This window comes from Acinetobacter sp. ANC_7635, assembly GCF_056779945.1.
Genome location: NZ_JBWYIS010000003.1, coordinates 1 through 230,686, shown reverse-complemented (window position 1 = coordinate 230,686; position 230,686 = coordinate 1). Strand labels below are relative to the sequence as shown.

Annotated in this window: 223 protein-coding genes, 9 tRNA genes, 1 pseudogene and 1 riboswitch (1 of these 234 cut by a window edge); of the genes and pseudogenes, 121 read left to right on the top strand and 112 right to left on the bottom strand. The window is 39.3% G+C overall.

What is annotated here, in order from left to right; genetic code table 11:
* The 3 genes in view from tagF to AC1M89_RS06560 are tightly spaced (at most 23 nt apart) and all read left to right on the top strand, a layout consistent with a single transcriptional unit that may run on beyond the window.
* On the top strand, nt 1–414 hold the 3' portion of the coding sequence (tagF, locus tag AC1M89_RS06570; protein WP_481592006.1) for a type VI secretion system-associated protein TagF. The gene continues 546 nt to the left of window position 1, outside the view; 414 of the gene's 960 nt are visible here — the last part of the coding sequence; its start codon lies off the left edge, out of view; the stop codon is at nt 412–414.
* A complete protein-coding gene (locus AC1M89_RS06565) occupies nt 414–1,172 on the top strand; it encodes an OmpA family protein (RefSeq protein WP_092766604.1) in 759 nt (252 codons plus the stop codon). The genes tagF and AC1M89_RS06565 overlap by 1 nt, the downstream gene beginning before the upstream one ends.
* Before the next feature lie 23 nt (nt 1,173–1,195).
* Nucleotides 1,196–1,462 (top strand): PAAR domain-containing protein, encoded by a 267-nt coding sequence (locus tag AC1M89_RS06560; RefSeq protein WP_092766603.1) that lies wholly within the window; start codon nt 1,196–1,198, stop codon nt 1,460–1,462.
* A gap of 135 nt (nt 1,463–1,597) precedes the next feature.
* Here AC1M89_RS06560 and AC1M89_RS06555 read toward each other — a convergent pair whose 3' ends face one another.
* From AC1M89_RS06555 to ribF, 5 genes are all read right to left on the bottom strand, one after another.
* Entirely contained in the window at nt 1,598–2,140 is a 543-nt protein-coding gene (locus AC1M89_RS06555) for an NADPH-dependent FMN reductase (RefSeq protein WP_481588750.1), read from the bottom strand.
* Between the two features lie 120 nt (nt 2,141–2,260).
* Entirely contained in the window at nt 2,261–2,743 is a 483-nt protein-coding gene (locus AC1M89_RS06550) for an FKBP-type peptidyl-prolyl cis-trans isomerase (protein ID WP_481592005.1), read from the bottom strand.
* Nucleotides 2,736–3,278 (bottom strand): signal peptidase II, encoded by a 543-nt coding sequence (lspA, locus tag AC1M89_RS06545; protein ID WP_035270556.1) that lies wholly within the window; start codon nt 3,276–3,278, stop codon nt 2,736–2,738. Before lspA ends, AC1M89_RS06550 begins: the two co-directional genes overlap by 8 nt.
* The gene (ileS, locus tag AC1M89_RS06540) at nt 3,271–6,117 is read right to left on the bottom strand and encodes an isoleucine--tRNA ligase (protein ID WP_481592004.1); all 2,847 of its coding nucleotides are present in this window, start codon (nt 6,115–6,117) and stop codon (nt 3,271–3,273) included. The genes lspA and ileS overlap by 8 nt, the downstream gene beginning before the upstream one ends.
* A gap of 61 nt (nt 6,118–6,178) precedes the next feature.
* Nucleotides 6,179–7,180, bottom strand: a complete 1,002-nt coding sequence (gene ribF / locus AC1M89_RS06535; RefSeq protein WP_481592003.1) for a riboflavin biosynthesis protein RibF — start codon at nt 7,178–7,180, stop codon at nt 6,179–6,181.
* Nucleotides 7,181–7,381: 201 nt separating this feature from the next.
* Here ribF and AC1M89_RS06530 point away from each other — a divergent pair, with 201 nt between their 5' ends.
* Nucleotides 7,382–8,515: a TDT family transporter gene (locus AC1M89_RS06530; protein WP_481592002.1), complete on the top strand. Its 1,134-nt coding sequence runs from the start codon at nt 7,382–7,384 to the stop codon at nt 8,513–8,515.
* 117 nt (nt 8,516–8,632) lie between these two features.
* Nucleotides 8,633–9,199, top strand: coding sequence for a 5'-methylthioadenosine/S-adenosylhomocysteine nucleosidase family protein (locus tag AC1M89_RS06525; RefSeq protein ID WP_481592001.1), 567 nt, complete (start codon nt 8,633–8,635; stop codon nt 9,197–9,199).
* A 77-nt stretch (nt 9,200–9,276) separates the two neighbouring features.
* On the opposite strand, the gene AC1M89_RS06520 is transcribed toward AC1M89_RS06525, so the two are convergent.
* The 10 genes from AC1M89_RS06520 to AC1M89_RS06475 all read right to left on the bottom strand — a co-directional run bounded on the left by AC1M89_RS06520 (nt 9,277) and on the right by AC1M89_RS06475 (nt 18,304).
* Nucleotides 9,277–9,891, bottom strand: coding sequence for a TetR family transcriptional regulator C-terminal domain-containing protein (locus tag AC1M89_RS06520; protein WP_481592000.1), 615 nt, complete (start codon nt 9,889–9,891; stop codon nt 9,277–9,279).
* A gap of 315 nt (nt 9,892–10,206) precedes the next feature.
* The gene (locus AC1M89_RS06515) at nt 10,207–11,001 is read right to left on the bottom strand and encodes an ABC transporter ATP-binding protein (RefSeq protein ID WP_481591999.1); all 795 of its coding nucleotides are present in this window, start codon (nt 10,999–11,001) and stop codon (nt 10,207–10,209) included.
* Nucleotides 11,002–11,009: 8 nt separating this feature from the next.
* Nucleotides 11,010–11,807, bottom strand: a complete 798-nt coding sequence (ssuC, locus tag AC1M89_RS06510) for an aliphatic sulfonate ABC transporter permease SsuC (RefSeq protein WP_481586967.1) — start codon at nt 11,805–11,807, stop codon at nt 11,010–11,012.
* Nucleotides 11,808–11,860: 53 nt separating this feature from the next.
* On the bottom strand, nt 11,861–13,036 hold the full coding sequence (ssuD, locus tag AC1M89_RS06505; RefSeq protein WP_092766595.1) for an FMNH2-dependent alkanesulfonate monooxygenase: 1,176 nt from the start codon (nt 13,034–13,036) through the stop codon (nt 11,861–11,863).
* A 21-nt stretch (nt 13,037–13,057) separates the two neighbouring features.
* On the bottom strand, nt 13,058–14,050 hold the full coding sequence (locus AC1M89_RS06500; protein ID WP_481591998.1) for a sulfonate ABC transporter substrate-binding protein: 993 nt from the start codon (nt 14,048–14,050) through the stop codon (nt 13,058–13,060).
* Nucleotides 14,051–14,071: 21 nt separating this feature from the next.
* On the bottom strand, nt 14,072–15,046 hold the full coding sequence (locus tag AC1M89_RS06495; protein ID WP_481591997.1) for a sulfonate ABC transporter substrate-binding protein: 975 nt from the start codon (nt 15,044–15,046) through the stop codon (nt 14,072–14,074).
* Nucleotides 15,047–15,409: 363 nt separating this feature from the next.
* Nucleotides 15,410–16,762, bottom strand: a complete 1,353-nt coding sequence (gene argA / locus AC1M89_RS06490) for an amino-acid N-acetyltransferase (RefSeq protein WP_035264904.1) — start codon at nt 16,760–16,762, stop codon at nt 15,410–15,412.
* Nucleotides 16,763–16,912: 150 nt separating this feature from the next.
* The gene (locus AC1M89_RS06485; protein ID WP_035264902.1) at nt 16,913–17,290 is read right to left on the bottom strand and encodes an RcnB family protein; all 378 of its coding nucleotides are present in this window, start codon (nt 17,288–17,290) and stop codon (nt 16,913–16,915) included.
* A gap of 179 nt (nt 17,291–17,469) precedes the next feature.
* Nucleotides 17,470–17,868 (bottom strand): RcnB family protein, encoded by a 399-nt coding sequence (locus tag AC1M89_RS06480; protein ID WP_092766593.1) that lies wholly within the window; start codon nt 17,866–17,868, stop codon nt 17,470–17,472.
* 280 nt (nt 17,869–18,148) lie between these two features.
* Nucleotides 18,149–18,304: a hypothetical protein gene (locus tag AC1M89_RS06475; RefSeq protein ID WP_171076739.1), complete on the bottom strand. Its 156-nt coding sequence runs from the start codon at nt 18,302–18,304 to the stop codon at nt 18,149–18,151.
* A 220-nt stretch (nt 18,305–18,524) separates the two neighbouring features.
* On the opposite strand from AC1M89_RS06475, the gene dapB reads away from it, so the two are divergent.
* Nucleotides 18,525–19,346 carry a 4-hydroxy-tetrahydrodipicolinate reductase gene (gene dapB, locus AC1M89_RS06470; protein WP_035264896.1) on the top strand — a complete coding sequence of 274 codons (822 nt, stop codon included), beginning with the start codon at nt 18,525–18,527 and terminating at the stop codon, nt 19,344–19,346.
* A 55-nt stretch (nt 19,347–19,401) separates the two neighbouring features.
* Nucleotides 19,402–20,052: an START domain-containing protein gene (locus tag AC1M89_RS06465; RefSeq protein WP_481591996.1), complete on the top strand. Its 651-nt coding sequence runs from the start codon at nt 19,402–19,404 to the stop codon at nt 20,050–20,052.
* Nucleotides 20,053–20,070: 18 nt separating this feature from the next.
* Here AC1M89_RS06465 and AC1M89_RS06460 read toward each other — a convergent pair whose 3' ends face one another.
* Nucleotides 20,071–20,481 (bottom strand): hypothetical protein, encoded by a 411-nt coding sequence (locus AC1M89_RS06460; RefSeq protein WP_481591995.1) that lies wholly within the window; start codon nt 20,479–20,481, stop codon nt 20,071–20,073.
* A gap of 94 nt (nt 20,482–20,575) precedes the next feature.
* Here AC1M89_RS06460 and AC1M89_RS06455 point away from each other — a divergent pair, with 94 nt between their 5' ends.
* Complete coding sequence (locus AC1M89_RS06455) at nt 20,576–22,018, top strand: aminotransferase-like domain-containing protein (protein ID WP_481591994.1); 1,443 nt, start codon at nt 20,576–20,578, stop codon at nt 22,016–22,018.
* A gap of 5 nt (nt 22,019–22,023) precedes the next feature.
* Here the strand turns inward: AC1M89_RS06455 and AC1M89_RS06450 are convergent, their stop codons facing one another.
* The 7 genes from AC1M89_RS06450 to AC1M89_RS06420 form a co-directional block, all read right to left on the bottom strand.
* The gene (locus AC1M89_RS06450) at nt 22,024–22,593 is read right to left on the bottom strand and encodes a DNA-3-methyladenine glycosylase I (protein WP_481591993.1); all 570 of its coding nucleotides are present in this window, start codon (nt 22,591–22,593) and stop codon (nt 22,024–22,026) included.
* An 18-nt stretch (nt 22,594–22,611) separates the two neighbouring features.
* Nucleotides 22,612–22,857: a hypothetical protein gene (locus AC1M89_RS06445; RefSeq protein ID WP_035264881.1), complete on the bottom strand. Its 246-nt coding sequence runs from the start codon at nt 22,855–22,857 to the stop codon at nt 22,612–22,614.
* Nucleotides 22,858–22,886: 29 nt separating this feature from the next.
* Nucleotides 22,887–23,411 carry a M23 family metallopeptidase gene (locus AC1M89_RS06440; protein WP_035264946.1) on the bottom strand — a complete coding sequence of 175 codons (525 nt, stop codon included), beginning with the start codon at nt 23,409–23,411 and terminating at the stop codon, nt 22,887–22,889.
* Nucleotides 23,412–23,470: 59 nt separating this feature from the next.
* Nucleotides 23,471–24,502 (bottom strand): A/G-specific adenine glycosylase, encoded by a 1,032-nt coding sequence (mutY, locus tag AC1M89_RS06435; protein ID WP_035264874.1) that lies wholly within the window; start codon nt 24,500–24,502, stop codon nt 23,471–23,473.
* A gap of 106 nt (nt 24,503–24,608) precedes the next feature.
* A complete protein-coding gene (locus tag AC1M89_RS06430) occupies nt 24,609–24,977 on the bottom strand; it encodes an HIT family protein (protein WP_265596980.1) in 369 nt (122 codons plus the stop codon).
* Nucleotides 24,978–25,039: 62 nt separating this feature from the next.
* Nucleotides 25,040–25,777 carry a dienelactone hydrolase family protein gene (locus AC1M89_RS06425; protein WP_481591992.1) on the bottom strand — a complete coding sequence of 246 codons (738 nt, stop codon included), beginning with the start codon at nt 25,775–25,777 and terminating at the stop codon, nt 25,040–25,042.
* A gap of 230 nt (nt 25,778–26,007) precedes the next feature.
* On the bottom strand, nt 26,008–26,166 hold the full coding sequence (locus AC1M89_RS06420) for a DUF1328 domain-containing protein (RefSeq protein ID WP_035264869.1): 159 nt from the start codon (nt 26,164–26,166) through the stop codon (nt 26,008–26,010).
* A 190-nt stretch (nt 26,167–26,356) separates the two neighbouring features.
* On the opposite strand from AC1M89_RS06420, the gene AC1M89_RS06415 reads away from it, so the two are divergent.
* The 3 genes from AC1M89_RS06415 to AC1M89_RS06405 all read left to right on the top strand — a co-directional run bounded on the left by AC1M89_RS06415 (nt 26,357) and on the right by AC1M89_RS06405 (nt 29,481).
* Nucleotides 26,357–26,809, top strand: coding sequence for a YcgN family cysteine cluster protein (locus AC1M89_RS06415; protein WP_481591991.1), 453 nt, complete (start codon nt 26,357–26,359; stop codon nt 26,807–26,809).
* 110 nt (nt 26,810–26,919) lie between these two features.
* Nucleotides 26,920–28,104, top strand: coding sequence for a PQQ-dependent sugar dehydrogenase (locus AC1M89_RS06410; protein ID WP_481614050.1), 1,185 nt, complete (start codon nt 26,920–26,922; stop codon nt 28,102–28,104).
* A 102-nt stretch (nt 28,105–28,206) separates the two neighbouring features.
* Nucleotides 28,207–29,481 carry a replication-associated recombination protein A gene (locus AC1M89_RS06405; protein ID WP_092766586.1) on the top strand — a complete coding sequence of 425 codons (1,275 nt, stop codon included), beginning with the start codon at nt 28,207–28,209 and terminating at the stop codon, nt 29,479–29,481.
* Nucleotides 29,482–29,900: 419 nt separating this feature from the next.
* Here AC1M89_RS06405 and purC read toward each other — a convergent pair whose 3' ends face one another.
* From purC to dapA, 3 genes are read right to left on the bottom strand one after another with little or no spacing between them, the layout of a single operon-like run.
* Complete coding sequence (gene purC, locus AC1M89_RS06400; RefSeq protein ID WP_092766585.1) at nt 29,901–30,620, bottom strand: phosphoribosylaminoimidazolesuccinocarboxamide synthase; 720 nt, start codon at nt 30,618–30,620, stop codon at nt 29,901–29,903.
* Between the two features lie 37 nt (nt 30,621–30,657).
* Nucleotides 30,658–31,263, bottom strand: a complete 606-nt coding sequence (locus AC1M89_RS06395) for a lipoprotein-34 precursor (NlpB) (RefSeq protein ID WP_092766584.1) — start codon at nt 31,261–31,263, stop codon at nt 30,658–30,660.
* Between the two features lie 17 nt (nt 31,264–31,280).
* Nucleotides 31,281–32,180, bottom strand: a complete 900-nt coding sequence (gene dapA, locus AC1M89_RS06390; protein ID WP_092766583.1) for a 4-hydroxy-tetrahydrodipicolinate synthase — start codon at nt 32,178–32,180, stop codon at nt 31,281–31,283.
* A gap of 681 nt (nt 32,181–32,861) precedes the next feature.
* On the opposite strand from dapA, the gene mhpT reads away from it, so the two are divergent.
* From mhpT to AC1M89_RS06375, 3 genes are all read left to right on the top strand, one after another.
* On the top strand, nt 32,862–34,070 hold the full coding sequence (gene mhpT, locus AC1M89_RS06385; protein ID WP_035264856.1) for a 3-(3-hydroxy-phenyl)propionate transporter MhpT: 1,209 nt from the start codon (nt 32,862–32,864) through the stop codon (nt 34,068–34,070).
* Nucleotides 34,071–34,213: 143 nt separating this feature from the next.
* The gene (pncA, locus tag AC1M89_RS06380) at nt 34,214–34,867 is read left to right on the top strand and encodes a bifunctional nicotinamidase/pyrazinamidase (protein ID WP_481595696.1); all 654 of its coding nucleotides are present in this window, start codon (nt 34,214–34,216) and stop codon (nt 34,865–34,867) included.
* A 49-nt stretch (nt 34,868–34,916) separates the two neighbouring features.
* A complete protein-coding gene (locus tag AC1M89_RS06375; RefSeq protein WP_481614049.1) occupies nt 34,917–35,882 on the top strand; it encodes a bile acid:sodium symporter family protein in 966 nt (321 codons plus the stop codon).
* Nucleotides 35,883–35,888: 6 nt separating this feature from the next.
* Here AC1M89_RS06375 and AC1M89_RS06370 read toward each other — a convergent pair whose 3' ends face one another.
* The 9 genes from AC1M89_RS06370 to AC1M89_RS06330 all read right to left on the bottom strand — a co-directional run bounded on the left by AC1M89_RS06370 (nt 35,889) and on the right by AC1M89_RS06330 (nt 44,710).
* Entirely contained in the window at nt 35,889–36,353 is a 465-nt protein-coding gene (locus AC1M89_RS06370) for a 2-thiouracil desulfurase family protein (RefSeq protein WP_481614048.1), read from the bottom strand.
* Nucleotides 36,354–36,413: 60 nt separating this feature from the next.
* Nucleotides 36,414–38,252 carry a glutamine--fructose-6-phosphate transaminase (isomerizing) gene (gene glmS, locus AC1M89_RS06365; RefSeq protein WP_035264843.1) on the bottom strand — a complete coding sequence of 613 codons (1,839 nt, stop codon included), beginning with the start codon at nt 38,250–38,252 and terminating at the stop codon, nt 36,414–36,416.
* A gap of 12 nt (nt 38,253–38,264) precedes the next feature.
* Entirely contained in the window at nt 38,265–39,629 is a 1,365-nt protein-coding gene (glmU, locus tag AC1M89_RS06360) for a bifunctional UDP-N-acetylglucosamine diphosphorylase/glucosamine-1-phosphate N-acetyltransferase GlmU (protein WP_481591982.1), read from the bottom strand.
* Nucleotides 39,630–39,655: 26 nt separating this feature from the next.
* Nucleotides 39,656–40,162: a phosphatidylglycerophosphatase A family protein gene (locus AC1M89_RS06355; protein WP_481591981.1), complete on the bottom strand. Its 507-nt coding sequence runs from the start codon at nt 40,160–40,162 to the stop codon at nt 39,656–39,658.
* A complete protein-coding gene (gene thiL / locus AC1M89_RS06350) occupies nt 40,143–41,072 on the bottom strand; it encodes a thiamine-phosphate kinase (RefSeq protein ID WP_481591980.1) in 930 nt (309 codons plus the stop codon). Before thiL ends, AC1M89_RS06355 begins: the two co-directional genes overlap by 20 nt.
* Before the next feature lie 12 nt (nt 41,073–41,084).
* Nucleotides 41,085–41,534 (bottom strand): transcription antitermination factor NusB, encoded by a 450-nt coding sequence (nusB, locus tag AC1M89_RS06345; RefSeq protein WP_035264834.1) that lies wholly within the window; start codon nt 41,532–41,534, stop codon nt 41,085–41,087.
* 3 nt (nt 41,535–41,537) lie between these two features.
* Nucleotides 41,538–42,008 (bottom strand): 6,7-dimethyl-8-ribityllumazine synthase, encoded by a 471-nt coding sequence (gene ribH, locus AC1M89_RS06340; protein ID WP_481591979.1) that lies wholly within the window; start codon nt 42,006–42,008, stop codon nt 41,538–41,540.
* A gap of 24 nt (nt 42,009–42,032) precedes the next feature.
* A complete protein-coding gene (gene ribBA, locus AC1M89_RS06335) occupies nt 42,033–43,154 on the bottom strand; it encodes a bifunctional 3,4-dihydroxy-2-butanone-4-phosphate synthase/GTP cyclohydrolase II (protein ID WP_035264829.1) in 1,122 nt (373 codons plus the stop codon).
* A gap of 284 nt (nt 43,155–43,438) precedes the next feature.
* A complete protein-coding gene (locus AC1M89_RS06330) occupies nt 43,439–44,710 on the bottom strand; it encodes a hypothetical protein (RefSeq protein WP_092766563.1) in 1,272 nt (423 codons plus the stop codon).
* 77 nt (nt 44,711–44,787) lie between these two features.
* Between AC1M89_RS06330 and serB the strand changes: the two genes are divergently transcribed.
* The 3 genes from serB (at nt 44,788) to AC1M89_RS06315 (ending at nt 47,405) form a co-directional block, all read left to right on the top strand.
* On the top strand, nt 44,788–46,008 hold the full coding sequence (serB, locus tag AC1M89_RS06325; protein WP_035264823.1) for a phosphoserine phosphatase SerB: 1,221 nt from the start codon (nt 44,788–44,790) through the stop codon (nt 46,006–46,008).
* A 412-nt stretch (nt 46,009–46,420) separates the two neighbouring features.
* A complete protein-coding gene (gene aciT, locus AC1M89_RS06320; protein WP_035264816.1) occupies nt 46,421–46,735 on the top strand; it encodes a ciprofloxacin tolerance protein AciT in 315 nt (104 codons plus the stop codon).
* Between the two features lie 190 nt (nt 46,736–46,925).
* Nucleotides 46,926–47,405: an SCP-2 sterol transfer family protein gene (locus tag AC1M89_RS06315; RefSeq protein ID WP_092766561.1), complete on the top strand. Its 480-nt coding sequence runs from the start codon at nt 46,926–46,928 to the stop codon at nt 47,403–47,405.
* A gap of 72 nt (nt 47,406–47,477) precedes the next feature.
* Here AC1M89_RS06315 and dtd read toward each other — a convergent pair whose 3' ends face one another.
* Nucleotides 47,478–47,918, bottom strand: coding sequence for a D-aminoacyl-tRNA deacylase (gene dtd / locus AC1M89_RS06310; RefSeq protein ID WP_481591978.1), 441 nt, complete (start codon nt 47,916–47,918; stop codon nt 47,478–47,480).
* A 233-nt stretch (nt 47,919–48,151) separates the two neighbouring features.
* Here dtd and AC1M89_RS06305 point away from each other — a divergent pair, with 233 nt between their 5' ends.
* The 5 genes from AC1M89_RS06305 to asd all read left to right on the top strand — a co-directional run bounded on the left by AC1M89_RS06305 (nt 48,152) and on the right by asd (nt 53,430).
* Nucleotides 48,152–49,666: a catalase gene (locus AC1M89_RS06305; RefSeq protein WP_481614047.1), complete on the top strand. Its 1,515-nt coding sequence runs from the start codon at nt 48,152–48,154 to the stop codon at nt 49,664–49,666.
* A 139-nt stretch (nt 49,667–49,805) separates the two neighbouring features.
* Nucleotides 49,806–50,309 carry an ankyrin repeat domain-containing protein gene (locus AC1M89_RS06300; RefSeq protein WP_180028377.1) on the top strand — a complete coding sequence of 168 codons (504 nt, stop codon included), beginning with the start codon at nt 49,806–49,808 and terminating at the stop codon, nt 50,307–50,309.
* Between the two features lie 113 nt (nt 50,310–50,422).
* Entirely contained in the window at nt 50,423–51,625 is a 1,203-nt protein-coding gene (gene pncB / locus AC1M89_RS06295; RefSeq protein WP_035264803.1) for a nicotinate phosphoribosyltransferase, read from the top strand.
* Nucleotides 51,626–51,736: 111 nt separating this feature from the next.
* Nucleotides 51,737–52,585 (top strand): sulfurtransferase, encoded by an 849-nt coding sequence (locus AC1M89_RS06290; RefSeq protein ID WP_481614046.1) that lies wholly within the window; start codon nt 51,737–51,739, stop codon nt 52,583–52,585.
* Nucleotides 52,582–53,430, top strand: a complete 849-nt coding sequence (asd, locus tag AC1M89_RS06285) for an archaetidylserine decarboxylase (protein WP_035264801.1) — start codon at nt 52,582–52,584, stop codon at nt 53,428–53,430. The genes AC1M89_RS06290 and asd overlap by 4 nt, the downstream gene beginning before the upstream one ends.
* A gap of 41 nt (nt 53,431–53,471) precedes the next feature.
* On the opposite strand, the gene phoR is transcribed toward asd, so the two are convergent.
* The 3 genes from phoR to AC1M89_RS06270 all read right to left on the bottom strand — a co-directional run bounded on the left by phoR (nt 53,472) and on the right by AC1M89_RS06270 (nt 56,469).
* On the bottom strand, nt 53,472–54,833 hold the full coding sequence (gene phoR, locus AC1M89_RS06280) for a phosphate regulon sensor histidine kinase PhoR (RefSeq protein ID WP_035264800.1): 1,362 nt from the start codon (nt 54,831–54,833) through the stop codon (nt 53,472–53,474).
* A 10-nt stretch (nt 54,834–54,843) separates the two neighbouring features.
* Nucleotides 54,844–55,554 (bottom strand): phosphate regulon transcriptional regulator PhoB, encoded by a 711-nt coding sequence (gene phoB / locus AC1M89_RS06275; protein WP_035264799.1) that lies wholly within the window; start codon nt 55,552–55,554, stop codon nt 54,844–54,846.
* Nucleotides 55,555–55,782: 228 nt separating this feature from the next.
* On the bottom strand, nt 55,783–56,469 hold the full coding sequence (locus AC1M89_RS06270) for a TetR/AcrR family transcriptional regulator (RefSeq protein ID WP_035264798.1): 687 nt from the start codon (nt 56,467–56,469) through the stop codon (nt 55,783–55,785).
* 198 nt (nt 56,470–56,667) lie between these two features.
* Here AC1M89_RS06270 and AC1M89_RS06265 point away from each other — a divergent pair, with 198 nt between their 5' ends.
* Nucleotides 56,668–57,513: an SDR family NAD(P)-dependent oxidoreductase gene (locus AC1M89_RS06265; RefSeq protein ID WP_035264797.1), complete on the top strand. Its 846-nt coding sequence runs from the start codon at nt 56,668–56,670 to the stop codon at nt 57,511–57,513.
* A 51-nt stretch (nt 57,514–57,564) separates the two neighbouring features.
* Here the strand turns inward: AC1M89_RS06265 and AC1M89_RS06260 are convergent, their stop codons facing one another.
* From AC1M89_RS06260 to AC1M89_RS06250, 3 genes are all read right to left on the bottom strand, one after another.
* Nucleotides 57,565–58,932: an MATE family efflux transporter gene (locus AC1M89_RS06260; protein ID WP_481608677.1), complete on the bottom strand. Its 1,368-nt coding sequence runs from the start codon at nt 58,930–58,932 to the stop codon at nt 57,565–57,567.
* A 104-nt stretch (nt 58,933–59,036) separates the two neighbouring features.
* A complete protein-coding gene (locus AC1M89_RS06255; RefSeq protein ID WP_481591973.1) occupies nt 59,037–60,200 on the bottom strand; it encodes a methionine aminotransferase in 1,164 nt (387 codons plus the stop codon).
* Nucleotides 60,201–60,355: 155 nt separating this feature from the next.
* On the bottom strand, nt 60,356–61,228 hold the full coding sequence (locus AC1M89_RS06250) for a LysR family transcriptional regulator (protein WP_035264791.1): 873 nt from the start codon (nt 61,226–61,228) through the stop codon (nt 60,356–60,358).
* 97 nt (nt 61,229–61,325) lie between these two features.
* On the opposite strand from AC1M89_RS06250, the gene AC1M89_RS06245 reads away from it, so the two are divergent.
* The 3 genes from AC1M89_RS06245 to thrH are packed head-to-tail and all read left to right on the top strand — an operon-like array spanning nt 61,326 to nt 63,353.
* Entirely contained in the window at nt 61,326–62,096 is a 771-nt protein-coding gene (locus AC1M89_RS06245; protein ID WP_035264789.1) for a 2OG-Fe dioxygenase family protein, read from the top strand.
* 3 nt (nt 62,097–62,099) lie between these two features.
* A complete protein-coding gene (locus tag AC1M89_RS06240) occupies nt 62,100–62,708 on the top strand; it encodes a LysE family translocator (protein ID WP_035264787.1) in 609 nt (202 codons plus the stop codon).
* Nucleotides 62,709–62,720: 12 nt separating this feature from the next.
* Nucleotides 62,721–63,353 carry a bifunctional phosphoserine phosphatase/homoserine phosphotransferase ThrH gene (gene thrH / locus AC1M89_RS06235; RefSeq protein ID WP_051586509.1) on the top strand — a complete coding sequence of 211 codons (633 nt, stop codon included), beginning with the start codon at nt 62,721–62,723 and terminating at the stop codon, nt 63,351–63,353.
* Nucleotides 63,354–63,540: 187 nt separating this feature from the next.
* Here thrH and AC1M89_RS06230 read toward each other — a convergent pair whose 3' ends face one another.
* Genes AC1M89_RS06230 through AC1M89_RS06220 form a run of 3 tightly spaced genes read right to left on the bottom strand, consistent with a single transcriptional unit; the run spans nt 63,541 to nt 66,015 of the window.
* Nucleotides 63,541–64,848 (bottom strand): DUF445 domain-containing protein, encoded by a 1,308-nt coding sequence (locus tag AC1M89_RS06230; RefSeq protein WP_481591972.1) that lies wholly within the window; start codon nt 64,846–64,848, stop codon nt 63,541–63,543.
* Between the two features lie 37 nt (nt 64,849–64,885).
* On the bottom strand, nt 64,886–65,440 hold the full coding sequence (locus tag AC1M89_RS06225) for a CC0125/CC1285 family lipoprotein (RefSeq protein WP_481591971.1): 555 nt from the start codon (nt 65,438–65,440) through the stop codon (nt 64,886–64,888).
* Between the two features lie 35 nt (nt 65,441–65,475).
* Nucleotides 65,476–66,015: a DUF924 family protein gene (locus AC1M89_RS06220; protein ID WP_035264779.1), complete on the bottom strand. Its 540-nt coding sequence runs from the start codon at nt 66,013–66,015 to the stop codon at nt 65,476–65,478.
* Between the two features lie 212 nt (nt 66,016–66,227).
* On the opposite strand from AC1M89_RS06220, the gene gshA reads away from it, so the two are divergent.
* The gene (gene gshA / locus AC1M89_RS06215; RefSeq protein WP_481591970.1) at nt 66,228–67,805 is read left to right on the top strand and encodes a glutamate--cysteine ligase; all 1,578 of its coding nucleotides are present in this window, start codon (nt 66,228–66,230) and stop codon (nt 67,803–67,805) included.
* 18 nt (nt 67,806–67,823) lie between these two features.
* The gene (locus AC1M89_RS06210) at nt 67,824–68,324 is read left to right on the top strand and encodes a disulfide bond formation protein B (RefSeq protein ID WP_092766544.1); all 501 of its coding nucleotides are present in this window, start codon (nt 67,824–67,826) and stop codon (nt 68,322–68,324) included.
* A 43-nt stretch (nt 68,325–68,367) separates the two neighbouring features.
* On the opposite strand, the gene AC1M89_RS06205 is transcribed toward AC1M89_RS06210, so the two are convergent.
* Nucleotides 68,368–69,699 (bottom strand): PGAP1-like alpha/beta domain-containing protein, encoded by a 1,332-nt coding sequence (locus tag AC1M89_RS06205; protein ID WP_092766543.1) that lies wholly within the window; start codon nt 69,697–69,699, stop codon nt 68,368–68,370.
* 248 nt (nt 69,700–69,947) lie between these two features.
* On the opposite strand from AC1M89_RS06205, the gene AC1M89_RS06200 reads away from it, so the two are divergent.
* Both AC1M89_RS06200 and parE read left to right on the top strand, forming a co-directional pair.
* Complete coding sequence (locus AC1M89_RS06200) at nt 69,948–70,532, top strand: YqiA/YcfP family alpha/beta fold hydrolase (RefSeq protein WP_035264764.1); 585 nt, start codon at nt 69,948–69,950, stop codon at nt 70,530–70,532.
* Nucleotides 70,533–70,546: 14 nt separating this feature from the next.
* Nucleotides 70,547–72,427: a DNA topoisomerase IV subunit B gene (parE, locus tag AC1M89_RS06195; RefSeq protein ID WP_481591969.1), complete on the top strand. Its 1,881-nt coding sequence runs from the start codon at nt 70,547–70,549 to the stop codon at nt 72,425–72,427.
* Nucleotides 72,428–72,471: 44 nt separating this feature from the next.
* Here parE and AC1M89_RS06190 read toward each other — a convergent pair whose 3' ends face one another.
* The 9 genes from AC1M89_RS06190 to urtA all read right to left on the bottom strand — a co-directional run bounded on the left by AC1M89_RS06190 (nt 72,472) and on the right by urtA (nt 81,406).
* The gene (locus AC1M89_RS06190; RefSeq protein ID WP_481591968.1) at nt 72,472–72,768 is read right to left on the bottom strand and encodes an FmdB family zinc ribbon protein; all 297 of its coding nucleotides are present in this window, start codon (nt 72,766–72,768) and stop codon (nt 72,472–72,474) included.
* A gap of 121 nt (nt 72,769–72,889) precedes the next feature.
* Nucleotides 72,890–74,068 (bottom strand): formamidase, encoded by a 1,179-nt coding sequence (fmdA, locus tag AC1M89_RS06185; protein WP_092766540.1) that lies wholly within the window; start codon nt 74,066–74,068, stop codon nt 72,890–72,892.
* 39 nt (nt 74,069–74,107) lie between these two features.
* Nucleotides 74,108–75,223 carry an AAA family ATPase gene (locus AC1M89_RS06180; protein WP_051586508.1) on the bottom strand — a complete coding sequence of 372 codons (1,116 nt, stop codon included), beginning with the start codon at nt 75,221–75,223 and terminating at the stop codon, nt 74,108–74,110.
* Nucleotides 75,224–75,261: 38 nt separating this feature from the next.
* A complete protein-coding gene (locus AC1M89_RS06175; protein ID WP_035264753.1) occupies nt 75,262–76,305 on the bottom strand; it encodes an aliphatic amidase in 1,044 nt (347 codons plus the stop codon).
* Nucleotides 76,306–76,518: 213 nt separating this feature from the next.
* Nucleotides 76,519–77,217, bottom strand: coding sequence for an urea ABC transporter ATP-binding subunit UrtE (gene urtE, locus AC1M89_RS06170; protein ID WP_035264750.1), 699 nt, complete (start codon nt 77,215–77,217; stop codon nt 76,519–76,521).
* Between the two features lie 9 nt (nt 77,218–77,226).
* Nucleotides 77,227–77,985: an urea ABC transporter ATP-binding protein UrtD gene (gene urtD / locus AC1M89_RS06165; protein WP_481591967.1), complete on the bottom strand. Its 759-nt coding sequence runs from the start codon at nt 77,983–77,985 to the stop codon at nt 77,227–77,229.
* Nucleotides 77,982–79,148, bottom strand: a complete 1,167-nt coding sequence (urtC, locus tag AC1M89_RS06160; RefSeq protein WP_481590162.1) for an urea ABC transporter permease subunit UrtC — start codon at nt 79,146–79,148, stop codon at nt 77,982–77,984. The genes urtD and urtC overlap by 4 nt, the downstream gene beginning before the upstream one ends.
* 19 nt (nt 79,149–79,167) lie before the next feature.
* Nucleotides 79,168–80,088, bottom strand: a complete 921-nt coding sequence (gene urtB / locus AC1M89_RS06155) for an urea ABC transporter permease subunit UrtB (protein ID WP_035264743.1) — start codon at nt 80,086–80,088, stop codon at nt 79,168–79,170.
* A 79-nt stretch (nt 80,089–80,167) separates the two neighbouring features.
* Nucleotides 80,168–81,406: an urea ABC transporter substrate-binding protein gene (gene urtA / locus AC1M89_RS06150; RefSeq protein WP_179999684.1), complete on the bottom strand. Its 1,239-nt coding sequence runs from the start codon at nt 81,404–81,406 to the stop codon at nt 80,168–80,170.
* A gap of 202 nt (nt 81,407–81,608) precedes the next feature.
* Between urtA and AC1M89_RS06145 the strand changes: the two genes are divergently transcribed.
* From AC1M89_RS06145 to AC1M89_RS06135, 3 genes are all read left to right on the top strand, one after another.
* On the top strand, nt 81,609–85,085 hold the full coding sequence (locus tag AC1M89_RS06145; RefSeq protein WP_481592018.1) for a hybrid sensor histidine kinase/response regulator: 3,477 nt from the start codon (nt 81,609–81,611) through the stop codon (nt 85,083–85,085).
* Nucleotides 85,086–85,088: 3 nt separating this feature from the next.
* Nucleotides 85,089–86,009 (top strand): response regulator, encoded by a 921-nt coding sequence (locus tag AC1M89_RS06140; protein ID WP_481591966.1) that lies wholly within the window; start codon nt 85,089–85,091, stop codon nt 86,007–86,009.
* 108 nt (nt 86,010–86,117) lie between these two features.
* Nucleotides 86,118–86,519: a nuclear transport factor 2 family protein gene (locus tag AC1M89_RS06135; RefSeq protein ID WP_481591965.1), complete on the top strand. Its 402-nt coding sequence runs from the start codon at nt 86,118–86,120 to the stop codon at nt 86,517–86,519.
* Nucleotides 86,520–86,587: 68 nt separating this feature from the next.
* On the opposite strand, the gene AC1M89_RS06130 is transcribed toward AC1M89_RS06135, so the two are convergent.
* Entirely contained in the window at nt 86,588–87,085 is a 498-nt protein-coding gene (locus AC1M89_RS06130; protein WP_481591964.1) for an ureidoglycolate lyase, read from the bottom strand.
* A gap of 92 nt (nt 87,086–87,177) precedes the next feature.
* Entirely contained in the window at nt 87,178–88,185 is a 1,008-nt protein-coding gene (alc, locus tag AC1M89_RS06125) for an allantoicase (protein ID WP_481591963.1), read from the bottom strand.
* A 212-nt stretch (nt 88,186–88,397) separates the two neighbouring features.
* Between alc and hpxO the strand changes: the two genes are divergently transcribed.
* Entirely contained in the window at nt 88,398–89,555 is a 1,158-nt protein-coding gene (gene hpxO, locus AC1M89_RS06120; protein ID WP_481591962.1) for an FAD-dependent urate hydroxylase HpxO, read from the top strand.
* Nucleotides 89,556–89,587: 32 nt separating this feature from the next.
* Here hpxO and AC1M89_RS06115 read toward each other — a convergent pair whose 3' ends face one another.
* The 6 genes from AC1M89_RS06115 to puuE form a co-directional block, all read right to left on the bottom strand.
* Nucleotides 89,588–90,094: a GNAT family N-acetyltransferase gene (locus AC1M89_RS06115; protein WP_092766530.1), complete on the bottom strand. Its 507-nt coding sequence runs from the start codon at nt 90,092–90,094 to the stop codon at nt 89,588–89,590.
* 95 nt (nt 90,095–90,189) lie between these two features.
* The gene (locus tag AC1M89_RS06110) at nt 90,190–90,939 is read right to left on the bottom strand and encodes an ion channel protein Tsx (RefSeq protein WP_481614045.1); all 750 of its coding nucleotides are present in this window, start codon (nt 90,937–90,939) and stop codon (nt 90,190–90,192) included.
* A 122-nt stretch (nt 90,940–91,061) separates the two neighbouring features.
* A complete protein-coding gene (locus AC1M89_RS06105; protein WP_481591961.1) occupies nt 91,062–92,420 on the bottom strand; it encodes a nucleobase:cation symporter-2 family protein in 1,359 nt (452 codons plus the stop codon).
* A 34-nt stretch (nt 92,421–92,454) separates the two neighbouring features.
* Entirely contained in the window at nt 92,455–92,781 is a 327-nt protein-coding gene (uraH, locus tag AC1M89_RS06100) for a hydroxyisourate hydrolase (protein ID WP_035264724.1), read from the bottom strand.
* Entirely contained in the window at nt 92,778–93,281 is a 504-nt protein-coding gene (gene uraD / locus AC1M89_RS06095) for a 2-oxo-4-hydroxy-4-carboxy-5-ureidoimidazoline decarboxylase (RefSeq protein ID WP_481591960.1), read from the bottom strand. The genes uraH and uraD overlap by 4 nt, the downstream gene beginning before the upstream one ends.
* A gap of 132 nt (nt 93,282–93,413) precedes the next feature.
* A complete protein-coding gene (puuE, locus tag AC1M89_RS06090) occupies nt 93,414–94,376 on the bottom strand; it encodes an allantoinase PuuE (protein ID WP_481588788.1) in 963 nt (320 codons plus the stop codon).
* A gap of 241 nt (nt 94,377–94,617) precedes the next feature.
* Between puuE and AC1M89_RS06085 the strand changes: the two genes are divergently transcribed.
* The 3 genes from AC1M89_RS06085 (at nt 94,618) to AC1M89_RS06075 (ending at nt 96,426) form a co-directional block, all read left to right on the top strand.
* Nucleotides 94,618–94,977: an HPF/RaiA family ribosome-associated protein gene (locus AC1M89_RS06085; RefSeq protein WP_035264715.1), complete on the top strand. Its 360-nt coding sequence runs from the start codon at nt 94,618–94,620 to the stop codon at nt 94,975–94,977.
* Between the two features lie 126 nt (nt 94,978–95,103).
* A complete protein-coding gene (locus tag AC1M89_RS06080) occupies nt 95,104–95,646 on the top strand; it encodes an ankyrin repeat domain-containing protein (protein WP_035264700.1) in 543 nt (180 codons plus the stop codon).
* A gap of 12 nt (nt 95,647–95,658) precedes the next feature.
* Nucleotides 95,659–96,426, top strand: a complete 768-nt coding sequence (locus tag AC1M89_RS06075; protein ID WP_035264697.1) for a transporter — start codon at nt 95,659–95,661, stop codon at nt 96,424–96,426.
* A 61-nt stretch (nt 96,427–96,487) separates the two neighbouring features.
* Here the strand turns inward: AC1M89_RS06075 and AC1M89_RS06070 are convergent, their stop codons facing one another.
* Entirely contained in the window at nt 96,488–97,402 is a 915-nt protein-coding gene (locus AC1M89_RS06070; RefSeq protein WP_481591959.1) for an alpha/beta hydrolase, read from the bottom strand.
* 143 nt (nt 97,403–97,545) lie between these two features.
* On the opposite strand from AC1M89_RS06070, the gene AC1M89_RS06065 reads away from it, so the two are divergent.
* Nucleotides 97,546–97,983 (top strand): DUF2147 domain-containing protein, encoded by a 438-nt coding sequence (locus tag AC1M89_RS06065; protein WP_035264927.1) that lies wholly within the window; start codon nt 97,546–97,548, stop codon nt 97,981–97,983.
* 49 nt (nt 97,984–98,032) lie between these two features.
* On the opposite strand, the gene AC1M89_RS06060 is transcribed toward AC1M89_RS06065, so the two are convergent.
* Together AC1M89_RS06060 and AC1M89_RS06055 are read right to left on the bottom strand one after the other, a co-directional pair.
* Nucleotides 98,033–98,383, bottom strand: a complete 351-nt coding sequence (locus AC1M89_RS06060; protein ID WP_481614044.1) for a Spx/MgsR family RNA polymerase-binding regulatory protein — start codon at nt 98,381–98,383, stop codon at nt 98,033–98,035.
* A 431-nt stretch (nt 98,384–98,814) separates the two neighbouring features.
* Nucleotides 98,815–99,633, bottom strand: a complete 819-nt coding sequence (locus AC1M89_RS06055; RefSeq protein WP_481588791.1) for an exodeoxyribonuclease III — start codon at nt 99,631–99,633, stop codon at nt 98,815–98,817.
* Nucleotides 99,634–99,671: 38 nt separating this feature from the next.
* Between AC1M89_RS06055 and pyrE the strand changes: the two genes are divergently transcribed.
* Nucleotides 99,672–100,322, top strand: a complete 651-nt coding sequence (gene pyrE / locus AC1M89_RS06050; RefSeq protein ID WP_481586886.1) for an orotate phosphoribosyltransferase — start codon at nt 99,672–99,674, stop codon at nt 100,320–100,322.
* Nucleotides 100,323–100,504: 182 nt separating this feature from the next.
* Here pyrE and arsH read toward each other — a convergent pair whose 3' ends face one another.
* The 3 genes from arsH to AC1M89_RS06035 are packed head-to-tail and all read right to left on the bottom strand — an operon-like array spanning nt 100,505 to nt 102,574.
* Nucleotides 100,505–101,209 (bottom strand): arsenical resistance protein ArsH, encoded by a 705-nt coding sequence (arsH, locus tag AC1M89_RS06045; protein WP_035264925.1) that lies wholly within the window; start codon nt 101,207–101,209, stop codon nt 100,505–100,507.
* A 5-nt stretch (nt 101,210–101,214) separates the two neighbouring features.
* The gene (gene arsB / locus AC1M89_RS06040; protein ID WP_481614043.1) at nt 101,215–102,255 is read right to left on the bottom strand and encodes an ACR3 family arsenite efflux transporter; all 1,041 of its coding nucleotides are present in this window, start codon (nt 102,253–102,255) and stop codon (nt 101,215–101,217) included.
* Between the two features lie 4 nt (nt 102,256–102,259).
* Nucleotides 102,260–102,574, bottom strand: coding sequence for an ArsR/SmtB family transcription factor (locus AC1M89_RS06035; RefSeq protein WP_481586962.1), 315 nt, complete (start codon nt 102,572–102,574; stop codon nt 102,260–102,262).
* A gap of 82 nt (nt 102,575–102,656) precedes the next feature.
* Between AC1M89_RS06035 and arsC the strand changes: the two genes are divergently transcribed.
* On the top strand, nt 102,657–103,085 hold the full coding sequence (gene arsC / locus AC1M89_RS06030) for an arsenate reductase (glutaredoxin) (RefSeq protein ID WP_481614042.1): 429 nt from the start codon (nt 102,657–102,659) through the stop codon (nt 103,083–103,085).
* Between the two features lie 424 nt (nt 103,086–103,509).
* Nucleotides 103,510–103,710 (top strand): hypothetical protein, encoded by a 201-nt coding sequence (locus AC1M89_RS06025; protein ID WP_481588793.1) that lies wholly within the window; start codon nt 103,510–103,512, stop codon nt 103,708–103,710.
* Nucleotides 103,711–103,896: 186 nt separating this feature from the next.
* Here the strand turns inward: AC1M89_RS06025 and AC1M89_RS06020 are convergent, their stop codons facing one another.
* From AC1M89_RS06020 to AC1M89_RS05990, 7 genes are all read right to left on the bottom strand, one after another.
* Nucleotides 103,897–104,811: a copper resistance protein B gene (locus AC1M89_RS06020; protein WP_481614041.1), complete on the bottom strand. Its 915-nt coding sequence runs from the start codon at nt 104,809–104,811 to the stop codon at nt 103,897–103,899.
* Nucleotides 104,798–106,540 (bottom strand): multicopper oxidase domain-containing protein, encoded by a 1,743-nt coding sequence (locus tag AC1M89_RS06015; RefSeq protein ID WP_481588795.1) that lies wholly within the window; start codon nt 106,538–106,540, stop codon nt 104,798–104,800. Before AC1M89_RS06015 ends, AC1M89_RS06020 begins: the two co-directional genes overlap by 14 nt.
* A 49-nt stretch (nt 106,541–106,589) precedes the next feature.
* On the bottom strand, nt 106,590–106,937 hold the full coding sequence (locus AC1M89_RS06010) for a hypothetical protein (RefSeq protein WP_081401042.1): 348 nt from the start codon (nt 106,935–106,937) through the stop codon (nt 106,590–106,592).
* Nucleotides 106,938–107,350: 413 nt separating this feature from the next.
* Nucleotides 107,351–107,974: a LysE family translocator gene (locus tag AC1M89_RS06005; RefSeq protein ID WP_481614040.1), complete on the bottom strand. Its 624-nt coding sequence runs from the start codon at nt 107,972–107,974 to the stop codon at nt 107,351–107,353.
* 147 nt (nt 107,975–108,121) lie between these two features.
* Nucleotides 108,122–108,733, bottom strand: a complete 612-nt coding sequence (locus tag AC1M89_RS06000) for an NAD(P)-dependent oxidoreductase (protein WP_481614039.1) — start codon at nt 108,731–108,733, stop codon at nt 108,122–108,124.
* 249 nt (nt 108,734–108,982) lie between these two features.
* Complete coding sequence (locus AC1M89_RS05995; RefSeq protein WP_481614038.1) at nt 108,983–109,849, bottom strand: hypothetical protein; 867 nt, start codon at nt 109,847–109,849, stop codon at nt 108,983–108,985.
* Between the two features lie 141 nt (nt 109,850–109,990).
* The gene (locus AC1M89_RS05990) at nt 109,991–110,548 is read right to left on the bottom strand and encodes a hypothetical protein (RefSeq protein WP_481614037.1); all 558 of its coding nucleotides are present in this window, start codon (nt 110,546–110,548) and stop codon (nt 109,991–109,993) included.
* 243 nt (nt 110,549–110,791) lie between these two features.
* On the opposite strand from AC1M89_RS05990, the gene AC1M89_RS05985 reads away from it, so the two are divergent.
* Nucleotides 110,792–111,685: a LysO family transporter gene (locus AC1M89_RS05985; RefSeq protein ID WP_481614036.1), complete on the top strand. Its 894-nt coding sequence runs from the start codon at nt 110,792–110,794 to the stop codon at nt 111,683–111,685.
* A gap of 132 nt (nt 111,686–111,817) precedes the next feature.
* The gene (gshB, locus tag AC1M89_RS05980) at nt 111,818–112,756 is read left to right on the top strand and encodes a glutathione synthase (protein WP_481614035.1); all 939 of its coding nucleotides are present in this window, start codon (nt 111,818–111,820) and stop codon (nt 112,754–112,756) included.
* Between the two features lie 19 nt (nt 112,757–112,775).
* On the opposite strand, the gene AC1M89_RS05975 is transcribed toward gshB, so the two are convergent.
* Entirely contained in the window at nt 112,776–113,993 is a 1,218-nt protein-coding gene (locus AC1M89_RS05975) for an MFS transporter (RefSeq protein ID WP_481591842.1), read from the bottom strand.
* A 393-nt stretch (nt 113,994–114,386) separates the two neighbouring features.
* Between AC1M89_RS05975 and murG the strand changes: the two genes are divergently transcribed.
* From murG to lpxC, 7 genes are all read left to right on the top strand, one after another.
* Nucleotides 114,387–115,484: an undecaprenyldiphospho-muramoylpentapeptide beta-N-acetylglucosaminyltransferase gene (murG, locus tag AC1M89_RS05970; protein ID WP_481591843.1), complete on the top strand. Its 1,098-nt coding sequence runs from the start codon at nt 114,387–114,389 to the stop codon at nt 115,482–115,484.
* Nucleotides 115,485–115,499: 15 nt separating this feature from the next.
* Nucleotides 115,500–116,948 carry a UDP-N-acetylmuramate--L-alanine ligase gene (murC, locus tag AC1M89_RS05965; RefSeq protein WP_180028490.1) on the top strand — a complete coding sequence of 483 codons (1,449 nt, stop codon included), beginning with the start codon at nt 115,500–115,502 and terminating at the stop codon, nt 116,946–116,948.
* A 55-nt stretch (nt 116,949–117,003) separates the two neighbouring features.
* Nucleotides 117,004–117,933: a D-alanine--D-alanine ligase gene (locus AC1M89_RS05960; protein WP_481591844.1), complete on the top strand. Its 930-nt coding sequence runs from the start codon at nt 117,004–117,006 to the stop codon at nt 117,931–117,933.
* A 3-nt stretch (nt 117,934–117,936) separates the two neighbouring features.
* Entirely contained in the window at nt 117,937–118,791 is an 855-nt protein-coding gene (locus AC1M89_RS05955) for a cell division protein FtsQ/DivIB (RefSeq protein ID WP_035265833.1), read from the top strand.
* Between the two features lie 61 nt (nt 118,792–118,852).
* Nucleotides 118,853–120,115, top strand: coding sequence for a cell division protein FtsA (ftsA, locus tag AC1M89_RS05950; RefSeq protein ID WP_035265831.1), 1,263 nt, complete (start codon nt 118,853–118,855; stop codon nt 120,113–120,115).
* A 163-nt stretch (nt 120,116–120,278) separates the two neighbouring features.
* Nucleotides 120,279–121,457, top strand: a complete 1,179-nt coding sequence (gene ftsZ, locus AC1M89_RS05945) for a cell division protein FtsZ (RefSeq protein ID WP_035265829.1) — start codon at nt 120,279–120,281, stop codon at nt 121,455–121,457.
* Between the two features lie 123 nt (nt 121,458–121,580).
* The gene (gene lpxC / locus AC1M89_RS05940; RefSeq protein ID WP_481591845.1) at nt 121,581–122,483 is read left to right on the top strand and encodes a UDP-3-O-acyl-N-acetylglucosamine deacetylase; all 903 of its coding nucleotides are present in this window, start codon (nt 121,581–121,583) and stop codon (nt 122,481–122,483) included.
* A gap of 97 nt (nt 122,484–122,580) precedes the next feature.
* Here the strand turns inward: lpxC and AC1M89_RS05935 are convergent, their stop codons facing one another.
* Nucleotides 122,581–123,024 carry a DciA family protein gene (locus AC1M89_RS05935; protein WP_035265826.1) on the bottom strand — a complete coding sequence of 148 codons (444 nt, stop codon included), beginning with the start codon at nt 123,022–123,024 and terminating at the stop codon, nt 122,581–122,583.
* 107 nt (nt 123,025–123,131) lie between these two features.
* Between AC1M89_RS05935 and AC1M89_RS05930 the strand changes: the two genes are divergently transcribed.
* The 9 genes from AC1M89_RS05930 to recJ all read left to right on the top strand — a co-directional run bounded on the left by AC1M89_RS05930 (nt 123,132) and on the right by recJ (nt 135,771).
* A complete protein-coding gene (locus AC1M89_RS05930; RefSeq protein WP_481591846.1) occupies nt 123,132–123,839 on the top strand; it encodes a M23 family metallopeptidase in 708 nt (235 codons plus the stop codon).
* Between the two features lie 302 nt (nt 123,840–124,141).
* A complete protein-coding gene (gene aceE, locus AC1M89_RS05925; RefSeq protein ID WP_092766512.1) occupies nt 124,142–126,844 on the top strand; it encodes a pyruvate dehydrogenase (acetyl-transferring), homodimeric type in 2,703 nt (900 codons plus the stop codon).
* Nucleotides 126,845–126,846: 2 nt separating this feature from the next.
* Nucleotides 126,847–128,829 carry a 2-oxo acid dehydrogenase subunit E2 gene (locus tag AC1M89_RS05920; RefSeq protein WP_481591847.1) on the top strand — a complete coding sequence of 661 codons (1,983 nt, stop codon included), beginning with the start codon at nt 126,847–126,849 and terminating at the stop codon, nt 128,827–128,829.
* An 88-nt stretch (nt 128,830–128,917) separates the two neighbouring features.
* Nucleotides 128,918–129,060, top strand: a riboswitch (yybP-ykoY riboswitch).
* 75 nt (nt 129,061–129,135) lie between these two features.
* The gene (locus AC1M89_RS05915; protein WP_035265818.1) at nt 129,136–129,711 is read left to right on the top strand and encodes a TMEM165/GDT1 family protein; all 576 of its coding nucleotides are present in this window, start codon (nt 129,136–129,138) and stop codon (nt 129,709–129,711) included.
* A gap of 215 nt (nt 129,712–129,926) precedes the next feature.
* The gene (locus AC1M89_RS05910) at nt 129,927–130,292 is read left to right on the top strand and encodes a YkgJ family cysteine cluster protein (protein ID WP_179999146.1); all 366 of its coding nucleotides are present in this window, start codon (nt 129,927–129,929) and stop codon (nt 130,290–130,292) included.
* Nucleotides 130,293–130,469: 177 nt separating this feature from the next.
* Complete coding sequence (gene guaB / locus AC1M89_RS05905) at nt 130,470–131,936, top strand: IMP dehydrogenase (protein WP_035265814.1); 1,467 nt, start codon at nt 130,470–130,472, stop codon at nt 131,934–131,936.
* Between the two features lie 125 nt (nt 131,937–132,061).
* Entirely contained in the window at nt 132,062–133,396 is a 1,335-nt protein-coding gene (glmM, locus tag AC1M89_RS05900) for a phosphoglucosamine mutase (RefSeq protein WP_481586871.1), read from the top strand.
* 14 nt (nt 133,397–133,410) lie between these two features.
* Complete coding sequence (pdxH, locus tag AC1M89_RS05895; RefSeq protein ID WP_481614034.1) at nt 133,411–134,067, top strand: pyridoxamine 5'-phosphate oxidase; 657 nt, start codon at nt 133,411–133,413, stop codon at nt 134,065–134,067.
* Nucleotides 134,068–135,771, top strand: coding sequence for a single-stranded-DNA-specific exonuclease RecJ (gene recJ, locus AC1M89_RS05890; protein WP_481591848.1), 1,704 nt, complete (start codon nt 134,068–134,070; stop codon nt 135,769–135,771). It begins immediately after the preceding gene.
* A gap of 38 nt (nt 135,772–135,809) precedes the next feature.
* Here the strand turns inward: recJ and AC1M89_RS05885 are convergent, their stop codons facing one another.
* The 3 genes from AC1M89_RS05885 to AC1M89_RS05875 form a co-directional block, all read right to left on the bottom strand.
* Entirely contained in the window at nt 135,810–136,571 is a 762-nt protein-coding gene (locus AC1M89_RS05885; RefSeq protein WP_481591849.1) for a putative porin, read from the bottom strand.
* Nucleotides 136,572–136,744: 173 nt separating this feature from the next.
* The gene (locus AC1M89_RS05880; RefSeq protein ID WP_035265806.1) at nt 136,745–137,527 is read right to left on the bottom strand and encodes a putative porin; all 783 of its coding nucleotides are present in this window, start codon (nt 137,525–137,527) and stop codon (nt 136,745–136,747) included.
* Nucleotides 137,528–137,816: 289 nt separating this feature from the next.
* On the bottom strand, nt 137,817–138,668 hold the full coding sequence (locus AC1M89_RS05875) for a putative porin (RefSeq protein WP_481614033.1): 852 nt from the start codon (nt 138,666–138,668) through the stop codon (nt 137,817–137,819).
* Nucleotides 138,669–138,845: 177 nt separating this feature from the next.
* Here AC1M89_RS05875 and prfB point away from each other — a divergent pair.
* From prfB to AC1M89_RS05850, 5 genes are all read left to right on the top strand, one after another.
* A protein-coding gene (gene prfB, locus AC1M89_RS05870; protein ID WP_143047395.1) for a peptide chain release factor 2 occupies nt 138,846–139,941 on the top strand; the annotation gives its coding sequence in 2 pieces (ribosomal slippage) (nt 138,846–138,917 and nt 138,919–139,941; 1,095 coding nt in all).
* Nucleotides 139,942–140,157: 216 nt separating this feature from the next.
* A complete protein-coding gene (locus tag AC1M89_RS05865; protein ID WP_035265803.1) occupies nt 140,158–140,460 on the top strand; it encodes an ArsR/SmtB family transcription factor in 303 nt (100 codons plus the stop codon).
* Between the two features lie 26 nt (nt 140,461–140,486).
* On the top strand, nt 140,487–141,551 hold the full coding sequence (locus AC1M89_RS05860; RefSeq protein WP_179999132.1) for an alkene reductase: 1,065 nt from the start codon (nt 140,487–140,489) through the stop codon (nt 141,549–141,551).
* A 98-nt stretch (nt 141,552–141,649) separates the two neighbouring features.
* A complete protein-coding gene (locus AC1M89_RS05855) occupies nt 141,650–142,930 on the top strand; it encodes a 3-deoxy-D-manno-octulosonic acid transferase (RefSeq protein WP_481608659.1) in 1,281 nt (426 codons plus the stop codon).
* A gap of 13 nt (nt 142,931–142,943) precedes the next feature.
* Nucleotides 142,944–143,657, top strand: coding sequence for a 16S rRNA (uracil(1498)-N(3))-methyltransferase (locus tag AC1M89_RS05850; RefSeq protein WP_481614032.1), 714 nt, complete (start codon nt 142,944–142,946; stop codon nt 143,655–143,657).
* Here the strand turns inward: AC1M89_RS05850 and AC1M89_RS05845 are convergent.
* Nucleotides 143,631–144,614 carry a mechanosensitive ion channel family protein gene (locus AC1M89_RS05845; protein WP_481586863.1) on the bottom strand — a complete coding sequence of 328 codons (984 nt, stop codon included), beginning with the start codon at nt 144,612–144,614 and terminating at the stop codon, nt 143,631–143,633. The genes AC1M89_RS05850 and AC1M89_RS05845 overlap by 27 nt on opposite strands.
* Nucleotides 144,615–145,067: 453 nt before the next feature.
* Between AC1M89_RS05845 and acs the strand changes: the two genes are divergently transcribed.
* Both acs and AC1M89_RS05835 read left to right on the top strand, forming a co-directional pair.
* A complete protein-coding gene (gene acs, locus AC1M89_RS05840; protein WP_179999124.1) occupies nt 145,068–147,011 on the top strand; it encodes an acetate--CoA ligase in 1,944 nt (647 codons plus the stop codon).
* 149 nt (nt 147,012–147,160) lie between these two features.
* Complete coding sequence (locus AC1M89_RS05835) at nt 147,161–148,342, top strand: acyl-CoA dehydrogenase family protein (protein ID WP_481595752.1); 1,182 nt, start codon at nt 147,161–147,163, stop codon at nt 148,340–148,342.
* Between the two features lie 44 nt (nt 148,343–148,386).
* Here the strand turns inward: AC1M89_RS05835 and AC1M89_RS05830 are convergent, their stop codons facing one another.
* The 4 genes from AC1M89_RS05830 to msuE form a co-directional block, all read right to left on the bottom strand.
* Nucleotides 148,387–149,001: a riboflavin synthase subunit alpha gene (locus tag AC1M89_RS05830; protein ID WP_481591854.1), complete on the bottom strand. Its 615-nt coding sequence runs from the start codon at nt 148,999–149,001 to the stop codon at nt 148,387–148,389.
* A gap of 69 nt (nt 149,002–149,070) precedes the next feature.
* A complete protein-coding gene (locus AC1M89_RS05825; RefSeq protein ID WP_481591892.1) occupies nt 149,071–150,228 on the bottom strand; it encodes an MFS transporter in 1,158 nt (385 codons plus the stop codon).
* Nucleotides 150,229–150,536: 308 nt separating this feature from the next.
* Nucleotides 150,537–151,646, bottom strand: coding sequence for a dimethylsulfone monooxygenase SfnG (gene sfnG / locus AC1M89_RS05820; RefSeq protein ID WP_035265790.1), 1,110 nt, complete (start codon nt 151,644–151,646; stop codon nt 150,537–150,539).
* A 29-nt stretch (nt 151,647–151,675) separates the two neighbouring features.
* Complete coding sequence (gene msuE / locus AC1M89_RS05815) at nt 151,676–152,413, bottom strand: FMN reductase (RefSeq protein WP_035265789.1); 738 nt, start codon at nt 152,411–152,413, stop codon at nt 151,676–151,678.
* Nucleotides 152,414–152,789: 376 nt separating this feature from the next.
* Between msuE and AC1M89_RS05810 the strand changes: the two genes are divergently transcribed.
* Complete coding sequence (locus AC1M89_RS05810; protein WP_035265788.1) at nt 152,790–153,440, top strand: response regulator; 651 nt, start codon at nt 152,790–152,792, stop codon at nt 153,438–153,440.
* 61 nt (nt 153,441–153,501) lie between these two features.
* Here AC1M89_RS05810 and AC1M89_RS05805 read toward each other — a convergent pair whose 3' ends face one another.
* Together AC1M89_RS05805 and AC1M89_RS05800 are read right to left on the bottom strand one after the other, a co-directional pair.
* Nucleotides 153,502–154,269, bottom strand: coding sequence for a hypothetical protein (locus tag AC1M89_RS05805; RefSeq protein WP_035265786.1), 768 nt, complete (start codon nt 154,267–154,269; stop codon nt 153,502–153,504).
* Nucleotides 154,270–154,694: 425 nt separating this feature from the next.
* On the bottom strand, nt 154,695–158,186 hold the full coding sequence (locus tag AC1M89_RS05800) for a hybrid sensor histidine kinase/response regulator (RefSeq protein ID WP_481586858.1): 3,492 nt from the start codon (nt 158,184–158,186) through the stop codon (nt 154,695–154,697).
* Nucleotides 158,187–158,369: 183 nt separating this feature from the next.
* Between AC1M89_RS05800 and AC1M89_RS05795 the strand changes: the two genes are divergently transcribed.
* From AC1M89_RS05795 to betT, 4 genes are all read left to right on the top strand, one after another.
* On the top strand, nt 158,370–158,702 hold the full coding sequence (locus AC1M89_RS05795) for a DUF485 domain-containing protein (RefSeq protein ID WP_035265779.1): 333 nt from the start codon (nt 158,370–158,372) through the stop codon (nt 158,700–158,702).
* A gap of 1 nt (nt 158,703) precedes the next feature.
* Nucleotides 158,704–160,410 (top strand): cation acetate symporter, encoded by a 1,707-nt coding sequence (locus AC1M89_RS05790; protein ID WP_180028478.1) that lies wholly within the window; start codon nt 158,704–158,706, stop codon nt 160,408–160,410.
* A 137-nt stretch (nt 160,411–160,547) separates the two neighbouring features.
* Nucleotides 160,548–161,237 (top strand): ion channel, encoded by a 690-nt coding sequence (locus AC1M89_RS05785; RefSeq protein WP_481591855.1) that lies wholly within the window; start codon nt 160,548–160,550, stop codon nt 161,235–161,237.
* Between the two features lie 225 nt (nt 161,238–161,462).
* Nucleotides 161,463–163,433 (top strand): choline BCCT transporter BetT, encoded by a 1,971-nt coding sequence (gene betT, locus AC1M89_RS05780; protein WP_481591856.1) that lies wholly within the window; start codon nt 161,463–161,465, stop codon nt 163,431–163,433.
* A gap of 63 nt (nt 163,434–163,496) precedes the next feature.
* Here betT and omp33-36 read toward each other — a convergent pair whose 3' ends face one another.
* Entirely contained in the window at nt 163,497–164,432 is a 936-nt protein-coding gene (omp33-36, locus tag AC1M89_RS05775; protein ID WP_481614031.1) for a porin Omp33-36, read from the bottom strand.
* An 821-nt stretch (nt 164,433–165,253) separates the two neighbouring features.
* Between omp33-36 and blaOXA the strand changes: the two genes are divergently transcribed.
* From blaOXA to AC1M89_RS05760, 3 genes are all read left to right on the top strand, one after another.
* Nucleotides 165,254–166,147 carry a class D beta-lactamase gene (blaOXA, locus tag AC1M89_RS05770; RefSeq protein ID WP_481614030.1) on the top strand — a complete coding sequence of 298 codons (894 nt, stop codon included), beginning with the start codon at nt 165,254–165,256 and terminating at the stop codon, nt 166,145–166,147.
* A 488-nt stretch (nt 166,148–166,635) separates the two neighbouring features.
* Nucleotides 166,636–168,342, top strand: a complete 1,707-nt coding sequence (locus AC1M89_RS05765) for a GGDEF domain-containing protein (protein ID WP_481608654.1) — start codon at nt 166,636–166,638, stop codon at nt 168,340–168,342.
* A gap of 58 nt (nt 168,343–168,400) precedes the next feature.
* Nucleotides 168,401–170,137: a KAP family P-loop domain protein gene (locus tag AC1M89_RS05760; RefSeq protein WP_481614029.1), complete on the top strand. Its 1,737-nt coding sequence runs from the start codon at nt 168,401–168,403 to the stop codon at nt 170,135–170,137.
* Nucleotides 170,138–170,164: 27 nt separating this feature from the next.
* On the opposite strand, the gene uvrA is transcribed toward AC1M89_RS05760, so the two are convergent.
* From uvrA to tenA, 3 genes are all read right to left on the bottom strand, one after another.
* Nucleotides 170,165–172,996, bottom strand: coding sequence for an excinuclease ABC subunit UvrA (uvrA, locus tag AC1M89_RS05755; protein ID WP_481597190.1), 2,832 nt, complete (start codon nt 172,994–172,996; stop codon nt 170,165–170,167).
* A 255-nt stretch (nt 172,997–173,251) separates the two neighbouring features.
* A complete protein-coding gene (locus AC1M89_RS05750; protein ID WP_481608652.1) occupies nt 173,252–173,623 on the bottom strand; it encodes a hypothetical protein in 372 nt (123 codons plus the stop codon).
* A gap of 172 nt (nt 173,624–173,795) precedes the next feature.
* Entirely contained in the window at nt 173,796–174,470 is a 675-nt protein-coding gene (gene tenA, locus AC1M89_RS05745) for a thiaminase II (protein WP_481586851.1), read from the bottom strand.
* Nucleotides 174,471–174,786: 316 nt separating this feature from the next.
* Here tenA and AC1M89_RS05740 point away from each other — a divergent pair, with 316 nt between their 5' ends.
* The 4 genes from AC1M89_RS05740 (at nt 174,787) to AC1M89_RS05725 (ending at nt 178,594) form a co-directional block, all read left to right on the top strand.
* Nucleotides 174,787–175,872 carry a DUF475 domain-containing protein gene (locus tag AC1M89_RS05740; protein WP_179999088.1) on the top strand — a complete coding sequence of 362 codons (1,086 nt, stop codon included), beginning with the start codon at nt 174,787–174,789 and terminating at the stop codon, nt 175,870–175,872.
* Between the two features lie 172 nt (nt 175,873–176,044).
* Complete coding sequence (locus AC1M89_RS05735) at nt 176,045–177,409, top strand: MFS transporter (protein ID WP_481608651.1); 1,365 nt, start codon at nt 176,045–176,047, stop codon at nt 177,407–177,409.
* A gap of 51 nt (nt 177,410–177,460) precedes the next feature.
* Nucleotides 177,461–178,036 carry a single-stranded DNA-binding protein gene (gene ssb / locus AC1M89_RS05730; RefSeq protein ID WP_092766486.1) on the top strand — a complete coding sequence of 192 codons (576 nt, stop codon included), beginning with the start codon at nt 177,461–177,463 and terminating at the stop codon, nt 178,034–178,036.
* A 198-nt stretch (nt 178,037–178,234) separates the two neighbouring features.
* Nucleotides 178,235–178,594, top strand: a complete 360-nt coding sequence (locus AC1M89_RS05725; protein WP_481614028.1) for a hypothetical protein — start codon at nt 178,235–178,237, stop codon at nt 178,592–178,594.
* Nucleotides 178,595–178,716: 122 nt separating this feature from the next.
* Here AC1M89_RS05725 and AC1M89_RS05720 read toward each other — a convergent pair whose 3' ends face one another.
* The 4 genes from AC1M89_RS05720 to kynU form a co-directional block, all read right to left on the bottom strand.
* The gene (locus AC1M89_RS05720) at nt 178,717–179,877 is read right to left on the bottom strand and encodes a porin (RefSeq protein ID WP_481614027.1); all 1,161 of its coding nucleotides are present in this window, start codon (nt 179,875–179,877) and stop codon (nt 178,717–178,719) included.
* A gap of 65 nt (nt 179,878–179,942) precedes the next feature.
* Nucleotides 179,943–180,695, bottom strand: a complete 753-nt coding sequence (locus tag AC1M89_RS05715; RefSeq protein ID WP_481609774.1) for an alpha/beta hydrolase — start codon at nt 180,693–180,695, stop codon at nt 179,943–179,945.
* A 14-nt stretch (nt 180,696–180,709) separates the two neighbouring features.
* Nucleotides 180,710–182,110, bottom strand: coding sequence for an amino acid permease (locus AC1M89_RS05710; RefSeq protein ID WP_180028467.1), 1,401 nt, complete (start codon nt 182,108–182,110; stop codon nt 180,710–180,712).
* Nucleotides 182,111–182,150: 40 nt separating this feature from the next.
* On the bottom strand, nt 182,151–183,404 hold the full coding sequence (gene kynU / locus AC1M89_RS05705; RefSeq protein ID WP_481591876.1) for a kynureninase: 1,254 nt from the start codon (nt 183,402–183,404) through the stop codon (nt 182,151–182,153).
* A 141-nt stretch (nt 183,405–183,545) separates the two neighbouring features.
* Between kynU and gigD the strand changes: the two genes are divergently transcribed.
* The 8 genes and pseudogenes from gigD to ahpC all read left to right on the top strand — a co-directional run bounded on the left by gigD (nt 183,546) and on the right by ahpC (nt 190,475).
* Nucleotides 183,546–183,998, top strand: coding sequence for an Lrp/AsnC family transcriptional regulator GigD (gigD, locus tag AC1M89_RS05700; RefSeq protein ID WP_092766480.1), 453 nt, complete (start codon nt 183,546–183,548; stop codon nt 183,996–183,998).
* A gap of 518 nt (nt 183,999–184,516) precedes the next feature.
* Nucleotides 184,517–184,593: transfer RNA gene (locus AC1M89_RS05695), tRNA-Met, on the top strand.
* Between the two features lie 241 nt (nt 184,594–184,834).
* Nucleotides 184,835–185,047, top strand: coding sequence for a cold-shock protein (locus AC1M89_RS05690; protein ID WP_035267602.1), 213 nt, complete (start codon nt 184,835–184,837; stop codon nt 185,045–185,047).
* A 542-nt stretch (nt 185,048–185,589) separates the two neighbouring features.
* Nucleotides 185,590–185,811, top strand: coding sequence for a hypothetical protein (locus tag AC1M89_RS05685; RefSeq protein WP_035267598.1), 222 nt, complete (start codon nt 185,590–185,592; stop codon nt 185,809–185,811).
* Nucleotides 185,812–186,129: 318 nt separating this feature from the next.
* On the top strand, nt 186,130–188,214 hold the full coding sequence (locus AC1M89_RS05680; RefSeq protein WP_481591877.1) for a catalase: 2,085 nt from the start codon (nt 186,130–186,132) through the stop codon (nt 188,212–188,214).
* 236 nt (nt 188,215–188,450) lie between these two features.
* Nucleotides 188,451–188,884, top strand: a pseudogene (locus AC1M89_RS05675) (uroporphyrinogen decarboxylase/cobalamine-independent methonine synthase family protein); the annotation flags it as partial.
* Between the two features lie 112 nt (nt 188,885–188,996).
* The gene (locus AC1M89_RS05670; protein WP_035267597.1) at nt 188,997–189,491 is read left to right on the top strand and encodes a flavin reductase family protein; all 495 of its coding nucleotides are present in this window, start codon (nt 188,997–188,999) and stop codon (nt 189,489–189,491) included.
* Nucleotides 189,492–189,911: 420 nt separating this feature from the next.
* Nucleotides 189,912–190,475, top strand: a complete 564-nt coding sequence (gene ahpC / locus AC1M89_RS05665) for an alkyl hydroperoxide reductase subunit C (protein WP_035267594.1) — start codon at nt 189,912–189,914, stop codon at nt 190,473–190,475.
* 45 nt (nt 190,476–190,520) lie between these two features.
* Here the strand turns inward: ahpC and AC1M89_RS05660 are convergent, their stop codons facing one another.
* The gene (locus tag AC1M89_RS05660; protein ID WP_481614026.1) at nt 190,521–191,444 is read right to left on the bottom strand and encodes a LysR substrate-binding domain-containing protein; all 924 of its coding nucleotides are present in this window, start codon (nt 191,442–191,444) and stop codon (nt 190,521–190,523) included.
* Between the two features lie 122 nt (nt 191,445–191,566).
* On the bottom strand, nt 191,567–192,193 hold the full coding sequence (gene ycaC, locus AC1M89_RS05655) for an isochorismate family cysteine hydrolase YcaC (RefSeq protein WP_035267592.1): 627 nt from the start codon (nt 192,191–192,193) through the stop codon (nt 191,567–191,569).
* Nucleotides 192,194–192,493: 300 nt separating this feature from the next.
* On the opposite strand from ycaC, the gene AC1M89_RS05650 reads away from it, so the two are divergent.
* From AC1M89_RS05650 to AC1M89_RS05640, 3 genes are all read left to right on the top strand, one after another.
* Nucleotides 192,494–193,363: a pirin family protein gene (locus AC1M89_RS05650; RefSeq protein ID WP_035267590.1), complete on the top strand. Its 870-nt coding sequence runs from the start codon at nt 192,494–192,496 to the stop codon at nt 193,361–193,363.
* Nucleotides 193,364–193,811: 448 nt separating this feature from the next.
* Nucleotides 193,812–195,110, top strand: a complete 1,299-nt coding sequence (locus tag AC1M89_RS05645; protein WP_481591878.1) for an FAD-dependent oxidoreductase — start codon at nt 193,812–193,814, stop codon at nt 195,108–195,110.
* 8 nt (nt 195,111–195,118) lie between these two features.
* A complete protein-coding gene (locus AC1M89_RS05640) occupies nt 195,119–195,958 on the top strand; it encodes a class I SAM-dependent methyltransferase (RefSeq protein ID WP_035267587.1) in 840 nt (279 codons plus the stop codon).
* Nucleotides 195,959–196,007: 49 nt separating this feature from the next.
* On the opposite strand, the gene AC1M89_RS05635 is transcribed toward AC1M89_RS05640, so the two are convergent.
* The 3 genes from AC1M89_RS05635 to AC1M89_RS05625 all read right to left on the bottom strand — a co-directional run bounded on the left by AC1M89_RS05635 (nt 196,008) and on the right by AC1M89_RS05625 (nt 196,786).
* Nucleotides 196,008–196,083 (bottom strand) — tRNA-Thr (locus AC1M89_RS05635).
* Between the two features lie 177 nt (nt 196,084–196,260).
* Nucleotides 196,261–196,488 carry a hypothetical protein gene (locus AC1M89_RS05630; protein ID WP_035267585.1) on the bottom strand — a complete coding sequence of 76 codons (228 nt, stop codon included), beginning with the start codon at nt 196,486–196,488 and terminating at the stop codon, nt 196,261–196,263.
* Nucleotides 196,489–196,695: 207 nt separating this feature from the next.
* Nucleotides 196,696–196,786, bottom strand: a tRNA-Ser gene (locus AC1M89_RS05625).
* 123 nt (nt 196,787–196,909) lie between these two features.
* Between AC1M89_RS05625 and AC1M89_RS05620 the strand changes: the two genes are divergently transcribed.
* Nucleotides 196,910–198,790 (top strand): potassium transporter Kup, encoded by a 1,881-nt coding sequence (locus AC1M89_RS05620; protein WP_035267583.1) that lies wholly within the window; start codon nt 196,910–196,912, stop codon nt 198,788–198,790.
* Nucleotides 198,791–198,859: 69 nt separating this feature from the next.
* Here the strand turns inward: AC1M89_RS05620 and AC1M89_RS05615 are convergent, their stop codons facing one another.
* Nucleotides 198,860–199,222 carry a hypothetical protein gene (locus tag AC1M89_RS05615; RefSeq protein ID WP_228133254.1) on the bottom strand — a complete coding sequence of 121 codons (363 nt, stop codon included), beginning with the start codon at nt 199,220–199,222 and terminating at the stop codon, nt 198,860–198,862.
* A 300-nt stretch (nt 199,223–199,522) separates the two neighbouring features.
* Between AC1M89_RS05615 and AC1M89_RS05610 the strand changes: the two genes are divergently transcribed.
* Nucleotides 199,523–200,566: a DNA/RNA non-specific endonuclease gene (locus AC1M89_RS05610; RefSeq protein WP_481591881.1), complete on the top strand. Its 1,044-nt coding sequence runs from the start codon at nt 199,523–199,525 to the stop codon at nt 200,564–200,566.
* A 72-nt stretch (nt 200,567–200,638) separates the two neighbouring features.
* Nucleotides 200,639–200,884 carry a hypothetical protein gene (locus AC1M89_RS05605; RefSeq protein WP_179999072.1) on the top strand — a complete coding sequence of 82 codons (246 nt, stop codon included), beginning with the start codon at nt 200,639–200,641 and terminating at the stop codon, nt 200,882–200,884.
* Between the two features lie 39 nt (nt 200,885–200,923).
* On the opposite strand, the gene AC1M89_RS05600 is transcribed toward AC1M89_RS05605, so the two are convergent.
* Complete coding sequence (locus AC1M89_RS05600) at nt 200,924–201,934, bottom strand: AraC family transcriptional regulator (protein WP_481591882.1); 1,011 nt, start codon at nt 201,932–201,934, stop codon at nt 200,924–200,926.
* A 199-nt stretch (nt 201,935–202,133) separates the two neighbouring features.
* Between AC1M89_RS05600 and AC1M89_RS05595 the strand changes: the two genes are divergently transcribed.
* Nucleotides 202,134–202,769, top strand: a complete 636-nt coding sequence (locus AC1M89_RS05595; RefSeq protein ID WP_180028773.1) for a sterol desaturase family protein — start codon at nt 202,134–202,136, stop codon at nt 202,767–202,769.
* Between the two features lie 265 nt (nt 202,770–203,034).
* Here AC1M89_RS05595 and hisF read toward each other — a convergent pair whose 3' ends face one another.
* A complete protein-coding gene (gene hisF, locus AC1M89_RS05590) occupies nt 203,035–203,793 on the bottom strand; it encodes an imidazole glycerol phosphate synthase subunit HisF (RefSeq protein WP_035267573.1) in 759 nt (252 codons plus the stop codon).
* 114 nt (nt 203,794–203,907) lie between these two features.
* Between hisF and AC1M89_RS05585 the strand changes: the two genes are divergently transcribed.
* From AC1M89_RS05585 to AC1M89_RS05570, 4 genes are read left to right on the top strand one after another with little or no spacing between them, the layout of a single operon-like run.
* Nucleotides 203,908–204,858, top strand: coding sequence for a homoserine kinase (locus tag AC1M89_RS05585; RefSeq protein ID WP_481591883.1), 951 nt, complete (start codon nt 203,908–203,910; stop codon nt 204,856–204,858).
* Between the two features lie 25 nt (nt 204,859–204,883).
* Complete coding sequence (locus tag AC1M89_RS05580; RefSeq protein WP_035267569.1) at nt 204,884–205,507, top strand: DUF1294 domain-containing protein; 624 nt, start codon at nt 204,884–204,886, stop codon at nt 205,505–205,507.
* A gap of 29 nt (nt 205,508–205,536) precedes the next feature.
* Entirely contained in the window at nt 205,537–205,929 is a 393-nt protein-coding gene (locus AC1M89_RS05575) for a DUF4870 family protein (protein WP_035267567.1), read from the top strand.
* A gap of 26 nt (nt 205,930–205,955) precedes the next feature.
* The gene (locus AC1M89_RS05570) at nt 205,956–206,270 is read left to right on the top strand and encodes an antibiotic biosynthesis monooxygenase family protein (RefSeq protein ID WP_035267565.1); all 315 of its coding nucleotides are present in this window, start codon (nt 205,956–205,958) and stop codon (nt 206,268–206,270) included.
* Nucleotides 206,271–206,272: 2 nt separating this feature from the next.
* Here the strand turns inward: AC1M89_RS05570 and AC1M89_RS05565 are convergent, their stop codons facing one another.
* The 3 genes from AC1M89_RS05565 to AC1M89_RS05555 all read right to left on the bottom strand — a co-directional run bounded on the left by AC1M89_RS05565 (nt 206,273) and on the right by AC1M89_RS05555 (nt 208,836).
* Nucleotides 206,273–207,160: a DMT family transporter gene (locus AC1M89_RS05565; protein ID WP_481591884.1), complete on the bottom strand. Its 888-nt coding sequence runs from the start codon at nt 207,158–207,160 to the stop codon at nt 206,273–206,275.
* Between the two features lie 53 nt (nt 207,161–207,213).
* Nucleotides 207,214–207,945: a 1-(5-phosphoribosyl)-5-[(5-phosphoribosylamino)methylideneamino]imidazole-4-carboxamide isomerase gene (hisA, locus tag AC1M89_RS05560; protein ID WP_035267561.1), complete on the bottom strand. Its 732-nt coding sequence runs from the start codon at nt 207,943–207,945 to the stop codon at nt 207,214–207,216.
* Nucleotides 207,946–208,074: 129 nt separating this feature from the next.
* Nucleotides 208,075–208,836: a hypothetical protein gene (locus AC1M89_RS05555; RefSeq protein ID WP_179999052.1), complete on the bottom strand. Its 762-nt coding sequence runs from the start codon at nt 208,834–208,836 to the stop codon at nt 208,075–208,077.
* A 580-nt stretch (nt 208,837–209,416) separates the two neighbouring features.
* Here AC1M89_RS05555 and AC1M89_RS05550 point away from each other — a divergent pair.
* A complete protein-coding gene (locus tag AC1M89_RS05550) occupies nt 209,417–209,821 on the top strand; it encodes a helix-turn-helix domain-containing protein (protein WP_035267606.1) in 405 nt (134 codons plus the stop codon).
* 50 nt (nt 209,822–209,871) lie between these two features.
* Here AC1M89_RS05550 and hisH read toward each other — a convergent pair whose 3' ends face one another.
* Entirely contained in the window at nt 209,872–210,489 is a 618-nt protein-coding gene (gene hisH / locus AC1M89_RS05545; protein ID WP_035267559.1) for an imidazole glycerol phosphate synthase subunit HisH, read from the bottom strand.
* On the bottom strand, nt 210,489–211,082 hold the full coding sequence (hisB, locus tag AC1M89_RS05540; protein ID WP_035267557.1) for an imidazoleglycerol-phosphate dehydratase HisB: 594 nt from the start codon (nt 211,080–211,082) through the stop codon (nt 210,489–210,491). Before hisB ends, hisH begins: the two co-directional genes overlap by 1 nt.
* Nucleotides 211,083–211,175: 93 nt before the next feature.
* Here hisB and AC1M89_RS05535 point away from each other — a divergent pair, with 93 nt between their 5' ends.
* The 4 genes from AC1M89_RS05535 (at nt 211,176) to AC1M89_RS05520 (ending at nt 212,921) form a co-directional block, all read left to right on the top strand.
* Complete coding sequence (locus AC1M89_RS05535; RefSeq protein WP_035267556.1) at nt 211,176–211,553, top strand: GNAT family N-acetyltransferase; 378 nt, start codon at nt 211,176–211,178, stop codon at nt 211,551–211,553.
* 172 nt (nt 211,554–211,725) lie between these two features.
* Nucleotides 211,726–211,801: transfer RNA gene (locus tag AC1M89_RS05530), tRNA-Phe, on the top strand.
* A 135-nt stretch (nt 211,802–211,936) separates the two neighbouring features.
* Nucleotides 211,937–212,012, top strand: a tRNA-Phe gene (locus tag AC1M89_RS05525).
* 132 nt (nt 212,013–212,144) lie between these two features.
* The gene (locus AC1M89_RS05520; RefSeq protein ID WP_481586833.1) at nt 212,145–212,921 is read left to right on the top strand and encodes a class I SAM-dependent methyltransferase; all 777 of its coding nucleotides are present in this window, start codon (nt 212,145–212,147) and stop codon (nt 212,919–212,921) included.
* A gap of 6 nt (nt 212,922–212,927) precedes the next feature.
* Here AC1M89_RS05520 and AC1M89_RS05515 read toward each other — a convergent pair whose 3' ends face one another.
* Complete coding sequence (locus AC1M89_RS05515) at nt 212,928–213,350, bottom strand: GNAT family acetyltransferase (protein ID WP_179999046.1); 423 nt, start codon at nt 213,348–213,350, stop codon at nt 212,928–212,930.
* Between the two features lie 270 nt (nt 213,351–213,620).
* Here AC1M89_RS05515 and AC1M89_RS05510 point away from each other — a divergent pair, with 270 nt between their 5' ends.
* Nucleotides 213,621–214,088, top strand: a complete 468-nt coding sequence (locus AC1M89_RS05510; RefSeq protein WP_481591885.1) for a hypothetical protein — start codon at nt 213,621–213,623, stop codon at nt 214,086–214,088.
* Between the two features lie 217 nt (nt 214,089–214,305).
* Here the strand turns inward: AC1M89_RS05510 and AC1M89_RS05505 are convergent, their stop codons facing one another.
* The gene (locus tag AC1M89_RS05505; RefSeq protein ID WP_035267550.1) at nt 214,306–214,575 is read right to left on the bottom strand and encodes an oxidative damage protection protein; all 270 of its coding nucleotides are present in this window, start codon (nt 214,573–214,575) and stop codon (nt 214,306–214,308) included.
* Between the two features lie 28 nt (nt 214,576–214,603).
* The gene (gene argH / locus AC1M89_RS05500; protein ID WP_051586571.1) at nt 214,604–216,034 is read right to left on the bottom strand and encodes an argininosuccinate lyase; all 1,431 of its coding nucleotides are present in this window, start codon (nt 216,032–216,034) and stop codon (nt 214,604–214,606) included.
* Here argH and AC1M89_RS05495 point away from each other — a divergent pair.
* The 18 genes from AC1M89_RS05495 (at nt 216,025) to AC1M89_RS05410 (ending at nt 230,456) form a co-directional block, all read left to right on the top strand.
* The gene (locus AC1M89_RS05495; protein WP_035267548.1) at nt 216,025–217,179 is read left to right on the top strand and encodes a sensor histidine kinase; all 1,155 of its coding nucleotides are present in this window, start codon (nt 216,025–216,027) and stop codon (nt 217,177–217,179) included. The genes argH and AC1M89_RS05495 overlap by 10 nt on opposite strands.
* Before the next feature lie 52 nt (nt 217,180–217,231).
* Entirely contained in the window at nt 217,232–217,969 is a 738-nt protein-coding gene (locus AC1M89_RS05490; protein WP_092766460.1) for a LytR/AlgR family response regulator transcription factor, read from the top strand.
* A 95-nt stretch (nt 217,970–218,064) separates the two neighbouring features.
* Nucleotides 218,065–218,985 carry a hydroxymethylbilane synthase gene (gene hemC, locus AC1M89_RS05485; RefSeq protein WP_481591893.1) on the top strand — a complete coding sequence of 307 codons (921 nt, stop codon included), beginning with the start codon at nt 218,065–218,067 and terminating at the stop codon, nt 218,983–218,985.
* Nucleotides 218,986–218,994: 9 nt separating this feature from the next.
* The gene (locus AC1M89_RS05480) at nt 218,995–219,777 is read left to right on the top strand and encodes a uroporphyrinogen-III synthase (protein ID WP_481591886.1); all 783 of its coding nucleotides are present in this window, start codon (nt 218,995–218,997) and stop codon (nt 219,775–219,777) included.
* Nucleotides 219,774–220,613, top strand: coding sequence for a hypothetical protein (locus AC1M89_RS05475; protein WP_035267542.1), 840 nt, complete (start codon nt 219,774–219,776; stop codon nt 220,611–220,613). Before AC1M89_RS05480 ends, AC1M89_RS05475 begins: the two co-directional genes overlap by 4 nt.
* A gap of 2 nt (nt 220,614–220,615) precedes the next feature.
* Nucleotides 220,616–221,809 (top strand): heme biosynthesis protein HemY, encoded by a 1,194-nt coding sequence (locus AC1M89_RS05470; protein WP_481590122.1) that lies wholly within the window; start codon nt 220,616–220,618, stop codon nt 221,807–221,809.
* Nucleotides 221,810–221,818: 9 nt separating this feature from the next.
* Nucleotides 221,819–222,235 (top strand): acyl-CoA thioesterase, encoded by a 417-nt coding sequence (locus AC1M89_RS05465; protein WP_035267539.1) that lies wholly within the window; start codon nt 221,819–221,821, stop codon nt 222,233–222,235.
* A 126-nt stretch (nt 222,236–222,361) separates the two neighbouring features.
* Entirely contained in the window at nt 222,362–222,685 is a 324-nt protein-coding gene (locus AC1M89_RS05460) for an H-NS histone family protein (protein ID WP_035267603.1), read from the top strand.
* 166 nt (nt 222,686–222,851) lie between these two features.
* A complete protein-coding gene (gene gspN, locus AC1M89_RS05455; RefSeq protein ID WP_092766456.1) occupies nt 222,852–223,595 on the top strand; it encodes a type II secretion system protein N in 744 nt (247 codons plus the stop codon).
* Entirely contained in the window at nt 223,595–224,431 is an 837-nt protein-coding gene (locus tag AC1M89_RS05450; RefSeq protein WP_481591887.1) for a type II secretion system protein N, read from the top strand. The genes gspN and AC1M89_RS05450 overlap by 1 nt, the downstream gene beginning before the upstream one ends.
* A 42-nt stretch (nt 224,432–224,473) precedes the next feature.
* On the top strand, nt 224,474–226,861 hold the full coding sequence (gspD, locus tag AC1M89_RS05445; protein ID WP_481614025.1) for a type II secretion system secretin GspD: 2,388 nt from the start codon (nt 224,474–224,476) through the stop codon (nt 226,859–226,861).
* A gap of 69 nt (nt 226,862–226,930) precedes the next feature.
* A complete protein-coding gene (locus AC1M89_RS05440; RefSeq protein ID WP_481591889.1) occupies nt 226,931–227,605 on the top strand; it encodes an FHA domain-containing protein in 675 nt (224 codons plus the stop codon).
* A gap of 58 nt (nt 227,606–227,663) precedes the next feature.
* On the top strand, nt 227,664–228,335 hold the full coding sequence (locus tag AC1M89_RS05435; RefSeq protein ID WP_035270445.1) for an HAD-IA family hydrolase: 672 nt from the start codon (nt 227,664–227,666) through the stop codon (nt 228,333–228,335).
* Nucleotides 228,336–228,452: 117 nt separating this feature from the next.
* A complete protein-coding gene (trpE, locus tag AC1M89_RS05430; protein WP_481591890.1) occupies nt 228,453–229,946 on the top strand; it encodes an anthranilate synthase component I in 1,494 nt (497 codons plus the stop codon).
* A gap of 98 nt (nt 229,947–230,044) precedes the next feature.
* Nucleotides 230,045–230,120 (top strand) — tRNA-Thr (locus AC1M89_RS05425).
* A 53-nt stretch (nt 230,121–230,173) separates the two neighbouring features.
* A tRNA-Tyr gene (locus AC1M89_RS05420) sits at nt 230,174–230,257 on the top strand.
* 34 nt (nt 230,258–230,291) lie between these two features.
* Nucleotides 230,292–230,367: transfer RNA gene (locus AC1M89_RS05415), tRNA-Gly, on the top strand.
* A 14-nt stretch (nt 230,368–230,381) separates the two neighbouring features.
* A tRNA-Thr gene (locus tag AC1M89_RS05410) sits at nt 230,382–230,456 on the top strand.
* Nucleotides 230,457–230,686 lie beyond the last annotated feature (230 nt).

Sequence of the window (230,686 nt, the reverse complement as noted above, 5' to 3'; positions counted from 1 at the left end):
GGACTAGGTCTTTTACTCCAACCTGTATTAAAAAATGGAACGAGTAAACTGAATAAGGTGTTAATTTTACCGATTCACAACCCTAGTTTTTGTTATGAAATCGCAGCATTCTGGGTTAGTTTAATCGCAAGATTTTTGCCAAAACATAATACCGAAGTGTTAATTGGTATTCTTCATTCAGAACGTCCAGTTTTATTATTTGGCTTTCAGGGCGCAGATATTGAAGCATTAAGTGATATTTTCAATCAGAACTTAAGCTCTGAACATTGGGTTTCATTGGTACAAGCACAGTGGATTGATCGCTATTTGGAGCAAAATGCAGGTCTTGCTGCACTCGAGCAATCTTTGTGCGAACGACAGTTAAGTTTAAATCAAGGAATGAAATTATTCCGACAGACTTTTATAGAAGAATAATGATGAAGAAAACCTTATTAAAGATTTCATTGCTTAGTTCGATATTGAGTATAAGTGTTATATCGTTTGCGAAAGAAATTATCGTTGAGGGAGTTGTTCCTAACGAGATGAGCAAACAGGCCATATTGAATAAAATGAAAGTGGTCTATAGCCAAGACCAAATTATCGATAAAATTCAGGTTCGTCCTGTCACTGCACCCAATGGATGGAGTGATTCCGTGACACAAGTCATTACACCTGATCTTAAAAAAGTTTCTCAAGGAAAATTGAGTGTAAGAGGAACACAAGTTGAGCTCACAGGTAAAGTCCTCAATCAAAATGATATCGTACCGACTCAAAATACATTTCAAAATTTAGTTGTGGCACCTTATCGCTTTAATGCACAGTTATCTGTGAATCATGCAGAACAAGCCATCATTGATAATGCTTTAAAAAATCGAATTATTGAATTTGCTTCTGGAAGTGCCACACTTTTACCAGCAGGCACACAAATTTTAGACGAAATGGTGGTTGCGCTAAACAAAGTTCAAGGCAAAAATGTCAAAATCATCGGACATACTGACAGTCAAGGTAATCCACAGAAAAACAAAGAATTGAGCTTGCAACGTGCGGATGCAGTAAAACAATATTTGATTGCCAAGAATATTTCACCTTCACGATTAAGTACAGCGGGTATGGGTGCTGATGAACCTGTTGCAGACAATGCAACGGAAGAGGGTCGTAAGAAAAATCGAAGAATCGAGTTTGAAGTTCAATAAAATATTATAAAAGGAACAAGTGTATGGCTTTCCCTTATATTACGATTGGCTCTCCAACCACTGGTGGTGGGCAGGTTATTTCAGCAAATAGTTCTTTCTTAATCGAAGGTAAGCCAGTTGCTTGTGTAGGGGATAAGGCCACCTGTCCTAAACATAAAACGGTGACGACAATTGTTGCGGGTGACAGCAAAATGGTTATTATGGGAAAACCCGCCGCACAGCATAATTCACCTTTGGCATGTGGATGCAAATGTATAGGGAATCAAAGTTTAACGGTTGGACAAAATTAGTTAATTCATTGGGATCTGTATCTAAAAAGAACCCTCTAATTTTAGAGGGTTCACTTTTTCAACTATAATTTTATCTCGATCAAAGTGTCTTCGGTATTTGTAATCGCGCACCTACTGATGATCTGAAGATGATTATTACGCACTTACATATTGCACAATTTTATCAAACGCAGATTTAAGCGCTTTGTCATCGAATTCATTGCCTTCGAATGTTTCATTGCGATTGCGTGCAAAAATATCGCGAATCTCAACCACGGCATTTGAGTCGACTAAACCTAATTGCGTAGCAACTTGACGGATTTGATCGATAGAGCGAGAGCCATTACTACCGCCATAACTGACATAAGCAGCAGGTTTTCCATTCCACTCTTTACCTAAATAGTCGAGTGCATTTTTAAGTGCAGGGCTGTATCCATGATTATATTCAGGACTAATAAATATAAATGCATCACCTTTCGCGATTTGAGCAGCCCATTCTTGTTGCTTAGGTTGATCATATATACCCGTTAGTGGTGGATTTGCTCCAGCGAAAAACGGTAAATCCCATTCTTTTAAGTCCACAATTTCTGTCTTAATCGTGCTGTAGTTATATGATGAAATCGTGTTTTGAACCCAATTTGCAACTTTAATGGCTGTGCGGCCTTCTCGAATGCTTCCCACAATAATTTGAATATTCACCAAATTTATCCTTCTAACTGTTATCACACTGACTTTAAAATGTTTTTTTTAAAAAAGGTAGATCGAAAATGTATCTAAAAAAAAGCGCCATAAGGCGCTTTTTTATGTACGAATCAGGCATTACATAATTTTGATGCCTTGCTGACCTGCTGGTGTTACTTTGAAAATTTCAACTTCAAAAGTAATGTCCTTACCAGCAAGCGGATGGTTAAAGTCGACCTCAGTGATATCATCATCAACCGATTTAACCACACCATATAATGACTGCTTTGCTTTATCTTCAAACTCAATCATTTGACCTTCAGCAGGACGTTGCTCAAATTTAACAGTATCAAATTTTTGCACGTTCTCTTGGTTCCAAGGGCCAAAAGCATCTTCAGCAGGTAAACTTACTGTACGACGGTCACCCGCGCGTAAGCCAAATAAAGCTTTTTCAAAACCAGGCAATAAGCTGCCATCACCTATCACGAGGCTTACAGGTTCTTCGCGACTACGGGTATTATCAATTTCAACACCATTTTCAATGGCTACTGAAAAGTGTAAATGTACTTTTGAACCCGCTTCAATGCGAGTATCTTCATTTGGATTAATAAAATCAGTCATTTTGCGCTTCCGCACGTTGAATACGATGTTTCTCTAAGAAAAAAGTATCGATCAGCATTAAGATGGTACCTAAAGTAATGGCACTATCTGCAAGGTTAAAAGCAGGGAAGTGGCTATTGTTATAGTAGACATGAATAAAATCTACAACATAGCCTAAACTTACTCGATCAATAAGATTACCAATCGCCCCACCTAAGATGAGTGCGATGGCTAAAGGCAATACTTTCATGTTTTTTGGCATACGCATAATCCAAAACACAAAAATAACCGAGACAATTCCTGCAAGTGATGTAAAGAAATAACGTTGCCATCCACCGGCATCGGACAAGAAACTAAAGGCAGCGCCGTAGTTATGTAATAATGTCCAATTTAAAAAAGGTAAAACAGGTACAGGGTCTGCATAAGTCAGATGTGTACTTGCTATCCATTTAGTCCATTGATCCAAAATAATGGCAACAATAGACAATCCTATCCACCACAAATTGTGGGGATAGAATTGGAATAAACCTTTTTTATTATTTTGTGGATTAGGCATATTTTCTCTCTTCGCCTTGACCTGTAGGGAGGTTAATAATACAACGACCACATAGTCCTGGATGTGATGGATGTGTATTCACATCAGGCAGAACATGCCAGCAACGAACGCATTTTTCGCCGTCAGCAGCAGAAACTTTCACATTCAAGCCTTCTAAGTCAGATACTTCACCTTGTGCTGCATCGAAACTATTGACCATCACTTGTGAAGTAATGAGAACGAAACGAAGTTCATCGCCTAATTTGTCTAGAACGGCTTTAAGTTCATCATTCGCCCAAAGCTCAACCTTAGCAGACAAGTTTGAACCCACAGTTTTCGCACCACGTGCTGCCTCGATAAACTTATTCACTGCCGATTTCACATTGATCAATGTTTGCCATTCAGTTTCTGATACGACATTGGCACTTGATGCAGTCGGAATATCATACCATTCAGCAGTGAAGACATATTTCTCAGTTTGACCGGGAATCAATGGCCAAGCTTCTTGTGCGGTGAACGTTAAAATAGGTGCCATCCAACGTACAAATGCTTGAACCAAATGGTACAACGCAGTTTGTGCAGAACGGCGTGCTTGAGAATCTGCTTTGGTGGTGTACTGACGGTCTTTGATAATGTCTAGGTAGAAACCACCTAAATCGTTGATACAGAAATTCGTCAGCGCACTTGTCACGATATGGAAGTTCATATCTTCGTAAGCTTTCTTAATGGTTTCTTGCACTTCTGAAGCACGTTGCAAGATGTATTGATCAAGTGCAATCAAATCATCAATCGCTAAGCAATCAGTCGCAGGTTGGAAACCATTTAAGTTTGCTAACAAGAAACGCAATGTGTTACGAATACGACGGTAACCGTCTGAGGCACGGTTAAAGATTTCTTTACCTGCGGTCATTTCATAACGGTAGTCTGCAGATGCAATCCAGAAACGAAGGCCATCAGCACCCATATCTTTAATGATGTCTTGCGGTGTGATGACGTTACCGATCGATTTCGACATCTTACGGCCTTTCTCATCGACCACGAAGCCGTGTGTCAACAAGCCTTTATACGGTGCGCGTTCGTTGATTGCCATTGAAGTCAACAATGAAGATTGGAACCAACCACGGTGTTGGTCTGAACCTTCAAGGTACAAATCAGCAGGGTCTTGTAGCTCTTCACGTTCACGAAGGACTGCAAAGTGTGTTGTACCTGAATCGAACCATACGTCTAAAGTATCTCGAACAGCGTTATAGCAATCTGCATCATCACCGATGAATTCGCGTGCATCACGGTTATACCAACCATCAATACCTTCTTGCTCGATTAACTTCGCAACTTCTTCAATCAATTCAGGTGTACGAGGGTGTAACTCGTTAGTATCTTTATGAACGAAGAATGGAATTGGCACACCCCAAGTACGTTGGCGAGAGATACACCAATCTGGGCGACCTTCGATCATCGCTTGAATACGGTTTTTACCCCAATCTGGTACAAACTCAATATCATTTTCAATCGCGTTCAATGCACCTTGGCGTAGACCTTGGGCATCCATGCTGATGAACCATTGTGGTGTTGCACGGAAGATAATCGGTGTTTTATGGCGCCAGCAATGTGGGTAGCTATGTTTAATCACAACATGTGCCCAAAGTTTGCCTGCTTCAGTCAATGCTTCAATAATTTTTGGATTGGCTTTGTAGATGTGCTCGCCTGCAAAGAGTGGCGAAGTTGGTAGATACACACCATTACCACCGACTGGGTTTTCAACTTTTAAGTTGTACTGTAAGCCAACTTTATAGTCGTCTACACCATGACCTGGTGCAGTATGTACAGCACCTGTACCGCTACCGTCAGTCACGTGCTCACCTAAGATTACAGGCACTTGGCGTTCAGCGATCAGTGGGTGTTGCAGAACAAGGTTTTCAAGTTTTGCACCAGTGAATTCTGCAATGACTTCAAATGCAGTAAAACCATAACGCTGAGTAGCTGATTCAACCAATGATTTCGCAAGAATGAAGTTTTGAGGTGCTTTGTCTTCACCTGTTGCTTTAACAAGTTGATATTCGAGATCAGCATGAAGCGCAACCGCTTGGTTGGCAGGCATGGTCCAAGGTGTTGTGGTCCAGATCACGATGTCGGTACGTTCAGCAATGTCTACACCCAAACGTGCAGAAAGGTCAGCTAAATCAACAACGCTGAAACCCACATCAATTGCGTCTGATTTTTTATCTTCGTATTCAACTTCAGCTTCAGCCAATGATGAACCACAGTCTAAACACCAGTTGACGGGTTTAAGACCTGGTTCGATATGACCTGCTTTGGCAATAGCACCCAATGAACGCACGATGTCGGCTTCTTGTTTGAAGTTCATCGTTAAGTACGGATTGTCCCAATCACCAAACACGCCCATACGCACGAAGTCTTTCTTTTGCAGTTCAACTTGTGTGTAAGCATATTCACGGCAGGCTTTACGGAATGTAGAAGCATCTACTTTTACGCCGACTTTACCGACTTTTTCTTCAACTTTAAGCTCGATTGGCAGACCGTGACAGTCCCAACCCGGTACGTATGGTGCATCAAAACCATCCATTACTCGGCTTTTAATGATGATGTCTTTTAAGACTTTGTTAACCGCATGACCTAAGTGAATTTGACCATTCGCATAAGGAGGGCCGTCATGAAGCACATATTTTTTCTTGCCAATACGCGACGCACGAATCTGCTGATAAATGTTGTCGGCATACCACTCTTCTAACCATTTCGCTTCACGTACTGCGAGATTTGCTTTCATCGCAAAGTCAGTACCTGGGAGGTTTAGCGTGGCTTTATAGTCCACTGCATTTTCAGGAGTTTGCTTATCGCTCATGCAAGTTGTCTTCCAATTTAATCAGTCTAAAGCTGACGCGTTTTACAAAAATTAAGGAGTATTAATAAGGAAAGTTGGGGTTATTTCGGCGAAACTCAAGCAGTTGCTCAACATCATCATCGATCCCAGCTTTGAGTGCTTCTAGCGAAGGATAATTCTTTTCGCCGTGAACAAAGTTCAAAAATGTTACCCGCATTAACAGGCCATACAGATTAGCAGAAACATCAGGGAAATGTACTTCTAATCGCCACTCTGGATGTTCCTGTTGGATGGCTGGTCGGGTGCCGACATGTCCTGCACCGAAAAGGGCTGTAGACTCATAACCAGCGATACCTGGATATTCGGCATTTTCATTGCGAACTTTGTCTTTTAACGATTCTGTTTCACAAATCACTTCAACACCATAGATACCATGTAAACAGGGCTTATGGCGGTTTAGACGAACATTGATAGTTGGAAAGTTAATGGTGCGACCGATTTGATCACCATATTGAACACGACCCGTAATGCTATACGGGCGACCAAGTAGCTCCGCAGCTTTTTTAAGGTCCCCTGTAGCCAAAGTTTGGCGTATTAAGGTAGAGCTAATACGCTCGCCATTCAGTTCAACGTTATTTAAATCGGTGACTTGAAAACCATAATCGCGCAAGAATTGGCTATTACCTTGTCGGTTTTTACCAAAATGATGATCTTCACCGAGTACTAGGCTTTGGGTATTCAGCTTGTATTTTAAAATATCAGCAAACTCTTCCGCACTTAAATTACGGAATGTGTCATCAAATTTGGCAACAACAATGTAGTCGATACCAAGTGCAGCCAAATGTTCCACTTTTTCACGTAATGAACTAATTCGTGGTGGTGCGTCGTAACTTTTAAAATATTCTAAAGGCTGTGGTTCAAAAATCATCACCACAGTTTTTAAATCTTGTTGTTGTGCTATGTCTTTTAATTGCTGAACCATCGCCTGATGACCCAAATGAACACCATCAAAATTGCCAATGGTGACGGCAGTTTTGGGCAATTGAAAGTTGGGCGCTAAAGCATTCAGACGGAGTAGCTTCATGGGCGAAATGGTGACTAAAATTAATTTGGGCTATATATTGCCATATTCTCACAGTTTCGTCTTGTTGTTGTGTTTTTATTCAATACTTTCATTGCAGATTTTTATATCAATAAAATTTATTTTAAAAATAAATATTAATCAATTTTTCTTATTATGGAATTGGATTATGCTGTTTTTATCTTCAAGGCTATGGAATCAACCATGCGCGGACTTTTTCAAGATTTGACACAAGTGTCTGATGTGATCCGTCATTTTACACCAAACTGGTTTACGGTGAGTATGGGGACAGGTGTGGTTGCACTGATTATATCAGAATTTCCAGTGTTGAAAGGACTGACATGGCAGCTTGGGAAGACTTTATGGTATGTGAACATTGGCCTATTTTTACTGTTTAGTAGCCTCTATCTGTTACGATGGATCTTGTATACCAATGAGGCAAAGCAGATTTTTCAACATCCGATGATGAGTTTGTTTTTCGGTGCTATTCCTATGGCATTGGCAACCATCATCAATGGACTGGTGAAATATGGTCAACCTATCTATGGTGAACAGGCATTACGTTTGGCGGAAAGCTTATGGTATGTCGATGTGATTTTGGCGGTTGCAATTGCTTGGTTCGTGCCTTTTATCATGTATCAACGACAACAACATGAACTAAAAAGCATGACTGCTGTTTGGTTGTTGCCAATTGTGGCTTGTGAAGTCGCAGCCAGTAGTGGTGGCGTGTTACTCGCACATTTACCAGCAACGACACACAGTGTGGGAATATTATTGGGCAGCTATATCCTTTGGGGGATGTCAGTTTTACCGGCATTTGCGATTTTGAGTATTTTGATGTTACGTCTTGCACTACATCGACTACCACCGAAAGAATTAGCCATGAGCAGTTGGTTGGCTTTAGGTCCAATTGGTACAGGGGCACTGGCCTTACTATTACTGGGTGCACAAGCACCAACTATTCTTGCCAGTGTAGGCTTAGCAGGGTTAGGGGAGTTCTTACAGCAAGGTGGCATTTTTGCTAGTCTGATTTTATTAGGCTTTGGGCTGTGGTGGTTCGGGATTGCAGTGTTAACCACTTATCATCATGCCAAGCAAGGTTTGCCTTTTAACTTAGGTTGGTGGGGACTGACTTTTCCACTGGGGGTATTCAGCTTAGCGGTCTTGAGTTTAGCTGAGCAGCTGAATGTAGGCATCATTTATCAATTGGGTTATTTGCTCACAATGCTATTAGTTTTGCTTTGGCTTATTGTGATGAGTAAAACATTGGTCGGCTTTTATCGCGGGCATTTATTATTCTCACCGTGTCTAAAAAGCTATTTAGAAAATAAAGTCTAAGACATGTATAAAATAGATTGAAATCAAAAGCTGAGCGAGGCCTCAGCTTTTTATGTTTGCAGTTTATTCAACCTTGATTTTTAATGAGCAGCAATAATTTAGTCAATGAGTATCTGCATGTCTGATCTAGCTTTAATTATGGCACTACCAAGTGAGTCGAAAGGATTATTCGAACAAGCTGGAATTGAGGTGCATTACAGTGGTATTGGTAAAGTCAACGCCGCTTTTAAAGCTTTTGAAGTGATTCAAAAAACGGGATGCACAACTTTGCTGAATTTAGGAACAGCAGGAAGTTCGCATTTTGATGCGCATTCCTTGGTTGAAGTAACAACATTTGTACAGCGAGATATGGATGTTTCACCGCTTGGCTTTGAAGTTGGTGTTACACCGATGGATCAGGAATTTCCCGCAACGATTAACCTAGAGCCGTATTTCCAACATTTTCCCAAGGGCATTTGTGGGACTGGCGATAGCTTTGAAACTGGTGAACCTAAGGTGCCATGTCAGTTGGTTGATATGGAAGGATATGCGCTCGCCAAAGTATGTAAGAAACTTGGCGTTCGTTTGATTTCCGTGAAATACATTACAGATGGGGCAAACGACACCGCACATTTAGATTGGGAGGAGAACTTGTTGTTGGGCGCTCAAAAATTATTGGCTTTATATCAGAGTATGGAACACTAGATTTTGAAGATTTTGGCGACCATAGAAACTATGGTCGTATGCCAGAGATCAATCTCGAAGAGATTTAGAGAAACCAATTATGGGCGAGGTAAAATACCATATAGCATCATATGCACCGTATGTTCGATGGTACGTTGATACATGGTGCGATTACGTAAGGTTTTTCCCGTCACCATTTCAGTTTGAGTGCTAAAATCAGCATAGTTTTGTGTGATTCCCCAAAGGTTAATAATTAAAACTTCAGGATCGATTTTGTCTGATATTTTGCCTTGCTCTTGCCATGTAGCAATCACTTTGGATTTACGTTTGAAGAGTTTTTTTAATGGACCTTTCAAAATTGGCAGGATATGTGGTGCGCCTTGGATAATTTCTAAAGCAAATAATTTTGATGCTTTATGTTGAGTACGGGAAACCTCAATCTTTTGCATGAGATATTGCGTGATCGCTTCAGCAGGCTCTAAATCAGCTTCCAACATTTGCAGTGGAGCTAACCATTTTTGCATGACAGTAGTCAGCACTTCGACATAGAGCGCTTCTTTATTTTCATAGTAATAGAAAATATTCGATTTGTGCATTTCCGCGAGTTGTGCAATTTCATCTAAGCTTGCACCACTAAAACCATACACAGAAAACACATCTAATGCAGCAGCTAAAAGCTGTTGACGTTTTTGCGTACTCTTCTTTTGTTCCATCTCGTCAGTAAATTATAAAAAGGAACCTCAAATTGTACGGCAAAACGTGCGATTTGTGCACAAGGATTAGGGCATTTGCAAAAGAATATGAAGAATAATTGTGTAGTTAAGTGATAAAACTAATAATAAGACACATGTACAATTTATTTGATAAACAAATACATATTACTCATGTGGGAAATGCTGATCGAGGATATCTTTTAATTTAATTAAAAAAAGCCATTTATCAGTACGAAAAGTGTCTAATTTTCCGACGAAAATTAGACACTTCCATTTACCTCATTCAACAATTCAGAATGTCATATTTTGTATCGCTTAAGTTGAAAGTACGGCTTCTAAAACTTGTTGTTCAAGCTCTGCAAATTTGACATTTTTTTGTCGCGGTCGTGGTAAATCTACTTTGAACTGATGTGCGATATGACCTTTATCGAGCAAAATAATACGATCTGCTAACTGAACAGCTTCACTGACATCATGTGTCACTAAGATGGTGGTGAAGCCTTGTTCTAACCATAGTCTCTCGATTAAATTTTGCATGTCTAAACGCGTAAGCGCATCTAAAGCCCCCAAAGGTTCATCAAGTAATAGTATTCGAGGGGTATGAGACAAGGCACGTGCTAGCGCTGCTCGTTGACGTTGTCCACCTGAAAGTTGTGCAGGCCAAAGTTCAGCTTTTTCATTTAAGCCAACTTTTTCCAATAATGCGTCAGCCTTATCATGCTGGGATTTATCTAAGCCCAATTGCACATTTTTTAAAATGCTTTTCCATGGTAATAGGCGAGGATCTTGGAACATGACGCGGATGTCATCAATGGTAATGCCTTCACGAAAGTTCAGTGCAGATTTAAATTTAATCTCACCATAACTCGGTTGTTCTAAATCCGCGATTAACCGTAACAACGTACTCTTACCACAGCCACTTCGACCCACAATGGCAACAAATTCACCAGGTTCTATATGTAGGTCTAAATCCTCTAATACTTTAACTTTGCCATAGAACTTGTGCAGTTGTTCAATATTGATTTCTGCACCGATCTTTTGTGGAGCTGATCTGGCATGATCTGGAATGACATGTTCATCAGCGAGATTTGAAATACTTAAATCAGTCATACGCATTCCTATTTTTGATAGCCTGGATGCCAGCGTAATAAATATTTTTCTAAGGCAACCGCGAGTACATCCGCTAATTTACCAAGTAGGGCATACAGTAGAATCCCAACTAAAACGACATCTGTTTGTAAAAATTCACGCGCATTCATGGTCATGTAGCCAATTCCAGCTTGTGCTGAGATGGTTTCAGCCACAATTAACAGAACCCAAACTAAACCTAGTGCGAAGCGCAAACCAACTAAAATGGAAGGAAGAGCACCTGGTAAAATAATTTCTTTATATAACTGCCAGCGTGTTAAACCATAACTCTTGCCCATCTCGATCAGCTGAGGATCTACAGATCGGATACCGTGATACGTATTGATATAAATTGGGAAAAACACGCCAATCGCGACCAAAAATAATTTGGCAGATTCGTCAATTCCAAACCATAGAATCACCAATGGAATTAAAGCTAAAGCTGGAATATTACGGATCATTTGTAGGGTCGTGTCGAGTAACGTAGAGGCGACTTTAGATGAGCCATTTAACAATCCTAAAAATAATCCTAAGCCCCCACCAATCAGCAAGCCAATCAGTGCACGTCCCGCACTGACTTGGACATGTGTCCACAGTTCACCACTAAGCAATAGATGCCAAAAAGCCAAAACCACTGCGGTTGGAGCAGGCAAGACACGGCTTTCTAAAATGCCAGTGACTGAAGCAAGTTGCCAAATCACAATAAGAAAAATGGGTACTAACCAAGGCAACAAACGTTGCCCCAGTTGTTTGATTCCTCGAGAGAGAAAACCTTCAGCTTTAACCACCTTGGTTTTACTCAACACGATAGAATGTTTTTGAGTTTTATCTACCGCTGTTGTCATGCCGGCTCCTGAACCTGATCTCCTTTTTTATTTTCTTCAGGAGTATAGTTATTCGCGACAATCTCACCAAAAGGACCAGTCAGATTAGGTTGAGTCAGTTTTTGGCGTGTTTCTAATGGCAGAAGAGGGAATACCAATTCAGCAAAACGAATTGATTCCTCAAGATGCGGATAACCCGAGAAAATAAAGGTATTAATGCCTAAATCTGCATATTCTTGGATACGTGCCGCCACAGTTTCAGGGTCACCTACTAATGCCGTGCCTGCACCCCCACGGACGAGACCTACGCCAGCCCATAAGTTTGGTGACACTTCAAGTTTCGAGCGATCTCCATTATGAAGTTCAGCCATACGACGTTGACCAACAGAGTCCATTTGTTTAAATTTTTTCTGTGCCGCAGCGATGGTTTCATCATCAACATACTGAATTAATTCTTCAGCAGCTCTCCATGCTTCCTCGTTGGTTTCGCGGACGATGACATGTAAACGAATACCGTAATCTAGGGTGCGACCTTTAGCTGCCGCCTTAGCGCGGACATTTTCAATTTTTTCTTTAACCGCTGCTGGAGGCTCTCCCCAAGTTAAATAGGTATCTACTTGATCAGTTGCCAGTTCAACAGCATCATCAGAAGAACCACCAAACCACAATGGTGGATAAGGTTTTTGGACGGGTGGATATAATAATTTTGCATCATCCACGCTTAGACGTTCACCATGGAACGTGAAGCTTTCACCCGTATGAGAGCGTTTTAAAATTTCGCGCCAAATCGTAGTATATTCAGTCGCAGTTTTATAACGCGTTTTATGATCTTCATAGACGCCGTCACCTTTTAACTCTTGCTCATCACCACCAGTGACCAAGTTCAATAGAACACGGCCATTTGAAAGACGGTCAAAGGTTGCTGCCATACGTGCAGCCAGTGCAGGAGTGGTTACCCCTGGACGCAAAGCAACGAGAAATTTAAGATTTTTGGTGGCATCAATTAAACTTGCGGCAGTCAACCATGGATCTTCACAAGAACGACCAGTCGGGATAAGCACACCTTCATAACCTAGATTATCCACCGCCACAGCGATTTGTTTCATGTAGGCATGGTCGACAACACGTCCGCCTTTGCTTGTACCTAGGTAGCGACTATCACCATGAGTAGGAATAAACCAGAAAATTTTCATTACTTAAGTCCTTAATATGAGTTACTGACCAGTCCATACGACTTGGTTAATTTGTATCGGTTTAGGAATGATTTTGAGCTCAGCAAAGCGATCAGCCAGTTGTTGCTGATCTGCAATGACTTTCGCGGTTAAAGGTGCTGCATAAGATGGACGAGGTCGGCGCTGAACAAAGGTTTGGCTCACATTCGGCTTTAAACCTGTTGTTTTGGCAAAAATCGTTGCTGTAGTTTTTAAGTTCTTTTGAACCCATTTATCAGCAAGATTAATCTGTTCAATGACACCTGAAATCGCTTGAGGATGTTTGTCGATAAACTTGCCTGAAGCGAGATAGAACGTGTAATTCGGGCTCAGCCCTTGTCCAGTGGTCAAAACTTTTGCTTTATCTTCAAGTTCAGCAGCAGCGTAATACGGGTCCCAAATGGCCCATGCATCAACAGCACCTTTTTGGAATGCTGCGCGTGCATCAGCAGGACTTAACCAAATTGGTTTTACATCGCTCCATTGCAAACCTGCTTTTCGGACGGCTTGGACCAATAGATAATGTGAACTAGAGCCACGATGTACTGCGACACGCTTGCCTTTGAGGTGTTTAAGCTGAGTAATTTTGGATTTTTGCGGCACTAAGATTGCTGAAGAAAGAGGCTTCGCCGCCTCATAAGCAATGTAATGCAAAGGTTTGTTTCCTGCTTGAGCATAAACAGGGGGGGTATCACCTGTTGCACCAATATCCACTGAACCCACTGCAAGTGCTTCTAAAATTTGAGGACCACCAGGGAACTCATTCCATGTAATTTTGGCATTGGGAAATTCTTGCTCAAACAGTTTTTGCTGTTGAGCAATCACCAAATTTACGGAAGATTTTTGGAAGCCAATGCGTAATTCTTTCACTGAGGGATCAACAGCCCATGCAGCTGAGCAACCCAACATCGCACAGGCAAATAGCATCGTTGTCATTGAATGACTTGAGGTTTTAAACCAAGTGTGTGCTGTATTTCCTGATTGATGTTGAGTCATGTTCATCACCTTTTCATGTTGTTATTTGGGTGTAGGCGCAATAATTGCGGCCTGAATATTGATTTTGTTTGGAATTAACTTCTGTTGATGGAATACATCGGCAACTTTTTGCTGATGTTGAGCAACTTCAGTACTAATTGGATAAACGCCGAAGCTCATACGTCCAATTGAGGTTTGAAGAATTTTGAAATCTAGGCCTGTAGGCTTCACGAGCAGTTGAGCGGCTTCATCTTTATTGGAAGCAATCCAATCTGATGCTTCATTAAGTTCTTGAACAACGGTTTGTATAATTTCAGGATTCTGTTCAACGAACTTACGATCAGCCATATAGAACTGGTAGTTATTGGCATTCCCTTCGCCAGAAGCGAGAACACGTGCGCCGATTTGATGCTCTGCCGCTGCAAAGAACGGATCCCAGATTACCCATGCATCGACTGCACCGCGCTCAAATGCTGCGCGAGCATCCGATGGTGGTAGGTAAACCACTTCAATATCATCAAGCGTCAAATGATTCTTTTCTAAGATCTTCAAGAGAAGATAATGAACGTTAGAACCTTTGTTTAACGCTACACGCTTACCTTTAAGTTGTTGAATATCTTTGATGTTCGAATTTTTTTGAACAATCAACGCTTCAGCGCGTGGAGTCGCAGGTTGATTTGCGACATAAACCAAATTTGAATTCGCTGCTTGGGCAAAAATAGGGGGTGCTTCACCGACTTCACCAAATGAAACACTGCCGACATTCAAACCTTCTAACAGTTGTGGTCCACCTGGGAACTCTACCCATTTCACTTGAATGTTTTGATCCTTCAAAGCGGCTTCTAATTCACCACGTTCTTTAATCACGGGCAGTAAGCCATATTTTTGATAACCGATATTTAACACTTGGGTTTTATCTTCTTTTTTTGAGTCGCAACCAGTGAGTAGCAAAGCACCTGTTAACGCAGAAGACAAAATGAGTGTTTTTTTCCAAAGATTAGCGTTAAAGCTGCTCATATTGAAAATCCTGAAAACTTAAAAATAAAAAAAATCAAAAAAATAAATGCGTCATGTAACGCGCCTAAGTTAATGAATTTTCTATTTCGTAAAAAATAAGAATTCAGGAATTCCTAATGAATAAAAAAGATAAAATTAAAAGAGAAAAAAATATCTAAAAAAATGCAAAAGGCTCAATCTAAGAATAACGATATTTTTGTTTCTAAGTTTATGAAATATATAAATATATATTAAAATATTAAATTGTGATAAGGATATGATTTGTATGAATATATCGAATGATTGTGAAGATAGTTCACCTAGGAATATCGATATATAAAAGAAAGATAAAGCAGTTCATAAGGGTGCAATAAAAAAGCCACTTTAGAGTGGCTTTTTACAAACAATTGAGTTTCTTTGGAAATTATAAAGTGCCTGACGCGCTTGTGGTAAGTCATCCACCGATGCTTTGACAAACCCTTGTTCCAAAAACCAATGTGCGGTTCGTGTCGTAAGAATAAATAACTGTTGGATATTAGACTTTTTTGCTTTCTCTTCTAAATAGTGCAAGATTTGGCTACCACGATTTGATTTGCGGTAACTTGGATGTACTGCCACACAGGCTATTTCTGCAGAACGAATTTCATTTGATTCAGTTGGTATTGGATATAATGCTGCACAAGCCAGAACCATACCGTCACGTTCAATCACAGCGAAATGATCAATTTCATTTTCTAAGCGTTCTCTAGAGCGGTATACCAAAATGCCTTCTTGTTCTAATGGCCGTAATAAACTGATTAATCCACCGACATCCTGAATCGTCGCTGTGCGGACTTCTTCATAATGTGCATCGGTGATCATCGTGCCATGCCCATCACGAGTAAATAATTCTTCGATTAATGCACCATCATGTTCATAAGATAATAAATGAACGCGGTTAACGCCATTTAAAGAGGCTTCCTTGGCATTTTGTAAATGCAATGCCAATTCATAATTTTGCTCTAAAGCAACGTCAATATGTTGATCTAGCTGATGCGGGGTCACTTCGCGCAACAACTGCTGTGGGCTTTGCATTAAACCTTGTTCGGAACCGAGAAAAATGAGTTTATCGGCACCGAGTTGGATAGCTGTTTTGGTCGCCACTTCTTCAGCAAGCAAGTTATAAACTTCACCAGTGGTTGAATAACCTGAGGGGCCAAGCAATACAATATTGTGATTGTCCAAATGTTTTTGAATCGCATCTGCATCGACTGAACGCACTTCACCGGTAAGTTGAAAATCGATACCGTTACGAATGCCATAAGGTTTAGCTGTTATAAAATTACCAGATACCACATCAATGCGAGCACCATACATGGGTGAATTTGCAAGTCCCATAGACAATAAGGCTTCGATTTGTAAACGGATTGAGCCTACGGCAGACATGACCGCACCTAATGAGTCACGTGTTGTTACTCTACGATGATTATGAAAAGGGCTATCTAAATTCTTCTCAGCAAGATTTGCACTGATTTGTGGTCGTGCTCCATGAACCAGAATGAGTCGAATGCCGAGAGAATGTAAAAGGGCAATATCATGAATAATATGTTGAAAATTTGGTGATTGAACTGCTTCGCCGCCAAACATTAAAACGAAGGTTTTATTACGATGGGCGTTGATATACGGCGCTGAGTTTCGGAACCAATGCACATATTGCTGTGTCATATTTTGAGTTGTATCTATTGAGTCCGATTGCATGCATGTACCGATAGAAGCGGGAAGTGGTCATCAGATTCTAAACAAAAAAATGATTTTCCACACCTGCATTAAAATAAAGACATAAAAAAGCCCAAACTGAGTTTGGGCTGAGTGCAGGGAAGATCAATTTGAGAAGATCTAGGAATAAGCTTATCCGATGATACGCACGATGCGATCTGTACGCTCATTCACTAAGACATAGTCTCCATTAATTTTGTACCACTGCTGGTTACGCGCCGCTTTAGGTAGATTCTTCGCTTGTCGATCACTTAACTCAAATTTTGAAGAGTTGAATTGACGTGGTAACTGTTGACCTACTCGCCATTGACGGCTTGGATTTACATTTTGGAAGCCACGATTTTGTTCATAGCGGTCATGTTGATATTTCCCAGGCTGACCTTTATTCCAATGCGCTGGTGGTGGAGTTGGTTTTGAATAGTGACGACCATCGTCATGTGGACCAGCCATCGCAGATGTTGCCAATAAACCACTCATTGCTAATGTAAGTACTGATACTAACTTTTTCATGTGGGATACCTCTAACTTTGTTATTTATCCGATATCGCTAAAGTACAAAATGATTTGAGATAAACCGTGGAGAGATATAGTCAATTTGTGAAATGTATGAAGAAGTGATGAAGATGAATGATTAGGATTGAACTCAACAAAAAACCCGACATGAAGTCGGGTCGATTTAAACGTCAAAATTAATCTTGCTGGATTTTCAAAATGCTATTGCTGTTTGAATCCACCAGAATAAAGTCATTATTCACTTTGTACCATTGTTGGTTTTTACCAGGTTTTGGTAGGTTATGATCTTTATATTCGGTTTTATAACTATTGCCACGATAGTGTTGAGGCATGACGTAGCCAGTTTGCCATTTATGTTGACGTAAACGTTTTACGCCACGCTCTTCTCTGTTTTTACGACGATCTTGGAACTCTTGATCTGATGAAGCATCATATTGAGTACGTTTCTCAAATCCTTTACCACGTTCACGTGAACCTTTATCTTGGTAGTCATCAGAGTAAGGAGCAGCATTGGCAATATTTGCTGTAAATATTGCACTTAAAGATAATGTCAAAACTGTCATAATCTTTTTCATATTCCGCCCTCGTTGACCTTATAAATTGGGGTTCACACTAATGTACTGAAAAAATGCAGAGAAACTGTGAAGATAGAATGTAATTTAGATTAAAAATAACGAGATAATAAGAACATATTTTAATAGGAATGAAAATAGAAACCGATGCTTTAGCTGAGCAATCAATGCTTTGAGCAATTTTAAATTTTGAATCCTAATATGATTTTTAAATTGTAAATATTTTAATAACACAGAAGATGATTTTCTTTTAAATAAGAAAAATCATCTGATCCGTTTCATCTCAGTGCCACTGATTATGATATTCCTGCAATTGTTGAATAGCTTCGATAATGATCCACGCAGTTTCGGCATGATCTAAACCTTGAACTAATGAAGCATCCAACTGTAACTGTTCGATCGTTTGGATCGTTGATAATTTTCGAGCTTGGTCTGCCATATTATTTCCTTATAAAAGTGTTGAATTTCATGGCATTGATCATAGTTAAAATTTATAAATATAAAAAACCGAATATTTTTCTAAATTTAATCTGATTATTCGATTAATGTTCGAATCAAATGCTTAGAAGACAGCATAATTTTTTATATCGATAAACTTAGCGTATGTATAGACTTTTGTTATAGTAAGAACAATTTTAAAGCAACACTAGGAATAGGTTATGTCTGTCGCTCCGCGTATTGGGATTTTAGGTGCTGGTGGCCGTATGGGTCGTACATTGATTCAAGCAGTTCAAGATGCTGGTTATCAATTAGCAGCAGCGGTAGAGCGTCCAGGCAGTAGCCTTATTGGCGCGGATGCAGGCGAATTAGCGGGTATTGGTACACTTGGTGTGAAAGTCGTGGGTGATATCCAAGATGTTTTAAATGATTGCGATGTATTTATTGATTTTACTGCACCAGTTGCAACTGAACAGCATTTGAAACTGTGCCGTGAGGCTGGTGTTGCATTAGTGATCGGTACGACGGGAATGAACGATGAGCAAAAAGCATTTTTAGATGAAAGTGCAACGATTGCTCCTGTAGTGTACGCAGCAAACTACTCCGTAGGCGTGAATGTATCCATTAAACTTTTAGAATTAGCATCTAAAGTCTTTGGTGACAGTGTCGATATTGAAGTGATCGAAGCACATCATCGTCATAAAGTTGATGCGCCATCAGGTACTGCTTTAATGATGGGTGAGGCGATTGCTGATGCATTAGGTCGTGATTTGAAGCAAGATGCTGTGTATCACCGTGAAGGGCATACTGGTCCTCGTGAACGTCAAAGTATTGGTTTCCAAACCATTCGTGGTGGCGATATTGTGGGTGAACATACGGTAATGTTTATTGGTGAAGGTGAACGTGTAGAAATCACACATAAAGCCACGAATCGCATGAATTTTGCTGCAGGTGCAGTACGTGCCGCTGCTTGGGTTGTAGGTAAAGCACCGAAAAAATATGACATGAAAGACGTTTTAGGCTTCAACGATATCAAAGTTTAAGTTTAAAAATACTGCGTGATCATCTAAATAATAATGTTAAATATGAAGAATAAAAATGAAGAAAATTTCTATGATCTGCTTGCTTGTCAGTGCCATTGGCCTGACAAGCCAAGTTCAAGCCAATGAAGCCTCTCAACTCACCATTAACAAAAACAATATTAAAGTGTGGACGATGCAAAATCCTGATCATCCTGTGTTGTCCTATCGTGCTGAAACAGTAGTGGATGCTTCACTCGAAAGAGCAGTTGCAATAGTTTTGGATGTGGAAAATGCAAAATCATGGGTACCCAATGTCGGTTCAGCACAGGTGATTTCTCAAGATTTGAAGCAAGGGGAATTTAAACTCTACATGGTGTTAGATTTTCCATTTCCTTTGAAAGATCGAGATCTGATTGTGCAAGGGAAAATGTATAAGGATTCAAAAGGTATTATTCATATTAAGAATAAAGCTTCGCAAACGGGAAAATCGAAGAATCCTCAGTATATTCGGCTGCAACACTATGTTGGAGACTGGAGCTTTGAACAGATTGGACCGAATAAGGTGAAGGTCAGCACTTCAGGATATGCGGATCCAGAAGGTGCAATTCCACAAAGTGTGACCAATATGTTTGTACAACAGCAGCCTTATCAAATGTTGCAAAAAATGAAAACTGAATTAGCAAAATCTCAATCTGCGCAGATATCGTTACCAGATATTTTGAAATAATGACTTTATATCAGTCATTTAATCATTTTTCAAAGTGTAAGCTGTAAATTGCTTTAACTCTGCTGCTTGAGGCAAATGAAAACTCAAAATTGGTTGCTTAGTCTTAGACATCTGATCCAATAGAAAAACTTGATAGGTTTGTTTTTTGGAATCATCACATTGAAAATTTAAATTTTTTTGTGTGGGGCTATTGAGCTTGACTGCATGATCAGAAGACACGGTGTAGAGGTAAATTTTCTGCTGATCTGGAGATTCAATACTTTTTGTAAAACGATAATGACTGTTGTGCGTCACTTTTAAGAATCCATCAATTAACGATGTACAAATAAATTTTTGCTCAAGTGCAGCTTGTTCGATCGCATGCTCTGGTTGGCAAGCTGTCAAAAGTGTTACCAATGGTAATATCAAATATAATTTATCGTTGTTCATGTGGCCTCCTGTGTTTTTTTAGCTGTAAGACCATCATAAATTTGCTAGGTTTATAGATACAGATACACACATTTTATAAAAATGAGCACAGTTCATGTTCCAGTATCAAATCTTAGCCAAACATATCAAACAGAAAATTCTGAGTGGAGAACTGTGTTCAGGACAGAAGCTCATTTCCCTTCGACAATTTTCAGCATTACATGCCGTCAGTTTAAATACAGCAAAAAATTGTTATGCATTATTGGAATCGGAAGGGCTCATCACTGTTAAAAATAAATCAGGTTATTTTGTACAACATTTGAAATCCAGAAACGATTCGCCAGTATTGCCTTATCATCATGAATTTGAAGCTGAAGCAAAGGATATCAGTAACTTAAATTTGCAAATTGAAATACAGGAGTCTTCAACCAATAATCGATCAATTCATTTAGGTGCAGTACAAATCTCTCCAAATCACGTGCCTGTAGATGCAATCCGAAAGTCAATTCAACGTGCTTTAAAACACAGTCAACCAGAAGATTTCCTTTATAGTAATCGACAAGGGCATTTGAGATTGAGACAAGCTTTATCAGACCATTGGGCTGAAGATGGGTTTTATATCAATCCAGACGAGATTTATATCACCAATGGCTGTATGGCTGCGTTATCACTCGTGGTTCAGCTCTTGACCAAGGAAGGGGATGGCATTGTGATTCCAACCCCAAATTTTAATGGTCAATTACAGTTGTTAGGGACACTGAAACGCAAGTTGATTGAGATACCTGCAAATGTGGATGGTTTTGATTTAGAACGCTTAGAAAGAGCAATGCAGCACCCCGATACCAAAGCCTGTCTATTGACTGTGAATTATCAAAATCCACTAGGGTTTGAGCTTTCAAATCATGATAAACAGAAAATTGTGCAATTGGCTGAACAATATCAATGTTATGTGATTGAAGATGATATTTATGCTGAATGTAGTTTTAATTTACAGCGACCTTTACCGATCAAACATTGGGATGAAGCAGGCTATGTCATTTTATGCAGTTCAATATCAAAATCATTGTCGAGTGCATATCGAGTAGGTTGGTTTTGTTTACCGCCGAGGCTTAAATATTTGCATCGTCAAATTGTCATTCAAAATGTCAGTGTGAATACACCTTTGCAATTGGCTTTGGCTGACCTGATGTATAGTAGAGCCTATCGTGAGCATCTACTCCGATTAAAACCAAAATTAAATCATCAAGTTGATGCATATCGAAAAACGATATTAAACGCTTTTCACGGGATCGACATTGGGTTAAGTCAGCCGGATGGTGGTTATGTTTTATGGCTGCAATTGCCGACACATATTGATGGTTTAGAACTCTATTATGCTGCACGTCAACATGGTATTAACATTGTTCCCGGTGATGTTTTTGGAGAAGAACGCCGTTATAAAAATTATATTCGCTTAAATGCAGGGCATGAACTAACTCATGAAATTCATGACTCCATCGTGTTTTTAGCGGATTGGGTGAAACAAAAAATGAGGTCATCATCCCAAGCACCTTCTTAAAAAGATTATGGCGCTAAACTAAGCTTTTTAAAGCAGTGATTTTCATGATCATCAATCATTCCTACCGCTTGCAGATAAGAATAGATAATGGTTGGACCCACGAATTTAAAACCATTCTTTTTTAGAGTTTTAGACAGTTGCAGGCTTAATTCGCTTTGTGTTGGTGCTAAGCGATAGTCTGGCACAGAATGAACTTTGGGTTGATGCCCTACAAAACTCCATAGCCATTTGACCATATCAGGCATGATTTGGCGCATATTCAACCATGCTCGAGCATTATCTCGAATCGCCTTTAGTTTACCTAAATGACGAATTATGCCCGGATCTTGTGCTATTTCGAACAAATGTTCATCTGTAAAAGTCGCAATTTCTTCAATGGTGTATTGAAAGAAATGATATCGATATCGCTCGCGTTTTTTTAAAACAATAATCCAAGCGAGTCCTGCTTGCTGACCTTCTAAACAGAGCATTTCAAATAAGGTGTGTTCATCATATAAAGGAACACCCCATTCTTGATCGTGATAATCAATATAAATCTGCTCATCGGAGCACCAGCTACAGCGTTGAATCGTCATGCGAATGCTCCGAAGTGATCAAATGGTAAAAGCAACCCACTGATCGTTTTGATTGTCCCAAAAGAACAACTCTGCTTGTTCTAAATCCGAAAAATTAATCCAGAAATCTTTACCTGCTTTATCTGCAAAACCAGTGCTAATCAACAGAGCTTCTTCGGTAATTTCCATAATCCAGCCCTGATGGCTTTGTCCATTTAAGACAATACGTTGTTGATTGCCAGATTCTGCAAATTCAACTAGACGATTAATCAAGGCTTCTGACATGAAAACTTCCTAAAAATAAAAACTTTAATTTAACGTAAATAAGGGTATGGATTGACAGGGCCTCGACCGCGACCATCTAAGTAAATTCCATAATGTAAATGAGGGGCAGTATGTCGAGCATTACCCGTATTGCCGACATAACCAATATGGTCACCTCGTCGCACGAAGTCACCCTCATTGAGACCTTTTTTATGCTGATCTAAATGCGCATAATAATGCCAAGAACCAGCGGGTCCTAAAATCCAAATGACTTTCCCACCCAGCTTATTATCGCGCATACTGCGAACAATTCCATCAGTTGCACTATAAACTTTTGTACCACGAGCCGCCAAGATATCAATGCCTTCATGTGTTCGACCGTGACTTCGTGATGCACCCCAAGTGTCTGTCAGTTGTCTCGCTTTTACACCTTGTACTGGGATAGGTAATTTTCGATCCAAAGGAAGCATATGTAAGCGAGCAACGAGGGTTGGATCAAGCGGCGTTTGTTTTGGAGGTTGACTACTGCAGGCGACAAGTAAAATAGCTACACTTAGGATGATGTAATGTCGCAAATACTTAGTCACTCGAACTCCTTGATATGATACAGCCACACTTATTTGAATCGACTATGTCACAATTTCACGGCTGAGATCAATTTTTTCATCGCAGTTGGAATGCCCATTTCTGTTACAACTTGTGGAGCGAGCCATTCACCTCCTAATTCTGTTTGGAGGTATTCCATCTGGTCGAGATCAACATGGAAAATATGTGCATTCAGTAACCAGGTAAAGTGGGTGAAACTGTGTGAAATTTGAGTTGGTAATTGATTACTCACCAAACCATATTGCTGAGTCAATTGACTAAATTCTGAAGTTTCATCAATGATGGGTAAGGTCCATAAACCACCCCATAAGCCTGAATGCGGACGTTGTTGCCATAACCATGTATTTTCAGTACTTCGCAGTAATAAAACATCCGCAGTCTTTATAGGCACTGCTTTTTTTGGCTTTTTAAATGGTAACTCTTGTGTCAGACCCTGCTTTAAAGCTTGGCATTCTGACTGCATTGGACAGTACAGGCAAAGTGGTTTTTTAGGAGTACAAATTGTTGCACCCAAATCCATAATGGCTTGCGTGTAATCATGGTTGCGTTGTTCAGGACAGAGTTGCTCCGCTAATTCCCACATTGCACGTTCATGGACAGGCTTTGATAAATCATCTTCAATGGCAAAGAAACGTGCTAAAACACGCTTAACATTTCCATCCATTATCACGCCGTATTTGCGTAATCCAAGTGACATCAATGCACCAGCAGTTGATCTACCTATTCCTGGCAGGGCCATCCAAGCTTCTAAAGTCTCTGGAAAATGTCCATTTTGACTTACGATTGTGGCTGCTTTATGCAGGTTGCGAGCACGCGCATAATAGCCTAGACCTGCCCAGTAAGGAGCAACTTCATCCCAAGTAGCACGACCTAAATCGGTGACCGTCGGAAAGCGCTCAATAAAACGATCATAGTATTTCAGAACAGTTTTCACTTGGGTTTGCTGCAACATAATTTCAGAGACCCAAACTTTGTAAGGATCATCTGCGACTTGCCATGGCAGGTCATGTCGACCATGTACATCAAACCAATCCAGTAACGCAGTTGAAAAAGAAAACATGAAAATACCATTAATACAATCTGTGCTCAGTATAACCAATCTAGGCAAAGACCTTTTAAAAAAGCATGAAAAAAGGCGCATATTGCGCCTTTTTGTAAAATCAACATTACTCTTGAATAATGCCCCAACGACTATCTAATTTAAGCGGTTGGTTTTTGTAACGAGGAATAATATGGATGTGTAAATGTTCCGACTCTTCATCGCCAAAAACTTTGCCATCATTAAAAGCGATATGAAAGCCTTCCGGATGATGACGGATTTTTAACTCGTTACGTGCCAGTTCTAACAACGACTGTAAACTTTTACGCTCTTTATCGGTAATTTCAAAAAAAGAACTCACATGACGTAAAGGAATAATAACGGAATGTCCTTTAGTCAACGGCTGCTGTTCTGGCAAAATCACACCGAATTCATTTTTATCAATCACATCATATTCATCGTGATTGCAATAAGTACATTGTTCACTCATCCTTATATTCCTCTTATATTTTATCTTCTTTCTTCAATAATCTTAGCGCTAATAAACTTTGAAAGTAATTAATCTAAGTGACGCGACAGTAACTCATACATCGCAGCTAAGCTTTTTTCCTCAGCTGCAGCGTTATAACCGAGATCTACACCATTGGCTTTTGCCCGTTCATCAGCTTGTGGATTGCTAAAACCGTGTTTTGCATCCTCAAAGATAATGACCTCATGCGGCACCTGAGCTGCAAACATTTCTTCTTTAAATTGTGCCACATCATCTAGCGTGACCATGCTATCTAGCTCACCATGCAAAACCAGAATTTCAGCTTTTACTTGACCTTGTTGAGCAGGTGTTTGCGCAGATAAATTAGCATGGAAGGTAGCAACTGCTTTTAAGTTCGCACCAGAGCGAGCAAGATCTAAAACAACTTTTCCGCCGTAACAAAAACCAATCGCAGCTAATCGAGTTGCGTCAACTTCAGGCTGTGCAGATAAAGTGTCTAACGCAGCTGTAGCGCGTTGTACAATCGTTTCAGGCTGTGCGAAAGTTTGCATCATCCACTCATTTGCTTGAGAAGCTTCAGTGGTTACCTTTTTGTCGCCGTACATATCAATGGCAAAAGCAGCATATCCTTGTTCTGCAAGTTCTCGAGCACGTTGTTCTGTATATTCATTACGACCCCACCACTCTGGGGCTACAATAATACCTGCAGCTCCTGAAGAGTTTTCAGGTGCGGCAAAATAACCAATCAATTGTGTACCATCTGCCGCTTTATACTGAATTTCTCTTGTTTGAATTGCTGAAGTCATTATTGAAAGTCCTTTCGTTTATGAAAATCAGCAAAGATTAAAGCATAAATGTTTTCCGAAGTGATGAATTTGCAATAAGAAAGTAAAATCAAATGTGAGAATTTATGAAAGATTGGAATATATAAAACGCGTATCAATGAACAGATAAAAAAGAAATAAAAAAAGAAGAAGGAGTACCTTCTTCTTTTCATCAATCTTGTGTTTTCAATTTAATCTAGTGATTTAGAACACTAGACTTTGCCTCTTGAGATAAAGCCTACAATTGCGAGAATCACTGCAATCACAAGTAAGATAATTGCGAAATCTTTAGATAAGCCTGCTACACCACCAAACCCTAGCAAACTTGCTATCAATGCAATCACTGCAAAAATAATCGCCCAACGGAACATTTTGATTCTCCATAAATTTTTATTAATGTTCATTCAGTATAAGAAAATAAACTGAGCAAAATGTATACAAAGGGTATTTTAACGTAGAGTATTGATATTCTTTAGTTAATCAACTGTAACTGAGATTGGTGAAATTTTATGAGAATTATTAGTGATATACTGACTCAAATTTTTGATATTTAGCTGAATCATGAGCACATCTTTACGCCCTGAATTTTGGAAACATTATTCACTGTTTGAAATGAACCAAGCAGAATGGGAGGCACTGTGTGATGGTTGTGGTATGTGTTGTTTGGTTAAATTAGAAGATGATGAAACCGAAGAAATCGCATATACCAAAGTTGCGTGCAAACTTCTAGATTGTCAGACGGGGCATTGTTCAGATTATGAAAATCGTCAGGTGCATGTACCTGACTGTATTCAGTTAACGCCTGAAAAATTACAACAAATACGATGGCTACCTTCGAGTTGTGCATATCGACGTATTAATGAAGGTAAAAAGCTACCGAATTGGCATCACTTGGTGACAGGCAATAAACAAAGTGTGATTAGTGCTCGAAAATCTGTAGCAGGTCGTTGTATATCTGAACAGCTTGTTAATGAAAATGAAATAGATGAATACATCGTGCGGTGGGTACGCTAGTACATTCAATTGCTAGACTACACATATTTTGTAATATAAAAACACTTTTAAAATGATCATTGCCGTTTAATCCTTGAGACTGATATTCAAGGATTTAAAAAGGGAAAGGCATGTTAAAAGCTGCAAAACTGATTTGGATTGTTGGTTTGAGCGGAATCATAATGGCGTGTCATGCCAATCAAAATAAAGCCACTGAAGCACAGAATCCGCAGGAATCAACAGTCAAAAACGAGAATTCAAAAGCTCAAGAACAACGATATCAAGTTGAAAAAATTGCTCTATTTGATGAACCATGGGCGATAGCAACTTTACCAAATGGTCAACTGTTAATTACAGAAAAGTCAGGCATACTTAAGTTGTTTGACCCACAATCAAAACGTAGTTTTAACGTGGCTGGTGTGCCTCAAGTTGCTTATGGCGGACAAGGTGGGTTGGGTGATGTTTCGATTCATCCTAATTTCAATAATAACGCTTGGTTATATCTCAGTTATGCCGAAGAAAAAAATGGATTGTTTGGTGCAGTGGTAATCCGAGCGAAATTGGATTTATCGAATATCGAAGCACCGAAACTGACGGATATCGAACGCATATGGGAGCAAGTCCCTAAAGTGTCGGGTCAGGGGCATTATGCACATCGTATAGTGTTTGACCAGCAAGCGAATTTATGGATTAGTTCAGGGGAACGGCAGAAGTTTCAGCCTGCACAAGATATGCAGTCTAATCTAGGTAAAATTGTATATTTGTATGATGATGGTCGTGCTCAAGAATCTAATCCATTTGCCAAACAAGGTGGTGTCTCAGCGCAGATTTGGAGTTTAGGTCATCGTAATCCTTTAGGTATGGCATTTGATCATCAAAATCGTTTGTGGGTGGCAGAAATGGGCCCTAAAGGTGGCGATGAGTTCAATCTTATTGAAAAAGGTAAGAATTATGGCTATCCAATTGTATCTAATGGTGATCACTATGATGGGAAACAGATTCCGAATCATGAAACGCGACCTGAATTTATAGCCCCTAAACTTGATTGGTCTCCAGTGATTTCACCCTCGAGTCTGATTTTTTATAAATCTAACTATTTTCCACAATGGAAGAACAAAGCCTTAATCGGTGGATTATCATCGAAAGCCATTATTGTGGTAGATCCACAATCTGAACCTGTACGAGAAATTCAGCGCTTGGATATGGGGGTTCGAGTACGAGACTTGCATGAAGCAAAGGATGGCACAATTTGGGGAATAGAAGATGGACCGCAAGCTTATTTATTCAAATTAAAACCAAAACTCGAATCTGAGTAAAATGAAAAATGTTGAATAGTGATGGTTGTTTTGACTATTAATATTGGAATTTGACTATTACATAGTAGACTAGTCAACAGCACTTTGAGATCTATAAAAAATATGTCCGATACACAAATTCCGCTACCTGAACGCTTACGTCCACGTGATTTGTCTGAGATTATCGGACAAGATCATTTGCTTGGTGAAGACGCACCTTTACGTCAAATGATTGACCAAGGACATTTACCTTCGATTATTTTTTGGGGGCCTCCAGGCGTCGGCAAGACCACCATTGCGCTTTTGTTAGCTCAAGCTGTAGATCGTACTTTTATTAGCTTGTCTGCACTCAACACTGGTGTTAAAGAGCTTCGAGAAATCATTGGGGAAAGTGGTGATCTCATTGTGCCAGTGGTTTTTATTGATGAAATTCATCGCTTTAATAAATCTCAACAAGATGCCTTACTGAGCGCAGTAGAAAAAGGCAAGATTACTCTGGTTGGTGCAACCACAGAAAATCCTTCTTTTGAAGTCAATAATGCTTTGTTGTCGCGCTGTCAGGTGTATACGCTGAATGCATTATCTGAGCATGATATTCAACATTTAATTGAACGTGCACTCAAGCAAGACCAATTTCTGAAAGACCGTCATATTCACATCGAAGAATATGATGCATTAATTCAATTTGCCGCAGGTGATGCTCGTAAAGCACTCAATTTATTGGATCTCATTGCGAGCACATTTGAAGCAGATGTTGAAAATATTGTCACCAATGCCATCGTGGTGAAAGTAGCTCAACAAAATATTGCGCGATATGACAAATCTGGTGAGCAGCACTATGATTTAGTCTCAGCTTTCATTAAATCAATTCGTGGAAGTGATCCTGACGCTGCACTATATTGGATGGCGAGAATGTTAAAGGGGGGAGAAGATCCCGTCTTTATTGCACGTCGGATGTTGATTGCCGCTTCGGAAGATATTGGAAATTCTAATCCTAATGCATTGCTATTGGCTGGGGAGTGTTTTAGATCCGTTCAAGCGGTTGGAATGCCAGAATGCCGTATTATTTTAGGCCAATGTGCAGTATATTTGGCTACAAGCGCGAAAAGTAACAGCACTTACTTAGCAATCAATAAAGCATTAGAGTTGGCTGAACGTACGTCAAATCTTCCAGTTCCATTACATTTAAGAAATGCTCCGACCAAGTTAATGAAAGAGCAGGGATATGGTGTAGATTATTTATATCCACATCACTATCCAGAACATTTCGTGTTGCAGGATTATATGCCTCCAGAGCTGAAAGGTACCAAATTGTACGAATCAGCTCGTAATAAGCGTGAAGTCGAAGCAGAGCGTTTACAGCAGCGACGTTGGCAGCAAGAGCAGCAACAACAGTAAAAAAAGCCCAGTTCTATGGGAAGCTGGGCGAAAAGCGATTCATCTGGTCGGCAACTACAGTCTCTCTCTTGAGCCACCAACTCCTGTAGTTGCCTGGTATAAAAATATATTAGTTGAACTTAGTAATATTGTAAAAACGATCATTTTAATAAATAACATTAATTTATTCGATTAATGGGGGTAAATTTAAAAACAAAAACAACAATTGAGTTTTTTAATGATCAAGGCCCCAGATTTGTCATCTTATTTAAATATCCATTCGATAAATTAGTAGCATTACCAATGAGGAGAGAGCATTGGTAATGCTACTTAACAAAAATAATGAATGCATAACAACAATTTCAAAATATAAAAATAATATCAACAGATACAAAAAAGCCGAGTCATATGACTCGGCTTCATTTTATCTAAATTTTGATTTAGATATCAGAAAGGTCAACACCGATACGTGTCGCAACTTCTTCATAAGCTTCAACCACACCACCTAAACCTTGGCGGAAACGGTCTTTATCTAATTTTTTCTTGGTATCTTTGTCCCATAGACGGCAACCATCTGGAGAGAATTCATCACCAAGAACGATACGGTCATGGAACACACCAAATTCAAGTTTAAAATCAACTAAAAGCATGTTGCCTTGAGCAAAAAGATCTTTTAACACCACGTTTACTTGGTGCGTTAACTCTTTCATACGCTCAAGTTGTTCAGCAGTAGCCCAACCTAAAGCAATGGCTTGAGATTCATTCACCATTGGGTCGCCCAAAGCGTCATCTTTGAAAAATAATTCAAATGTAGGTGGTGTAAGTTCTAAACCTTCTTCAACACCCAAACGACGGCAAAGCGAACCAGCTGCATAGTTACGGATTACACATTCAACTGGAATCATGTTTAACTTTTTAACCAAAACTTCGTTTGGTGTTAAAAGTTTTTCGAAATGAGTTTCGATACCTGCAGCTGCAAGTTTTTCCATGATAAAGGCGTTAAAACGGTTGTTCACCTTACCTTTGCGATCTAGCTGTTCGATTTTTTCGCCATTAAATGCTGAGGCATCATCACGAAAGACTAAAATCAGGTGGTCTGCACTATCGGTTTCATAAACGGATTTAGCTTTACCAGTATAGAGCAAGGTTTGTTTTAACATGGTGGAACCTTTTTCAGAAAAAATATGCCTAGAACGACTAGGCTGGCCAGTTTTGATAAATCTGGGTTAACAGGCTCGCAGCTTTTTGTTTGTCTGCAAACGCGTTAGTTGGGGTAAACACGGCCAAGGTATGACTCGAACCTACAGATGTCAGTTTAAGCACTAAACTTTCACCATCCACTTGAATTGTCGCGGAATGGGGATTCTTAGGTTGATTGACAAAGTTGTAGTTGAGGCTACTGAGGGTGGCGATTGTGTATTGCCAAATTGTAGCAGAATTTCCGTCAATTTTGATCAACGGATTGCCATTTCCATCAGTTAAAAGTTGTGGACGACCGACAGCAGTTGATTGTTCACTCTCAACAGGATTAGAAACGGTTGGTGCCACATTAGGACGAGGTAGCTCAAAACGATTACCTCGCTTATTAACCATTTGTGGCGCATTGTCTATTGCAAGCTGTTCAACAACAGGCGCTGGATAAAGCGGTGTTGCTGGTCTAACCATTGAACCTTCAGGGAATTTAAGCGGGGCTTGTGCAGTAGATTTTTTATAATCGAGTGAACCATTATCGATACCAATCGTACTACAACCGACCATGCTGAGGGCTGAAAGGGCAAGGGGTAAACCAAAACGTAGTTGCATAGTTGTTAAACTCTTCTTTAAATAATGCTCGCAGCTTTTAATGCATCACGCAGTGAAGCTCGATATTGTTCTGCTAATGGAGTAAGTGGTAAACGGATACCTGTACCAATTAATCCCATTTCATGAAGTGCCCATTTCACAGGAATTGGGTTTGATTCACAAAATAGAATTTCGTGTAAATTTGCAACTTGATCATTAATTGCTTTTGCTTGAGCTGCATTACCCACTAAACCAGCGGCACACACTTGGCTCATTTGCTTTGGAGCAACGTTAGCGGTCACAGAAATATTACCTTTCGCACCATGCTCAATCAGTTGATATGCTGTTGCATCATCACCTGAATAGACCACCATATCTTTGCCTTCAAGTGCTTTTAAAAGCTCAGCACCGCGAGGAACATCACCTGTTGCATCTTTAATCCCTACGATTTGAGGAATATCAGCAAGACGAACTACAGTTTCATTGCTCATATCAACGCCAGTACGGCCAGGTACGTTATAAAGAATTTGCGGTAAATCAACAGCTTCAGCAATTGCTTTGTAATGCTGATACAAGCCTTCTTGAGTCGGTTTGTTATAATATGGCGTTACTAAAAGTGCAGCATCTGCACCAAGCTCTTTAGCTTCTTTGGTAAGCTCAATCGCTTCATGCGTTGAGTTTGCGCCTGTGCCGGCAATAATTGGAATGCGTTTATTGGCTACACGAATGATTTCTTTGATCACTTGAGTGTGTTCAGCCATGCTTAAGGTCGAAGCTTCACCTGTTGTTCCCACGGCAACGATACTGTTTGTACCTTGTTCAATGTGCCATTCAACAAGCTTCTCGAGACCCTTCCAATCAACAGTTCCATCTTCAAACATTGGAGTGACGATTGCGACGATTGAGCCTTGAATTACCTGAGCTTGCTGAGTAGTCATTTTAAAACACGATCCTATTTTTCCATCCAGTGAAGGTTGAGAAGCGAAGTTTGGATGGGTATGTATTTTGATTTATATCACGATCCAATATGCCTGCATACTGGATAATGCGTATGCAAATTATGAACTAAGCAACCAATAAGAACAATATGAATTCACTTCAGTCAAAAAAAAGTTTAGTTAAAACAAGTAACTTTTTTTAAAAAAAGCAATTTTAAGACCTTATGGTTAGGCATTTAAATAACAGTGAAGATAGATGTTCGTCTATGAAAGTATTGCGGATAAAAATGAAAATTCGAACTAAAATCTGACCAATTTACCCTGAATTAATAGCTTATATCACTTACATCAGATTTAAGATGTATGTATATACAGGTGAATAGACTAATAATTTTTAAATTATGTGATTATTATAATTTATAAAACGTCTTATTTTTTTTACTTAAAGGTTAAATTATTCTAATACTTATAGATTTTATAATAGATTTTTCTTGGTTTTTTCCTAAATAAAAAAAATAATTAATCGTTTTGAAGACTAGAATTTATTTTGGTTGGCAAGAGGTATGAAATTTAATCTTATTTTGATTACATTTTATTACACCATTTGATAACTCTCACTTTCATTGACTTACATAGATAATCGGGCATCGGACTCAAATGCTGATGAGTGAGGGAAGTTCAATGCAAGAATCAGTAAGTAACAAACATGCAATTTTGACGGTAGGTATCTGCTTCCTCATTGCAGTAATTGAAGGCTTAGATATTCAGGCTGCTGGTATTGCAGCTGCGGGTATTCGTGAACATTTTGGTTTAGATAGTTCACAATTAGGTGTGTTTTTTAGTGCTGGTATTTTAGGTCTGTTACCTGGGGCACTGGTAGGTGGGCGTATTGCGGACCGTATTGGTCGTAAAACAGTTTTAATTTGGTCTGTTGCTGTTTTCGCTGTATTCACTTTATGTACGGTATGGGTAAATAGTTTTAACAGTTTATTGGCTGTACGTTTCCTTGCAGGTGCAGGACTAGGTGCAGCAATGCCAATTCTCATCACTTTGGCTTCTGAAGCTGTAACCCCACAAAATCGTGGTCGTGCTGTAGGGCTAATGTATTGCGGTATGCCTGTCGGTGCTGCGATCTTATCTTTAATTGCAAGTACAGATTTCGGTGCTAACTGGAAAAATATTTTCTATCTTGGTGGTTTATTACCATTAATTGTTATTCCAGTAATGATGAAGTTCTTACCTGAATCTAAAGAATTCTTGAAAACGCAAAATAGAACTGAAGCTGAAATTGCAGAAGCTCCACAAGGTTCGTTTAAAGATTTGTTTAATTCACAGAATCTTCTTCGTACGATGTTCATCTGGTGTAGCTATTTCTTCACGCTCATGGTGGTTTACATCATGCTCAGCTGGTTACCTTCTCTATTCCAAGAATTAGGTTTCTCAAGAAAAGAAGGTGCGACAGCGCAATTCTACTTCATGGTAAGTGCTACTGTAGGTACTGTGATTTTAGGTGTATTAACTGACCGCTGGAAAAAAGCTTATGTGATCTTGTTAATGTACGGTGGTATTTTGGCTGGCCTTCTTGCGTTGAATGCAGCAAGCTCACTCACACAAATGTATTTGGCTTCAGCATTGGTTGGTGCTTTCGTGATTGGCTGTCAAGGTGTGCTTTACGCATTTGGTGGTATTGTGTACCCAACAGAAGTACGTGGTACAGGTGTTGGTGTTGCATCAGCAGTAGGTCGTATCGGTGCTATGCTTGGGCCAGCAATTGCAGGATCATTATTAACGGCTGGATTTGGTGCAGCAGGCGTAATCTCTGCAGCAATCCCTTGTATTATTATTTCTGCAATCTTCATGTTAATGTTGGTACGTCGTATCCAGAATTAAGACAAAAACATAGATTAAAGCCTGCTTGATGCAGGCTTTTTTTATAGAATTTTGATATCAAATTTTCAACTCAAGCAATTGTAGTTCTCTTGATCCTATGCAATAGTCCCTAACAATTTTAAAAATATTGGGAGCTGAAAAGGATGTTCCAACCACAACAAAGTGCACTTATCGTTGTTGATGTACAGAATGGATTTACCCCTGGGGGAAATTTGGCGGTAGCAAATTCAGATCAAATTATTCCAACCATTAATTCACTTGCTCGGCATTTTGACAATGTTGTCCTTACCCAAGATTGGCATCCTCAAGACCATATTTCATTTTTTGAAAATCATCCTGGAAAGTCTGCTTATGAGACGATTGAATTAGCTTATGGCCGCCAGGTGTTATGGCCTTCACATTGTGTGCAGGGTACACATGATGCAGATTTTCATCCAGACTTGAATATATCCAAAGCGCAGTTGGTCATTCGTAAAGGTTTTCATCCACATATTGATAGTTATTCTGCCTTTTTAGAAGCTGATCATCGAACATCGACTGGCTTAGCAGGTTATCTGCGTGAGCGTGGAATTCGTGACATCTTCATTGTCGGGATCGCCACTGATTTTTGTGTGGCTTGGACGGCAATTGATGCTGCAAAATTAGGTTTTAACAGTTATGTCGTGTCAGATGCGACTAAAGGCATCGATTTAAATGGTTCGTTGCAACATGCATGGCAAGAAATGCTTGCACAAGGTGTGAAACGAATTTACGCCAAAGAACTGATGACTCTCAGACACTCAGCGCAGACCATTTAAAGGCATGGCTCAAGATCATACGTCGTTAATCCAACAAGTGAACTTCTAAATGAAAGCTATCAATCAATTCGTGCAGAAAACCTTTGCGCTGTGGGTACTCCTATTTGCAGGAATTGCCATGTATATGCCAGAAGCTTTTATTTGGCTTAAGTCTTATATCACTTGGATGCTCGGGATTATCATGTTTGGCATGGGAATGACCCTGTCGTGGGAAGATTTTAAAAGTGTTTTCAGCCAGCCTAAGGCGGTTGCCGTTGGCGTGAGTGCTCAATTTATAGTGATGCCATTATTGGCATGGGGATTGTGCATAGCATTTCGATTACCCGCTGAAATTGCCGTTGGCGTACTCCTTGTTGGATGTTGTCCCGGAGGTACAGCATCTAACGTCATTGCTTATATGGCAAAGGCAAATGTGGCTTTGTCCGTCGCGTGTACCTCAGTTTCAACGATGTTAGCACCTTTGCTGACACCATTGATTTTTTATCTCTTAGCGAGTCAGTGGATCGATATAGATGCGGTAGCAATGCTTGTATCGGTAATGCAAGTGATTTTGTTCCCTATCATTTTAGGGGTGATCGTGAGCGGCCTATTTAAGCAAAAAATAGATCGATATATCGCAATGATGCCTATGGTTTCAGTCATCGCGATTGTATTGATTGTGGCTGCGATTATTGCTGGAAGCAAAATGCAAATTTTACAGTCAGGGTTACTGATCCTTGCTGTTGTAATTTTACATAATGGATTAGGATATTTTATAGGTTATTGGGCTGCAAAATTATTGCAGCTTAATCAAGCAGATGCTAAAGCAGTTTCGATAGAAGTAGGGATGCAAAATTCTGGCTTAGGCGTTGCTTTAGCTGCGGTTCATTTTGCGGCAACACCCATTACAGCACTTCCAAGTGCGATTTTTAGTTTATGGCACAATATTTCGGGACCCATCTTGGCGAGTTATTGGGCGACGCGTGACAAAGCTGTCCTTAAAAAAATTAAGTATGACGGTGATGTGATTAAGTAGCTGATTTTATTTCATTAACTGATCTAGAAATTCTTTTTCAGTCATGATGTGAATACCATGTTGCTTTAAAAGCGCTGCTGTAACACCGTCCGCATTTATTTTTGACCCCGAAAAAGAGCCATCATAAATCTGACCAAAACCACATGATGGACTTTTAGCTTTCAAAATCGCATGAGTAATCCCATGTTTTTTCGCAAAAGCTAAGGTCTGTTTGGCACCTAGAATAAATGCTTCGGTAACATCTTTTCCCGAGAGATCAAATACTTTTGCATAGCCACTCAAAACATCGGAGCCTGTTCCTTTTTGAATTTCAGCAGGGGCTCTGGGAGTGCTAAGTCCTCCAGAAATTTCAGGGCAGATTACGACGGCCTGATCGGCATCAATCAGCGTTTTAATTTTTTCTTGAAGGCAATGTTGACCATTGTAGCGAACTGGATGTCCGACTAAGCATGCACTGATAAGATATTTCATTTGATAAAAAAAGACCGATAATTTTCATTATCGATCTTTTTAAGTGTAGATCAAATTGAATTATTCAACCGTAACTGACTTAGCTAAGTTACGCGGCTGATCTACATCGGTACCGCGTAGTACAGCGACGTGATAGGACAAAAGCTGCACAGGAATACTGTATACGATTGGTGATAATAGTGCTGAAACGCTCGGAACTTGAACAACGTGTTGGCGCTCTTTTTCCTTAATGCCACTATTTTCATCTGCAAATACAAACAGCTCACCACCACGTGCTTGAACCTCTTCCATATTTGATTTGAGCTTATCAAGCATGTCATCCTGAGGAGCAAGAATGACAACAGGCATATCATTATCAACTAAGGCCAATGGGCCGTGTTTCAACTCACCAGCTGCATAACCTTCAGCATGAATATATGAAATTTCTTTCAGTTTAAGCGCTCCTTCAAGCGCGATTGGGAACTGTGTTCCACGACCTAAAAATAGGCAATGTTGTTTTTCAACAAACAATTCAGATAGGCGTAAAATTTCTTTATCACATTGTAATGTGTCAAGAATCACTTTAGGTGTATGCCACAATCCAGTAATGATTTCTGTTACTTGTTCATTAGAAATCGTTTGTTTAACTTGACCGAACTTAAGCACGAGAAGCATCAAGGCAGCAAGTTGTGTGGTGAATGCTTTGGTCGACGCAACCCCAATTTCTGGACCTGCTAATGTCAATAAGCTGTAATCTGTTTCACGCACCATGGAAGATGTTGCAACGTTACAGATCGTCATCGTGGTGATATTAATATTTTTCGCTTTGGCACGTTTTTGTGTATCACGAAGAGCAGCCAATGTGTCGGCAGTTTCACCTGATTGAGAAATACACACATAGAGTGTATTGTTCACGATGACTGGAGTGCGATAGCGGAACTCACTTGCAATTTCAACTTGGCAAGGTACATCAATCAGTTGTTCAAACCAATATTTTGCGATCATGCCTGCATGGTAACTGGTACCGCAAGCGATGATTTGAACTTGCTGAATCTGAGAAAAATCTTCTACAGCATTTGCAAGAAAATCATCACGTAAGTGATCGGCATTTAAGGCTTGAGAGATAGTTTGCTTGATCGCTTCAGGTTGCTCATAAATTTCTTTCAGCATGTAATGCTTATATTCACCTTTTGAAGCATTACTCACTGTCGCATCAAGTTCTTTGACAGGGCGTTCAACGCGCTCACCTTGTACATAGACTTCAATCGTATCACGTGTTAAACGCGCAATATCACCTTCTTCAAGGTATATAAAACGATTGGTAATCGGTAATAGGGCCAATTGATCAGAACTGATAAAGTTCTCACCAATTCCCACACCGATCACGAGCGGTGAACCTTCACGAACAGTGATCAATTCATTTGGGTAATCTGTATGTACGATACCGAGTGCAAATGCACCTTTGAGTTGAGGCACAACTTGTTCAACGGCTTTAAGCAGGTTAGGAGCAGACTTCAGTGCATCGTGAACTAAGTGTGCAACAACTTCAGTATCTGTTTGGGATGTAAACACATATCCTAATGCTTCAAGATCATCTTTAAGCTCTTGGTAATTTTCAATAATACCGTTATGTACCACAGCGACTTGACCAGATATATGCGGATGTGCATTATTTTCTGTAGGTTTGCCATGAGTAGCCCAACGTGTATGTGCGATACCAAGCGCGCCAGTGATCGCTGCTTCTGAAACCGCTTCTTCAAGGTTGATAACTTTACCGACACGACGTTCACGTAAAACTTGACCTGCATTGATTAAAGCTAATCCCGCTGAGTCATAACCACGGTATTCAAGACGCTTTAAGCCTTCAATTAGAATATTCGTTATGCTTCGTTCTGCTACACCGCCGACGATACCACACATATTGTAATCCCCTTAATTCTTAATCTTTTGTGGACGTGGATAATTGTCTTTCACAAATTGTTTAGAGCGTTCTACGGCTAAACTATGATCATCCACATCACGAGTAATCGTCGATCCAGCACCAACTGTTGCACCATTACCAATTTTAACCGGCGCGACTAAAGAGCTGTTTGAACCTATAAAGGCTTGGTCACCAATGATCGTTTTAAACTTGTTGGCACCATCATAATTACATGTGATCGTACCCGCACCGATATTTGAACCCTCACCCACTTCAGCATCACCTAAGTACGTAAAATGATTGGCTTTAGAGCCTAAACCAATGGTGGTGTTTTTCACTTCAACAAAGTTGCCAATGTGTACTTCATTTGCCAATTTAGCACCAGGGCGCAAACGTGCGAATGGTCCAATTTGAGCCTGCTCACCCACAATGGCTGAATCAAATACGCTATACGGTTGAACTTTCGTGCCTGCAGCAATTTTGGAGTTTTTAATTACACATCCTGCACCGATTTCGACATTGTCACCAAGTTCACATTCGCCCTCGATAATGACATTGATATCGATACGCACATCTTGACCAACCTTGAGTGAACCTCGGAGATCGAAACGACTCGGGTCGATCAAATGTACACCTTGCTGCATCAGTAATTTCGCTTGGTAGTTTTGGTATTCTCTTTCCAATGCTGCCAATTGCACACGATCATTTACACCTTCAACTTCGAAAGCTAAAGCAGGTTCAACTGAAGCAATTTCGAGTCCATCGTCAATAGCCATTGCTACGATATCTGTTAAATAATATTCGCCTTGCGCATTATTATTATTCAGACGTGGCAACCACTCGTGCAATTTGGCATTGCTTACTGCATAAATGCCAGTATTAATTTCTTGAATTAAACGTTGCGCTTCAGAAGCATCTTTATGTTCAACAATGGCTTGGATTTTACCATTTTCTCTCACGATACGACCGTAACCTGAAGCATTGTCTAGTGTAAGTGTGACTAAGCCAATACCTTTAGATTGTGTAGCTTCAAGTAAATTTTGTAATGTATCGGCGGTAATACAAGGCACATCACCGGATAAAATTAAAGAAATACCATCTTTGGGTAAGACAGGTAAGGTCATTTGAACAGCGTGACCTGTACCAAGTTGTTCAGCTTGTTCAACCCAGTCAATATTTTCTGTCGAAAATGCTTGTTTAACTAGAGCGCCGCCGTGACCGAAAATAGTAATAATATTTTCAGCTTGTATTTTTTTTGCGGTTTCAATGACATGCCCTAAGAGTGGACGTCCTGCTAAAGGCTGTAATACTTTTGGTAGTTTTGAACGCATTCGCGTCCCTTTACCTGCAGCAAGAATAACAACTGTGGTTGACATACAACATCCTTTCTTTGGAGCTTGGCTTAAGCCATATCAATATAGAGATAAATTATAATACAAAGTGCTGCCCACAGACCTGCGATCAGATCATCAAGCATAATGCCGAAACCACCGTCGACTTGACGATCAATGACGCGAATCGGCCAAGGTTTCCAAACATCAAAGAGACGGAAAAGTGCAAAACCAATAAAAAGCCATACCCAATTCATCAGGCCTAGATAGATTAAAGGGAGAAACGTGATCGATTGACCCGCAAATTCATCCCACACAATTCGTCCGTCATCATGGACGCGCATTATATCAGCGGCTCTTCCACAAATATATATTCCAATCAATGACATAACGATTATGGCAATCGTGCTATACAAAAAACCTATTGTCATGAAAGCAGGGATAAACAGCAACGCAAAAGCTGAACCAAAAGTACCCGGTGCTTTTGGTGCCAAACCAGAGCCGAATCCAACGCCACAAAAAACAATGAAACGTTCAGACCAAGTCATCGCTTTAAAATTAATTGGTTGTTTTGGCAAAGTGCTGATATCCCTGTAATTCTAGTTCTTGTGGTTGTTGATGATGATAAAAATCTAATTGCTGAGTCTCTTTTACGACACCAATCACCGTGATCGGTGTATCGCAGTGTCGAGCTTTTAATTCATCCAAGGCAGGTGAAGGAATGGTAAAACACAATTCATAATCATCACCACCTGCTAAAGCCAATTTCCATTTTTGCTGATTGGACAATGCTTGTAAGGCAGGACTAAGTGGAAGTTGATCTAAGTGTAGGTCGGCACCAACATGAGATGCTTTGAGAATATGTCCTAAATCTTGTGCTAAACCATCGGATACGTCAATCATACTATGCGCCAATCCTTTAAGCGCTTGACCGAGTTCACAACGTGGAGTGGGATAATCGAGACGTTTTTTTAAAGCATGATCGGGATATTTTAATCCGAATGCAGCATCACCGACAGTCCCGGATACACAGATTAAATCACCTGCTTGAGCACCAGAACGTGGCACGGCTTTTCCAATATCCACCCAGCCTAGAGCGGTAACTGATAATGTGAGATGTGGGCTTTGCGTTGTGTCGCCGCCAATTAAACTTACTCCAAATTGATCGCAACAATCATACAAACCCTGACTAAACCCTTTTAGCCAGTGATGATCAATTTGGGGTAGGCTCAATGCCAAGAGAATGCTTTGAGGTTTTGCACCCATGGCTGCAATGTCTGAAAGATTCACAGCTACAGATTTCCATCCAATCGCATGGGGATCTGTATCGATGGGGAAATGTCGACCAGCAACGAGGGTATCGGCACAAATGACCAATTGTTGCTGTGGAGGCGGGGTGAGCAGGGCTGAGTCATCACCGACACCTAGATCGACTGAAGAATAGCTCGGTCGATTGAAATAGGTGTCAATAATAGAAAACTCAGCCATTTCAACAACAACTTATTTTGCTTGTTGCTTTTCTGCTTCACGTAGGCTTTGTGCCAAACGGTCTAATACACCATTGATGTATTTGTGACTATCTGCACCGCCGAAGTGTTTAGCCAATTCAATTGCTTCATCGAGAACGACGCGATATGGAATTTCAAGATGCTCTTTCAATTCATACGCGCCAAGACGCAAAGTAGCTAATTCAACGCCGTCCAGTGCCGAGATCTCACGATCTAGTACTGGAATTAATAACGCATCCAATGCTTCATGATTTGCAATCACTTGTGTGAGCAACTCGTGATAATAGCTGAGATCCACTTTATGCATGGCATTTTCAGCACGTGTACGTGCTTCAATTTCATGCACAGGGTTGTGGCTCATTTGCCATTCATAAATCCCTTGTACAGCAAAACGACGTGCTTTGCGTTTAGCTGCATAAGTAGCTTGGAGTGTCTGCGACATGCTTTAGATCGCCTTTAGCAAGTTAACCATTTCAATTGCAGTCAAGGCAGCTTCGCCACCTTTATTACCTGCTTTTGTACCTGAACGCTCGATGGCTTGTTCAATGCTGTCTGTGGTCAATACGCCATTGATCACAGGTAAACCAGCTTCTAAACCAACAACACCAAGGCCTTTTGCACATTCACCAGCAACAAAGTCAAAGTGAGGAGTGCTACCGCGAATAACTGCACCAAGTGCAATTACCGCATCAAACTTACCAGAATTTGCGAGTTTTTTCGCCACAACCGGAAGTTCCCAAGCGCCTGGCGCGTGAACGATAGTGATATTATCGTCTTTAACACCATGTCGATGCAATGTATCAATTGCACCTTCTAATAAATGTTCAACAACAAAGCTGTTAAAACGACCAACTAGAATCGCGTAACGATCTTCGCTCGCGAGATGTAATAAACCTTCAATACGGCGAATCGCCATAGCAACCTCGATATTTAATAAGAGTTATGAATGAGAGCTCTGATCAGCTGTGATGTATTCGACCACTTCTAAATTAAAGCCAGACAATGCATTGAAGCGTAAAGGTGAGCTCAGGAGCTTCATTTTCTGTACGCCTAAATCACGTAAAATTTGTGCACCCACACCAATGGTTTGGTATTGCTGCGATAAGGCAGCATTTGACTTGGCTGGTTTTGGCGCAGTTAATGCTTCTAATGCTGGACCTAAATCAGACGGCTGACGTTGTCCAATCCATACCAAGACACCACGATCGCTTTGAGCAATTTCTTTTAAAGCACGATCTAAATTCCAAGCTGCTTCACCATCTTGCTTATTAAGCTTTAATAAGTCTCGCGCCGGATTGAAGCCATGAACGCGAACAGTCGTCACACCCTCTTCAGGTTGACCTTTAACCAATGCCAAATGAATATCAGGATTCCCGACTTCACGATAACGGTAAAGATCAAAAGTACCATACTCTGTATCGAGTTTTTGTTGATCCAAACGCTCTACCGTTTGTTCATTGGTCATACGGTAGTGAATAAGATCAGCAATTGTACCAATTTTTAGACCGTGTTTTTCAGCAAAAATTTCAAGGTCAGCACGACGGGCCATAGTCCCGTCTTCATTGATAATTTCACAAATCACAGAAGCTGGTTCAAGACCTGCAAGACGAGCTAAATCACAACCTGCTTCGGTATGACCTGCACGATGGAGCACACCACCTGGTTGTGCCATGAGTGGAAAAATATGGCCTGGCTGAACGATATCTGCTGGTTTTGCATGTGCCGCAACTGCTGTTTGAATCGTGTGCGCACGTTCTGCTGGAGAAATACCTGTAGAAATGCCATTTGCAGCTTCAATAGAAAGCGTGAAGTTTGTCCCGTGTTGAGCGCCATTCGCATCAACCATTAACGGTAAATTTAATTGTTTGCAGCGTTCACGGCTTAAGGTTAAACAAACTAAGCCACGAGCATGCGTGATCATGAAATTAATGTCTTCAGGTCGTACGTGCGTTGCAGCAATAACGAGGTCGCCTTCATTTTCACGATCTTCATCATCCATCAGGATGACCATTTTTCCTGCACGGATATCTGCTACAAGTTCTTCTACAGTATTGAGCGACATCAACCTTCACCTTTTTGTTATGTCATTCTGACATTTGAATAAATTTGTTGCGCCATAGTCTAACGCTTTTTTAGTCAGTTTGCCTATGCTTATGACTGTACCATTCAATACAGTCCAACATACACCTTCATAGCACATTGAAAAGAGAGATAAAATTACCAAAAGAGCACTTTTGTATACAAACTAGACGCTTAGTCTAACTTTTCACGACTGTGAGCTTTTAAAAAGAAAAACCAGATTTAACTTAGCATCAAATCTGGTTTACTTATTAAAATTTAATCTAATTAAGAGCTGATTGTACGATCCGTCGAGGAGCTTTGGGCTTTGCCTTTCAAAATCTCAGTACGGATATTTTGTGCGAGTTCGGCACAGGCTTCGTTCATACCATTAATCATGAAAGCGTGACGTGTTAACACACTGGTTGGATTCGGCATCGGAACCAATTGGTAGCATTCACCAATATGCTTTAACTGATCGTGGGTCAAATATAGCGCCATTTCTTTCGCAATCAGGTGATGTGTGAGTCTTTCCGCCGCTTGTACTGAATCGAGTTGCATTGCCTCCACTGGTGCGGTTACAGCACAACGTGTTTGCAATACGAACCGTTTATCCTCACGGTAACGTTTATAGAGTACTTCTGACAATAATTGAAACACCGAACCAATCATTAAGATGCAAGCAATCGAGTTATTCTTGAGTGAAGAAATACTGATGACAGCGCCTTGTTGATCAAAACTACGATTCACAACGATATCATCAACATTCAAATGATAATGCGCTGTACACAGTTCGATGCTCTTATTTAAGAAAATTTGACATAAATTAAAATAAGGTAAAGAGACAGATTTGTTGACCGTATTAATTAATTGTTTCGGATCATAAAATTGGATATTCAGTGATAAAGCATCCTGATCTAACTGCAGAGTCGGTACTTTTGGCGTAATTGCAGCTTGTTCTTTATTTTGCTCTGGCGTATGAGGTTGTTTAGGCTGACTCTTTTCCAGTTCTAATGCTTCAGTGAGCAGCTTGATCTCATGACGTAAACGGGACTCATTATTTAATCTCGCAAGATATTCGCTACGCGTAGGGCGAGCAATGGCACGATAAGCCAACCATAATAAGCCATGAATAAAGAGTGACGAGAGGATCGCCAGCCATTGTGTTCTTAATATTTCACCGATACTTGGTTTAACCAATGTGATTTCCACACTGCCAATTTTCTTTTCATTTTGTAGTGCATCTCGAACGAAGATTTCACCCTGACGCGTCTTAGACAAGCCTGCAGTTGCGAGAACTTGATCTCCTGTGCCAAGAATACGTATATATGCAACACTTGGATTCGTTGCATAGCGGTTGGCTAATAATGCAAGAGATACAGTATTGGCAGGTTCAAGTTCAGTTAAGCTATCTGCGACCAGTTGAGTCGTCATTAGCAAACCTTGGCTTGCACGGTTTTCATTTAATTGATGTGTCGTTGCAATAACCAATAAAAAGGTATGCAAGGCAAAACTTACAATCAGCAGGCTAGCAAATAGCCCTTGTCTAGGCGCATTCAACGTAAACTTCCAAAGAAAATTAATTCAATTTCGATTATGATTCTTACAATATTCGTAGCTCAGACCCGAGTCAATTCATGCGAGAAATCATTCTTATTTCATTTTTAGGACCTGACCAACCGAATCAGTTTACTCGATTGATGCAGGTGTTGTCCGTACATTCTTTGCAAATTTTAGATGTAGGACAAGCAGTTATCCATAACCAATTGACTCTCGGCATCGTGGTTGCTTCCGAAGACCAGACAGCAACGGCTTTGGCCATGAAAGATATTCTGATTTTAGCACACGATATTGGTCTTACTGTGCGCTTTAAACCGATCGATTCAGAAGATTATGAGCAATGGGTGAAAGAGGGTGGACGTACACGATATATCGTGACGGCATTGGCACCTGAACTTACTGCAGCACATTTGCAAGCAGTGACTAATATTGTTTCAAGTCAAGGGTTTAATATTGAAACAGTCACTCGTTTGTCTGGTCGCCCAACGTTGAATCATTTTGAAAATGAACCAAAACGTGCTTGTGTGCAATTTGGTTTGAGCGGTCAGATGTTAGATGCTGCAACGATGCGAGCGGCATGTTTAAGTTTATCAAATGACCTTAGTGTCGATGTTGCAGTACAAGAAGACACGCCGTACCGTCGTAATCGTCGTTTAGTTTGCTTTGATATGGATTCAACGCTGATCGAACAAGAAGTGATTGATGAGCTTGCAATTGAAGCAGGTGTCGGTGCACAAGTCGCAGAAATTACTGAGCGTGCTATGCAAGGTGAGCTGGACTTTCAGAGCAGTTTCCGTGCGCGTGTGGCGCTACTGAAAGGTATGGATGCTTCTGTATTGCCTAAAATTGCAGAACGTTTAACGATTACTGAAGGTGCAGAACGTCTTATTTCAACCCTGAAATCTTTGGGTTATCGTACGGCTATTTTATCTGGTGGCTTCCAATACTTCGCTGAATATTTACAAGCAAAACTTGGGATTGATGAAGTTCATGCCAATATCTTGGATGTTCAAGATGGGCAGGTCACTGGCGAAGTTAAAGGGCATATTGTGGATGGCGCTCGTAAAGCATTTTTATTAGGCCAAATTGCGGATGAAATGGGCATTTCACTTGAGCAAACGATTGCAGTAGGTGATGGTGCGAATGATTTGCCAATGCTCTCTATAGCGGGCTTGGGCGTTGCATTCCGTGCTAAACCATTGGTGCGTCAAAATGCAAATCAAGCCATCTCAAGTGTTGGTTTGGATGGTGTTCTGTACCTGTTAGGTGTACATGATAAAGATTTAAGTCGAGCTTAAAATCAAAAAAAGCTTATTAAAAAGGCGACCAAATGGTCGCTTTTTTTTATCTAAGTAAATCATTCTTAGACAAATTTTAATCAGTTAAGTTCAGACGAAAAAACAGATGATCATCATCGAAAAAAAGATGTTTTGACAAAAAATTACGAGGTATTTTTTTGTAATGACACGCCAAGTTTGACTGATTCTGACTCTATGAAAAATGTCTAATCTTAAAAAATGTAATGACAAAAGAATGTTGCGACAATATGTGTCGCTTACAAAAGCATCAGGTCTTTTTTTCTGAAAAAAACTCACCATAATGCTTTCATAGACGCCAACAAGACCATTGAAGAAAGTGAAGCGTTATTTAATTTGTTGTGAAACACCATTAGGCAGTATTTGAAACATCTAAATTTTGACGGAGATTTTTATGGTCACTTTAACTTTTGCAACGATACTCGGATTTGCTTTGATCGCTGTAGCATTGGCGGCCGTATTCTTTTCACCTTATCGTCATTGGCTAGGCTTTATGTTAGCGGGTATGGTCTTCTGGGGTTTACTTGAAGGTATTCGTTATAGTGTTCAACACGTCTTTGACATGTCCTTGGCATATAGTTATTTAACAGCGATTAGCTTAGCCATGGTGGCTTTAACGGCTTTCTTACTTCGCGAAGATAGTCGTGCGCAAAAGGCTTTAGAAAATCGTCGTTATATTGAACATACTCCTGTATATGAGGACGATTAAATCCAGCTCATGACAGATGAGATGTAGACCAAAACTGCGTAGTAACAATTTTATATTTAAAGGTGTATCAAAATGATATACCTTTTTTTTGCCTATACGTTTTGTTAAACAAAGCTGCATTTCCTTACTTATAAGATATGCTAGGATGAATCAATTATTTTTGATATTAAAAAAACGGACTTAAATTGTCATGAAACTATCTTCAATACCTGTTGTGAAATTACCTATCGTTGATGCAAGCACAGATCCACTAGACCTTTTGGTGTTAGGTTTGGCGTTGCGTATGAAACAATTGTCACGTACGAGTCCAAAATTTATTGAGTTAATTCATGATCGTCAGTTCCGTATTCAAATTGGTACAGATCTAGGTGTTGCACGTCAGATTTTAGTCAACAATGGCCAGATTGATTCTGTTTCAGGTGATGCAGAGAAAGCAGATTTCGTACTTCAGTTTGCTGATAGCGAGCAAGGTGTTAAAACCCTGATGAAAGGTGATCCAACTGCATTCATGACGGGTATGCAAAATGGCAGTATTAAAATGGAAGGTGATTTCAGCTTATTGGTATGGTTTAACCAAGTCGCTAAATTAATTCCACCAAAAATTCCTAAACCTGTAAAAGAAAAAATACAATTTGCTCGACAATTTATTAAAGAAAAAACGGGTAAGTAATACAGCACCTATACGGACTTTTCTCGTTTTGATTCTAGAGATAAAAAAGCCCTCATAAGAGGGCTTTTCTAGTCATTCAACTTCAAGATTAAAGGTTACCGGACCATCATTGATGAGATGCACTTTCATATCCGCTGCAAAGATTCCTGTTTGTACAAGTTCAAACTGAGATTTTGCGTATTCAACTAACTGTTCATACAGTTCTTTTGCTTCGAGAGGCGGCATTGCAGGGCCGAAGTCAGGACGCAAACCTTTTTGGGTTTGTGCCATCAGGGTAAATTGCGAGACTAATAATAATCCGCCTCCGGCTTGGCTAAGATTCCAACCCATTTTTCCTTGGTCATCATCAAAAAAACGGTATTTTAAAATCTTATCGATGAGCTTCTTACCTTTTTCAAAGTTATCTTCTTTGCCAATACCAATAAAAACTAAAATCCCTTTTTCGATTTGACCAGTAATCTCACCATCCACAACGACTTTCGCTTCAAGGACGCGTTGGAGTAAAGCACGCATAATTCAACCAAGTTTGATGTTTTTTAATTCAAATGAATTGTATCAAATTGGAAAAAAGAAAAGGGATAAAGTCGTCATCAATCCTCATAAGTTATTGATAAAAAAATAATTAATCGGAGTATATACTTTTGATCTAATAAAGCGATTGAAATAATAAAAATTAACCTTTTTACCAATTTTGTTAAAGAAGGTAATTTACGCGTGCAGGAAAGGTAAATTTGAGAGAGAAAACGATGTTTAAGCGTTCAATGTTGGTTGCAATGCTTGCAACTGCGACAGCAGCATCAGCTGCACCATTAACAAAAGATAACGGCGCACCAGTGGGTGATAACCAAAACTCAATCACTGCAGGTCCAAATGGTTCTGTATTATTACAAGATGTACAGTTGATTCAAAAACTTCAACGTTTCGGTCGTGAGCGTATCCCTGAGCGTGTTGTACACGCACGTGGTACGGGAGCTTATGGTGAATTCGTTGCAACTAAAGATTTATCAAATCTTACTATTGCTTCACTTTTCAAAGCAGGTACGAAAACTCCAGTATTCTTACGCTTCTCTACAGTAATTCATGGTAAGCATTCTCCAGAAACTTTACGTGATCCACATGGCTTCGCAATTAAGTTTTATACTCAAGAAGGTAACTGGGATTTAGTTGGTAACCAAACGCCTGTATTCTTCATTCGTGATGCGATCAAGTTCCCAGACTTCATCCACGCAATGAAACCAAGCCCAATTGACAACGTTCAAGACGCTAATCGCGTATTTGACTTCTTGTCTAGCCAGCCATGGGCAACAAATATGTTGACTTATGTATATGGTAACCAAGGTGTTCCTACGAGCTACCGTGAACAAGACGGTTTCGGTGTACATGCATTTAAATTGTACAACGACAAAGGCGAATATAAATACGTTAAATTTAACTTCCGTTCTAAGCAAGGTGTTAAAGGTCTAAACGTTAAAGAAGCTGCTGAATTACAAGGTAAAGACTTCAACCACTTAACGAATGATCTTTATAAGAACATCAATGCGGGCAATTTCCCGAAATGGGATCTTTATATCCAAGTATTGGATCCTAAAGATTTGAATAGCTTCGATTTCGATCCACTTGATCCAACTAAAATCTGGCCTACTGATTTAGTACCAGAAACAAAAGTGGGTACTTTGACGTTAAATCGTATGCCGAAGAATTTCTTCCAAGAAACGGAACAAGTGGCAATGGCTCCGGGTAATTTAGTACCAGGTATCGAGCCATCAGAAGACCGCTTACTTCAAGGTCGTATCTTCTCTTACTCTGATACACAAATGTACCGTTTAGGTGCAAATCACCAGCAAATTCCAGTAAACCGTCCATTGGTAAATGTGAACAACAATAACCAAGACGGTTATATGAATGTTGGTGCAACTTCATCTAATGTGAACTATGAACCAAGCCGTATGGAGCCAAAACCATCGACTCCTAAAGCACGTGCTGTTGAAACTCCACTTTCTGGCACAGTTCAGCAACGTGGTGTGAAAGAGCAAAACTTTAAGCAAGCGGGTGATTTATACCGTTCATACTCTGCTAAAGAGAAATCTGACCTCATTATGAACTTAGCAGCTGATCTTGGTAACGTAAAAGATTCAGAAACTAAACACATCATGTTGTCTTATTTTTATAAAGCAGATGCGGATTACGGCACACGTATGACTAAAGCTGTAAACGGTAACTTAGCGACTGTTAAAGCGAAAGCGGCAGCTTTAAAAGACTAATCAAGATTAGTCCTTGAATTGGTGATTAGGGTCTAAGGTGTCACCTCAAAAAAGTCCTGTAAAACTCAATTCCTTTCCTGCAACCCTAGGGGAGTTTTACAGGCATTCATTATCGAATTTAAACTCAGGTGAGGGAAGAATGAAAAATATTGTATATAGTTTATTAATCGCTTTACTGAGTTTAAGTTCAGTAATGCTTCACGCTCAAACGACGTCTGTCAGTAGCTCACAACAATCAGATCAGAAAGAAGTGATTGACTTATTTTTTGCAGCAGCGAAAACAGGAAACAAAGAAGTTATTCATGAATTTTTGAAACATGGTTTTCCAGTCAATATTAAAAACCATGCTGGTTTTACACCATTAATGATGGCGACCTACTATGGTCATCAAGATATTGTAACGACTCTATTGGAAAACGGTGCAGACCGCTGTGCTCGTGATAATAAGGGTAATACAGCTTTGATGGGTGCTATCTTTAAGCTTGAATGGTCGATTGCCAAACAATTACGCCAGGTCGATTGTGATGCTCAAGCGAAACAGACAGGACATAAGACCACAGAAGAATTCGCAAAAGTTATTGGGCAAGATAAAGCATTGAAAGCTTTGACTGAGTCATATAGTCAAGACAATGCAAAAAAATAATCAGTTTAAGTTTTAGTAATTAGTCGAATAATCTTCGACAATTACTAAAACGAGCTATGAATCGCAACAAAATGTGCTTTAATGCAATAAGTTGCTAAAAACTGAAAAATAATATGTCTGCCATTATTCAATCCTTACTTGATACTGACTTGTATAAATTCACGATGTTACAAGTGGTATTACATCAATTTCCTCAAACGGATAGTGTCTATCAATTTCGTTGTCGTAACCTTGAAGATACAGCCTATCCACTCGTGGATATATTAGAGGAACTGAACGAACAGTTAGATTTACTGTGTCAGCTCAAATTTAAAGAAGACGAATTACAATATTTAAGAAGTTTGCGCTTTATTAAAAGTGATTTTGTAGACTATTTAGAATTATTCCAACTTAAGCGCCGCTTTATTAAAGCCAGTATCGATGATCAAGGTCGTTTAGATATTCGTATTGAAGGACCTATGGTTCAAGCAATGATGTTTGAAATTTTCGTGCTTGCAATCGTCAATGAACTCTATTTTCGTCGTATTCGCGATGAGCAGGTATTGGCAGAAGGAGAGCGCCGTCTTAAAGCTAAAATTGAATTGTTGAAACACTATGAAAGTAGTCAACAACCGAATGATCCACCATTTCTTGTTTCCGATTTTGGAACACGCCGTCGCTATAGTTTTGACTGGCAGAAACATGTGGTGGAAGAGTTTAATAAGGCTGCACCACATATTTTTCGTGGCACCAGTAATGTTTTATTGGCAAAGCAGTTGGGTATTACACCCATTGGTACGATGGCACATGAATTTTTACAAGCTTTCCAAGCACTGGATGTTCGCTTACGTGATTTCCAAAAAGCTGCACTTGAAACTTGGGTGCAGGAATATCGCGGAGATTTAGGTATTGCACTGACAGATGTTGTTGGTATGGATGCATTCCTAAGAGACTTTGATTTGTATTTTGCCAAATTGTTTGATGGTCTACGACATGACAGTGGTGATCCATATGAGTGGGGCGATAAAGCCTACGCACATTATAAAAAATTAAAAATTGACAGCAAAACTAAAATGCTCACTTTCAGTGATGGTCTAAACTTAGAGAAGGCATGGGATTTGCATCAATATTTTAAAGATCGTTTCCAAGTGAGTTTCGGGATTGGTACTAACCTCACCAATGATATGGGACAAACTGCTTTGAATATTGTTCTAAAGTTAGTCGAATGCAATGGTCAATCGGTAGCTAAACTCTCTGATAGTCCAGGAAAAACGATGACTGATAATGATACCTTCCTCGCATATTTGCGTCAGGTATTTGATGTTGAGTCTCCTTAATCATAATTTCCCTTTTCTGATTTTTTGCTAATACCATGCAAAAAATCAGAATAATTTTGAAAAAGTCTTGTGCTAAGATTTGAACAAGGCCAATAGAACTATTCAATAAATATGACCACTAACGCTTTTGATTTCGGTCTGCTCATTGAAGCAGAACAACTTGTTCCTCATTTAGGAAGTGAAAAGTTACGTATTGTTGATTTGACCCGAAGTTCGGTCTATGAGCAATTACATATTCCGCATGCTATACATCTGAAGCCAAAATTTTTAGTGCGCCAAGAGGAACAAACTACGGGTTTATTGCCTGATGATGAAGGGCTTCAGCAGCTAGTCCAGATATTAAACATATCACCTGAGCATCATGTCGTGGTCTATGATGATGAAGGTGGGGCATGGGCTGGTCGACTGATCTGGAATCTACACTGTATGGGTTTTTATAACACCAGTTTATTAAATGGTGGTATTCATGCGTGGTTAGGCGCCAACTATCCTACGTCTTCAGAAGTTGAAGAGGTTCAGCCAGTCTCATGTCTTTTTCAAGTTAAGACATCCAATGTTGATCAACACCGTATTGATTATTCAACTTTAATAAAAAAAATTGAAAATAAAACTTGCCAAGTATGGGACTGCCGAACGGCTGAGGAGTATACCGGGCAACGTCTCGCGGCACGTCGTGGTGGACATATTCCAACGGCTAGACATTTTGAGTGGAGTACTGCACTTAATCGTCAAAATCATTTAAAATTGCACCCCTTAGAACGCACGCAACAACGTTTAGAACAATTGGGCTTTCAATTTGATCAGCCAGTCGTCGTATATTGTCAGTCTCATCACCGTTCAGGTTTAGCTTACATTATTGGTCGATTACTGGGTTGGGATATCCAAGCTTATGATGGTGCGTGGAGCGAGTGGGGCAACCGCCTCGACAGTTCAATCATTACTGGAGAGTCACCTGAGTGAGTCTGACAAATTTAAAAAAGAAACTATTTATTCAAGCGCAGCAAATCGTCCCGCAACAAAAACTCAGCCGTTTGGTGGGTAAAGTCGCAGCCAGTGAAAACCCAGTATTAAAGAATGTTGTCATTCAAGCATTTAAAGCAAAATATGGCATTGATATGTCAATTGCTGAGCAACAAAATGCCTTGAAATTTAAATCCTTTAATGAGTTTTTCACTCGCTCTTTGAAAACAGGCGTTCGTTCAATTGATCCTAATCCTAAAAGTGTCGTGTCACCTGCAGACGGTGCAATTTCACAATTAGGTAAAATCAATGAGGGCGATATTTTTCAGGCAAAAGGTCAAAGCTTTTCAGTTGAAAAGTTAATTGGTGATCCTCAATTGGCAGCACCATTCAAAAATGGTGAATTTGCAACAGTGTACTTATCACCGCGTGATTATCATCGTGTGCATATGCCTTATTCTGGTACATTGACTGAAACTTTATATATTCCAGGTGAATTATTTTCAGTCAACCAAACTACAGCTGAAAATATTCCGGGTTTGTTTGCACGTAATGAACGAATGGTATGTTTATTCGATACTGATATTGGTCGTATGGCTGTTGTTTTAGTTGGCGCAATGATTGTTGCTGGAATTGAAACTGTTGCGACAGGTAAAGTAAAACCAACAGGTCGCTTAGAGCTGAACCATCATGCGATGAAACTTGAAAAAGGTGATGAGCTCGGACGTTTTTATTTGGGTTCAACGGCTGTAGTTTTGTTTGAGAAAGATAAAATGCAATGGGACCAAGCATTTAAGGCGAACTCAACTGTAGTAATGGGTGAAGCGTTGGGTCATCTTATTTGAGTATATCTTTTGAATAAGAAAAGCGCCTAAGGCGCTTTTTTTTATTCGTGCATTTTATACAAGCGTTCTTTGGGAAACACGGCAATAAATGTAGAGCCTTCGTTTTCTTTCGACTCGATTTCAATATGTGCGCCATGTTGCATAAGTACGTGCTTAACGATGGCAAGGCCTAAACCAGTACCACCTGTTTGACGACTGCGTGCACTATCCACACGATAAAAACGCTCAGTTAAACGCGGTAAGTGTTTTGGATCAATTCCAATACCAGTATCCTGAACAGAAAAATAGCCACGTTCTCCATCATCATGCCAGCCGATGGTGATGGTGCCACCTTTCGGAGTGTACTTTATGGCATTGGTAATTAAGTTGCTAAATGCACTCGCCAATTCCATATCTGAACCAATTAAGTCACAGTGGCTGTCTATATCAAGGTTAAGTGTATGACCATAATCAATATTGTAAGCTTGCGCATCATCAAACAGATGGTTCATTAAACTTGGCATTTCGATAATTTGATTTTTCGCAATTTGTTTTTCATTTTCTAAACGAGACAAAAGCAAAAGATCATTGACCAATGCATTCATGCGTTTAGTTTGCGATTGCATTTGTTCAAAGGCACGTTTCCAACGCGGATTGATATCTTCTTGATCTGTGAATGTTTCGATATACCCACTTAACACTGTGAGTGGTGTTCTTAATTCATGTGAAATATTGTCAACAAAATCTGAACGCATTTGCTCGAGATTTTTCATACGCGTAATGTCGTGCGCAACTAAGAGGCGACTTTCATTGCCAAAGCGAGTCAGTTTGATTTGCGCGTACTTATTATCATGGTTCACCAATTTAATTTTTACACCATCTGGTGCTTGATGGGTATTATGAAAATATTCAATAAAATCTGGCTGGCGAATAATCGTGAGCAGGTTGCGGCCACGATCAACAGCTTGAATGCCAAATAACTTTTCCGCAGCAGGATTCCACCATTCGATTTGATGGGAATCATCCGTAAGAATAATCGCTTCTGATAAAGCCACGAGAGAAGATTGAGTTCGATCGATCAGTCCAACCATTTCAGACTGAACAATACGTTCTTGGCGTTGAGCTCGATATACATTGAACAGTAATGCCCCCCAGATTCCATTTAAATTTGGTGGTACATCGTAAGGACGATTCGAAATCCAATCATTGACTAAATATAATGAGCGTAATTGGATACCAAAAAATATGAGACAGGCAATGCCTAAGCATATCCAAAGATAGCCAATCCCTAACCCGATACAGCCCGCAATAATCAGTAGAAATACCAGTAAACGTAAGTCTTGCTTGGCAAAAGTCCATAAACTGCTATATAGAAACTTTTGATGTTCACGTGCCAATTCTGGGACGGGGTAGGGTTCGTACATAAAATCTAAATTAACCTAAAGCAACATCAGCTCGTGTTGAAAAACGATAGCCAGTACCACGCACAGTTTGAACATAACGGTCTGCACCATAAGGTTCGAGCACTTTACGTAAGCGACGGATATGGACGTCGATGGTTCTGTCTTCAATATACACATTTCCACCCCATACCTGATCAAGTAATTGAGCACGGGTATAGGCACGTTCTGGATGAGTCATAAAGAATGCCAATAGACGATATTCTGTTGGCCCCATATCAAGAATATTTTGATTATAGCTGACACGTTGGCTTACTGGGTCAAGAATTAAGCCATTTGCATCAATGGTTTTTTCGCCATTTAACGCATTTGCACGTCTTAACACCGCTTTAATACGGGATACCAACTCACGTGTTGAAAATGGTTTCGTCATATAGTCATCTGCACCAGCATCAAGACCTTGAACTTTATGGTCTTCTTCGCCACGCGCAGTCAACATAATGACTGGAATTTCTGAAAGTGTTTCATCACGCTTAAGGCGACGACACAAATCTACGCCACTCACGCCACCCGGTAACATCCAGTCGAGTAGGATAAGCGCTGGACGTTGATCAACAATCATTTGATGTGCTTGTTTCGCATCTTCTGCTTCCAAGCATTGAAAGCCTGCCATATCTAAAGAAGTATGGATCATTTCCCGAATTGGGAGCTCGTCGTCGACAATTAAAATGTAGTCATCTTTCACAACGCAATATCCTATGATGAACGGTGAACCGTTTTATATTTATGACAGGCTTATTACAAAGATTAATTATGACAGTATCATTGCAAGATGGAAATCGAAGTTAAATATAGCAATGTTTTGTGACAATTAGGCTGATATTTTGTCTCATTGATATTTATTAATATTAAATTAAATCAATATCTTAAATTTACTTACGATTTGTCACAATTTCTTCATCTTAATTTGATGCTACTTTTTCATTAGATCATTCAATAGGGCGAGAAAAACAGTTTTACATGCCTGAACGACCTCAGCACGTGGAAGTTTAAAACCACCTACCACCCAGCGAACAGCAACTTGAGTGACATAGCCATTTAAACCAGTTGCAATCAAGGAGATCTCTTTTTCAGTGAGATGGGTATGTGGCATCATTAATGTGACAAAGGCATGAATCATTCGGTCGAAACGACCCATTGTTTCTTGAATGGTTGCATGATTATGAAGTTCTTGGACGAGCATTGCATCAATATAAATAATCCGAGCGGTACGCGGATCATCTTCTAAAAAACTAAAGAACGCATTTAGACCTGCATCAATCATGTTTAGAGGCTCAGGAGAGGCTTTCATAATAGCTTGCATTAATGTTTGTTGAAGCTTCTCAATCAGCTCTAAGAAGATCGTTTGGAATAAGTTTTCACTTTTCTTAAAAGATTCATAAAAGTAACGTTCAGTTAATTTCGCTTGTGTGCAAATATCTTTAACGGTTACTGAGAAAAAACCATGAGTTCCATATGCTTCAATACCCGCTTCAATAAGTTTCTCACGACGTGCTTGTTTGCGCTCAGTTAAGGACATCCCTTTAAATTGACGCTCTTTTGCAGGAGGCTTTTCAATCGCTTGCTCGTGTTCTGATGGAGTGAGGTTCTCTGGGTTCATAGCAATTCGAGTCTTTTTATAAAAGTGTTATGCTGCGGTCAGTATAGATTACCGATCAGCTAAAGATACTAAATTGGCCTATAGTAACAATAAAAATGGTCGATAGTTACATTGACAATAATAATTGTCAAAATTATAGTGAACATGAATGACCCAGATCAACGCTGTGGTGCATAAAAATCAAAAAAAGGATTCACAATGAAAAATTTTAAAAACAAAGTGGCTGCAATCACAGGTGCAGGTTCTGGTATTGGTCAACAACTTGCGGTGTTACTGGCCAAGCAAGGTTGTCATTTGTCTTTAAGTGACGTAAATGAAAAGGGCTTAGCAGAAACAGTTGAACTGACGAAGAATGCAAATGTACGAGTCACAACCAAGAAAGTAGATGTTGCGAATCGTGACGAAGTTAAAGCATGGGCGGCTGAAACTGTACAGAATCATGGTTCAGTGAACATGATTTTCAACAATGCTGGGGTGGCATTGGGTTCGACCGTTGAAGGCGCAACATACGAAGAGTTGGAATGGATTGTTAACATTAACTTCTGGGGTGTCGTGTACGGCACCAAAGAATTCTTACCATATATTAAGAAAACAGGTGATGGACACATTATCAACATTTCAAGTTTATTCGGTTTAACTGCGCAACCAACTCAGTCTGCGTATAATGCAACTAAATTTGCTGTACGTGGTTTCACTGAATCTCTTCGTCAAGAGCTAGATATTGAAAATGTGGGTGTGAGCGCGCTTTGCGTACATCCAGGTGGCATTCGTACCAATATTGCGAAAGCTGCAAAAATGAATGACAGTTTAAAATCTTTGGGCATGAATCCACAGAAATCTGCACAGACATTTGATAAATTATTACGTTGTCCACCTGAAGAAGCAGCGCGTCAAATTCTAGAAGCAGTGCAAAAAGATCGCCGTCGTTTACTGATTGGTAACGATGCGAAAGTGATTGATTTAATGCAACGTGTGATGCCAACGGGCTATCAAAAAGTGACTGCATTTGCGACTAAAATGAGTAAACGTTTCGATTCTAAATAATCGTTAAAAAAACCCGCGTCATGCGGGTTTTTTATTTTCTTGATTTCTAATTTAAATCAGTACTTGAACAGTTTTCTTTTTCCAAACAAATTGATAATACAAACCTTGCATCACACATAAGCAAACGAAAGCCAAAGCATAAGCGTACCAGATTCCCGCCAGCCCCCACCATGCGCTAAATAGATAAGCTGCTGGGAGTTCTATACAGAGTATGGCTACAATATTGATGATCATTGGCATAGTCACAGTGCCACTTGCACGCATAATTGAGGCGAAAATAGCACTCGCGCCAAAAAATAAAATTGACCACAGCACAATAAACAATAATTGTTGCCCGAGTATCACGACTTTTTCATCTGTAATAAATAATGCCATGACATATTTTGAGAACAAATAAGCCAAGATTACGAGCCCGCCTGTAAAGACAAAATTCATCCCCAGTGCTGTTTTAGTTACACGTGATAAAGAATCCGCTTTACCTGCACCGATCGCTTGAGCCCCAAAAATAGAGGCAGCAATTGCGATAGACAGAGCAGGGAATTGGATGTAGTTCAAAACCTGATTAACTGCGCCATAAGCAGCTGTTGCTTCTGAACCATAGCGATTGACCAAGCCGACAATGACTAATCCTGCCACAGAGGTCGTGACCATTTGAATGCCTGTAGGAACGCCAAGTCTGAGAATAATTTTGCTCAGTTCAGGATTGTGGCGTACATGTTTACACATTGCTAAATCTGGACGTAATGGATGATTTTTTTTATTTAAATAAACGTACAGAAAAATAAGCACGGCCAGATAACCCACAATCGTGGCGATGGCAGGTGCAATGATACCCAATTGAGGAAATCCAAAATATCCAGCGATGAGAACAGGGGTAATAAAGAGCCCAATTAAACTGGTCATTCCCAAAGCGATGAGAGGTGTAATGCTATCACCGACACCACGTAAGATAGAGGTATAAATAATATAAATAAAAAGGAGTGGGCTACCTGCTAACATCCATTGAACATAAGGCAAAGATAAATGCATGACACTTGGGTCTGTGCCCAAGGCCTCAAGAATGTGGCGTGCAGATAGAACACCTAAAATGGCAATAATCGTCCCGCCGATCAATGTCATAAAAATAGTAGAGCCGACAACCGCTCTTACTTTTTCTAAATTTTGTGCTCCCCACGCTTGACCAACCAATACCGTCGAGCCAGCCGAAAGCCCAATTACAAAAGCCAAGAGACAGAACAAAATAGGGAAGAAGACGGAAACAGCAGCAATTGCTTGAACGCCCATCATTTGCCCGACGAAGATCGTATTAATTGTGCCGGATAAATTTTGCAGGATATTGGTTGCAATCAGCGGAACTAAAAAAACTAAAAAAACTTTCCAGAAACCAGGTTCATCAATCGGCCGTAAGGTTCTCGCCATATATAAGTCTTATCCATTATTGTTTTCTATATCAACGGATTGACCTTAGCACCTTATCATTCAAATTGATTTAGTAATAAAGTAATCCGTCTCGTCTCTTTTCGTTATTGTGATTGAACCTTCGTTAAAATTTCTCCTGCAAGATGCAAGGTTTCCTCTCGTTTTGCAAAACAGACCCGAATGAGCTTCAGATCTTGAGGTGGCTGTTGATAAAACACTGATATAGGAATCGCTACCAGTTTGTGTTGTTCTGCAAGATATTGGCACATTTCTATATCTGTGAGCTCAGGTCTTAGTGTACTGAAATCTAAGTTTTGAAAATAAGTTCCTGGTGACGGCACATATTGAAATTTTGAATGTTGAATTCCATGGATGAATAAGTCACGTTTAGCTTGATAAAAATTGGGGAGATCTAAAATATGTTCAGGATGTTGTTCGATGAATTGATTAAGCGCGATTTGAATCGGATGGACACCACAGAAATTGGCAAATTGATAAATTTGACGAAATACTTTCATCAGTGCCTGAGGTGCAACGCAATATCCAGTTTTCCAACCAGTAACATGAAACGTTTTTCCGAATGAACCAATCACAAAACTACGATCTCGAAGTTCAGGAAAACTAAGCGCAGAATAATGTTGTTGACCATCAAACACTAAATATTCATAGACCTCGTCAGATAGTACACAAATGTTTTTATCCTGAATCAACTCGATCAGTTGTTGCCAATCTTGCTTGGACCAAATTGCACCTGAGGGATTATGTGGTGTATTTACAATGATTAATCGCGTTCGTTCATTTATTCGATCTTTCACCACATTCCAGTCAACATGGAAGTCTGGATGTACCAAGTTGATATGGATCGCTTGCGCCCCAGCGAGTTTCACTGCAGGTGCATAACTATCATAAGCAGGATCGAAAATAATTACTTCATCTCCAGCATTTACAACAGCTTGAATCGCACACAAAATTGCAGTCGTTGCACCAGGTGTAATGGTGATTTCGCTGATCGGGTCTAAATCGACTTGGTCTCGTTGGCAGAATTGGGCTGCAATTTTTTGTCTTAAACTCAGCAGACCGTCACCAGGTGGATATTGGTTATAGCCTTGTTGTGTGGCTTGAGCTAAAGCTGCAATTAATTCAGGAGGAGGTGGAAAATCAGGAAAACCTTGAGAAAGATTTAACGCGTTCAACTTTTGGGCGAGTGCTGACATCACGCTAAAAATAGTGACACCTAAGTCTGGTAATTTAGATTCAATTTTAATCATGCTGGATAGTAATATTTAGCCCGTTTCTTCGTAGTTTAGCAGTTGAAATGCCTGCACTAAATACAAATATCTGCGACATATTCGTTTTAATTTTCATAAGATTCTAATGATCTTCAATTAAGTTTAAAACCTTAGATGATCTATGTGATCTCATGTTAAAAATGATTGATCTGACTTTGCTTCATTTCATTTTTTAACCAATTTAAAAAAATAATCTTCCGAGGATCTTCAATAAATCTAGTATGGGACAGTAGATAATAGGCAGAACCATCCTGAAGAATTGGTGTTATTTTTTTTACAGACTTGAGCTCTAATTCTTTTTCAATCATGTAGATAGAAATGATCGTCTTTCCTAGGCCAGCCAAGCAGCCTTCTAAACATAAGTAAAAATGCTCTAATTCTATTTTGGAATGTTTCTTCAGAATATCTTTGAGTTCATCCAATTGGTGTAATTTTTTTGAAAAATAAGGGCGTGATTTAGAAATTAACAATTCTTTGGTTTTAGGGTGGTGAGATGCTTGGACTGCCACAATATATTCATCGCCAATTTTCTCACTAAACAGATGCGATCCCCATTCAAAATCATTTCTTCGTATTGCGATATCGATATTATCTTTTTCAAAGTCGACTACACCACCACCTGTGAGCAAAACCACTTCAAAATCATGTCCAAGTTTTTTAAATTCAACAAGTCGTGGAATTAACCACTTCATCGAAATGGTTGGTTCACAGGACAGTACCAATTGTTTGTTTTCAGTTTTATTTTGAGTTAGTCCAATTAAACAATCATCCAATTGATTGAAAATATTCTGAGCGCAATGAAAAAGAGTTTCTCCTTCTTTGGTGAGTATCAAGGTTTTATTTCGTCGTTCAAATAATGTGATATTTAATATTTCTTCGAGATTGTAAATTTGCTTACTGACGGCACTTTGCGTAACAAATAATTTCTTTGCTGCAATCGTGACACTGCTGTATTTAGCGACAAAATAAAAAAACTTCAGTGAATTCAAAGATATTTTTTCTATCATTCCAAAAACTCATATATTTTTAGTCGATTTTATTGATTTTATTTTTTTAACTTTTGTTCAAAATGAAGATTACCAAAAGCAAAATAAAGCTAATACAATGGAAAATATATTAAAATTCAGTCCATTTAACAAGCAGCATCTCCATGAATACACATATTCAAAAGAGATAATCAAAAAGGGTTATGCGTTTATTGATTTAAATACATTCCAAGAAATACAGAAAAATAATAATTTTCACGATGTTAATGAGCAAGATGTCAGTGATTTTATAGACAGTTGGAACGCTCTAGATTTAGATCAATTTATGTCGGATAAAGGTAAATATCGAACAAGAAAACATGCAACTTTTACTATTAATGATAAGCATAAAATTTTACTGAAAAATTCTTATATTCCTCATTTTCAGACGATTGAATACAACACTTTGAATGGTGGAATTGCGAGATATTTTTCAGAGATTGATAAAAATACAATTGAAAATCCAATTTTTAGAAATTTACTACAATTCGCATATCTCACCTTTTCAGAAATTGAAACTGAAAATTGGTTTATCGAAGCGCATCAATTTCGCATTGAAGCAAAATTTAACGATAGTGGTAAGCCAACCCCTGAGGGGATACATCGAGATGGGGTGGATTTCGTTTTAATGGCCATGATCAACCGTCAAAATGTTCAGGGTGGAATGACCCGAATTTATGACTTAAATAAGAATTTGAAAGCAGAATTTATGCTTGAAAATTTTTTAGATATCGCACTTGTGGATGATCATCAGGTCTATCACAGCGTAACGGAAATCAAAGTCAATGATTTTACGTTGGGTGATACTGGATTAAGAGATGTATTAGTGATCACGTTTAAAAAGGCATAATGAATGGGTGAGTTTATAGCAGTTATTCTCATCACCATACTCGCTGTTGTGAGTCCTGGTGCTGATTTTGCTATCGTGACAAAAAACAGTTACTTATATGGTAGAAGGATAGGTGTTCTCACTTCACTGGGAATTTCTTTAGGTGTTTTGATTCATGTGACTTATACGCTTATTGCTGTCGCATTTGTCATGGCGTATACACCTCAAATTCTAAATATTGTGAAGTATATTGGAGCCATCTATCTCATCTATATCGGTTATAAAACTTTTGTACAAAGTCCGGTTGTCGAGACGTCATCAACTGCTGCAATTAATCCTTTTCAAGCAGTGAAATATGGCTTTTTCACCAATGCACTTAATCCTAAAACGACTTTATTTGTGATTAGTACATACACTCAGATCATCAGTGTGAGTACGCCGAAAGCGATTCTGGTCGGTTATGGGCTATTTATGTCTTTTGCTCATTTTTTATGGTTTGGATTGGTGGCTTTGCTTTTTTCATCGATTGTTTTAAGACAGAAAATGTTAGCTAAGCAAGTACAGATTAACAGAGTGATTGGAACTGTATTATGTCTGCTAGGGATAGCACTTCTGTTTGCTAAATTTCAATAATAGGGTAGCAATATGAAAAAGATGGCTTTTATCGATATGGAAGGTGTTCTTGTCCCTGAAATATGGAAACACTTCTCAAATGTATACAATATCCCAGAGTTGGCGATTACAACTCGAGAAGTCGCAGACTATAAGTCTCTGATGGAATTTAGAATTAATTTACTGAAAGAAAATAAAATTCCTTTAAAACAATTAATCGATGACATTAAAGAACTGGATGTCATTCCAGATGCTAAGGAGTTTTTAGAATATTTGCAAAAGGCTGAAAATTTTGAAGTTAACATTATTTCAGATTGCTTTTATGAGTTTTTATTTCCCTTTTTTGAAAAATTAAATCTTCCTGTTAAAAATACATATTGTCATCACTTAGAAATTGGACCAGATGGATTTATAGAAAATGTTCTGTATACACGAGATAAAGGGAAACATGAAATTATTGTAAAGTTCCAAAAAGAAAACGTTTCAATGACCAATAGTATTGCGATTGGTGATGCATTCAATGATTTTTCGATGTTGCATTTAGTTGATTATGGTTTTTTATTTCAACCCTCAGAAGACGTGAGAAAGAACTCCCCAGCTTATTTTTGTAAAGTAGACTCTTATCAAGATATTATTTCACATTTAAATCGTAAAAAAAATATGTAACCTTATAATATTATTATGGTTTATATAAGATGAAGCAGATAGGAATGACTCTAGTGATAGCTTAGTTCTTTAAATGGATTAAGAATAATAAATACAGCCCATTCATGCAGAAATGGGCTTTTTGATGACGTCAATTCACAATGAATTCAATTTTAGTCAGCGACCAAATTTAAATTTCATTTCTAAGTTAAATCAAAAATTCAACTGCTGCTCGGATGATCCCTAACACTAAACCGATAAATGCACCAACGACAACACCGTTGACGCGAATCATATGTAAGTCACCACCGACTTCATTTTCAATTTTATCGATCATTTCTCGTGAGTCCCATTCGTGAATGCGTTCACTGATAAATAAAATGACTTTTTCGCTGTATTGATCACTGAGATTGACTGCCATTGAACTCATTTTTTCATTTAATAATTGGCGTAATGCAGGATTGGAAATGATGTTTTGACCGACTTGTTGAATCGCAACACGTAAATTTTCAGCTATACCTGAATCTGCTTTCTCCAAATCTTCACGAATGGCATTGCACAGAATGACGACGGCACCAGTAATAAAATTTAAAACTTGAGGACTATCTAACAATGCATTTTTAGTTTCATTTAATTTAAGACTCGCCTGACTTTCAGGATTTGCGAGTTCAGTCATTAAATGCTGTGCAATACTCTCAATTTTTTGACGCCATGGATGCTCTGGATCTGCCAACATTGACTCGACACGCTCTATTAAAGAGTCAATCGTTCTTTGTTGAACATCGATACCGATCCAACTTGCGCCTTTGGCTAAACGCCACACTCCGAGTTCTTTAAATAGGGTGCGGGTTAGCTCCCGAGTTTGTTCAGGATGTGAAGTCACCCAACCGTGCGCAACATCGAGACCACGTTGTAAAACATCTTGGTGGAAGTCATTTTCTAATACGGCACGAATCATTTCACTGGCCAGGGTATTGATTTGAGTGTTCTTTACCCATTGCACACTGTTAGTTTGAATAAACCTACCGACTTGTTCTTGTCCAACAAACTCAAAAACTTTAGGCACTGTCTGTTGAATCACTTGAGTCACTTGACGATTGTTATCTGGATTGGCTAGCCATTGTCCTACTGCCAAACTCACATCTGTTTGACTCAAGCTTTTTGCCACAATCTGTGGCGATAGGAAGTTTTCTTGAACAAAACGTCCCATGGATTCTGCAATACGCGCTTTGTTACGTGGAATAATTTCGGTGTGATCTTTTAAAAACTTAGGAATAGGGATACGGCCGAATGGGTTCCGAAACAAAACCGTAATGGCATACCAATCTGCTAAACCACCAACCACACCTGCTTCAGCAGACAACATTAAAATATGAATAAGCCAAACATATTCTGGAAAAATTTTGGCAGCCACCATGAGCGATATCCAAGCCAATACAGCGACAACCAGTGCGATCATGGCAAACCGTTTGCTTCGATCCAGACTAGGGGTAGTCATTGTTGGTGATACACTCATGCATAATTCCTATGTAAGCTGTTGTATTAATATTATTTTATTGTGATTGAGAAGGCTGTGTTTGTACAGGCAGTATGTCGCCTGTAGCACTTAAACCATATTTAGACCCTAAGGCCTGTAAAATTAAACGTGCATCAAAAGCATCTTGAGGTGCTGTTTTTTGATCTTTAAAACAGGTGATGGTATAGGCTACTTGAACTGGCTCTAAACTGACCACCTGTGGCAGATCATAAAAAGGATCAAAGAACATAGGATGTCTACGATATCCATAACCATACGGGTAAGGATTGGAATAAACCACAGCTTGACGAGGTGGTTGTTGTGTGCGATTGCTTGGATCATCTTGGACTTTAAAAAAATGAAAGCCCTGTTTGACCGTTGTTTGTGCAGCTTTAAGTAAGGTTATTTCTTCAGCTGTACCATAGCTCATGTTGGATGAGCCTTGAAAACTAATACGATACGTTGATTGGTTCAAGGGAATAGTTGCGAATTGCCCAAGCTGATCAAATGTAGGCGGTTTACTTGGCGTCGTGACACAACCAGACAGCAGGATCATGCCAGATAATCCCAAAATCATGCATAAGTTCTTCATTTCGCTCTCCTGAAGTCTGTTGTATCAATATCAATTTAGAAGCTACTGTTTGGCTGTTTTAAAAATTCTATTTCCTCAGGTGTAGAGAGACGATTTAAAATTTCATTACGATGAGGATAGCGGCCGAAACGTTCAATGATGACTTGATGCTTTTTCTCAAAGTCTAAATTTACAGGGTTGCCTAATGCCTCAAACAAACGAAGCGCTTGAGTGTGAATGATTTTTGATTCGCTATGCATGAAAGGCATATATAAGAAGCTACGTTGTTCAGGTTCCAGTTCGAGATCTAAACCAAGACGAACCGCTTCTTGAGCTAGCCCAAGTGCTAATGGATCTTGGGCAAAAGATTCAGCTTTGCCACGATAAACATTACGAGAAAATTGATCCAAGACAATGATTTCTGCTAAGCGTCCTAAAGCAGTTTCCCGCCATGTCCATAGTTCGCCTGCGGCAGCTTGTTGGATGGTGTGACCAAATTGCGCTTGAATAAGTTGATCGAAAGCATCGCTTTTCGCAAACCAATGTGGTTGAGTTTCAGCACTGAACCAAAAATCTATAACGTTGTGATAATTCATATTCTTTACAGTTTGTTAGCATTTATTCTGCAATAAAATCACAAATTTCAGATGTCTTAAAGACTAAGATTGTGTTAAAAATTTGCCAAAATAAAAGGTTTATCCAACTGAAATGTATATGCAAACTGCATTTGGGAATATAAATCACGGTATACTTGATATAAATCAATAATTTTTTATCTCAGTCGTTCTTCTAGATAAGCGAGTAAGTAATGAGTCAACCCGAAGCGCTCTCTGAAACAATTTTACCAAATTGGGTGGATTCGTCGGTGTTTAAAGGTATGTTACGAGGCATTGAGCGCGAAAGCTTAAGGATGCAAAGTGATGGCTTTATCTCCCAGAAAGATCATCCTAAGGGTTTAGGCTCTGCGTTAACTCATCCTCATATTACGACAGATTATTCTGAAGCCTTACTTGAGTTTATTACGCCTCCTCAATCTTCAATTCCTGAAGCATTAAGCTACTTAGAAGATATTCATGCTTTCACTCATCGACATCTAGAAGATGGTGAAAAGCTATGGCCAATGTCGATGCCATGTATGTTGGATGATGAAGAAGAAAGTATTCGTCTTGCGCAATATGGCTCGTCCAATATTGGTAAATTCAAAACCTTATACCGTCGTGGTTTAGGTGTACGTTATGGTCGTCGTATGCAGACGATTTCAGGTGTACATTACAATGTTTCATTCCCTGATGCGTTGTTTGAGCAGTTGCAAGCAAACGAGCAAGATGAAGCTTTAAAACAGCTCAGTTTGCAGGATTATCGCAGCCATCGATATTTCGCTTTAATTCGAAATTTCATTCGTTTAACCCCATTGGTTATGTTTTTGATAGGTGCAAGCCCATCGGTCTGTCGTTGTTTTATGACGGGTCGTGAACATCATTTATTGCCTTTAATTAAGGGAACATTGTATTTGCCATATGCCACTGCATTGCGTATGGGGCGCTTTGGATATCAAAACTCGGCGCAGAAAGAGTTAGGTATTCATTACAATGATTTGAAAGGATATTTAGCAGGTTTACAAAAGGCGGTGAAAACATCTTATGCTGCTTTCAGTCGTTTGGGATTAGATGACGAAGCGGGTGAGCCGATCCAAATTAATGATCACGTACTGCAAATTGAAAACGAATACTATAGTCTTGTACGTCCTAAACAAGTACCACAGTCTGGTGAAACACCATCTGATGCATTAGCAAACCGTGGGGTAGGGTATGTTGAATTACGCGCAGTAGATGTGAATCCATACAGCCCTATTGGTATCAATGAAGATACTGCAGGATTCCTTGAGGTATTAGCGCTTTATTGTTTATTAAAAGACAGTCCTGAACTGCTAGATGATGAACTTGAAGTGATTGAACAAAACCAGCAAGAAGTTGTGAATCGTGGACGTGCGCCAAATGCTGCCATTGTTGAAAATGGTCAATCAATTGAAATTGAGACATGGGCAAATAAATATCTCAAACAGATGCAGCCTTTAGCAGAAACGTTAGATCAAGCTCACTCGACCTCGTTGTATTCTGATGCAATGCAAATTATGCAATTACGAGTAGATGAAGTGGATGAAACCTTCTCTGCGAAAATAGTAGAAGATACACTAAAACATAGTGGTACTTGGAGCTTAGGTAGTGTGCTCGCGCATCAACATGCTGATCATTATCAAAATTATGTGTTATCTCAGGATAAAGTCACCTATTTTGAACAACTTACAGTGCAATCACTTGAGCAGCAACAACAGTTGGAAGCAGAGTCTAGTTTAAGCTTTAAAGAATATCTAAAAGCATATCGATAAAAATATTGAGGAAAGTATATGCAGTGGCAAAATTACCGCATGGTGAGTGGCCTGTTGTTTATAGCCAGCGTGATTGGAATGGCCTTCGCGTTGTATCTCGAACATGTCCAAGGTCTTGAACCTTGTCCATTGTGTGTATTTCAACGGTTAGGTCTGATCGGATTGGGGCTGATTTCTTTTATTGCGTTTCTACACAATCCCGTCCGTAATGGTTTAAAACGAGTATATGCTTTCCTAGGGACATTATCGATTTTATGGTCAGCGGGTGTTGCTGCACGTCATGTCTGGCTGCAGAGTTTACCTCCAGATAAAGTGCCAAGTTGTGGGCCTGGTTTAGATTATTTGGTAGATGCTTTGCCGCTTAAAACAGTGCTTCAACAAGTGCTGTCAGGATCAGGCGAATGTGCGGTAGTAGACTGGACTTTCCTAGGTCAGTCTTTACCTGTGTGGTCTTTGGTATTTTTTAGTATTTTGGTGATCATCTCGATTTGGCAGTTATTCAGAAAGTATTCTGCTTAATATAAAAAAGCCAACTAATAGTTGGCTTTTTTATTGAAGATGGTCAGGTTTCTACGATTCCTTCCATGCTTTCTAATTTGATTAAATATTTACGGATTTGCTCTTCAGCTAATTCATCGTGATGTGGATAGAACCATTTAACGATTTGCTCAGCAACACTGGAATGGTATTGAATTTCCATATGATTGAGCCCGTAGAACACCGCTTTATGTGATTCTGGCAATTTCAGTTGGAATCGCGGATTTGGATGCTCACCCAAAGCACTTTGCACACTCACTAAGTAATCGCCAATGACTTTAAGTGTACGATTTTTACGATTTTCAAACTCAATTGTTCCAGCTACTAAGAATGTATTGATATGTGAAGGCAGCGGTGCAGGTTTACGATTATCATCCATCATGCCAATACGAGCGTGATTGTGTTCCCAGTCATCATCACGGACACTACCATGGCGTAAATCCAAAATACCATCACTGCGAATATTCACAATGTGGCTGGCTAACTTGATGATGGGAAAGTGTCCAATTTTTTCTTGAACGGCAAAGCCAATACGTTCTAGAACCGCACCATGATGTGGAGAACCTAAGCAGACCAAATTCTCTGCCATGTGAAACCATTGATGGAGATTTTGTTTACCATAAAACAAAGCACTTCGAGAAACCAAACCACCCATACTGTGACCGATTAAATCAAGGCTGGTGATACGTGGATTGCGCTTTACCAAGTCTTCAAGCATATTGGCCAACGAACGACCATTCGCTGAAATTCTGCGCCCAGTGTTGTAATGCAAATAAAGCATGGTGTTGTTGTCGCGTTGTGCAAGCAGTTTTTCACCAATACCGCCATAGTTGCGATTGGTCCAATCAAGATGATTCATGCACAGACCATGGCAAAAGATCACGACACGACCTGACAGGTCACCCTGTTGTAACTCTCCATAGTGATCATACAGATTACTGGTAATCGCCAACGGATTTTGATTTTTGAGTAAATAGTCGCCAATCACGCCATTAAGAGCACTGACCAAAAAAATCATTTTTGGCGTGAGGGGTTTATCATGGAGTTTCGGAAATTGATCAATGATTTTGCGCAGGGCTGGTGCGACCAAATAATTTCCGTAATTTAGAAGCGTGTCATATGAAAATTGATATAACTTTCGAACGTAGGTTTTTTTTTGAAATTCTTTTGATGTTTTTTTACTTAAACCAAATACGGTTAAGAGCACTTCACGTTGAAGTGATTGAATGAGATTTTGAACAGCAAGGTTGATTGGAGTGCTGACCAGTTGTGCCAAACCTTCAAGCACATCGGCCTGACTCGGAGGAGATCGATCCCATTTACAATAGGTTTCATGTAGTGGCGTTAAACTCGGCATCTAGTCTTATCCTGATAGTGCATGATCATCTAAAGACACTTTATTTTTAGCAATGATCACTGTATAAAATTCCTTGTATTTATCTTATGTTGTTCATCCCGAACAATTTTTAAGATAACTTTGATTTCAGATCGGCTCTAATTTTTTTGTCTGACAATATTTGTTATCGTACAAAAGAGAAACAAATATGTGATCTGATTCACAATAAAAATTAGAACAATTTTGAGGAAAATGCAATTAATCAGTTCATGAATATTATCTATCTACATGGATTTCAAAGTAGTCCTTTTTCGATTAAAGGGCAACTGATTCGTCAGTATTTTGAAAGACATGAACATGTACAAGTGCATTTGCCCGATTTAAATATGCCGCCTGATCAGGTCATTACTTCGATTTCGACGCTCATCGAGTCTATGTCAAATGTCGTTTTGATTGGGAGCAGTTTAGGTGGATTTTATGCGACGCAGCTTGCCGCGAAACATGGAGTCGCAGCTGTACTGATTAATCCCGCTATGCAACCATGGAAATTATTTAGAAACTTGTTTTCAACGGCGCAGTTTCCTTATCCAGTCACTGCGAATTGGTCGTTAGATGAAGCTCAGCTTGATCAATTGGAGCATATGGCAGTTCCGTTTGTGCAAGATGCAGACAAAATCTTGGTCTTGTTACAACAAGGTGATGAAGTTTTGGATTATCGTGAAGCGGAACGTTATTATAATTGCGATGGTCATCAAGCGTTCCTCATTACAGAAACATATGGCAATCACGCGATGGATGATTTCGCGGATAAAATACCCTTGGTATATCAGTTTTTAGCTGACAGCTTAAAATAAGGAAACAATTCAACGTGTCTCAATATACGGCCCAATCCCTTGAAGTCTTATCTGGTTTAGATCCTGTACGCCGTCGTCCAGGCATGTATACCGATACCACACGTCCAAACCATTTGGCGCAAGAGGTCATTGATAATGCGGTCGATGAAGCATTGGCAGGACACGCGAATAAAATTACAGTGACTGTGTATAAAGATGGTTCATTGTCAGTAGAAGATAACGGGCGTGGTATGCCAGTTGATATTCATCCTGAATATGGTCAAAGCGGCATTGAAATTATTCTGACTAAACTGCATGCAGGTGGGAAATTCAGCACAGATAATTATCAATTCTCTGGTGGTTTGCACGGGGTTGGTATTTCTGTTGTAAATGCGCTTTCCACACGTGTGGAAGTTCAAGTTCAGCGCCAAGGTAATTTATACAAAATGGCCTTTGAGCAAGGTGAAGCAACGGCACCACTTGAAGTTCTGGAAGGTAAAGCCCCTAAACGTGCATCGGGTACCTCAGTTCACTTTTGGCCTGAAGCGAAATATTTTGATTCACCTAAATTTGCATTAAAGGCACTTAAACACAATTTAAAAGCGAAGGCGGTATTAGCTGCTGGCTTACAAATCAATTATGTTGATGAAATTAACGACGAAAAAATCACTTGGCAGTTTGAAAATGGTCTCGTCGATTATTTGATGGATGAATTAGAAGATCGTGAAATCATCCCTATGCCTGCATTTGTCGCTACAGGTGACGCGGAACGTGCCAGTGCGGAGTTTGCGATTTGTTGGAATGTTGAAGGCGGAGAGAGCATTCAAGAATCTTATGTGAACTTGATTCCAACGGCGCAAGGTGGCACACATGTGAATGGTCTTCGTTCAGGTGTGACGGATGCGATCCGTGAGTTCTGTGAGTTACGTAATCTCTTACCACGTAATATGAAGCTTTCAGCGGAAGATGTGTGGGATGGCGTGAACTATATTCTGTCTTTGAAATTTCAAGAGCCACAATTTTCAGGTCAAACCAAAGAGCGTCTTTCAAGTCGTGAAGCCTCTGGGATTGTACAGAACATCGCCAAAGATGCTTTTGCCTTATGGTTGAATCAAAACTCTGAAATTGCAATGCAATTGGCTGAAATGGCGATTTCAAAAGCGGGACGTCGTTTAAAAGCAGCGAAGAAAGTTGAGCGCAAAAAAATCGTTTCAGGTCCAACTTTACCAGGCAAATTATCTGATTGTGTGGGACATAGTTTGGAAGAGTCAGAACTATTTATTGTGGAAGGTGATTCTGCTGGAGGATCTGCTAAACAGGCGCGTGATAAGAATTTCCAAGCGATTATGCCGATCCGCGGAAAAATTTTAAACACTTGGGAAGTCTCTTCAGATGAAGTACTTGCTTCTCAAGAGGTTCATAATATTGCAATCGCAATAGGAGTCGATCCGGGTTCTGATGATTTGTCTGAACTTCGCTATGGCAAGATCTGTATTCTTGCCGATGCAGACTCAGATGGATTACATATTGCGACTTTGCTATGTGCATTATTTGTGAAGCACTTCCCAAGTCTAGTTGAAGCAGGGCACTTATTTGTTGCGATGCCACCTTTATTCCGTATTGATGACGGTAAAGATGTGCATTACGCGCTTGATGAAGCAGAATTAGAAGGCATATTGAAAAAAGCCAAAACTAAATCCCCACAAATCACACGATTTAAAGGTTTGGGTGAGATGAATGCAAGTCAGCTCCGTGAAACAACATTGGATCCCAATACTCGTCGTTTGGTGCAACTAGATTTGGATGATGTGCATTTTACTTCAGGTTTATTAGATAAATTATTAGCCAAGAAACGCGCAAGTGATCGTAAAGAATGGTTGGAACAAAAAGGCAACTTAGCTGAATTAGTCGTTTAATTGTCCGTAGACACGAGCATTAAAGCCCGCATCTGCGGGCTTTTTTATACTTCACAGAGTGAACAATTCACACCACGACAATTGTGTAGCACTGAACTGCGCGCACTATTTTTATTGGTACCTGGACCGCCGACTAAAGGTCCTGCAAGTTGTTCTGCGCCTGACCCTGGGCGCCATTTGGTCTTCATGTTGATTTGTTGTCTGCCAGTTATCATCGGTTTTGCTAAGGTTTGTTGTTGGCAGTATTTACATTCGATGGTGTCAGTTGCAATCCTAGAAATAGGCACACGTTGTTCAAAAATTCCTTCGCAGTGATCACAGCGGAAATCGTATAATGGCATGGTCGTGCTCCTACTTATTTTTAAGCATGCGCATGTTTAAAAGTTAAAAAGGAGGTAGCTCGCATGCTTACTCAAGCTACCCCGTAAAATGGTGAAACCTGTAATAACAATAATGCGCTAATTAGCGTTTATGCCCCCAAAATTTATCGTCATTTAAAGCACCTTGCGGCAAGATATTTTGTTCAAAAATGGAGGTTGGGAGTGAGACGGTACATGCACAGTTTGGAATATCTACAATACCTCCGATACGACCTTCAACCGGTGCAGCGGTAAGTAACATGTAGGCTTGTGACCCAGTAAAGCCAAAGTTTTCAAGATACTTAATAGCTTTTAAACATGCTTGGCGGTAAGCCACTGTCGCATCGAGATAGTGATTTACACCATCTTCAACACTGATCCCTTCGAAAGTCAGCCATTGATCATAATTTGGACGTACATTGCTTGGAACAAAGATAGGTGAATCAATATTGTATTTTTCCATTCCACCTTTGATTAAATCGAAACCGACACGTGTAACGCCATCCATTTCAATCGCACCACAGAAACCAATTTCACCGTCACCTTGTGAGAAGTGGAGGTCGCCCATTGAGAAGCCAGCACCTTTTTGATAAACAGGGAAGTAAATACGGCTTCCTGCAGCAAGGTCTTTAATGTCTGTGTTACCCCCATGTTCACGTGGAGGAACTGTGCGTGCAGCTTCAGCCGCCATACGATCAAATTCTGGACCTTTCACACCACGCAGAACGGCTGTACGTGGATCAGGAGGGTTTGCCTGACCTTTAGGAACGAGCAATGCTTCACGGCGATTCCATTCTTTCAGTAAATCATGTGATGGTAGAGTTCCCATCAAGCCAGGATGTTTTAATCCTGCAATACGTACACCAGGGATATGACGTGAAGTTGCAAATAAACCTTTCAAATCCCAAATGGCTTTATCTGCCTCTGGGAAATAGTCCGCCAAGAAGCCACCACCATTTTCCTTGGCAAAAACACCCGAAAAACCCACATCAGAAATCGGTTGAATGTCTAGTAGATCAATGACCAACAAATCACCTGGTTCTGCACCTTCAACATAGAATGGACCTGTTAAAGGATGAGCACGTGTTAAATCCACATTTTTAACATCAGAAATATCGTCAGTATCTTTAATTTGTGCGTCAAGGAAATCCAAACTTTCAATCAGAATTTCTTCACCAGGTTTTACTGATGTCAGAAAAGGTAAGTCTGGGTGCCAACGGTTGTGACCAATTTCGGCTTGCTCCGCAAGTGGAACTCCTGGTTTGATTTTAATATGTTGCATAATGTATCCCCTGTATTGAGGTCAAATAAAGTTTAGGTCTCAGTGTTGTTGTGATGCTTCGTGTATCAGTAACGGATCAAGTTGTTTCACTGCAGGCTCAATCATCTGAATTTGAAGCTTCGTATTGTCGTAATCGATGATGAATTCACTAATGTGCTTGTTGTTTAGAAAAGCTTTCGCGAGTGCAGGTTCAACTAACACTTTAAAACGACGGCTTAAACCCCGAGCACCAAATCGAACATCATGTCCTGAACTCAGGAATCGAATGGCAGCATCGGTCAAAGCAATGGTTCGACTTTGCTTTTTTAGACGTTGGTTCATTTTGTCAATTTCGAGTTGGACTAAGGTTGCAGCAAAATCAGATTCAACTGGCTGATAATGTAAGATTCGCTCAATTCGATTTAGAAACTCAGGATCAAACTTTTTATCGAGTGCTTTTGTCGTGATTTCACTGTCATCTAATTTCAAATGCTTGGCTAAATTCTGGAGTGGTTTTGGTAATTGACTGAGTTGTTTCAGACGCTTTTGAGCATCTTTGGCACCCACATTACTCGTCATAAAAATCATGCAGTTTTTAAAGTCTAAAACCTTTGTACCCGCAGTTAATTTTAAAGTTCCTGTTTCAAGCACATTGAGTAGCCCTCGAATGACTTCAGTACTGGCTTTTTCAATTTCATCAAAGAGAACAATGCCAGGTTTGGAGAAACTCCCTTGAATCAGGGCTTCATCGAATAAAGTATTTCCTTCTTTAGAGCCGACATAGCCTGGTGGGGCACCTGTCAGGGCGGCTGCATAATGCTCTTGTGCCAATGTATTCATATCAATTCGACAGAATGCATCAGCTTTACCGTGTATCGCTTCAGCAATGAGGCGGACTGTTTCAGTTTTTCCTACACCGGTAGGACCTAACATCAGTGTGACACTTAAAGGACGATGAGCTGCGTTAAAATCTGCTTTCACTGTGGTGAGCATATTTTCAATTTCATCAAGTGCGGCTTCTTGTCCAATAATATGTTCACGTAGATGGGTCATCACGGCATCTGGTTCAAAACTGAATCGGGAAGTACGTGCAATACATTCCTTGCTTTGCATGTCATAGCGTTGTTTTGCCAAACTTTCCTGATTGGCATGTATACGGTCACTGGCAAATGTCATGTTCGAAACCTCCTGCAATCAAGTCGGACGAAGCTTCTTTAAGAAGCTTCTTTCTCTAACCCTTCGTGAGGTAAGTTGCCAATTGGGCACTCTGCAACGCCAATGGTTGAACGCGTAAACTGCTCAACATTTTCCTGTGCTTTTTGTGCGTCTAAGACCCATGTCTTGTAGAAGTCGAATGGACAATCGGCAACCCCTTTATCACCATCACCATTGTTGTATACGCCTGTATAGCCACGGTGTAGCAGCTTGAACAAGTGGTTTTGTGATTGATCGTATTTACGTGCATCACGTATTTCTGTGAGTGATAACTGTGCGTATTGGATACCATTTTCTTCCGTACCACATTCACCTAATGTACGTCCGTCAAAGCCGACCACTGCCGAATGTCCAAAGTAGGTATATACCCCATCAAAACCAGTACAATTGGCAACAGCGACATAAACGTTATTTGCCCAAGCCATACATTTGGCCATATTGATTTGCTGTTCATCAGCCGGGTACATATAACCTTGGCATCGCACCACAAGTTCAGCACCTTTCATCGCACAGTCGCGCCAAATTTCAGGGTAATTACCGTCGTCACAGATAATGAGTGACATTTTGATGCCTTTAGGGCCCTCTGTCACATAAGTCGTATCTCCAGGGCACCAGCCTTCAATTGGGCACCATGGAATAATCTTGCGATATTTTTGAACGATTTCACCTTTGTTATTGATGAGCACTAAGGTGTTATATGGCACTTTATGCGGGTGTTCTTCGTGCTGTTCCCCAGTAATTGAGAATACGCCCCAAACATTTGCTTCAATACAAGCTTGAGAGAAAATTGCCGTTTCATCACCTGGGATTGTGGCTGCCGTTGCCATCATTTCATCATGATCATACATAATGCCCATGGTGCTGTATTCAGGAAAAACAATGAGATCCATACCTGGAATACCTTGTTTAATTCCTTTCAACATTTCAGCAATTTTTTTTGCATTCTCAAGTACTTCTGCTTTGGTGTGCAAGCGTGGAATTTTATAGTTCACTACTGCTACACCTACTGTATTTGGACTACTTGAGATATCACCGTGACGCATTCAACTTACTCCCCATATCTTTAAAATTAAAATCTATGTAAGGAGTTTCTCGTGAAATTGATCGATGCAAAATACGGTGAATTGCGTATATGAAGCGATATTTTGAATGAGTCTTTAGATCGAAATAACAATACCACTCCAACAAATGGTCAAAAAAAATCCCCCGAAAAATCGAGGGAGATGCCAAATTAAGAATTGATGAGATGACGTGCTTTAAACTGAAAGATATTTGCTAATGGTCGCTTCATCGACATTCGCTCTGACATCTTCATAAGCAAAACGGCCTTTATCGATGACCAAGAAGCGATCTGCCATCGCCATAGTAAAGCTCAGTACTTGCTCGGAGACCACGATAGTGAGGTCTCGTTGATCGCGAATTTCTTTTAGCGTTTTCGCAATATCTTTAATAATCGAGGGCTGGATTCCCTCGGTAGGTTCATCGAGCAGCAATACTTTGGGATTGGTGGCGAGTGCACGTGCAATTGCCAATTGTTGCTGTTGTCCACCAGATAAATTTCCCCCTTTGCGTTTACGCATATCCCAAAGTACAGGGAAAAGCTCATACAGATCGTCAGGTACTTTGCCATGGGCAGACGCAGGGAGACCTGTTTGAATATTCTCTAGAACAGACATGGTTGAGAAAATCATACGACCTTGAGGAACATAAGCAACACCATTTTCTACACGTTGATACGGGTCAAGCTTTTCTAAGTTTTTACCATCGAGCTTGATTTCGCCTTGAGTATTTTTAATATCACCGATAAGGGTTTTAAACAGTGTGGTTTTTCCCATCCCATTTCGACCCATAATCGCCACAATTTCTTTGGGTTGAATTTTAAGTTCTAGATCATGAATGACTTGGCTTTGTTTATAACCTGAACACAAAGAACTAATTTCTAATAATCCGCTCATAAGGTCTCCTTAGTGTCCGAGATAGACTTCAATGACTTTTGGATCACTTTGCACATCATCCATTTTTCCTGCTGCGAGGATTTTCCCTTGGTGCAATACTGTCACTTTATCTGCAATGGTTTTTACAAACTCCATATCGTGCTCAATCACGAGGACTGAGCGTCCTTTACTGATTTCACGAAGCAGTTGTGCTGTCTGTTCGCGCTCAGAAACACTCATGCCTGCCACAGGTTCATCCAGCATTAACAACTCGGGGTCTTGCATAAGCAACATCCCTATTTCAAGCCATTGTTTTTGTCCATGAGACAATAGGCCTGCGGAGGTGTGTAATAAATCAGTGAGGAAAATTTTTGAAGCGACTTCTTGGATACGCTCTTTGACATCTTTGGTTCGCTTAAAGAACAAAGCCCCAAACACATTACGACCACGTGGGAAAGACATTTCGAGGTTGTCATAGACTGAAAGGTTTTCGTAAATATTGGGATTTTGAAATTTACGACCGACACCTTTACGAACGATTTCGAACTCTTTGAGCTTAGTCAGTTCAATATCATTAAATTTGATCGTGCCAGAAGTTGCTTTAGTTTTACCGCAAATCAAATCCAATACTGTTGTTTTACCTGCACCATTAGGGCCGATCACCACGTGAACTTCGTTTTTATCGAGATAGAAGTTGAGATCGCTGACGGCTTTAAAGCCATCAAACGAGACTGTGAGATCTTCGATAACAAGTACAGGTTTTGCCATTTCTACGCCGACTTTACTCATTTCACACCTCCTTCTACTTCAATATTGCTATCTTTTTTGGACTCCGTGGGTTGATGGGGGATAGGCGAAGCCGTTGTTTTTTTATCTTTGAAGATAAGTGGGCGAACATATTTTTCATATAAGCCAGCTAAACCATTCGGTAAGAACATCACAACGCCTATGAACAATGCACCAAGGAAGTACAACCATACTTCAGGGAATGCTTCAGAGAAGTAAGTTTTACCGAGGTTAACTAAAACTGCACCATATACAGCTCCAATCAGTGATAAACGTCCGCCTACTGCAGCCAAGATCACCATTTCAATAGATGGGACGATGCCAATAATCGTTGGAGACATGAAGCCGACTTGCAGTGTAAACATTGCCCCACCGACGGAAGAAACGACTGCCGCAAAGCAGAAGATAAAGACTTTGTACATTGAAACGTCATAGCCAGAAAAACGTACACGTTCTTCTTTTTCACGCATTGCAGAAAGTAAGCGACCTAACTTTGAGCTGAGAACAAAGCGACTGATCATGATGACTGCAATGAGTAATAATGCATTGATGTAATACAAAACGTACTTTGCTTCATCCGTACGGATGTCCCAGCCATGTAATGTTTTGAGATCAGTAATACCGTTGATACCACCAGTAAAGCCTTGTTGACCAATAATCAAAATTGTCAAAATCGCCACAATCGCTTGCATGATGATAGAGAAATACACGTCTCCTACACGACGAGTAAACATTGCAAAACCAATAATAAAAGCCAATAAAATTGGAATAATTACAATCGCGAATAGGGTAAATGTGAAACTATGGAATGGTTCCCAGAACATTGGTAGGCTGGTAATTTGGTTCCAGTCCATAAAATCAGGAATACCGGGTGTGGTTTGAGCTGCTGTGGATTGCATGTCAGAAGCTTCAAGTTTGAGGAACATGGCCATACAGTAGCCACCGATCCCAAAGAAAATACCCTGACCTAAACTTAAAATGCCGCCGTAACCCCAGCACAGCACTAAACCAATCGCGACAAAAGCAAACGTAAGATATTTACCCATTAAATTGAGACGGAAAACATCTAAAAACATGGGCATTACAAATAGGATCAGTACTGCCAATATAGCCAGTCCAATCGCACCTTCTTTACCGCCTAACAAGGCATTCATTGGATTACTCATATCAATCTCTCCTGAATACCTATTTACGAACTTTGATTGAGAACAAACCTTGAGGACGTAACATCAAAATGATGATGACCGTCGCTAAGGTAATGACTTTGGCAACAGAGCCTGACAGGAAGAACTCTAGGATTGATTGGGCTTGTGCAATACTGAAAGCCGAAGCGATAGTGCCTAATAGACTTGCAGCTCCACCAAACACCACAACCAAGAACGTGTCTACGATATAGAGAGAGCCTGCAGTTGGACCAGTTGAGCCAATTGTCGTAAACGCCGCACCAGCAATACCGGCCAAACCACAACCTAATGCGAATGTTAGACTGTCCACACGCTTTGTATTAATACCAACGGCACCACTCATGAAACGGTTTTGGTTTGTCGCACGAAGCTGTAAGCCCCAGCGAGAACGATAGATAAGGAAATAGACAAAAGCAGTCACGGTGAGTGTGACACCGACAAGGAATAAGCCATTAATAGGAATATCAATCGTCTCTGTCGGTTGATAAGAGCCCATAAGCCAATCAGGTAGTGTTGGACTCACTTCTTTGGGACCAAATGTAGAGCGAAACACTTGTTGCATGATTAAGCTCAAGCCCCAAGTTGCAAGCAAAGTATCGAGTGGCCGCTGATAAAGCCGACTAATCATGAGCCGTTCGACCATATAGCCGATAATGCCTGCTGTCAGAAAAGCTGCCACAATCGCTACAATAAAATAATAAGGAAGCAATTGAGGAAAATAGCTTTCAGTCAAGGTTGAAATGACAAATGTGGTATACGCGCCTATTGTGAGGAATTCACCATGTGCCATATTGATGACACCCATTTGCCCAAAAATAATTGCAAGGCCCAGTGCCATTAACAACAGCACACAGAAAACAGAAAGACCATTAAAGCCTTGCATCGCAAATATTGCACCGAAGTCAGCTAAAGATAAATCCATCGCCTCATCCTCCAAGCTTTAAATAATAGGTTTGAAATGAAAAGATCAGGAGAGGTCTCTCCTGATCATGTGCTGTCGATTAGTAGCCTTTAGGGAATGGATTAGGCTTGATTAAACCTTTTGATTCGTAGACCACTTTGAATTGACCATTGGTTTGCACTTGTGCAATACGTGATTTGCTCCATAAATGATGATTGGCATCAATTTTCACGTAACCTTCAGGCGCATTTTTCATTTCGATGCCTGGAGAGGCTTTGGTCACTTTGGCAACATCAAAACTACCAGCTTTTTCAACTGCGGCTTTCCATAACCACGGACCAAGATAAGCGGCTTGAGTCACATCACCAATTACTGCTTTAGGACCGTATTTCGCTTTAAATGCTTTTACGAAAGCTGCGTTACTTGGATTATTTAGACTTTGGAAATATTTCATTGAAGAGTAGAAGCCCTTCATATTTTCGCCACCAATACCCAGTAATTCATCTTCTGTCACAGAGAAGGTGAGCAGTGTTTGCTTATCGCCAGTCACGCCTGCAGCTTTCATTTGCTTGTAGAATGAAACGTTTGATCCACCTACCACGGCAGCGACAATTGCATCTGGTTTACGAAGTTTGGTTTTGTTAATTAAAGAACCAAATTGCGTATGGCCAAGCGGGTAGTATTCTTCACCGACGACTTTACCTTTCAACACTTTTTCAATGTGTGTACGGGCAATTTTCATGGTGGTACGTGGCCAAATATAGTCAGAACCGATTAAATAGAATGTTTTGGCTTTTTTCTCACGTGCAAGCCAATTCAGAGACTCAAGCACCTGTTGTGTAGCTTCTTGACCGGTATAAATCACATTTTTAGATTGTTCTAGACCTTCATAGAATGTTGGGTAATACAGAAGCGAATTATTTCGTTCAATAATAGGTAATACGGCTTTACGAGAAGCTGAAGTCCAGCAACCAAAAATTGCTGCAACACGATCCTTTTCAGTTAATTTTCGGGCTTTCTCAGCGAAAGTTGGCCAGTCAGACGCACCATCTTCTTGAACAATTTTAATCTGACGACCTAATACACCACCTTGTTTGTTGATCTGCTCAATGGCTAAGCGTTCTGCTTGGATGGCCCCTGTTTCAGAGATTGCCATCGTTCCCGTCGCTGAATGAAGCTGACCGACATAGACGAATTTATCATTTACGTTAAGTTTGGTTGTATTTACTTTTGCTGTCGCTGGAGCACTCGCAGTGGTCAAGACAGGTGCCAGTAAAAAAGGAACAGCGAGTAGTCCTGCGAGTAAGCCAGATGTTTTAACTTTAGATTTTAAGGTCATTGATGTTCCCCTGATGAAGTGGATAAGGCCATTGCGCGATTTATTGTTTGCGCTTGCTATGGACTTAAGCCTAAGGGGTGTTAAAAAATGAGCATATACGTCACTTTACGTATATCGATGTTCCTCAAAATGTTTTTTGATGAAAGTTAAGCTGGGCATAGATTTTGCTAACTGTAAGGGTCTATTTAAATTGCCTAGCTTTATGGTTTCATCTAGCAATACTCCTCAAGCACCGCAACGGGTGATTCATACACGCCGTAAATACAATACTTGGGTGGTTGATGAGAGTATTGAAGACTATGCACTACGCTACGCACCGAGGTCAGTAAGACGGTGGTCCCTTTGGACGGTGACCAATACAGCGCTTGCAGCAGTCAGTTTTCTAGCGATGGAAGCGCTTGGTGCAACCATGTTATGGCAATATGGCTTTAGCAATGCATTCTGGGCCTTAGTGGTCGTTTCAATTATTATCTTTTTGACCAGTTGGCCTATTGGATATTACGCGGCCAAATACAATGTTGATATTGACCTACTTACACGGGGCGCAGGCTTTGGCTATATCGGCTCATCTATAACTTCAGTCATTTACGCCAGTTTTACTTTCATCTTCTTTGCTTTTGAAGCCGCTATCATGGCTTTGGCGCTTGAGCTTGGTTTAGGTGTGCCGCTGAGTCTAGGTTATTTAATTTCTGCGCTTATTATTCTGCCCCTAGTGATCAAAGGCATAGGATTTATTAATAAAGTACAAGCGTTTACCCAACCATTATGGATTTTTTTATTATTACTACCATGGTGCTTTGTTTTGGTGAAGCATCCGACTCTGCTCTCTGAAGTTGCCCTAATAGAAGGCGCGCAAAGTCAAAGTGCAGGATTCAATTTGGCTTTTTTTGGCGCATCTTGCACTGTTTTGTTTGCGCTGATTACGCAGATTGGTGAACAAGCTGATTATTTAAGATTTTTGCCAGACAAAAAAAATGCTCAAAAGAAATGGAATTGGGCGGTATTTTTAGGCGGTCCTGCATGGATATTGGTGGGATTCATTAAAATTTTTATGGGCATGATTTTAATGGTACTCGCCCTTAAATTTATGGTACCGAATCATGAGTTAAGCAATCCGAATTATCTATATTGGATCGCCTACCAACAAGTGATTGAGCATCCTGGTGCTGCATTATTTCTTACAGTCATGTTTGTGTGTATCGCACAGTTAAAGATCAACGTAACCAACGCTTATGCTGGCTCATTGGCATGGTCTAATTTCTTTGCACGCTTAACGCACAGTCATCCCGGACGTGTGGTCTGGTTAGTATTCAATATTTTTATTGCGCTATTGTTGATGGAGCTGGGTGTCATCCATGCGGTGGAGCGTGTATTAGGGCTTTATAGTAATGTGGCCTTGGCATGGGTGGGTGCCATCGTTGCTGATCTCGTCATCTGTAAGCCATTGGGGCTGAGCCCGAAAGGAATTGAGTTTAGGCGTGCTTACCTCTATGACATTAATCCAGTCGGTGTTGGCAGTTTATGTATTGCATCCTTATTGTCGATTTTATGCTACTGGGGATTATTTGGTGATATCGCAAAATCCTTAGCAGGATTTATTGCTTTAGGTTCAGCTATCATCTGTGTCCCAATGCTTGCTTATTTTACTCGTGGCAAATACTACATCGCACGTCATGAAGATAAATCATTAAAACCAATAGAGACACAACGATGTGTGGTTTGTGAGCATGAGTATGAAATGGCTGACATGGCGACTTGTCCTGCTTATAACAATATGATTTGTTCTTTATGCTGTACCTTAGAAGCTCGTTGCCATGATTTATGTAAGCCTCATGCACGGTGGTCTGCACAACTTAAGCATTTTGCAGTTTGGTTTCTACCGCGCCAATGGTTGAGATACATCAATACTAGATTGAGTCTTTATATTTTGATGATCTTTGTTCTGAGTGTGGTTTTGGCAGTCAGTTTAAGTCTGGTTTATTTACAAGAACTGAGTAAATTCGGCACAGTATTTGGATCAACTCAACAGCATGAGTTGCTGATGCTATTTGTGAAAATTTATGCCGTATTATTTTTACTGTTATGTGTTGCAGCATGGTGGTTGGTACTCAATGATGAAAGTCGCCGACAAGCTCAGCTTGAAAGTAATATGCAAACACAACTGCTCATGGACGAAATTGAAGCGCATAAAATTACAGATCGGCAATTACAAGATGCACGAACTCAAGCTGAAAAAGCCAATGAGGCCAAAAGTCGTTATGTTGTTGGGATTAGTCATGAACTGAGAACACCTCTAAATAGTATTTTAGGATATAGCCAGTTACTCAATAAACAAGAACAACTCTCTGAACAAGGAAAAGCTGCGCTGGGCGTGATTCGTCGTAGTGGGCAGCATTTAACGTCCTTGATTGATGGTTTACTTGATCTTGCAAGGATTGAAACAGGTAAAATTTCTTTAGAAATGTCGAATATTGAATTTCCGAAGTTTCTCCAACAAATCGTGAATATGTTTGAGCCACAATTCCAACAAAAACAACTGAAATTTACGGTCGAAATTAGTGAAAAAATACCACAATACGTACGTATAGATAAAAAAAGACTTGAACAGATCCTTATCAATTTAATGGGAAATGCTTTGAAATTTACGCTCGAAGGAGAGGTGAAATTTCGAGTAGATTATCGCTTTCAGACGGCATATTTTGAAATTCATGATACGGGATGCGGGATTGCTCAAGCAGATCTAGAGCGAATATTCCAGCCTTTTGAGCGCGGACAAAATGTTGTACAAGGGAGCTTTGCTGGAACAGGTTTGGGTTTACCAATTGTTAAACTATTGGTGGATATTCTCGGTGGGGAGTTAAAGGTAAGCAGTACGTTAAAAAACGGTTCAATTTTTAAAATAAAACTATATTTACCTTCAAAGTCGGTCATTCATCCGATTGCTGATGTCGCATCGAATACAGTATCTGGCTATACGGGACATCGCCGTAAAATATTGGTCGTAGACAATGAAGCAACTGATCGTGGACTAGTTTTAAATTTCCTTAAACCTCTCGGCTTTATTCTTGAAGAAGCAGAATCGGGATTGCAATGTCTAAGAAAAGTCCCTGAATTTCGACCAGATTTAATTTTAATGGATTTGAGTATGCCTTTGATGGGAGGGTGGGAAACTGCGAAATTATTGAGAAATAATAAAATGACCAATGTTCCCATCATCATTATTTCCGCAGATGCCAATGAACGAATGCAGAACCCTGAAACCGATGTATTGAATGAAGACTTTCTGGTCAAACCCGTGGACTTAAATCTGCTACTGAACAAAATTGGAGATAAATTAGGCTTGAACTGGGTTCATCAGAATGAGCCAACTCAAGTCGCAGAAGAACCTCAAAAACAGGTTGAACCCTTACACTATGATAGTAACGCTTTATCTGTCAGCGTGATTGATGAGGATGATGTAGCACCAGAACAAGCGCTAATCAAACTAGAAGATTATTTGAGTATTGGTTATATCCGTGGAGCCAAAGAGATCCTCGAAATTTGCAAGAAACGCAATGTCTGTGATCCTTCTATATGGCAACACATAGAATTTGATATTCAACGCTTCGATACCCAACGTGCATTACAACGATTACACGAGCACCTATCTGATATCAGATCTGATTTGGAAGGGAGTTAAGCTATGTTAGAAAGCATTTTAATTGTGGATGATATTCCTGAAAATCTAAGTTTATTACATGAGAGTCTTGATCAAGCAGGCTATCAGGTCTTAGTTGCTACCAATGGTTTTACTGCTATTGAAATTGCGCACCGTTCACAGCCAGATATGATTTTATTGGATGGGAGTATGCCTGAGATTGATGGTTTTGAAACCTGTATCCAGCTTAAAGCGAGTCCAATGACTGAGCACATCCCTGTCATATTTATGACGGGTTTGACGGAAACCGAACATATTGTAAAAGGCTTTCAAGTCGGCGGCGTAGATTATGTGACAAAGCCACTGAATATCGATGAAGTACAAGCACGTGTCAAAACGCATTTACTGCAAGCCCGTTTAATGCACCAACAGAAACAAATGCTCGATGCAACAGGCAGTGCAATTTTGTCGATGGATATGGATGGGGAAATTATTTGGCAGACACCTGTAGTGCAAGGTTTATTAACGCAACATGGAATTGATATTACTCATTTTAGAAAGAGTATAAATCATTGGTTAAAAGCACTTTTCCAGCAATCGAATCAAGAAGAAATGCTACATGGTCAATATGGTCATGGGCATCAGCAATTACAATTAAATTTATTAACCAAGTTGAAAGAAGGACAATTACCTAAACATGTTTTGGTTCAGCTCAAAGAGCAAACACACATGCCAAGTGTTGAAGAGATCGCTCAAGCTTGTCCGAATTTAACACCACGTGAAGCTGAAGTTATGCATTGGGTAACACTTGGCAAAACCAACCGAGATATTGCAGAAATTTTGGAGTTGAGTCCACGCACCGTCAATAAACATTTAGAGCACGTTTTTGAGAAGCTGTTTGTGGAAACGAGAACTGCTGCGGTGTTACATGTGATGTCAGCTTGTCAAAATCAAGCAGTCGTATAGAACTCATCGTTTCTAGCAAAATCTTTAAATCGCTATACCAGCTGATAGTGATCTTTCACTCTCCCTTCATTAACCTCTTTTTATCCTAAGATAAAAAGAGTAAATAAAATGAGTATGATCAATTCACTTCAAATCATAGACCAAATGTTTGAGGCATTTAGGTCTCAAGATTTACAGGCTGCTGTTGCAACAGTAACTGAGGATACGGTATGGACTCACCATGGCTCACAAAAACTGCCTTCAATTCGATTTGAAGGAAAAACGGGTGTAGAACAGTTCTTCAATACCAATTTCACAACCATGCATGTCGCATACTTTGATATTTTACGTATGGTCAAAGAAGGTAACAAAGTGGTGGTTTTTGGACGTGAAAAATTTACGATTGATGGTCAAGATGGTGAATTTGAGCAAAAATGGGTACAAGAGTACACCATTGAAAATGGACTGATTTCAAGAATGGAAGAATATGCGACATCGGTGAATGACAATGATTACCTAGTTGTAAAATAATAGTCAAAGATGGACATAAAATTAGATGGTCTCATGATCTGCATAATTGAGATGCATAAGCACCAGATTCAATATGATATTTCAATTTGATCAAACTTAAACACATCACAATTAGATCCACTGCCAATCCGATCCACCACCGCAAAATCACTCGGGCTTTCCAATGTTAAAAGTGGATGATGCCAAGTCCCTGCCCGATAGTTTACACCTTGAGAGCCATTGGTTATAAAAGCTTGTAGGTTTGAAATATCGGGCTGATCCGCATTTAAGTTTGGTGCAACCACTACTAAAAACTTTTGTCCCTGCATCGGGATGAAAGCTTGTGATCCATGAGGATGACGTTCAAGCATCGAAATTTTGAACGGAATATTGGTACTTTGAATATTTCGAAAAATACTAATCCCGGCTTTGGCATCGCCAATAATTTCAGTGGTCACTAAAGCATGATAGCGCTCTGTATGCGCATCGTTAATATGAAAATAATCATTTCCTTGGCAAGCAATGACGTCACCAAAAGGTGCAAAATTTTCGGAGGTTAAAGGTTGTAGGGTAATGGTATGCATCATAAAATTCGCTAAAAAGATACTGCATTTTCAATTTAGAATTGTGTCGAAAATGCAGTCAAAATAAGATCACTTTAAAAGTAACAAATGCTCAACTAAGGATTTACTTTACCCCAGAGGCGTATACGGCTAATCCCTCCATCAGGAATCATATTCACCCGAATATGAGAAATTTTTTCGTGTCCCAATACTTCATTTACAAAGTTATGAATGTGATCCATTTGCATTGGTTGAGCATCTAATAAGAAAGGCCAAAACATACTTTGTGGAATCAATTGAGGATCCGTTGCATCTTCTATATAAATGGCTTGAATGGACACTTCAGCAGGATAATTTCCTTTAAAGTGGGCTGTATCAATCTCGATCTTTTCAATGTGACCAGCTTGCCCTAAAGCTAAAATACACCAGTCGAAACCGGGTGCACGACGGCGTGCGGTTTCCCAACCATCACCCATATTAATCCCACGTCCTGGATTGATCAGATTACGTGGATGTCCGAAGTGTGCATCACTATAGGCAATAACACGTCCACCATTTTCAAGTGCAAGCAGGTCGAGGGTTTGGCTTTGATCTTGGATTTTAACGCTGACTTCACCATATACGCGGAATCGTGCGATACCCCCATCTGGAAAAATATTTAAACGAAGATGGGTAAAGATCTGATTCATTGAAACTTCAAAGACATGGTGCTGACTTGGTCCCAATATACTATTTGGTAAAATTTGGTGCCATTCAGCATCATCTAAGTTTTCATTTGGTGCATAACACCCTTCTACTGAAGCAGAAGCGGGATAATTACCACTAAAAAAAGTGGTATCAATATCGAGTGCTTTAATTTTACCTGCAACACCTAACTGAACAATCGCCCAATCATAACCACTGTGACGTTTACGACGGGTTTCCCATCCATCCATCCACTTGCCATGATCATCAAATTTACCTTCTACAAAGATAGGCGCATCAAACTGAAGCATACGTTGAGCTTCAGCAAAAAAATCATCAGAACATGTTGTGACTTTTGCACCAATTCGGGCATCTGCAAGGTTAGTAAGTTGCTGTAAAGGAGTAGGGATTTCAAATTCCGGTGCCAATAGTGTTGCCATGTCATCTTCCATTATTGCTTTAAAACTTGATTCTTATCAAAAGAATGCATTCTTAGAATCGTAATGCGTTGTTATGTCGCATCTGCTTAAGGGCTTTAAAAAGAATGCACAGCATGTGCCAACCTTGCACTTATGTAGCGCTATATTGGTGGAAATGGCACGTTTTTCGCTTTAAGCAGTGGGTTAAAGCAAAAAAAATTGTGGAAGTAAAAATGAATATCACCATTATTGGTGCCGGAATGGCAGGATTAACGACCGGAATTGCGCTGAAGAAATTTGGTCATCAAGTTTCAATATATGAACAAACTGAAAAAATTTTACCCGTGGGTGCTGCGATTTCATTGTGGTCAAATGGTGTGAAATGTTTGAACTATCTAGGACTCACGGATCAAGTCGCTCAACTTGGTGGGAAAATGGATCACCTTGCTTATGTCGATGGGCTCACGGGTGATGTCATGACGCAATTTAATTTATATCCGTTGATTGAAGAAGTTGGGCAGCGACCTTATCCAGTTTCTCGCGCTGAATTACAAAATATGTTGATGGATGAGTTTGGGCGTGAAGATATTCATCTTGCAAAAAAATTGATCGGACTTGAGGATCAAGGTGATGACGTCAAAATCCATTTTGCTGACGGAACAGAAATCACCACGGATTTATTGGTCGGCGCGGATGGCACTCATTCGATCACGCGTGCCTATGTTTTAGGTGAGCAAGTTGAGCGTCGTTATGCCGGTTATGTGAATTGGAATGGGTTGGTCGAAATTTCTGAGTCGCTGGCACCTGCTGATCAGTGGACCACCTTTGTGGGAGAAGGGAAGCGAGCTTCTTTAATGCCAGTCGCAGGTAATCGTTTTTATTTCTTCTTTGATGTACCACTTGAATTAGGTTTGGAAAATGATCGTACTCAATATAAAAAATTATTGAAACAATATTTTGACGGTTGGTGTCCGCCAGTACAAACTTTGATTGATTCTATTGATGAACAGCGAACCAATCGTGTTGAAATCCATGATATAGAACCATTTGCAGATTTCTATAAAGGGCGAGTTGTGATTGTTGGCGATGCAGCACATAGTACAACACCTGATATTGGGCAGGGCGGTTGCCAAGCGATGGAAGATGCCATTTATTTGGCTCGGGCATTACAGATTAATACACTGGGAATTCAGGATGCTTTAAGACGTTATCAAAACAAACGTAATGAACGCACTGCTGAAATGGTATTGAGAGCGCGTAAACGTTGTGATGTGACGCATATGAAAGACGAATCGATTACTCGTGAATGGTATGAGGACTTAAGAAAAGAACAAGGACCTCATATTATGAAAGGTATTATCAGTAATATTGTTGGAAATCCTTTGGATTAAAAAATTTTAACTAAAAGGGCTAAATGCCCTTTTTAAGTATTTAGATTCAGTTGGAATAAGACGAGATTGCGCCAAGATCCAAATTTTTGTCCGACTTCAGGTAAATAGCCTGTTTGTTTAAATCCAAAGTATTCATGTAATTTGATGGATGCAAAATTTTCATGATCTATAGCAGCGATCATGACATGAATTTTATGTTGGCTTGCGTATTGAATTAAATGTTGGAGTAAAGCTTTGCCTAAACCCAAACGTGTAAAATTGGGATGAATATACACAGAGTGTTCGACAGTTTGTCTAAAACCACTGATCGCTCTAAATGTACTGTATTCAGCATAACCTGCAATTTGTTGGGTGAGTTCGTTTTCAACCACAAAAATAGGGAAATGATCTATTAGATGCTGACGATACCAATTCTGATAATAATAAATGTCTTGATCTTGCTCATTCCATGTTGCAAAACCATTCAGAATTTCATCGTTGTAAATATCTTGGATTTGAGTTAAATCCTGTTCAGTTGCGAAACGAATTTTAAAAGACATTTTTTATTCTAATCGTCAGTATTTATAACTTTATTTTGATTATTGAGCATAAAAAAAGCAAGACACTAGTCTTGCTTTTTTATTATAAATATCAATTAGAAATGATATTTAACCAATGCGCTTACATCGTTTTGGTCTTGACCTTTTTGACCGAATTTATTGTTCCAAACAGAGTGTTCAACACCTACATACAATTTGGTTTTTGGAGAGATATGTTTACCAATATTCCATTTATATTGGCTTGTCCAGTTCAATTCACTCGCATGACCAGGACCTTCATTTGTAGACCAATCAAGGAATGCATCTGCCAAGAATTCTTCATTGCCTAGCTTGAATGGAACAGCGTAAGTGATCGTCATTTGGTAGTCATCTTCAGTCAAGTCATTGTCAACTCGATAGAAGTTAATATTTGCATATTGCGTGTAAGGAATATCTAAAGCAAAGCCTACGCCATACAAGAAGTTATTGAACTCAGTATTGTTGTTATAACCAGCGTTGTGTTCCCAAGTCGTTGCAATCAATACATCTTTGATTGGACCAGCGCTTAGTTTTTGGCCAGAAACTTCACTTAAACTTAATCGTGGAGCTAATTCAAGGTAAGTTGAATCGCCATCTTTTCCGCCCCATTGTTGATCGACGAAAAAGAAAACATCCGAGTACTTAAGCTTTGCAGCATATTCAGCAGTGATGGTATAGCGTTCACCTTCTTGTTGAGAGAAAGGGTTTAGGTAGTTATCGCCATAAAGACCAGTTAGGCTGAAATCTTGCCAAACAATTGGACTTGCTTGAGTAAACGCTGCTGTAGAAGCTAATGCGCAAAGTGCTGCGATTTGATTAAGTTTCATAAAAGAATCCCCAGAGAAAGCGGTAACAGAATAACGATTCTTTTGCAAAAATAAAGCCAAAATTGGATGAAAGGAAAAATTAATGCCCACGTATGCAGGCATTGATACAAAGATGGTTTAAATTAATGATGAGAATCAATTATTTGTTTACTTTTAATACTAATTTTCGGTCCAAATAATTTTAAGTGATTAAATAATATATTGAGGATTATCGCCATTAAGCAGGTTGAGCTAATACCCGAATGGAACAAGGTTTGGACCCATTTTGGGAAGTCGGAATAGAATGAATGGTCAATAATGGGTACCATTCCTGCAGCAATTGAAGTCGCGACAATAATTAAGTTTTTCTGATCGTTATAATCAATTTTTGCCAGTGTACGGATACCACTCGCGGCTACTGTACCAAATAAAACAAGGCCAGCCCCCCCAAGTACAGGCACAGGAATCGCTGCAATAAAACGCCCCATCACTGGGAGTAATCCAAGTACGACCAGAATTATCCCGCCAGCAGCGACAACATAGCGACTTTTAATCCCTGTTATTGCAACTAAACCAACGTTTTGCGCAAACGCACTTTGCATAAATGAACCAAAGATCGGTGCTGCTGCACTTGATAACATATCTGCGCGTAGACCATCTGAAATACGTTTTGAATCTACATCCGTACCGATAATTTCACCGACTGCAATAATATCAGCTGTAGTCTCAGTCATAATCACGAGGGTAACAATGATCATGGAAAGTATTGCTGTAAACTCAAAGGTCGGCATACCAAATGCAAAGAAGCTAGGAACCTGTAACCAATGACCTTCCCCAACTTTGCTAAAATCACCAAAGCCAAACATAAATGCTAAGACAGTGCCAAGAATAATTGCCAGTAAAATTGAAAGGCGTCGAATTGTGGCACTGCCAGCCATATTCAATATTATGACGATTGCAAGCGTCGCTAACGCTAAACAAATATTTTCAGCACTTCCCCAATCAGGTGCACTTTTATTGCCGCCCATCATCCAACGCACAGCAACTGGCAGGAGTGATAAGCCTATGATTGTAATTACACAGCCTGTAACAACTGGGGGAAAAAATCGAATAATTTTAGAGAAGTAGGGCGCTAAGAAAAACCCTAAAAGTGATGCCACAATGACGGCACCATAGACTGCCTGTAATCCGCCACCTGTGGTGACAATTGCGACCATTGTGGCTACACCAGCAAAAGAGACACCCTGAACCAAGGGCAATTGTGCACCAATATGTTTAACGCCTATGGTTTGTAAAATTGTCGCTAAGCCACCGACAAATAAAGCAGCAGCGATGAGTAGCCCAATTTCCATACCTGATAAGCCTGCAGCCGTACCAACGATCAGAGGAGGCGCTATAATACCACCATACATGGTTAAAACATGTTGTAAGCCATAAGCAGCACTTTTACCAGTACCAAGATATTCATGTTCGGGTGATTGTTGTTGTTCGTGTGCAGTCATAATAAATCCCTCTATATTTTAAATTTGCGAGTGCTCAGCTGCCACGATAGGTGGAGTAGGCATAAGGGCTAATCAGCAAGGGAATGTGGTAATGTTGGTGAGCGTCGTTTACTGAAAAATGAATGACGGCTTTTGGAAAAAAAGTTGGGATGTTCTGCGCTGAGAAATATGCTTGCGTCATAAATTCGATGCTGTATTCAGCGACATCAATTTGATCGAGTCCAAAATCTGCTGCTGTCACACGTCCATCAGAATTGGTTTTGGCTATCGCTAATAACTCTCCAGACGCAGAAAAAAGCTTAACTTCAACATTACTTGCAGGACGTCCAAGGTGGGTATCTAAAATATGTGAGCTGATCATGCTTGAATTTCCTGTGAGAGGCGCAATAAAGCAATTTCTAAAAGTTGGCGATGGACGATTCTTTTTTCGGTCTCAAAATCGTTTAGTAAGCGGTATTCCAATGCAGTCAGAATCTCTTCACTATTCAAACCAGAAGCTTTAATCAGAAAAATAAAACCGAATTTTTTTTCATAGGCCAAGTTGCCTTTATATAACGCATCTAGAACTTCTTGATCATGTGTGATGCGTGCTTGTTCACGCCTTGAAAAAGTTTGTTCTTGTTCTGATAATTCAAGTTTTGCTTTTCTTTCGCCAATCCTTGGGTGTGTATTTAGGGCTGCTAAAATTTCATCCCATGTCCATGTAATGGCATGTTGTTCAGCATACTTTAATAGTCCTTCTCGTGTGTCAAAAGGACCGTGATGAATGATTTCCTCGCCCCATCGTGGGATATGAACACATTGCAATAAAAATGCTTTCTGATGTTCAACAGATGTTTGATTAAATTCTGAAAGCAACACAATTCAAACCTATACATTGAAACTTTAGGCTTAAATTGCAATAACAATGCCAACGTAGATTTGGTGGAAAAAGTGACTGAAAAAGATCAAAAGAGCACTTTATAAAGCACTCTTTTTCTCATGAATGTGAAATTATGGTGCGAAATGATCGATCCAATGTTGCGCAATATCTCCACGACGACAAATCCAAACATGTTCATGAGATTGAACATAGTCTAAGAACTGTTGTAGTGCCTTGAAGCGTCCTGGGCGTCCTAAAAGACGGCAGTGCATCCCAATAGACATCATTTTTGGTGCAGTTTCCCCTTCGGCATACAAGACATCAAAGGCATCCTTTAGATATTGATAAAATTGTTCACCATGATTGAAGCCACCTGCTGAACTAAACTTCATGTCGTTGGTGTCCAGAGTATAAGGAATAATTAAATGCGGATGCTGCTCGCCATTGGGATGGGTGAGCTGTGTCCAAAAAGGTAAATCATCGCCGTAATAATCACAGTCGTATTTGATTTGAGGAAATTCAGTTAAAAGTTGACGTGTGTTAGGACTATCTCGACCTGTGTACCAACCGATTGGGGCTTGTCCGAATAGCGTTTCAAGTACACTAATGGCTTGATCCATATGCTGCCTTTCGGTCTCAATATCCATATTCTGATAATGCAACCAACGTTGACCATGAGATACCACATCGTAATCCGCAGATTTAATTGCTTCGACCACATCTGGATGACGTGCCAAAGCCATTCCCACACCAAAAATAGTCATGGGTAATTGACGTTTCTTGAACTCATTATGAATACGCCAAAAACCGACTCTTGACCCATACTCATACATAGAATCCATTGACATATGCTTAGCATTAAAACTGGCAGCACCAACGATTTCAGATAAAAATTGCTCTGAACCTTGATCACCGTGCTCAATGTGGTTTTCACCACCTTCTTCATAATTTAAGACAAATTGCACTGCGATACGCGCTTGATTAGGCCAATGAGGATGAGGTGGATTCGCCCCATAACCTCTCAAGTCTCTGGAATAAGGTGCATTTTGAATCGAATCAATAAGCGCCTGTCCGCGTAAGTAAGTACTTGTCACAATGAGTAATCCTTTTATTAATTTTTTAAAATACCACTTGCATATTTTTGAGTTAGGCCCGATATTCAAAGTATAAGGACACGGTTCTGCAGACTCAAAAAGTGTTCATCATTCAATGTGGAGGGACGTATTCCAAACAGCAATTGAAGATGTTCGATGCAATTAGATTGCAAGCTACAAACGTGCCAAGATAAAAAGTTTTGCACAAAAATGATTCAGAAGAAGAGTGAGGATGATATTTATGAACATAGAAATCCGTACAGATAAGAATATTCAAAACAGTGAGCGATTAATTGATTATGTACGTGCAGAACTAAATACAGAGTTTCAACGCCATAGTGAAAGAATTACCCATTTTTCGGTTCATTTAAGTGATGAAAATGCCCATAAAGGCGGTGCAGACGATATTCAATGTATGATCGAAGCTCGCCCAGCTGGACTAAAACCAGTTGTGGTCAATCACAGAGGTCATAATATCGACACAGCGATTCATGGTGCGATTGACCGATTAAAGCGTAGTCTTGAACATGTATTCGAGAAAAAAGAGAACCCTCGTGGAGCGCCCATCCAACTGAAAGAAGATGAAGTGGATGTGGAATAGCAAAAAGCCCTTCGGGGCTTTTTTTTTTGAATAAAATTTTGAATGAACAGTTTTGATTTATTTAATTGAATAATGATCTGCATTATTAGGCATAATGTCGTTATAGATAAATAGTAGAGAAAGTAAATGCTAACAGCACATCAACAAGTGTTTTTACAGGCCTTAGAAGAATTAGACCTAGCACAGGTACAGCGCCTGTTAGCAGAAGGTTTAGATCCAAACTTTATCGCAGGAGAGAAAGGCCCTGCGGTTTCTGTGTGGTCAGACACTTTATTTCAATGGTGGGAAGAAATTTGTGAAGCGTATGAGCAAGGAAATGCGCTTTCAACAGAAGAAAAACAACAGAAATTACAAGTACATCTTGATATTCTAGATGCACTGATTGCAGCGAAAGCTAATTTCCATTTATGGGATGCAGAGGAATGTTACGGCCCACTTTGGGATGCTGCGAGTGCTGCATGTGTGCCTGCAGTTCAACGCTTACTTGATCATCAAGTTGATCCTAATACCAAAGATGAAGAGGGGAATACCATTCTGAGTTCAATTAGTGATTTATTTTTCGACTGCGATTTTGATACCATTGATTGGTCACAGGCTTTACCGGAAGAACGTGAGACACTCGAGTTATTACGTAGCCGTGGCGCAAAAATGACGAAAGAATTAAATTAATTTGGGTGCCCCATGACAAAATTAAAACAACTGAGCTTGATACTTTGCTCAACCGCGAGTGTAAGTGCGATGGCTGCAGATTTTGCCTTCGATCGACCTGGTACGAGTTTCAGCACAGGCATTACGCCCGTAGGTCAATTGGCATGGGAGCAGGGACTTCCAACTGCACAGTATGTTGAAAGTACTGAAAATGGTTTTAAAAATAAATCATTGCGACTCAATGCTGATGTCCTGTTGCGTACGGGATTGAGTAAGAATACTGAGCTTCAATTGGGTTGGGATGGCCCAGCGTGGGAGCGGACCCGAATCCAAAATCGAACTGATGACCATGATGGTTTAGGTGATGTTTCTGTTGGGATTAAGCATCACGTTGACTTACAAGATGATCAACTGAAAATGGCAATTTTGGCACAAGCTAAAATCGCAACAGGAAATGATCGTTTTACTTATGTTGATGATATTTATACTTTGGGCTCATCTGTTGAGTATCAATATAACGATACTGTAACGACAGGAATAGGAATGTTCTATTCGGCTCAAAATAGTGACTGGTCGGTGACTGCTGTACCTACTATTGGGTATAAAATCGTGGGTAATTTATCGGGCTATTCTGAAGCAGTATTTACCAAGAAAGAAAGCCAAGAGCGAGAGTATGGACTGGCATCTGGTTTAATCTATGCCTTGAATGATCGTGCGCAGTTAGATGCAAGCATCGGTGTAGACCTAAGTGGATCCGATCGAAGTTATCATGGTGGATTTGGTGTCTCATACTTATTCTAAATGAATAAAAAAGGAGTAGCTTACGCTACTCTTTTTTATGTTTACTTCAGTTTTGATTCAATCAGTCTTTATCCAAACGATGGGCAAACTCTGTGATATCGGTCAAAGCTTGCTTTGCTTCATCAAACCAAGCGCTAAACATTTGGAAGTTATGCCACATACCGGTGTATAACTTAAACTCAACATCCACTCCAGCTGCTTTAGCCTTTTCTTCAAATCGCGTAGAGTCGTCTAACAAAATTTCTTTTGAACCCACCTGAACCAATGTCGGTGGCAATCCTTTGAGATCTCCAAAAATTGGGGAAATTTCGGGAATTGAGACATCTACACCTTTAGGAACATAATGATTTATGCCTGCTTCTAAAGCTTCAATTGACAATAAAGCATCATGCTTTTGATTGTAGCGTAGAGATTCACTGGTCAAAGTTAAGTCAAGAAAGGGTGACATTAAAATCAAGCCACTTGGAAGAAGTTTTGGATTTTCTTCTTTTAAACGTAAAGCCAGTGCAAGTGCTAAATTGGCACCACAAGAATCGCCAGATAAAATAATATCTTTTGGTTGAGCACCTTGCTCTACCAATAATTGGTACACATCATAGATTGCTTCTCCGAGATCGGGGAAACGTTGTTCAGGTGAAAGAGGGTAATCGATATGTAGCACTTGCATTTGAGTCCGAAGAGCCATTTCAGTCATCAATGCGCGATGTGTATTTAACGATCCTAAAAAGAATGCGCCACCATGAATGTGAAAAATGAGCTGAGTCGTTTCAGGTTGAGGCAAAATTTCTTCGGCACGAATACCTGCGATTCTTAGTTTTCGAATACTGACATCTTTGGACTGTGGAAAAACACGCGTCATCTGCTCTAAGGCAACACGAAGTACGGTGGGGGGAAGATTAAAGCGACTCGGAAAGCGAAGACTCGTTTTTAAAAAAGACTCTGTTATGTATTGTTTCAAAACCGGATTGATCTTCATTGTTTTTCCATATTAATGAAATTATGTTTATTATCAGCACACAGCATTACAATGGTACACTAAATAGTCACATTCAAAAATTGCTTAAATGTTATCAATTTTTAATAATATTAAAGTCAATTCAGCAAGGGAAACAAAAAACAATGAAAAAAATTGCACTAGCGTTAGGATTACTCGCTTCAGCAGTATTTGCAAATGCTGCAGATCCACTCAATGGTACCGTGTGGAATACGATTGATGAGAAAACTAAAAAAGCTAAAGCTTTTGTAAAATTCACTGAACAGCCAAACGGAACATTGAATGCAACGATTCAGAGTGTTGTCACACCGGGTCAAGAAAATTCATGTACGAACTGTGAAGGTCCCTATCACAAGAAATCTTTAAAAGGTTTAACCATTGTGAAGGGTCTTAAAAATGTAGGTGGAACGAATTACGATGGTGGTTCAATCTTAGACCCACAATCTGGAAAAACTTACAAATTGAAGGGTTCATTGAAAGACGGTGGTCAAAAGCTTGAACTTCGTGGTTTCATCGGTGTATCAGCGCTTGGTCGTAACCAAACTTGGGTACGCGTGAACTAATTTAAGATTTATAAAAAAGCCGAGTAGTTGCTCGGCTTTTTTTTATTTCTTATTTCTTTAATGCTTTTATCGCATTCTCATCAAAACCTACTACATAGCCTGATTCAGTAGTGATCACTGGTCTTTTAATAAGGCTCGTATGTGTAGTCAGTGCTTCAATCAAACCCTGTTCAGATGCAAGGGCAGTTTGTTGATCTTCCTCAGACAATTTACGCCAAGTCGTTCCTTTTTTATTGAGGACAAGTTCAGCACCAAGATCATTTAGCCATTTTTGTACTGTTTCAGCATCAATACCTTGTTTCTTATAATCGTGGAACTCATAACTAAGCCCCAACTCATTGAGTAAATCGAATGCTTTCTTCATCGAGTTGCAATTTTTAATGCCGTAAACTTTAATCATCTCTAACAGTCTTATTCATTGTGATCAGTCCAGAGCTTAGCAAAATTTACGCAAAAACATAAATGTGATCAGAATATTTTAAATAGGTTTGAAATCTACAGTGTGGCTTCATGGTGGTTATCAATAAAATGGTGGAAAATTTCTTATCTTAAAATTTGTATTGATCTTTTAAATAGAGAAAACCCGCATTAAATCATCCTGATCATGCGGGTCTCAATTCAACGTCCAATGTCTTCATCCTTGGAAAATAAACCGAAATTTATTTTCTTTTCATCCTACGGCTTCCAATCCCTATTGTCATCCTGACATGTCCCTGTGCCGTGCGACAATAATGCACTGAATTAGTCGGAATAAAAATACGTTAACACGACAAGATTTGTGAGCAATTGGCGTACATTTAGGAAACAGTTGTTCACTCAGTTTGCACGACACTAAATTTTATAATCGATAATGACAGGGGCATGATCGCTAAACCACGTTTCTTTATATACCCATGCATTCACAGTACGATCTTTCCAATCTGGTGAGCAAGCTTGATAGTCAATCCGCCAACCCACGTTCTTGGCACGGGCTTGTCCTCGGTTTGACCACCATGAATAAAGTTCTGCTTCTTTACGCACTTCACGGAAGGTATCGACATAGCCTAAATCATCATAAATATGATCGAGCCATGCACGTTCATGTGGTAAACAACCTGAAGCTTTTTGATTGCCTGACCAGTTCTTAATATCAATGCGTTTATGTACGATATTGTAGTCACCGCAAACAATCACAGATTTACCTTCATCACGCCATTGTTTTAAGATCAGCTTATATTCATTTAGAAAGTGATCTTTACGTGCTTGTGCTTCTTCACCAGAAGAACCTGATGGTAAATAGAGTGAGCAAATATGAGCTGTTTTCTCTAAGCCTAGATCAAATTCTGCTGAGATAAAACGACCTTGTGAATCAGCCAATTCAAAACCCAGACCATCGGTAACTGAGATAAACGGCAAACGACTATAGATTGCGGTACCAGCATAGCCAGGACGCTCAGCTGGGAATAGGTGTGTATACCAACCTTCTGGCTTAAATTTATCTGTCCATTGTTCGTGTGTAATACGGGATTCTTGCATGCAAATGACATCGGCATCTGAAGTTGCCATCCAGTCAAAAATTCCTTTTTTTTCTGCAGAACGAAGACCATTTACGTTGATTGATACGACACGTAAAATTTTTTGATCACTAGGATAGCTACTCTTTGGTATCATGCTCGAGTTTAACCTCAATTTAATAAATGGAGCACCTCATGACAGCGCAAGCGGCATTTAATCCACAAGCTTTTATCGAACTGGCATTATCACGTGGTGTGCTTAAATTTGGTGAGTTTACTTTAAAATCAGGTCGTGTGAGTCCTTATTTTTTTAACGCCGGTTTGTTAAATGACGGTGAAGCCTTAACTGGCTTGGCTTCTGGCTATGCAGCAAAGTTAACTGAATGCGAACACGTTGAAGTGATATTTGGCCCTGCATATAAAGGGATTCCATTTGTAGCTGCAACGGCTGTAGCATTGTCACAAAACCACGGTGTAAGTGTACCTTGGGGCTTCAACCGTAAAGAAGCTAAAGATCACGGTGAGGGTGGTGTGCTTGTGGGTGCTTCGGTAGAAGGTAAAAAGGTGTGGATCATTGATGATGTGATCACTGCGGGTACAGCCATTCGTGAAGTTGTGACCATTTTAAAAAATGCAGGCGCGCAAATAGCGGGTGTATTGGTTGCGCTTGACCGTCAAGAAAAAGGTCAGGGTGAATTGTCTGCGATTCAAGAAGTTCAAAAAGAGCTTGAAATTCCTGTGCATGCGCTTATCACAATGAAAGATTTAATGGATTACTTAGATGCTAAAGGCGACAAAGATGCTTTAGCGAAAATGGAAGCGTACCGTGTGAAGTACGGAATTTAAGACTTATAAAGTTCTACTTAATATTAATGTGAAACATTGCTTAATAAATAAGCGTGGAACGTGAAGAATCTATAAAAAAGCCCAGATCTATAGGTCTGGGTTTTTATATCGATATAAGTTGTTGATTTGTATTTAATAAAAAATCATTTCGTATAAGGTGTATTATGTTAATTTTAGGAAATCTAAATACTCTTTTGATTCACACGCTTTGAAAGCTCTTCTGCACTTTCTACACGTTCAGAGTAACGGTCAGTGAGATATGAGGACTGTCCCCTGGTTAAAAGCGTAAATTTATAAAGTTCTTCCATCACATCGACAATCCTCATGTAATAAGAAGAAGGCTTCATACGACCATCCTCTTCAAACTCTAGAAATGCTTTAGGGACTGAGGACTGATTTGGTATCGTGATCATACGCATCCAACGCCCTAAAATACGTAATTGATTTACAGCATTAAAGGATTGCGAACCTCCACAAACTTGCATTACAGCTAAGGTTTTACCTTGCGTTGCACGGATTGCACCCGCTGCTAATGGAATCCAATCAATTTGAGCTTTCAATATCGAACTCATTGAGCCATGACGCTCAGGAGAGCACCACACCATGCCTTCTGACCATGCTAAGAGTTCATGGAGTTCCTTAACCTTTGTATGTTGCATATCACCATCTTCAGGGAGGGGTAGCCCTTTTGGATGGAAGATTTTCACTTCCGCACCAAAATATTCAAGAATTCGACCAGCTTCCTGAACAGCTAAACGGCTATATGATCTATCACGATTTGAGCCATACAAAAGCAGTATTCTTGGTGGATGTTTAAGGTTCTTTGCCTGAACTTTTTCTAAAGTCGGTTTTTCTAAAAGACTAGGATCAATATTTGGTAGGTTCATTCGACTCATGCCTCTTTAAACACTTTTTTTCTCAGCCATAGCGACACTGTCACTAAAGCAATCAATACAGGAACTTCAACAAGCGGACCAATCACGGTTGTGAAAGCTACAGGTGAAGCTAATCCAAAAGTGGCAATCGCTACAGCCAGTGCTAATTCAAAATTGTTGCCTGCCGCAGTAAAGGAAATAGCAGTCGTTTTAGGGTAATCATTGCCCATCCACTTACTCATAAAGAAGCTGATGAAGAACATCGCAACAAAGTAAATTGTCAAAGGAATAGCGATTCTAAGCACGTCTAGAGGAAGGCTAATCACTTCACCACCTTTAAGACTGAACATGGCTACAATCGTGAATAAAAGGGCAATAAGGCTGATTGGGCTAATCTTTGGGATAAATTTATCCTGATACCAAGCCAAACCATTCTTTTTAACCAAAATCAGTCGGGTTAAACACCCAAGTAAGAACGGAATACCTAGATAAATAAGAACAGCATGGGTAATTGTCCAAAAGCTCACATTAATGATTTGTGCTTCTACCCCAAAGAATGGTGGTAAGAAGGTTAAGAATAACCAGGCATAAGTACTAAAGAATAAGATCTGGAAGATACTGTTAAACGCGACTAAGGCAGCGACATATTGATTATCCCCACATGCCAGATCGTTCCAGACGAGGACCATCGCAATACATCGGGCTAAGCCTATGAGAATTAGGCCAGTCATGTATTCAGGATAGGCATGTAAAAAAATGATTGCCAAACCAAACATTAAGCAAGGTGCTATTAGCCAGTTTTGAACGAGAGATAATGTAAGGGTTCGCTTGTCCTCAAAGACTTTAGGCAAAGTCGCATAGTCTACTTTGGCAAGTGGTGGATACATCATCAAAATAAGCCCTATTGCGATAGGGATATTCACTGAATTAATGCTTAATTGATCGAGTACCACAGATGCTTGAGGAAAAAATACACCAATACCTACTCCTAATGTCATGGCAATGAAAATCCATAGCGTTAGATTTCGATCTAAGAATGAGAGCTTTGATCCGGACATTGAATTACTCGCATTGCATAGAGATAGATAAGTTGCTTGCAGGTTTATTCAGTATTTCATCATTTAAGACATTGAGCACTGCATTTACCCATTCTGGTAAATCAGGATTTAATCGGTAATACACCCATTGTCCCTTGCGCTCATCTAGCAAAATTGAGAGGTTACGGAGTAAAGCCAAGTGACGAGAAATTTTGGGTTGGCTCAGTTGTAAGATCTCTGTGATTTCACAAACACATACATTTTGTCTTGCTAAAATAATTTTTAAAATATCTAGACGTGTCGGGTCAGATAGGCATTTAAAGAAATCTGCTTGATCCATCATCTACACTCCAATATATGCTATTGCGAATATACGCATATCCATATATAAATGCAATATTATTAAGTTCTGAGTTAATCCAATGTCATCGAAAGTTAAGATCTATCACAACCCAGCTTGCGGAACATCAAGAAATACATTAGCTCTCATTCGAAATACAGGAGAAGAACCTGAAATTATTGAATACCTTCTTACCCCTCCGAGTAAGATTGAACTCATTAATTTAATTGAAAAAGCAGGGATTTCTGTACGTGAATCCATTCGTAAAAATGTAGAACCCTTTGAAACGCTCAAGTTGGATCAGCAGCACTGGACAAATGAACAGCTCATTAATTTTATGGTTGAGTATCCAATTTTAATTAACCGTCCATTTGTAGTGACTGAATTAGGTGTAAAACTATGTAGACCATCTGAACTCGTTTTAGATATTTTGTCTGCGCCTCAATTAGGAGCTTTTACCAAAGAGGATGGTCAAATCATCATAGATAAAGATGGTAAGCGGATTAAATAAATCCCCCCATTAAACATAATAGAGCTTATGCGAAATGCAATCAAAATAATTATTAAAAATCAATAATTTAAAAATTTTCACCCACCCTGAAAAACAGCAAAAAACCGACTTTGAAACATGTCGGTTTCTTTTTGAACAAATCTGTCATTTTTCGCCAATAAAATTGATTATTTTTTAATCAATTTTAACTTTTTCTGAATTCAATCAAGGCCCGTGCTGGTTAAAATATCCACAATTTCTGCGGACAACTGTTGGGATAGATTAATAAACATTGAATAAATACTGGGCAGTTAGATGAAAGTTAAATGGTGAATAAAATTAAAACTCCGATTTTTTACATAAATTTACAGAGAATTAGTCATTTATAATCAAAATACTCAAGTGTACCGGGGAGTACATTTATTTAATTTAGGGATGTTTAAAGATGACTTTCATTAAATCTGCACTTACAGCTGCTGTTATGTTAACTACTGTTCAAGCTTTCGCTCAAGCTCCAGTTGCTGCATCAGCTACAACAGAAACTAAAGTAGTGGCTGCTGATACTGCTGCTGCTTCAGAAGCTCAAGCTACTGTTGAAACTAAAACTGCTGCTGCATCTGAAGCTAAGGCTCCAGCTGCGCAATAAGTTTGATTGTTATAAAAGAAGCCCAAACTTTTAGTTTGGGCTTCTTTTTTTTGATTCTAAAAAATTTCGCATAAGAGATTTTATGTTAAATGGGAGGGAGGGAGCAAAATAAGTTAACATTTTGCTTCCGACCACATTAAGCTAGAGTTTTATTTAAATAAAGCTATTTAGTAATAATTAAATTAATTAAAATCTAAATCTAACACCAGCTCCATATAACCAACCTTTCTCAGAGTTTGATTCTATTTGCCACGACGTTTCATCATTACCTTTTGAATACTCATAGGCAATGTCGATATACGGCATGATCTTTTTACTGATTTCATAGCGAGTTTCAAGCCCTGCGGTTGCACTGCTTAAACCAGTTTTTTTCGCATATTTAGAGTCATCACTAAAGATCGCATCCAACTCTAAATAAGTTTGAATAATCAACTTTTGGGTAATCAGAAAATCACGTTCCGTTTCTAGACTAAAGCCCGCATAACTGTCTTCTCCTGCATAGAGATAAGCATCAGTTTCAAAGAAATATGGTGCCATACCATGTAAGCCAATCACTGCATCAACATTTTCTTCGGTGTCTTTGCGATGATCATCGAGTTCAACTTTTTCACTGCGATAACGTGCACCAATCTGTGCATCCCAAAAGTCTGAAATCATACGGCTATATAAAAGTTTGGCATCATAATGTGCATCATGCGATTCTTCTTTATCGGCATGAACTTTAATAAAAACCTTATTTTCATCTGTGCCGATACGGCTTTCAAACTCTGACTTTAAACCGCCTGTGCCATCTTCATTGACAAACCACTTATTATCCACCGTCGTAATCGCATAAATTTGCGCACCGTGTTCTGAGCGATGATCATAATGCGAACTCTGCTGAGTATTCGCATCTGGTACATGATGTAAATGATTAACCGTAGATGTTGCCTGATGTTGTACATGATTCATCTCAGACATGGCTTGATGATTCATTGATGGCATATTTTTCCCATTATTCTGAGTGGTTGAATGATGCCCTTCGTGCGCCACACTTAAGGTCGTTAAACTCAATACCGCAACAGAAAAAATCGCTTTCAATACAAAATTAGTGATGTGCATGTTCAGCTCCTTTTTGCTCAGTTACTTGGTGAGTTTGAGTCGAATTTGTACCTTGAATTGGCATTGTAGATACTTGTTCATCGCTAACATTCGCCACGATTAACTTGTTCATCATCCCCGCACTCATGTGATACAACAAATGACAATGGATTGCCCATTCACCCAATTCATCCGCAGTTAATAAAGCCGTAACTGTTTTACCCGGTGGTACGATCAATGTGTGTTTATTTGGCATATCTACCGACTCTTGACCATTCTCCAACTGCATAAACATACCGTGTAAATGCATCGGGTGCGCCATCATACTGTCATTAATAAATTTGATACGGATACGCTCGCCATATTTCACTTTTAAAGGCTCAGCATCACTAAATTTTTTACCGTTAATGGTCCAAATATAACGTTCCATAGTACCGCCCAAACGCACGACCAATTCACTGCTGGCTTCACGAGTATCTTTTTGCGGCTCTAACGATTTTAAATCGCTATATTGCAAGGCTTTGTTACCTGCAGGTGTAGAGGCATTTGCCCAACCATAAACCACTTGATCATTTTTTTGCGGTTTTACTGCGCTATGCTGTGAATGATCCGTGCCTTTCATATCGCCATGGTTCATTTTCGAATGATCCATTCCTGAATGATCACCTCCACCATGTCCCATATCTTCCATAGTCAAAAGCGAGCGTGAACGTGGCTGAGGCATATGAATGCCGTGTGTTACAGGATTTAGTTCATTGTGTAGCGTACCAATCGCATAACCTGAACGGTCAATTGACTCAGCTTCAATTTGATAATGTCCACCTTTTGGCTCCACAATCACATCATAAGTTTCAGCCGTACCAATACGGAATTCATCTACAGAAATGGGTTTCACAGGCTGACCATCAGCACTAACCACAGTCATTTTCAAGTTAGGAATACGGACATCGTAGAAAGACATCGCAGATGCATTCACAAAACGTAGGCGAATTTTTTCATTCGGTTTAAACATTCCTGTCCAATTTTGTTCAGGTGTTTTGCCATTAATGAGGAAGGTATAACCTGTAACATCCGACATGTCGGTTTTTAGCATACGCATCTGATTCCACATTTTGCGGTCAGACCATGTCGCTTTTATACCATCACGTTTAACCTGCTTCCAAACATCACCCAAGGTTTCACGCTGATCTTGATAATATTCAGCTGAAATTTTAAGATCTTTCTGAATTTGATCACTGGTTTTTTCATGAAAATCTGACAACATCACCACATAGTCACGTTCAGCTTTTTCATGTGCTGCCAATGGTGTTTTACCTTTTGGATAAATCACAAAAGAACCATATAAGCCGTCTTGTTCCTGTCCTTTAGAATGAGCGTGATACCAATAAGTCCCGCTTTGGCGAATCTTGAATTTATAAACATACTCGCTTTGAGGCTTAATACCGTTAAAACCATTAAATCCTGGTACACCATCCATAATGCCCGGCAACAACAGTCCGTGCCAATGAATAGAAGAATCTTGGTTTTTTAAATTATTATTCACGCGAATGATGGCTTCATCACCCTCTTCAAACTCAAGCAAAGGCGCAGGAAATTGACCATTTACGGTAATGCGCTTTACAGGCTTTCCAGTTGGGCTGACCACTGCTTCATCAATAACAAGCTGATATTCACGCACTTCGGCAAAAACCAAAGGCGACGATGCAAAACAAATACCTGCTAATAGGTACGAACTAATTTTATGAGACATAACTTAACCTTAGTTTTTGAAAAATAAATAAATTTTAAAAAAAAATTGGTTAAGTTTTAGGAGGACGTGAAATTTCTTGCCAATACCCATTTAGATATTGGTTGAGGTAATAAAAATTAGGCTGATCTATAGAATAGAAGGTATCTAGGGGATCTAGCGAGCTTTGCAAAGAATGAAGACATGAGATCTGTGTCTGGCAGGATAAGCTAGAACATTCCTGACACTTTTTGTGATCTATATTCTGATTAATAGCTAAATGATTATGGCAATCGGTATTCGTTTGTACTTCGTGATTAATACCATGTTGAGTGACTTGCTGTGCTTGATCTAAACAATGATCTTGGCTCATTTCAGTTTGCATATTGATATGCATTATCTTTACTGATGCAACAGACACACTACTCCATCCTATGGCAAAAACCATAAGAAAACAAAACCAAAGTTTTTTGGAGAGATGAGTCAACACGAATGCTATCTAGGAATAGAATTTAATCCAAAATATCTTAACGGAATTTCAACTATTTACAACTCAATATAATTTAGTAGTTTCTCTAAAATTAACATAATACACCTTATGCGAAATTCTTATCTGCATCACACAAATTACATTTTTACGTTATGCCCAACTTTTCATTCAGTTCTTGTTACCTCATCACTCAAGGACGATTTTGCTACGGTGGGGTATATCAAATGTATAACCTGATCGCAGGCAAGAATCATCTAATCAATGATTTTTATCTTCTGAATAAAAGACGATCATGGCGGGTTGCATCATTAGAAACCCCGGGAATAAATTGTAGTTTAAATAAGTTAAAGAGACTCATAAAAGAGCGCTGTGCTGAATATCCCATACCCAGCGATGGTCATGAGGATCGCGCCACACAAGGCTAAGATTTTTGAATAAATACGTTGTTGAGAAATAGCGTTAAAACCTAAATAGACCAAAGATAGTACGACAAAATCTAGAAGAATCCATGTGATGATTAACAGCGTCAAACTTAAATCTATATTTGGTGTAATTTGAATAAACTGCGGAAAAAAAGCAGTGAAGAAAATAATATCTTTTGGATTGGAAATTCCAACTAAAAACCCTTTGGAAAAACCGCCATCGATAGGCTTGATCTTTGAAGAGGCAGTTTGATTGTGCTGAAAAGTTTCTCTAAGAATTTCAAAACCTAAATAGCCAATGTAAAGACATCCTAGGACTTTGATGACGTTGAAAATATGCTCATTAAAATGCAGAACACCCTTAAGTGCAAGAATTGAAAGCGCAATTAAACATAGTGAGGCAACATTAGTACCTAAAATAGTCTGTAATGCTTTTCGATAACCGCCTTTTGCACCTGTACTGGCCACCAAAATCATAACAGGGCCTGGAGTGGCAATCATAATAATGACGGTGAAAATATATAAAAAATACTCAAGATAGTTCATGAAAATACTAATTTTTAAATTTTATTTATATGAATATTACAACCTCTTTAGATTTCATACATCTCATTTATTTAAAATATTTCATAGAGTGCAATAAATAATAAAAAAAGGAAGCTTAAGCTTCCTTTTTTATTATATTATTGAATATTAATAACCTACGCTAAAGCGCTCTTGAATATGGTTATTATTTTCAAGCTCATCACTGAGCGCTACTGCAAAATCTTCTGCAGAGATTTTACTGCCTTCTTCACTAACGATAAGTTCATCTTTACCAGAGCGATATTCACCAGTTCGCTTACCAGGACCGAATTCCGCTGCAGGAGCAATAAAGGTCCAGTCAATGTCGTCCACTTGTTTTAACTTATCAAAGAACTGAATGCCTGCTTCAGCCTCAGCTTTATATGCATCAGGGAAGTCCTCTGTATCGATTACACGCACATTTTGATTTGGTACAGTTAAACCGCCAGCGCCACCAACAACAATATAACGTTTAACTTTTGATTCACGAATAGCATTAAGAAGTGAATTGATATCAAGACCTTGGAAACGTACTGCACTAATTACAGCATCTTGACCTTTCAGCTCATTTACAAGTGTTTCTTGATCATTTAAATCTAAATCTACAGTTAACACACGCTCTGTATCTGAAACTTTGCTTGTATTACGCGCAATCGCTTTGACGTAGTGTCCACGTGAAACAAGCTCTTCAAGAATACGAGAACCTGCCATGCCTGTTGCACCAATTAAAACTATTTTCATAATGCCCTCATTAAATTTATAACTATGATTATTGGAGTGCTAAATATTTAGTCATCACGATTAAAAAATGAAATCATGAATGATTAAAATGTAATATTAATTTAGCTTAAAATAAAAAAGATTAATGTATTAAATCTATGTTGATTTATAGTTAAAATAGGAGTGAGAAGTTATTTAATTATTTTAAATGTAAATTTTATGTAATTATAAGCTTGAAAAATATTCATATAAAACCAGTCTAACTTTTATTTATTGTTGAAGTTGGTTTAAAGAAAATCGCCATATATCATTTTTATATCCATAGCTTTCATCTTTCGAGCTTGGTGGATGCTGTAAGATAAAATTATGTAGTTGCTTTTTTTGATCATTATTCAGAACTTCAACAATAGATGGTTGGTCGACAATTTGATTATTTAAATTCGCAATAATGTCTTCAATCATCTTCGGATTTTTATGCGCAAGTTGTTCTAAAGTTGTGTTATTTCCCTGACCATTTAGCAGATATTGAGAAAGAAATTGTGCTTCGTTTGGTGAGATAGAATTTTGTTGAAGAAGTTCTTGTACAAGATTGTGCTGAGTTTGGACAGATGCGGTATGCGGTAGGCTAGAAATAAGAACTTGTTTAACCTTTGGATCTAAATTTGGATCCTGAAAACGTTGCTCTAAAGCGTGACTAATTTTCTGTCGAATCAAATCATTTTCAGGTAGGGATTTTTTGAGTTCATGTTCTCGATCAGTCAGCAACATCGCATTATTCAGTGCACCTATCGCTAAGCTTTGAATTTTAGGATTCTGATGTGTTAGAAATGGCAAAATTTGTTCAGCTGCTTCTAAAGGATTGAGAGAAGTAAGTTGAGTCAGGATTTCTTTTATTGCATTTTCATCATGCTGGTTTTGTTCAAGGAGCTGAATTAAATCATGTATTTTTTCTTCTCGATTCGCAGCAGATTGATCCAGTTGAAGTAACTTTTTTGCCCATACGGGTAGGTTAGTGTTGAGTTTCATATCTGCACTATTTTCAGACAAGCTAGTCGCGCGATCTTCATTGCTTTTTAGCGTCGAAGTATTATTATTTTGATTTGATATACTTTGAGTCGTATCGGCTGTCGATTTCAAATACACCCATAAAATTACTGCACAGATCACGAAGATCAAAATAACCAAAAAAATATTTTTCTTATTCATAATATTAAAATATTAAGCTGTCGTTGCCTTCAACATCAGAGATGTGAAGGCAATATAATGGGAATGATTTATTTACACACGTGTAATTGTGAGTAAGCTACTGTTGAAAGTTCCACGCGGTGTGCTTCCTCCTAGATTACCATTACCTGTCTGAGTGTAGAGCCATTTCGTAAAGCTGTCACATCGGAACGTTCCCTTTTGCCATGTATATTTGCTACAAGCACCATTGGAGTTATATTGTGAACAGACTTGAACAGCTGGGTTCGGTGTTGCTGAATACAGCGTGTAAGCGACATGAGGTCGTTGCTGATTTGAAATCGCAGTGATTTGATTAGCAGCAGATGAGTAAGGAGATTTATATCCAAAACTTGTTTTGGCCTTTGCTCCCCAATATTTTGTAGTTTTAAATCCACTTAAGCTGACATTTTCAACCACATCTACATATGCCGTTTTGTTCATGACTTGAACAATATTGTTTGAACTTACATATACACCTGTATGCCCTAATGCACCAACAATTGGAACGTCGAGGTCTCGACCGAGTACATCACCGACTCGTGTAGGATTGCCTGCTGCTAAAGTAACTGAACTGATAGTGAGTAAACAGAGTGTAGAAATTATTTTAATCATGGACTTGTACCTATTATTGGAATATCAAGTCCTGCTAGTTTTATTCAACGATGTTAACGTTTGATGTAATTCGTATTTGAAGTTGTAACAATACATAAGAATTTAATTTCACTACTCGATAATTATCTAATATTTATAAATATAGACCTTTAGCGCTATTGATTTGAGTTTCAAATAAAACTTTATAATTTCAAACTTTACATTCTTATATCGAATACTTCACACATTAAGTGCTGCATAACTATGATTCAAAATTTAATAATTTCACTTTTACCTATTCTCATTTCTCTTTTATTGGGTTGGGGCATAGGTAAAGCTGCAAACGCTCAAGTTCGCAATATATTGGTTGGTCAAATTACGTTTTTGGTGTGGTTGCTCCTCATCTCTATAGGCTTTCAATTTGGCAGTGTATTGTTTGATAAAGACCTCGGTTCAAAAATATTAATTGAAGCTTTTATTTATTCAACAGTGTTAAGTGTGATTACCTTTGGGCTTTTATTTAATCGTAGCCACTTTAAGGCTGAGCACCAAAAATCATTCAAAGATATGCTCAAACCTATTACCGAATGCTTGATTGCGATTGGAATGGTGTTGATCGGGATGGGGCTATATTGGCTATTACCCAAGACTTTATCAGGGGAAATGTTAAGCGCGATTCTTTTGTATGTGTTGATTTTTTTAATCGGAGTGGATTTGTCTACGATTAAAATTCAAGCCCTCACCATGAATCATATTAAAGTGCCATTTTTTTCAATCATTGCACTATTTATTGCGGCTTATTTGACGAGTCATATCATGACTCAATCTTTTGTCGAACTCGTTGTGATGGGGAGTGGATTTGGTTGGTTCTCTCTTTCTGGTCCTTTAGTTGCTAAAGTTTTAGGACCTGAGCAGGGAACTTTTGCTTTGATCACAGATCTTGTACGAGAGTTTTATGCGATTGCATTGTTGTATTTATTAGGTCAGCGTTATCCAAAGCCAATCATTGGTGTATGTGGTGCCACGGCGATGGACTCGACTTTACCCTTTGTAAAAAACAATTGTTCACCATTAGATGTACAAATTGCAATTCTCAGTGGATTTTTCCTGACGCTCATTGCGCCGTTTTTTATTATTTTTTTTAGTAGTTTGATATGAATCCAAATTCTAGTGCTCAGCAGAAATAGGAAAGAGCTTCTCTGAATTTATACAATTGATCCTTTGATAGATCAGTAGATCGTTCACTAAACTTCGTTATAATCGCCTCATTGATAAAATAGAGAACAGATCATGCGCGTACTTGTGGTGATGGATCCCATCGAAAATGTAAACCTCAAAAAAGATTCGACCATGGCAATGCTTTGGGCTGCTGCACGTCGCGGTCATGAGTTAGGGTATGCACTTCAGGAAGATTTATATATCGATCAAGGCAAAGCTTTTGGTTTGATCGCACCACTTAAAGTGTTTGAGGATTATAATCATTACTATGAACTTGGTGAAAAACAGAAAGAATCTTTAGCCGCATACGATGTTGTGCTCATGCGTAAAGATCCACCTTTTGATATGAACTTTGTTTATACAACTTATATTCTTGAACAAGCGGAACGTGAAGGTTCGTGGATTATCAATAAACCTCAAAGTTTGCGAGACTGTAACGAAAAGCTGTTCGCTACACAATTTCCAGAACTGCAGGTTCCGACTTTGGTAACTTCACAGCAAAGTTTAATCCGAGAGTTTATTGCTGAACATCAAGATGTGATTGTAAAACCGCTAGATGGGATGGGCGGTATGGGGATTTTCCGTTTAACTGCTGCAGGGGCAAATATCGGTTCAACTTTGGAAATGTTGACTCAAATGGGGCAGCAACCGATTATGGCGCAACGTTATATTCCTGAAATTGTGGATGGAGATAAGCGTATTCTGATGGTCAATGGTGAGCCAATTCCATATTGTTTAGCGCGTATCCCACAAAATGGTGAAACGCGAGGTAACCTTGCTGCTGGTGGGCGTGGTGAAGCACGTCCGTTGACTGAAAATGATAAGGTGATTGCTGCTAAAGTTGGACCATTCTTGCGTGAGAAGGGGCTGGTATTTGTTGGTCTTGATGTCATTGGAAACTATGTAACAGAAATTAATGTGACTAGTCCAACGTGTATACGTGAAATAGACGCACAATTTGGTACTTCTATCGCAGATACATTATTTGATGTTTTGGAAGCTGGACGTTAGCTGATCTGCAAAAAAGAGCCTAAATAGGCTCTTTTTTTTGCGTATATATTTTAAATAAATAATAGCTGGTCAATAGTCCTAGGGTGGAAAGACTTACGGTAACCCATGCGGCATTGGACCACTGGTGAGAAGACGAAACGAGAGCTGCTGTTGCTGGGGGAACAAGGAACTGCGCACATGCAGAAATTTGCAGCACTAAGCCCATACTGGATGCTGCTGCGTTGACCTGTGGTGCGTATCTAAGCGTATTGGCAAAGACGGTCGTCGGAATAATGCCACCGATAAAAGAAAACAAAATAGCGCACAAATATTGCAACTCAAAAATCAACCAATAGGGTTGTGAAAATACAACCCAGCTACATAAAATTAGACTTAAAAAACTAAATTGAAGTAATTTAAAAGGGGCTATGCCTTTTTGAAGTAATACGCCTGCGCCAAAGGTTCCACCTAAGTTAGATAATACAACCATTGACACCAAAATTCCTGCAAGCTTTAAATCCATATTGAATGAGACATAAAGACTGGGTAAAAAACCTGTGAGTGTGATCCATTGACTGGTATAGCAAGCAAAGATAACGGCTAGACAGAGAATGGGTGGATGGGTCACGGTGACTTTAACAATAGATAAAAAAGAGTTGGAGGTTGATGTGCTCAGTGCCCTTGTCGTTACAGTGGTTTGCTTATCGTCATAACGTAAAAAATGGTAAATCATCAAGGCAACCAGCCAACAAAAGGCACCAAATAATGCCCAAATGTGTTGCCAACTGAGCCATTCGAGTAATACAGGGATGGTCAAAATAGCAAGACTAACCCCAACTCCCATATAAGAACTCCATAACCCCATTTTAAAATTCATGGTTTCAGGCGTGCTTAGGCGTTTTAAAATTGCGGGAGCGCAAAGACTAATGGTGAGAAATCCAATGCCTTCCATAAATCGAAAAAAATAAAGGCTAATACTATGATCAATCCATAAGCCTGCAAAACTACTCATCCCCAATAGAATGAGTGCAAAAATAAGACATTTTTTGAGTCCTATTTTCTCAGATACAGCACCAATACACAGGGCAAATAGCATTCCAGCACCTTGAACCAGTGATAAGGATAGGCCTGCTTGGGTGAAACTTAGATTTAAATCTTTTTGAAGAATTGGAATAACAGCAGAAAGTTTACCGACATGAATTGCAGCAAGGTAGCCTGCCAAAATAATCCAAATGTCATAAGATGATATTTTTGACATTTGCGTTTAAAAATCCTTTTATTCGCGAGCTGAATCTCAATGAGATATAGCAATATCATAAATAGAACTATTGCCTCATACCATTTAGACATAAGTTTATATCCAATATGGTGGTAGCGCAGATACGAAGGAACAATAGAGCCAATACTGTGGTGGTTTTTAATGTGCACATTAATCATTATTTTGGTGCGTTATAAACTAGATCGAATGGTAAAATACATAAAAAAGGCACACCTCATAATAAATCTAGTTTAAACTCTGAAATCATATGAAAAAAACAATTAAAGGGTCCGTGAAAAAAAGTAAATAAACTTTCATGGATATACGATTGTGATTACAATTGATGCCTTATATAAAATTTTCTGTTAGCTCTTAGATTTGAAGAATTAGACCGTGACACAAGCTCAGCATAAACAACCTAAACATGTCATGATGATGGCTGCAGGTACAGGTGGACATGTATTTCCTGCCCTAGCAGTTGCTCAGGAATTACAACAGCAAGGTGTCGAAGTGTCATGGTTGGCAACGCCTTCAGGTATGGAAAACCGCTTGCTTAAAAATCACCAAATTCCAATTTATCAAATTGATATTCAGGGTGTGCGTGGCAATGGAATCGTCCGTAAGCTGCAAGCCCCTTTTAAAATTTTAAAAGCAACGCTTAGCGCAATGCGCTATATGAAACGATTAAACGTAGATGCAGTCGCTGGTTTTGGAGGTTATGTTGCAGGTCCTGGTGGTTTGGCTGCGCGTATTCTTGGTATTCCTGTCATCATTCATGAGCAAAATGCAGTAGCGGGTTTCACCAATACCCAATTGGCTCGTGTTGCTAAAACGGTCTGTCAGGCATTCCCGAAAACATTTCCAGAAAATCATAAAATCGTGACTACAGGTAATCCCGTACGTAAGGAAATTTCTGCGATATTGAGTCCTGCTTGGCGATATCAAGAGCGAGAAAAAGCCAATCAACCTATTCGTATTTTAATTGTAGGCGGCTCCTTGGGCGCACAAGCATTGAATGAGCGCGTACCCGAAGCACTGAAACAATTAGATGTTCCTTTAAGTGTTTATCATCAGTGTGGTCAAAATCATGCTGATAGCACGCGGGCACGTTATGCCGATGCTCCTGATCATTTACAGGTAGAAGTTCAACCGTTTATTGAAAATATGGCGGAAGCCTATGCCAATGCCGATCTTGTAATCTGTCGTGCTGGTGCACTGACGGTCACTGAGATTGCTACTGCGGGTGTTGCAGCCGTATTTGTACCTTTGCCAAGTGCAGTAGATGACCACCAAACCGCGAATGCCAAATTCCTAGCAGATATTAATGCTGCAAAAATTTGTCCACAAGCGACACTCACTCCTGATTCATTAAAAGCAGTTTTATTGCCACTCATGAACCGTACATTGTTGACGGAAATGGCTGTTAAAGCACGTCAACAAGCTCAACCAGATGCAACTCAGCGTGTGGTTGGTTTAATTCAAGATTTGTAAGTTTTAGAGAAAATTATGTCTTCAACGAACCCAGCTGATAAAGCAAAAAACCTGATTAAAATTCCTGAAATGCGCCGTATCAAGCATATCCATTTTGTGGGTATTGGTGGTGCAGGAATGTGCGGGATTGCGGAAGTCTTAAAAAACCAAGGCTATAAAGTTTCAGGGTCGGATATTAAAGCCTCTAAAACCACTGCACAGCTTGAAGAAAATGGCATTAAAGTTCATATCGGACACGCTGCTGATAATATTAACGGTGCGAATGTATTGGTTGTATCGACTGCGATTGACCAAGAAAATCCAGAAATTAAAGCAGCGATTGAAACACGTATCCCTGTAGTTCGTCGTGCGGAAATGTTGGGCGAGTTGATGCGTTACCGTCATGGTATTGCGGTTGCAGGTACACATGGTAAAACCACTACGACAAGTTTGGTGACCTGTATGCTTGCTGAAGAAAACATGGATCCGACATACGTGATTGGTGGTTTGCTTAATCGCTCTGGAGTAAATGCTGCTTTAGGTGCGAGTCGTTATATTGTAGCTGAAGCAGATGAATCTGATGCTTCATTCCTATATTTAGAACCAATGGCCGCTATTGTCACCAACATTGATGCTGATCATATGGACACTTATGGTGGTAGCTTCGATGTGTTGAAAGATACTTTTGTTCAATTCTTGCAGAAGCTTCCATTCTACGGTTTAGCCGTAGTGTGTGGCGATGATCAAAATATTCGTGAAATCATGCCACGTATTGGTCGACCTGTTTTAACTTATGGTTTTAACGAAGATAACGATATTCGTGCTGTAGATGTGGTACAAGAAGGGATGCAATCACATTTTACTGTGCTTCGTAAAAACAAAGAGCCACTCAAGTTAACCATTAATATGCCTGGTTTGCATAACATCCTTAATGCGTTAGCTGCGATTGGTGTGGCAACTGATGAAGGTGTATCTGATGCTGCAATCGCTCGTGCTTTAGAAAGTTTTAGTGGTGTAGGGCGTCGTTTCCAAATTCAAGGTGAATTTGAGTTAGGTGATGGAACGGTCAAACTGGTTGATGATTATGGTCACCATCCAAAAGAAGTTGAAGCAACGATTAAAGCTGCGCGTGCAAGTCATCCTGATCGTAGACTTGTGATGATGTTCCAACCTCACCGTTTTAGCCGTACACGTGATTGTTTTGATGATTTCGTTGATGTCTTGTCACAAGTCGATCAATTACTGCTATTAGAAGTATATTCTGCAGGTGAAAAGCCGATTGTTGGTGCAGATAGTCGCTCATTGGCAAGAAGTATCCGATTGCGTGGTGATGTTGAACCAATCTTGATTGATCCAGTAGAAGGGAATTTGCCAAATGTGATACAAAAAGTGTTACAAGCAAATGACTTGTTATTGACTCAAGGTGCGGGTAACGTTGGAGCAATTTCAATTGAGCTTGCTCAGAACCAGCTCTATTTAAAATAATCGTCGTTTGATGATTTGGCTAAATTGAAAATTTTATAAGTTTAAGGAACTAAACGTGTCAAATGCTTCTAAATTCGGCAAAGTTGCTGTATTGCTTGGTGGTAAATCTGCAGAGCGTGAGGTGTCATTAGATAGTGGTAAGGCTGTACTTGAAGCATTGGTACGTTCAGGGGTGAATGCAGAGGGTTTTGACCCTCAAGAACGCAGTGTGACTGAATTGGTAAATTACGATCGTGCATTTATTGTGTTACATGGTCGTGGTGGAGAAGATGGTCAAATCCAAGGCGCATTAGAGTGGTTAAATATTCCATATACTGGAACTGGTGTGCAGGGGTCGGCTATTGGAATGGATAAAGTAAAGACCAAGCAAATTTGGCAAGGTTCTGAACTTCCTACAGCACCATACCGCATTGTTTCTAAAGATACTGATGCACAAGCACTCGTTGCAGAGCTTGGATTACCACTGATTATCAAACCCGTGCACGAAGGCTCGAGTGTAGGCATGAGTAAGGTTGAGAAAGCAGAGGATTTAGCTGAAGCAATTAAAAAAGCCACTCAACATGATGCCGTGGTCATGGCTGAGAAGTGGATTACAGGTCGTGAATTTACGATTTCATTTTTAAATGGACAACCATTACCAGTCATCCGTTTACAACCTCCAGCCGATGTAGCCTTTTATGACTATGAAGCTAAATACCAACGCAATGATGTTGAATATGGTATCCCTTGTGGTTTGAGTGAAGCTGAAGAAAGAAGTTTACAAGCGCTTTGCTTACGAGCGTTTCAAGCTGTTGGGGCAAGTGGTTGGGGTAGAATTGATGCTATGCAGGACGAGCAAGGTCAATTTTGGTTGCTAGAAGTGAATACTGTTCCAGGCATGACCAGTCATTCATTGGTACCAAAAGCAGCTCAAGCAGTAGGTTATAGTTTTGAAGATTTGTGTTTGGCTATTTTAGAGCAAACCTTAGCGAAAGAATCACACTAAGTTATGGCTCAACTACCTCCATCGATGCGTCGCAAACGTGCGGCGATTACATCGATTCATGACAAACCACCGACTCGCAAAGAGAAAATGATTAATGCGGGTGGTTGGGTCATGCTTATTTTTGCATGTTGTGTACTTTTGGTCGGCATTTATGGCTTATATAGCGTCATGACCAGTGCAAAGGTAGCATCTTTGGATGTGGTTGGTCTGCAAGCCGAGCCTGAAATTAGTCAAGTGAAACAGCAGTTAATGCCTACCATTACAGGCAATTATTTTACTGCTGATCTTGAGCAAATTCGTGATAAGGCATTAGAGATTTCTTGGGTAGATCGAGTGGTCATTTCTAGAGCTTGGCCAGACGGTATTAAGGTTCGTGTTATTCCGAAACATCCGATTGCGCGTTGGGGAACAGGACGTCTGTTAAGTGATCAGGGTGTGGTGTATACAGAGGCATATTCTAGAAATCACGCAAATTTACCACTTATGCATGGTCCGTCAGATCAGTCAAAAGTCATGATGAGACGTTATCATGAAATTAATCAACTGTTTAGTCCAGTGAATCTGCGTTTGAAAGAGCTATATTTAACAGATCGTCGGACATGGTTTATGCAGTTCGATTCGGGTTTACGTATTATTGTGGATCAGGATCAGACCATGAGCAAACTGCAACGATTGAGTCACTTATCTCAAGCAGATCTGAAAGTGGTTTGGCCAAGAGTTTCAGCGATTGACTTACGTTACCGTAATGGCTTGGCGATTCAATGGAAAAATGCGACACCACCAAAGATTATAAATGGTCAGTTTGTTGTAACCATTAATGACATTAACATTGCAGATTCAAGAGTTGCAAAGCCATAATACGTGGCTTTAAAAATAGGCATAAGCCAGATATAAACAATGAAGAAAATGGTAGTGAATCATGAATGAGGCTGTTCCCTCAGTTGTTGCGATAGACATTGGGACACATAAAGTTTCAGTTCTAATTGGTAAAGTGCATGCGCCGGATAATATCCAGGTCATCGGTATGGCGACTGCGCGAAATAAAGGCATGAACAAAGGAAAAATTGTTAGCCTTGAGAAGGTGATCTCTGCGATTAAGAATGCGGTACAAGAAGCAGAAGATATGGCGGAGTGTCGTGTGCATTCGGCATGGGTATCGATCCCGAGTACAGAACTGCAAAGTGCTTATGCGACAGGCCGGACACCGATTTCTAATCCAGAACGCACCATTACGACTTCAGAAGTGGTTAAAGCTTTAGAAATGGCAAAAGCTAGTCATTTAACTTCTGATCATTATCTTGCAAGTGCAGTCCCATTGGGTTTTGAGTTGGATGATTCACCTGAGTGGGTGCATAATCCAATTAACCTTTCAGCAAATAGCATGACGGCGCATTATCAACTCATGATGCTACCAATCAGCACCATGCAAAATTTAGATCGTGCAATGAAAGGCGCCAATATTTTTGTCGAAAAGATGGTGATTTCATGTTTAGCAACGGCTGAAGGTGCATTGCTGAAAGATGAAAAAGAGTATGGGGTATGCTTATTGGATATTGGGGCTGGTACAACCAATATTGCAGTTTATATTGAAGGTCATTTAGTGCTAGCACACACCATTCAACGTGGTGGTGAAAATGTAACGCGTGATATCGCTGCAGTATTGCAAACGACGACCGAAGAAGCTGAACGACTCAAATTGCTTTACGGTTGTGTTGATTTACAGCAAGTCAAACCTGAACATATGATCGAGTTTGAAGCGATCGATGGTCCTCAGGCGATCAGTCGGATTGAGCTATCAGAGATTATTATTGCACGTTACGAAGAAATTCTTTCTATGGTGCGTGATGAGTTACAACAACGTGGTGCGCTACAAAGTTTATACCACGGTGTAGTTTTAAGTGGTGATGCATGTCAGATTGAGGGTATGATCACATTATCACGTCGTATGTTGGGTGTTTCTGCTCATTTAGGCAACCCTCCGCTACAAGTATATGCGGATGATCAACATTTACCTGCATTAAGACGTTCAATGTATTCTACCGCAACGGGACTGCTGTTATTTAGTCAAAGCGATTTACAAGAATCGGTTGAGCAACCTGAAGAAGTGAATAAGCGTCCATTATTAGAGCGCATAGCGAATGGTTGGAATGCGTTTAATAACAAATTGAAAGGTATTTTTTAAGTTTAGTTTTTAAGGGAGTATTGTTTGCAACTTGTAAGAGCAACTTCATGTGCTTGACAAGAATGTGATTGCAACGCATCCTAAAAACAAATTTTTATTATTGAAGATCAAGGCAGTATACGGGCTTAAGTGACTGCCAAATTTATTAGGAAAAGTTAAGGTCATGGCTTCATTTGAATTTTTAGAAGATGAACAAACCGATAATAACGGTCAAGCCCGTTTTACTGTGTTTGGTGTTGGTGGCGGTGGTGGTAATGCCGTACAACACATGGTGCAATCTGATATCAAAGGCGTGAAATTTGTTTGTGCAAATACAGATAAACAAGCTTTGGATCGTATGAATGCGCCATTCAAAATCCAATTGGGCCAACAAAGTACGCGTGGACTAGGTGCAGGAGCAAATCCTGATGTCGGTCAAATTGCAGCAGAAGAAAGTCGTGAATTAATCCGTCAGCATCTGGAAGGTGCAGATATGGTATTTGTTACTGCCGGCATGGGTGGTGGTACTGGTACTGGTGCAGCACCAGTCGTGGCTGAAATAGCACAAGAAATGGGTATTTTGACGGTTGGTGTTGTCACCACTCCATTTAACTTCGAGGGTCGTCGTCGTCAACGTTCTGCTGAAAAAGGGATCGAAGAACTTGAAAAGCATGTTGACTCATTGATTATCATTCCAAACCAACGCCTACTTAGCGTTTATGGTGATATCTCGATGCAAGATGCTTATCGCAAAGCGGATGATGTCTTGCTTAATGCGGTACGAAGTATCTTTGATTTAGTTGTGCGTCCTGGTCATATCAACCTTGACTTCGCCGATTTAAAAACAGCGATGAGCACACGCGGTTATGCGATGATGGGTGAAGGTAAGAGTAGCGGTCCAGATCGTGCTGAAGATGCAGCGCGTCTTGCGATTCGCAGTCCGTTGCTTGACAACGTAAATATTATGAACGCGAAGGGTGTTTTAATTAATATCACTGGCGGTAATGATGTTACCTTGCGTGAAACTGAAATTATCACAGATGTTGTCAATCAAATTGTTGATCTGGATGAAGGTGAAGTCTTCTTTGGTACAGTATTTGATCCAGATGCGCGTGATGAAATCCGTGTTACTGTGATTGCGACAGGTTTAACTCGTAATGCGAATGAAACGGAAGTGAAGCGCCGTGCGCCAGTGAGTGTAAACCCATCAGTTGGTGGACAAGCTGCTGCTTTGGATGAAGATGATGTTCCAGCAATCAGTAAACGTCAGAATCAAGAGAGTGTAGCCCCAGAGCCTTCTGCAGCGCCTCGATCTGCACCAATGAGCATTCAAGATTATCTTAAAAATCAACAGCGTAAATAACATGTAACATAATGTGTTTACGATGATCAAACAGAAAAGGTGGCGCTTATGCCACCTTTTTGATTTTTATCAATGGCTAAATGTGCTAACGTATACTAGATTTTAGATGAATATTGAAGAAACATGTTGAAACAACGCACCCTGAAACGAGTCGTGAAAGCGAGTGGTATCGGATTACACAGTGGGCAAAAAGTAATGATTAACTTTGTACCACATGTAGCTGATGGGGGTATTGTTTTTCGCCGTATTGATTTAAATCCGCCTGTAGATATTCCTGCTAATGCGATGCTGATTCAAGAAGCATTTATGTGTTCAAATTTGGTACAAGAAAATGCCAAAGTTGGGACTATCGAACATATTATGAGTGCGATTGCAGGTCTTGGTATTGATAATCTGATTATTGAAGTATCAGCTTCAGAAGTTCCAATTATGGATGGAAGCGCCGGTCCATTTATTTATTTACTCATGCAAGGTGAGTTGATGGAGCAAGAAGCGCCTAAAAAATTTATAAAAATATTAAAGCCTGTAGAAGCATTAATTGACGATAAGCGCGCTATTTTTAATCCGCATGATGGTTTTCAACTTAATTTTACGATTGATTTCGATCACCCAGCCTTTGCCAAAGAATATCAGTCTGCCAGTATTGATTTCTCAACGGAAACATTTGTTTATGAAGTCAGTGAGGCACGTACTTTCGGCTTTATGAAAGATTTGGATTATCTTAAGGCGAATAATTTAGCTTTGGGTGCTAGTTTAGATAATGCAATTGGTGTTGATGATTCAGGTGTTGTGAACGAAGAAGGCTTACGATTTGCTGATGAATTTGTACGTCATAAAATATTAGATGCGGTGGGTGATCTTTATTTACTCGGACATCAAATTATTGCGAAGTTTGATGGTTACAAATCTGGACATGCACTCAATAATCAACTGCTTCGCAATGTTCAGAGTGATCCATCTAATTATGAAATTGTAACATTTGATGACGAAAAGTCTTGTCCAATTCAATATGTAAGTGTGATCTAAGTCATTGTCTTCAGGTTAAATGTTATAGTGTAACATTGTTAAGTGTGACTTAATTCGCTTTTAAACTAGTGAATGACGTTTAAATCAAATGGTCCAGTTACTTTTTATTGCTTGCCAAACGTATCATAGCTTGGCTAAGCTTAGGATCGTTCACAAAACTAGCAGCGTTGAGTAACATTTCTTGCGTTGTCGGACATAAAGAAGTTTTGGAATTTTCAGTTTGTGTTTGGGGAATTTCTTTTTTTGCTCGAAGACGAACTTGGATTTTTTGTAAATCTTTGAGTTCAGGGATTTGTGATAACTGAGAAATATACTGTTTTTGAAGGTAACCGAGTTGACTAATCATGGCTTGATTTTCACCGGTGATGGTCAAAATACCGTATTGATAACAGACAACTTGCCATTGTTCATTTTTGGGCAATAGCGGTTGAATTAATTTTGTAAGTCTCTGCCAGTCAGCAACTTGCTTTGTGAGAAACGATAAGTTTCCTGTTTTTATGTGTTGTCTTGTTTGTTGAAACATATTTTTTGGTTCTGACATACATTGTTCCTACATTGTTTTGTCTTAATCTTAAACGCTTGTTTCTTTCGATATCAAGGAAGAGATCACACAAGAGACTTGAGTAAGAACAGTTTAATGAGGTTTATATGTATACGCGACGTATTTTATTAGCGTTTTCTTTAGCAGCTTCAGCAGCTTCGGTTGCATTTGCAGATTTAGTTCAATTAGATGCCACACAAGCCTCCAATCCTGATCGATTGGAAGAGTTAACAAGAACACTATCACAAGGTTCTTATAGTCATCCTGATGACATGGACATTCCAGCGACAGCACAAGTCGATGTGACAGTTCGAGCGAAGGCGGATCCAATCGAATTAAATAATGCGCTGCTTAATAGTAAATACCCTGCTAAAAAAACTACAACGACAAGTTCAAATCGTTACTCTTCAAATAATGCATATTCATGGTTAGTGACACACCCGCTTCCAACTGGTCGTGTCAGTTCAAATTATGGCGGCCGAACAATGGGCGGCCGTGCTGAAAACCATTCAGGCTTAGATCTTGCTGCACCAACAGGCACTCCAATATATGCAACTGGTCCAGGTATAGTGACCAAATCAGGTTGGGGTACAGGTTATGGTCAATATGTTGAAATCAACCACGGTAATGGGTATATCACACGATATGCACATGCTTCACGTTTGATTGCTAAAGTAGGTGATAAAGTCACTGCTGGTGAGCATATTGCCAATGTGGGTTGTACTGGACGTTGTACTGGTCCTCACTTACATTATGAAGTGGTAAAAGATGGTCAGCGTAAAAACCCTTCAACTTACCTAGCGATGTTGCCTTAATTAATTATCAAACCTCATTAATACACATCCATTGTTAAGTCGTTTGAATAAATCGCCAAGCAGAGTCTTGGCGATTTTCGTTTTTGCTGTCAGGTCACCTGATTAAATTTAAGATTAGAATAAAGCTTTGTATAAAAAAACAGCAATATTGGCGTTTTAGTGTTAATTTGTGTAATAAATGGTCAAGTACTATTTGTTATCGAAATATTAGTCTAATGTCGTATTCATTTATAGCCATAACTGCGTATCGCGAAAATATGTTAAATATAGGGTATACAAATAGGCATGAATATAGGTGTAATATGGCGTATTACGGTGATACCGACGCACAAGAAACCCAAGAGTGGCAGGACGCTTTTGACTCTGTTTTACAGCATATGGGGACGGAAAGAGCAGCCTTTCTTCTTGAAAAACTGTATCAACGTGCGATTGCGAAACATGTTCCCATTCAGCGTCTAAATACTCCTTACTTAAATACGATTTCAGTAGAAGAGCAACCTGCAATGCCTGGCGATCCAGATATGGAGCGCCGAATTCGTGCTTTGATTCGTTGGAATGCTTTAGCAATGGTGCTTCGCGCCAATAAAACAGGCGACGATCTTGGTGGTCACTTAGCCAGCTTTGCATCTTCTGCAACTTTATATGATGTTGGCTTTAACCATTTCTTCCGTGCGAACAGTGATAACTTCGGCGGTGACATGATTTATTATCAAGGTCACTGTGCACCAGGGATTTATGCGCGTTCATTCTTGGAAGGTCGTTTAACTGAAGAGCATCTAAACAATTTCCGTCGTGAAGTTGATGGTATTGGTTTACCTTCGTACCCACATCCATACTTAATGCCAGACTATTGGCAGTTCCCAACGGTATCGATGGGTCTGGGTCCAATCATGTCCATTTATCAAGCACATATTCAAAAGTACTTGATGAACCGCGGTTTGATTAAAGAAGAAGATCGTAAGGTTTGGGCTTATCTTGGCGATGGTGAGATGGATGAGCCAGAAAGTACTGGTGCAATCTCGTTGGCAGGTCGTGAAAAGTTAGACAACTTGGTTTGGGTTGTAAACTGTAACTTGCAACGTTTAGATGGTCCAGTTCGTGGTAATGGTAAGATCATCCAAGAACTTGAGTCTTTATTCCGTGGTGCAGGTTGGCGCGTGATTAAAGTAGTATGGGGTCGTCATTGGGATCCACTACTTGCTAAAGATGAATCTGGTGCGCTTAAAGCCATTATGGAAGAAGCTGTAGATGGTGATTATCAGCGTTATCAAGTGAAAGGTGGTGCTTATACACGTGCGCACTTCTTTGGTAAATATCCTGAAGCTGAAGAGTTAGTTAAACACTTAAGTGATGAAGATATCGATAATTTAAATCGTGGCGGTCACGATCCTTACAAAGTATATGCTGCTTATGCAGAAGCCATGAAATCTACAGGTCAGCCAACGGTTATTCTCGCGAAAACTGTTAAAGGTTACGGCTTATCTGAAGAAATTGAAGCGGTCAATAAAACGCATCAAATCAAGAAAATGCAACTTGAATCGCTTAAATATGTACGTAACCGTTTCAACTTGCCATTTACCGATGAGCAACTTGAAGAAGTTCCATTTTATCGCCCAAGTGAAAACTCGCCTGAAATTAAGTATATGAAGGCTCGCCGTGAGGCATTAGGTGGTTACTTACCAGCACGTCGTAAAGAGAGCGAATCTTTAGCGATTCCTGAGTTGTCTGTATTTGATGCAGTGTTAGCTGGTTCTAATGGTAAGCAACAATCAACGACCATGGTGATGGTACGTTTAATCTCTGCACTACTGAAAGAAAAAGCAATTAAAGACCGTGTGGTACCAATTGTTCCAGATGAGGCGCGTACTTTCGGTTTAGAAGGGATGTTCCGTCAATTGGGCATTTATGCCGCGCACGGTCAAAAATATACCCCTGAAGATCAAGAGCAGTTGATGCATTACCGTGAAGCGAAAGATGGTCATATGCTTCAAGAGGGGATCAATGAAGCAGGTGCGATGAGTGCTTGGGCTGCTTTAGGAACAAGTTATTCAACCAATAACCTTCCTATGATCCCGATGTACATGTATTACTCAATGTTTGGCTTCCAACGTATTGGTGATATTGCATGGGCGGCAGGTGATGCACAGGCGCAAGGTTTCTTATTGGGTGCAACTGCTGGTCGTACTACGCTGAATGGTGAAGGTCTACAGCATCAAGATGGTCACTCACATATTCTTGCGAATACGATTCCAAATTGTATTTCTTATGATCCATGTTTCGGATATGAACTTGCGGTGATTGTACATGACGGTCTAAAACGCATGTATGTGGATCAGGAGCGTGTGTTCTATTACTTAACTGTAATGAATGAGAACTATGAGCATCCAGCGATGCCACAAGGTGCTGAAGAAGGCATTAAACGTGGTATGTATTTACTTGAGGAAGATGAAAAAGCCACAGTTCAGCTTTTAGGTTCAGGTGTAATTCTGCGTGAAGTGATTAAAGCGGCTCAAATCTTACGTGATGAATATCAAATTCATTCGAATGTCTACAGCGTAACAAGCTTTAATGAGCTTGCGCGTGATGGTATGGCGTGCGAAGAATATAATCGTTTACATCCACTTACTGAAGATGTAAAAGAAGCATGGGTGTCGAAGCAGTTGCGTGGTACGAAAGGTATCGTCGTTTCTGCAACAGATCATATGCGTGCTTACAGTGAGCAAATTCGCGCTTACCTTCCAGATAACCGTCCATTTGTAGCATTAGGTACAGACGGTTATGGTCGCTCAGATACACGTGCAAAACTTCGTAGCTACTTTGGTGTAGATGCTGCACATATTGTTGTTGCGACACTGAAGAAACTTGCTGACGAGGGTGAAGTAGATGCGCGTCTAGTTAAAGATGCGATTTCTAGCTTTGAATTAGATACTGACCGTCCAGTCGCTTGGGCACCTCAAACAACGCCTGAACTTCACGCTGTAGCTGACTACAAAGAGGAGAACTAAGCATGCAAATTACGACTCCTGATATTGGTGTAGATAAAGCTACAGTGGCTGAAATTTTGGTCAAAGTGGGTGATACGATTAGTGTCGATGACAGCATTGTTTTGTTGGAGTCTGACAAAGCATCTGTTGAAGTGCCAAGCACTTCAGCAGGTGTGGTGAAAAGTATTTTGGTGAGCCTTGGTGACGAAGTTGCTGAAGGTGCGGTTTTGGTAGAGCTTGAAGCGGAGGGGCAAACGTCATCTGAAGCACCTACAGCACAAGTTGAAGAATCGAAAGCACAAGCTCACGCAGAACCTGTAGACCAATCTCAAGCGGAAGCGCCTGAAGCAGCATCAACGGCGTCTGAAACTGTTGATGTTCAAGTACCAGACATTGGTGTTGAAAAAGCAACTGTGGGTGAGATCTTGGTTGCGGTTGGCGACGAAATTGATGCCGATCAAAGTATCATTGTCGTTGAGTCTGACAAAGCGACAGTTGAAGTTCCAAGTGCTGTTGCGGGTACAGTTGAATCGATTGAAATTTCAGTCGGTAATACAGTGAAAGAGGGTGTTGTGATTCTGAAAGTGAAAACAGCAGCTTCAGCATCAACCGCGGCGCAAGCTGCTGCAGAAACTACACCGACGACTGTTCCATCTGCAGAGGCACCACCTGCAGAATCAACAAAAGAGACAGTTGCTTCAGCGCCAGCAGGTAAAGTTGAGATCGCTGTCCCTGACTTAGGTGTAGACAAAGCTGCTGTAGCTGAAATTTTAGTGGCTGTTGGTGATAAGGTTGAAAAAGACCAAAGCATCATTGTGGTTGAATCAGATAAAGCGACTGTTGAAGTACCAAGTACCACCACAGGTGTGATTACCGCAATTCATATTGAATTGGGTCAAAATGTGTCTGAAGGTGTGGCTTTAGTCACGATTGAAGCTGAAGGTCAAGCAACCCCAGTTACAGAAGCCCCTGTATCAGCACCAGTGACTACAAAAGCGGAAGCACCAAAAGCTGCCCCTGCGCAAGCAGCGGTTGCTACTGTACAAACAGCAGCCCCTTCAGCAGATAAACTGACCAAAGAGCAAAATGCAGCAAACGCCAAAGTATATGCTGGTCCTGCGGTACGTAAGTTGGCGCGTGAGCTTGGTGTTGTGTTGGCAGAAGTCAAAGCTTCTGGTCCACATGCACGCTTAATGAAAGAAGACATCTTTGCGTATGTGAAAACACGTTTAACTGCACCAGCACCTGTAACTGCTGCACCGACAGTTGCTGCACCAGCAGGATTGCCTAAATTACCAAGTTTTGACGCCTTTGGTGGTGTAGAAGAAAAAGCGTTAACACGTTTACAGCAAGTGTCTATTCCACAGTTGTCATTGAACAATTATATCCCGCAAGTGACCCAATTCGATGCGGCAGATATTACGGAGCTTGAAGCATGGCGTAATGAGCTTAAAGGCAACTTTAAGAAAGAAGGCATTAGCCTGACCATTATGGCATTCATCATCAAGGCTGTAGCGCATTTGCTAAAAGAAGAACGTGAGTTTGCAGGTCACTTGTCTGATGATGGCAAAACCGTATTACTGCGTAAAGAAATCCATATGGGCATTGCTGTTGCTACACCAGATGGTTTAACAGTGCCTGTGCTACGTAATCCAGATCAAAAATCAATTAAGCAAATCGCAGTTGAACTCGGTGAGTTGGGTCAAAAAGCACGTGATAAGAAATTGTCACCGAAAGATCTGCAAGGTGCCAACTTCACGATTTCAAGCCTAGGCGCAATTGGTGGTACGGCATTCACTCCGCTTGTCAACTGGCCGCAAGTGGCAATCTTGGGTATTTCACCTGCAACGATGCAACCTGTGTGGAATGGACAAGGTTTTGATCCACGTTTAATGCTTCCATTGTCATTGTCTTATGACCATCGTGTCATTAATGGTGCTGATGCTGCTCGCTTTACCAATAAACTGACGAAGCTGCTTAAAGATATTCGTACATTGCTCATCTAAATATTTTTAACGTATTTTGTCTGCAGAATCAAAACCTCACTTCGGTGGGGTTTTTATTTGTAAAAACAAAAAGCCAGGCTTATAATGGATAAACTTCATTGGGGAGTAGCCGCTGTTCTGCAATAGAACAGGTGATGGTCAACATATTTGCTCTAAAACGAGCATGGTCATCATAGCAAAGAACCAAATGAGCTCTATTTGAGCTTTCTTTTGTTGGCAAGACCTTTGATTTACCATTCTGCGGATTTTTGGCTAGCAGGGATGGTGGGTCATTGGTATTTGTTATGCTAGCCAGAGAAAGACATCATGTATGAATTCCTTCTGTCTACAGGTATCGTCGCACTAGCTGAAATGGGTGATAAAACCCAATTGTTAGCTTTACTTCTTGCTGCACGCTTTCGTAAACCCGTTCCAATCTTAATTGCTATTTTGTTAGCGACAATTGTCAATCATGGAGTTTCCGCTGCTCTAGGACAATGGGTTACAACAATTTTAAGTCCCGAGATCCTCATGTGGATTCTAGCAATAGGATTTATTGCTATGGCTGCTTGGATGCTGGTCCCTGATGAACTAGAGGATGAGTCAGGAAGTATTCAAAAATGGCAAAAATTTGGCGTTTTTGGAGCGACATTTATTTTATTTTTCTTGGCTGAAATTGGCGACAAAACGCAGATTGCGACAGTGGCACTTGCTGCACGTTTTGACAGTATCTGGTGGGTGATGGCTGGAACGACATTAGGTATGATGATCGCTAATGCGCCGGCAGTATTTATTGGTGATAAATTGGCGAATCGATTACCTATTTCCTTGATTCACAAAATTGGCGCAATAATTTTCCTTGTCATAGGTGTGGGCACTTTAGTGCAACATTATTGTTTATAAATGGTTGTATACGCATAAAGATCTGAATCTTCAAAAGATTTAGTTTATTTATAAATAGTATTGAAATAATGCACCATGAAAGTGATTCATAATGGTGCATTTTTTTAATGGAAGTTATTGATTAGTAAATAAATATAATAAAAATAAATCTTGTTTTTGAAATTAAGTTTTTTTAGGATTTCGTCACTAAAAAATTATTTTTAAGAGATTTAAAAATGCTCTCTCAGATTTCTGCACAGGATGCGTGTTTAAGTTGTGGTGCTTGTTGTGCCTATTTCCGTGTTTCATTTTATGGTGCGGAAGCGATGAACATCCCTACCGAGATGGTTGAGGATATTAACCCTGTATATGCTTGTATGGTGGGGACGAATCAAACTAACCCGCGATGCGTTGCTCTAGAAGGAGAAATAGGGAAGCAGGTCTCTTGCTCGATCTATACGGTTCGCAGTTCATCGTGTAGAGAGGTCCAAGCCGGAGATGCGCAATGTGCCAAAGCTCGACAAGCCCATCATCTGATCCCATTAATTGATATTGAAATTGTTCCATCGTCGAATGATGACGATTACGATCAGGTCAGTTAATTTGAATGATTTAAAATATGCTTCTGTTTTATATGCTCTTATTATGATTTTCTCGGATAGTAAATTGCATAAAAATAGGGGTGATGGGTAAATTTCATAAAATTGTCGATAATAAGAAATGAAATTTACCTTAAAATTTGTATATAATGGCGCACGGAAATTACCAGTGAGACTGTTATGTTGACCATCGTTCAAGACGCGTTAACTTTTGATGATGTCCTATTACTCCCTGCCTACTCTACTGTTCTCCCAAAAGATGTCTCTCTAAAGACACGTTTAACTCGCGGCATTAATTTGAATATCCCTCTTGTGTCTGCAGCAATGGATACGGTGACTGAATCCCGTATGGCAATTGCAATGGCACAAAATGGCGGTATTGGTATCCTTCATAAAAATATGGATATTGCAGCGCAAGCTGCTGAAGTACGCCGTGTGAAAAAATTCGAAGCAGGCATGGTGAAAGATCCAATTACAGTAACCCCTGAAACGACTGTGCGTGAGTTAATCGCAATTACGCAAGCGAACAATATCAGCGGTGTGCCAGTGGTGAAAGATGGCAAAGTAGTTGGTATTGTGACAGGTCGTGATACACGCTTTGAAACTAATCTTGAACAGCCAGTAAGCAACATCATGACTGGTCAAGATCGTTTGGTCACCGTTCGCGAAGGTGAATCGAAAGAAAACATTCAGGCACTTCTCCAAAAAAATCGCATTGAGAAAGTGATTGTTGTTGGCGAAAACAACGAACTAAAAGGTTTAATCACTGTAACAGATTTTAATAAGGCTGAGCTTTATCCAAATAGCTGTAAAGATGACTTAGGTCGTTTACGTGTGGGTGCTGCAGTTGGTACAGGTGTAGAAACTCCAAGCCGTGTTGAAGCATTGGTTGATGCGGGTGTTGACGTGATTGTAGTCGATACTGCACATGGTCACTCTGCTGGTGTTATCGAGCGCGTACGTTGGGTTAAAGCCAACTACCCACAAGTTCAAGTCATTGGCGGTAACATTGCGACTGGCGATGCTGCATTGGCTTTACTTGATGCAGGCGCAGATGCTGTGAAAGTAGGTATCGGTCCTGGTTCAATCTGTACGACTCGTATTGTTGCAGGTATTGGTATGCCACAAATTTCGGCGATCGATTCTGTTGCTAACGCACTGAAAGATCAAATTCCATTGATCGCAGACGGTGGTATCCGCTTCTCAGGTGATATGGCAAAAGCGATCGGTGCAGGTGCAAGTACGATTATGGTGGGTTCTTTACTTGCTGGTACTGAAGAAGCACCAGGCGAAGTTGAATTCTTCCAAGGTCGTTATTACAAAGCTTACCGAGGAATGGGTTCATTGGGTGCAATGGCGGGTGCAACAGGTTCTGCGGATCGTTATTTCCAAGACTCTAAAGCAGGTGCTGAGAAGTTGGTTCCAGAAGGTATTGAAGGCCGCGTACCTTACAAAGGGCCAATGGGCAACATCGTGCATCAAATGATGGGTGGTTTACGTTCATCTATGGGTTATACAGGCTCTGCAGTGATTGAAGATCTTCGTCAAAATGCGAAATTCGTGAAAATCACGTCTGCGGGTATGTCTGAATCACACGTTCACGATGTGACCATTACTAAAGAAGCACCGAATTACCGTGTTGGTTAATTGCCTGTTATAAAACAATTTTTAAAAAAAACCGTCATGTAAATGACGGTTTTTTTATTTTGGTGTAAAGTGGTGCGCATTGAAAAAGGATGATGTTAATCACCCGCTAAGAAGTGAGAGAATGAATGAGTTATTTTGGTACTGATGGTATTCGTGGGAAATTCGGTGTATTTCCAATCACACCTGAGTTTGCACTCAAATTAGGGTTTGCTGCGGGTAAAGTACTTAAGCGTAGAACAAAAAGAAATAAACCGATTGTGGTGATGGGCAAAGATCCTCGTTTATCAGGTTATATTTTAGAAGCTGCTTTACAATCGGGTTTAAACGCAGCTGGTGTTTATGTGCATTTATTGGGTCCATTACCTACGCCTGCCATTGCTCATTTAACTCGTGCTTTGCATGCCAGTTTAGGGATTGTCATCTCAGCTTCACATAACCCTTATCATGATAATGGCATTAAGTTTTTTTCTTCAGAAGGAAAAAAATTACCAGACGAGTTTCAAGATGAGATTAATGCTGAACTCGAGAAAGATATTGTCATTGATGATATTGCGAGTCTAGGAAAAAGTGTGCGTGTTGATGATGCTCCAGGTCGTTATATTGAATTTTGTAAATCAACGTTCCCATACCATTACGATTTAAACAATTTAAAAATTGTCGTCGACTGTGCCAATGGAGCAGCATATAACGTGGGTCCTGCGGTATTCCGTGAGCTCGGTGCCAAAGTGATTGCGATTCATAATGAACCGAATGGTTTGAATATTAACCAAGGCTGTGGCTCAACTCATCCTGAGAGTTTGCAAGCTGCTGTAGTTGATCACCAAGCAGATTTGGGTATTGCATTTGATGGCGATGCAGATCGTGTCATTCTAGTGGATCAGAATGGAAAGCTGATTGATGGCGATCATATTCTATATATCTTGGCGACACAAAGTGCCAATAAACCAGCCGGTATTGTCGGTACGCTCATGAGCAATATGGCACTTGAATTAGCACTTGAAAAAGCAGAAGTTCCACTGCTACGTGCCAAAGTTGGTGACCGTTATGTATTGCAAGGTTTAGAGGAAAACGGTTGGGTTATTGGTGGTGAACCTTCAGGTCACATTTTAACTCTAGACAAGAGCACCACAGGTGATGCGATTATTGCAGCCCTACAAGTCTTAACTGTCATGGTTGAACAGAAGAAAGCATTGCATGAGTTGGTTGCTGACTTTAAATTACTGCCAAACGTGCTTGTAAATGTCCGTTTAGATGCAATGTTTGATCCATACTCAGTACCTGCATTGGCTGCAGAATTTGCCAAAGCCGAAGCGCAACTTAAAGGTCGTGGTCGATTACTGATTCGTAAGTCAGGGACTGAACCTGTAATTCGTGTGATGGTTGAAGGTGATAATCTTCAAGAAGTGACTGCACTGGCACATGCTTTGGCAGATGCTGTACGTGCTAATGCAGCAGCTTAATCGGGGATTGACTCATGAGTGATTTGATTAAAGATCTCAGTGAACTGCGCCTAAATTATCAAAAAGGCGAATTACATGAGGATCAAGTGAATGCTGATCCACATGAACAGTTTCTATTGTGGTTTAACCATGCGTTAGAAGCTCAGCTTCACGAACCGTATGCCATGTCATTGGCTACGGCAAATGCCGAAGGTCGACCGCACGTACGTACCGTATTACTTCGAGGTGCGGATGAAAATGGTTATGCGTTCTATACCAATTATGACAGCCAAAAAGGACTCGACTTAGTAGCCAATCCTTATGCGCAAATTCTGTTTTATTGGGCAGAACAAGAACGCCAAATTCGCATTTCAGGTCGAGTTGTAAAAATTTCGGAACAAGAATCCGCTGATTATTACCATAAGCGTCCGCGTGATAGTCAAATTGCAGCGCATATTAGTACCCCACAAAGTGGTGTGATTGCGAGCCGTGACGAGCTACAGCAACGCTTTAATGATTTGCATGAGCGTGTGGCAGATCAACAAACTTTAGATAAGCCTGACTTCTGGGGTGGTTACCGTATAGAGCCAGATTATTATGAGTTCTGGCAAGGTCGCCCAAACCGTTTGCACGACCGTTTGTGTTATGAAAAAATCGACGGTGCGTGGAAATTACAACGATTGATGCCATAAATGCCAAAATTTGAAATCAAGCAACGTCCATTTTTAACACGCCCTGAAAATTTTCAGGGCGTGCCTTCATTTATTGCCGAAATTTTGGCACGTCGAGGCGTTGAATCTGAACAAGAACTAGAACTGAAATTAAAATACTTATTAGCGCCAACTATGAAGGGGTTAGATGCTGCAATTCAGTTGATCGACCAAGCCATTGATCAACACAAAAAAATTGTGATTGTCGGTGACTATGATGCTGACGGTGCGACCAGTACAGCACTGATGATGCTTGCACTACGTGACATGGGGGCAGATGTTGATTATTTAGTCCCTGATCGCTTTAAGTATGGCTATGGTTTGACACCTGCTATTGCAGATCTTGCGTTTGCCAACTTTACGCCTGATTTGTTGATTACGGTCGACAATGGCATTTCAAGTCATGATGGAGTTAAGCAAGCTCAAGATCATGGGATGCAAGTAATTATTACCGATCACCATCTCACAACCAAGCCAACGCCTATGGCTGAGGCAGTGGTGAATCCGAATCAACTCGGTTGTGAGTTTCCAAGTAAAGCTTTGGCAGGAGTAGGAGTTGCCTTTTATGTGTTGGCGAACCTATCCAGTCATCGTAAAAAAATGGGCAAGTCTTTTGCACAAATGACTAACTATTTGGATTTGGTTGCGCTTGGGACCTATGCCGATGTTGCCAGTTTGGATTATAACAACCGAATCTTAATCGACAGTGGTCTAAAGCGGATTCAACAAGGATTATGTCGCCCTGGGATTTCAGCCTTATTAGATATTGCCAAACGTGATCCTGCAGGACTGACAGCGCAAGACTTAGGTTTTGTGATTGGACCGCGAATTAATGCGGCAGGGCGTATGGAAACCATGGACATTGGCATCGAATGTCTCTTAGCATCCGACTTGGCTACAGCATATCCTTTAGCGGAACAGCTGAATCAACTCAATGTGGAACGTCGTCAGGTAGAAGGTAAGATTAAACAAGAAGCATTGACTGCATTAGATCAAATTCAGCTAGATAAGGATGCAATACCTGCAGCGTTAATTATGTTTGAGCCACATTGGCATCAAGGCGTGATTGGAATTGTGGCAGGACGCTTAAAAGAGCAGTTCCATCGTCCGAGTATCGTTTTTGCCCGTGATGAAGATGACATTCATATCAAAGGTTCAGCGCGTTCAATTGAGGGAATTCATATTCGGGATGCGATTGAGCGTGTGGCTGAGAAATATCCACATATTGTCAGTCACTTTGGTGGGCATGCTGCAGCTGCAGGTCTAACCATTAAAAAAGAACATTTTGCTGAGTTTAAGCAGGTATTTGAGCAGTTGATTGCCAGTCAAGATGAAAGTCTGTTTACTGCAACCTTATGGACGGATGGGGAGTTGCCAGCTTCAGCTTTCCAAATTGAAACGGTGGACGTATTACAAAATTTAAGTCCTTGGGGGCAAAAGTTTCCTGCGCCTGTATTCGAGGGAGTATTTAAAATTTTGGATTATCGCTGGCTTAAGGATGTGCACTTGAAACTGCGTGTAGCTTTAGAAAATGGTCAAGTGGTAGAGGCAATCGCCTTTAACGCAGCAGATAAATATCAGTTTGATCCGATGCTCAATGAAATTCGCTTGGTCTATGAGCTGGATAAAAATACCTTTAATGGTAATACCAGTTTACAAATGCGCATTGTACATATGCATCAATAAAAAAACCGCTCATCAGAGCGGTTTTTAGCACTCAAAGATCAGAAGCGGTATGCACCACGTACAGCAAAAGTATTGCCGTCATCTGCAAAACCAATTCGTCCTTCGACACTTATTTGCTGATTGAAGAATTTTTTAGCATTTACACCAAACTCATCAAAAGATCCGCCATTGAAATCTTGATTGAAATAGTCAACACCCACGCTGAGTGATTTATCAATATAATAATCGCCTCTTAACGAGAACTCGTCTAGATCACCAAATGCAGCTCCAGCCTCTAAATTCACATCATTTGTGCCAATTTGAGTGACATATTTTGCTCGAATAGTAGGGTCAATACCATCATCGTTGTCATCATCCCAACCACGTAAACCAGCTGCGACCAATAAAGATGGTGCTAAGAAATAACCAGCTTCAATTTTATAGTTTGTGACATCATTATCAGTGGTGTTAGGTATTTTTTGAGTTTCCTGAGAAAGATTGGCATTTAGATAGAAATCAGTATTTGGAACAAAGTATTCAATTCCAACACCATAATTCCAGTATTCGACTACATCAAAGTCGTCATAAGATACTTTTGCATTCACGTTGCTCGAACGATTTAAAAATGCAGCTTCGTTCAATGGAGAGTTCTTGATTTGAACAGGATTAAAATAATATGTGCCATCAAGCGCAAAACCTGCAGAATTGCTACCATTATCAGGATCGATCAATTTGGCTGTAGCCCCAACTTCAGCTTGATACGCATGTGCAGTTCCTAAGCTTGCAATAAGTGCAGTCGCAAGTGTAATTTTTTTAAACATATATTGACTCTCTTTGTTATAGAAATATGACTGTTTTGTGACAGCTGATTTCTATTGTAAGAACAAAAGGGGATGAGTCAATGCACAAAAAATGACATTCCATCGGGATTTTGCACAAAAAAAGCCCATCATTAAGATGGGCTTTTAAGAAACACTAAATTTTAATTAAGATATTAGAAGCGATATTTAGCAGCTAAACCGAACTTGTTGTAATCATTATTTGCAAGTTCACCGAAACCTACACGACCTTCTAAGCTTACTTGAGGTGTGAAGAATTTACGTGCGCTTACACCAAACTCGTTTGTATCTGCAGGACCAGTATCTTTACTATAGTAATCCACACCAACACTTAAAGTTTTATCGATGAAGTAATCAGCAGCTAGATTATATTCATCAAGGTCACCGAATGCAGCGCCAGCTTCTAAGTTGATATCTTTACCGTTAGACAATGTAGTTACATATTTAGCACGTAATGTTGGGTCAACACCATCATCATAGTCGTTATCGTAACCCTTAAGACCTGCTGCAATTAATAAGCCAGGTGCAGGCAAATAACCTACTTCAGCACCATAAACTGTCTCATCAAAATCAGGTCCAATATCAAATTTACGATCATCACGACCAACATTACCGCTTACATAAAAATCAGAATTAGGTACGAAGTATTCAACACCTACGCCGTATTGATGTCTTTCATCATCACCAACTTCGCTGTATTGGTATTTCGCATTTACATTACTTGCACGATCAAGGAATGCAGCTTCAGCTAGTGGAGCATTGCGTGTTTGAACTGGTTGGAAATAATAAGTACCATCAACACCAAATGAACCACTTGTACTACCATTATCAGGATCGATAAGACCTGCAGAAGCACCTACTTCAGCTTGATATGCATTTGCAGTTCCAGTTACAGCTAAAGCAGAAAGAAGTGCAGACGCGATTGCTAATTTTTTCATGGATACTTCCCCTCAATAGAGTTAGTTGTTAATACATTTTTTGTTACAAGTTCAGTGTAGGGGAAAATCATGAAGGATCAATCAAGCAAAAGTAACAGTAATGTATCTTGTGTAATTTTTATGTAAAAATAAAAATTTAAGTTATTGATTTTAAAAAATAAAAAAACATGTTAATTCATGTGAAAGATAAGGTGTTTTAGTCATTTTATGTTGCTTTTGAATATGAATTGTATGCAATTTGAACGAAAGTAGCAGTTTTGGAACTGCTACTTCCCCATGTTGAATGGAATTAGAATCGATATGTTCCGTTTATATTAAACTTATCTTCATCATCACTGAATCTTAAAATACTCCCAAGAGAGAGGTTATTATTGATAAAGTATTTGCCACGTAATTGGTATTCGTCTTTATGAATTTTACTAGTGCTATTCGTATCTCGCGTATAAGCACTACCTAGGCTTAAGCGTTGAGTTAAATAATAATCCCCACCAAATGTAATCGAATCAATATCATGTCCAAAGCTACCATCCAATTCTAAATTGAGATATTGACCATTTTGGCCTAATGGGGTGACATATTTGGCTTTTAAAGCAAAAGCATTTTCATCAAAGCCTTCACCTTTATAAGCATTAATACCTACTGCTATCAGTAAATTTTGAATAGGAGTATAACCAACGAGAGCTCTATAGGTGGTTAGATCGAAACGCTGCTTAGCATGAGATGAACCGTTTAGTGAGCTTGAGCGTGACTCCACTTTATAATGTTGACGACCGACCTCACCTGTGAAGTACAGTTGATCAATATAATATTCTCCCTCTATTGAATAGCCGTGCAGCTCTTGTTTGCTTTGCGCAACTGTTTCATTTATATACACTTTATCGTCTTTAATATGCTGAAAACTATATTTCGCTGAAACGCGATTATGGTGGCCAAGAAATGCAGCCTCATTAAGTGGTTTATTTTCAGTATCAACTGCTTTGAAGTAATAAGTACCTTCTGTTTCAAATACACCGTGATAATCAACCTTGAGACTATCATGGTCAAAATAGGTATATCCAGCATCAATTTGAGCTTGGTAGGCCATGGCTGAAGTTGTCAAAGGGAGGATGGCCAAAGCCAAATAGGTTTTGTTCATTTTCATAAGTCTCTGCTTATTGTTGTAAAAATAAAGTAAGTATTTTTTAATAATTAAATGTATTGTTAATAATAACTAAACAATGGTCAAGAGAATATTGAATAAAAAAGCAAACTCTCAAGTTTTACTTGGCTGTGTTAAAATATTGGCAATTTTGATATAGACATATTTAGGATCTACACCGTGGAAATTAATCCTTATCTTCTCCAGCTAAAAGACTTGAGCGAACGTGGTCAAACACTACGGGGGTATCTTTGACTACGATCTAAAGAAAGAGCGTTTAGAGGAGGTTCTCCGCGAACTTGAAGATCCAGCAATTTGGAATGATCAAAATCGTGCTCAAGCGATGGCGAAAGAAAAAGGTGAGCTCGAAAACGTTTTAAATGTTTTAGATGGTTTAGCAACACAACTTGATGATGCACAAGCGATGCTTGATCTTGCTGTAGAAGCGGATGAAGAAGAAATGCTTGCAGATGTTCAAGCAGAACTTGATTCAGCTGAGGCTGAACTAGCTAAACTTGAATTCAGACGTATGTTTAGTAATCCAATGGATCCAAATCCTTGTTATGTCGAAATTCAAGCGGGGTCAGGTGGTACTGAAGCTCAAGATTGGGCATCTATGCTATTACGTATGTACTTACGTTGGATTGAGCGTCATGGCTTTAAAGCTGAGTTAATGGAAGAATCTGACGGTGATGTGGCTGGGATTAAATCGGCAACTATTCGTGTAGAAGGCGAATATGCTTATGGTTGGTTACGTACTGAATCAGGTGTACATCGCTTAGTTCGTAAATCACCTTTTGACTCAGGCAACCGTCGTCACACTTCATTCTCAGCGGTTTTTGTGTCTCCAGAAATTGATGACAACATTGAAATTGAGATCAATCCAGCAGATGTTCGAACGGATACATACCGCGCTTCAGGTGCAGGTGGTCAGCACATTAACAAAACAGATTCTGCCGTGCGTTTAACCCATGCACCTACTGGAATTGTGGTGGCTTGTCAGAACCAGCGTTCACAACATGCTAACCGTGATCATGCTTGGAAACAGCTTCGTGCTAAATTGTACGAATTGGAAATGAATAAGCGTAATGAAGCAGCTCAAGCACTAGAAGATTCTAAATCGGATATTGGGTGGGGGAGCCAAATTCGATCTTATGTGTTGGATGATTCACGTATTAAGGACTTACGTACTGGCGTTGAAAATTCAAATACGGGTGCCGTGTTAGATGGTGATCTTGATAAATTTATTGAAGCTAGTTTGAAACAAGGGCTTTAATATTTTTTTTAAAAAAGGCAGGGCAAAAGCCCTGCCTTTTTCGTTCTAGCACGAAGCTTGCTAGATTAAATCAGTTCAATGTTAGAATCAGAATTATTCGGCACAGTCATTCATAAACTCGATTTGTTAAATATCGTAATAATTCGATATTAATATCTATAAAAATCGATATAATGAGTTCAGCACAGTGCAGATCATTAACTTGAGTGAAATGAGATGGATACTGAAGCAATTTTTAAAGCCTTATCGAACCCGATACGCCGCCAAATTTTACAATGTTTAAAAGATCCAGAGCGCTTTATTCCACAAGATGAGTGCGTGCAAGATTTTAGTCGTGGCGTATGTGCAGGACAGATTGAAAAAATTGCAGATGTATCTCAGTCAACCATGTCTAATCATTTATCTGTTTTACAGCAAGCAGGTTTGGTTCATGTTACTAAGCATGGTCAATGGTCTTATTTTTCTCGTAATGAAGCACTGATAAAAAGTTTTGCAGAACACCTTCAACAATCACTCTAACGATAATGAGTGAAGAGGATAGATGAATGACTGATTTTAGTAGCCCAGTAGTCTTTGGTGAATTAAAGCTCAAAAATCGCGTGGTTATGGCACCTTTAACGCGTAGTCGTGCGACAGATGATCGCGTACCAACAGAAATGATGGCTGAGTATTATGCGCAACGTGCAAGTAGTGGATTAATTATCTCAGAAGCGACCGTAATTTCTGAGGAGGCGAATGGCTATTTAAATACGCCAGGATTATTCACTGATGCTCAAGTAGAAGGGTGGAAGAAAGTAACCCAAGCTGTTCATGATAAAGATGGCTTAATTGTCGCTCAGCTTTGGCATGTTGGACGTGTGTCACATCCAGATTTACTGAAGGGTGATATACCCGTTTCGGCGAGTGCTGTTCAACAAGCCGGACATGTCAGTTTGTTGCGTCCGAAACGTCCTTATGTCTTGCCACGTCCATTAGAAATTTCTGAAATTCACGCGATTACAGCGCAATATAAAGAAGCAGCAATTCGTGCTAAAGAGGCAGGATTTGATGGTGTGGAATTGCATGCGGCGAATGGTTATTTAATTGATCAATTCTTGCAATCGAAAACCAATCAGCGTGAAGATGAATATGGTGGCTCGGTTGAAAATCGTGCGCGTTTCTTGTTAGAAGTCGTGGATGAGCTAATTGAAGTTTGGGGTGCTGGTCGAGTAGGTGTACATTTAGCTCCTCGTGGTGATGAACACGATATGGGTGATGATGATCCACGTGAAACTTTCGGTTATGTGTTAGAACAACTCGGCCAAAGACACATTGCATTTTTCTTTACACGTGAATATTTGGCAGAAGACAGTATTAGTCAAGAATTAAAAGCGCGTGGACAAGGTATTCCTTTTATTGCCAATATGCGTTTAAGTCGAGAGGATGCTTTACAACTTCTCACTTCAGGTCAAGCTGATGCAGTGTCTTTTGGTAAAGATTATATCGCCAATCCTGATTTATATGAGCGTTTGGTACAGAATGCTCCTTTGAATGAATTAAAGTTAGAAAATATGATCGGGACGAATGTGGCTGAAGGCTATATCGATTATCCTTTTTTACAAGGAAATTGAAATTTAAGATAAGTATTTGAACCGAAAAAATTCGCAGGGTATGATCTCAACTTCGTGGTCATGCCCTATTTTTTTAAGAAAGCTCGAGGTCTTACGTTTTGACAACTCCATTTTGGTATAACGCAGCATTGGCTTTATTAAAGCCAATTTATAAATGGCGTATAAAAAAGCGAGCAGACAATATTGAGCAATTTCATCAAGAGTGCTTAGAGCGCTTCGGTCCGTTTCAATCTCCAAAAAATCTTAATGCGATATGGTTTCATGTGGTTTCAGTTGGAGAAACCAATGCTGCACAACCTCTGATAGAACATTATTTAAAGCTTGGGTATGCTGTGTTGGTTACGAATACCACCAAAACAGGTCAGGCACGAGCTAAATCCTTATTTGCAAAAGTACCATATGTAGATCTTTTTCAAGCAGTATATTTACCTGCAGATCAAAAAAAATTAGTCAGTGCTTTTTTAAAAAAATATCAACCTAAAATGTTGGTTTTGGTTGAAACGGAACTATGGCCCAATTTAATTGATCAGGCGAAAATTAATAAAATACCCACTTTTTTGGTGAACGCACGTTTATCTGAAAAGTCAGCGAAAGGATACGCCAAAGTACCAAGTATTACTCAGCCTATGCTCAGCGGTCTGACTCAACTTTTGGCTCAAGATGAAGCTTCACTGAATCGATTTAGGGCTTTAGGTGCTGCTACAGCGCATAGTCAAACAGTGGGCAGTATTAAGTTTGATATTCATGCGCCCGAAGAAATGTTATTGAAAGCGCAACAAATTCATCAAGATTGGGATTTGCAAGCACGCCAAATTATTACGATTGCAAGCACACATCATCCTGAAGAGAAAAATCTGTTATCCAAGTTTAAAGACTACTTAAATGATCATCCTGCCGTCTTGCTGATTATTGTACCGCGTCATCCAGAACGTTTTGATGAAGTTGCACAAGCCATTCAAAGTCATGAGTTAAAAATGCATCGACGTAGTTTAGGTGAAATCATTGAGGCTGATACACAAGTTTATCTTGCTGATAGTATGGGTGAAATGTGGATTTGGTATGCATTGAGCCAAGCAAGTTTTGTGGGTGGATCATTGAATGAACCTGGCGGTGGGCATAATATCTTAGAGCCAATATCACTCAATGTCCCGACTGTGATTGGACCGAACTACTTTAACTTTCAAACCATTGTCGATGAATTTGTGGAAGAAAAAGGGATTCTAATCGGTCAAACTACGGAAGAGGTGGTGAATCATCTTATTCAGTGCTTATCTCAGGATGAAACGATTTTAGCAGTACAAAATCAGGCTCAAAAGATCATGCAACGGAATACAGGGTCGTTGCAAAAACATATTCATGTCCTGAATCAATACCTTTAGTTTTTTTTAGTATATGAATATTGTATTGCTTGATCCTGCATCAGCACAGGATGACCTCTGGACGATTCAATCTGCACGCCAAATTGAGCATCTGAAGCATCAACTTGATATTAAAATTGGAGATACTTTAAAGGTTGGTATTAGAGGTGCTGGTCGATATACAGCTGAGGTCATAGAAATTTCTGAAAGGAAAATCTTAATTCAGCCACTTTATGAAGAGCCTGTACCGAAGAAATTACCTGTAACGTTAATCGTTGCTATGCCTAGACCGAAAGTATTGAGACGATTGATTCAAGATGCTGTAACTCTAGGCGTAGAAAAAATCATTTTGCTGCACAGCTATCGGGTCGATAAAAGCTATTGGCAAACACCATTTTTACAGCAAATTAATCACTATGTTCAACTGGGCTTAGAACAAGCGGGTGATACATTTCCACCTGAAATCGAAATATATAAACGCTTTAAACCTTTTGTGGAAGATGTTCTTCCTCAAATGATTTCCGTTGAACGACCAGCTTATGTAGCACATCCTTATGCAACCCACAGTATGCCTCATGCGATTGAGCACCCGTGTACGATATTGATTGGGCCTGAAGGTGGTTATATTCCTTATGAGATTAATTTACTCATAAAAAACGGCTGCCAAGCTGTCAGCTTAGGCAACCGAATTATTCGTACTGAGACGGTGATTCCTTATGTGTTAGGTCGTCTGTTTAGCACGTGGTGATTCATCTTCTTGTGAAGAATCTCCGCGATAGACTTTAACCTCTTGAACTGGATATGGAATCGAGATTTCATGTTCAGCAAAAGCTTGAATCACTTTTTCTTGAACTAAACTAATAGATGTAGATGTCGCAGTTTCACCCGTATTCACCCACCAACGTACAGTGAGGTTGATTGAGAAATCAGCTAAGGCAGAGACATTCACGCTAAATGCAGGTTGACTGAGGATTTGTTGATCCCGGTCTAAAATACTCAAAATAATATCTTTCGCTTTTTGAACATCATCTTCGTAACCAATACCGACCACGAATTCACAACGACGACGTGGATATGCCGTATTAACAGTAACTGCATTGGTATAAACCGTTGCGTTGGGAATGACGATACGGCGACCATCAGGTGAACGTAAGTAGGTTGCACGAATTTGAATATCTTCAACGGTCCCCTCTAAACCATTCACAATGATATCGTCGCCAATTTTGAAGGGTTCACCGAGTAGAATTAAGATACCAGAGAGCAGGTTTTGAAAAATATCTTTAAATGCAAAACCAATTGCGACAGATCCGATCCCCAGTGCACTCATCAGCTGTCCAGGTGTAAACCCTGGAATTGCAATAACCATCGCAATTAAGAAGCCAAAGAAAATAATAAAAGAGCTACCGACGCGGTTGAGGACGAGCACTAAATTTTGTTTGGTATATGAACGCTCTGAAAGTGCTTTTCTGACAAATAATTTGAACAGCTTAGACAACAACCAAAATAAGGTAAATACAATCAAAGCAATACAGATATAAGGGATTCGTTCCCAAAAGCCATCCATGATTTTATCAATGGTGGTATATGCATCATTGTATTTCGCAGTATGTGCAATGACGGTTTGAGCCGTTTTCTCACTTGCATCTTGTAGAAGTTGAGTCGTACCTTGAGCCACCTGACTCAAAGAATTTTGTTGTTCAGCCACGAGTGTTCCAAATGTATTGAATGTTTACATTTTGCCTGAAAATACAGTGAATAAAAATCACGTTCGCAGGTTTTATCGTCATTTTTATTCATTGAATAAACTGAAAACAACAAAAAAATTGCATGTTTTTATAAACATTCAGCACCTTGTCCAACAAAAAAATCGACATGGTATTTATTGATAAAAAAATGGAGTTTTTTGACAACGACAGATTTTACTTGCTTAGGAATGATGATCAGCAATGATTCGGATCATTGATTGTTAGATATTTTAGGTTGTTCAATTGGCAAGAAGATACGGATAACTTTTGAAATAAATGAATGCTCAGTCTACGACCAAAGCATGATTGTTTGAAATTTTAAAGTATAGTCATACTCAAGATATAAGACAAAAAATGATCAGTATGATCAAGACAACTCTCGAGATGAGAAACATAAATCAAGGATGCGAATTATGAATGAAATATATCCAGTACCCGAAGTTTTTAAAAAAACTGCACGAACCAATGAAGAGCAATATTTCGAGCGGTATAAAGCATCTATTGAAAACCCCGAAGCATTTTGGACCGAAGCAGCCAAGAAACTAGACTGGATTAAGCCTTTTACACAAGTCAAAAATACCAACTTTGATAAAGAGAATTACAAAGTTGAATGGTTTGCAGATGGCCAATTAAATGTCAGTGAAAACTGTCTCGATCGACATTTAAAAGAACACCCACATAAACCTGCGATTATTTGGGAAGGTGATCATCCATCACGCCATAAAATTATTTCATTTGAAGAATTACACGATGAAGTTTGTCGTTTTGCCAATGTTCTCAAGAAGCATGGCGTGACCAAAGGCGACCGTGTTGTTCTGTATATGCCAATGGTCCCTGAAGCAGCCATTGCGATGTTGGCATGTACACGTATTGGTGCGGTACATTGCGTGGTGTTTGGAGGTTTTTCACCAGATTCTTTAGCAAGTCGTATTGATGATAGCCAAGCAAAAGTCATCATTACAGCAGACTCGGGCATGCGGGGTGGTAAGCCAATTCCACTGAAAGAAAACGTTGATGCAGCGATGGAGCTTGAAGGGACGAGCTCTGTACAAAATGTCATTGTGGTGCATCGTACTGGTAACCCAATCACAATGCATGAAGGTCGTGACCTGTGGTATCACATGGAAATCATGACAGTCACAGATATCTGTCCACCTGAACCAATGAATTCAGAGGATCCGCTGTTTATTTTATATACTTCAGGCTCAACGGGTAAACCTAAAGGTGTGCTACATACTACAGGCGGTTATCTGACTTACGCGAACTTTACCTTTAGGGAAGTATTTGATTTAAAACAAGATGATATTTTCTGGTGTACCGCTGATGTCGGTTGGATTACTGGTCATTCTTATGTGTTGTATGGTCCACTTTCAAATGGGACGACAACCTTGATGTTTGAGGGTGTTCCACAATACCCAACTTGGGCACGCACTGGACATATTGTAGATAAGCACAACGTCACAATTTTATATACGGCACCAACGGCGATCCGAGCGATGATGCGTGAAGGTGATGCATTTATCCGTGAAAGTGACCGTAGTAGCTTACGCTTGTTGGGCTCCGTCGGTGAGCCAATTAATCCTGAAGCTTGGAACTGGTACTACACCGTAGTTGGTGAAAGTCGTTGTCCAATTGTAGATACATGGTGGCAAACTGAAACAGGTGGCTTCATGATTTCGCCTTTACCGGGCGCAACTGCACTTAAACCTGGTTCTGCAACACGCCCATTCTTTGGTGTACAACCTGCTTTGGTTGATGCTGATGGTAAAGAGCTAGAAGGAGAGGCTGAAGGTAATTTGGTGATCAAAGATTCTTGGCCAGGACAAATGCGTACCATTTGGGGTGATCCAGATCGTTTTATCGAGGCATATTTCTCAACTTATCCAGGGAATTATTTCACGGGAGATGGTGCACGCCGTGATAAAGATGGTTATTACTGGATTACGGGGCGAGTGGATGATGTTCTGAACGTTTCGGGACACCGCTTGGGGACTGCAGAGATTGAAAGTGCATTGGTTGCACATGAACATGTTGCAGAAGCAGCCGTTGTGGGTATGCCACATGACATCAAAGGTCAAGGGATTGCAGCCTATGTAACTTTACAGGCAGATACGCCAGAGTCAGAAGAACTCAGGAAAGAGCTAGTAGGTTGGGTAAGAAAAGTTTTAGGACCTGTGGCTACACCAGATGCAATTTATTGGGCGCCAGCATTACCCAAAACACGTTCAGGCAAGATTATGCGCCGAATTTTGAGAAAAATTGCCGCTAATGAGCTAGATAGTTTGGGCGATACCTCAACTTTGGCAGATCCACAGGTCGTGGATCAATTAATTGCTGAAGTGAAATCACAGCAGTAATCCCGATTAAACAGACGAAGTCATGTTTTAAATACCGTTAGTTCAACTAGCGGTATTTTTAGTTCAGTGATAAGAAAAGCAGGCATTGTGATAAGTCAAATCATGTTGATCTGATAAGCTTATCAGCAGATGCGATACGGAATATAACAATGAATTCTCCCCTAAATTTTAATCCTGAAACGCCACTTGAGACTGCGCAAATACTTGCATCTGAGTTTGCGAAAACCGCAGCAGAACGAGATAAACAAGGTGGAAATCCAAAGGCTCAGCGAGATCTAATTCGACAAAGTGGCTTGTTGTCTTTATCTATTCCAAAAGAATTTGGTGGGCAAGGTGCAACTTGGAGCACGATTTTTAAAACTATTCAAACCATTGCTCAAGTTGATAGTTCACTTGCGCATGTATATGGCTTTCATCATTTGCTTATTGCGACGGTACAACTTTTTGCACAGCCAGCTCAATATGGAGATTGGTTTAGACAAACCGCCAAACACAACTTATTTTGGGGAAATACGTTAAATCCATTAGATCGTAGAACAACCGCGAAACAAGTTTCTGATGAAGAATTTATCTTCCATGGTGATAAAAGTTTTTGTTCTGGATCAATTGATTCAGATATCCTGCTCTGTTCGGGATTTAATGAAGATGGAAAGTTACTGATTGGCGTGATTCCAACAGCACGAGAGGGTGTGAGCTTTCTTGGGGATTGGAATAATATGGGGCAACGTCAAACGGATAGTGGTACCAGTCATTTTGAACAGGTCAAAATTCGCAAGGATGAATTACTCCTCAATCCCGGTCCTTTAAGTACACCTTATTCAAGTTTGAGACCGCTAATTGCTCAACTGATTTTCGTGCATTTATTTTTAGGTGTTGCTGAGGGAGCGTTCAATGTTGCGAAAGAGACAGTTCAAACACAAAAAGCTTGGTCGAAATCACTGGTTGAACAAGCGGTGAATGATCCATTTACCCAAAAGCATTTCGCCGAATTTTATGTGCAACTTGAAGGTGTGCGCTTGCTCGCGGAAAAAGCGATCAATACATTACAAAAGGCGTGGGATGAAGGGGAAACATTAACTGCGGAGCAACGTGGTGAAGTCTCAATTACAATCGCTACCGCCAAAATCGCAGCGACTCATACTTCACTTTATGTGACACAAAATATTTTTCAAGTGATGGGCGCACGCGCCACTACTGCAAAACTGAATTTAGATCGATTCTGGCGTAATGTACGAACCCAAACCCTGCATGATCCAATTGATTATAAATATCAGGAAGTCGGAGAGTGGGCATTAACTGGAAAAGTTCCAGATCCGAGTTTCTACTCTTAGATCGAATTGATTATGAAAAAAGCCTCTATCGTAGAGGCTTTTATTTATTTTTGATGAATATTTTCTAAAGTATCGACAAGCGTACGTGTCATCTGATCAATTTCGTAATTGACTTGATCGCCGACTTGAACATATTTCCATGTGGTTAAGCGTAAAGTTTCTGGAATAAGATCGATTGAGATTTGATTGTTTGCACGATCAACTCGATTGACTGTCAAACTGCAGCCATTTAAACCGATAAAGCCCTTTAAGAAGAAATATTTGATATTGCCATTTGGAATTTTAAGGTCGATATGAAACGTTTCACCATTTTTGCTTAAATGCTTTACGGTTGCAGTGCCTTCAATATGACCATATAAATTATGCCCACCATTCTCAGCACCTACTTTAGCGGAGCGTTCAATATTGACCTCATCACCGACGTTGAGTTGACCTAAAGTGGTTAATTCAAGTGTTAGATTTGAAACATCAAAATGCACTTGACCAGCGATCAGATCAATTTGTGTAGCGGTTAAGCAAACACCATTAATCGCAACACTGGCGCCGATAAATACATCATGAAAAAGATTGAGCGCATTAGAAATAACAAAAGTCCGATATCCCTCTTTATGCTGTATATCTAATACTTTTTCTAACCCTTGCACGATACCTGTATACATAATAAACCTTTGCCTAAAAATAAACCTTAATTGCTTTTAATCCTAACTGAGATCGTAGCGATGATCATCTTACGCAGATTGATTGGTTCTGGGTAAAAAGAAGGTCAATAAACCCAGTAGTGGTAAGTATGAGCTAAAGTGAAATACCCAACGAATACCTTGATGATCTGCCACATAGCCCAAAGCTGCTGCCGCGATACCGCTGATCCCAAACATCAAACCAAACATCAAACCAGAGACCATGCCGACACGACCTGGCATCGCTTCTTGTGCATATACAACCATTGCTGAAAATGCGGAAGACATAATCAATCCAGCAAGAATCGCAAAGATACACGTCCACATCAAATTCACATGTGGCATGAGTAATGCAAAGGGTGCCATGCCAATGAAGGAAATCCAAATGACAGCTTTACGACCTACTTTGTCACCGACAGGGCCGCCAGCAAAAGTACCGATTGCTACTGCAGCTAAAAAAGCAAATAAATAAAGCTGAGCCTGTTGAATACTGACCTGAAACTTTTCGATCAAATAGAAGGTATAGTAATTTCCAATACTTGCAATGTACGTGAATTTTGCAAACATTAACGCACAGATAATCACAATTCCCTGTACAAGTTTAGAACCTTTCAACGGTGTTGATTGCTTGGCTTTTACTGCTGAAGCAGCTTGAACAGCATATTGAATGGTCCATCGACTGATTCTGTAAAGCAGATAAATAGCGAAAATGGCAAATATCATGAGCCAAGCAACTGAGGCTTGGCCGTTCGGTACAATAATTGCTGCGGCCAACAGTGGCCCAACGGCAGAGCCGCTATTACCACCCACTTGAAAAGCGGATTGAGCAGTTCCGAAGCGACCACCTGATGCTGTTCTCGCTACTCGTGAGGCTTCTGGGTGAAAGGCAGATGAGCCCACACCGATGAGTGCTGCTGAAATCAGTAAGATTGGAAAAGTCCATGCAAATGCCAGCAGAACGATACCTAGCAGTGTAACGCACATACCCAAAGGGAGGAGGTAGGGCTTAGGATGCTTATCAGTGTAGAGTCCAACCCAAGGTTGCAGAATAGATGCAGTCATTTGATAGACCAAAGAAATAATCCCGATTTGGGTAAAGCTCAAGTCAAAATTAAGTTTCAGCATGGGATAAATGGCAGGTAAGCAAGACTGGATCAGATCATGTAATCCATGCGCTAATGCAATAGCGAAAATAATATGAACCGCCATTTTATTCGCTGAAGCACCAGAGGAATTGTTTGAATGTTCTATTGATTGAATTGAACCCATAAGGCTGTGCTGTCTTCATTTTTGAGGTGATTATAACCGTGCAACAGCGGAACAATGTACGATTTATTCAATTTTCGATGTACTGTTGCTGATCAGATTATATGAACTATCCAATAAAAAGCCCCCAAGCCGAGCCTTGGGGGGTAAGTTGCTACTGCATGACGCTATTATTATAGTTATCAGGGTCAAAACAAGACTGAACAAAGCGCTGATTTCATTCAGATCGTTGTTAATTAATCGAAGACCAATTAAGCTGATTTAGCGGTGATGTGTTGTTGCTGTTCAGCTTCGAGTTTTCGAACTAAAGGCAGTACTTTTTCACCAAAATATTCAACTTCCTCTATAAAATGTAAGAAGCCAGATAAGATCAGGTCCACACCAACTGATTTTAATTCAACGATACGTTCAGCAATTTGTTGCGGTGTACCGATGAGATTTGTTCTGAACCCGTCGTTGTATTGGACAAGATCTTCAAATGTTGATTTTGCCCAGTTACCTTCACCTTCTTGAGTTGCGGCACCAGCTTCACGAGTTGCATCACCAAAGGCATTGACTGCTTCTACATTTGCATTGTCAATGATTTCTTGAAGTACAGCTTTTGCTTCCTCTTCAGTATCGCGAGCAATGATAAAGGCATTCACCCCAATTTTGACTTGATGGTGATTCAGCTTGGCTTTTTCACGGATGTCATCAATCTGCTTTTTAATTTCAGCAGGCGTGTTTCCATTGGTGAAATACCAATCAGAAACACGAGATGCCATATCACGTGCGGCACGCGAGCTACCCCCTTGGAAAATTTCAATATGTGGGCTTTGAACAGGTTTTGGCTTCAAGGTGTAGTCTTTAAATTGATAATATTTTCCATCAAAACTAAAGTTATCCTGCGTCCAAATACCTTTTAAGCTACGAATAAACTCCTCTGAACGTGCATATCGTTGATCGTGTTCAGGCCATTCTTCACCGATGGCATCAAATTCACCACGGAACCATCCGCTCACAACATTAATAGCGATACGACCATTGGTTAAATGATCAATTGTCGCGAGCTGTTTAGCCGCCAGCGCGGGTTTCCAAGGGCCTGGTAAAATTGCTGCGATTACACGTAACTTTTCAGTTTTTGCCAATAAGCCATGACTAAAGCTTACAGATTCATGCTGATTCTCCGCACCGTATCCTGCCGTGAATCGAATCTGTGTCAAAGCATATTCAAATCCACTTTTTTCAGCAGCTTGCGCGAGTCGAACATTGTAGTCGTAGCTCCAGTCTGTTCGTTGTTCAACATTACTGACGACAAGACCACCACTGACATTTGGAACCCAATAGGCAAATTTAATCGCTTGCTTTTCTGCATTAGACATGGCTTATACCCTCATTGATTCAATTATATTTATGCCACTTCAATTTTTGGGGCAGCATTATTCTTGTGATGCAAGCGTGACTCTGCTGCATCTAAACTTGGTACTGCTGCTGAAGGTAATACTTCTTCTTGTTCAATTTGTTTGTTAATGCCCAAGTTTTGATTGGCTTGTTGGGTTTTATCTTTCACAACCTCAGCACGTTTACCTTTGGCTGGTGCCCACTCTAAAATTGGTAAAGCACGAGCAATGGCTAAGGTAATGCGCGCACGTAATAGTTCACTGTGAATGGTGTATTCAGGCGTAAAATCACGATCAGTTGCATAAACTCCAATTGGCAAAGTCTGTGCTTGGAAGAAGCTAAATAAAGGACGCAATTGATGCTCAAGTACTAAGGCATGGCGATCACTGCCCCCTGATGCAGCTAGTAATACAGGCACATCAACCAGCGCAGTTTGTTCTACAAAGTCAAAGAAATGTTTAAATAAACCTGTGAAAGATGCGCGATATACGGGCGTTCCCACAATCAATGCATCCGCGGCTTCAACAGCAGCAAGATCATCTTGAACACGTTGCGGCAGCTGATTGCGATAAATGGCACCACCTAATAAATGACCGATTTCGCTAAATTTAATAAAATGCACATTAATAGGTGTTGCTTCACCTAACTCATCCAAAATCGCTTGAACAAGCGCTTCAGTTTTTGAAGGATTATTTAGACCGCCAGAGACAGCAACGATATTTAATGGTTTTTGTTGAGCAGTAGACATAGTACAAACCTAAAAATTTAAAATTAATCTCGGATGCACTATTTATGTGGATTTATGCTTATTCTGTAAAATAAGCAAAATAAGAATAAATATCATTTTTGCGTATATAGCGATAATTTAATCTTTTTGAGATATAAATAAGTGATAAATAACTGAATAAACGTATATTTATGATTATGAATAAGCTATTTCAATATTTGAATAAATTTTATATTTAAAAGTGATGTGCTTATCGAATTTTCAAAATTACATAAAAAAATCGCGTTTGTAAGATTTAGCCCGACATTTTCTGCAAAAATTCGTTAATATTTATATATCCTTAACAGCTATAGCACAGTTAGTATATTGATTGTGTTTGAGATCTCTCGCCTCGCTTATGAATATTTTAATCGTTGATGATCATCCACTGTTTCGTCATGCTTTAATTCAAGCAGTTCGTTACAGCTTACCGCAAGCCCAAATCCATGAAACAGCTGCTGTTAATGAATTTTATGAACGTTTAGAAAAAGGTCCTGAACCAGATTTAGTGCTTTTAGATTTGAATCTTCCAGGTGCATCAGGCTTCTCAGCGTTGGTGCATGTGCGTGCACAGTATCCATCGTTACCAATTATTGTCGTATCGGCGCATGAAGAAGTTTCAATTATTCAACGCTCGATTGCACATGGTGCAATGGGCTATATTCCAAAATCAGCGCATCCAAGTCACATTGGTGAAGCGATTCGTCAGGTATTAGAAGGGGATATGTGGTTACCACCAAACCTGCCTGCGAATTTAAACTTTGATCCACGTGCTGCAGATGAAACAGCTTTAGCAGAACGTATTCAATCTCTAACACCACAACAATTCCGAGTGTTAATGATGGTTGCGGAAGGTTTGTTGAATAAACAGATCGCATACGAACTTGATGTTTCTGAAGCAACGATTAAAGCGCATGTGACCGCGATTTTCCGTAAATTAGGCGTTCAAAATCGTACTCAGGCTGTATTAGCGATTAATGCATTAAACATCGAAGAAAAACGTGTTTAAATGATTCTTAGATTTGAAAAAAAGACCTAATCAAAGGTCTTTTTTTCGATGCGTATCTACTTTAGGCTAAACAGTCCTGTTTAGGTGTCAACTCATTACAATATAGAGGATTGAGTGCACATTGAAGTTCATCAATTTGATCTTGTGTTACATAGCCCTTGCGTTTTAAATATTCTGCAACGCGATCATCTCTAAGACTTAAAAAAGCGGCATCATAAACTTTCAGATCAACAAAGAGTGCAGCCGTTTCAAGTCCATTAAAACGATCTAAAAACACCTCATTGCCATACATGAGAAAAATATGATCGAAATCTGCATATGCATCGATGCCTAATTGTTCTGCGAGTGCAAGCGGCGGTGTTTTGATAAAGAGTAAATCTGAAATTTCATCAAACTGCGTGGTATCAAGCGTATTTTCACCAGTTTTCACTTTACCAAGCCAAGCTTTAAAGACCAAAACGGCACCACCACGCAACAACATACTCCACACTTGATGACGCGTATGTTCATCTAAATCTCGGCATTCTGATGCTAAACGTTGAATAAGTTGATTTTCTTGTTGTGCCAATTTATCAAATAAACCTAAGCCTTGAGGGTGATAAGCTGCTGGTGTAAATACATCAAATTTTAATTGTTCAAAAACCTGTAAAGCCAAAGGTACTGCAGTTTGGTAAATCTGTTCCAAGGCACGTACATGTACATTTTTTAAGGATGTAGATGGAAAAATTTCTTGCCACTTGATTTCAGGCAAAATTGCATTGGCACCATATTGGCGATGAAATTCGTGATTACGATCTAAACCATGTGGCATAGCTTCTGAAATGTTCATTGCAAGACTCCATTTGATACTTTTATTCTCGAGAAAATTTGAGGCACTTTGATTTCTTTAATCGAACGAAGATGTGCTGATGGCTAGATTTAGAATTATGTTGATTGCAATAAGAATAAGACTAAAGTATTAATTTTTATTTGATGAGTAAATTTGTCATCTAAAAACATGATGTTAGTAAACTTGTAACTATTTGTTTTAAATGATATTTCAACTTTTGATGTGTTTTGCCATAGAAAATCGGACTTTGATTTTTTTGGTCAATTGCCAATGCTCTTTTTAGCTTTATTTTGTTCTCTTTTGCCACCTCTAAAGCTGAGATCTGCCAATCATTGTAAAGTACGGTGTGAATATGTATAAAAATCACCCAGCTTTTCGTGGAAAAACTGGGTGATGAATGTATCAAAATGTGACTATTTCGAATCTTATTTTGAAATTTTTAAACCTGATAACCATGAACGTAGAGAGGCAGGTTTGAGAGGTTTTTTCAATAGGACAATATTCAGCTCTTTGAGTCTTTGCGGAAGCTCAGGATCTGAATCAGCTGTAATCAATGCCACAGGCACATTTTCTTGACGATGTTCTACAATAAAATCTAATCCTATTTTATTTGAATTCAGGTGTTGATCGACCAACCAAACTTGAATGTTCTCTTGTTGAATAATCTCAAGCGCTTGTTCAGGTTCTGTGGCTTTAAACACTTGATAACCCCATTTAGTAAGCAAAGTTGCCATGCCTTCTAAAATAGTTTCATCATTGTCTAAACATAAAATTTTATACGCTGCAGATTTTAATGGTGTGGCTTGAACTGGTGCGGTCACAACCTTTGGTGCATCGATGAGTGGGACTTCAATCATAAAACATGAACCCTTACCCAACTCGGAATACACATGCACAGGATAACCCAACATGCTGGTCATTCTCTGAACGATGGCGAGTCCAAGACCTAAACCTTGTTCACCCCATGGCGAGGTATGTCCACAACGTTCAAACTCTTGGAAGAGTTTAATACGTTGTTGTTCAGCAATCCCTGGACCAGTATCCCAAACACCAATACGAATATGGTTTGCTCTTTCTGCTGAACGTAACACCCCAACAATTACACGACCTTTTGCTGTGTATCTTAGGGCATTACTGACAAAGTTTTGAATAATACGGCGAATCCATTGAGGATCTGTATCAATCCAGAATTTCACGTCATGCACTCGGAAGGAGATCGCTCGTTGTGCTGCAATTGATTTAAATTGTAGTTCTAAGTCACTCAATAGGTCATGTAATGGATAGGCTTGTCGTTTAGGTTGTATTGTTCCACCTTCTAAACGTGCAATGTCTAATAATGCAGAAAGCATACTCTCTGCACCATGTAAGGCACGATCGAGTTGCTGTAGCGTTTTAGCATCTTCTTCATTTTGAATGCTTTGTTCTAATGCCGTACTGAATAACCGTGCAGCGTGCATAGGTTGAAGTAAATCATGACTTGCTGCAGCAATGAATCGACTTTTTGACATATTGGCTTTGTCAGCTTGTTCACGTGCCAATTGTTGTTCTGCCAAGGCATTGGCAAGTTGTTGAGTGCGATCTTGAACGCGTCCTTCAAGTAGTGCTTCAGTTTCTCGGAATGCCGTAATATCAGCAAATGTCGTCACGAAGCCACCGCCTTCGATTGGATTTCCTCGCATTTGGATAACACGACCATCTTTACGAATACGTTCAAACTCATGAGCGCTACCTACTTTCATCCAATGAATACGTTTACGTACGTGCTCTTCAACGGAACCAGGTCCACATTCACCGCGCTCTGCGTTGTATCGGATCAAGTCTGCAATCGGGCAGCCCACATATACCAAATCTTTTGGATAATCGAATAAAACGAGATATTGATTATTCCATGCGACTAAACACATGTTTTCATCGACAACACTTACCCCTTGGGTCATGTGGTCGATCATGGTCATAATTAGATTTTGGTTAAAGCGTTGCCATTGTGATGCTTGGTCTAGAATATTAGCGACCTGTCCAAGTGCTAATCCATTGTTAACCATGGCTGTAGTGAGTAGGGTACGTGCCGATGCAGCTCCAATTGTGCCAGCAAGATATTGTTCAGTGAAACGCCACCACATCCCATTGGCACTGCTGTTTTCGTTTAATATCACATTATTGGATAAGCAGAATTGATTAAACGCATGCATGGTCGGACCTTCACCCGTAATCCGTTTGGCAAGCGTGATCAGGTCACCCACTTTTAATCGTGCGACATCATGATGTAAATAATTAACTTCATTTGAGGTTTGTTGCGTTTGTAGGGGTTTAGTTTCGTAATAGAAGAAACTTTCTGCCTGTATTTGCTCAGCAATACTTGGACGATAAATTCGTGAGATCCAGATGTAGAGCACGATATTTAAGCCAAGTGACCAAATTACACCATGTGTTAATGGCGCAAATGATTCAAAACCAAGTAATGCTTCAGGCTTTAATAAGTCAAATCCCAGAGGGCCAAACATCAGAAACGAATAAGTAAATTGATAATATTCATCTGGTAAACTTCTTAAAATTGTTGGTAAGAGCAGTGTGTAACTCCACATCACAAAACCAACGATGAGACCTGCATAGACCCCTTGTTTACTTCCACCACGCCAGTACAACCCCCCAATAAGTGCAGGTGCAAACTGTGCAACAGCACTAAATGCCAAAAGACCAAATACTGACAGCTGATCAATGTCATTAAAGAAATGGAAGAACAAGAATCCAAGTAGCATGACCGCCAAAATACATACGCGACGTGTGAATTTCAGCATTCGAGGTAAACGCTTGTCATGACGAGAAATCCAACCCAAGCGCCATAGCGCAGGCATAATCAAGTCGTTACTGAGCATGATTGAGAGTGCGACTGAAGAGACTAAAAGCATACCAGTTGAAGCCGAAAATCCTCCAAGGAATGCTAAGAGCGTCAGCCATTCTTGGTTATAGCTCAAAGGCAGTGACAGCACGGCAACATCAGGGACTGCCATGTATTCTGGTGCAGCATGAAGTGCCCAACTTGCAATCGGAATAATCGCGACAACGGTTAAAATGATGTAAGCGGCAAACCATCTGCGCGCACCACGAATATGTTTTTCATCACGTAATTCAACTACAGCAACATGAAACTGGCGTGGCAAACATATAATCGCTAATGCTGCTAAAAGTGTTTGAATCCAAAAGGTATCTGGCACGCCCATCAGTTGAATTTCATGGAAGGTTTTGGATACGTCTGCGGAAACTTGAATGAGGTTTTCGGGGCGTTCAAATAAAAAGAAAAAAGCGACACAGAGGAGTGCAAATAATTTAACAAAGGATTCAAAAGCGACTGCCAGCATTAAACCGCCATGCTGTTCGGTGTTGGCAATCTGACGTGTACCAAACATCATAGCCAAAATTGCTAGAACCCCTGTAAGTGCAAGTACACCATTGGTGGTCAGATTCATCACTTCTGAATCTTGTTGCAACATCACGGATGCACTGAGTGCAATGGCTCTCAGTTGTAAGGCAAGATAAGGAATGATGGCGATCACGGCTAAAATGGTGACGAGTGAGGCGAGAGGTCCGCTTTTGCCATAACGTGCTGCCACAAAGTCAGCAATTGAGGAAATAGCATGGTGCTGACGTACTCGACCTAAGCGACGCCAAATATCATAACCAAACCAGACAAACAGAAGTGGGCCTAAGTAGATTGGAAGGAAAATGATCCCTTCACGAACAGCAGCACCCGTTGCGCCGTAGAATGTCCAAGACGAACAGTACACGCCTAAGGTCAAACTAAACAATAACATACGTCCACGTGGGCTGAGCCGACTGGCATGTTTTTCACCAAAAAAGGCGCAAATAAAAAGGATGAGGATGTAGAGGGCGAGTACCCCAATAATCAACCAACTGTTCATAGGACTTACACTTGAGAATCTCGTGTAATGATAACGCATCCATGAACTGTCACGTTCAAATTGATCAAAATTTAGCGACCAAAGTCTAAATTACAACCAATGCAAAATCTTGCTAATTTAAAAATCGGAATAATTTAAATAAAAAAAATGACCTACGGTTGGGTCTCATATGGAGTCTTGTTTATGGATGAGAGACAAGTAGAGCAAATTCTACAGAATCCCAAATTCAAAGAAATGGTCAAAAAGAAAAGCACACTGAGCTGGACATTGACAGGCATTATGCTGTTTGTCTACGTTGGTTTTATGCTTTTAGTTGGCTATAACAAAGAGTTTTTATTGTCATCGCTTTCAGGTGGTGTAACCACTTGGGGTATCCCTCTAGGATTAGGCATCATCGTGCTGTCTTTCTTGTTATGTGGTGTGTATTCGTACATTGCCAACAATAAGCTCGATCAATTAAACGAAGAAGCTATGCGCGAAGTTGAAGCCATCACTCACGAGAAGGGACTACACTAAGATGAAATGGAATTCTTTACTCACATTTGCAGGGACTGCAATGTTATCTGGATTGGCATTCGCAGGTCCTGATTTAGGTGCAGCAGAACAACAAGCAACAAATTGGCCTGCGATTATCATGTTCTTGATTTTCGTCGGTGCAACGCTAGGGATTACCAAATGGGCAGCTAAACAAACCACAAACACCAAAGATTTCTATACCGCAGGCGGTGGAATTTCTGGTTTCCAAAATGGTTTAGCCATTGCTGGTGACTATATGTCCGCAGCATCGTTCCTTGGTATTTCTGCGATGGTTTTCCTGTCAGGTTTCGATGGCTTACTCTATTCACTTGGTTTTATGGTAGGTTGGCCTATCGTACTTTTCTTGATAGCAGAGCGTTTGCGTAACTTGGGTAAATACAATTTATCTGACGTTGTATCATTCCGTTTACAAGAAAAACCTGTACGCACACTGGCAGCGTTAAGCTCTCTTGTTGTTGTTGCATTCTACTTGATTGCCCAAATGGTCGGCGCTGGTCAGTTGATCAAGCTTCTGTTTGGCTTGAACTATAACATTGCTGTCGTCATCGTCGGTCTGCTCATGATGGCATACGTTATGTTTGGCGGTATGTTAGCGACAACATGGGTGCAAATCATTAAGGCAGTGATGTTGTTGTCAGGTGCTACCTTCATGGCATTTATGGTGATGAAAGGCGTTGGCTTTAGCTTCACCAATATGTTCGAGCAATCGATTCAAGTCTTCTCTAAAGTACATGATTTAACCTTAGATGATGCAACCAAAATCATGGGACCAGGTAGTCTGGCATCAAACCCAATTGATGCGATTTCTCTTGGTTTAGCATTGATGTTTGGTACAGCTGGTTTACCACATATCCTCATGCGTTTCTTCACAGTAAAAGATGCGAAAGAAGCACGTAAATCAGTTGTTGTTGCAACAGGCTTTATCGGTTACTTCTATCTTTTAACTTTCATCATTGGTTTCGGTGCGATTCTCTATGTATCGAACAACCCACAATTCCTTGATATTGCGAAAATGGCAGTAACTGGCAAGCTAGAGCTTGTTGGTGGTAATAACATGGCTGCGGTTCACTTGTCTGATGCTTTAGGCGGTGACTTGTTCATGGGCTTCATTTCAGCGGTTGCATTTGCCACGATTCTAGCAGTTGTTGCAGGTTTAACGTTGTCAGGTGCTTCAGCAATTTCACATGACTTATATGCGAACGTATTGAAAAAAGGACAAACTACACCTGAATCTGAACTTCGTATGTCTAAAATCGCGACTTTAGGTCTTGCGATCTTTGCGATGATCTTGGGTATCTTGTTCGAGAAACAAAACGTTGCCTTCATGGTAGGTTTAGCATTCTCTGTTGCTGCATGTGCAAACTTCCCAGTGCTTGTACTTTCAATGTTCTGGAAAGGTTTAACAACGCGTGGTGCAGTTGCCGGTGGTGTTGTTGGATTAGTTTTAGCGGTTGTACTCATCGTACTTTCTAAAGCAGTTTGGGTAGATACGCTTGGTATTTCTGATACACCAATTAATCCATATAACGGTCCTGCATTATTTGCGATGCCTTTAGCATTCTTCTTCTGCTGGTTGTTCTCTGTGACAGACAATTCTGCACAAGCGCAAGCAGAACGTAAAGCATTTGATGCACAGTTTGTACGTTCACAAACAGGTATTGGTATTTCTGGTGCGTCAGACCACTAAACCATACTGATCATGATAAAAAGCCCCTTTAAGGGGCTTTTTTTCTTTACCAAATTTCTATTTTAAATGACATACAAGTCATCAACTGTCCGCTATGCTTTCATTCAAACAAAACAATAAAAATAGTTGGAGTTGAGATGAGTTTAATATGCCGCGTGATAGGTGATCTCGTACGTTTACCATCCGCGTGTCTACTGATTTTACAGCTGCTGATTTTATTCCTCGCAGTGATATCAAGTCATGATTTGGCTTATCGCTCCATGACTTGGATTCTCGGCGCTTTAGTCCTTCTTATTATTGCTAAAGTCATCAAAATGACCCCAATTTTTAGTGCTGTAGGTTTATTTGGGGTATTAGGAGCTCTCATTTTTTCTTTCTTGATTCTGATTGGATATCATCAAGCCTATATTCAAATTACAGCGCATGTATTTGAAGTTATCGCGTATACGACAGCGGCTTATGGTTTGGTTCGATATATGTTCGAAGACCGCTATTTGACCAAAGATGAATTATTTGCGGCAGCAGCTGTTTTTACTTTAATTGCATGGAGCTTCGCATTTTTATATAGCATCTGCCAGCTATATGACCCACTGAGTTTTAGCATAACGCCTGAACAATCTGTTCAACATAGTTGGTTAGATTTGTTGTTTCTCAGTTTTAGTATTCAGTCGGCAACAGGTCTTTCAGATATTATGCCCTTGAGTCCGCTGGCGAGACTGATTGCCATGATTCAAATGTTTAGTGGAGTCATGTATCTGGCTTTGATTGTTTCGCGCTTAGTTGCACTGCAATACATTGCTCATTTGCCAAAGCATCAGGATGATTAAAACAGAACGTTACATCTTGCTAACGGCATTCATCTGCAAAATCATGAATAATAAGTACTTAGATCAAAAAATAATCTCCAACCCTCGATATTGAGTCGATTTTCTATTCTGTTTTTGATGAAACTAACCCGGCTTTATATGAGGTTGAGGATAAATGATCTCAATTCATATAGCGTTTTATCCAGTTTGAAGCGTTTCACCGAAAAATAAATATATAGGGGAATTATGTCTTCTCAGCATCCTCCATGGTATTCAAATGTAAATCCACGTGTTTTTATCAGCACGGTACTCATCATTTTTGTATTTTTGGCCACTGTGGTGTTATCTCCTAATGGTTTTGAATTAGTTACTCAGCAACTGAACCAATGGATTACGGATTCTTTTAGTTGGTTCTATGTTTTAGCAGTTGCCATATTTCTGATCGTGCTGGCTTATATCGCAATTTCTGACTACGGCAAAATCAGGCTCGGTCCAGATCATAGCCAACCGAGTTACAGTAATGGCTCTTGGTTTGCCATGCTCTTTACCGCAGGTATGGGGATTGGCCTGATGTTTTTTGGGGTAGCAGAACCTGTAATGCATTATGTCTCTCCGCCAGTCGGTGATGGAGAAACGGTTATGGCAGCGCAGCAAGCGATGCGAGTGACTTTCTTCCACTGGGGACTTCATGCATGGGGAATCTATGCATTGATTGGATTGTCCTTGGCCTATTTTGCTTATCGACATCAATTGCCTTTAAAAGTACGTTCCGCGCTTTATCCGATCATTGGAAAAAAAATTCATGGTCCAATGGGGGATGCCGTAGACACATTTGCCACGATTGGAACAGTATTTGGTGTGGCGACAACATTGGGTTTTGGTGTAACGCAAATTAACTCAGGCTTGAATTATTTATTTGATGTTCCTCAATCAGCAAGTACACAAGTGATACTGATTATTATCGTCAGTACATTGGCATCACTGTCCGTTTTTCTAGGTTTAGAAAAAGGAATTAAACGGTTGTCTGAGTTGAATTTGGTATTGGCATTAAGTTTATTGCTCTTTGTATTCTTCGCGAGTTCTACCATTTATCTTTTGCAAACCACAATTCAGAACATGGGTCAGTATGTTTCTAATCTCTTTACCATGACATTTAATTTATATGCTTATCAACCGAATGGTTGGATTGGTGGTTGGACGATTATGTATTGGGCATGGTGGATCTCGTGGTCACCATTTGTCGGGATGTTTATCGCACGTGTGTCACATGGAAGAACCATTCGAGAGTTTATTGTTGGGGTTATGTTGATTCCTACTGGATTTACACTCATTTGGATGGGCTTTATGGGGAATGCTGCGCTCTTCAGTATTATGCAAGAAGGCAATGAAGCACTGATGCTAGCAGTACAGAAGGATTCTTCCGTTGCATTATTCGAATTTTTAAATAGCTTACCACTCGCTTCAATCATGAGTGTAGTAGCAACATCGCTGGTTATTTTATTCTTTGTCACTTCAGCGGATTCAGGTGCATTAGTTACAGACTATTTGACGGCTAAAGGTGAAGGTTCACCGACATGGCAACGACTCTTTTGGACTGTGCTTATGGCGGTATTGGCAATTGTATTATTATTGGTCGGTGGGCTTGGTGCTTTACAATCTGCGACCATCATGAGTGCGTTGCCATTCTCCGTCATTATGCTTTTTATTTGTTGGGGATTACTCAAAGCCTTAAAAGTAGATTTAATTAAAATGAATGCTCTGCAAGAGGCGAGAATTACACCTCGAGCAATTCATCAACCACGGAGTTGGCAAAAACGCTTAGGATTGATTATGCACTATCCTCATTCTAAGGAAGAGGTTGATGTATTTATTGAATCTCAAGTATCTCAAGCATTAGAGCAAGTGCAGAAAGAGTTCAAGAGAAGACAGTTTAAGGTTAGTGTAAATCGATTGGCTGAAGGGGTAGAGTTGAGGGTAGATCATCATGACGAGTTGAATTTTGTATATCAAGTGATGTCACAAAGAACAACGCCACCGAGCTTTATGCCAGATACAATGGTGACTGAGCAGGATTATTATCAGGCGGAAGTGTTTTTAAGAGAGGGTGGACAGGCCTATGATGTAATGGACTGGACACAAGAAGACTTAATTCAAGATGTTATTGATCAATACGAAAGACATTTACATTTTTTAAGTGTAATTCGTAGCCCTGAGTAACTAGTGACTGATAAAAAAAGGACGCATTATGCGTCCTTTTTTGATTCTGTATCTAATAACTTATTAGAAACGGAATTTAGCATTTAAGCCAACAGTTTCAGTATCACGGCTAGAACCATTTTCAGCGTTAGCATTTACATAACTTGCACCAACAGCTACAGCTGGAGTGATGAAGTAGTTTACGTTAGCACCGATAGCTGAGCTTGGAGTGTCATTAAAGCTTGATTCAGTATAAGATACGCCTGCGCTTAACTGTGGATTGAAGTAAAGGTCAGATTTTAATTGGTAAAGTGTATCTTCACCGTATACTAAACCAGCTTCAAAGCCAATAGACATATTTGTATCAGTGATACCGCCTACATATTTAGTACGTGCTGTGATCGCATCTTGATCTTCAGCAATAGTACCTGTTTCAAGTGCTGAGAATACGCTACCGTTGTTGATTGCTTTAAAGACATCAAAAGAGTATTGATCAGCAACGCTTGTATAACCTACAGCAACTAAGAAGTTTGGAAGTAACATTGCACCAAGTTCTAAAGCATAACGATCGCCGTTACCATCTGCTAATTTAGCAACTTGTGGGTGGTTTAATGGGTTGTTTGCAGTGAAATCATTTTTAGCATCAGTTTTTGAGTGGCTATATGATGCGCTTGCATATAAAGGAATAAGTTTAGTTGGGATATAAGCTTCAGCTTTTGCACCATAGTTATGTTGCTGAGCTTCAACTTTCTGATTAGCAGCTTTAATATCAGCAGAATATTCACCGAAGTTATAAGCCACAGATACATTAGATGCCTGATTTAAGAAAGCCGCTTCAGCTAAAGGACCTTTAGTTGAGTCAACATTCTTGAAGTAATAAGTACCTTGTACAGAACCAGTGTAGTTATCATTGTTCAATGAGTCATCAAAGTATTCAGCAGCCCCTTGTACTTCAACTTGATATGCGTGTGCCCCAGTCATTGCTACTAATAAAGCAGTGGCTAAACTAATTTTTTTCATAATAGTTACCAAATAAATGTCGAATGAATATGCAGTAAATATTGTATTGTAACAATGTATTAAGTCAATGATCTTTAAGGTAATAGTCTGCTGGTCTAAATTTATTTTGTGTGTTATGTCTTGATACAAGAAGATTAAGAACATGAATTTTTGAACATTTTATTCAAAAATAACAATGTGATAAGGAGATTTTCAACGTCGATTAAGCTTAAAAAATTGCATCGAAATTATACAAAAAAAAGATTATTAGAATCGGATAAAACGTATAAAGAAAATGTTAATTTACATGAAATTTAAGATTTTCGTTTAATTTTAACTCATTTGAAAATAAATAATGTGACTTTTTTCACCTACTTGGTAGTAAAGTGTTAGGTCTATTCGGAATTTCAAAGGGTTGCGATGTTTGCAATTTAAGTTAATTTTCACATAATTACATGCTCGTTAACTAAGTTTTTTTTTATATTTAAATAAATTGAGTTCTGCCTTTTAGATTTACTAAATATTATAGTGGTTATTTCTCTTATATGCCCAGCTTTCCCCAAGGCTGGGTTTTTTTTAACTTATATTTATTTGCACCATTATAGTGCATAACTGGGTGTATTCTTTATCAATACTGAGCAAAAAAAAACCTAGTTTTCATAGAAAACTAGGTTTTTTCGCCAAAACTTGAGGGAAATACAGAAATTCTGCTGAGGTATATTTCTATCTCGCCCTAATGTGGGGCATTATGCACCAGCATATTGCACATGTAAATATTATTTTTAAAAAAAGTGTTAAAAATAGACAAAAAAATTGGAAATAATCAGTCAAAATTGAATTAAATGCATTGGTCAAATTGGAACATTGAATTGAAAGGAATCTACGTTGTTGCACTTGTTTTAACGTCTGTTTTTTTATCTGCCTGCCAGGCCTTAGATCATATTAATCCGAGAACAAAAGCATACGAATTAAAAGATGATTCAATGCTGAATAGCAGTGAATCAAAGAATCAGCATCATATTGAGACCCTATTTAATCAGCAAAATATTCAAGGTGTATTTATCACCTATGATGGCAAACACGTTAAAACTTACGGTTCTGATCGAACAAGAGCAAAAGAAAATTTTATCCCTGCATCTACTTTTAAAATAGTGAATGCTTTGATTGGATTAGAACATCATAAATCAACTCGGTATGAAGTGTTTAAATGGGATGGAAATAAGCGTTCATTTGACAGTTGGCAACGTGATTTTACGCTTGGTGAGGCCTTACAAGCATCTGTTGTACCTGTGTATCAAGCCTTAGCACACCGTATTGGACCAACATTGATGCAGCAGGAATTAAGTCGAATTCAGTATGGAAATGCAAAAGTCGGGGATGAGATAGATCAATTTTGGTTAAAAGGTCCTCTAGAGATTACACCTGATCAACAAGTTAAATTTGTTTATAGATTGGCACAGTTGTCATTGTCGTTTCGTAGAGATGTACAACAAGATGTAAGAGACATGATGTATGTCGAATCACGTGGTGCAAATAAGCTATATGCCAAAAGTGGTTGGGGAATGGATATTGAGCCTCAGGTGGGCTGGTATGTGGGTTTTGTAGAACAAGCCAGCGGTGAAGTCACTGCCTTTGCATTAAATTTAGAAATGAAAAATGGTGATAAAATTCAGCAACGGAAGGAAATCACTTTAGATATTTTAGATCGACTTGGTTTATTTCATTATTTACGTTAAAAGTCATATAAAAGATAAAAAAAACCCAGCCGATTGGGATGGCTGGGCTGAAAAAGGATGTTCTGTATGTGGGAGAAACATCCGAGGGTAGAACAAAATTCATTAAGCAAATCTGATATGAATCAGTGTCTTTGCAATGTAAGCATTATGGTTTAAAGGATGAGGTTTGTATAATGATTAAAAATTATGCGCATGATCTATTTTTTCGATGCTGATTAAGTGATCAAAATAATCATCTGATTTTAATTCAAAAAAAGTAAATACTGCCAAATATGTCACTTGTATATTGGTGGAAAAATAATTTAAATATTGAACAAAAAAAAATTACGGCATTACAATAGTGTGATATTTATCACATTGTTTCTTAAATAAAAACTTGTGCTTTAAGTGCTTTTTAAGCATGGTTATATTGTAAAATATAACTAAGTTCAAAGAAATTTTATAAATCTCACCGCTTTATACGGTCTTTTATTTTAGAGGTAGTTTGGATGTTAAAATCACATTCCGAGCAAATTGGTCGCCGCCTATTTGTGTTCGTGATGATTATCGTCTTATCTATCCTCTGTATTTCAATCCCATTGGTCATTAGCCATTATCGCGAATATCAGAAATCACAAACAGCATTGATTGAAATAGAAAATCTTCGTGCCGTTGCTGCTCTAGCGAATCGTATTTCACGCGAGCGTGGCCCTGCGAACATGGCAATGTCGAGTTCACAAGAAGAGTTTGAAAAAAATAAACAAGCGCTTATTGAGTATCGCGCGGGAGTAGATGAACAAATTAAGGTCTCGATTCATCGATTAGATCAGTCTGGATATGATGGGTTAGAAGAGTACGTCGCTCAATACCTAAATCCAAAATTAGCGGAAGGTCGCAAACAAGTCGATCACTATATTTCGTTGCCATTTGCAGAGCGTACGCCTGAAGCTTTAGATCAAGCTATTCTTACAATGTTTAATGCGTGGGATAGCAGTCATGATTTACTGAAGAAACTGGTAATGCAGTCTAAAAGTAAAGACAGTTCGATGGGGCATTATTACACCATGATTTTGGTGTTGGCTGATTTGCGAGATCAGGCTGGACGTGTTGCTTCAAATGTAACTGCACATGTGACATTTCAGCAGCCGTTACCAAGTGACAATATTGCACGCGCATTACAAACGCAAAAACAAGTTCGCTATTTGTGGGATTTAGTGAATACCATCCAACCCGAACGCCATCGTACAGCTGAATTCGCTCGCTTACACCAAGAGGTGAAAACTCAGTTTATTGATCAGGGCTTACCCATCATCATGCGATTAATTGATGAAAGCCGAAAGGGACAACCTTATTTTTTATCAGGGACTGAATTAAGTGTAGCTGTATCTGGTAAATTCTTAACAGTTATCGATTTACAAGACTATTTGCTCAATAAGAGCGTTGAAATCGCAAAGTCAGAAAAAGATGCGAATCAACTCAATTTTATACTCACATTGATTGTCTCTTTAATTTCACTATTGGCTGCTTTATTTACGATGATTTATGTTCAACGTAAAGTTATTTCGCCGCTTATTATGGTGAGAGATAAATTAGTTGAATTGTCGTATGCCAATGCTTTGGTCGATAGTAATTTTATAGAAGATCAGCAGAAGCAAGTACATTCATTACATGAAGCGATGCAAAAACTTCAGAAAATGTTGCATCAACGTGATGAATTTGAGTTTGAATTAAAGAATATTGCCAATACCGATAAATTAACAGGTGTTTCAAATCGTTTTGCTTTAGAAGCCTATACCAAACTTATGGAAGCTCAGCCCAATAAGTTTACCCAAACGTGTTTGATGATTGTAGATATTGATTATTTTAAACAGGTTAATGATCAATATGGTCATGTTGCAGGGGATCAAGTCATTCAGCAGGTGGCAAATTGTTTAAGTCATAATGTTCGATCAACTGATTTAGTCGTTCGCTTTGGTGGGGATGAATTTTTGGTGTTGATTGAAAATTTAGACCTTGAACATGGTTTACGTGCTGCAGAAAAGATGCGTAAGAGTATTGGTGATTTACAATTTACAGATGAGCAAGGTCAGTCGTTTAATGTATCGATCAGTGTTGGTGTCGCTGTCGGTGCTGATTCTTGGAAAGCATTATTTGCTAAGGCAGACCAAGCATTATTTAGAGCGAAAGCACAGGGGCGGAATACGGTTTCAAGTTGATTGTTTTTATGGGTGTTATTCTTTATAAATGAGCAATAACATCAATTTATAAAATATTATGAATACTGAGCAAGAACAGCATTTAGAGAAAATATTTAGAGATAATCAAAATCAAGGCATTGCTATTGCGATTACAGGTTGTTGGGGAGTTGGAAAGACTTTTAGTTGGTATAGATTTATCAAAAGAAGAGCTGAACAAGAAGAAAATGAAATAAAGCAAAAGCCAAGTTATGAAAGAAAGAATAAAGACAAAATATTTAGTAAAAAATACGCGTATGTATCTTTATTTGGAATAGAAAGTCTTTCTGATCTCAAAGCTGCTATTTCAACAAATATGAGTAGTAATTATTTTAATAAAGAATCCTCTCAAAATTTTGAGATTCCTACTTTTGTAAAGAAAGGATTGTCAGCACTTCGTGATGTAAAAATTAGTGGAAATGGTGAAGGATTTGGTATCAATTCTTCAGCTAAAATTTTTGAAGCAGTTCTATATTCTCAAGTCAAAGATGCAATTATCTGCTTTGATGACTTTGAACGAATGTCCAGAAAATTAGATATTCAAGATGTAATGGGTTTAGCAAACCAATTGAAATTGGAACGAAACTGCCAAGTTGTTTTGATTTTAGATGAAACGAAAAATGAAGATGATAATCAAAAAAAATATGCTGAATACAAAGAAAAATTGATTGATGAAACAATCAAAATTACTTCTGTTGAACCTTTACTTCGTGAAAAAACAAAAGAGCTAGATGAGCCATTAGTAGATTTAATGGTAAATTTTGCAAACGAATTAGAAATTCATAATTTTCGATTTTTAAAAAAAGTCATCAAACTTTATAAAAAATTTAGAGAGCAATTACCGCAAGAAGTTGCTGACTCGACAAAAAAGATTATTCTTATTCGCGTTCTACAAGGATATTTTATTGAAGATTTTGGCAACAAATATGAGTTTGATTGGGAAGATATAAAGTCAAGGCTTGAGAAAAATCAGACTGATTGGTCTGAGAGAAAACGTAAAACCTATGAATCATTGAAGTCACTAGATTACAAATTTATTTATTCTGATGAATGGTTTATGGAGTTTAAAAAATGGTTTGATCAAAAAGGAGAGCCAAATTGGACTTTATTACATGACCTAGCAAACTCTACGATGATTTCTGAAGAAAATAATAAAATTAAAGATGATTTTCATAAGTTGTGTGAAGATTTTTGGGGGCTTCGAGTAGGCAAGAATTTTCCAAAGATTTTCCATAAAGCAACGAAAGCTGTAGTTGGCTTAGAAAATATTCATAATTTAAATTTTGCTTTAAAAATTTTAGAAATTTTTAATGAGGATGTTACATCATTGGAGCAAAATATTTGTGAATGGATTAAAGAGCAAAAGAATAAAGAGCGTCAAAGTTTTTATAATATTCAAGATGATGATGAAATAAGACCTGTTTTTAAGGAGTTGATTTTAAATCATCAACCTTCTAAAGAAGAATTACCAAAGCTGATTGATGCAATTTTTCAAGTTTATATAAATGAAGTTTGGAATGATCGAGATGAATTAGCAATTGAATACGCTAGTAAAGAACAGTGGGAAAAACTTCTTTTTGAAGAAATAAATAATGATCCGAGATTCACATCTCTCAATAGTAGCTATGTTGTTAAGAAAATATTAGATAATCAAAAGGATCAAGAGACAAGCCAAAGAATTCGCCAGTTGATTACTGAAATATATAAAGAAAAAGCAGAGAAAGAGCCTTTCTATACGGAGTATATGAATTATCTGATTTCAAGATTAGACAATTAAAAAGGGCTCTTATGAGCCCTTTCAAAATCACTTTAACATCGGCTTTAAGAATCTCGCCGTATGCGAAACCTTATTTTTCGCTACTTCTTCAGGCGTACCTTCAGCAATAATCATACCGCCACCAGCACCACCTTCAGGACCTAAGTCCACAATCCAGTCGGCAGTTTTAATCACATCCAAATTATGCTCAATCACCACGATAGTATTACCCTTATTGCGTAGCTCATGAAGAATATCTAAAAGTTTGGCAATATCGTGGAAATGTAAACCTGTGGTTGGCTCATCAAGCACATACAGGGTTTTACCCGTATCACGTTTGGCAAGTTCACGTGCAAGCTTCACACGTTGCGCTTCACCACCTGAAAGGGTAGTTGCAGATTGACCTAAACGAATATAGCCCAAACCAACCTGATTTAATGTTTCTAAGCGACGGTGAATGACAGGAATCGCATCAAAGAAATGCATTGCATCTTCAACGGTCATCTCGAGTACGTCAGAAATGTTTTTGCCTTTATAGCCGACTTCCAAGGTTTCACGGTTATAACGCTTGCCGTGGCAGGCATCGCATGGCACATACATATCCGGTAAGAAATGCATCGCCACTTTAATCATACCGTCGCCTTCACAAGCCTCACAGCGACCACCTTTCACGTTAAACGAGAAACGACCTGCGGCATACCCACGTGCTTTGGCTTCTGGGGTTTGAGCAAAGAGTTCACGAATTGGCGTAAACAAACCTGTATAGGTTGCAGGGTTTGAGCGCGGTGTACGTCCAATTGGGCTTTGGTCAATATCCACGACTTTATCGAGGAATTGTAAGCCATCAATCGAATCAAATTTTTCTGCCGTTAACGTCGTTGCACCATTCAATTGTGTTGCAGCAAGTGGCAATAAAGTACGGTTAATTAAAGTCGATTTACCTGAACCCGATACACCCGTCACACAGGTCATAACACCTAAAGGAATGGTGAGATCAACATTCTTTAAGTTGTGACCACATGCACCCATCAGCTTAATTTGCTCATCAGGTTTAGGTGGTTGTACACGCGTTTTCGGCACCTCAATTTTTAACTTACCTGAAAGGTATTTGCCGGTCAGAGAATCCTCATTGGCTGCCAATTCATCATAAGTCCCCTCGGCAATGACATGACCACCATGCACACCTGCACCAGGACCAATATCAATAATATGATCGGCTGCGCGAATGGCATCTTCATCATGCTCTACCACTAAGACAGTGTTACCGAGATCACGTAAACGAACCAAAGTCTCAAGCAAACGGTCATTATCACGTTGATGCAAGCCAATTGATGGTTCATCCAGCACGTACATGACGCCCATAAGACCTGCACCAATTTGCGAAGCCAAACGGATACGCTGTGCTTCACCCCCTGATAAGGTTTCGGCTGAACGAGATAGACTTAAATAGTTCAAGCCGACTGATACAAGGAAGTGCAAACGCTCACGGATTTCTTTAAAAATCTTATCGGCAATTTCACCTTTGGCACCTTCAAGATTCAGGTCTTGATAGTAGCTTTCGGCATCGCCAATCGACATTTTGGTGATTTCGGCAATGGTTTTGTCTTTGACACGCACATGACGTGAAATTTCATTGAGACGTGAACCGCCACAAGCATCACATGCAGCATTAGATAAGTATTGTGCTAAGTCATCACGCACATAGTTTGATTCAGTTTCACGGTAACGACGTTCTAAGTGTGGTAAAACCCCTTCGAAAGCCATCACACGGTTATGACGGCGACCACGTTCATCGATATAGCTTAAGTCAATTTTTTCTTTACCTGTACCGTAAAGGAATTTCTTTTTGGTCTCCGCATCAAGTTCATTCCACGGCGTATCAAGAGAGAAGTCGAAGTGTGCAGCGACTTTTTCAATCATGCTGTAATAGTATGGACGCTGACGATCCCAACCACGAATTGCCCCTTGGCTAATGCTGACTTCAGGGTTTGGAATGAGTTTGTCAGAACTAAAATGGCTGCGTGTCCCTAAACCATCACAGACCGGGCAAGCACCAAATGGGTTGTTAAAAGAAAACAGACGAGGTTCTAGTTCGGCAACGGCACGGTCACATTCAGGACATGAGTGTTTTGCTGAAAACACACGATCAGATTGTTCGCCTTTCATCCATGACAAAATAGCAATATCACCACCTAAACGCAGTGCGGTTTCAAAACTTTCTGCAATACGGTTGCCTAAGTCATCGCGGACTTTAAAACGGTCGACCACGACTTCAATGGTATGTTTTTTCTTCTTATCCAGTTCAGGCGGTGGATCAATTTCCATGATTTCACCGTCTACACGTGCACGGACGAAACCTTGGCTTTGTAATTGCTCAAATAAATTGGTGTATTCACCTTTGCGCTCACGTACAACAGGAGCAAGTAACAATAAAGCTGTACCTTCTTCAAGTGCTTTAACCGCATCAACCATTTCCGACACGGTTTGTGCCACCATCGGCAAGTCATGCTCAGGGCAGTAGGGTGTACCCACTCGAGCATACAACAAACGTAAATAGTCATAAATTTCAGTAATCGTACCGACCGTTGAACGTGGGTTATGACTGGTTGATTTCTGCTCGATGGCAATAGCTGGGCTTAAACCTTCAATCGAATCGACTTCAGGTTTTTCCATTTGGGATAGGAATTGGCGTGCATAGGCAGATAAAGATTCCACATAGCGACGTTGACCTTCTGCATATAAGGTGTCGAAAGCCAGTGAAGATTTACCTGAACCTGAAAGTCCCGTAATCACCACGAATTTATCGCGTGGAATATCAAGGTTCACATTTTTTAAGTTATGGGTGCGTGCGCCTCGAATACGGATATGACTTTGGCTCATAAAACATCTCGAAAATATGCTGAGTGAAGGTGATATATGATAGCGATTTAATTTTGTTCAAGCACAAATGAAAAATAAAACACGACAAATTATGTCGGTAAAATTTCATTGAACAGCAAAAGTCCAATGTAAAGTGCTTTGAGAGCTCCTGTAATCTGATTTTAAATAGATGAACAAGACATAATCAATTCGCAAATTTGATGTCATGATGAGCCATAGGATGTTAAATATAAGTGAATTTCGGGTGAATATTGATCAGCAAGCACGTGAATAGTGACGTTCGAAAATAGAGTCCACCTGTTCAAAACATATATGTCTTTCAATAGCATGATGTTGACGTGCGTAAAAATTCACTTCTTTTTCTAAGTGTTGAAGAAAATCGTTATATTCCGCTTTGAAATGTTGTAAATCTAGAAAATCAAAACGTATAGAGCTTGAACAAGAGTATTGAGCAATGAAGTCGAGCATTAAATTTTGAATATGATGATTGGTAAAATAAATGAGATATGTGGCAGCAGATCCACAGTGTGTACAGCCTTTTTCTAAATAAACTTCTTCATTATTTAACCAACAGCATTGTAAAGTGAAATATGCACGGATTGCTTCTGTTCCCAGTGAATGTTGCATAGAAAACCTCAAGTAAATTTTATTTATGATAATGAGAATTATTATCAAAAATAATTGTGCTTGAAGTTTGCTTTAAAATCCAGTCTTAAATCCATTTAAATCGAAATGAGCCTGAAAGTCGGCAATGCAGTTTAGATCACCGACCTTTAATTTGGTTATACAGGTGATAGCATCATGAGTGATCTAGGCTTAACCATTGACGTTGATGATAAGCACTATCCCAGAATAAATATTCGAGTTCAGCTCCCCGTGTGTAAGCTTGATGCATTTTTTCAATGGTATGTTGATCGCTTTCTGCCGCAACTCGGTCAATAATTTCAATGACTTTGCGTACTTCTTCGTTGAAATGCTCGCCAGCATAAGTGTCAATCCACGCTTGATAAGGATTATTTGCAATATTACGTTTAAGAATGTCTTTGCCCACTTCCGCATAAATCCAATAGCACGGCAGTAATGAAGCTAAAACGACAGGATAACTCTCTGACCATGCAGTAGCTGTCAGAAATGAGGTGTAATGATGGCAAGCAGCAGTCAAAGGTGTATTTTCAAAATCAGCTTTAGTGATGCCAAATTCGTGCATAAAACCATTGTGCAGTTCACGTTCAACCACAATTGCTTCATTAGCGCCTTGCGTAAATTGAATAATGGCATCGGAGTCATATGCTTTAGCACCACAAATAGCCAATGCTCGACCATAGGCAACCAGGTAATGCGCATCCTGAATGACGTAATGGCAAAAAACTTCTCGATCGAGTGTTCCAAGCGCCAGTTCTTGGTTAAAAGGGAGTGCTAATGTTTTTTGATATAAATCGTAGTTTCGTTGCCAAACGGCTTCTGAAAAACGCATAAATCCATCCTGAATAAAATCATCTCTAGGTATCAGCTAAGATCATATCAATTTGTCGTTACAAAACTAGCTTGAGCGATACATCATCTTCAACAAAAAAATCATACGAAGAACTTTGGATAAATTTTGAAAACTCGTCATAATTAGTACAGTTTAATTGAGTGTCTTTTAGCGCTAGAAATCAGACATTCAATTTATAGAATTTTTACAAATCACTAAGCACAGACTTTGTTTAATAATCGTCATATAAAAACTCTAAGTTTATGTTTTGTAAAATTTTTATTGATTCACATCATTTTTATAAGGTCGCTAGATTATGTGGAAACATTTTGGTTTCTCTATCGTATTCACGATCGTGTGTCTTGCGCTGTCTGCCTATTGGGGTTATACCCATGGTCCAGAAGCTGGCCTCAAGACCATGTTCACCGTACTGACCATTACTGCAATTTTAGCTGTGATGGAAGTTTCACTTTCTTTTGATAATGCTGTCGTGAATGCTTCAGTCCTTCGTCATTGGGATCACTTTTGGAAAATGCTTTTCCTGACTGTGGGTATTCTCATTGCAGTATTTGGTATGCGTTTAATCTTCCCAATTGTGATCGTCGCGGTCACAGCGGATATGGGCATGATGGAAGTTGTCAATTTGGCATTAAATGACCCTAAAGAATATTCGGCACGACTGATGAATCATCATCCTGAAATTGCAGCATTTGGTGGTGCATTCTTATTGATGGTATTCCTTAACTTTTTCTTGGATGATGGTAAAGACACGCATTGGTTCAAATGGATTGAGCGTCGTTTAGCGAAATTGGCATCTGTACCTGCACTATCTGTATTTGTTGCTTTAGTGGCTTTACTGATCATGGCTGCTAATGTTGATGAAGCTAAACGCTTAGTCGTGACTATGGCGGGTATTTGGGGCATCGTCATTTATATTGGGGTACAAGTACTGAGCCATTTGCTGGGTGGTGAGCCTGAAATTGATGAAAATGGTAATGCAATTGGTCACGATAGTAATGGTGTGCCAACAGGCGTAGTCAAAGCAGGTATCGGCGGGTTCTTGTATTTAGAAGTATTGGATGCATCATTTAGTTTTGATGGTGTGATTGGTGCTTTTGCGATTACCTCAGATGTTGTGGTGATTATGTTAGGTCTTGCGATTGGTGCTATCTTTGTTCGTTCGATTACCATCTATCTCGTTGAGAAAGGCACTTTAGATGCTTACATCTATTTAGAACATGGTGCGCACTATGCAATTGGTGCATTGGCTTTCATTATGATTGCGAGTGGTACAGGCGTACATGTTCCTGAAGTGGTTACAGGTCTGATTGGTGTAGCATTTATTGTTTGGGCAGTGATTGCATCTATTCAATATAAGAAGCGTCAAGCGCTACAAGGCTAGATGAACACATCGAAAAAAGCACAGCACAAGCTGTGCTTTTTTTGCTTAAGGCCTTTGTTCTAGGGAAAACAGATGGTGTTGATCTTTATTTCAAATAAAATTCATGCCTGTTCATCAGCCGAATATTCTATAATCAAAGTAGACATAGAAATCACGCGATAACCTAAATTTTATGATGAATGCCTTAGAACGCCGTTCCACATTTGCATTGAGCAGCATTTTTGCATTGCGAATGTTAGGTCTGTTTATGATTGTCCCGGTCTTTTCTGTTGCGGGACAGGCTTATGAATATGCAACACCTGCTTTGATTGGTTTGGCCGTAGGTGTGTATGGTTTGACTCAGGCAATACTACAAATTCCTTTTAGTTTGATTGCAGACCGTTATAGCCGAAAGCCGCTGATCGTATTGGGTTTATTGTTGTTTGCCTTGGGTGGTGCAATCGCAGCAATGTCAGACACAATCTATGGTGTGATTATAGGGCGTGCAATAGCTGGGGGTGGAGCTGTCTCTGCTGTCGTCATGGCGTTATTGGCAGATGTTACGCGTGAAGAAAATCGTATGAAGGCGATGGCAATGATGGGGATGAGTATTGGTCTCTCTTTCGTTATTGCATTTAGTTTAGGGCCATGGTTGACCAGCGTGGTGGGTATTTCAGGCTTATTCTGGGTGACCACACTCATGGGATTACTTGCCATTGCAATGCTATTTCTTGTTCCCAAAACCACACGTCATCATAAAAATTTTCAGCAAGGTTATCTCACTCAGCTAAAACAAGTTTTGAAAATGGGCGATTTAAATCGCTTACATGTTTCTGTGTTTGCTTTGCATTTATTGCTGACGGCGATGTTCATCTATGTGCCTTCTCAATTGATTGACTTTGCAGATATTCCTTTAGCTCAGCATGGTTTGATCTATCTTCCCTTATTGGTAATCAGTTTATTTTTTGCTTTTCCTAGTATCATTCTTGCTGAAAAATATCGAAAAATGCGAGGTATTTTTCTGACTGCGATTGCTGGGATCATCGCCGGTTTGATCGTGATGATTTTTGGATTTGAATCGAAATACATTTTGTTGCTTGGTTTAGGTCTTTTCTTTATTGCCTTTAATGTGATGGAAGCACTACTGCCATCTTGGTTATCGAAGGCAGCACCTATCCAATCCAAAGCGACAGCAATGGGTGTGAATGCCAGTGGTCAATTCTTAGGTGCTTTTTTTGGCGGTATACTGGGTGGGCAATTGCTGATGTTAAATAACACTGCTCTAGGCTGGGGGGTACTGACAGGAATTGCCATTCTTTGGCTGTTCATTAGTTTTGGATTAAAGCAGCCACGTTATTTATCATCACTGATTTTGAGTTTGCCTAAAGTCCAAGAAACAGATGAATGGACTTCTCAGTTACTGGCAATTCGTGGTATTGAAGAGGTCGTGGTGATGACTGATCAACAAGTGGTCTATGTCAAAGTTGATAAGCAGCAGTTAGATGACACTGCGCGACAACATTTAACGCACTTGTTGGGTAAAGAGGTAGCCATTTAATCATAACTCTTATAAAGTAAAACATAGAATCGAATAGGAAGATTAGAGCACATGCGCGGCGTGAATAAAGTTATTTTAGTTGGTACTTTAGGTAAAGATCCTGAGACAAAAACATTTCCCAATGGTGGTTCATTAACGCAGTTTTCAATTGCGACAAGTGAATCTTGGACAGATAAAAACTCAGGTGAACGCAAAGAACAAACAGAATGGCACCGTATCGTCTTACATAATCGTTTAGGTGAAATTGCACAGCAATATTTACGTAAAGGTTCAAAAGTTTATATTGAAGGCTCTTTACGTACCCGTCAGTGGACAGACCAAAATGGTCAAGAACGTTACACGACTGAAATTCGTGGCGAACAAATGCAGATGTTAGATTCTAATAATCGTCAGCAAAGTGAAAATGGTGGTGAAGGTTATAATCAACCACGTTTTAATAACAACCAAGGCGGTGGTTATGGCAACCAAGGTGGTTATAACAATAATAATCAAGGTAGCGGTTATGGTAACCAAGCTGGTTATGGTAATAACAACGTTAACCAAGGCTTCCAAAAGCCACAAAATCAACCAGCGCCGAAGCCAATGGCGACAGCACCGTCTGATTTAGATGATGATTTACCGTTCTGACACATACCTGAGAGTAGTTTTTGTTAAATTTTAATGTTTTTTATTATTTAACAATGAATTAAATAGTTAAAAACCCTTTGTATAACAAAGGGTTTTTTGTTTTTATGGTGATATAGTAAAACGTTTGTTCATAGTTGAATTAGGGATAGTTGTATGAAAGACGGGATTATATTTTTAACTTGTGTGCTGTGTAGCAGCATGAGTTTAGCACAATCACCACAATGGACCATGTTTGATCGGGATGATGGGGGCTGGTCTTATATTGATAAAACGACCATTAAATCACTCGATCAAGCCTCGCATATTTTTGAAATTGACTATAAATATGTGTATGAACATGGCGTACCCTCATTAAACATCAAACCCAAGGGCTACATACAAGCCGTTCATCAAATTGATTGTCAAAATAAAGCCAGAGCCTATGTCAAAAGCCAGCGTTTTACGCCGCAAGGTAAAGCCGTAGATGATAATAATTCATTCGATACGATTTATTTTGAACCCATGTCAATGCAACTTCCTAAAAATATTAAGCTAATTGAAATGTTATGCATTAAATAAAATTTATAAAAGACTTTGTATAACGCTACAACTTATTGAGATTTGATGCGAATGCATGAGTGATCCTTCAAAGCCTTTTTAAATAACAAGGCTTTGAAGGATAGTTAACCTAAAATTAGAATTTACCATTCATAACGTAAACGGAATAAATGCATATCTGGGGTTTGGAACGTATCATGTGTATATAAACGTTCATAATCAAATCCAAAACCATGGTTAAATCTAGCTGCTATACCAACACCGAGATCACGGCGTTTAAACTCTGAGCCACTGGTATATTCAAGTTGATTTCCCATGATATAGGGCTGAATGAATTTGATACCGTATTCTTCAATCTTGAAGTGCTGTCCCGCATAAAATTCAACGCCATAAGCCTCAGTATTCAGCAATGATTGAAGTTGAAAATCGCTCGATTCACTGTAAGCATCAAAATTTGGAACTAGATTTTTATACCAACCAGCGCCAAAGCTAAGCATCCATTTTCCATCAAAATAAAATAATGAACTTGCCCAAATTTCTTGCTTTAAATCATGTTTATCTTGTTGATTGTTCAGACTAGCATCGTTGTACTTCCATGAGGTCGCCCAACTTAAATTTTTATTTAAATGCACATCAACTGCCAATTCGGCACCATTTTTACGTTGATATTGCACATCCGTATCTGCGACCGTCGTACTATCCTTGAACAAATAGCTGGCATATAAGTTTGCTTTATCCATTTTGAACTCATAACGTAAAGTTTTATGAGCTGCTTGCGTACCATCTGTATAAGCGACAGGGCTCCACGTTTGGGGCTGAGCCAAGGTTGAGTAATTCCATAGGTCAGTTTTGGCACCTACAATGTCGTAATAAATACTATAGATTTTTCCAAATTTAACGGTACCGTATGCTGAATCTCGCAGACCAATATACGCCTGTTCGGTGGTGATGTTTTCATCAGAGGAACGGTAATGACCGTCCCAATCCAGCATCTTGGGAAGATTGATATAGTTTTGATAGCCTGCAATTAAATGCAAACGTTCATTCCATGCATAATCAGCATTGGCATACATACGGCTATTTGAGCTATAGCCATTTCTGCGATATTTCTGATTTTCGTTAGATTTATCGTAATGATCGAAATTTAAGGCTTGTAGGCGAATACTACCAGACGTGGTGAGTTTTAAACGATCAGATTCACTCACAATTTGCTGTTCATCAATGAGTGTTATCTCGGCAAATGTAAGATTTGAAAAAATAAAGGTGCAGGAAAGCAATAGCTTGTAAAAGCATGGTTTTGACATAGTAACATCCGTGTGACTAGATATGAATTAAGCTGGTGATTCAGCTGATTAAAGCTGAGCAGAAATTAGGTGGTCATTATCGATTTAAAATATCGTTCCAAAATGGAGTAGTGGTTAGTGTCTACAAAACTCAATAGATGCGTGAATTCAGGCTCTAGTTGCTGTCGAATTTGATAATATTTTTGGCTCTGCCATTTCAGTTCTGGTAACTCATCGAGTCCATACGCAATCGTACAGGGCTTAGCAAAGTGCGTAGAATGTTCAACTGGACTTAAGTTTTTAATGTCTAGCTCAGATAAATTTAGCGCCTTGTTTAAATGTGTTTCTTGAATCGGTTTTAGGTCATAGATCCCACTGAGTAATACTGCTGAACCAATCAGGGGGTGATCTAAATTTAAAGCAGCTAAATGGGCACCGGCAGAATGCCCAACCACAATGACATTGGAGCTGATCCAAGTTTGTTTGTGGATATAATCGAGCGCTTTGCGAATTTGTAGATTAATCAGATTTAAACTACTTAGAGGTGCTAAATCATATTCAACCAACACACATTGAGCATTTTGCTTTAAAACAAATTCAGCAACAAAGGCAAAATCCCTTTTTTCACACCATTGCCAATAACCACCATGTATAAAAATAACAGTAGTATTGGTGGCAACAGGCGTGGGGAAAAAATCCAGTGTAGATCTTCGCTGAAAGTCATACTGTAAATCGGCAATATGATGGTGTTGTTCATAAGTTGCTTGGCTCATTTTTTTAAAATCAGACAAGATCTGATTTTCATCCACCACAGTTTTCGAGTTGTCATAGAGCATGATTTACAGCTCCTTTACTAGGCTTGTTCATTTTCAGTTAATTGATGCTTTAACGATGATTTCTTCATTTGATAGAAAATGATTAACATCACGATAAAAGGCACGCCAAACTGGAGAGTTGATTTAAATTCTTGCGTAAACCATGTGGTAAGCGTGATTGCAAGAATGGCAAACAAACCAATAAAGGAAATATAACGACTACCAGGAATGCTGTATTTGAGGTGGATATTATTTTTTGCTAAGTTCTTTCTAAAGAAATAGTGTGTGGCAAAGATCGCCCCCCAAGTAAATAAAGCTCCAAACATGGACAGTGCAATCATGATTGGAAATGCTGATTCGGGATTAATGCTATAAACAATACTCGCCACGGCAATACCTGTTGCCGAAAGTAGCAAGGCATTGATGGGCACCCCATTTTTACGAATTTTACCAAACAGCTTAGGTGCATCTCCTGAACGTGACAAACTGAATAACATACGCGTTGAGATATATAACATGCTGTTCATTGCGGACAGTGCTGCCACAATCACAATGAAGTTTAAAATATGATCAGCAAAAGGAATGCCGACAATTTGCATAACAGACACGAAAGGACTGGTTGCACCTGGTGCTATCAATTGAGTCCATGGAACGAGAGTGACAATTAAACTCAGCGATAGTAAATAAAATAGAAATAAGCGAATCGCAGTGCTTTTGAAAGCGTATTTAACTGCTTTTTCAGGATCATTGGCTTCACCTGCAGCAACCGCGATCATTTCGATACTGAGATAACTAAAAATAGAAATAATGACACCAATCCAAACACCTTTAAATCCATTTGGCATAAAGCCATCATGTGCAGTGAGATTGTGAGTTAGCGCTTGATGAGGATTTGGATCTTGCGTCAAAATACCTATTGCCAACAGAATAAACACAATGATGGCAAACACTTTGATCGTCGAAAACCAATATTCAACTAAGCCAAATGCTTTGACACTATAAGCATTTACTGCGAGAAGTACGGTTGAAAAAAACACGATCCAAATACCTGAACCGACATGAGGAAACCAAAGTTTCATATAGTCAGCCACGGCGGTAATTTCTGTGCCTACAGCCAACACGATACATGCCCAGTAGCTATAACGAACTAAGAAACCAGAAAGTGGATTTATATAATGTTCAGCGTAAGCACCAAACGAGCCTGAAGTGGGGTGTTGTACAGTCATTTCTGCCAAGCAAGCCATTAGTGCAAAAGCAATTAATCCGCCGATCGCATAGCTTAGAATGACAGCAGGTCCTGCAAAACTAATGGCAAATTTACTACCCATGAATAGACCGGTGCCAATGGCACCGCCTATTGCAATCATGCCCATTTGTTTAGCGGTTAATTTTTTATGTAATCCTGCTTCGCGTGTTTGAATTTTATCGAAGTTACTCATAAGCCCTCCTGGCCATGGTGATATAAAGTGAGTAACTGAATTAAGTTACTTGACCTCGCACCGAATATTTTTCATTTTTCCATTCTTCATTCAGCATCACTTGTTTAAGATGTTGAACAGCATGCCAAATGTCTTCATGGCTTAGGTACAAAGGTGTGACCCCAAATCTGAGCACGGCTGGCTCTCGGTAATCTCCAATCACACCACGTGCAACAAGCGCTTGGACAATGGCATAACCGTGTTCATGGCAATAACTCACATGACTACCACGCTGTAAATGATCGATTGGTGTAATTAACTCAAAACCAAATTCAGCACATTCCTGTTCAACCAATTGAATAAAGAGATCCGTTAAATTTAGAGATTTTTCTCGGATCTTTTGCATGTCAGTTTTTAAGAACACATCTAAACCACATTCGATCAAACTCATGGACAAAATACTTTGTGTGCCACATAAAAAACGACGAATGCCTTGAGCTGGCTCGTAGTGATCAGCCATATCGAAAGGACGTTGATGACCCCACCATCCTGAAAGAGGTTGCCAAAATTTATTTTGGTGTTTTGCATTTACCCAGATGAGAGCAGGAGAACCTGGTCCACCATTAAGGTATTTATATGTGCAACTTACGGCAAAATCACTTTGGGTCTTGTTTAAATCGATTGGCACAGCACCTGCAGAGTGACATAAATCCCAGATGACCAAAGCGTTATATTGATGAATCGTTTGGTTGACCTGTTCCATGTCATAGAAATATCCTGAGCGGTAATTGATATGTGACAACACCACAACTGCCGTTTGATGGGCTTTCAGAGTGGTTTCTAATTCATCAGGATGTTCGATTAAAACCAGTTGGTAGCCTTTTTGAACAAGGTCAATATAACCTTCAATAATATAGAGGTCAGTCGGGAAGACGTCCTTTTCCGCAATAATCACTTTACGTTCAGGAGCGATTTCAGCTTGGATTTTGACAGCAGCAGAGAGTGCTTTAAATAAGTTGAGTGTGGTTGAATCAGAGATCACCGTTTCGCCTGGATTTGCCCCAATGAGCTGAGCCACCTTATCACCTAACCGAGTCGATAATCCCCACCAATCCGCTTTGTTCCAGCTATTGATGAGATCTTCCCCCCACTCTTGGCTCACCACTTCTTGAGCACGTGTTAAAGCAGATTTAGGGCGTGCACCAAGGGAATTTCCATCTAGATAGATAGTATTCTCAGGTAAAGCAAATTCATTTTTTAAATGTTTCAGTTCGTCTTCAGCATCCCATGCTTTGCATTGATCTAAGGTAATCATTTTTATCCTAACTCGGTCCGTGTTATTTCATTCGATTTTATCACGGTAATTTTTAGTATTTATCCGATAATTATGCTTGAAATTGCATGAAAACTGGATAGTATTCGAATTAAATATAAAAAATCAGGATGATATTTAGGAATGAATTTAGACCTCATTGATCATAAAATTTTAAGACTATTACAACAAAATGCACGACTAAGTCATCAGGAATTGGCAGATTTAGTGAATCTTTCTGCTTCAGCATGCCATCGACGTGTCAAAATTTTAGAAAACAATGGAGTCATCGAAAAATACCAAGCAAAAATTAATTATGAAAAATTGGGTATTCAGGTTGAGGCGATTGTCGAAATTAAACTCAATCAGCTGACCGAATCAGATCATCAGCATTTTCTGAGCCAGATTCGTAATTTTGATGAAGTGATCAATGCTTTTATCATTACAGGGGATTCGAATTACGTTCTCTTTGTGGCCACCAAAGATTTAAATGGGTTTTCCCAGTTTATTATTAATAAGTTAAACAAAATTAAAGGTATAGCCAACATTAATTCTAAAATTATTCTTGAAAAAGTGATCGAGAAGACCTTCATGTGATCATTAATTTTTTTATGAAAAAAGTGAATCCATATTTTAAAATCAACCTCGAATTGATTTTACAAGCGATGTTTTTTTTATGAGTTAAAACACATAAAACTGCTATTATGGTTCATCTTTTTTTTTTAAATAATTCTATGAACGAACATTACAAATATATATACACTAAATTTAGTTTTTTTGGTTCATTACCTACATATAAGGTGTTTCTGAATGAACAAAATAAGATCGTAAAATGGGTCTTTGCTGATAACTCTTTTATCTATGGGTATATATCTGATTGGGCATTGAATCATTCTGGTTTAGATGTGGGAAAGGCTACTTGGGCTGAAGAGTCGACATTATTACTAAATAATGAAAAATTTAAACTCAATTTGTATAGGTCTTTACATCAAAAATTTAAAACAGAATTATCTGAATAATTTATCTAGTAACGATAATGATTTTATAGTTTTTGATAAAAATAAATTATTTAGATTGCTATATATCTCAAATTAGCGTACAAATGCACTTGTTGATGCGGGATGGAGCAGTCTGGTAGCTCGTCGGGCTCATAACCCGAAGGTCGTTGGTTCAAATCCAGCTCCCGCTACCAATTAAAAACTAATTTAAAAGTTTACAACCTAATTGCGGTCGATCTGTAGTTAGGTTTTTTTATTAAAGAAAATTAAATCAATAAATCAATTAAATATGTGTTATATTGGTTTTCTAGAATTATAATTTTATTGTTTACTAATTTTATTTTGATCTGATATTAATTACATCTTTCATTCTATTAAAAGTCTATCTTCAAAATTATTTTCTAATTATTCATTACATAATATAGGAAATAAATGATGTCTAATTTAACAACTGGTACAGTTAAGTGGTTCAACGAAACTAAGGGTTTCGGATTTATCGCTGTAGATAATGGTCAAGATGTATTTGCTCATTTTAGTGAAATTCGAGCAAATGGTTTCAAGAATCTAGTCGAAGGACAGCGAGTTCAATTTGTTGTACAACAAGGTCAGCGTGGCTTACAAGCAAGTGATATTGTAGCTATTTCATGAACACCTCATTAATTGAGGTGAAAGATCAGTTTGAAGTTAAATATGCAGTGATAGGTACATTTAATACTTCGCAGCATGCTTCGAACTTATCTCAAATAAATATTAAATTTATCACTGTTGATAATGAAAATATAAGACCTAGTTTTGATTTAAATTTTCATAGTTTAAATACTGGTAAAATTTACCAGCTCATTTAAATATTAAAATTAAACCATAAAGTATTTTTTATGGTATAATCGTTGTTGATCGAATCCGTAAGCGAAACGGAAGTGTTTAGATAGAACTTAGAATTGCGTATTCTCAATTTATAGATTTTAATATCTATGATGTCTAAACAGTTAACGCAGAGCATGAACTCGCACCATGCCGATCTTGGAAGTCCACAATCTCATTGTGGGCTTTTTATAATTAAATACATGCTAATGTAAAATTGTAATTTGAATTATAGGCTTGAGCCTCTTCGATATCAGAATCCATACTCTCGATTTAAATATTTAATATTATTTTTAATTTTACATGAGCTCATGAATGAGTAAGTGAAAATGAATATCTCTAATGGCTGGACTACAGCAAAAGCAGTGAATGGTGAAACCATTCGAATTAACATTATCCCATTTCATAAAGTTCAAAATACGATGAGAGGGCAAATTCTTGTAGAAGTTTCTAAACAAGTTGAAGTCGAATCAGGTGAAGTATTTGAAATAAACTTAGATGGCCGATCTTTTTTCTTGGGATTTAATAATCTATATAAGATTATGATTTAAAAATATTTTTCATAAAAGTCTAATGCGAAAAATTAGACTTTTATGGAAATAGAATCATAATACTAGTAACAGAATTATATAGATCACGATTAAGATTTACCCCATACATACCAATGATGATTTTATAAAAAATATCCGAAAATTATGTGAATAAAAGTTGGATAACTCATTTTTTAACATTGTTATTTTTAAGTAAAACTATAATGAGAATATCTTTTTAACATACTAAGATAAATTACTGTACAAATAGTGACCTGTGTAAGTTCAATTTATAAAGCACAACTTATTATCTTAACAACTATGTATAAGGAAAATAACATGAGTAAGAAGAAGATCAGTATCAATGCAAAAATTCAACAGTTTGAACAGGATAGCTATGTCGACCCTAAAGGTAAAACACTTACGACTTCACTAGGGGTTCCTGTAGTTGATAATCAGAATAGTCTTAAAGTAGGGGAGCGTGGTCCTACACTGTTAGAAGATTTTCTATTGCGCGACAAACTAATTCACTTTGATCGTGAGCGTATACCAGAACGTGTTGTCCATGCTCGAGGATTTGGTGCTCATGGATATTTTGAACCTTATAAAGGCAATGAAAAATGGACTAAAGCCAAATTTCTGACTGATACCAGCAATCCTACCCCTATTTTTGCGCGGATATCTACAGTTCAAGGTGGACGAGGCTCAGCAGATGTTGTTCGTGATGTTCGAGGTTTTTCTATTAAGTTTTATACGCAAGAAGGAAATTATGACTTAGTAGGAAACAATATTCCTGTTTTCTTTATACAAGATGCTATTAAATTTCCTGATTTTGTCCATGCTGTCAAGCCAGAAGATCCGAATGAAGTCCCGACTGGACAATCAGCACATGATACCTTCTGGGATTTCATTTCTTTAAATACCGAAACAGCACATATGACAACTTGGGTGATGTCAGATCGTGCTATTCCTCGTAATTTGCGTTCTATCCAAGGTTTCGGTGTACATACATTCAGACTTATCAATGCGCAAGGCAAAGCTCATTTAGTCAAATTTCATTGGACTCCAAAGCAAGGGGTTGCTCAAGTCGTATGGGACGAAGCATTAAAACTGAATGGCAAAGATCCTGATTTCCATCGACGAGATCTATGGGATGCAATCGAAAATGGAAATTATCCTGAATGGGAGCTAGGAGCTCAAATTTTCACGGAAGAAGAAGCTTCTGAATGGGATTTTGATGTTTTAGATCCAACTAAGCTTGTACCAGAGGAATTAGTACCTGTAACTCCATTAGGCAAATTTATATTGAACCGTAATACAGATGATTTCTTTGCCGAAACGGAGCAAGTTGCTTTTAGCCCAGCGAATATTGTATCTGGTATAGATTTTAGTAATGATCCTTTACTTCAAGGAAGATTATTTAGCTATACAGACACCCATCTACATCGTTTAGGTACAGCTAACTTTAACCAAATTCCAATTAATAAACCTGTATGCCCTTTTCATACCAATAGACGTGGTGGATTTGCTAACCATGAAGTTTACAAGGGAAAAGCAAATTATGAACCAAATTCAGTGGATGATAATTGGCCACGAGAAATTGGGCAGCAAGAAGGGGGATTTAGTTCTTATCCTGAACATGTGGAAGCAAGTAAATTACGTATTCGACCTGAAAGCTTTGCAGATCATTTCTCACAAGCGACACTTCACTATATGAGTTTGAAGAAGCATGAACAACAGCATATTAAAGATGCTTATGCATTTGAACTCTCTAAAGTTCAAGATGAAGAAATTCGTCAACGCGTGGTTGATCGAATTCTAGTAAATATCGATAAGGATCTCGCGACATACGTTGCAAATGAGTTAGGTTTAAAACTGTCTGATAAGCCAGCGATTAAAAAACAGAGTAAAGTTAAAATTTCAGAAAAACTTAGCATTGAGGCTTTCCCAGCATCAGATATTAAACAACGTAAAATTGCAGTACTTGTGCATAATGGTGCAAATGCAACTTCTGTAGATGCCGTGAAAGCATGGGCTGAAAGTGAAAATGCGGTTGCAGAAGTTTTAGCTCCAAGTGCAGCTCCAGTTAAATCTAAAGATGGAAAAGAAATAGCAGTAGATGGTCGACAAAATGGTGAGCCGTCAGTTACATATGACGCAATTGTTGTTATTGATGGCGATAATCTAGAAGCATTTAAGGCTGATGGAGTTGCAAAACACTATGTTCTTGAAACGTTTAAACATCTTAAACCAATTTATTTGCTTGGAGATAAAGAAAACCTTCTCGAATACTTTGGTATCGAACAAGATGATGCTATTTTTAGTAGTAAAACCTTTAAAGATCATCAAGATAAATTTAAGAAAGCGATACAAAATCACAGACTCTGGTCTCGAGAGGATATAGTAGCAAGTATCCCAGCATAAAAATAAGAGAAGCCTAGATTCACTATCTAGGCTCTTTTTTTTTAGGTAGTCATGATAGGTTTATTGATCGAATTATTTTGATTGGTCTTAAGTAAATATACCGTGAATAATCTGAGCACAGTTCATCATAGAGCTTTTAGACTCGTAATTCGAGCGACGTTAGATCGCTACTTGATTGGTTTCTATTTATGGCCTTGAGTAATTTGATACAAAGCTAATTTTGATTTGTCTAGAGAATTGCTATTCTTGAGCTAGCGCTTGAAAATTTGAAATGTGAAACCGCCATACATATTTGTAAAAGTAATTCTATGAAAGATAATAAAAATGGGAAACAAACTTTGAGTAATGAACGGTTTCCTTTTGAAACGTCACTCCCGATACTACAAAAATCTAAGTTGGGGCATCATTTCTTTAGAGTGCAAAACTCACATATATCCATGGATCTTATTGAACTGATTCGTGAAAGAAAGTCATGATCGGTGTAATCGATGTGGCAACCAATCAAATTGAAACACTTGACGAAATGGTGAACACTTTGCGTAAAGTTTTGCAATTTGTCGATGCTGATAAGCTATACCCTTCAACCAACTGTGGAATGATACCACTGTCTCGTCACGTGGGACGTGACAAACTTGAAGCCTTAAGTATGGGTTCAGCGATCTTAAACTAAGAAGTTAGTGCTTTAGCTGAGTTTATTTTCTACATTCAAGATGGATCATCTGTGCAATCACCTATATCCTAGGTTCGCACGAGTTTAGCAATTTATATTTGAGAAGAGAAAAATGGTTGAAGCTTCAGACTACAGAAACGCAATGTCTTTATTAACCACTGCAGTCAATATTATTACAACAGCTGGTGAAACAGGACAGCATGGTTTCACGGCTTCTGCTGTATGTAGCGTTACTGATTCACCTGCTACGCTTTTGGTGTGTATGAATCAATCATCCCGATCTCATCAGTATTTTATTGAGAACAAAGTTTTATCTGTCAATGTGCTCAGTTCTCAACATGAGTCTCTTTCAAATGCTTTTGCATCGAGTCAATTGAGTGCAGAACAACGTTTTGGATTAGCCCAATGGGGTAAATTGAAAACAGGTTGCCCGGTTTTAAAGGACGCTTTAGTCAGTTTTGATTGTGAGATTGAGCAAATTCAACGAGTGGGCACACACAGTATTTTTATTTGCCGAGTTGTAGCCATTCAACAAAGCTCGCAAGAGGAAAGTCTTGTCTATTTTAATCGATCTTATCATCAGGTGAGTGCAGAAGAGGAAGTTTAATGAGCTAGAGCAGCAAGATTTTCAATCGTTTCTTATAATGATTATAGAAATAGATCAGCGTTTGATTAATGATCTTGGGAAAGATGGTGAATCGTAAGCCTCGAACAGTGAGCTTTCATAGTGTGAGGTTAAACCCAATGGATATTACTCGAATCGTTTATGGTCATACAGAGTGAATGATCTTTCTCTTTGGGATGAAAAAAGAAAAGTATTATTTTCAAAAATTTGAAACCAATTAAATAAGTTTTAAAAAAAAATCAGTGTTTTATATTTAATTTATTCTCTTAAAGAAATATATTAACTTTTAAATCTGGAAATTCGATTGTTTTTATAAATACTTTCGGTTTTACCAATTTAATCATCTTTTGTATTCTCTATTTCAATGAAGCAACACTCTCACAAAGAAATAGAGGAAAACACATGAGTTTAATCAATACTGAAGTCAAACCATTCAATGCAACTGCTTATCAAAATGGTGAGTTCATTGAAGTTTCTGAGCAAGATTTTAAAGGTAAATGGTCTGTTGTCTTTTTCTATCCTGCAGATTTTACATTTGTATGTCCAACAGAATTAGGCGATCTTGCTGATAACTATGCTGAATTCCAAAAGTTAGGTGTAGAAATTTATGGTGTATCTACAGATACTCATTTCACACATAAAGCTTGGCATGATACTTCAGATGTGATTGGTAAAATTCAGTATCCACTTATTGGTGACCCAACGTGGACATTGTCTAAAAACTTTGATGTATTGATTGAATCTGAAGGTTTGGCAGATCGTGGTACATTTGTAATTGATCCTGAAGGAAAAATTCAAATTGTAGAGATTAATGCAGGTGGTATTGGTCGTGATGCTCAAGAACTTCTTCGCAAAGTGAAAGCGGCTCAATATGTTCATGCCCACCCAGGCGAAGTATGTCCTGCGAAATGGAAAGAAGGTGATGCTACACTTGCACCATCAATCGATCTTGTAGGTAAGATCTAAATTAAGTTGAAAAGTAAAGAACCAGCACGATGTGCTGGTTTTTTATTAAGAGGCATAACCTTCTTGATTTTGTGCTGCTTGTCGTAAACCTTCAACCAAGTGGTCGATGAGTTTTTCCATCACGAGTTGTTGTCCTTTACGTGATGCATAAACAAGTTGCACAGTCCCTATATTTGAGCACCAGTCAGGTAAGATGTGTATAAGCCGTCCTGCTGCCAAATCCTTTTGCACTGTAAGATAAGGTAGATCTGCAATACCTAATCCATCCATCACTGAATAATACACACCAGCCAAATCATTACTTTTAATACGTGGTTGTAATGGAATTTCAATGAGATCATGCCCTTCAATTCGGTGCAAATTCCATTGATAGTGTGTTTTTTGAGTTCCTAAAACAATTGTTGGAAAATCATTGATTTCAGTTGGATATTCTAAAACACGACCCTGTAAAAGCTCAGGGGTTGCCACTAAACAATGAGTGGTTTTGATGACATCACGAACCACGATGGTGGAGTCTTCATTGGCAGAAAAATTAGTTCTGATCGCCAAGTCAATATCATCGTGCAATACATCTACGCGTCGGCTGGTTAATTCCATCTCGACTTGAACTTTTGGATAGCGCTTCAAAAAATCATTGAGTAAAGAGCGAATTTGATAACGCATCATTACGGGTGGGCAACTAATTTTAACTAGACCCTGAGGTTCACTTTTCTGTTTAAGTAAAACATTATGAGCGCAATCAACTTGGTTGATTACTTTTTCACATTCTTGAAAAAATTCTTGACCTAAAGGCGTTACTTTGAAATGGCGAGTAGAACGTTGAATGAGTGTGACATTAAATTTTGCTTCGAGTTCTAAAATACGTCGACTAAGCTTTGATTTAGTTATATTTGACGCGTCACTAGCAGCACTGAAACCGCCGTATTTAACGACCAAATAAAAATAGTAATAGTCATCAAATGAATGCAATTTTCACCTCGACGCCTGATCCGATAAAGTTTAAGCATAGGTTAAACTAAGCCGTGCAAGAAATCATCTTGGGTTTTGAATATGGTAAAAAAAAGCGACCCAAAGGTCGCTTTTATTAAATATTATTTTTTAGTGGTGTTCTTTACATAGCTAACCATTAAGTTTTTATAGTCAGGAATATGCTCACCGAATAAAGCACCTAAACCTTCGATATCATTACGCCAGTCACGATGTAACTCACCTGCAGCACCAAACCATGTCATAAGTTGAGCACCTGCTTGAGACATGCGGTTCCATGCAGCATCGCGCGTAATTTGGTTGAATGTACCAGATGCATCAGTAATCACGAATACATCAAAGTCTTCAGCAAGAGCTGAAAGTGTAGGGAATGCAACACATACTTCAGTCACAACACCAGCGATGATCAGTTGTTTTTTACCTGTCGCTTTAACAGCATTTACAAAATCTTCGTTATCCCAAGCATTGATTTGACCTGGACGCGCGATATATGGAGCATCAGGGAACATTTCAACTAATTCTGGAACGAGTGGACCATTAGGACCATCTTCAAAGCTTGTTGTTAAAATTGTCGGCAAGTTAAAGTATTTTGCTGCTGCTGCGAGTGCTAAAACATTGTTTTTAAACTTATCAGGATCGATATCACGTACAAGAGAAAGAAGACCTGTTTGGTGATCGACTAAAAGCACTACTGCATTATCTTTATCTAAACGAACGTAAGGTTTGCCCATTATTATTAGCCTCTATGATGTTAGTAAGTGTGAATACGTATCAATGAACTCATATTCAGTCACCAGTTATATTAGACTGAAAATGAGATAAATTTGTGACCATTTTTAGGATAATTAGTCTTATTAATAGGAATATTGTAATCATGAATTTCAAATTTCAGTGAATAGTCACATATATGAATTAATTTAGATTATTATAATCATAAAAATAGGAATCTGTGTGGCAGTAAAGCTCTTTTTATTTTCTGTGCAAAGTCTAAAATGAGCGCATGTTCATCCTATCGAATATAGGAGTAAAAGATGAAAAGAGTAATTGGGGTTTATCGTAACCAACATACACATTGGGTTGGTGATGGTCTGCCAGTGCGTAACTTATTTTCTTATGATCGGTTAGGTCAAGCACTTAGTCCTTTTTTGTTATTAGATTATGGTGCACCACATCACTTTGAGCCAACGACACGTCAGTTAGGTGTTGGTTCACATCCTCATCGCGGATTTGAAACAGTGACTATCGCCTACCAAGGTGGTTTGGCACATAAGGATTCCAGTGGTGGTGGTGGTGTTATCGAGGCAGGAGATGTGCAATGGATGACTGCTGGGGCTGGATTGGTTCACGAAGAGTTTCATTCTCCTGAATTTGCTCAAAAAGGTGGAATTCTTGAAATGGCACAGCTTTGGGTCAATCTACCAGCCAAAGATAAAATGACTCAACCACGTTATCAAGCGATCACATCTCATGATATTCCAACAATTACCATGGATGATGATGCTGGTCACATCCGTGTAATTGCGGGTGAGTTTGGTGGTCATTATGGTCCTGCTGAAACATTTACTCCAATAAATGTGTGGGATGGTCAGCTTAAAGCTGAGTATGAAACATTCATACATGTTCCTGTAGATCACAATGTATTGGTTGTAGTGTTGAATGGTGAACTCGTAATTAATGGGACTCAAAAAGTTCTAGACAGTTCAATTGTGATGTTTGCTCGTGATGGTGAGGCAGCAATTCAATTGCAAGCATATAAAGATACACAATTTTTAGTGCTTACAGGTGAGCCACTAAATGAGCCAATTCAAGGGCATGGACCATTCGTCATGAACACCAAAGAAGAAATCATTCAAGCTTTTCATGATTTCAATAATGGTAAATTTGGTGAAATTGCACGTTAATTGGAACGACAAAAGCGGAAATATCATTTCCGCTTTTTTTGTGATCATCATTTTAAAAAAATAAAGGACCTCTATCCCACACAACAGAGGTCCTTATACGCTGTAATTTATATTTATTTTCTAGATCACATTTTATTTGTGCTTCTTATTAATGTGATGTAGTTCTCATTTTCAAAACAATGATAATGCATTTTTTTTAAGCTGTAAACTAAAAAATTAAATTATTGGTGAAAATATCTATTTTGTTTTTAAACATATTTTTTGATTTCTTAAAAAATACAAGTGTATTAAATATTTAGCGTATGACGAATAGTGTAGCAAGAATTTTACGTAAATTTATTTGATTAAAAATTAATCAAAAACAAATAAAATCTGGAAGTTTTTAATAGCAAGTTTCAAAGTGTTCTATCGCATAATTAAAAAAATTTTTAATGCTTGGATCATAATTTTGAAAATTGCAGTGATTGGAAGTGGTATGGCAGGGTTGGCAACTGCGAGAATTCTCAAGGATGCTGGTCACCAGATCACAGTTTTCGAGGCGCTTCCAGGGCGTGGTATGGATAGTTATAGTCTTGAGTATGAAGGTGGGATTATTGATTCGCCATTACGTGTCATGAATCCAATGCTCTGGAAAAATACATTGAGTCTTGCCACACATTTGGGTCTCAACACTTTTCCAGTACGTACATATATGTCATGTAGCTGGTTATTTGAAGATAAAATCGAAACTTGGCTGACAACATCACGTTCACGCATAGGCAACTTTCCAATCATTAACAATCGAAAAGGATTAAAGCAATATGGCATCCGTTTAGTGAAAGGGATGTTACAACTTAGATCTGCATTGAAGCAGTTTTTTAAATCTAAAAATCAAGATATCACTTTAGATGAGTTCGTTAAATATAATCAAATAGAAGAAGTATTTTGGAATGGGGCAGTCATGCCTGTCCTATTTACCATTTGTACATGTGATGCCAAAACCATTGGTGAATGGCCAGCGAAACCATTGTTGATTTTCTTACGCCAACTGACGGATGGAGATGCACTTCTTCGAATTCAAGGTGGGACGCCAGCTTTCGTTGATAAATTGCTGGAAGATATCGATTTAAGAAGTGGGCAGCCTATTACTCGTGTACAAGAGCAGGGTGATTTAGTCTATGTGGAAAATGAAGCAGGTGAATCTGACTTATTTGATCGCGTGATTGTCGCGACACCAACAACAAAAGTTCATGAGTTTTTAGATGCTGAACAGTTTGCGGATGATATTGCACTTCTCAAACAATTTAAGTTTGTTGATGGTGAATTGGTCATTCATACTGATTCAGTGGTAATGCCTGTGAAGCGTAAAGATTGGTGCGTATTGAGTTATATGATGGATCGTAAATTTACTAAACAGCATTTCACTGTTTGGCTGAATTCGATTGAGCCAACATTAGTGGGTAAATCTCCTGTTTTTCAAACTTGGAATCCAGTAATTGAGATTGATCCTAAAAAAGTAATACATAAAGTGAAACTCACTAGAGCTGTTGTAGACCGTCATACTCTACCACTAACGCATGAGTTGAGTGCTCGTCACCAACAACAAGGTCGTAAAGTATTTTATTGTGGCTCTTGGTCATGTGATGGATTACCAATTTTGGAGTCAGCGGTGACTTCAGCAATGGATATAGCAAAATTACTTGATGCGCCGTTACCATTTTTAGGTTTAAAGCCTAAGGTACAGGTTGCACCAGAGTTAGGATATTAAGGGATTGAATGAAGAAGCTCCAAGCATGGATGAAAGCACCTCAACATAAATACGCGATCAATGCAGTTTTATTGGGGGATCACCGTAATTGTGCTTGGAGTAATTTAGGTCTATGGCAAACTGACCAGCTGAATTATCCACAAGCCTGCGAGTTACTCGCAATAACCCTTGCTCAATCTATCGATTTAAATTCAAAAGATAAATTAATTGATTTAGGTTGTGGGCAAGGTGCTAGCCTAATTTTATGGAAAGAAAAATTTCAAATCGAATACTTGGAAGGAATTGAATTACAAGAATATTATGTAAATCATACGCGTAAGTTTTTACCTCATGTCAATCGGATCTCGCAGGGAACATTTTTAAATTTAGAATCTAGATCATTTGAATTTAAATTTGATGCGGCAATTTGCATCGATGCTGCTTATCACAGTAATTTGAATTTATTTCTTCGTTCTGTAGATGGTATTTTGAATTCAAAAGGACGCTTAGCATTTCATTATCTTGCTTTGAATTCAAAGTTCTATACTTTGAGTCCTCTAGCGCAATTGAAAGTTAAATTATTATTAAAAGCAGCTGACGTTCAACTGAACCATTTGCACTCATTCGATGAAACGAAATCAATCTTAGTGCAAACGGGTTTTAGAGATATACATATTCAAGATTTGAGTCACGAGGTATTTGCAGGATTTGCAACGTATATTCAGAGTGATATTTTTAAAAATAACATCCAAGCTTATTCGTATCACGTTTTAGATTTGGCAAAAATTAAGATGACAGCAAAGTTGTGTGCGAAACTTTATCAAGAGGGAATCGTACGATATGTACAAGTGAGAGCAAGTAAAAAATAAATCATCAAAAACAACAAAGCCTCACTAAAAAGCGAGGCTAAGTATAAAATGGTGCCGGCACACGGATTCGAACTGTGGACCTACTGATTACAAGTCAGTTGCTCTACCAACTGAGCTATGCCGGCAACGTGGAGAGAATAATAGCGTTTTTTCACTAAAACGCAAGTCAAAAATTAATCGATTAATTAAAATTGAGCAGGATGAATTGTTTTTGCTTTATTTTTGATCGTCTTTTCTCCTCATTTTATAGTGATGCCAGTCATAGCGTGTACAGGCATCTTGAGAAAATTTTATAGGATCAGCTATTTGTTTTTTAGAATACGATCAAGGTCTTGTGCACACTCTTCAAGAGTATAAGCCATATCAAATTGCATTTGAGGTTTTAACTCTTGTGCTAATTTTCTCCATTGCTCAATTAATCTTAGCGCTTTTTGAATTTTGTGTTTATTCACATCTTTAGCGATAGTGGGTGTGTAGCCACCACGTTTTGCATTTTTAATTTGTTTTACATAGTTGGCGCTGTTATTCATATTATCTCCGGAATAGCAGGTTCTATATTTAAATAGGTGTGCAAAAATCATCTATTTGAATAACGTTGTTAGGTTGTTCAGCTCCCTAAGTATTGTTTTTATTAACTTAACATGATGTTGATGACAGTAAAATGAAGCGAGATACGTGCCAAAAGCGAAGTTTTAGGCGAAAAAAAACCGAATCTCATGATTCGGTTTTTTAAATTCTGGCGGTGAAAGAGGGATTCGAACCCTCGATACGCTATTAACGTATACACACTTTCCAGGCGTGCTCCTTCAGCCACTCGGACACTTCACCAAGGCGTGCGATGATAACTAAAAAAAAAGCAGATGCCAAGTTGAAACAATTGATTTAAAGAAAAAGTTTTTAGCCAGTGATATGATTGCCGAAAAATTCTGTCGAATGCATGAAGACTAAAATATGCAAAGCACTGCAAAAAAAGCCGCACTTCCTGCGGTAACATTGGCAGCATTAGGGGTGGTGTTTGGTGACATTGGAACCAGTCCTCTGTATGCATTGCGTCAATGCTTCCTTACGGCTCATATTGCAATTACTGAGGCAACCGTTCTGGGCATTTTGTCGCTCATTTTCTGGTGCATGATGCTCACCATCAGCTTTAAATATGTCTCAGTCATTATGAAGGCAGATAACAATGGTGAAGGCGGTATTATGTCGCTTCTTGCCTTAAATCTACGTTCAACTCGTATTGCAGATCAGCGCAAAATTTATCTCATTGCCTTGGGCTTTATCGGTGCATCACTGTTTTTTGGTGATGGCATTATTACCCCAGCAATTTCTATTTTATCCGCGATTGAAGGTTTAAGTATTGCGACTCCGATGTTTAATCAATGGTTATTACCATTGGCCATCGGTATTTTAACAGCACTGTTTTTAATTCAGCGCCACGGCACGGCGACCATGGGTAAGTTCTTTGGACCAATCACATTATTGTGGTTTGCATCAATTGGACTATTAGGCTTATGGAGTGTTATGCAAACACCGTTCGTGTTGGCAATGATCAGTCCGCATTGGGCGTTTGGCTTTATCATCAACCAACCTTTTGTTGCATTCCTCACGATGGGTGCCGTCATTTTAACGATGACGGGGGGTGAAGCACTATATGCAGATATGGGGCATTTTGGTCGTATGCCTATTAAGCTTGCTTGGTTTGTGATTGTATTGCCAAGTCTAGTTTTTAACTATGCGGGTCAAGGTGCTTTACTTTTACGAGATCCAAATGCAATTGAGAACCCATTTTATCTGTTAGTCCCTGATTGGGCTTTATTTCCAATGATTGGTCTTGCAACCGCTGCTGCCGTGATTGCGTCTCAAGCGGTGATTACGGGCGTATTCTCAATGGTCAATCAAGCGATTCAATTGCGCTATTTACCGCGTTTAACCGTGCAACATACATCTGATGTTGAACAAGGACAAATCTATGTCCCGTTCATCAACTGGGTATTATTTATTTCAGTCATTATTCTCATTTTATTATTTGAAAATAGCGCGAATCTTGCCAGTGCCTACGGTGTAGCAGTGACCATGACGATGCTGTGCGGTACGATTTTAATTTCGATTTTAGCTTATGGCGTTTGGCGCTGGCCTGTTTGGAAAGTAGCCCTTTTTGCTGTGCCTTTATTGATCATCGACCTCATTTTTGTTGCTTCGACTTCTTTAAAAATTGTTGGTGGTGGATGGGTGCCAATCTTGATTGGTGCAATTGTATTTACTGTTTTAATGACGTGGAAAGATGGCCGTCAAATCGTACTTAATAAGCTTGAGTCTGATGCGTTACCTATTGATCTCTTTATTCAAAGTGTCAAGATGAGTGATGAAACTCTGATCGTTCCTGGGGATGCAATTTTCCTCACAGGAACACCTAATATCGTTCCACATGCGATGTTGCACAATATTAAGCATAATAAGGTTCTACACGAACGTAATATGATGATTACGGTCATTACTAAAGATGTACCTTATGTACCTGATATTGAGAGAATTCGTGTAGAAAAGATGGATAATCGATTCTTTAGGATTTTTGTATATTATGGGTTTAAAGACCAACCCAACATTCCAGTCGCGCTGAAAGCGGCATATGAGCAGTTAAATTTTGAATTTGATATGATGCAAATTAGTTTCTTTATTTCACGTGATCGTCTGATTCATACCGTGGGAGAAGGAATGGCGCCATGGCGTGAAAAATTATTTATATCAATGCAGCGGAATACCAGTCCTGTGAGTGATTTCTATTTAATTCCACCAAATCGCGTGGTCGAAATGGGAAGCCAGATCGAAATCTGAGTAAGCGTTTGCTAAAATTTTGGATATAAAAAACCGCCTCAAAGGCGGTTTTTTATTAAGCCTAATACCTTACTCAGCCGCTGGTGCTTCTACAGGCGCTTCTTCAGTTGCATTTACTTCAGGTTGAGCTGGAACTGCAGTTTGTGCTTGAGGAGCAGTTTCTTCTGCTTCAGCAGGTGGTAAGTTTCCAATAGGCGCTTTCGCATCAGCAGGCGCTTGTGTTGTAGCACCTTCAGAAATAACTTTCATCTGACCATTAGCTAATACTTCTTGTAAAGTACCAGGCTGACCATTCACTGTTGTTACGACTTTAGCTTTAGAAAGGCTTTCCAAAGTTTCGCCAGCTTGAACTGGTGGCTCAGCAAATGCACTTGCACTTGCCAAAGATAAACCCATTACTAATGCTGTCAAAGAAGTATGTGCTAATTTCATAGTGTCCTCACTTTCAATTCTTTTAATTTACTAAATAACTTTTATACCATCTCACAAGTAATTGATGTAATTCAATCAAATACACGTAAAACCTTAAAGAGTATTAAATAACTATTCTATAAAAACAACAATTTGTTACTTATTTTGAGTGATATTTGAACGGAATGCGAAGATCCTTTATTCACTTGAAAATTCACTTGATGTACTTCAAATTCATAGCTTGTTAAGCTGTGGCCGGTTTTGAATAAAGCCCACGCATTGGGCCAGAAGTTGAACACGGAATGAATAGGTAATCTGAGTTTGAATAATATTGTGGTAAAAGCTGTATTAGGTATTGTTGCAGCAGGAAGCTTTGCAATTGCTTTCGGTCAAGAAAAGTTGTCTTCATATCTGCCATTTTCAGGTTCGGTTAATAATACAGCTTGTCTAAATCAATTTTATCGCCAAGAGCCACCTTATTTAATCAAAGAGAGCTTAAATAAAGATCGCTACCCATTATGCTTTAATGGATTCACCACTATGTATTCTGGTGTCTCAAAAACACCATTATGGGTAGCTGAATATCTGAATCCAGATCGGCTGAGCCAAAAAATAAAAAGAGAAGACAGTTTCCATGAGGAGACTCGTGTAGCAGAAAAGCATCGAGCATTATTATCAGATTATCGTGGGTCGGGATATGACCGTGGTCATATGGCTCCAAATGCTGATATGCCAAATAAAGCTGCACAGTACGACAGTTTTTCTTTAGCCAATATGGTTCCTCAAGCTCCGCAGAATAACCAACAAATCTGGCGAGAAATTGAGGAAGCGACACGTGCAATCGTTACGAAGCAGAAACATGATGTGTATGTGATTACCGGGCCTGTATATAGTGGCAAAAAACTGAAAACCATTGGACGCGGTGTTATTGTTCCAACAGCGGTGTTTAAAGCCGTATATATACCTAAAACAGGTGCTATTGGCGCATATTACGCTCCAAATAATAATTCACTACAGATGCAAGTGGTCAGTGTATGCCAGTTAGAAGAAGTGCTTGGCATGAATCTGTTTCCTCAACTTACATCTGAGCAAAAGCGTAATACTTATAAATTGCCATTAAAAGCCAATCAGGTCAAAGCTCAACAAGCGATAGAGTATTCGCACTGGGATGCCGAAAGCCAATGTGCAGTTGATATCTCAACAGATCAACTCAAAGCGCTGCAAAAAGAGTTTAGTAGTCAAAGCGTACCTGTCAATACAACCGTAACGAATCAAGAGGCTAAGATCGATGAACAAGCACAAGATGCAATCGTGAAAGAGTTGGTTCAAGCGTTGTTGCAATATTTATTACAAATCCTTAAATAAAAAAGCTCGAATTTGCCCTGAAGATTCATTTATCTTCAGGGATTGATATTTATAAACATAAAGAGATTTGCCATGTTTAAGCCTTTTGAAAATGGGACTGAGTCACATTCGATACATGATCTGACGCTTGAAAATGATCTTGATCGTGTGAGTATTTATGGCAACTTACAAATCACCAAAGATCAAGCCGGTTTAGCCGCTGCGAAAGCGTTAAAACAATATTTAGATGCAATGGTCATCTATTTAGAAGATCAAAAAAATTTAGCAGAAAAAATAGAAACGACGGCTGAGAATGAAATAGAAAATCCATTCTTGTGATTCATTAATCATCTTTAGAATGATGGCTTAGATTGACAATCATGAACTGCGAATATGATGTTGAATACGCCACTGCTGGGGCGTCATCTTCATCCACTGACGAAATGCGCGTTGGAATGCACTTTGTTCTGAATAACTGAGCAATAACGAAATCTCATGTAAGCTGAGATAAGGATCTTGTAAATATTGAATCGCTAGAAGTTTGCGGACTTCTTGAACGCGCTGCTGATAGGTATCACCTTGATTTTGTAAATGGCGCTGAAGTTGTCTGACTGACATTCCCACTTGTTCTGCGACAGTTTGAATTTGATAATTGTGTCTTTGGATTCCAATCAGAATGGCTTGCTGTAACCGCTCATCGATTTGTGTGTTATTGGGGAGTCGACTTAACAAATCTTGAGCTTGCTGCATCAGGAGTTTTTGTAAAGTTTGATCAGCTTGTTTAATCGGTGCTTGTAGGAGCTGGCTTGGAAAAGTAAGCTTGACATGAGGCTGAGAGAATTTTACTTTGCTCTGAAAAAAACGCTCATAAATCGCAACATTTTTTGGTGCTGGAAAGCGAAAGTGAATTTCTTGAATATGTAAATGCTCAATACCCGCATAACGTTTTAGAAATTCAACCAATAATGCCATCGCAATTTCATCCGTGATTTGTGTCGACAAATGCATCGGCAAATCTTCCCAACGTACGCTAAATACGCCTTGCTCCAGATCGACGGCGAGAGGTGTACCATCATAAATTAAACGATGATATTCATGATAACGGGTGAGTGCTTCTGCTAGGTTATCGCATGATAAAGCGATATACGCGATAATGCCTAAATGTTGTGGTTTGACCCATTGAGCAATTTCTAACCCTAACGCAGGTTGTGGGTGTACTTCATAAATTTCATTTAATATTTCACGCCAAATGCTAAAGTCAAAGCGTTCGGCTTGCTGAATACTTGCCAATTTTGCAGAAATAGGGAGACCGTTCTCTTCACAATAATTATGTAAGAGATGTCCAAGTCCACCATGAACCGAGCCTGAATAGTCCTTTATCTGCTGCATGTGATTAATACTTTTCTTGTTTTATCAATTGAAATCACGATGAGTTATTAAGCCTGTTTTTACAGTGCCATACAAGCGCTTTTTCTACCATACGACATTGAAAAATATGTCGTGATTTGTCAATGAAAATTTTATCTTGCGTCAATGGTTGAGAGCTTGAGTTAGATATATTGAAAGAAAAGAAACAGGGATTTTGAACATGATTAAAGGTTTTGTTGCAGGCTTAATCATTGCCAATGGATTTGAATGGGTCGCGCATAAATATGTTCTACATGGTGTACACCGTCCGGGTAAAGCGAGGTTTAGTCCTGTGCCTAAAAATATGGAATCTCATTGGGCACATCACCGTGAAGTTAGAACACAAGATTTCCATGATGAGGGTTATGTAGAGGGAATCTCAAATTGGCGAACAAAAAATGAAATCGTATCATTGGGGATTGTTGCTGCTGTATTTGGAACAGCATTTTATCCAATCTCGAAAGGCATGAGTTTATCCGTGCTTTATAGTGCTTGTAACTACTACTACACGCATCGCAGAGCTCACCTCGAACCTCATTGGGCAAAAAAGAAAATTCCTTGGCACTATGACCACCATATGAACGCCAATCAAGATGCAAATTGGTGTGTCACTAAGCCTTGGTTTGATTACATTTTAGGGACACGCGTCATTTCAACGCCAGATTTGAAGGAAGATAACCCTTTAGGGGTGCAGTTACCGTCTTTTATTTCAAAACGAGTCAATCATATCGTTGAACAATATTTCCCCGCAAAGTGGGTTGAGCAGAAAGCAGCGCGCTCCGATATTTCAAAAAAAGCTTTGGCTATAGTGGAGTAAGTCAGATTAGATATGGAATTGGCTGAATTGACGTCTGATTTGTCATGTTTGGTCAATAAAATATGTAGCTTTTGTCAAGATTTCGTGCAGATCTGTCATTTATGATATGAGATGAATAAATCGGAGAATGAAAATCTGATGGTAGAACTCTCCAGTTTATCGCTTTGCATAACGAACCAAGCGCTGTTTTTTCTTGGTTTTTAGGGCCTTCGGGCTCTTTTTTTTGCAAAAAAAGAGGCATTTGCCTCTTTTTTATGGGGCATGATTAAAGACGCATTTCAATGCCTTGTTCAGCTAAATATTGTTTTGCTTCCGGGATAGTGTGTTGACCAAAGTGGAAGATAGAGGCTGCAAGCACTGCATCAGCACCCCCTTGTAAAATTCCGTCTGCTAGATGTTGAAGATTACCCACACCACCTGAAGCAATCGTTGGAATCGTTACACGATCATTAATCTGACGCATCAATGCTAAGTCATAACCAGCTTTTGTACCATCTGCATCCATTGACGTAATGAGCAATTCGCCTGCGCCGTATTCTGCCATTTTCACAGACCATTCAATCGCATCGATACCCGTTGGTTTGCGACCACCATGTGTGAAAATCTCCCACTTATTTTCACCCGTTTTTTTTGCATCAATCGCAACTACAATACATTGTGCACCAAAACGTTGAGAGGCTTCTTGAACGAATTCAGGATTAAAGACAGCAGCTGAGTTAATACTGACTTTGTCTGCACCAGCGTTAAGCAATAAACGAATATCTTCAACTTTACGAACACCGCCACCTACGGTCAGTGGTACAAATACAGTTTCAGCCATACGCTCAACCGTACGGTAAGTGGTGTCACGCCCATTAGATGTTGCAGTGATATCGAGAAAAGTAATCTCATCTGCACCTTGTTCGTTATAACGACGTGCTACTTCAACTGGGTCGCCTGCATCACGAATATCAAGGAATTGAACACCTTTTACAACTCGACCGTTATCTACGTCGAGGCAAGGAATAATACGTTTAGCAAGCATAATTTTTTCCAAAAATAACAGCCGATTATGAAACTTACAGACTTTGGTGCTACACCTTGGTAGTCGGAGCAGGTATTCTATCAAAATAATGTAAGTTTTTTCGCAGGTTTTTTTATGTCGGTTTATACCACTTTGACTTTAAAGGAAGTTCAGGATTTTGCTACGCCTTATGGATTAGAGGTGATTGACCTGATTCCGATTCAAGGAGGTATTCAAAATACGAACTATTTTCTAGTTTGTGCAGATCAAACCGAATTTGTTTTAACAATTTTTGAAGATATGGATAAGCAAGGCGCAGGTGAACTCGTCCCTGTACTTGAGCATCTGGGTCATGCCGGTCTGCCTGTGCCTGTACCTTTGAAACATTCAGGACGTTCGATTCAGATCTTAAAAAATAAACCTGCACAAATTGCGCCTAGAATGCGTGGCAAGCATCCTATGCCTTCATCACTTGAACAGGTTCAGTCCATTGCTATTGCACAGGCTCAAATACATGTGGCTCTCGATAACTTTCCCTTAGAGCGCGCAGAGTATCGTAATCATGATTATTGGTTAAGTGTGGCTCAGCAGCTTCGACCTACGTTAAATCCAGCCGATCAAGTATTATTAAATAGTTTGTTAGGTTTATATGACGCTCTTACCGCAATGTACCCTGATCGTCCACGAGGTTTTATCCATTCTGACCTATTTAGAGATAACACTTTATTTGAAGGGGCTACTTTAAAAGGGATACTCGATTTTTATGAGTTGAATAAAGATGAACTTTTGTTTGATATCGCCATTACGATGAATGATTTCTGTACGGAATATCCAAGTGTTCATTTGAATGAGGAAAAGGCCTTAGCATTCTTGGAGGCTTATCAAAGTGTACGTGAAATGACCAGTGATGAAAAATCATGTCTAGAACTCTATTTAGCGATGGCAGCTGGGCGTTTCTGGATGATGCGTTTGCTAGTGGCTCAAAAGAACAAAGAAATGGGGCGTGTTGGCGAAGATATTTTGCAAAAAAATCCTTTAGAAATGCGCAATATGCTGGTTGAACGATTAAAATTTGTAACAGCTTAAAAAATTTAAAAAATCTGGGGGAAATATGCGTGATCAAGGTCGTCTAGTTGAATGGTTTGATGAAAAAGGCTATGGATTTATTCAACCCAATGATTCATCCAAAGATCGCGTTTTCCTTCACATTAAAGATTTTGCCAAACCAGGCCCAAGACCGATTCCAGGTTGTGCTTTGGAGTATATCGTTCAATTGGATGGTCAAGGTCGATTTAAAGCGAAACAAGTAACATACTTAAAAGCGACTCAGGCAAAAAAAGTAAAAACGAAGCCGCGTCATTCACCAGTTACTCAACAAAAAATGCAACCGATGCAAGTAGCGATTATTGCTTATATCTTGACGCTTGCTACATTAGTCCTATTGGGGCTATTGAGTATGATGGTGGTGTTGGTCATTTTATTGATGAACCTGATCACCTATGGCTTATATGCACACGATAAAGCGGCGGCTCAACAGGGGAGTCAACGTGTACCAGAAAATACATTACATGTGGTTTCTCTATTAGGAGGATGGCCGAGTGCTTGGCTTGCTCAGCAACGCTTGCGTCATAAAACACAAAAACAACCATTTCGAAAAATTTATTTCTGTACTATAGCGTTTAATATACTGATTATTTTATGGATAATTTCACCATTTAATGGTTTGAAATTATAAAGCCTCAAAAAAATTAAAAAGGTGACTTTATGAATTATACAGCTGATCAAGATCCAAACCGCAGCTTAACGATTTTACTTTATATCCTGTATATCATCGCTATTTTTTCAGCAGGTATTTTGGCGGTTATTGCGCTAATTATTAACTATTGGAAACGATCAAAGGTACAGGGCTCAATTTTTGAAAGTCATTTTACTTGGCAAATTCGTACTTTTTGGTGGTATTTAATTTGGAATATCATCGCGTTCCTGCCGTTTTTGTTCTTATTCTTCACGGGTGACAATCCTAATGCCTTTGCTGGTGTAGCACTGGGTGCAACAACATTCTGTATCGCAGTGATTGGTTTGTCATGGGTTTGGATTGTTTATCGTGCGATCAAAGGAATTATTAAGGTCAATGATAACGAGCCAATGTATCAATAATTAAAACTCATGAATGGGGTGGTGTCATGATTATTGAGCATGTTCATTTAAATATCAAAATGAACCAGAGTGAGGCATTCGAAAATGCTTTTAAATTAGCTAAAGACATTATTTCACCAATGAAGGGGCTAAATGCGGTTCAGCTGATTAAAAATACGAATAATGAACATGCTTATATTTTACTGATTTACTGGAACAAACTTGAAGATCATACGGAAGGTTTTAGGCAGTCAGAGGCGTATTTAAAATGGAAGGAACTCTTGCATCCCTTTTATGCGCCTATGCCTGAAGCACAGTATTTTCAACCATGTATGATGTTAAAGCTAAAAGAGCCCCAATAAGCTTATTCTTTCTTCTTAAATTTTGGTCTCCACTCACTGGTAATTACACCGAGCACAACCAACACGCCACCTAAAATTGAGAGCATAGCTAAACGCTCACCTGCTAATCTCCCAATCAAAGCCGCCCAAACAGGTTCGCCAGAATAAATAATGGCAGCCTGTGAAGGATCAACCACGCGTTGAGCCCAGTTCATGACTAACTGAATGATTGCACTTGCAAGTCCTAATCCTCCAATAATCGCAACGAAGATCCAGTTAAACTCAGGGAGTTGTGTTTCACCCACCAATGGTGCCATTAGAAAACAAATTAACGATGCAAAAATGAGTTGTAATATCGTCACTCGGCGTAAATTGACTCGAGGTGCAAAGTAACTAATGAGAATAATTTCAAGCGCAATCGCAATTGATCCTATCAAGGTAATGATCTGACCAAATTCAAGCCGAATAGCACCAAACCCATTGCCTGTTAAGAAAACTAAACCTACAAAGGCGAGTCCTGCCCCTATCCATGTCATGACATGTGGCCTTTTTTTAAAGAGCAACCACAATAAGATGGGAACCAACGGCACATAAAGTGCTGTCAAAAAGGCAGACTCGCTACTGGTGATGGTCTGTAAGCCAATGGTTTGCGTTCCATAGCCAATTGCAATCACTGTTCCAATGCAAAATCCTGCCCAAATATCTTTGGCACTAAAATATTTACAATATTGAAGTGAGATCAGACCAACAGCCAGCGCAGCTGCTGCAAATCGAAAGGCAACGAAAAGCACTGGTGTGCTGAAGTTCAGTCCATATTTGACTGTTATGAAACTGGCACCCCAAATCATCGTAATTGCAATAAGGGCAAGTTGTGGTGTTTTGGTTTTGAGGGTAGGAGATAAATTCAACATATTTTTTAAGTAAGAAAAAAGAGGTCCTAAGACCTCTTTAGAAACATGCGCTATTAGAGCGCTTGTTCATCAAGTAATAATTGAGCTTCACGAAGATTTAAAGTGCCTTCATAAATTGCACGACCAGTAATCGCACCTAAAATACCAGGCTGACCTTTTAAGTTGCGAACGTCGTCAAGATTGGTCACACCGCCTGAAGCGATCACAGGTAAACCTGAATAAGTCGCAAGATTAACTGTTTGTTCGATATTCACACCTTGCATCATGCCATCACGTGCAATATCTGTATACACGATACTAGATACACCAGCATCTGCAAAGCGTTTAGCTAAATCAGTTGCTTTTACGTCAGTTACATTTGCCCAGCCATCAGTTGCGACCATGCCATTGATTGCATCAATACCGACAATGATGTGGCCTGCGAATTTTCTACAAGCTTCCTCAACAAACTCAGGTTCTTTGACTGCTTTTGTACCAATAATGACGAATGATACACCTGCATCTAAGTAGTGTTCGATAGTTTCAAGAGAACGGATGCCACCACCAATTTGAATTGGCAGTTCAGGTTGTGCTTTTGCAATCGCTTCCACAACAGGTTTGTGAATAGGTGTACCAGCGAAAGCACCATTTAGATCAACTAAATGTAAACGGCGAGCACCAGCGTCTACCCAATGTTGTGCTGTTGCCACAGGATCATCAGAGAAAACGGTATCGTCTTCCATACGACCTTGTTTTAAACGGACACATTTACCATCTTTAAGGTCAATTGCAGGGATAATCAGCATGCTTTCGCTCCTTGCCAGTATTCTGGAGTTTATTCGCAGCAATCTTAGCAAAGAAACATCAAATGAGCGAAGTAACAATGAAAAAAAACCGTCAGAACAATGTTGACGGTTTTTAATACGAACTTTGAATTAAATGTATGGTGTTGTATCTAAGTTAGAGATTAGATCAAAGCTAGTTGGTGTGATACTGGTTGGGATTGCACCTAAAGCATTTGTGATCTCTCCCGTGAATCCTACAAGATCACCCACGACAGGAATCGATGACAGAGCATCTGTTACAGGTGCTAAATCATCCAGTAAATTATCCAATGTTCCTGAGACGTCTCCTAATGTTCCTGTGACACTGCCTAAAGGATCATCAATGAGACCAGTCACGAGATCAAGAGGTTTGGTACTTGCGACATAATCTCCCGTTTCACTCACGAATCCCAAAAGATTTGAAGAAGTTTCTCCGACAACATCTACGACAGCACCTAAACCTGGCACTTGGCTTAGCAGGTCGGTCACGGGATCGGCTAAACCAGCGACTTCACCTACAACATTTGAAACATCTTTGATGGTTTGGCCTACAGTTGCAGTAGTGCCATTCAATGCAGTATTAATGCCCCCTAATAGATCTCCCTTCGAAAAATCATCAGCGATAGCGTGTAAGCCTCCGCTTAAATTTCCTAGTAAATTATTTTCAAGATTGAGTACCGATTCCACTGTATCTCCGATCAGTGGCAATTCTGTTAACTTATCCGTTAATGGTTTGGTCAGCGTCCCTACTGTGTCAACAACGGTATCTACAACTGTCGTTACGGTTTCTAGAATAAAACCAACTGCTTTCGTAATTCCCTGTAAAGCAAGGCTTAGAACGCCACTGATTTTTCCAGTAAAAAGTTTAAACATGTGCAGATTGCTCCAAAATATATGTGGTTAGTGTTGGATCTTTGTTGTTTCAGCAAGTTCATAATTAACAAAGAAAAAAATTTCAGACAAATCGAAAAAAAACAATATAAGTGGAATAATTTTGAAGATATGCCGTAAAAACAGCAACTTAATACAACACAAGGGTAATGTTTAAAAATGTTAACAAAATCAATTATTTATTGTGGTTTAATTTGGTGCTTGATAGAATAAATGTACACTTATAATGCATGAATATTATCGAGTAGCATGGTGTAAATACCTAAAATGCCAACTTGTTCGATTCGTTGATTGATTTTGTGAATTTTGTGAATTTTTTTAATGATTAAAATTGGTGCTCATTGTCTTTACATAAGTTAACAATTAATCATTGGGTCAATTTATTTTTCTTTTTAATTCAAACTGAGTAATGAGAAAAATTAGATCACACTTTTATTTGTGAATTATCTATATTGAAAATAATTTCAATTTCATCTGATTTGTTTGGCAATATTAGACTCAACTGCATAGGCTTAATGTTAAATTGAAACTGCAGACAGTGAATAAGATTTGGACAGAAGCGATGGCAGTTCAAGAAGATGATTTATTTAGCGAAGGTGCTAAAAAACTTAGAAAATTGATCAAAGAGAAAAACATTAAACCGACTGATGTGGTGAATGCATTGGGAGTCTCTAAGGAAACGCTGTCGAAATGGGTGCAAGAGTCAACTCCTGCCAATGCTCAACATCTAGTTGAATTAGCGAAAGTACTGAGTGCTGCAGAACGATGGGTTTCAGACGCTAAAGATGGTAAAAAATCAGAAAGTTTTAAACAGTATCCTTTGAAGGATGAGTTGGCTTTAAAAGATGCAACGCCAGAACAATTAATTTCAGAACTTAAAAGTCGTTATGCTGCGCTGAATCTAAAAGCAGAAATTAAAGTAACTGTTGAGCCAATTGAAGGTGGCTTTGTCGTAAAAGATATTTAGAGTAAAGTCTGAAAAAAAGCTCACTGAAAACAGTGAGCCTTATTATGGCTTTAAATTTTCCACTCTACAAAATTTTTCAACAACTGTAAGCCAGCTGTATGACTTTTTTCTGGATGGAACTGCGTAGCAAACAAATTATCTTTATGGATTGCGGTGCAGAATTCCAAACCGTAGTTACATGTCGCAGCAATGATCTCAGATTGTTTCGGTTCAACATAGAAACTATGTACGAAATAGAAACGAGCATCTTGATCAATGTTGTTCCACATTGGATGGCTTGGATCTGCTTGGTGTACCTGATTCCAACCCATATGGGGAACTTTTAAACCTTCAATATCTGGAAAGCGTTTAACAGCACCATCAAAAATGCCTAATGCATCTGCACCACCATTTTCTTCAGAGTGTTGCAGCAGAGCTTGCATGCCGACACAAATCGCAAGGACAGGCTTGTTGAAAACGGCATTGCGTACAACCTCGTCAATGCCAGCCTCGTGCATACCTTGCATGCAATCACGCATTGCACCAACGCCTGGGAACACAATTTTATCTGCTTGAGCAATCAGCTTAGGATCATTGGTCACATCAACGGTTGCACCAACATGCTCAAGTGCTTTTGCTGCTGAGTGAAGATTTCCCATGCCATAATCAAGAAGGGCAATACGGGTCATTACAAAGTACCTTTGGTTGAAGCTACAGTATTTTCTGCACGTGGATCTACTTCACAAGCCATACGAAGTGCTCGTGCAAATGCTTTAAATACACTTTCAATTTGGTGATGGCTATTTTTACCTTTCAAATTGTCTATGTGGAGTGTCATTAATGCGTGATTCACAAAGCCTTGGAAAAACTCAGAGAATAGGTCGACATCAAAAGTACCAATGCGCGCGCGCGTAAATGGAATGTCCATCCATAAGCCAGGGCGGCCTGATAGGTCAACAACGACACGACTCAAGGACTCATCAAGTGGTGCATAGAAGTGACCATAGCGACGTAAACCTTTTTTGTCACCTAAAGCCTGTGCAAATGCCTGACCAAGGGTAATACCACAGTCTTCTACTGTATGGTGATCATCAATTTCTAAATCGCCGTCGCAATGAATATCGATATCAAATAAACCATGACGCTTGATTTGGTCGATCATATGGTCTAAAAATGGAACACCTGTATTGAGGGTGCCTTGACCAGTACCATCAAGATTCACGCGAACACGAATTTTGGTTTCGTTTGTGTTTCTTACCACTTCACTGATACGTTGCGTCATAGACACGTTCCTCAAAAACGTTAAAAATGATGAATGTAGATTTTCGATGTCACGAAAGTGACAGCATATTAGATTGCTCAGGAGGGTTAATCAATGCCTATAACCGTACATGCAATAACTTCGCTTGATAATGTTGAAGTTCGTGAACAGCTTGAGCGCTTATATGACACCAGTCCAGAATTTAGTGACGGACAAGATGCCATTGAACAACTTGAGCAAAACTTAGCTCAGTATACCTTACTTTACACGGCAGAATTTAATACAAAGATCATTGGGGCCATTTGGTCAACTGGACAAGGTGAAAGTCGAACGCTTGAAAATATCGTAGTTCATCCGGCTAACCGTGGACGTGGTGTCGCAGAGCGCTTAGTGAGTGAAGCATGTCGAATGGAAGAAGAGAAAGGCGTTAATCATTTTGAGCCTGGATGTGGTGCAATACATCGTTGTTTAAGTAGTTTGGAAAAAATTTAAAACTATTGTTCGATTTTAAATATTAAAAGTCAGTCAATACTGGCTTTTTTTATTGGATTTGTATGTATTTACATCGAATAATCTAAATGTTGTTTTAAAAACATCCATTTGTTTAAATATCCCAAAAACTTGCTTGACTATATCGAGATGAAACTGTTTAATACGCGACATCGGCGTGATAGCTCAGTTGGTAGAGCAACGGATTGAAAATCCGTGTGTCCCCAGTTCGATCCTGGGTCTCGCCACCATATTCTTTTAAGAATTTGTATTTTCAATCTCTGATCCCATCAGAGATTTTTTTTGGGTAAAATTTACTCGAACAAATAAAAAATGCATGATTTTTATTGACTATTGAGCTCAGTTACGGCTTAATACACCCCATCGGCGTGATAGCTCAGTTGGTAGAGCAACGGATTGAAAATCCGTGTGTCCCCAGTTCGATCCTGGGTCTCGCCACCATATTCGAAAAATCCTCAACAATGTTGAGGATTTTTTTTGCTTATAAAATAATACAAAATGAATCGAAGTCATTCATCATCCATTTTTTTTGATGTGCTAAGGTTGATTTCTCGATCAAATTCAGAATAAAAAATGAAAGACCTATTTTCTGATCAAAGTGAGCTTTATCAACAAGCTCGTCCAAGTTATCCACAAAGTGTGATTGACGAAATCTTCAAATATGTTCAGAACTATGAAATGGCTTGGGATTGCGGGGCAGGTTCAGGACAATTCACCCGCTTATTGGCTCCGCATTTTAATCAAGTCATTGCAACGGATATAAGCGCAGCACAACTTCAGCAAGCCCCAGCAATAGATAATGTAATTTACCGAATTGATAATGCTGAACATAGCAATTTTAAAGCACAATGTTTTGACCTGATTACAGTTGCCCAAGCCATTCATTGGTTTGACTTCGAGTTATTTTTTCAAGAGGTCTATCGAACACTGAAGCCCCAGGGTGTCTTTGCAGTGATTGGATATGGGCTTATTGAAGTGGAGAATGAGGAGCTTCAAAGCTGTATTGAAAAGCTATATCACCAAGTATTGAAAACATATTGGGAGAGTGAGCGTCACTATATTGATCTGAAATATCAAACGATTCCATTTCCTTTTGAAGAAATCCCGACCTGTGAGCAGCACATGCATTGTAAATGGCGGATTGATCAATTGATTGATTATTTAAATACATGGTCAGCTTTAAAGAAATATCTTAAACAAAATACGCAAGCCAATAATCAGGCGACACAAATCTTAAATCAGATGAGCCAATATGCCTTAACTTTGAATAATGATACCGGTCATAAATTTAATATTCGATTCCCAATATTTTTACGGATCGGTAAATTGATAAATGCTCCTGTTTTATAAAATTTCTTAATGATCGTGAATGAGTCTTTTAGCAAGGCATACAACTTCTTTTTCGTCATATCCCAATTGTTCATAAAAGTTTTGAATATCAATAAATTCTTTTTGCACTAAAAGCTGAACTTCTGGACAACCAAGTGCAATCAATCTTTTTTCCAAATGTTGAATCAACGCTGTAGCAACACCATTCCGTTGATGATTGGGATGTACCGCGAGGTAATTGATCCACCCGCGATGACCGTCGTAACCACCCATTAATGTTGCGATAATGAACTGATCTTTCACAGCCACCAAGAATAAGTCATCTTTTTGTGCAGCCTTCCTAAAAATATCAATTTCCGGATTATTCCATGGTCGTGTTAGATCACATCTTTCCCAGAGTTGAATGATGTCTTCTAAGTCAGTCTCAATATAAGGACGAATGATAAACATGATGCGCTCAAATGGTGGTTAATTTTAATACAGAGATTAGCCTACTCTGATGAAATTGATAACTCATAATCATCTTATGTGTCTATTTTCTGCTTTACATTTATGCAGTCTTTTTTAGATAGCAAGATAAATATCAATAAAAAAGATTTGTCTGTGACGTGAGTCTAACAACTCTTGTTAAGTAAATGATATTTAAGATAAATGGTAGTTGTGTTTGGCTGAAATGTTTTTAAAGATGGCTTTTATTACGTTCAGTGAGAGCGATGGGGAATGAGACAATTTAAGCAAGTTTTGTGGGGAATCTGTGCTTGGGGTCTTTCGAGTTTGAGTTGGGCGGCACATCCTAACAATGGGCATTTTAAATTACTGCCAGATGATCAGTTAAGTTTGGTCAATGCTTTAGGTATTGAGGAATCTCAAATTCGTGAAATTACATCTTTTAAATCTCAGGATTTAAACCATTTAGAAAATTTCGTGAGTGATAAAAAAAGGATTCATTATACAAAGGATGAAGAGCAACCTTTTAAAGCGCTTATGGACTTAACATCTATGAACTCTTTACAATTCAATGGACAGGTTTTGGAGCAGCGGTTTGATCTTCAAAATCGGCAGATTTACATTAAATTTGGCCCAATTCGTGTTGACCGAATGGAGATGCAGTTAAATATGGATGGAGTTTACCAATTAGGTCATATTTTAAATCCACCACAAGCACTTCTTTCGTCAGCTAAATTTTGACTCCATTGATATTTATTTGATGTCCCATAAAAAAAGAACCTCTATTACGGAGATTCTTTTGGGATTAAAGCCTGTGCACACCTTCTGTGTTTTTCTTGCCTAATTTTTAAAGTAACGCATAAAAAAGAATCCCCAAAGATGGGGATTCTTTTTAGATTAAAGCCTACGCGGACTTCGTCCTTATCTTACGTAAAAAGAAAAGCAGTGCTTTCTTTTTTTACTCAGGCTTTAGGCCTTCAGCTTTTTCTAAAGTTTCATCATTGTTGAAGAACTTTTCACGTTGTTCTTCAAGAAATTTTTTTGCATCAGCTTCAAAGACATTTAAACGTTTTTCATTGATTAAAGTAGTTTGATGCTTTAACCATTCGCCCCATGCTTGCTTAGAAACACTATCAAATAGTTCCTGACCTTTAGGACCAGGGAATGGTGCAAAATCCAAACCTTCCATTTCTTTTTGATACTTACGGCAAAATACTTGGCGAGACATATCAATACTCCAAAAATATAATCAGAAATTAAGCGTAAAGAGCTTCTAAACGCGCATGAGCACGCTCAATTGCTGCTTCAACTTGAGCAGGTGCTGTTCCACCGATGTGGTTACGTGCATTGACAGAAGCTTCTAAAGTTAATGCTTTTTCAAAGACGTCAGCTTGAATTAAATCAGAGAATTGTTGAAGTTGTTCAAGCGTAAGTTCTGATAAATCCTTACCTTCTTGTACGCCAAGCGCAACTGCTTTACCGACGATTTCATGTGCATCGCGGAATGCAACACCATTTTTCACTAAGTAATCAGCAAGGTCGGTTGCTGTTGAGAAACCACGCAGCGCAGCTTCGCGCATTTCAGGAATATTTGGAACAAGCGCAGGAATCATGTCTGCGAAAGCCATTAAAGAGCCACGAACCGTATCAATAGCATCAAATAATGGTTCTTTATCTTCTTGGTTGTCTTTGTTATATGCCAAAGGTTGACCTTTCATGAGGGTTAGTAGACTCATTAAGTCACCATATACACGGCCTGTTTTACCACGAACAAGTTCAGGTACATCAGGATTTTTCTTCTGAGGCATGATTGAAGAGCCTGTGCAGAAGCGGTCAGGAATATTCACAAACTTGAATTGTGCAGATGTCCAAAGAATTAATTCTTCAGACATACGAGATAAGTGCATCATGATGAGTGATGCCGCAGCATTAAACTCAATACCAAAATCACGATCAGATACAGCATCTAATGAGTTTTCTGCAACTGCTTCAAACCCTAAAAGTTCTGCTGTATAAGCACGATCGATTGGATAAGTGGTACCTGCAAGCGCAGCAGAACCTAAAGGCATACGATTCACGCGTTTACGGCAGTCAATCAAACGTTCTGAGTCACGTACCAGCATTTCAAACCATGCCATTAAATGATGTCCAAACGTCACAGGCTGTGCAGTTTGAAGATGTGTAAAGCCAGGCATAATTGTATTTGTATTTTTAGCAGCCAAACCTAGAATGCCTTTTTGCAGTTTGTGTAATAACCCTAGGATGGCATCAATTTCATCACGTACATACAAACGAATATCCGTTGCTACTTGGTCATTACGGCTACGACCTGTATGTAATTTCTTCCCTGTAATCCCAATACGTTGTGTTAATCGAGATTCAATGTTCATGTGAACATCTTCTAAATCAATACGCCATTCGAAGTTGCCAGCTTCAATGTCCGCTTTAATTGCGGTTAAGCCTGCGATGATGTCATCACGCTCTTGTTCAGTGAGTACACCGACTTTTGCCAACATCGTTGCATGTGCGATTGAACCTGCAATATCTTGTTTATAAAAGCGTTGGTCAAATTGGACAGATGCTGTAAATTCAGCGACAAAGGCATCAGTTGCTTCGGAAAAACGACCGCCCCACATACCTGAAGTTTGGGCTTGTGACGGATTAGAGGAATTAGAAGATGTGGTCATGTCGGCTCAGTAAAAGAAAAAGCAGTAATTTTGCATCCAGTATAACAAATTCAAATCAAGATGCCGAAGTCTTGCCTATGGATAATTCTTCAAAAGATAAACAAGAATTTATTGATGCGAATTTCTTTGTACGTATTGGGCAATGGCAATATTTTGCAGAGTTATTTATTGCCAGTATTTTTTTGGCGTTATTGCTGTGCCTAGCAGAGTCACAGTCTTGGTCAAATTTACAGACATCACAAGTGATCAAGTATGTGCTTTATATCAATTGGGTGGTATTGGTCTTTATTGCCGTAATTGATTTATTTAGGGAGTTTTGGCAAAAACTAACCACTTTGCAGTCTGCGATTTATACATTTGTACTATTAGAACTCATCATCCTCTTCACTACTTGTAGTTTGAATTTTCTGTTTTTTTGGGGAAGTAACTTTTCTTTACAAAAATTTTCATGGTTACTTTTATTTGATCATGTGATTTTACACATGAGCTATGGCGTATTGTTGATCACTTTTTGTTTACGATATATCTATGTTCGGGGTGAGTGGTTAAAGCAGCAACAAGGTGAATTGAATGCTCGAATTCAAGCCATGCAAGCAAGAATACATCCACACTTTCTTTTTAATAGTTTAAATAGTGTGGTGAGTCTGATTGGGAGTGATCCAGATAAAGCAGAGCAAATGCTCATCGATCTTTCAAGGTTGTTTAGAGCAAGTTTTCAAGAGCTGAAAATTGTCACATTAAAAGAAGAAATCCAATTGTGTGAACATTATTTGGCGGTTGAAAAGCTAAGGTTGGGTTCGAGATTAAATGTGGAATGGAATATCTTGCAACCAGAGCAGTTGGGCCAAGCAAGTATTCCTTTTTTAACTTTACAGCCTTTAATTGAGAATAGTATCTTTCATGGGGTGGAGAAAAAGTTAATTGATGCAAAGATTGTCATATTGGTTGAAATATTACAAAATCAAGTCACTATAGTCATTACTAACCCTTATATAGCCGATAAAATGGCCAATAGGGAGGGGAATGGTATTGCGATAGAAAACGTGAAACAGCGTTTGAAAGCACACTATGGGTATACGGTACAGTTTAGGAGTCATGCAGGTAATGGAATTTACACGACTGTAGTCCAGTACCAATATAAATAAAATCAAGTTAATACATTAAAATAAGTAACGTTAACTTGAGCAAGGAGGAACAATGGACATCCTAATTTGTGATGATGAGCCACTCGCGGTTGAGCGCTTATCTCGCTTGGTCACTCAATTGGGGCATCAAGTTGTTGCAACTGCGCACCATGGAAAAGAAGCTTTGACCTTAGTGCAACAATATGAGCCTGATGTAATTTTACTTGACATCCAAATGCCTGAAATGGATGGTTTGACATGTGCTCAGCATCTTTCACAGCTAAACCCAATGCCCGCTATTGTTTTTTGCACGGCCTATGATGAGCATGCTTTGACTGCGATTCAGGCACAAGCGAAAGGCTATTTATTAAAACCGATTATCAAATCAGAATTAGAAAATACACTCAATAATTTAACTAAACTTACTCAAGCTCAAATGTCGAATATAGAGCAAAAAGAAAATATGGAAGAAAAACATCAACGTCAGCAAATCGCTGCGAAAACGTATCGTGGTCTTGAACTCATTCCTATCGAAAATGTTTACTATTTTCTAGCTGATCAGAAATACGTAACAGTACGACACAAAAACGGCAGTGTGTTGATTGATGAGACTTTAAAAGATCTAGAGCGTGAGTTTTCAAATAAATTTATACGAATTCATCGAAATGCGCTGATTGCATTGGATTATTTGGATGGATTGGAGTTGGTTGCTTCAGGCCAGTATCAAGTTCGTTGTCGTGAACTTGAAGAGAAATTGGCGGTCAGTCGCCGTCACTTACCTTTGCTTAGAGAAAGAATGCAAAATATTTAGTTGCCTAAAATTATAGTGATTGCCGAACAATTTACTTGCAATTTTGGGACAGCAGGGTAAGTTTAGGATGTCTAAAGTTTGGCAGCATTAAAATGATCAAAACCTTAAAAATTGCAACTCGTCAAAGTCCATTGGCTTTATGGCAAGCGGAGCATATTCGTGAGCGACTTGAGACCCTACATGCTGGCCTAAAAGTTGAGTTGGTGACGTTTGTGACCCAAGGTGATAAAATTTTAGACACTCCTTTAGCCAAGATTGGTGGAAAAGGTTTATTTGTTAAAGAGCTTGAGGCTGCATTACTTGATGGTCGTGCAGATCTTGCTGTCCATTCAATGAAAGATGTGCCGATGGCGCTCCCAGAAGGATTAAGTCTTGCCGTGATTTGTGAGCGAGAAGATCCTTTAGATGCTTTTGTTTCGAATAATTATAGCAAGTTTGAAGATTTGCCCCATGGTGCCAAAGTGGGAACTTCAAGTTTGCGTCGTAAATGTCAAATTTTAAAGGCCCGTCCAGATCTTGAGATTATAGATTTACGTGGAAATGTAGGCACAAGACTATCTAAGCTTGATGCTGGGCTTTACGATGCCATCATTTTGGCAAGCGCAGGCTTGAAACGTTTAGGTTTAGCAGAGCGTATTCGACACACGCTGGATGCACAGACGAGTTTACCCGCAGTTGGTCAAGGTGCATTAGGTCTTGAATGCCGAGGTGATGATGCACGCGTATTAGAGTTGATTCGACCTTTATTACATGCAGAAACAGATGCGTGTGTTCGTGCAGAACGTGCATTTAATACTTATCTAGAAGGTGGATGTCAGGTACCGATTGCGGGATATGCGACTTTAAATGATCAACAGATTCAATTAGAGGGGCGCGTAGGCAGTGTGGATGGTCAAACATTATTGGTTGCTAAAGTAGAAGGTCCAGTTGAACAAGCTGAAACGTTGGGTGTTTCACTTGCAAAAGCTTTGATTGACCAAGGTGCTGCTGATTTATTAAGAGCACTGTATAAATAAAACAATGAAATGAAGTTTATCAATACTCGACCTGCAGATCGTGCTAAGCCTCTCAATGAGGCACTGGTACGTGCAGGATATGAGCCTATCGAGTTATCTGTACTAGAGTTGGCTGCTGTTCATTGGAGTGATGAACTTGATCAGCTCTTTCAGCAATTAATTTCAGCACAAGTGATTGTGGTCGTCAGTCCAACAGCCGTTGAAGTTGGCATGCAGTTTCTCGAAAAATCGGGACTTAAATTGACCGATTTAAATCATATCAAATGGATTGCAGTTGGCCGGAAAACAGCTGAAGCTCTAAGTCGATATGGTGTTAAAAGTTTAGTTCCAGATGTTGAAACATCTGAAGGAATGTTAAGTCTTTCGGTTTTAACACAAAATGCTGATCTCAAACGTATTGCGTTTTGGCGGGGAGAAGGTGGCCGTCAGTTCATGATGCAGCAGTGTCGTACTGCTAAAATTGAAGTACTTAATTTTGTTTTATACTCCCGCTACTGCCCAAGTGATGCTCAAGATAAATTTAAACATCTACTTGAAGCATTCAATGCAAATCCACAACCTTATGCTGTATTGATTAGTAGTGAAGCCAGTTGGAAAAATTGGCTGAGTTTATGCAAAAATTATCCTGTATTTATGCAACACGGTCATTACTTGGTTTTAGCGGATCGGTTATATCAGATCGTGTGTATGTATCAACAGACCTCGAATACTAAATTTCAAATCACTCAAATTGCGGACTTAATGCCAGATACGATTTTGTCGCAGCTTGAAAGTGAACATAGGCACTCATGAAGAAAATTTTATATCTATTCATTTTAGGCTTAATCATTTGGTTGATTAAACTCAGCTATGATCATTTTTCATTACAAGAAAAAGTTGAGTTGCTACAACAAACTCAACATAAATCAGAGCAATTAGTGGCAAGTTTGAATGATCAGTTGGTAGCAATTCAGCGCTCAAATCAGCAGGTTTCGTCTCAATCCAATCCACCTCAGCAAAACAATAATCAACAAGAAATTCAATCTGAAATCAATCCAATCAAACTCTTAAGTCAAAAATTAGAGCTAATTCAATTTGCCTTAGATCAACATGAGTTTGTATATGCACTTGAGCAACTCAATCAACTGGATCAACTGGTTGAGCGCTTGGCTTTGGCAGATACATTGCAGGTTTCAATGCATCGAGCTGTTGAGCATGATCAAAAAATGATTCAACAATATGTTGTGGCAAAAAATATTCAAATTGCTCAGTTAGGTGACTTGCTTGAAAATATTGATGCAAATTTGAAAAATGAACAACAAGTACAGCAACTCACGAGTGATAACTCTTCGCAATCCTCATGGTTTGAGCGTGTATTCAAAGTTGAACGCGTTGATGAACAGATGCCGGTATTACTTAATCGAAGATTAGTTTTAAAAGAAGTTCAATTGAGAGTGTTATTTGCTCAAAGAGCACTACAACAAGGACAATACATTGATTATCAAAATGCACTGACCTCAATTATCGATGAACTGGATCAACTGCCTGATGCTGTGGCAATCAAAATAAAAAATAAAGCGAAACATCTCAAACAAGCACAACTTTTACCTGTCCCTAAATTGAACAGTAAAGCAATTTTAGAGGGCTAATCATGAAACATATTTTTATAGTTTATGCATTAGTTGGTTTAATGATATTAGCCGTGTTAAGTGTGCTGAGTTATCAAGAAGGGCCAGGTTATATTTACATACTTTGGCACGGTATTCAGATTCAAACGAACCTCTGGTTTGTTTCATTTTTTCTTCTATTCGTTGCTTTATCTCTTCATCTTTTATGGTTTTGGGTTGGAAAGATGAGATCAAGAGAGCAGCGTAAAATTCAACAAGTTACAGACTTTTCAAGGTTACATACGTATGAAAAATTAGGTGTTTTGTGGGTTTTGGAGGCCAACACAAAACAGCGAGAATATTTACAACCTGTGTTTGAGAACTCAGGATTACTCAAAGAGGTTATTCAGTCTCGTATATGGTTGAAGCAAGATCGTATTGATGATGCGTTGAGTGTTTTACAACAAAGTCCTGCAGATGCTTTTGAATTGGCTGAACTCCAGCGTATTGAAATTTATTTAGCTCAAGAGCTTCCAGATCAGGCTTTAACCCATTTAGAGTTTTTACATGGTCATATGCTGTCACCTTGGTTAAAAGATCTTGAAGATGCTTATCAGCATAAGTTGAATCATCTATGGGGTAGATTTGCGATTCAATATCCATGGCATTATTTAAAAGCCACGCAATATGGTCATTTAGATTTGGAACATAAAAAGAAATGGCTTTTAAAGCTACTCAATGATTTTGACAACGTTTCAAATACAGATTTAGAGCTTATTCAAATTCGGTATGCTCAAATGAGTGATCAAATTGTGTCGTCTTCATATGGTATTAAATCGTTATGGTTAAAACTTATTTCTCGCATTCCTGAGATGGCTTTTGATGAAACTCAACTTTCTTTGTCTTTATTAGAAGAACGGTTCGATCAGGATATTTTTTATTTATGGTTTCAACAACAATTGTTAAAACAAAATCCTGATTATGAAATGCTTGAAAACCAGATTGATCATTTTGAAATGAAATATCCTGGATTACCGATTTTGAGTTTTTCTAAATGGCATATTTATACTGCGACTCATCGTGAACAGGATGCTGAGGCATTATTGCAATTATATCCTGATCACCCTTTAATGAACTATTTAAGAATTAAATCTGTATTAAAAGGCGATGCTGTATTAACTCAGCAATTGAACAGTGTCTTTGAGACCCATAATAAATTTATTCAATTTAAGTTATGAGAATGATGAATGAAACAAATGAATGAGTACAAAGTCATTACCCATCAAAAAGTCGCTTGGGGTGATATGGATGCTTTTGGACATGTCAATAATGTGATTTATTATCGCTATATTGAAACTGCTCGAATAGAGTATTTGAATCAATTAGAAATCTTAGCGTTAGATATTAATACTGTTGTGGCTTCAAATAGTTGTAAATATCTTAAACCAGTGTTTTATCCTGATTATTTACGCATTGGAACTAAAGTGGTTGAATTGCGTAACTCTGCCTTCAGGATGGAATATACAGTTTGGAGTGAGCAACAGAATGAAATTGTGGCAATTGCTGAGGCCGTTATAGTTTGTGTGGATAAAAATACAATGCAAAAGGTTTTGATTCCAGAGCATATTAGAGAAAAAATAATAGAAATAGACTCGGTTAATTAATGTGTTAAATTATTTGTTTTATTTATGTATATTAAATAACATGATGGATTGATTAAAATAATTTATAACAATAAGATGGCGCTTTATAAATCTAATAATGATATTGAATTTTTTGGAGTAAATGTTATGCCTGATATTAGTAATTTATCTGTTGAAGAGTTAAGAAAGTTAACTGCTGAAGCCCAAGCTTTGATCGAGTCTAAGAAAGATCAGGAAATTGAAGATGCTTATCATCAGATTACTCAAATTGCTGAATCAGTGGGTATGTCTTTAGAGCAATTCATTGAATATGGTGCACAAAAGCGTAAGAAAAGCACGCGTAAATCTGTAGAGCCTCGTTATCGTAATAAAAATAATACTGCGGAGACTTGGACAGGGCGTGGAAAGAAGCCACGTTGGTTGGTTGCAGAGCTTGAAAAAGGTGCCAAATTAGAAGATTTCCTTATCTAATTTCACTGATTTGTCATGTAATGACACTAATATTAAAAAAACCAAGCAAATCTGCTTGGTTTTTTTATAAGTGAATTGGAGAAGTGTAAAATTTATGCATAATACCAAGATAGAAAATTTTCAAACATTTTGCGGTTAATTAGACTTAGATGTTGGTATACATGGAATGATAAAAAAATCAAAAAAAATGGTGTGGTTAAGCGTCGCTATCTTCGCTTTTTTATTATTTGTTTTTTTACAAGTTCCAGCATCGTGGCTCATTGCTAAATTTTATAAAAATAATCAAATTTTAAAAAATGTCAGTGGCAATATCTGGCAAGGTCAAGCAGATTGGCAAAAAGGAAATCTTGCAGGTTCTGTCATCTGGCAAACACGTCCTCTCGATCTGATTTTATTAAGAGCTGGTGCTAACTTAGAAATACATAGTGGTCAGACGCAACTCAACGGTGTGGTGGGTTATGGGCTTGGAAAAAAAATAATTATCAAAAATATGAATGGAAATATTGCCCCTGAAACACTCAAAACATTTGTGGATTGGCAATGGCCTCAGAATAGTATTCAGTTGAAGGATGTAGCATTTCAATTCAAACAAAACGATGGTTTTGCAAAAACCGCCGGAGAGATGCAATGGGGTGGTGGTACGCTAACTTATACCTTTGCCCAGAAACAAGAACGAATGAATATGCCATCTTTAAAAGGGCAATTTTCAGACGAAGCTGGAAAACTGCTCATTGATGTACAAGATCAGCGCGGGCAAAAAATGGCCAACCTTAGTTTAGATCCTGCATTAATGTTGGATGCACAGGTGACCCAAAGATTATTAATGAATGTGCCTTCATATGATGGTAAAGCTGGTTTGGATACCTTTGTTGTCAGTACGAGACAGCCACTGCTGAGTGGAGGCTTCTAATGAAGGGATTCCAAGATAAGTTTTCACAAATTTCATTTAAAGATTTAGATCGAATTGCTCCGCTTACTTTATTTATTCTGATTTTAATCTTAATGTGGAAGCTCGCTTCATTATTTTGGTTGGTGGTTGCACCACCGCAAGTCATGCAAGTTGAGCGAGTCGCATTAGGTTCGCAGCAACCTCCTGTTCCGAATATATCGAGTTTCTCTTTGTTTCAAGAAACAGGTGCGCAAGTAAGTGCTGCTGATGCTAATTTAGCGCTTACGTTGCAAGGGGTTGTGGTTTCGACGCCGAGTAGTCAATCTTCAGCGGTGATTAAAGTTCGAGAGGTTGCTGATCGTTATACCATTGGACAAACTTTGGAAGGAAGTTCTTATCAGCTTTCAGAAGTATATTGGGATCATGTGGTATTGAAAAAGCCGAGTGGTGCGACGACTGAGTTGAGATTTACCGGAATAGAAAATCTTAATCAGCCGCTGGTACCTGATGCACAGCAGAATTCTGCTAACGCAACTTCGAATTCAGGTCAAACGACTACTCAAAATGCCATTGGTCAGGCAATCAATCAAATTCAAGAAAATCGTGAACAATACTTAAGTAATATGGGTGTCAACACTGACAGTGGTCAAGGTTATGAAGTCACGGATCGAACGCCTGCATTTTTGAGAAGCAAACTGGGATTAAGACCTGGTGATCGCGTTTTATCCTTGAATGGGCAGTCAGTCGGTCAAGGACAAAGCGATGCACAACTGCTAGAACAGGCTAAACGTGAAGGTAAAGTTCGCATTGAAGTAAAACGAGGTGATCAAGTGATGACCTTCCAACAAGAATTTTAAAATGTGTAAATTTGCATAAAGTATTAGGAAATATAACAAGTTATGGATTTTTTAAATCGAAATCGGTCACTTTGGGCGATGGTCGCAGTAGCACCAGTATTGGCTGTCGCAAGTACCGCTGCGCAAGCGCAAACTTGGAAAATTAACCTGCGTGATGCAGATTTAACTGCATTTATTAATGAAGTGGCAGATATCACGGGAAAAAACTTCGCAGTTGATCCGCGGGTTCGGGGTAATGTGACGGTCATTTCAAATAAGGCTTTAAACAAAGCTGAAGTCTATGATTTGTTCTTGGGTGTGTTAAACGTTAATGGCGTTGTTGCTGTACCTGCGGGTAACACTATCCGCTTAGTCCCTGACAATAATGTAAAAAATTCAGGTGTGCCTTTTGATGCCTCTCGGAACGCACGAGGTGATCAAGTGGTCACTCGTGTCATTTGGCTGGAAAATACTAACCCCAATGATCTAATACCCGCGTTAAGACCACTCATGCCGCAATTTGCGCATTTGGCGGCGGTACAAGGTACAAATGCGCTTATAGTCTCAGATCGTGCGAATAATATTGCACAGCTTGAAACGATTATTCGTAATTTAGATGGAACGGGACAAAACGATATTGAGGCTATTAGCTTGCAGTCTAGCCAAGCTGAAGAGCTGATAGTTTTGTTGGATTCAATGTCTTCTACGGGGGGTGCCAAAGACATTTCAGGTTCTCGAGTACGTATTATCGCAGATGCACGTACTAATAGGATTTTGATCAAGGGTGATCCAAGTACTCGTAAACGCATTCGTCAAATGATCGAAATGCTTGATGTTCCTTCAGCTGATCGCTTAGGCGGTCTAAAAGTATTTAAGCTTAAGTATGCAAGCGCAAAAAATTTGGCTGAAATTTTACAAGGTTTAGTATCTGGTCAGGCGGTGAATAGTACCAGTAATTCAAATAGTTCAAGCTCCAATTCAAGTGCTAGTAACTCATTAATTAATAATACCTCGAGTAATACGTCTTCAAATGGGAGTGTGAATACCCCAGCGATTAATTTGAATAGTGGTTCAAATCAAAATCAACAAGATATTACAAGTTTTAATAGTAATGGCGTGAGTATTATTGCTGATGGTGCACAAAATGCATTAGTGGTAAAAGCAGATCCTCAACTCATGCGTGAAATTGAATCTGCTATTCATCAACTTGACGTGCGTCGTCAACAAATTCTCATTGAGGCTGCTATTGTTGAAGTTGAAGGAAATGACGTAGATCAATTGGGTGTTCAGTGGGCACTAGGTGACATCAGTAGTGGTATTGGTGTAATCAATTTTGATAAAGCGGGTGTGGGGCTGAGTCAATTGGCTTCTGGATTCCTTGGTAATGTAGCTACGGGTGCTGGTTTGATTGGAGCTGGTGCTTCATTGGCCTTAGGTGAATATAAAGAAGGTGCGAATGGATCGCGTAAACTGTATGGAGCACTGATACAGGCATTAAAGACCAATACTAAGTCGAACTTACTGTCTACACCATCGATTGTCACCACGGATAACGAGGAAGCTTATATCGTTGTGGGTGAGAATGTCCCATTCCAGACAGGATCTGTGACAACGACAGGTGGAACAGCAAACCCTTATACTTCAATTGAGCGTAAAGATGTTGGTGTAACATTAAAGGTCATTCCGCAAATTGGTGAAGGTGGAACAGTTCGTCTTGCTGTAGAACAAGAAGTATCCTCGGTGAAGCCAGATAGTGGTGAGGCGAAAGACTTGGTGACCACTAAGCGTGCCATAAAAACCTCGATTTTGGCTGAAAATGGTCAAACAATTGTACTGGGTGGTCTGATTTCAGATGATACTAAGTTAACGCGTCAAGGCGTCCCAGGTTTAAGCTCGATTCCTGGTTTGGGTAGACTGTTTAGAGCAGATGCAAAGAATAATGTGAAACGAAACCTACTCGTTTTTATTCATCCAACAATCGTAGGAGATACGGCTGATATTCGTAGATTGTCACAGCAACGCTATGACCGTTTATACAGTTTGCAGTTAGCGCTAGATGGTGATGGAACATTTAAGAAGCTACCGGATAATGTTGATGATATCTTCCAACAGCGGTTGCCTGTATCAAGTACTCCTCAACCCGTTAAGCCTATCGTAGTGCCATCAACGCCTCAAGCAGTAGAGTCACAGGTACAGCGTTATACTGCTCCGACAGCACAGTCTAAGCCAGTAGGGCGTGTGATTGAACGTCCAAATGTCATCGTGACTCAGGATCCTGTGGTGAAATCAACGCGAGTGCTGCCAAAGCCTGTGATTTACAATCAAGTTGCCACAACAAATACAAACAATGCCCAAGTCGTGGTGGAAACCCCTGTCGCGATTGAGCCAAAACAAGATGTGCAAAGAACACAAAATACGGTCACAACCACGACATTGAGACCATCTCGATAACATGCGTTCAATGTGAATCTCGAAAACAGCCATGTTAAAATGTCAAAACTTGAATAATGGATCGAAACTATGACTTGGAAATTACAAACAATTACTGGCGAATTTGCGGGTAAAGAAGTTGATATCGATCGAGACATGTTGGTGGGTCGTCATCAAGATGCAGATATTTTGATTCAGTCTGCAGATGTATCACGTCGTCATGCTGCTTTGTTTCTAAAAGAGCAGGTGCTCACTGTTCAAGACTTAGGTTCGTCAAATGGCACGTTTATTAACGATACAAAAGTTGCTGAAGGCGAAACTATTGTTAAAGATGGCGATATTCTGCAATTTGCTAGCCATAAATTTTCAGTTTTAGCACCTGCGCAATCTGCACAAACATTACAAGATGTTCAGCAGCCTAGCGAAGCAATCGCAACAGCTGAAATTTCTTCAAAGGTTGCAGTAGAGAAGACAGCAGCAGCTAAAATGCTTGAGCAGGGTATGCCTGATCTGAAAGAGCGAGATAGCTCAGTTCAGCTTACTCGAGATGGTATGCCTCAAAATGTAGGAATTCCTAAACCAGCCCCAATTCCTGAAGGAGTTGATGTTAATACAACTGTCAATAAGCATGAAGCGTGTGAGGTAAATATTCCTGCAGCTTGTACGGAAAAAGAGTTGGAAACTCAAAAAAATGCCAATATTGGCTTAATGGCATTATTGGTGTTAGTGATTGTGGCACTGGTTGCCTGGTTTATTTTCAACTAAGTTGCATGTGATTTTTTAAGGCATGCTTTCGCATGCCTTTTTTGTTAGGTTTAAAATAATGAATATTGCGAATTTGGAACAGCGTGACTTAATTCTTTTTGATCTGGATGGAACTTTGGTTGATTCGGCATTTGATCTATATCGTGCCATGAATATGAGTTTGAATGTATTAGAACTGCCTTTGGTCACAGAATCTCAAGTTCGAAATTGGATTGGCAAAGGGACTTCATTGTTCTGTCAGAGTGTTTTAATGCATCTGACTGGGCGTGTAGAGCCTTCTGAGCATCAACAATTATTGGATACTTTTTTAGAAATTTATAATGCCGAACCGTGCGTGGATACGCGTCCATTTCACGGCATTATCGAATTTTTAGAGTGGGGTCGAGCTCATCAAAAAAAAATGGTGTGTGTCACGAATAAGCCGGAATTACCCGCTAGAAAAATATTGGCTGAATTAAAGATGGATCACTATTTTGTGGATACGGTGGGTGGAGATCGTTTTGAGGTGAGAAAACCAGATCCTAAACCTTTGTTGCATTGTGTTGAGGCCTTTGGAACTGATCTGGACAATACCTTGATGATTGGTGACTCATCGAATGATGTAGAGGCAGCGCGCCGTGCGGGTATTGATTGTATTGTCGTAAGCTATGGTTATAATCATGGCGAAGATATTCAGCTATGTAAGCCGCAACAAGTAGTTGATGATTTAACTGTGTTGATTTCTAAGTAAGTTGTAATAAATAAAGAAGGGTAGAGGAATGAATAGTTTTAATGTTTTTCGATGGCGTCTCTCAGCGCAGACTTTATAGAACATTCAATATGCATCGAAAACTACAGAGAATTCCTCATGACAACATCAACTCAATTTCAACAGCTTCAATCGCAAGGTTTTAACCTAATTCCAGTTTATCGCCAACGCTTAGCTGATACTGACACTCCATTGTCAGTATTTGCACGTTTAAAACAACATCAACAAGCCTATTTATTTGAGTCTGTAGAAGGTGGTGAAAACTGGGCGCGTTACTCGATTATTGGTCTGGGCGAGTCAACGGTATTCTCTTGCAATGAAGGACAGTTAACAATTCAGAAAGCTGATGGCCAAGTCGAATCGTTTGAGTGTCAAGATCCTTTCCAGTATATCCGTGACTTTCAATCGCAGTTCAAAGTGCCATCAAAAGCAGAACTCCCAGATTTGCCCAACTTTACAGGGGGCTTGGTGGGCTATTTGGGTTATGACGCGGTACGCTATATTGAACCGCGCTTAAATAACGTTCCTGATGCTGATCCTGTTGGATTGCCAGATTTATGGCTCATGTTGTCTAAAACAGTTGTAGTTTTTGATAATTTAAAAGACACGCTATTTATTATCGTACATGCGGATACACAGGATGCGGATGCTTTTAATAAAGCACAAAGCCAGCTGGATGAAATTGAATCATTACTTGCCACACCGGTGAGCTTGCAGGCAAAGCCTCACACGGCCCCTCATTTTGAATCATTAACAGGTAAAGAAAAATTCTTAGAATCGATTGAAACTGTTAAAGAATACATTCGTGCAGGTGATGTGATGCAGGTGGTTCCTGGTCATCGCATGGTATCGGACTTTGATGGTGATCCTTTACAAGTATATCGTGCATTACGTCATCTTAATCCTTCACCATATCTGTTTTTAGTACAAGGAAAGACGCTTAGTGATGAAAAGCCATTTTATATTGTGGGCTCATCACCTGAAATTTTATCGCGTTTAGAAAATGGAGTGGCGACTGTGCGCCCATTAGCGGGCACACGACCACGAGGTAAAACCAAAGAAGAAGATTTAGCGCTGGAAAAAGATTTACTTTCCGATGAGAAAGAAATCGCAGAGCACTTAATGTTGATTGATTTGGGTCGCAATGATATTGGGCGTGTATCAAAAATCGGTAAAGTGCAAGTCACTGATCAAATGGTGATCGAACGTTATTCACATGTCATGCATATTGTTTCTAATGTGCAAGGGGAAGTTGAGGAAGGCGTAGATGCTTTGGATGTTTTTAAAGCAACATTCCCTGCAGGAACACTTTCTGGGGCACCAAAAATTCGTGCTATGGAAATTATTGACGAAGTTGAGCCAGTAAAACGTGGAATTTTTGGCGGTGCTGTTGGTTATTTAGGCTGGCATGGTGAAATGGACATGTCTATCGCGATTAGAACCTGTGTTATTCGCGAAAATAAGGTTTATGTACAGGCTGGTGCGGGTCTTGTTGCAGACTCAAATCCTGATTCTGAGTGGAATGAAACCCAAATAAAAGCTCGCGCAGTGATCAAAGCGGTTGAATTATCATCAAACGGATTGATTTTGTGAGTTTTTAGGGTTTTTTTTGAAAAAAACACTTGCACGGATTTCAAGTTTTGCTAAACTGCACACCGTTCCGATACGAAACGTACGAAACACTAAGAAACGCCGGCATAGCTCAGTTGGTAGAGCAACTGACTTGTAATCAGTAGGTCCACAGTTCGAATCCGTGTGCCGGCACCATCTTAGAGAGTTTAAGTAGTCGAGTAAAGAACAACACTGAAGTAAGTGTAAATGGTGAGATTCCCGAGCGGTCAAAGGGAGCAGACTGTAACTCTGCCGCGTAAGCTTCGAAGGTTCGAATCCTTCTCTCACCACCAATTTTAAAACTTCGATCTAGTGTCTTACCAATATGCGGGAGTAGCTCAGTTGGTAGAGCGGCAGCCTTCCAAGCTGCATGTCGCGAGTTCGACCCTCGTCTCCCGCTCCATCGAAGTATTAAATGCTCTTATAGCTCAGTGGTAGAGCACTCCCTTGGTAAGGGAGAGGTCTCGAGTTCAAATCTCGATAAGAGCTCCAGATATACAGTTTAGTAGAAATTTCTACAAAGTTTTAAAGAAAGCAGGCTTATTAGTCTGCTTTTCAAGTATTTAAAGTGTCATTTTTTTTGGCGACAGGTCGATACTGAACAATCTTAGAATTGTGTTCGACGTAAACGAGGAAGATCTCATGGCTAAGGCTAAGTTTGAACGTAATAAGCCACACGTTAACGTGGGCACAATCGGTCACGTTGACCATGGTAAAACAAC

What these genes read in the sequence shown, in the direction of transcription:
- urtA (WP_179999684.1), bottom strand. Translation starts at nt 81,406, where the DNA reads ATGACCTTAAAATCTAAAGTTAAAACATCTGGCTTACTCGCAGGACTA.
- AC1M89_RS06520 (WP_481592000.1), bottom strand. Translation starts at nt 9,891, where the DNA reads ATGGAACAAAAGAAGAGTACGCAAAAACGTCAACAGCTTTTAGCTGCT.
- arsC (WP_481614042.1), top strand. Translation starts at nt 102,657, where the DNA reads ATGTCATCGAAAGTTAAGATCTATCACAACCCAGCTTGCGGAACATCA.
- trpE (WP_481591890.1), top strand. Translation starts at nt 228,453, where the DNA reads ATGACAACATCAACTCAATTTCAACAGCTTCAATCGCAAGGTTTTAAC.
- gshA (WP_481591970.1), top strand. Translation starts at nt 66,228, where the DNA reads ATGAGTCAACCCGAAGCGCTCTCTGAAACAATTTTACCAAATTGGGTG.
- guaB (WP_035265814.1), top strand. Translation starts at nt 130,470, where the DNA reads ATGTTGACCATCGTTCAAGACGCGTTAACTTTTGATGATGTCCTATTA.
- AC1M89_RS05565 (WP_481591884.1), bottom strand. Translation starts at nt 207,160, where the DNA reads ATGTTGAATTTATCTCCTACCCTCAAAACCAAAACACCACAACTTGCC.
- AC1M89_RS06025 (WP_481588793.1), top strand. Translation starts at nt 103,510, where the DNA reads ATGACTTTCATTAAATCTGCACTTACAGCTGCTGTTATGTTAACTACT.
- AC1M89_RS06230 (WP_481591972.1), bottom strand. Translation starts at nt 64,848, where the DNA reads ATGAGTGTATCACCAACAATGACTACCCCTAGTCTGGATCGAAGCAAA.
- uvrA (WP_481597190.1), bottom strand. Translation starts at nt 172,996, where the DNA reads ATGAGCCAAAGTCATATCCGTATTCGAGGCGCACGCACCCATAACTTA.
- AC1M89_RS06135 (WP_481591965.1), top strand. Translation starts at nt 86,118, where the DNA reads ATGAGTATGATCAATTCACTTCAAATCATAGACCAAATGTTTGAGGCA.
- AC1M89_RS05865 (WP_035265803.1), top strand. Translation starts at nt 140,158, where the DNA reads ATGGATACTGAAGCAATTTTTAAAGCCTTATCGAACCCGATACGCCGC.
- betT (WP_481591856.1), top strand. Translation starts at nt 161,463, where the DNA reads ATGTCTTCTCAGCATCCTCCATGGTATTCAAATGTAAATCCACGTGTT.
- aceE (WP_092766512.1), top strand. Translation starts at nt 124,142, where the DNA reads ATGGCGTATTACGGTGATACCGACGCACAAGAAACCCAAGAGTGGCAG.
- lspA (WP_035270556.1), bottom strand. Translation starts at nt 3,278, where the DNA reads ATGCCTAATCCACAAAATAATAAAAAAGGTTTATTCCAATTCTATCCC.
- AC1M89_RS05875 (WP_481614033.1), bottom strand. Translation starts at nt 138,668, where the DNA reads ATGAAAATGAACAAAACCTATTTGGCTTTGGCCATCCTCCCTTTGACA.
- AC1M89_RS05620 (WP_035267583.1), top strand. Translation starts at nt 196,910, where the DNA reads ATGCAAAGCACTGCAAAAAAAGCCGCACTTCCTGCGGTAACATTGGCA.
- sfnG (WP_035265790.1), bottom strand. Translation starts at nt 151,646, where the DNA reads ATGTCTAATGCAGAAAAGCAAGCGATTAAATTTGCCTATTGGGTTCCA.
- AC1M89_RS06375 (WP_481614049.1), top strand. Translation starts at nt 34,917, where the DNA reads ATGAAAGCTATCAATCAATTCGTGCAGAAAACCTTTGCGCTGTGGGTA.
- omp33-36 (WP_481614031.1), bottom strand. Translation starts at nt 164,432, where the DNA reads ATGAAAAAAATTAGTTTAGCCACTGCTTTATTAGTAGCAATGACTGGG.
- AC1M89_RS05470 (WP_481590122.1), top strand. Translation starts at nt 220,616, where the DNA reads ATGAAACATATTTTTATAGTTTATGCATTAGTTGGTTTAATGATATTA.
- AC1M89_RS06020 (WP_481614041.1), bottom strand. Translation starts at nt 104,811, where the DNA reads ATGCACATCACTAATTTTGTATTGAAAGCGATTTTTTCTGTTGCGGTA.
- AC1M89_RS06495 (WP_481591997.1), bottom strand. Translation starts at nt 15,046, where the DNA reads ATGAGCAGCTTTAACGCTAATCTTTGGAAAAAAACACTCATTTTGTCT.
- ftsZ (WP_035265829.1), top strand. Translation starts at nt 120,279, where the DNA reads ATGGCTTCATTTGAATTTTTAGAAGATGAACAAACCGATAATAACGGT.
- AC1M89_RS05450 (WP_481591887.1), top strand. Translation starts at nt 223,595, where the DNA reads ATGAAGGGATTCCAAGATAAGTTTTCACAAATTTCATTTAAAGATTTA.
- AC1M89_RS06140 (WP_481591966.1), top strand. Translation starts at nt 85,089, where the DNA reads ATGTTAGAAAGCATTTTAATTGTGGATGATATTCCTGAAAATCTAAGT.
- AC1M89_RS05605 (WP_179999072.1), top strand. Translation starts at nt 200,639, where the DNA reads ATGTTTAAGCCTTTTGAAAATGGGACTGAGTCACATTCGATACATGAT.
- AC1M89_RS05580 (WP_035267569.1), top strand. Translation starts at nt 204,884, where the DNA reads ATGCGTGATCAAGGTCGTCTAGTTGAATGGTTTGATGAAAAAGGCTAT.
- glmS (WP_035264843.1), bottom strand. Translation starts at nt 38,252, where the DNA reads ATGTGTGGTATCGTCGGCGGTGTAGCAGAACGAAGCATAACGAATATT.
- mhpT (WP_035264856.1), top strand. Translation starts at nt 32,862, where the DNA reads ATGCAAGAATCAGTAAGTAACAAACATGCAATTTTGACGGTAGGTATC.
- AC1M89_RS05825 (WP_481591892.1), bottom strand. Translation starts at nt 150,228, where the DNA reads ATGGCGGTTCATATTATTTTCGCTATTGCATTAGCGCATGGATTACAT.
- pncA (WP_481595696.1), top strand. Translation starts at nt 34,214, where the DNA reads ATGTTCCAACCACAACAAAGTGCACTTATCGTTGTTGATGTACAGAAT.
- AC1M89_RS05505 (WP_035267550.1), bottom strand. Translation starts at nt 214,575, where the DNA reads ATGTCTCGCCAAGTATTTTGCCGTAAGTATCAAAAAGAAATGGAAGGT.
- mutY (WP_035264874.1), bottom strand. Translation starts at nt 24,502, where the DNA reads ATGTTTTCTTTTTCAACTGCGTTACTGGATTGGTTTGATGTACATGGT.
- dtd (WP_481591978.1), bottom strand. Translation starts at nt 47,918, where the DNA reads ATGCGTGCTTTACTCCAACGCGTCCTTGAAGCGAAAGTCGTTGTGGAT.
- AC1M89_RS05670 (WP_035267597.1), top strand. Translation starts at nt 188,997, where the DNA reads ATGGTTGAAGCTTCAGACTACAGAAACGCAATGTCTTTATTAACCACT.
- AC1M89_RS06305 (WP_481614047.1), top strand. Translation starts at nt 48,152, where the DNA reads ATGTTTAAGCGTTCAATGTTGGTTGCAATGCTTGCAACTGCGACAGCA.
- phoR (WP_035264800.1), bottom strand. Translation starts at nt 54,833, where the DNA reads ATGTACGAACCCTACCCCGTCCCAGAATTGGCACGTGAACATCAAAAG.
- gspD (WP_481614025.1), top strand. Translation starts at nt 224,474, where the DNA reads ATGGATTTTTTAAATCGAAATCGGTCACTTTGGGCGATGGTCGCAGTA.
- gigD (WP_092766480.1), top strand. Translation starts at nt 183,546, where the DNA reads ATGAATTTAGACCTCATTGATCATAAAATTTTAAGACTATTACAACAA.
- alc (WP_481591963.1), bottom strand. Translation starts at nt 88,185, where the DNA reads ATGGCAACACTATTGGCACCGGAATTTGAAATCCCTACTCCTTTACAG.
- AC1M89_RS05805 (WP_035265786.1), bottom strand. Translation starts at nt 154,269, where the DNA reads ATGAACATTTCAGAAGCTATGCCACATGGTTTAGATCGTAATCACGAA.
- AC1M89_RS05880 (WP_035265806.1), bottom strand. Translation starts at nt 137,527, where the DNA reads ATGAAAAAATTAGCAATCGCGTCTGCACTTCTTTCTGCTTTAGCTGTA.
- AC1M89_RS05915 (WP_035265818.1), top strand. Translation starts at nt 129,136, where the DNA reads ATGTATGAATTCCTTCTGTCTACAGGTATCGTCGCACTAGCTGAAATG.
- aciT (WP_035264816.1), top strand. Translation starts at nt 46,421, where the DNA reads ATGGTCACTTTAACTTTTGCAACGATACTCGGATTTGCTTTGATCGCT.
- AC1M89_RS06200 (WP_035264764.1), top strand. Translation starts at nt 69,948, where the DNA reads ATGAATATTATCTATCTACATGGATTTCAAAGTAGTCCTTTTTCGATT.
- AC1M89_RS06265 (WP_035264797.1), top strand. Translation starts at nt 56,668, where the DNA reads ATGAAAAATTTTAAAAACAAAGTGGCTGCAATCACAGGTGCAGGTTCT.
- recJ (WP_481591848.1), top strand. Translation starts at nt 134,068, where the DNA reads ATGCCAAAATTTGAAATCAAGCAACGTCCATTTTTAACACGCCCTGAA.
- gshB (WP_481614035.1), top strand. Translation starts at nt 111,818, where the DNA reads ATGCGCGTACTTGTGGTGATGGATCCCATCGAAAATGTAAACCTCAAA.
- AC1M89_RS06190 (WP_481591968.1), bottom strand. Translation starts at nt 72,768, where the DNA reads ATGCCATTATACGATTTCCGCTGTGATCACTGCGAAGGAATTTTTGAA.
- glmU (WP_481591982.1), bottom strand. Translation starts at nt 39,629, where the DNA reads ATGTCAACCACAGTTGTTATTCTTGCTGCAGGTAAAGGGACGCGAATG.
- dapA (WP_092766583.1), bottom strand. Translation starts at nt 32,180, where the DNA reads ATGACTACTCAGCAAGCTCAGGTAATTCAAGGCTCAATCGTCGCAATC.
- AC1M89_RS05575 (WP_035267567.1), top strand. Translation starts at nt 205,537, where the DNA reads ATGAATTATACAGCTGATCAAGATCCAAACCGCAGCTTAACGATTTTA.
- AC1M89_RS06500 (WP_481591998.1), bottom strand. Translation starts at nt 14,050, where the DNA reads ATGACTCAACATCAATCAGGAAATACAGCACACACTTGGTTTAAAACC.
- ftsA (WP_035265831.1), top strand. Translation starts at nt 118,853, where the DNA reads ATGAATGAGGCTGTTCCCTCAGTTGTTGCGATAGACATTGGGACACAT.
- AC1M89_RS05520 (WP_481586833.1), top strand. Translation starts at nt 212,145, where the DNA reads ATGAAAGACCTATTTTCTGATCAAAGTGAGCTTTATCAACAAGCTCGT.
- AC1M89_RS05585 (WP_481591883.1), top strand. Translation starts at nt 203,908, where the DNA reads ATGTCGGTTTATACCACTTTGACTTTAAAGGAAGTTCAGGATTTTGCT.
- AC1M89_RS06565 (WP_092766604.1), top strand. Translation starts at nt 414, where the DNA reads ATGATGAAGAAAACCTTATTAAAGATTTCATTGCTTAGTTCGATATTG.
- tenA (WP_481586851.1), bottom strand. Translation starts at nt 174,470, where the DNA reads ATGCGTTTTTCAGAAGCCGTTTGGCAACGAAACTACGATTTATATCAA.
- AC1M89_RS05550 (WP_035267606.1), top strand. Translation starts at nt 209,417, where the DNA reads ATGGCAGTTCAAGAAGATGATTTATTTAGCGAAGGTGCTAAAAAACTT.
- AC1M89_RS06550 (WP_481592005.1), bottom strand. Translation starts at nt 2,743, where the DNA reads ATGACTGATTTTATTAATCCAAATGAAGATACTCGCATTGAAGCGGGT.
- AC1M89_RS05735 (WP_481608651.1), top strand. Translation starts at nt 176,045, where the DNA reads ATGATGAATGCCTTAGAACGCCGTTCCACATTTGCATTGAGCAGCATT.
- AC1M89_RS06530 (WP_481592002.1), top strand. Translation starts at nt 7,382, where the DNA reads ATGCGCGGACTTTTTCAAGATTTGACACAAGTGTCTGATGTGATCCGT.
- urtE (WP_035264750.1), bottom strand. Translation starts at nt 77,217, where the DNA reads ATGAGCGGATTATTAGAAATTAGTTCTTTGTGTTCAGGTTATAAACAA.
- pyrE (WP_481586886.1), top strand. Translation starts at nt 99,672, where the DNA reads ATGACAGCGCAAGCGGCATTTAATCCACAAGCTTTTATCGAACTGGCA.
- acs (WP_179999124.1), top strand. Translation starts at nt 145,068, where the DNA reads ATGAATGAAATATATCCAGTACCCGAAGTTTTTAAAAAAACTGCACGA.
- AC1M89_RS05535 (WP_035267556.1), top strand. Translation starts at nt 211,176, where the DNA reads ATGCCTATAACCGTACATGCAATAACTTCGCTTGATAATGTTGAAGTT.
- pdxH (WP_481614034.1), top strand. Translation starts at nt 133,411, where the DNA reads ATGAGTGATTTGATTAAAGATCTCAGTGAACTGCGCCTAAATTATCAA.
- AC1M89_RS05830 (WP_481591854.1), bottom strand. Translation starts at nt 149,001, where the DNA reads ATGTATACAGGTATCGTGCAAGGGTTAGAAAAAGTATTAGATATACAG.
- AC1M89_RS05930 (WP_481591846.1), top strand. Translation starts at nt 123,132, where the DNA reads ATGTATACGCGACGTATTTTATTAGCGTTTTCTTTAGCAGCTTCAGCA.
- AC1M89_RS05480 (WP_481591886.1), top strand. Translation starts at nt 218,995, where the DNA reads ATGAAGTTTATCAATACTCGACCTGCAGATCGTGCTAAGCCTCTCAAT.
- AC1M89_RS05920 (WP_481591847.1), top strand. Translation starts at nt 126,847, where the DNA reads ATGCAAATTACGACTCCTGATATTGGTGTAGATAAAGCTACAGTGGCT.
- murC (WP_180028490.1), top strand. Translation starts at nt 115,500, where the DNA reads ATGTCTTCAACGAACCCAGCTGATAAAGCAAAAAACCTGATTAAAATT.
- AC1M89_RS05680 (WP_481591877.1), top strand. Translation starts at nt 186,130, where the DNA reads ATGAGTAAGAAGAAGATCAGTATCAATGCAAAAATTCAACAGTTTGAA.
- AC1M89_RS05710 (WP_180028467.1), bottom strand. Translation starts at nt 182,110, where the DNA reads ATGAGTAACTTCGATAAAATTCAAACACGCGAAGCAGGATTACATAAA.
- AC1M89_RS05810 (WP_035265788.1), top strand. Translation starts at nt 152,790, where the DNA reads ATGAATATTTTAATCGTTGATGATCATCCACTGTTTCGTCATGCTTTA.
- ssb (WP_092766486.1), top strand. Translation starts at nt 177,461, where the DNA reads ATGCGCGGCGTGAATAAAGTTATTTTAGTTGGTACTTTAGGTAAAGAT.
- arsH (WP_035264925.1), bottom strand. Translation starts at nt 101,209, where the DNA reads ATGAACCTACCAAATATTGATCCTAGTCTTTTAGAAAAACCGACTTTA.
- AC1M89_RS05990 (WP_481614037.1), bottom strand. Translation starts at nt 110,548, where the DNA reads ATGATTAAAATAATTTCTACACTCTGTTTACTCACTATCAGTTCAGTT.
- AC1M89_RS06450 (WP_481591993.1), bottom strand. Translation starts at nt 22,593, where the DNA reads ATGACGATTCAACGCTGTAGCTGGTGCTCCGATGAGCAGATTTATATT.
- AC1M89_RS06445 (WP_035264881.1), bottom strand. Translation starts at nt 22,857, where the DNA reads ATGTCAGAAGCCTTGATTAATCGTCTAGTTGAATTTGCAGAATCTGGC.
- argA (WP_035264904.1), bottom strand. Translation starts at nt 16,762, where the DNA reads ATGCAATCGGACTCAATAGATACAACTCAAAATATGACACAGCAATAT.
- AC1M89_RS05465 (WP_035267539.1), top strand. Translation starts at nt 221,819, where the DNA reads ATGAAACAAATGAATGAGTACAAAGTCATTACCCATCAAAAAGTCGCT.
- AC1M89_RS05785 (WP_481591855.1), top strand. Translation starts at nt 160,548, where the DNA reads ATGAGTTTAATATGCCGCGTGATAGGTGATCTCGTACGTTTACCATCC.
- ycaC (WP_035267592.1), bottom strand. Translation starts at nt 192,193, where the DNA reads ATGGGCAAACCTTACGTTCGTTTAGATAAAGATAATGCAGTAGTGCTT.
- AC1M89_RS06260 (WP_481608677.1), bottom strand. Translation starts at nt 58,932, where the DNA reads ATGGCGAGAACCTTACGGCCGATTGATGAACCTGGTTTCTGGAAAGTT.
- hisA (WP_035267561.1), bottom strand. Translation starts at nt 207,945, where the DNA reads ATGCTGATTATCCCTGCAATTGACCTTAAAGATGGTAAATGTGTCCGT.
- serB (WP_035264823.1), top strand. Translation starts at nt 44,788, where the DNA reads ATGCGAGAAATCATTCTTATTTCATTTTTAGGACCTGACCAACCGAAT.
- AC1M89_RS06130 (WP_481591964.1), bottom strand. Translation starts at nt 87,085, where the DNA reads ATGATGCATACCATTACCCTACAACCTTTAACCTCCGAAAATTTTGCA.
- AC1M89_RS06485 (WP_035264902.1), bottom strand. Translation starts at nt 17,290, where the DNA reads ATGAAAAAGTTAGTATCAGTACTTACATTAGCAATGAGTGGTTTATTG.
- nusB (WP_035264834.1), bottom strand. Translation starts at nt 41,534, where the DNA reads ATGTCGCAGACACTCCAAGCTACTTATGCAGCTAAACGCAAAGCACGT.
- AC1M89_RS05630 (WP_035267585.1), bottom strand. Translation starts at nt 196,488, where the DNA reads ATGAATAACAGCGCCAACTATGTAAAACAAATTAAAAATGCAAAACGT.
- AC1M89_RS06465 (WP_481591996.1), top strand. Translation starts at nt 19,402, where the DNA reads ATGAAGAAAATTTCTATGATCTGCTTGCTTGTCAGTGCCATTGGCCTG.
- AC1M89_RS06205 (WP_092766543.1), bottom strand. Translation starts at nt 69,699, where the DNA reads ATGCCGAGTTTAACGCCACTACATGAAACCTATTGTAAATGGGATCGA.
- AC1M89_RS06145 (WP_481592018.1), top strand. Translation starts at nt 81,609, where the DNA reads ATGGTTTCATCTAGCAATACTCCTCAAGCACCGCAACGGGTGATTCAT.
- AC1M89_RS06515 (WP_481591999.1), bottom strand. Translation starts at nt 11,001, where the DNA reads ATGACTGATTTAAGTATTTCAAATCTCGCTGATGAACATGTCATTCCA.
- AC1M89_RS05685 (WP_035267598.1), top strand. Translation starts at nt 185,590, where the DNA reads ATGAATATCTCTAATGGCTGGACTACAGCAAAAGCAGTGAATGGTGAA.
- fmdA (WP_092766540.1), bottom strand. Translation starts at nt 74,068, where the DNA reads ATGCAACATATTAAAATCAAACCAGGAGTTCCACTTGCGGAGCAAGCC.
- AC1M89_RS05720 (WP_481614027.1), bottom strand. Translation starts at nt 179,877, where the DNA reads ATGTCAAAACCATGCTTTTACAAGCTATTGCTTTCCTGCACCTTTATT.
- ribH (WP_481591979.1), bottom strand. Translation starts at nt 42,008, where the DNA reads ATGGCGATTCGCCGTATTGAAGGTTTATTACATCTCGCGAGCGAAGAT.
- AC1M89_RS06085 (WP_035264715.1), top strand. Translation starts at nt 94,618, where the DNA reads ATGAACATAGAAATCCGTACAGATAAGAATATTCAAAACAGTGAGCGA.
- AC1M89_RS05440 (WP_481591889.1), top strand. Translation starts at nt 226,931, where the DNA reads ATGACTTGGAAATTACAAACAATTACTGGCGAATTTGCGGGTAAAGAA.
- AC1M89_RS05460 (WP_035267603.1), top strand. Translation starts at nt 222,362, where the DNA reads ATGCCTGATATTAGTAATTTATCTGTTGAAGAGTTAAGAAAGTTAACT.
- AC1M89_RS06525 (WP_481592001.1), top strand. Translation starts at nt 8,633, where the DNA reads ATGTCTGATCTAGCTTTAATTATGGCACTACCAAGTGAGTCGAAAGGA.
- AC1M89_RS05570 (WP_035267565.1), top strand. Translation starts at nt 205,956, where the DNA reads ATGATTATTGAGCATGTTCATTTAAATATCAAAATGAACCAGAGTGAG.
- AC1M89_RS05910 (WP_179999146.1), top strand. Translation starts at nt 129,927, where the DNA reads ATGCTCTCTCAGATTTCTGCACAGGATGCGTGTTTAAGTTGTGGTGCT.
- AC1M89_RS05835 (WP_481595752.1), top strand. Translation starts at nt 147,161, where the DNA reads ATGAATTCTCCCCTAAATTTTAATCCTGAAACGCCACTTGAGACTGCG.
- AC1M89_RS05935 (WP_035265826.1), bottom strand. Translation starts at nt 123,024, where the DNA reads ATGTCAGAACCAAAAAATATGTTTCAACAAACAAGACAACACATAAAA.
- AC1M89_RS05555 (WP_179999052.1), bottom strand. Translation starts at nt 208,836, where the DNA reads ATGTTTAAACTTTTTACTGGAAAAATCAGTGGCGTTCTAAGCCTTGCT.
- AC1M89_RS06005 (WP_481614040.1), bottom strand. Translation starts at nt 107,974, where the DNA reads ATGAACTATCTTGAGTATTTTTTATATATTTTCACCGTCATTATTATG.
- AC1M89_RS06220 (WP_035264779.1), bottom strand. Translation starts at nt 66,015, where the DNA reads ATGAATTATCACAACGTTATAGATTTTTGGTTCAGTGCTGAAACTCAA.
- uraH (WP_035264724.1), bottom strand. Translation starts at nt 92,781, where the DNA reads ATGATCAGCTCACATATTTTAGATACCCACCTTGGACGTCCTGCAAGT.
- AC1M89_RS05435 (WP_035270445.1), top strand. Translation starts at nt 227,664, where the DNA reads ATGAATATTGCGAATTTGGAACAGCGTGACTTAATTCTTTTTGATCTG.
- AC1M89_RS05640 (WP_035267587.1), top strand. Translation starts at nt 195,119, where the DNA reads ATGAAGAAGCTCCAAGCATGGATGAAAGCACCTCAACATAAATACGCG.
- thrH (WP_051586509.1), top strand. Translation starts at nt 62,721, where the DNA reads ATGAAAAAGATGGCTTTTATCGATATGGAAGGTGTTCTTGTCCCTGAA.
- AC1M89_RS05765 (WP_481608654.1), top strand. Translation starts at nt 166,636, where the DNA reads ATGTTAAAATCACATTCCGAGCAAATTGGTCGCCGCCTATTTGTGTTC.
- AC1M89_RS06425 (WP_481591992.1), bottom strand. Translation starts at nt 25,777, where the DNA reads ATGACTTCAGCAATTCAAACAAGAGAAATTCAGTATAAAGCGGCAGAT.
- AC1M89_RS06035 (WP_481586962.1), bottom strand. Translation starts at nt 102,574, where the DNA reads ATGGATCAAGCAGATTTCTTTAAATGCCTATCTGACCCGACACGTCTA.
- argH (WP_051586571.1), bottom strand. Translation starts at nt 216,034, where the DNA reads ATGACCACATCTTCTAATTCCTCTAATCCGTCACAAGCCCAAACTTCA.
- AC1M89_RS06225 (WP_481591971.1), bottom strand. Translation starts at nt 65,440, where the DNA reads ATGAAGAACTTATGCATGATTTTGGGATTATCTGGCATGATCCTGCTG.
- hisB (WP_035267557.1), bottom strand. Translation starts at nt 211,082, where the DNA reads ATGACGCAACGTATCAGTGAAGTGGTAAGAAACACAAACGAAACCAAA.
- AC1M89_RS05650 (WP_035267590.1), top strand. Translation starts at nt 192,494, where the DNA reads ATGAAAAGAGTAATTGGGGTTTATCGTAACCAACATACACATTGGGTT.
- AC1M89_RS06110 (WP_481614045.1), bottom strand. Translation starts at nt 90,939, where the DNA reads ATGAAACTTAATCAAATCGCAGCACTTTGCGCATTAGCTTCTACAGCA.
- AC1M89_RS05725 (WP_481614028.1), top strand. Translation starts at nt 178,235, where the DNA reads ATGAGTTTAGCACAATCACCACAATGGACCATGTTTGATCGGGATGAT.
- AC1M89_RS06210 (WP_092766544.1), top strand. Translation starts at nt 67,824, where the DNA reads ATGCAGTGGCAAAATTACCGCATGGTGAGTGGCCTGTTGTTTATAGCC.
- ahpC (WP_035267594.1), top strand. Translation starts at nt 189,912, where the DNA reads ATGAGTTTAATCAATACTGAAGTCAAACCATTCAATGCAACTGCTTAT.
- AC1M89_RS06070 (WP_481591959.1), bottom strand. Translation starts at nt 97,402, where the DNA reads ATGAAGATCAATCCGGTTTTGAAACAATACATAACAGAGTCTTTTTTA.
- AC1M89_RS06240 (WP_035264787.1), top strand. Translation starts at nt 62,100, where the DNA reads ATGGGTGAGTTTATAGCAGTTATTCTCATCACCATACTCGCTGTTGTG.
- AC1M89_RS06250 (WP_035264791.1), bottom strand. Translation starts at nt 61,228, where the DNA reads ATGATAGAAAAAATATCTTTGAATTCACTGAAGTTTTTTTATTTTGTC.
- AC1M89_RS06475 (WP_171076739.1), bottom strand. Translation starts at nt 18,304, where the DNA reads ATGGCAGACCAAGCTCGAAAATTATCAACGATCCAAACGATCGAACAG.
- urtD (WP_481591967.1), bottom strand. Translation starts at nt 77,985, where the DNA reads ATGAGTAAAGTCGGCGTAGAAATGGCAAAACCTGTACTTGTTATCGAA.
- AC1M89_RS06300 (WP_180028377.1), top strand. Translation starts at nt 49,806, where the DNA reads ATGAAAAATATTGTATATAGTTTATTAATCGCTTTACTGAGTTTAAGT.
- ribBA (WP_035264829.1), bottom strand. Translation starts at nt 43,154, where the DNA reads ATGTCGCTCAATACTGTAGAAGAACTTGTAGCAGATATCCGTGCAGGA.
- urtB (WP_035264743.1), bottom strand. Translation starts at nt 80,088, where the DNA reads ATGGATTTATCTTTAGCTGACTTCGGTGCAATATTTGCGATGCAAGGC.
- ribF (WP_481592003.1), bottom strand. Translation starts at nt 7,180, where the DNA reads ATGAAGCTACTCCGTCTGAATGCTTTAGCGCCCAACTTTCAATTGCCC.
- dapB (WP_035264896.1), top strand. Translation starts at nt 18,525, where the DNA reads ATGTCTGTCGCTCCGCGTATTGGGATTTTAGGTGCTGGTGGCCGTATG.
- AC1M89_RS06075 (WP_035264697.1), top strand. Translation starts at nt 95,659, where the DNA reads ATGACAAAATTAAAACAACTGAGCTTGATACTTTGCTCAACCGCGAGT.
- AC1M89_RS06415 (WP_481591991.1), top strand. Translation starts at nt 26,357, where the DNA reads ATGAGCACATCTTTACGCCCTGAATTTTGGAAACATTATTCACTGTTT.
- AC1M89_RS06270 (WP_035264798.1), bottom strand. Translation starts at nt 56,469, where the DNA reads ATGAACCCAGAGAACCTCACTCCATCAGAACACGAGCAAGCGATTGAA.
- AC1M89_RS05615 (WP_228133254.1), bottom strand. Translation starts at nt 199,222, where the DNA reads ATGAAATTAGCACATACTTCTTTGACAGCATTAGTAATGGGTTTATCT.
- AC1M89_RS05975 (WP_481591842.1), bottom strand. Translation starts at nt 113,993, where the DNA reads ATGTCAAAAATATCATCTTATGACATTTGGATTATTTTGGCAGGCTAC.
- AC1M89_RS05985 (WP_481614036.1), top strand. Translation starts at nt 110,792, where the DNA reads ATGATTCAAAATTTAATAATTTCACTTTTACCTATTCTCATTTCTCTT.
- gspN (WP_092766456.1), top strand. Translation starts at nt 222,852, where the DNA reads ATGATAAAAAAATCAAAAAAAATGGTGTGGTTAAGCGTCGCTATCTTC.
- AC1M89_RS05740 (WP_179999088.1), top strand. Translation starts at nt 174,787, where the DNA reads ATGTGGAAACATTTTGGTTTCTCTATCGTATTCACGATCGTGTGTCTT.
- hisF (WP_035267573.1), bottom strand. Translation starts at nt 203,793, where the DNA reads ATGCTTGCTAAACGTATTATTCCTTGCCTCGACGTAGATAACGGTCGA.
- AC1M89_RS06370 (WP_481614048.1), bottom strand. Translation starts at nt 36,353, where the DNA reads ATGAAATATCTTATCAGTGCATGCTTAGTCGGACATCCAGTTCGCTAC.
- AC1M89_RS06000 (WP_481614039.1), bottom strand. Translation starts at nt 108,733, where the DNA reads ATGAAAATAGTTTTAATTGGTGCAACAGGCATGGCAGGTTCTCGTATT.
- AC1M89_RS05795 (WP_035265779.1), top strand. Translation starts at nt 158,370, where the DNA reads ATGGATGAGAGACAAGTAGAGCAAATTCTACAGAATCCCAAATTCAAA.
- AC1M89_RS06395 (WP_092766584.1), bottom strand. Translation starts at nt 31,263, where the DNA reads ATGCAACTACGTTTTGGTTTACCCCTTGCCCTTTCAGCCCTCAGCATG.
- AC1M89_RS06015 (WP_481588795.1), bottom strand. Translation starts at nt 106,540, where the DNA reads ATGTCTCATAAAATTAGTTCGTACCTATTAGCAGGTATTTGTTTTGCA.
- ileS (WP_481592004.1), bottom strand. Translation starts at nt 6,117, where the DNA reads ATGAGCGATAAGCAAACTCCTGAAAATGCAGTGGACTATAAAGCCACG.
- AC1M89_RS06480 (WP_092766593.1), bottom strand. Translation starts at nt 17,868, where the DNA reads ATGAAAAAGATTATGACAGTTTTGACATTATCTTTAAGTGCAATATTT.
- pncB (WP_035264803.1), top strand. Translation starts at nt 50,423, where the DNA reads ATGTCTGCCATTATTCAATCCTTACTTGATACTGACTTGTATAAATTC.
- ssuD (WP_092766595.1), bottom strand. Translation starts at nt 13,036, where the DNA reads ATGAAAATTTTCTGGTTTATTCCTACTCATGGTGATAGTCGCTACCTA.
- AC1M89_RS05790 (WP_180028478.1), top strand. Translation starts at nt 158,704, where the DNA reads ATGAAATGGAATTCTTTACTCACATTTGCAGGGACTGCAATGTTATCT.
- AC1M89_RS05510 (WP_481591885.1), top strand. Translation starts at nt 213,621, where the DNA reads ATGAGACAATTTAAGCAAGTTTTGTGGGGAATCTGTGCTTGGGGTCTT.
- AC1M89_RS05595 (WP_180028773.1), top strand. Translation starts at nt 202,134, where the DNA reads ATGATTAAAGGTTTTGTTGCAGGCTTAATCATTGCCAATGGATTTGAA.
- hpxO (WP_481591962.1), top strand. Translation starts at nt 88,398, where the DNA reads ATGAATATCACCATTATTGGTGCCGGAATGGCAGGATTAACGACCGGA.
- AC1M89_RS06410 (WP_481614050.1), top strand. Translation starts at nt 26,920, where the DNA reads ATGTTAAAAGCTGCAAAACTGATTTGGATTGTTGGTTTGAGCGGAATC.
- AC1M89_RS06245 (WP_035264789.1), top strand. Translation starts at nt 61,326, where the DNA reads ATGGAAAATATATTAAAATTCAGTCCATTTAACAAGCAGCATCTCCAT.
- hisH (WP_035267559.1), bottom strand. Translation starts at nt 210,489, where the DNA reads ATGACCCGTATTGCCCTTCTTGATTATGGCATGGGAAATCTTCACTCA.
- AC1M89_RS06115 (WP_092766530.1), bottom strand. Translation starts at nt 90,094, where the DNA reads ATGTCTTTTAAAATTCGTTTCGCAACTGAACAGGATTTAACTCAAATC.
- AC1M89_RS06315 (WP_092766561.1), top strand. Translation starts at nt 46,926, where the DNA reads ATGAAACTATCTTCAATACCTGTTGTGAAATTACCTATCGTTGATGCA.
- AC1M89_RS05955 (WP_035265833.1), top strand. Translation starts at nt 117,937, where the DNA reads ATGGCTCAACTACCTCCATCGATGCGTCGCAAACGTGCGGCGATTACA.
- AC1M89_RS05760 (WP_481614029.1), top strand. Translation starts at nt 168,401, where the DNA reads ATGAATACTGAGCAAGAACAGCATTTAGAGAAAATATTTAGAGATAAT.
- arsB (WP_481614043.1), bottom strand. Translation starts at nt 102,255, where the DNA reads ATGTCCGGATCAAAGCTCTCATTCTTAGATCGAAATCTAACGCTATGG.
- AC1M89_RS06405 (WP_092766586.1), top strand. Translation starts at nt 28,207, where the DNA reads ATGTCCGATACACAAATTCCGCTACCTGAACGCTTACGTCCACGTGAT.
- blaOXA (WP_481614030.1), top strand. Translation starts at nt 165,254, where the DNA reads ATGCATTGGTCAAATTGGAACATTGAATTGAAAGGAATCTACGTTGTT.
- lpxC (WP_481591845.1), top strand. Translation starts at nt 121,581, where the DNA reads ATGTTGAAACAACGCACCCTGAAACGAGTCGTGAAAGCGAGTGGTATC.
- kynU (WP_481591876.1), bottom strand. Translation starts at nt 183,404, where the DNA reads ATGATTACCTTAGATCAATGCAAAGCATGGGATGCTGAAGACGAACTG.
- AC1M89_RS05495 (WP_035267548.1), top strand. Translation starts at nt 216,025, where the DNA reads ATGTGGTCATGTCGGCTCAGTAAAAGAAAAAGCAGTAATTTTGCATCC.
- AC1M89_RS06460 (WP_481591995.1), bottom strand. Translation starts at nt 20,481, where the DNA reads ATGAACAACGATAAATTATATTTGATATTACCATTGGTAACACTTTTG.
- AC1M89_RS05690 (WP_035267602.1), top strand. Translation starts at nt 184,835, where the DNA reads ATGTCTAATTTAACAACTGGTACAGTTAAGTGGTTCAACGAAACTAAG.
- AC1M89_RS05850 (WP_481614032.1), top strand. Translation starts at nt 142,944, where the DNA reads ATGAATATTGTATTGCTTGATCCTGCATCAGCACAGGATGACCTCTGG.
- AC1M89_RS05885 (WP_481591849.1), bottom strand. Translation starts at nt 136,571, where the DNA reads ATGTTTAAAAAAATTACACTTGCGACTGCACTTATTGCAAGCTTAGGA.
- AC1M89_RS06290 (WP_481614046.1), top strand. Translation starts at nt 51,737, where the DNA reads ATGACCACTAACGCTTTTGATTTCGGTCTGCTCATTGAAGCAGAACAA.
- AC1M89_RS05490 (WP_092766460.1), top strand. Translation starts at nt 217,232, where the DNA reads ATGGACATCCTAATTTGTGATGATGAGCCACTCGCGGTTGAGCGCTTA.
- AC1M89_RS06055 (WP_481588791.1), bottom strand. Translation starts at nt 99,633, where the DNA reads ATGATACCAAAGAGTAGCTATCCTAGTGATCAAAAAATTTTACGTGTC.
- AC1M89_RS06420 (WP_035264869.1), bottom strand. Translation starts at nt 26,166, where the DNA reads ATGTTCCGTTGGGCGATTATTTTTGCAGTGATTGCATTGATAGCAAGT.
- AC1M89_RS05515 (WP_179999046.1), bottom strand. Translation starts at nt 213,350, where the DNA reads ATGTTTATCATTCGTCCTTATATTGAGACTGACTTAGAAGACATCATT.
- AC1M89_RS05600 (WP_481591882.1), bottom strand. Translation starts at nt 201,934, where the DNA reads ATGCAGCAGATAAAGGACTATTCAGGCTCGGTTCATGGTGGACTTGGA.
- AC1M89_RS05475 (WP_035267542.1), top strand. Translation starts at nt 219,774, where the DNA reads ATGAAGAAAATTTTATATCTATTCATTTTAGGCTTAATCATTTGGTTG.
- AC1M89_RS06060 (WP_481614044.1), bottom strand. Translation starts at nt 98,383, where the DNA reads ATGATTAAAGTTTACGGCATTAAAAATTGCAACTCGATGAAGAAAGCA.
- AC1M89_RS06455 (WP_481591994.1), top strand. Translation starts at nt 20,576, where the DNA reads ATGTTCCAGTATCAAATCTTAGCCAAACATATCAAACAGAAAATTCTG.
- AC1M89_RS06180 (WP_051586508.1), bottom strand. Translation starts at nt 75,223, where the DNA reads ATGACATTTGCCAGTGACCGTATACATGCCAATCAGGAAAGTTTGGCA.
- AC1M89_RS06080 (WP_035264700.1), top strand. Translation starts at nt 95,104, where the DNA reads ATGCTAACAGCACATCAACAAGTGTTTTTACAGGCCTTAGAAGAATTA.
- AC1M89_RS06065 (WP_035264927.1), top strand. Translation starts at nt 97,546, where the DNA reads ATGAAAAAAATTGCACTAGCGTTAGGATTACTCGCTTCAGCAGTATTT.
- purC (WP_092766585.1), bottom strand. Translation starts at nt 30,620, where the DNA reads ATGTTAAAACAAACCTTGCTCTATACTGGTAAAGCTAAATCCGTTTAT.
- AC1M89_RS06255 (WP_481591973.1), bottom strand. Translation starts at nt 60,200, where the DNA reads ATGATTAAAATTGAATCTAAATTACCAGACTTAGGTGTCACTATTTTT.
- AC1M89_RS05860 (WP_179999132.1), top strand. Translation starts at nt 140,487, where the DNA reads ATGACTGATTTTAGTAGCCCAGTAGTCTTTGGTGAATTAAAGCTCAAA.
- AC1M89_RS05800 (WP_481586858.1), bottom strand. Translation starts at nt 158,186, where the DNA reads ATGAACAGTTGGTTGATTATTGGGGTACTCGCCCTCTACATCCTCATC.
- glmM (WP_481586871.1), top strand. Translation starts at nt 132,062, where the DNA reads ATGAGTTATTTTGGTACTGATGGTATTCGTGGGAAATTCGGTGTATTT.
- AC1M89_RS06175 (WP_035264753.1), bottom strand. Translation starts at nt 76,305, where the DNA reads ATGCGTCACGGTGATATCTCAAGTAGTCCAAATACAGTAGGTGTAGCA.
- AC1M89_RS05750 (WP_481608652.1), bottom strand. Translation starts at nt 173,623, where the DNA reads ATGCAACATTCACTGGGAACAGAAGCAATCCGTGCATATTTCACTTTA.
- AC1M89_RS06560 (WP_092766603.1), top strand. Translation starts at nt 1,196, where the DNA reads ATGGCTTTCCCTTATATTACGATTGGCTCTCCAACCACTGGTGGTGGG.
- thiL (WP_481591980.1), bottom strand. Translation starts at nt 41,072, where the DNA reads ATGGCTGAGTTTTCTATTATTGACACCTATTTCAATCGACCGAGCTAT.
- msuE (WP_035265789.1), bottom strand. Translation starts at nt 152,413, where the DNA reads ATGTCTACTGCTCAACAAAAACCATTAAATATCGTTGCTGTCTCTGGC.
- urtC (WP_481590162.1), bottom strand. Translation starts at nt 79,148, where the DNA reads ATGAGTAATCCAATGAATGCCTTGTTAGGCGGTAAAGAAGGTGCGATT.
- AC1M89_RS06105 (WP_481591961.1), bottom strand. Translation starts at nt 92,420, where the DNA reads ATGACTGCACACGAACAACAACAATCACCCGAACATGAATATCTTGGT.